We start from the raw sequence: 206,416 nt of genomic DNA on the forward strand, positions 1-206,416 counted from the left end.
GAGATCGACGATGTAGTGACGGGCGTGCTCGAAGCCTCGCCCTATGCCGACCGGATCCGCACCAAGACCGGTCACGGGCTTGGCCGCGCGGTTCACGAAGACCCGTACATCATGCGGGGCAACCACCAGACGCTAGAACCGGGCATGGTCTTTACCAACGAACCCGGCCTCTACCAGCCCGGCGGCTTTGGTGTGCGGATCGAGGATGATGTGCTGGTGACAGGTGATGGCTGCCGCTGCCTGACGCAGTTCCCGAAAGAGTTGACGCTGATCGGCTGAGCGCCTGCCGCGACGTCAGCCCGGCCCGCCTGTAGGGCCTTGTGCCCTGCGCCTGCTACAGTCGCGGCCGATACAGACTTGCGGATGGACGGATCATGGCGGAACGGAAAGCAGACCTTCTGGTGATCGGGGCGGGCCTGGCCGGGCTTGTGGCCGCCGATGCGGCGGCGGCGCGTGGCAAATCGGTGATCCTGCTCGATCAGGAAGGGCCGCAATCGTTGGGGGGGCAGGCCTTCTGGTCACTGGGCGGGCTCTTCATGGTCGACACGCCGGAACAGCGCCGCATGGGCATCCGCGACAGCGCCGAACTGGCCCATGACGACTGGATGGGGTCCGCGGGGTTCGACCGGCCCGAGGACCGCAACCCGCGCGCGGTTGCGGAAGCCTATCTCGACTGGGCCGCGGGCGAGATGCGGGGCTGGCTCCACGGGCGCGGGATGCGCTGGTTCCCTGTCGTGGGCTGGGCTGAACGCGGCGGGTCGCTCGCGGGCGGTCACGGCAATTCCGTGCCGCGCTTCCACATCACATGGGGCACCGGCCCGGGCGTTATCCGGCCCTTCGTTGAAGCGGTCGAGGCGCATATCAAGGCCGGCCGCATCACATACCTGCCCCGCCACCGCGTGACGGGCCTCTCCCGCACAGGCGGCGCCGTGACCGGTGCAACAGGCGATGTTCTGGCCGATGACGAGGCCCGCCGCGGTGCCAGCACCAATCGCGACGTCACGGGCCGGTTCGACATCGCGGCCGATGCGACGCTTGTCTCGTCGGGCGGAATCGGTGGCAGTCTCGATCTGGTGCGGCAGAACTGGCCGTCGGACGACCTCGGTCCCGCGCCTGCGCGCATGGTGGCCGGTGTGCCGGATTTCGTCGATGGCGCGATGATCGGCATCGCGCGGGACGCGGGTGCTGGCATCATCAATGCCGACCGGATGTGGCACTATACCGAAGGGCTGCAGAACTGGGACCCGATCTGGCCCAATCACGGGATCCGCATCCTGCCGGGGCCAAGCTCGCTCTGGTTCGACGCGCTTGGAGTGCGGATGGAGGCCCCCTGCCTGCCGGGCTTCGACACGCGGGCGACCCTGCGCCGGATCCTTGCCACCGGTCACGACCATAGCTGGTTCATCCTGACCCAGAAGATCATCGAGAAGGAATTCGCCCTGTCCGGGTCGGAGCAGAATCCGGACCTGACCGACGGTGGGTGGGCCGACGTGCTGAAGGCGCGGCTCGGCAAGGGTGCGACGCCGCAGGTGGAAGCATTCAAGCGTGAAGGCGCGGATTTCGTGGTCTCCGACAGTCTCGAGGATCTGGTCGCGGGCATGAACCGACTGGAGCCTGACACGCCGCTCGATCCGGCGGCCATCCGCGCCCAGGTGGAAGCCCGCGATGCGCAGATGACCAACCCGTTTGCCAAGGACGCACAGGTCATCGCGCTGCGCGGGGCGCGGACCTATCGCGGCGACCGGCTGATCCGGACGGCAAAACCGCACCGCATCCTCGACCCTGCTGCCGGGCCGCTGATCGCGGTGCGCCTCAACATCCTGACCCGCAAGACGCTCGGCGGATTGCACACGGATGTCGACGGGCAGGTGATCGGACCTGACGGGAACGCGGTGCCGGGTCTTCTGGCCGCGGGCGAGGCCGCGGGTTTCGGCGGCGGCGGCTATCACGGTTACAATGCGCTGGAGGGCACGTTCCTCGGCGGGTGCATCTTTTCGGGCCTGAGGGCCGGCCAGACAGGCTAGTCCCTGCCCCGCTCGAAGCTGATCGACTTGACGAGCGCATGGACCGGCTTGCCGACCGACAGGCCGAGCGCGTCCACCGCCTCGCGCGTGACGCGCGACCGCAAGGCCGACCCGCCAACCGCCAGCGTCACTTCCGCAAAGGGCGACCCGGCCGCACCGTCAATGGCCGTGATGTGGCCCTCAAGCACATTGCGGATCGACAGGCCCTCGGGCCGCGCAAGCGCCAGCGACACGTCGCGCGCGCGGATATGCAAAAGCACTTCCGACCCGTCCGGCCGGTCGAGCGCGGGCACGGTCACCTGCTGGCCGCCAAGGTCGAGCCGCGTCAGGTGATAGGCGCGATCCTGTCCCGTGACGCGGGCACGCAGCCGCACGCCTGCATCGAACCGGCCGGCGGCATCCTCCAGATCCAGTTCGGCAAAGAGCCGGTCCACCGGCCCCGACTGCAGGATACGGCCTGCCTTCATCACGGCCATGGTCTGCGCCAGCCGTGCAACCTCGGCCAGATCGTGGCTGACATAAAGGATCGGAATATCGAGGGCGGGCACGAGATCTTCCAGATAGGACATGATCTCGTCCTTGGCGGCACCGTCCAGCGCCGAGAGCGGCTCGTCGAGCAACAGGATGCGTGGCCGACTGAGGAGCGCGCGCCCGATTGCAACGCGCTGGCGCTCCCCGCCTGACAGGTTCTGCACCCCCCGCGCCATCAGCCCCGACAGGCCCAGAAGCGCGATGAGCCGGTCCGGATCGGGCCCGGAACGCGTGTCACCCTTTCGCGCCCGCTCGGCCCCGAACCGCAGATTGTCCGCAACCGACAGGTGCGGAAAAAGCCGCGCATCCTGAAACACATAGCCCACGGGCCGCTGGTGCGGTTTGCGCCAGATCCGCGCCCCGTCCTGCCAGTCCGACGCGCCGATCTTCAGCCAGCCGTCGAGCCGGTCCAGACCTGCAATCGCGCGCAGGAGCGAGGTCTTTCCGCTGCCTGACGGGCCGAATATGGCGGTGATCCCCTCCCCCGGCAGGTCGAACTGCAGGTCGAGCGGGAAGTCCCCGCGCCGCCCGGTCAGGGCGCCTGCGATGCGCGCGCCGCTCACAGGCCCACCCGCCCGGCACGTCGTCCGATGACCGATACGGCCAGGATCACGAGAAAGGCAAAGACCATCATGCCGGCGGACAGGAGATGCGCTTCCCGCCAGTGCAGCGTTTCGACGAAATCGAAAATCGCGACCGACAGCACCCGCGTCTCGCCCGGTATGTTGCCGCCGATCATCAGGATGATCCCGAATTCGCCCACCGTGTGGGCAAAGCCGAGCACCATCGCAGTCAGGAATCCCGGTCGGGCCAGCGGTACGGCCACGGTGAAGAACCGGTTCCACGGGCTGGCGCGCAGGGTCGCCGCGGCTTCCAGAAGCGGATCGCCGATCGCCTCGAAGGCGGTGCGCAACGGCTGCACCACGAAAGGCAGCGAATAGATGGTCGAGCCGATCACAAGCCCGGTAAAGGTGAAGGCAAGCGACCGCGCGCCGAACCATTCGGCCACCCAGCCACCCGGACCCGACGGGCCAAGCAGGATCAGAAGGTAGAAGCCGAGCACGGTCGGCGGCAGGACGAGCGGCATGGCAACGAGCGTGCCCACTACCTCGCGCCAGCGCGACCGGGTGCGTGCCAGCCACCAGGCCAGCGGCGTGCCGAGGATCAGGAGCACGACAACTGTAGCCAGCGCCAGCTGGACCGTCAGCCAGACCGGCTGCCAGAGCGCCGCGCCGCTCACGCGCCTGCCCCTGTGCGGTAGCCGTCGGCCCGCAGGATGGCCGCGGCGGCGTCGCCCTGCAGGAACGCCGCGAACCGCGCCGCTGCCTCGGGCTGGCGGGATGCGGCCAGAACCGCCCCGTCCTGACGGATGGGCGTGTGCAGGTCCTCGGGCACCGGCCAGCGCGGACGGTCCGGCCTTGCCGCGATCTGGCTTGCGGCAATGAACCCGAAGGCAGCATTGCCGCTTTCGACGAACTGGAACGCCTGTCCGACCGAGGTGCCCCGCACGAGCCTGCCGGCCAGCGGATCAGTCAGGCCAAGTGCGTCCATCACTTCGACCGCCGCACGGCCGTAGGGGGCTGTGTCTGGGTTTGCGATCGCCACCCGCCCGCCATCCGTCAGCAACCGCTCGGGCGACGGGGCGATATCCGGCGCGGACGAAACCAGCGCGAGGCGGCCGATCGCGTAGGTGAAGGGGCCCGCATCCGCCACGAGCCCTGCCGCTGCCGCCGCTGCAGGGCGCTCCCTGTCCGCGGCGAGGAACAGATCGAAGGGCGCGCCTTGTGTGATCTGAGCGAAAAGCTGTCCGGTCGACCCGGAGCTGAACTCGACCATTCCGCCGCCCGCAGCCGTGAAGGCCGCCCCGACGCGCCGTGCCGTATCGAGAAAATTTGCCGCCACCGCCACCCGCAACGGCCCTTGCTCGTCCGCCCCGATGGCCATGCCGCTGCCAAGCAGGGCCAGACCGCCGCTGATCCCGGCCAGCACCCCGCGCCGCGTCACTGGATCAGGGCGCAGTATGGTGGCAGGTCGGGATGGATGCGGCGTCATGGCGCTGACGAAACCATATTCGGCTGGGCGCTCCAACAGTTTTCGGTGGCGCAGGACGGCCACGCCAATATTCCGTGTGAAGCTTGTCTCTTAACAGTTTTGAATAATGCTGCTATTTGACATCAGGCTATGGATTGACCTTTGCGGCACCAGCCTGAACGACTGGACGACCAAGGCCGAAATATCAATGACATACACGCGACTGTTCACGTCACTTCTGACCCTCTTCGTGGCCGCATCCCCGGTGGCCGCGCTGGACCAGTCCGCGGAGCTGGGCCTCACCCCGACGGATGCGGGGCTGAAGCTGCAGCTCACCCTGCCCGAAGAGGCGCTTCTGCCGGCCGATGCCTCGCCGGATGATCTGGGATTCCTGCTGGCGATCCTGGCCGATCCCGCGCCTTTCTTCCGGTTTCTCGGCCCCGGCCGATGCCATGTCGCGGAGGCCGAGGTTGAACGGCTGCCCGCATCGGACGGGCAGCGCCAGATTGCGGCACGTTACGGGTTCCGCTGCACCGATGGGCGACCCGACCGGCTGGCGGTCGACCTGTTCGACATGTTCCCCGGTCTCGACGCGGTCGCGCTCGACGGGATGAGCCGCCCGCTCACGGCCGCTGACCGGCTGATCGACCTGCCCGCCAACTGACACGCCTGCCCCGCCGTAGCGCCTTGCGCCTGCGCATCAGAGCGCGGGTCGTCTGATATTGCACCCGCATCATCGATGTTCGATTTATTTTCGTTTATTCACATTTTGAACCTTTCTGATGCAAAAAGGTTGTCGTATGAACGCGCCGAAAGGGTCCACGATGCAGCTGAATCACCGCCAGGAAGAGATACTCGCCCGCGCTGGATCTGGGGAACCGCTCGGTGTCGACGTGCTGGCCGACCGGTTCGGTGTGACCCCGCAGACCGTGCGCCGCGACCTCAACGACCTGAGCCAGCGCGGCTTGCTCAAGCGCGTGCATGGCGGTGCGGTGCTCGGCGGGCACATGGCCGGCCTGCCCTATCAGGACCGGCGGATGCTGGCGGCCGATGCCAAGGCCCGCATTGCCCGCGCGGCGGCGCGCGAGGTTCCCGACTCTTCAACTCTCATCCTCAATATCGGGACGACGACCGAACAGGTGGCACGGGCGCTTTACAACCATCGCGGCCTCTCGGTCGTGACCAACAATATCAACGTGGTGAACATCCTGTCGGGCGCGCCGGAGAAGGAAATCCGTCTTGCAGGCGGTCTGGTGCGCCAGAGCGACGGGGCGGTCATCGGGGATGCGACGGTCGCCTTCATGCAGCAGTTCAAGGCCGACACGGCCATCATTGGCGCCTCCGCGCTCGACGCGGATGGCGATATTCTCGACTTTGACGAACGCGAGGTTGCGGTGGCCCGCGCGATCCTGCGCAGCGCGCGCCATCGCATCCTCGTGGCAGACAGGTCGAAATTCGAGCGCCGCGCGGCGATCCGCATCTGCACCGTGGCCGATCTGGATCTGGTCATCACCGACCGGGCGCCGCCAGAGCCGTTCCGCACCGCCTGCACTGCCGCAGGCACGCGACTGATGGTTGCCGGAGAGGATGCATGACCGACCGCGCGCAATATGACCTGCTTGTCATCGGCGGGGGGATCAACGGGTGCGGCATCGCACGCGATGCGGCCGGGCGCGGCCTGTCGGTCCTGCTCGTCGAGCAGAGCGATCTGGCGAGCGCCACGTCCTCCGCCTCGACCAAGCTCTTTCATGGCGGTCTGCGCTATCTGGAATATTACGAGTTCCGGCTGGTGCGCGAGGCACTGCGCGAACGCGAAACGCTGTTGCGGAACATGCCGCATATCTCCTGGCCGCTGCGCTTCGTCCTGCCCCACCATAGCGGGCTGAGGCCGGCCTGGCTCCTGCGGCTCGGGCTGGCGATCTACGACCATATGGGCGGGCGCAAGATCCTGCCGCCGACACGGGTGCTGGACCTTGCGCAGGATCCGGCAGGCACGCCGCTCAAGAAGGATTTCCGCAAGGCGTTCGAATATTCCGACTGCTGGGTCGAGGATTCGCGTCTGGTCGTCCTGAACGCGCGTGACGCGGCCGACCGCGGGGCCGAGATCCGCACGCGCTGCACATGTGTGGGCGCAACAGCGGGGACGGACGGTTGGGAGGTGGATCTGCAATCCGCGGAGGGATCGAAGGAAACGGTCCATGCCCGCGCCATCGTCAACGCGGCGGGCCCCTGGGTCGATCAGGTGCTAAAAGGGACGCTCGGGCAAGCCACGCCCGACCGGATCCGCCTCGTGCGCGGCAGCCATATCGTCACCCGCAAGCTCTTCGACCATGACCGACCCTATATTTTCCAGCAAAGCGACGGGCGGATCATTTTCGCCATCCCCTATGAAGGGGAGTTCACCCTGATCGGCACGACCGATGCGGACCATGACGGCCCACCCGACGCCGCGGTCTGCACGCCGGAGGAACAGGATTATCTTTGCGCGGCGGCGTCGGAATATTTCGCCAAACCGGTCACGCGGTCGGATATTGTCTGGACCTATTCCGGCGTGCGCCCGCTTTATGATGACGGGGCGAGTTCCGCGACCGCCGCCACCCGCGATTATGTCCTCAAACTGATTGGCGGCGACGGGGCAGACGGGCCGGCTGCGCCGCTCCTGTCGGTGTTCGGCGGCAAGATCACCACATATCGGAAGCTGGCAGAAGCCGCCGTCGCAAAGCTGGAACGTGTGTTCGGCCCGCTACCCGCGGGCTGGACCGCCGACGCGCCGCTTCCGGGGGGCGATTTCCCCGTCGACGGGTTCGATGCACTGGTCGCAGGCCTACAAGCCGACTATCCGTTCCTGCCGCCCGCGCTGGCCCGACGTCTGGCGCGGGCCTATGGCACATGCGCCCGCGCGCTCCTCGGCGATGCATCGGACATGGCCGCGCTCGGCGCGGATTTCGGGGCCGGCCTGACAGAAGCCGAGATACGCTACCTGATGGCGCGGGAATGGGCACGGTCGGCGGAGGATGTCATCTGGCGCCGCTCCAAACTCGGCCTGCGCCTCGACGGCGACCAGATCCTGCGCCTGCAGGACTGGATGGACCAGAACCGCGCTTAAGGGTCAGGCGGCAAAAGCCGCCATGATTGCATCGACAATGCGTTCATTGTTCTGCACATCGTCGAAATCGGGATGCAGCACCTTGTAATATTCGTCCGTCACAAGATCGTGCGTGCTGTCATAGAGCCGGTCCACCGCCCCCTGAAGCGCCACCGGATCGACACGGGTGCCAGCAAAGGACTCCCAATCCGGCCGGTCGCCCCACTTCCATGCGCCCGGGAAATCCCGCCAGAAGGCCAGGCCCATGGCGAGCGCCGGCTTGCCGAAGCGCAGCGCCTCCCACCCGGCGGTTCCGGTCACTGTGGCAACGCCGATGGCCTTCTCGGTCAAGGTAAAGCTCGGCACCGAACGGGCGGCAACATCGACGCCCGGGATCCGGAACAGACGGTCAAGCAGAAGCCGGCCGCGCATCACACCCATTTGTTTGGGGTTTTCCTTCACCACAAGGCGCACATCATCGGGCATCCATGCCCGCAATTCCTCCACCGCCCGCACCTGATCGGCATAGACGCCGCCGAGGACATCGGTCGTCAGTTCCGGCTGAAGGTGGGCCGGGAAATAGACGAACGGCCCGTCGATCAGGCGCTCGGTTTCGGTGATCGCCTCGTCCTTCATCCGCTGGAAGAAATAGCGGTTCCGCGCGGCATCACGGCGTTCGCGCAGACGCTTCAGCGTTTGCCATTCGTCATACAGTCCCGGCGGCGACACGAGGTTTCCGAGCGCGCGGGCATGAGTGCGCACGGCACCGCTCACCAGTTTCTTCCGGATCTTCCGGTCCGAATGGACGCTGTCCATGTAGAAGGGCGGCCGCTCGGGCGGCGCGATGTCGACGCGCGGCGGACCGTCCTGCGCCACAGGCAGTTGCGCAAGATCGCCATAATCCTCGTTCCGCGTCAGGATGAAACTGCGCGGACCGAAGGGGCTCTGGACGAAAATTCGGTAGGGCAGACCGAGTACATGCGCCATCGCGTAGACGACGTTATTATAGCCTTCATGGGCGAAATTGGCCGACACGACAGCGGTGACGCCACGCCCCAGAAGCAGGCTCTCCGCATGCGCATAGGCTTTGGCGAAAAGCTGTTCGAAATCGATCCAGTTCGACGCCAGCGCCTCGCACCAGAACCGGCGCTGCACGCAACGGATGAATGTCTCGAAACTGGCGGCACGCACCTGATCATAAAGGGCGCGATCCACCGGACGATAGTCAGGCCATGGCCGGTCGAGGTTCTGCCAGGCCCGGAAATCCATGCTGCTGTCGGTCGGCGGGACGAGTGCGCGGTCGAGATGCGTCTCCGGCAGCTCGGCGTGGAAGGCCACCTCCAGCCCGCGTGCTTCCAGCCCGCGCCGCACCGGGCGCTTGAAGCCGAGGATCAGCAGCCGCTCGCTCATGCCGCATCCGTCATTCGATCATCGTCCAGTCGAGCGCGTCACCCCGTTTCAGATCGCGTCGCGCGCGCCGGCCCAGGACATCCGGCAAGGCTTTCGGCGGCAGCCCGTAACCGGGGCGGATCGAGCGCACATGGCTTTCGGTCAGGGTTTCGCCTGCATCCACGTCCGCCACGACATAAAGCGAGCGCCGGAATTTCGCGACCCCCTGCTCGGACGGTTTCAGCGCATAGCCGACCTGCCCGAGCGACAGGAACGCGTCGTTGCAGGAGCGGACAAGATCCCGGAATTCCTGCGGTTCGAGACTGAAGCTCGAGTCCGGCCCGCCATCATTGCGGTCGAGCGTGAAATGTTTCTCGATCACCCGCGCCCCGAGCGCGACAGAGGCCACCGACGTGGCGGTGCCGAGCGTATGGTCCGACAGGCCCGCCACAACGCTGAAAGCCTCGGCCAGATGGGGAATGGTCCGCAGGTTGGAATCCTCCGCCGGTGCCGGGTAGGAACTGATGCAATGGAGAAGAACCAGTTCTTCGCAACCGTTTTCCCTCGCCGTGCGGACGGCGGCCTCGATCTCTCCGAGATTGGCAATGCCGGTCGACATGATCATCGGCTTGCCCTCCCGCGCAATGCGGGCAATGAGCGGCAGGTCGAGAAGCTCGAAAGAGGCCACCTTGTAAGCCGGCGCGTCGAGGCCCGACAGCAGGTCAACGGCGGTCGGGTCGAAGGGTGTGGAAAACAGCGTCACGCCCCGTTTCGCAGCCCGCTCGAACATTGCACCGTGCCACTCGAAGGGCGTCTGCGCTTCGGAATAGAGGTCATGCAGCGTCCGCCCGTCCCACAGGCCACCCTCGATCCGGAACTCCGGCCGGTCGACATCAATCGTCAGCGTGTCGGCCGTATAGGTCTGGATCTTGATCGCGTCGCAACCGGTATCTGCGGCATGGTCGATCATCTCCAACGCGCGGTCGAGGTCGCCATTATGGTTGGCCGACAGTTCGCAAATCACATAGGGCGGGTGATCGGGGCCAATCTTGCGGCCGGCGATTTCGATTGTTGCGGTCATTCCTGTGTCCCGTTTTGTGCGGGCTCAAACTCGCAGATCACGAATGGACTGTCACGCCCGACAATTTCAAATCCGGCTCTGGAGAACAGGCGAAGCGAGGCGTCATTGCTTTCGTGGATCATCGCCTGCAAGCGCTGCGTCCCCTGCGCGCCCGCGAAGCGGGCCACAGCCGCCTTCAGGAGCGGCAATGCCTGACCGGTTCCCCGGCACGCAGGATTGACCGCAATACTGACCGTCGCCACGCCATCGTCGCGTTGGTCGAAGCGGACCTGGCCGATGGCGCGCCCGTCCCGCTCGCCAATGAACAAAGTGCACCGGTCATCCTGTAGGACCCGTGTCCACCAGCCGCAATGATCGGTCCATGGAATAGGGTCCGCGGACCCTTGCAAATGCCGGCTGTCCGGATCGTTTCGCCAGAACCAGATATTCGCGCGATCCTGGTCCGCAGCGGTCCGGAGTCTGAGCGGCGCATCGTGCCGGACTTTCGGACGGTCCGCGGCGGAGGTGCGGAGCATGTCTGCCAGTCGGTTTGCGCCCTGACCGTCACAGAGCGCCATGGCACTCCGGCGCATCGCCTGCCGCGCATCCGCATCCGCCTGGAGCTTGACCACGGCAGCGATCATACTGTCCTGGTCGTCGGCCACGATGGCGGCGCCCGCCCTGGACAGAGCCGCTGCATTGTCCCGCTGGTTCTCCGCGACGATGGCCACCACGGACGGCAGGCCCAGACAGGCGCGCTCCCACGTGGTGCCGCCTGCCGAACCGACCGCGAGGTCGGCCGAAGCCATCAGTTGCGCAACATCGCGCGTGTCGACGTGGCACGCCACGCGAGCAGATGCGTCAGCGAGCGCCATCAGCGGCTTCAGGCTCGGCGCGGCCGACCCTATAGCCACGTCGATCATGACGTCGGGCAAAGCCTCCGCCAAGGCGCGCGCCACCGGAAGTGCCCAGGCGCCAAAATCCGTCAGCCCGAAGCTGAGAAATAACCGTTCCACCTTGCCGGCCCTGTCCGGCAGAGTCCGGCGCAGTTCCCCAAATTCCGGGCGCAGTAGGGCATAGTCGCCGCCGGTCAGAACAGTGGCGTCGGAAGGCACGAACCCGAGATAGTCACGGGCCGCACGTCCGGGCGTCGGATCACAGAGGATATCGCAATCCCGCGGCCGTGCCGGGGCATCTTCGAGCACAAGGACCCGTGTCCCATGGCGGCGCGCCTGTGTGCCAACGGCGGGATCGATCCCGTATCCGTCAACAACCAACACATCTACTTCGTCAAAATCTGATATTTTTTCAGATACTTCAAATTCATTCTTCAGAACATGTCTGACGAAGGGCACGTGATCCGGCGATGCCGAGAAGGCGCCATGGTCGCCGGATGCGTGCAGCGCACGCGCCAGCGTGAGCGACCGCATCACGTGTCCACCGCCGATCTCGGGGCTGCCTTCGACGAGAAAACGCACCCGCATCGGTCAACTCCGGATCGATTTCAGCGCTTCGGCAAATTTCCAGTCGGCCGGCTCGTCAATGTCGCAAACATCCCAACGGTCGAGGATGACAGGTCGTGCATTGTCCCACGGACGCCTGTCGGGTTCCCGCCATTGGGCAGCGGTTGCGAAATAGAACTGGCCCGCATCGGCATAAGCCGGTTCCAGATCCTGGCTCCGCAGCGGCATCTGGTCGGGGAAGAACGGCACGGCCCGCGCGCCTTCGAGGCGGTAGCTGCGCTGGAACGGGCTTGGCAGCGCCACCATCGACATGGCGAAGCCTGTTGCGTCACCCGCGAGCGCCGCCAGGCCCTGCCGCAAATGTGCCGGCGTCACGAGTGCCGCGGTGGCATATAGGCAGCAGACGACAGTTCCCGGCGCCAGATCGAGCCGGTCCACCGCATCGCGGATCACCTCCGTAGTCGTGCTGAAATCGTCCGCCAAGTCGGCGTCGCGCCGGAACGGAACCTCTGCACCTTCCGCTTCTGCCACTTGCGCGATTTCTGCATCCTCCGTGCTGACGATGATCCGCGCGAAAAGCCCGGACGCACGGGCTGCCGCAATCGGCCATGCGATCATCGGCCGGCCGCAAAAGGGGGCCACATTCTTGCGCGGAATGCGCTTCGATCCGCCGCGCGCCGGCAGGATGCAAACGGCTTCGCTCATCCCGCGGTCCCGAGCGCCCGTGCCAGCGACTGGACGACCCGGTCCTGCATCCCGTCGGTCAGTCCGGGGAACATCGGGATGCTGATCGCACGGCTGTAATAGTCTTCAGCCGCCGGGAACCGGCCGGGCGCAAAGCCCATCTGTCTGTAGAAAGGCTGCAGATGAATGGGAATGTAGTGAACGTTGACGCCGATATTGTCCGCCCGCATGGCGTCGAAGACGGGCCGGCGGGCCGCGGCATCATCCAGCAGCACGACATAGAGGTGCAGTCCCGAAGCGCCGAAAGGACCACGCTCCAGCCAGCGGAGCGGCAGTTCGGCCAGTAGCTGGTCGTATCGGGCCGCGATCGAGTGCCGGGCGGTGATGATCTCGGACAGGCGGGTCATCTGGCTCGTGCCGAGCGCGGCCTGGATGTCGGTGATCCGGTAATTGTAGCCGAGCGCCTGCTGCTCATAATACCACGGCCCGTCATCGGCTTGCTGGTAACGGCTCGCCTCACGCGTGATGCCATGCGTGCGCAGGTCGTTCATCCGCGCGGCCAGTTCGGGATTGCGGGTCAACGCGGCGCCGCCCTCTCCGCTCGTCACGATCTTCACCGGATGAAAGCTGAAGACGCAGATATCGGAATGGGCGCAGGACCCGATCGGCTGGCCGTCATGGTGGCCGCCGATGCAATGAGACGCATCCTCGACGACGCGGAACCCGTACTCCTTCGCCAGCACACCGATGCGCGCCATGTCACAGCTATGGCCGGCAAAATGCACCGGCACGAGCACCTTGGGCAGCCGCCCTTCGGCTTTGGCCGTGATGAGCCGCCGCTCCAGATCGTCGACATCCATCAGCGCCGTGGCCGGGTCGATATCGACAAAATCGACCGACGCGCCGCAATAGAGTCCGCAATTGGCCGAGGCGACGAAGCTGATCGGACTGGTCCAAAGATGGTCGCCGGGGCCGAGGCCGAGCGCCATGCAGGCGATGTGGAGCGCCGCGGTGGCACTGCTGACCGCGATCGCATGCGGCGCCTCGCACGCGTTGGTCAGCGCCGCCTCGAACGCGGCGATGGCCGGTCCCTGGGTCAGGAAATCAGACCGCAGCACCGCGTCGACGGCGGAGACATCCTCGTCCCGAATGTCCTGCCGGCCATAGGGGATGAAGGGCGCGTCAGTCATAGGCGCCGGGAATTTCCTGTGCGATCAGGTCCTTCAACTCCTCCGCGGTCAGGAACTCGCTATTGTCGCCGGAATTGTAGGAAAAGCCTTCGGGCACCAGCGCCGCGCCGGTGCGGGATTTATAGGCTTCGATGAAGTCCACATCGCCCGAGGGCAGAATCGCGTAATATTTGCCGAGATCGAGCGTGTTGTAGCAATCGCTGGCAGTGATCATTTCCTCATGCAGCTTTTCGCCCGGCCGGATGCCGACGATCTTGGTCTCGCACCCGGGTGCGATCGCGGCGGCCACATCGAGGATGTTGTAGCTCGGAATCTTCGGCACGAAGATTTCGCCGCCGACCGCGTTCTCAATCGACCAGAGAACCATGGCGACGCCTTCGTCGAGCGTGATGTTGAACCGCGTCATGCCCGGGTCGGTGATCGGCAGGGTGCCACTGTCGCGCTGGCCGAGAAAGAAGGGAATGACCGATCCGCGGCTGCCCATCACATTGCCGTAGCGCACAACGGAGAGCTTCAGATCCCGCGATCCGCGCATGTTGTTGGCCGATACGAATAGCTTGTCGGAACAGAGTTTCGTCGCGCCATAAAGGTTGATCGGCGCGGCCGCCTTGTCGGTCGAGAGCGCAACGACCGCCGAGACGTTCGTGTCGAGGCATGCCTCGATGACATTCTGCGCGCCGAGCACGTTGGTCTTGATACATTCAAACGGATTGTACTCCGCCGCCGGAACCTGCTTGAGCGCTGCAGCATGGATCACGATATCCACATCTTCGAGCGCGCGGCGCAACCGGTCCTGATCGCGCACATCACCGATGAAATAGCGCAGGGCCGGGAAATCGCGGGGCGAGAAGCTCTGCTGCATCTCGAACTGTTTCAACTCGTCGCGCGAGAAGATGATGAGACGCCTGACATCGGGATAATCCTGCAGGACCTTGCGCACGAAGGCCTTGCCGAACGAGCCGGTACCGCCCGTTACCAGAATGGATTTTCCGTTCAGCATGGGCACACTCCCCTGAATTTGCAGCATCGCCCCCATCGCGGAGCCGGCGCACCCTGTCTAGCTTGCAGGCTGTGGCACGTCCACGCAGAAATGGGCGGCACCATCGGAGCAGGACCGCCTTGACCTGCTTGCCCAATCCACTATCCCGAAAGGAGTTTGGCGGTTGAGAGGGGGACCTATGCGGATCGTTGTGACCGGCGGCGCGGGCTATATCGGGTCGCATACGGTGCTGGAACTGCTCGCCGACGGGCACGAGATTGCCGTGCTCGACAATTTCTCAAACGCCACGCCTGAGTCGCTGCGCCGCGTTGCGCAACTGACCAACCGGTCTTTCGATGTGACCCGCGGCGACATTCGTGACGCGGCGGCGCTCGATGCGCTCTTCACCCGTTTCCGGCCCGAGGCCGTGATCCATTTTGCCGGGCTGAAAGCCGTCGGCGAAAGCGTGGCCGAACCGCTCCGCTACTATGATCACAACGTGCGCGGCAGCCTGTCGCTGATCGAGGCGATGGACCGGCACGGCTGCCCAGCGATCGTCTTTTCCAGTTCCGCCACCGTCTATGGCGATCCGGACTACCTGCCCTATGACGAGGCCCATCCCCGCCGGCCCACCAATGTCTATGGCCGGACCAAGCTCGCCGTCGAGGAGATGCTGGCCGACTGGTGCGTGTCGAACGCCGCCACCTCGGCGGTTCTTCTGCGCTATTTCAACCCGGTGGGCGCCCATTCCTCGGGCCGGATCGGGGAGGATCCGTCCGACATCCCGAACAACCTGATGCCGTTCATCAGCCAGGTCGCGGTGGGGCGGCGGCCGCATCTGTCGGTGTTCGGGTCGGACTATGAGACGCGCGACGGCACCGGATTGCGGGACTATGTCCATGTGGTCGACCTTGCCCGCGCACATGTGGCGGCCGTCCGCCATGCCGCCGGGCGCACCGGCTGCGACCCAATCAACCTTGGGACCGGCGACGGGGCGACGGTGCTCGAAGTGGTTGCCGCGTTCGAGAAGGCCGCAGGCCTGTCCATCCCGCTGGAAATGGCCGACCGGCGGCCGGGTGACCTGCCGGCCTATTATGCCGATGCCGGCAAGGCGCGGGACGTGCTCGGCTGGCAGGCCGAATACGGGCTGGAGGAGATCTGTGCCTCGGCCTGGGGCTGGCAGAAAGCCAATCCGATGGGATACGGGCCGGAAAAATCTTGAAAAATTGAACGGAACGGCGCTTCTCCTGCGTATAGGATAAAACGACCTGCACTGCGGGATCGGCTGCGAGCCGTCCGCGCAGCGCCCACCGACGGGACGCGCCATGAATTTCCTTCTCCGCAGCCTTGCTGGCCTTTTGCTCTTTGCCGTGACACTCGGCCTGCTCGGGCTGGCCGCTGGGCAGATCATCTGGGCGTCGAAGGAAGTGGCAGGTGGCGGCCCGCCGCAGCGTGGCGGGGGCGAGCGCAGCTTCTCCGTTCAGGTCGACCGGTTCGCACGCGGACCCGAGACGCCTGTGATCCTGTCCTACGGCACGGTGGAGGCTGCCCGCTCGCTGGAATTGCGCGCATTGACCGGCGGCCGGATCGTCGAACTGTCGGAGGATTTCCGCGACGGTGGCACGGTCGCGGAGGGCGAGCTTTTGTTCCGCATCGACCCGGCACGGGCCACATCCGCCCTCAACATCGCCACCATTGCGCTTGAGGAACGCCGCGCCGAACTGGCCGAGGCCGAGGACCGGCGCGACCTGACGGAGGACGAACTGGATGCCGCGATCCAGCAGCGTGACTTGCGCGCGCAGGCGCTGGCACGACAGGATGATCTGCAGGCCCGCGGGGTCGGCACGGCACAAGCCGCGGAAGATGCGCAACTGTCCCTGTCCGCCGCCGAACAGACGTTGGTGCGCCAGCGGCAGGCACTGGCAGAGGCCGAAGCCGCGATCCGCACCGCGCGTATTGCCGTGGACCGAGCGGGGATCGACCTCAGCGATGCCGAACGCGCGCTGGCGGAAACCGAGGTTGCGGCCCCGTTCGCGGGCGTGCTGAGCGACGTGACGGCGATCCTCGGAAGGCTCGTCTCGGCAAATGAGAAGCTCGGCCAGTTGATCGACCCGACCGCGCTCGAAGTGGCCTTCCGCGTGTCCAACGCCCAGTTCGCGCGGCTGCTCGATGACGGCGGCACCCTGCAGAAACTGCCGCTCAGCGTAACTCTGGAACTGGACGACATCCCCTTCACGCTCGAAGGCCGGATCGACCGGGTCGGCGCCGAGGTGGGCGACGGGCAGACCGGGCGGCTGATCTTCGCGCAGATCCGCCAGGCCGGGCAGCAGATCCTGCAGCCCGGCGATTTCCTGACGGTGGAGATCGTGGAGCCGGAGTTGACGGATGTGTCGCGCATCCCCGCAGATGCCGCCACCAGCGACGGGCGGGTGCTCGTGCTGGACGATGAGGACCGGCTGGAGGAGATCACCCTGCCGATCCTGCGCCGGATCGGGGATGAACTGATCGTCGCCGATGCACCGGAGGGGCGCCGCTATGTGCGGGAGCGCCTGCCGCAGCTCGGCGCGGGGATCAAGGTCAAGCCGGTCACCCCGCCGGGCGAAGAGGGCGCGCAGGCACCTGCTGCACCGCAGTCGGTCGTGCTTGACGAGGCGCGCCGCGCGCGGCTCATCGCCTTTGTCGAGGCCAACACGCGGATGCCGGCGGACATGCGCGAGCGGATCCTGAAACAGTTGGAGGCCGAAGAAGTGCCGGTCGCGGTTGTGGAACGGCTCGAATCACGGATGGGAGGCTGAGATGGGCCTGCCGCCGCGCCTTCAGGAACGCGGGTTCAACCTGCTCAGCTATTTCACCCGCCACGCAACGGCGGCGAACCTTCTGCTCGCGATCCTGCTCGTGGCAGGCATCGCGGCGAGCACCCGCATCCGTGCCCAGTTCTTCCCCGATGTGGTGATCGAGAGCGTTTCGGTCAGTGTCGCCTGGGAGGGCGCGGGACCGGAGGAGGTCGACGCGGGCGTCATCGCGGTGATCGAACCGGCGCTTCTGGCCGTGGAGGGTGTGACAGAGGCCCGGTCGACCTCGACCGAGGGCAGCGGGCGCGTGTCGCTCGATTTCGAGCCCGGCTGGGACATGGGCCGTGCGACCGAGGATGTGACCGCAGCCGTGGACGCGGTGAGCAACCTGCCGGAAAATGCCGAAGATCCGGTGGTGCGCCGTGCCAACTGGCGCGACCGGGTGACGGACGTGGTCATCTCCGGGCCGGTGTCGGTCGAACAGCTCGGCCGGTTCGCGGACGAGTTTTCAACGCTCCTTTTTGCGGACGGGATCAGCCGTGTGTCGATCAACGGGATCGCCGCGCCGGCGGTCGAGGTCGACGTGCCGCAGCGCAACCTGATCCGCCATGATGTGACCCTGTCCGACATAGCCGGCGTGATCTCGGAGGCCGCCAACACCAACCCGGCGGGCGAGGTCGGTGCCGGCGGCGCGCGGCTGCGCACGGGCACCGAACGGCGCGACGCGGAGGATCTGAACGATCTGGTGGTGCGGGCCAATGCCGATGGATCGAAGCTCCTGCTCGGCGATCTGGCCGACATCCGGGTGATCGGGGCGGACAATGGCCGCGCCTACTATCGCGGCGGCAATCCGGCCGTGTCCCTGCGGGTGGACCGCAGCGACCGCGGCGACGCCATCGCCCTTCAGGCCGCGGTGGAAGCCGCGGCGGAAGAGTTCCAGACCACCCTGCCCCGCGGCGTCACCATCGAACTGACGCGGACCCGCGCGGAGGCGATCACCGACCGGATCGCGCTCCTGATCGACAATGGGCTGATGGGACTGGCGCTGGTGGTCGGGCTCCTCTTCCTGTTCCTGTCCGCGCGCACCGCCTTCTGGGTCGCGGCGGGTATCCCCGTTGCCATGGCGGCGGCGATCGGGCTGATGTACCTGTCGGGCCTCACGCTCAACATGATCTCGCTCTTCGCGCTCATCATCTGCCTCGGCATCGTCGTGGACGACGCGATCGTCGTCGGGGAACATGCGGATTTCCGCGCACGGCGGCTGGGGGAGCCACCCGTCCTGGCCGCCGAGAATGCCGCAAAACGCATGGCGGCACCGGTCTTTTCCGCAACCATCACCACGGTTCTGGCCTTTTTCGGGCTGGTGTCGATCGGCGGACGGTTCGGGTCGCTCATCGCCGATATTCCCTTCACCGTCATTGTGGTGCTGCTGGCATCCCTCGTGGAATGTTTCCTGATCCTGCCGAACCACATGGCCCATGCCATCGCCGCGCGCGGCAAGGACCGCTGGTATGACTGGCCGAGCCGCGTCACCAATGCCGGTTTCCGCTGGGTGCGGACAAAGGCTTTCGCGCCGCTCATGGCCTGGGTGATCCGCCTGCGCTATCCGGTCATGGCGCTCGCCATCCTGATCCTTGCCAATGCTGTCGGCCTGTTCCTGAAAGGCGACGTCACATGGCGCTTCTTCAACGCGCCCGAACAGGGGTCGATCACCGGCAATATAGCCATGCTGCCGACCGCGACCCGCGCTGACACCCGCGCCATGACCGAGGAATTGCAGCGCGCCACGGATGCGGTCGCCGCACGCTACGCGGCGGAGCATGGCACCGACCCGGTGCTCTTTTCCATGACGCAGGTGGGCGGCACCGGCGGGCGCGGCCTGTCCGGATCGGACACGAAGGACCCGGACCAGCTGGGTTCGATCGAGATCGAACTGATCGACGCCGACCAGCGGCCCTATTCCTCCTTCGCCTTCCTTGCCGATCTGCAGGATGAGGTGGTGAACCACCCGATGCTGGAGACGCTGAGTTTCCGCGGCTGGCGGTCCGGTCCGGGGGGCGATGCGCTGGACGTGAAACTGTTCGGGGCGGACAGCCGCACGCTGAAGGCCGCGGCCGAGGCGCTGAAGGTCGAACTCGGGCAATACACGGTCGTCAGCGCGCTTGAGGACAGTCTGGCCTATGACAAGACCGAACTGGTGCTTGACCTGACCCCGCTCGGCCGTGCGCTCGGCTTCACGGTCGAGGGATTGGGCCGCGAATTGCGCCAGCGGTTGAACGGCATCGAGGCGGCGGAATTTCCGGTCGGCACACGCACCGGCACGATCACGGTCGGGCTGCCCGGAGAGGAGATCGCCGCCGATTTCCTGACCACCGCGCGGATGCGCACCCCTGACGGGCAATATGTGCCGCTGAACGAGATCGTGACGGTTGACAGCCAGTATGGCTTTTCCTCCGTGCAAAGGGAAAACGGCGTCAACCTGATCACCGTGACGGGGGACATTTCCGAGGATGATCCGGTCGCGGCCGAAGCCGTGACCACCGCGCTCCGCGCCGACATCCTGCCCGACATCGCGGCGCGGTTCGGCGTCGGCTGGGACCTCGGCGGTCTCGTGGAGCAGGAGAGCGACTTCCTGACCGATGCGCTTATCGGATTCACGCTCTGTGTGCTCGGCATCTACCTGACGCTGGCATGGATTTTCGCAAGCTGGACCCGCCCGCTCGTGGTGCTGGCCATCGTGCCCTTCGGGCTGATCGGCACGATCTGGGGGCATTACAGCTGGGATGTGCCCCTGTCGATCTTCACCGTGGTCGGCCTGATCGGCATGACCGGCATCATCATCAACGACAGTATCGTGCTGGTGACCACGATCGACGAATATGCAGAGAAACGCGGGCTGGTCCCGGCGGTGATCGACGCAGCAACCGACCGGCTCCGGCCGATCCTGCTCACCACGCTGACCACCGTGCTCGGCCTGACGCCGCTGCTCTACGAGAGCAGCGCGCAGGCGCAGTTCCTGAAACCCACGGTCATCACCCTTGCCTACGGGCTCGGCTTCGGCTTCCTGATGGTGCTGCTGGTGGTGCCTGCGCTTGTCATCATGCAGCAGGATGTCGGCCAGCTTTTCCGGTCGCTCCGGCGCGGTGTGGCGGGCCGGCATGACCGGCGTGCGATCCGGCTGGTGCTGAGCGGCGCGGGTCTGACGATTGCCGCGCTGGCCCTGGCGACGGTCGGACGGTGGGCCCTGACGGGCGCAGCCCTGCCGGGACTTGCAGCCTTGGTGCCCGCGCTTGCCGCCCTGCCCGCCGGTCTTGCGGCATTTGCGGGCCTGATGGCCGGGACGCTCCTGATCCTTGTCGCGACCGGCGCGGCGCTCTGGCTCGTCAGCCGGCGGCGGACGGCAGCCTAGGCCGCCCCGCCGAGCACGCCCGAGCGCACGTCATAATCGACGGCGAGGCTGTATTTCGGATCATCCTCGCTGTCGACCATCAGCTGGCCCGCATGGTGCAGGAGCGCGTGGCAGTCGCGGCTCAGATGGCGCAGCATCACCCGCTTGCCCAGAGCCTCGTATTTCGCGGCAATATCCTCGATCGCCTGCAGGGCGGAGGCATCGACGACACGGCTGTTGGCAAAATCGAGGATCACCGTGTCGGGATCTTCTTCGGGGTGGAACAGTTCCATGAAACCGGTGGCGGAGCCAAAGAAGAGCGGGCCTTCCAGTTCATAGACCTTGGCTCCGGTCTCGGTTGCGGACGGCCGCTCCACCGCATGGATGCGCGCCGCTGCGTTCCACGCATAGACGAGCGCCGCCACGATCACGCCGACAACCACCGCCACTGCCAGATCCTCGGCCACCGTCACGCCGGTCACAAGCAGGATGACGAAGGCATCCGAGCGCGGCACGCGGCGCAGGAGCGCGATCGAGTTCCACGCAAATGTGCCGATCACGACCATGAACATCACGCCGACAAGCGCCGCGAGCGGAATGATCTCGATTGCAGGGGCCGCGAAGAGGATGAAGCAGAGCAGGAAGAGCGCCGCCGCGATGCCCGCCAGCCGCGTGCGTCCGCCCGATTTCACGTTGATCATCGACTGGCCGATCATCGCGCAGCCGCCCATGCCGCCGAAAAAGCCGGTCACGACGTTGGCCGCGCCCTGGGCGAGGCATTCCTGGCTCGCGCCGCCGCGCTTGTTGGTCAACTCGCCCACGAGGTTCAGCGTCAGCAGGCTCTCGATCAGGCCGATGGCCGCAAGGATCACCGCATAGGGGAAGATGATCGACAGGGTTTCAAGATTGAGCGGCACCATCGGAATGGCAAATTCCGGCAACCCGCCGGACACGGACGCCATGTCGCCGACGCGCGGAACGGGAATGTCGAACAGGATGACAAGTGCCGTGACAATGCCGATCGCCGCCAGCGGCGCCGGCACCAGACGGGTCAGTTTCGGCACCAGCCAGATCAGCGCCATGGTCGCGGCAACGAGCGCCAGCATCCCCCAGAGCATCGGGCCGGTCATCCAGACCTCATGCCCGCTCGCATCCGTCACCTTGAACTGTTCAAGCTGAGCCAGACCGATCACGATCGCCAGACCGTTCACGAAACCCAGCATCACCGGCTGCGGCACCATGCGGATGAACTTGCCGAGGCGGAAAATGCCCGCGAGCAATTGCAGGATGCCCATAAGGACCACGGTCGCAAAGAGATACTGCACGCCATGTTCGGCCACGAGCGCCACCATGACGACGGCGAGCGCGCCCGTTGCACCGGAAATCATCCCCGGACGACCGCCGAAAACGGCCGTGATCAGGCCGACGATGAAGGCTGCATAAAGTCCGACAAGCGGCTCCACACCAGCCACGAAGGCGAAGGCCACCGCTTCGGGCACCAGCGCCAGCGCCACCGTCAGGCCGGACAGAAGCTCGATCCGCACCCGGTCGGGCGTCATGGTGACGGAATTGAGCGCCTCGCCGGGATTTACGGCGCGGGCAAAGGCGGTCAGCGTGGAACGGAACATGCAGTTTCCTCGGGTCTCGGATGGTCGGGGTCTGGCACGCCCGCTTCAAACCGCCGTAGACACGGCATTCACAGCGATGAGGCCACGTGTCAACTTGTCGCACCACGGGCGCGGCGGCCGCTGTTTTCTTGGCGGGAAGCGCCTCAGCGCCCGCCTTCGACGGGGGCGAAGGCCGCTGGATCCACCCGTTCCGGCCGCCCATCGAGTGACAGACGGGTGGTGCGGGCCTCGGACGTAGCGATGACCTCGCCGCGTCGCAGCACCGCAATCCGGGTGGCGCGCAGGCGGATTGCCTCCACCGGATCGGCGGCCTGCAAAATGTTCAGATCGGCATGGCACCCGGGCGCGATCCCGTAGCCCTCCAGCCCCATGATGCGGGCGGAGTTTTCCGTCACGGCATCGAAGCACCAGCCCATATCCTCGCGGCTTGCCAACTGGCCCACATGCAGGCCCATGAAAGCCACATCGAGCATGTCGCCCGTGCCGAGCGAATACCACGGGTCCATCACGCAATCCGACCCGAAGCCCACGGTCACGCCCGCGTCGCGCAACTCGCGCACCCGCGTCTGGCCGCGCCGCTTGGGATAGCTGTCATGCCGGCCCTGCAGCATGATGTTGATGAGCGGGTTGGGGATCGCATGCACGCCCGCCTCGACGATGAGCGGGATCAGTTTCGAGACATAGTAATTGTCCATCGAATGCATCGACGTCAGGTGCGAGCCGGCCACCCGACCGCCAAGCCCGAGCCGCTGCGTCTCGGCCGCGAGCGTCTCGATATGCCGGCTCATCGGGTCGTCCGTCTCGTCACAATGCATGTCGACCATCAGCCCGCGCTCGGCCGCGATCTCGCAGAGCCGGCGGACGGAGCGCGCGCCCTCTTCCATCGTGCGTTCGAAATGCGGGATGCCGCCGACAATATCCACGCCCATATCGAGGGCACGCAGCAAGAGCGCCTCCGCGTCCGCGTCGCGATAGAGCCCGTCCTGCGGGAAGGCGACCAGTTGCAGGTCGAGATAGGGCGCGACCTGACGGCGGACCTCCAGCAGGGCCGCGACGCCCTTCAATTCCGGGTCGCAAATGTCCACATGGCTACGGATCGCACCGATACCCTGTGCCACCGCCAGATCGCAGTAGTTGAGGGCGCGCGCGATGATCTCGTCCACGGTCTGCAGCGGTTTCAACTCGCCCCAGAGCCCGATCCCTTCGAGCAGGGTGCCGGACCGGTTCATCCGCGGCCGCCCAAGCGACAGGGTCGCGTCCATGTGGAAATGCGGATCGACGAAGGGCGGCGCAACCAGATAGCCGCCGGCATCGATCGTCCGGCCCGCCGCGGCTTCAAGCTGCGGCTCGACCGCCGCGATACGCCCGCCTGCGATGCCGATCCCCATGCCGGTCCGACCGTCGGGCAGGGTTGCATTGGTGATGATCAGATCGAAACCCATGACCCTCAGTCCCCTTGTATCAGCGCTGGCCCTTGAACCACGGCGTGAGCAGCGCGCGCGGATAATCGGCGCCCCGCGCCGCGACGACAAGCGCAATGATCGACAGGATGTAAGGCGCCATCAGGAATACCTGCCCCGGCACCATCGCGCCGACCTCGGTCTGCAGCCGCACCTGAAACGCATCGAACGCACCGAAGAGCAGCGCGCCGAGCAGCGCCTTGCCCGGGCGCCAGCTGGCAAAGATGACCAGCGCGATGCAGATCCATCCGCGCCCGTTGACCATCCCGAAGAAGAACGCGTCGAATGCCGACATGGTCAGGAACGCGCCGCCTAGCGCCATCAGGGCCGACCCGGCCATGACCGCACCGATCCGCAGCCCGTAGACAGACAGGCCCTGCGCATCGACCGCATCGGGATTGTCACCCACGGCGCGCAGCGCGACCCCGAGCGACATGCGGTTCAGCACATACCAGACCAGAAAGACACAGCCGAGCGCGAGCCAGGTGAGTGCGGTCTGCTGAAAGAGGACCGGCCCGACGAACGGCAGGTCAGACAAAAGGGGAATGTCGAGCGGCTGGAACGGCGTGATCCGGGGTGGAGAGGTCACGTCCGGCAGCGCCGTGCGATAGGTGAAATAGGCGACCGAGGTTGCCAGCATCGTCACGCCCAGACCCGAGACATGCTGCGACAGGCCAAGCGGCACGGTGAGGATCGCGTGGATCAACCCGAACCCCGCGCCCGCCAGCGCCGCCGCGAGCACGCCGAGCCAGAGCGGTGCCCCCATCCAGACCGCGAGCCAGCCGGTCATCGCGCCGGCCACGAAAATCCCCTCGATCCCGAGGTTCAGAACCCCCGACCGCTCACAAAGCAGCGCGCCCAGAACCCCGAAGATGAGCGGGGTTGCGATCCGCAGCGCGGCGGCCCAGAAACTGTCGGACAGAAGGATGGATAGGATGTCCGCCATCAGCCCTGTCCCGCATCCACGGTCGGCACCCGGACGATCCGGTAGCGGGCGAAAAAGCCGCCGAGCAACACGCAGATGAGCGACAGGGCCACCGTCAGATCGGCCAGATAGCTCGACACGCCCAGTTCACGGCTCATACTGTCCGCACCGACGAAAACGGCGGCGATATAGACCGCCGCCACGACGACGCCGAGCGGCGAAAGGCCGGCCAGCATCGCAACCACGATCCCCGCATAGCCGAAGCCGGGTGACAGGTCGGCCGTCAGATAACCCTTGAGGCCCGCGACCTCGCTGACACCGGCAAGACCCGCAAGCGCGCCCGACAGCGCCGCGACGCTCAGCAGCACCCGCGTCACCGGCAGGCCGGCATGGCGTGCCGCGGCGGCGTTTTCGCCAACCGCGCGGATGCGGAAGCCCCAGACGGTGCGGCTCATTAGAAGGTGCACCAGAACCGCCATGACCAGCGCCAGCGGGAAACCCCAATGGAGCCGCATCCGGTCGATGAGCGGCGGCAGCATGGCGGCATCGAGCACCGGCTCGGATTGCGGCCAGCCGAGCCCCATCGGATCCTTCAACGCGCCTTCGAGCATCATCTGCACGAAGATGAGAATGATGAAATTCAGCAGCAGCGTGGTGACGACCTCGTCCGCGCCGAAGCGCGTCCGCAACCAGGCCGGGCCGATCATCCCGACCGCACCTGCAAGCGCGCCTGCCAGCAGGACCAGCGGCACCAGAACGAGCGCCGGAGCGTCGATCATGCCGGTGCCGATCCAGACGCAGGCCAATGCCCCGAGATAGAGCTGCCCCTCCGCCCCGATGTTCCAGAGCCGTGCACGAAACGCGACGGCTGCGGCAAGACCGGTGAAAATCAGTGGCGTCGCGCGGGTCAGGGTTTCGGTGAAGGCAAAGAGCGACCCCGCGACACCCTTGAGCATCAGCCCATAGGCGGTGAAGACCGGCGCGCCGGCAAAGAGGAGCGGCACGGCGGTCAGCGCTAGGGCCGCGAGCGCGGCCGCCAACGGCAGGACAAGCCGCACGGTGCCGGAGACAGGCGGGCGCGGTTCGATCCGGATCATGCTGCTGCCCCCGCCATCATCAGCCCGATCTCCGTGCGGTCGCGGCGCGGCGCTTCCGTCAGCCGCCCGTCGACCATGACGAGGATCCGGTCGGAAAGCGCGATCAACTCGTCGAGATCTTCGGATATGAGCAGCACCCCTGCCCCGTCGCCACAGGCTGCGACCAGCCGCCGGCCCACTTCGGCCGCTGCGCCGAGGTCGAGCCCGCGGGTCGGCTGGTTGGCAAGAATCAGTTTCGGCGCGGCACGGAACACCCGCGCGAGGATCATCTTCTGCATGTTTCCGCCCGACAGGAGCCGCACCGGCGCATCCGGACCGGGTCCACGAATGTCGAATTCCTCGACGGCTGCGATGGCCGCCGCATCGATCTGGCGGCGGCGCAGGAAACCGCGGCGCTGCACGTCCGGCCCGTCGAGGCGCTCAAGGATCAGGTTCTCGGCCACGCTCATCGACCCGACCACCCCGTCATGGTGTCGGTCTTCGGGGATGCGGCCGACACCTGCACGGATGAGCGCCGCAGGCGTGTGCCGGGCCGGCAACGCGCCGCCGACGCGGATTTCGCCCGCATCCGGCGCGCGCAGGCCGGAAATGACCGCCGCGAGCGCCGCCTGTCCGTTGCCGGATACACCAGCGATGCCCACAATCTCGCGCGCATGCACGGTCAAGGACACGTCCGACAACCGGTCACGGGCGGATGCGGCCTCGCACCGGATGCCGGAAAGCTCCAGCACCGGTGCACCGGGATCCATCGGCGCGCGTTCCACCTGAGGGGCTTCCGCCCCGACCATCAGCCGCGCGATGCGGCGCTCGTCGGCCTCAGCCGTTGCGATCTCTCCGACCTTGCGACCGTGACGCAGGACGGCAATCCGGTCGGAGAAGGCCAGAACCTCCCGCAATTTGTGGGATATGAAAATGACCGAAAGACCATCCACAGCCAGCTGGTGCAAATTGGCGAAAAGGCTGTCCGCCTCCTGCGGTGTAAGGACGGCGGTTGGCTCGTCGAGCACAAGGATGCGCGTGTTGCGCACCAGCGCTTTCAGGATCTCGACCCTTTGCCGCTCACCGACCGTCAGGCGGCTCACCCGCGTGTCGAGCGCCACCTGCAGACCGGAGCGCGCCATCACGTCCTCGACATGGGCGCGGGCCGCACCGCCGCGTTTCCGCCGCGACAGGAGCGACCCCACGCCGAGCAGGATATTGTCGAGCGCCGACAGGTTCTCGGCCAAGGTGAAATGCTGATGCACCATCCCGATCCCGGCGGACAGGGCGGCCTGCGGATGGCCGAGCGGCAGGTCGCGCAGACCCTGCCCGTCGTCCACTCGTATATGGCCCGCGTCCGGCAGGTAATGGCCGAACAGCATGTTCATCAGCGTGGTCTTGCCCGCGCCATTCTCGCCCAGCAACGCGAGCACTTCGCCCCGACCGAGCGACAGGTCGACATCGGCATTGGCCTGCACGGCGCCGAACCGCTTGCTGAGGCCCGACAGTTCGAGAACCGGCGCGCTCATGGCAGCGGCGGGACCGGGCGGATAGGCCGCCCGGTCCGTCCTTGACTCGTTTGAGGGATCACCCGTCCGGAGCTCAGTTGTCCGACACCGGAGCGGCGTCGTTCACGTTCACCCGGAAAAGCCCGTTCATGATGTCGGCCTCTTTGGCCTCGACGGCGGACACGACCTCGGCCGGGACCAGTTCCGGATCAAGCACCAGCGACCCGCCGCCATAGGCCATGAAACTATACTGGCCGTAATCCGCGGCCTCGAAGGTCCCGCCAGCCACGGCCGCGACCGCACGGTCGATCGTCGGCTCCATGTGCCAGAGCGCCGAGGCGAGGATCGTGCCCGGATAGTCGCCGGACGTGTCGATCACGTTGCCGATCGCCTTCACACCGCGCTCCACCGCCGCGTCGGAGACGCCGAACCGCTCCGCATACATGATGTCGGCACCGGCATCCATCATGGCAAAGGCGCTTTCCTTGGCCTTGGGCGGATCATACCAGCTGTCGATGAAGCTCACGAGGAACTTCACGTCGGAATTGACCTCCCGCGCGCCATCCATGAATGCATGCATGAGCCGGTTGACCTCCGGGATCGCATAGCCGCCGACCATGCCGATCAGGTTGCTCTCGGTCGCCGCGCCGGCGATCATGCCCGACAGGTAGCTCGGCTCGTGAATCCAGTTGTCGAAGACCGAGAAGTTGGGCGCCACCGGCCCGAAGGACGAGCCCATCAGGAATGCTGTTTCGGGATAGTCGGCCGCCACCTTGCGCGCGGCGCGTTCCAACCCGAACACCTCGCCCACGATCAGCTGGTGACCGGCTTCAGCATATTCGCGCATGACCCGCTCGTAATCGTTGTTGGCGACATTTTCCGAATAGACATATTCGATATCGCCACGCTCCTGCGCGGTGGTCAGTGCCTTGTGGATCCGGCCGATCCACTGCTGTTCGACCGGCAATGTGTAAATCGCCGCGACCTTGACCGTTTCAGCGGCGGCCACTCCCGCGCCCCAGACCGACCCGACGACGAGCGCCGCGACCATCATCCCGCGGCGGGTTAGTTTCATTGCTGTGCGCATTCCCTCACTCCTGTTGCCCTGACCTAACGTCACGCAATTGGGTCATTTCTTGACCGTTCGATCAAGAAAAATGGCGGCCACGACACAAGAAACCGCCAAGCCGCTCGAAACATGCCGTTTTTTTGGGCAGCCCGCCGCCGCGATCGGAAGGGTGGCGGGCCAGAGTTCAGTTCAGCAGCACCCTCGGCAGCCAGAGGGCGATGTCGGGGAAGCTCATCACCAGCGCCAGTCCGATCAGCTGCAGGAGCACGAAGGGAATGATCCCGCGGTAGATTTCCTGAATGCGCACATTTTCCGGCGCGACGGCCTTGAGGTAGAAGAGCGCGAAGCCGAAAGGTGGCGTCAGGAAGCTCGTCTGCAGGTTCACCGCGAGCAGGATCGCAAACCAGTAGGTCACCTCGAATTTCGCGACATGGTCCCCGAAATCGAGCTGCGCGATGATCGGCGCGAAGACCGGCAGCACGATCAGCGTGATCTCGATCCAGTCGAAGAAAAAGCCGAGCACGAAGACGAGCGCCATGATCAGGAACAGGAGCCCCCAGGACCCGAGGCCAAGCGACTCCACCAGATCGATCACCAGATCGTCGCCGCCAAGCGCACGGAAGATGTAGGAGAACAGCGTCGCCCCGATGAAGATGCCGAAGATCATCGCATTGGTGAGCATGGTCCGCTCGACCACATCAGCCAAGACGCCGATATAGTGGCGCAACTCTCGCCAGAACCCGCCACCGACCGGATGGTCGTCAATGCCCGTGTCCGCCGTGGTCTCCAGCACGAATTCCTCGACCCCGAGGCTCGGCAGGATCACCAGATTGATCAGCCCGAGCAGGATCGCGCCCATCGCGCCGACACCCGCAGCCTCCGTCGGGGTTGCGAACCCGCCGAGGATGGAGCCGAGCACAAGCCCGATCAGGATCACCGGCGGCACGAAGCTGCGCACCACCATGGCAAAGACGCCCAGACCCGTTTGCGGCCCAAGATCCTGGTCAAGCGCCGGTGCCAGCTTCGGATTGATGGTGCAGCGAACCACGATATAGACGACATAAAGTCCGGCCAGGATCAGGCCCGGAAAGACCGCCGCCACGAAGAGATTGCCCACCGAGCGCGACAGGAGATCCGCCATGATCACAAGCATGATCGAGGGCGGGATCAGGATGCCGAGCGTGCCGGAGGCGGCGATCGTGCCGGTTGCCAGTTCGTGATTGTAGTTCCGTTCGATCATCACCGGCAGCGCGAGAAGCGACATCATGATGACGCTCGCGCCGATGATGCCGGTGGTGGCGGCCAGAATGGTTCCCATGATCGTCACCGACAGGGCCAGCCCGCCGGGGACACGGCGCATCAGAACCTGAAGGCAGTTGAGCAGGTCGCGTGCGATGCCTGACCGTTCCAGCATCGTGCCCATGAAGATGAACATCGGAATGGCGGTCAGGATCAGGTTTTCCATGATCCCGCCGAAGATGCGTGACGGAAGGGTGCGGAACTGGATGAACATGAACTCGCCGGCCATGATGCCTATGAGCCCGAACAGAAGCCCGACGCCGCCGAGCACGAAGGCGACCGGAAAGCCGGAGAACATACTCACGCCCAGGACGATGAACATGAACAGGGGCAGAAGCTCGATGAAATCCATCAGTGGCCCCCGTTCAGAAGCTGGTCGCGCGTGTCCTCGTCAAGGTCACCGCGGAGCCCCGCGATACATTTGATGAGCTGCGACAGGGCCGCAAGAAGCAGGAGCACGAACAGAAGCACCATGCCGGCCTTCAGAAGCCACAGGTTGCTGAGCCCGGTCTGGGATTTGGAAATCTCGCCCGACAGGAAAGACTGTTTCGCATAGCCGAAGGACAACCAGATCCCGAGCAGCGAATAGGGCACGAGGGCAAGGCAGATGCCCACGATCTCGATCCAGTATTTGCGCCGCTCGGAGAACCCCTCGCGCAGCAGGTCGATGCGCACATGGGTCTGGCGTGTATAGCCGTAACCCACGGCCAGCATGATCAGATAGGCGTGCAGCCAATACTCGCTTTCCTGAATCATGGTCGAATTGAGCCCCGCGGGTTTCGGCACCCCGAAATAGCGGGTGATGACGTCGTAACAGACGACGACGACAAGCAAGGCGCCGAGCCATCCCCCCGTCAGGGCAAGCACCCTGAGTGTCCGGTCGATGAAGCGGCTGAGCATCAAGAGGCTCTGCACGTGGATCCCTCCCCCAAATTATGGTCTTGCGGCCTTTTGGCCTGTTCTTCCGCCATTCTAGCAAACCGGCGGTGGTTTTGGCCGAAAAAGGCCCGGCTGACCTGCAGCCGGACCTTTCGGTTTTAGTTGGACGGGCCGGTTACTTCAGGTAGCCCAGCTCTTTCCAGGTGGTGTACTGCTCGCGGAATTCCGACAGGCTCGTCCAAGCCTTGTCGAAATCGGGGTTGGCGGCAACCTCTTCGGCCACCACTTCCTCCCAGGCCGAACGCAGCGTATCGAGCATGGAATCATCCCACTGGTGGATGGTCACGCCATTGCCCTCGATCTCTTTCAGGGCCGCCGACTGGATCGCCTCGCCCTCTGCGAACTGGGTGGCGACATTGGCGCGGCAGGCGGTGGTGATCAGCCCACGCTGCTGGTCGGTCATCCCGTCCCATTTGGCCTTGGAGATCAGCAGCTCCTGAATGGTCGACTGCTGGTGCCAGCCGGGGAAGTAGTAATGCTTGGCGATATTGTAGAAGCCGAGATTGAGGTCGATCGCCGGCATGGAAAACTCGGTCGCGTCGATCGTGCCGCGCTCCAGCGCCGGGTAAATATCCCCGCCGGCGAGCAGCTGCGTGTCCACGCCGAGTTTCTGCATCACCTTCGCGCCGAGGCCGAAGAAGCGCATCTTGAGCCCCGCCAGATCTTCGGGGCCGGTGATTTCCTCGCGGAACCAGCCGGAGGCCTCGGGGGCGATGATCCCGCAGACGAGCGAGTGAATGCCATTGGCATTGTAGATCTCGTTCATCATGTCTTCGCCGCCGCCATACCACATCCAGGCGAGATACTCGCCGGCGCTGGGGCCGAACGGCACGGCAGCAAAGAGGTTCAGCGCAGAGTTCTTGGAGCCCCAGTAGCCCGGCACCGACCAGCCGGCATCCACCGACCCGTTGGACACGGCATCAAAAATCTCCAGCGGCGGGACGAGCGCGTTCGGTTCGAAGAATTTGACCTCCACCTCGCCGCCCGAGATGAGGTTGAGCGTGTCCTGCAGCTTCACACCCGCCTCACCCAGCTGGATCAGCGATCCGGGGAAGGTCGAGGGCATGTTGAGCTTGACGGGTTCGGCCTGGGCCATCGGCGCCGACAGCAGCGCGGCGGCGGCCGCGGCAGTGAGCATCTTCTTCATTTCAGTCCTCCCTGACTGTGCATTTTTCTAGCATCCGCGCTCTACGGACACGGATTACTGTATGCATTAAATTATCCACCGTCAAATGTGCAAACACGCGCGCAAAGACAGTTGGATGGCTGATTGATTGCCAAATTCACGGCAAAGCCAATCAGCAAGGCTGACCCAATTCGGGAAATGAAGGGGGAGACGGTGGCGCGTCCTGCGCCCCGCAACAGGTCAGACCTGATGGAACCCGTGCTTTTCGAGCAGTGCGATCAGGGTGGTCTTGGCCCGCATCCGGTGCTGGCGGTGCAGTTCACGCGCCCGCTCCGCATCACCGTCGCGCAGCGCCTCCATCAGCCGCGCATGATCCTCGTTCGAGGCACGCGGCAGAGGCCGGATGAACAGCGTCAGGTTGCGGGCGCGCCGCACCTGATCATTGTAGGTCGACACGATCGCCGCCAGACGGCTATTGCCCGACAGGTTGACGAGCGTTGCATGGAACTCCTCATCCGCGGCGGCCCAGGCCTCCCGGTCATTGTCGTCGAGGCTTTTCTCCATCCGCTCCAGCGCCCGGTCGAGCGGCGCGAGTTTGGCGGCGGACAGTTTCTTGGCCGCCACGAGTTCGGCCGCGAGCGATTCAAGTTCGGTCAGGATCTGGTAGATCTCGGTCATGTCCTCGGGCGACAGGGTCAGGATCTGCACCCCGCGGCGCGGGCGGACTTTCAAGAGCCCCTGGGATTCGAGCACCAGCGTCGCCTCGCGCACCGGCGTCCGTGACATGCCGAGCATCTCGGCCAGTTCCGTTTCCAGATGGTTCGACCCGGCCGGCAGACGATTGGTCAGGATCATGTCGCGCAGCTGCTGCGTGGCGCGCTGCGTCTGGGATGCCGCCGGTTTGTCAGCCGGTTTCGGAGCCTTGGCCATTCACACCTCGATTTGCCGGCCCGCCGCATCGGACGCATAGGCCGCATCTTCCAGAAGGATGTTCTTCAGATAGTCTTCTGCCCTGTTTTCCAAGGGGGTGCCATCGAGAAGTCCGCTTATCACGTGGGTTTGTAACGCATGCACGCAATCCCCCGCAAAGCCCGGCCAGTCCTGCCGGTCAAGGATCACCTGCGCCTCCGCCGCACCGAAAGCGCGCCGCGCAACGCGGCCCCACCCGTCGAGCGTCAGCGTGCCGGTGCTGCCCTCGACCAGACATTCGCCAAGCGTGGTGCGCGGATTGTCCGCCGCATGGTCAAGCAGCCGGTTGCCATCGAAGAGCGCCCGCCGACCATCCGCGTAGGACATTAGCAGATAGCCCGCATCCTCCCCCTTGATCGCCGGATTGAGCCGCCGCAGATCGGCAAACATCCGGTCGGGTTCGCCCAACAGATAGCGGAACGTGTCGATCCAGTGGACCGCCGTTTCATGGATCAGGAAGCGCGGCATGTCCTGGAAATAGGGCTGCCGGTCGAGATAGGCACGCGGCCCCTGCCCGTCTCCGGTCCGCAGCCGGAACGTGATCTGGTGCACCTCCCCGATCGCGCCTTCGTCAATCGCCCGGCGCATCGTGCGGTACCAGGGCTGGAAGCGGAAATTCTCATGCACGATCAGCGGCACATCCGCGGCGCGGGCCAGCGCCACGGCCTCCCGAGCCTCGTCGATGTTCTTGCAGAACGGTTTCTGGCAGATGATCGCGCGCACCCCGTGATCGAGCGCCGTGCAGATCGCCTGCAAATGGGTTTCGGGCGGGGTGATGATATCGAGCAGGTCGGGCGTCTCGGCCGCCAGCATCTCGTCGAGCCGCGCATAGGCCGGCAGACCCGTGGCCTCCGCCTTGGTGATGTCGCGGTTGACCGACGCCACGGGCCGGGCCCTGTCGATGCGCGCCCAGGCGTCATAGTGGAAGCGGCTGAAATAGCCCGCGCCCAGACAGGCCACTCGAATCGGATCCTTCGGAAAACTCATGCTATAGCTTACCCCTGAGCAGGTCGCAGGCGGCCCGCGCGCCCGCCGCAGCGCAGTTTAACGGGGTAGGATGCGTTGACAACGCATTTTTTAATGGATACGCAAAATCCAGATTGAGGGAGAGCAAAGATGTATGCGGTTACCGTCCGGTTCACCTTGAAACCCGGAGCGTCCGACGCCTTCATGCCGCTGATGCGGGATCAGGCGCGCAATTCCCTGACCAAAGAGGCCGGATGCCACCGGTTCGACATCCTGTGGGACAGCGGCGCGCCGGAGGAGGTGTTCCTCTACGAGCTCTACACCGACCGGGCGGCTTTCGAGCACCATATGTCCACCGACCATTTCAGCGCCTTTTCTGCCGCCGCGCCGGATCATGTCGCGGACAAGCAGGTCGTAACCTATGACACGCTGTCCGAGGGCGGTGCATGAGCGCCAACTGGACGGTCCATGCGGTCAAATATGCCGACCGGAACACCCGGATCAGGGGCGACAGTTTCATCTTTGACGACGATCACGCATCGCCGCATCCGATGGACTATTTCGTCTGGCTCTTGCGCAACGGCAGCCGCACCATCCTAGTCGACACGGGATATGACGCGGCCGAGGGCGCGCGGCGCGACCGCCCGATCCTGCGCGACCCGGTGGTGGCGCTGGAGCCGCTCGGTGTGCGGGCCGAGGAGATCGATACGGTCATCATCACCCATCTGCATTACGACCATGCGGGCGGGCTCGACCGCTACCCGTCGGCCCGGTTCCACCTGCAGGCGGCGGAAATGGCCTATGCGACCGGACCCTGCATGTGCCACGACACGTTGCGCATGCCCTTCACGGCCGAACATGTCTGCGAGATGGTGCGCCACGTCTATTCGGGCCGCGTGATCTTCCATGACGGGGACGCCGAGGTGGCGCCGGGCGTGACGGTCCACGCGATCGGCGGCCATTCACGCGGGCTTCAGGCGGTGCGGGTCGAAACCGCCAACGGGCCGTTCTGCCTCGCCTCGGACGCGACCCATTTCTATGAGAATTTCCTGACCGGAAAACCCTTCCCGATCGTGGCCGACCTGGAGCCGATGCTGACAGGGTTCGACCGGATCACCGCACTCGCCGGCACGGCCGACCGGGTCATTCCCGGCCATGATCCGCTCGTCACGACGCTCTATCCTGTCGATCCGAATGTGCCGTTCGCCTGGCGGATCGACGCCGGCCCGCAGGGCCCATTGCCAACCTTTTCCAGACCGGAGACCTGACGGATGCTGCTTGGATGTATCGGCGACGATTTCACCGGATCGAGCGATCTGGCCAATACGCTGCGCAAAGAGGGGATGGGCGTCAGGCTCTTCTCCGGCGTGCCGGACGGACCCGCCGCAGACGGGATCGACGCGGGCGTCGTGGCACTGAAATCGCGGACGATCCCCGTGGCGGAGGCCGTGGCCCAGTCGCGCGCGGCGCTGCGCTGGTTGCGCGATCAGGGCTGCACGCAGTTTCTGTTCAAATATTGCTCGACCTTCGACAGCACGCCGGAGGGCAATATCGGACCGGTGGCCGCAGCCCTTGCCGAGGATCTGGGGGAAACGCGGGTGATCATCTGTCCGGCCTTTCCCGCCACCGGACGATCCGTCTATCAGGGGCATCTCTTCGTCGGTGACATGCTCCTGTCGGACAGCGGGATGCGCCACCATCCTCTGACCCCGATGACCGATAGCGACATCCGCCGCTGGCTCGCGCAACAGACTGACTGGGCGGTGGATCATATCGGCGCCGCAACAGTGTTCGACGGGGCCGACGCGATCCGGGCCGCGCTCGGTGGCGGGTCACGGGCCATGGTCGTGGTCGACGCAATCCGCGATGCGGACCTGCGCGCCATCGGACGCGCCGCGCGTGACCGGACACTCATCACCGGCGGTTCGGGGATCGCGCTCGGCCTGCCCGACAATTTCAGGGACGCCGGCACATTGTCCGCAACCGAACCGGACTGGCAGGGCGCAAAAGGGCGCGCGCTGCTCCTGTCCGGCTCCTGTTCGGAACAGACCCGCCGGCAGGTTGCCGCCGCCAAGGCGTCCGGTCCGGCATATGAGGTCACGGCGGAGGCCGTCATGGGCGGCGAGGCAACCGCCGCGCGGCTTCTTGGCTGGGCCGAGGACAGCAACGCCCCTGCCCCGCTCATCTATTCCTCCGCCGATCCGGCGGTTGTCAAAGCGGCGCAGGAGAAATTCGGCCGCGACACGGTTGCCAGCGCGATCGAAGCGCTCTTCGGCGATCTGGCCGTGGCATGGCGGGACGCAGGCCACCGGATCATCGTGACCGCTGGGGGCGAGACATCGGGTGCCGTCGTCGAAGCGCTGAAACTCGACAGACTCGACATCGGGCCTGAGATCGCGGCCGGTGTGCCCGCTGTGCGCGACCCCGACAGCGGGCTCTGCCTCGCGCTCAAGTCGGGCAATTTTGGACAGGACGACTTCTTTGCCCGCGCCGTGGGGGTGCTGACAGCATGAGCACGGATGTAAAACTGCGTGAGATGCTCTGCACGCTCGCGGCCTCCATGTATGACCGCGGACTGACCTGCGGTGCATCGGGCAATATCTCTGCACGGACGGAAGATGGCGGACTGCTTGTCAGCCCGACCGGCAGCTGTTTCGGACGGCTCGATCCCGCCCGGCTGTCGCGGTTCGACGCGGAGGGCCGGCACGTGGACGGGGATGCACCAACCAAGGAGATGCCACTCCACGCTGCCTTCTACGAGACGCGCGGCAGCAAGGCGGGCGCGGTCGTGCACCTGCATTCCAGCCATGCTGTCGCGCTGTCGATGCTGCCCGAGGTTGACCCGTTGGACGCGCTGCCACCGCTCACCCCCTATTCGATCATGCGGCTCGGGCGGGTGCGGCTCCTGCCCTATATCCAACCCGGCGATCCGGCGATGGGGGACGCGGTGCGCGACCTTGACGGCCAGCATTGCGCGGTGATCCTTGCCAATCACGGGCCGGTCGTCTCCGCCCCCTCGCTGGAAGCGGCGGTCTACGGGATGGAAGAGCTGGAAGAGACGGCGAAGCTCACCCTGATGACGCAGGGACGGAACCCGCGGATGCTGACATCCGAGCAGATCGCAAGCCTGCGCGCGACCTTCGGCGACCCCTGAGGGCCTTCAGGGCTGGATCATCGCATCGGTCCATTCGCGCAGGAAGTTCTGCCGCTTGATCTGGTCGAGATAGACCAACAGCCCCGGTCCGAGCGCAATCGGGTGCAGGTGCGGCGCCTGTCCGAGCGCCGCGCCATCGATCGGCGGCAGGCCCGTGCGCTCCGCCTGCAGCGCGCGGCCAGCGGGGCTCAGCAGATAGTCGATGAAGGCGCGCCCCAGATCGGGATCGCGCGCGGTCGGCGGGATCAGGACGGACCGCAGGAGCACATTCGTGTAATCCTGCAACGCGATCACCAGCCCCTCGCGGTCGGGATCGAGCTGCGCGGCGGCATAAGAGCCGGTCACGTTATAGGCCATCATCAGATCGCCGGCTTTCAGATCGGCAATCATCTGGCCCGAACAGCAATAGATGCGCGGCTGCAGGCCGCCCATCACCTGCACCAGCCGCCAATAGGCCTGTGACTGGCGTGCGTCCTGTGTCGCAAACAGGTAGCCGGTGCCCGAACTGCGCGGATCATAGGTGCCGATCCGGCCACGAAAGAGCGCGGGATTGTCGCGCAGAAGCGCAATCAGTTCCTGTCGCGTCTGCGGTGCCGGCAACTGGTCGAGCACCCGGCGCGACAGGAGCGTGACCGCCGGTTCCTGCGCAAAGGCAAACAGATGGTCGCGCCAGCGCGCCCAGTCGGGCAGCGACAGGGTGGCATCGGAGCGATGCGGCAGCGCCAGCCCGTCATTGGCAAGTTTCATCTGCAGGTCCATGGCGCTTGAGATCACCAGATCGACCGGCGCGGCTTCCTCGGCCACGGCCTTGTAGGTCTCTGTGCTCGACGCGACTGTATAGATGAGCGCCACGTTCGGGCGGGTGGCGAGAAAAGCCTCGATCAGCGGCTGGAAATGTTCCGTGTCCGTGGTCGACAGGATATGCAATTCCCGATCGGCTTCGGGCGTGCCGAACCGGCGCTCTTCCTCCACCTCATAGGCGGTCGCACCTGTCAGCGGCGCAACGAGCGCGAGCAGGGCTGCGATCAGGTTCGCGGCAGTTCGAGCCGGGCGCATGTGCCACCTCCTTCCCGGTTTTCAAGACTGAACCGACCGCCATGGGCGCGGGCCACTTCTTCCACGATGCTGAGCCCGAGACCCGAGCCGACGATATCTCCGACATTTGCGCCGCGGCGGAACCGTGTCGCCAGTTCCGCACCGCCAGCCTCTCCGATCCCGCGGCCACGGTCGCGGATCTCGATCCAGAACCAGCCGTCACCGGGCGCGAGCGCCGCCTCGATCCGCGCATCTGCAGGCGAATATTTCACCGCATTGTCGAGCAGGTTGCGCAGCGCCGCATCGATCAGCACCTCGTCGCCGGTGATCGCGGCGGGCTGGTCAACGCCACTCAGATGCAGATCGATGTCGCGCAGATCGGCCGCCGGTGTCACCGAGTGGACCATCTCCGACAGGCGGCGGGCCAGGTCCACGGGCCCGCGGTCCATATGATCGGAGCGGTAGCTGACCATTGCGTGATCGAGCAACTGTCCGGCGGAGCGGGCGCTTTCCTCCACCGCGCGGATCACCGCGCGCAAGGTGCGGCGTGTCGCGTCGTCATCGGTGTTGCGCAACGCGATCTCGGTCTGGATGCGCACCGTGGCGAGTGGTGTGCGCACGTGATGCGCAGCCTCGGCGATCAGCGTTTCCGTCCGGTCGAGCGCGGCCCGCAGGCGCCCGATGAACCCGTTGAGCGCCGAGAGAAGCGGCTGCAATTCCGACGGTGCCGAGTGATCGACGGGCCGCAGGTCCGATGGCCCCCGACGGCTCACCGCGCCAGCAAGCCGCCGCAGCGGTCGCAGGGTCGATTGTGCGGCCAGTCCGCCGAGAAGACCAGCAAGCAGGAAGAACCCGATGCCGAGACCGGCGGCCACATTGGCGACCCGACGTGCGATTGCATCCTGCGCCAGTCGCGTCTGGGCGACCACGATCCCCAGATCGACCGGACGCCCGTCCACCGGCAATTGCCGGTTCAGGCGCACGATCCGCACCACCGTGTCCCGGTAGGGGCTCGTCAGATAGGCAGGGCCCGCCCCGCCCGGTCCGGGCATCGGCAGGTCCTCATACCCTGTGATCGTCTCGTCATTGGCGAGGATCCGGTAGAAGACCCGGTCCTCCGACACTGCACCGAGCATGGCGAAAGCCGCATAGGGAATATCGACCAATATGCCCTGATCGGCCGCGCGGGCCGCCTCTGCAATCGCCGTGGCCGAGGCCGCAAGGATATTGTCCTGCGTGGCTTCGGCAGCGCGTTCGGCCACCGTCCGGACGGTCAGATAAAGCGCGACCGACAGGACCGCCGCCACGCCCAGCATTTGCAGAAACAGGCGCCTGCGCAGCGACATGGGCCGGCGCGCGGCCATCAGGGCCCGGCCATCCGGTAGCCGACGCCGCGCACGGTCTCGATCCGGACTGTGGCACCCTGCAGCTTCCGGCGGAGCCGACCGACATAGACTTCGATCGCATTGTCCGACACATCCTCGGCAAAGGAGAACATCCGGTCGTGCAGCTGGCCCTTGGACAGGAGCCGACCTCGAGCGGAGATGAAAATCTCCAGCATCCGCAGTTCGCGGTTGCGCAACTCACGCGGTTCGCCGTCGACGCGCACCGTCGCGGCGAGCGGGTCAAACTCCAGATTGCCGAGCCGGATCACGTTGCTGGCCGTCCCCCCGCGCCGTCGCAGGACCGCACGACAGCGCGCGACCAGTTCGGCCACGTCAAACGGTTTGGTCAGATAGTCATCCGCCCCGAGATCGAGCACCTGCACCCGGTCGGATACGGCCGAACGGGCGGTCAGGACGATCACCGGCGTTTCGGCCTGCCGCGCGCGGTGGCGGGCAATGAAGGTGCGGCCGTCCCCGTCAGGCAGCATGATGTCGACAAGGATCAGGTCGTAATCCGCCCCGTCCATACAGGCTTCGGCCGCGTCCAACGTGTCGGCCCAGTCGACCGCATGTCCGTCCATGGCGAGCCGTGCCTGCACCGATTCCGCAAGCCCGGCATTGTCCTCGATCAGCAGGAAACGCATCGCCCCTTCCGGTTTTTTCGGGATTTGACAGGTTGGTGTCAGCTTTTCAGCAAATTCTCTGACGGGCAAGGGCCGAACCCTGCCACCCGAAACAGGCGGGGCGGACCGATGCCACATATGCATTATGGGAGGAACCAATGCACTTTTCTTCGCTCTCGCGCCTGATGGCAGGCGCGGCTGTCGCTCTGACGCTCGGCACCGCGGCATCCGCCACGGAATGTATCGCACCTGCGAACCCGGGCGGTGGCTGGGACTTCACCTGCCGTCAGATCGGCAAGATCCTGTATGATATCGGCGCCGTCGACCAGCCGGTGCAGGTCACCAACATGGCCGGCGCCGGCGGCGGTCTGGCCTTCGCCTATGTGGTCAACGAGCGCAATGACGATCCCGACCTGATCGTCGCCGCCTCCTCGGCCACCACCACCCGTCTGGCACAGAATGCCTATGGTGGTGCCACTGCCGATCAGGTGCGGTTCGTCGGCGCGATCGGCGCCGATCCCGGCGTGATCGTGGTTGCTGCCGACAGCGAGTTCCAGACGCTTGAAGACCTTGTCGAGGCGATCAAGGCCGATCCGGGCTCGGTGGCTTTCGCAGGTGGTTCCGCGGCCGGCGGTTTCGACCATATGAAACCGCTGCAGGTCCTCAAGGCAGGCGGCTTCGACGATATCCGCGCGATCAAATATATCGGCGTGGATGGCGGCGCGGATGCGATCACCCAGACCGTCGGCGGCTTCACGCAGGCCATGACCGGCGACATGTCGGAAGTGGTGGGCTTTGTGAAATCGGGCGAGGTGCGCGTGCTCGCGGTCCTGACCGAAGAGCGGGTGCCCGGCTTTGAAGATATCCCGACCGCCGTGGAACAGGGCTATGACGTTGTCGCTGTGAACTGGCGCGGGCTCTATGTGCCGAAGGACATCACCGACGAGCAGTTCTCCGCCTGGGGCGAGAAGCTGCAAATGGTTGCGGACAGCGCCGAGTGGCAGGAAGCCATGGCCGCCAACGGCCTCGCGCCCTTCACCAAGGTCGGGGATGATTTCCAGTCCTGGATCGACGGTGTCATCGCCCAGACGGTAGACCTGTCCAAGGAAATCGGGGTCATCCAGTAATGGCCAGTGACCGGATCCTTGGTCTGGTCGTGATCATTGTGGCGCTCGCATATGTTGCGAGCGCCTTCCAGATCCAGGCCAGCTTCCTGTCCGACCCAGTCGGGTCGCGCACCTTCCCCATCCTGCTCGGCTGCGTGGTGATCCTGTGCGGCGTGTCGATGATCCTGCGGCCCGATCCCGAACCGGACTGGCCGGCGGCCTCGCGCTTCATCCAGCTCGGCATCGCAACGCTGGTGATGATCGGCTATGCCTACAGCCTCAAACCGCTCGGCTTTCTGCTGCCGACGGCGGCCGCGGCCGGTATTCTGAGCTACCAGATCGGCCAGCGCGCCGGGCCTGCGATCCTGACCGGCATCGGCCTGTCGGGCGGGCTTTTCATCCTCTTCAAATATGTGCTCGGGCTTGGGCTGTTCGCCGTGCCCAAGGGCCTGTTCGGCTAAAGGGTTCCCGACATGGACACGCTTGCCAATCTTGCGCTCGGCTTCGGCGTCGCGCTGAGCCCCTTCACCCTGATGCTGGCCGTGCTGGGCTGCGTGCTCGGCACGATCATCGGCGCGTTGCCGGGCCTCGGCCCGTCGAACGGCGTCGCGATCCTCATTCCGCTCGCCTTCACGCTCGGCCTCGATGCCACCTCGGCGCTCGTCCTGATGACCTCGGTCTATTACGGGGCCATGTATGGCGGCCGGATCAGCTCCATCCTGCTCAACATTCCCGGCGACGAGCCGGCGCTGATGACCACGCTTGACGGTTATCCGATGGCCAAACAGGGCCGCGCGGGCGATGCGCTCGTCCTGTCGGGCGTTGCGAGCTTCGCCGGCGGCCTGCTGGCGACCATCGGGCTCATCATCATGGCGCCCCTGCTGGCGCGGGTCGCCTATCTCTTCGGTCCCGCGGAATATTTCGCACTCTATCTGCTGGCGTTCTGCACGCTCGGCGGCATGGCTTCCAACAATCAGGCGAAATCGGCGCTCGCCGCCTGTATCGGCCTTGGCATCGCGATGATCGGCCTCGACAACACGACCGGCATGCCGCGCTTCACCTATGGCAACCTGCACCTGATGGACGGGGTCGATTTCCTTGTCGCCATCGTCGGGCTTTTCGCCGTCGCCGAGGTCTTCTTCTTCATCGAGAGCCACGGCAAGGACAGTGCGATCGGGGTGAAACTCGACAAGATCACCATCCCGATCCGCGACATCGGACGCTCGACGGTGACGATGCTGCGGGCATCCCTGATCGGCTTCGTCGCGGGCGTCCTGCCTGGTGCCGGCGCCTCGCTCGGCTCCTTTCTTGCCTATATGGGAGAGAAAACGGTCGCACGGGACAAGGACACGTTCGGCACCGGCAATCCGAAGGGGATCGCGGCACCCGAAGCGGGCAACAATGCCGCTGCCGGCGGTGCGCTCGTGCCGATGCTGACGCTGGGTGTGCCGGGATCAGGCACCACGGCAGTTCTACTGGCGCTCCTGATGACGCTTAACATCACGCCCGGGCCGCTTCTCTTCACCGAACGTCCCGAAGTCGTCTGGGGCCTGATCGCGTCGCTCCTGATCGCCAATGTGGTGCTGCTCATCCTCAACGTGCCGCTGGTGAAGATCTTCGTCAAAGTGCTGATGGTCCCGCCTTGGGTCCTGCTGCCCGGTGTCACGATGATTTCCTTCGTCGGGATCTACTCGCTCTCGGGCAGCTATTTCGACCTGCTCCTGATGGTGGGTTTCGGGGTGCTCGGCTATTTCCTGCGCAAGATGGACGTGCCGACGGTGCCGATCATCCTCGGCATCCTTCTGGGCAACGCGATGGAGGACAGCCTGCGCCGCGCCATGGTGATTTCCAGCGGAGACTGGACGTTCCTCTTCTCCTCGCCGATTGCCATCGGGCTCTGGATCGCGGCATTCGCCGGGTTCATCGCCCCGATCTTCCTGCGGCCCTTCCTGAAGAAGCCGCAGCGGATCACGGACTGACCCGGTGGCGGAGACCCGCATCCTTGTCCCCTCCGGCGTGCTCGGGCTCGGCTTCAGTGCCGAGGCTCTGGCCGCCGGAGTGGCGCGGGCCCCGCATGCCATCTGCATTGACGGCGGGTCGACCGACAGCGGACCCTTCTACCTCGGCTCGGGCACGTCGAAATATTCCCGCGCCGCCTGCAAGGCGGAATGGCGGCAGATCATGGCGGCACGCGCGGAACTGGGCGTGCCGCTCATCATCGGGTCGAGCGGCACCTGCGGGGTCGACGCAATGGTCGACTGGATGGTCGCGATCACCGAGGAACTGGCTGCCGAGCGCGGCGAGACGCTGCGCATTGCCCGTCTCTATTGCGAACAGCCACCCGCCCGCGTGGCCGCTGCCTTCGGGGACGGGCGGGTGCACGACCTGACCCCAGCCCCGTCGCTCGACCCTGACCGCATCGCATCGCTCGACCATGTGGTCGCGCTTGCCGGGGTTGAGCAGATCGGCGCCGCGCTCGACAGCGGCGCGGATATCATCATCGCCGGCCGCACCACCGACACGGCAACCATCGCCGCCATGCCGATGCGGCGCGGCACGGCGCCCGGCATCGCCTGGCACGGGGCCAAGATCGCGGAATGCGGGGCGCTCTGTTCCACCCACCCGACGAGCGGCGTCATCCTTGTGACGTTCGAGGCGGACAGGTTCACCGTCGAGGCGATGGAGGAGGGCGCCTCCTGCACGCCGCGCTCTGTCTCGGCGCATATGCTCTACGAGAATGCGGATCCGGTCCGGCTGACCGAACCGGGCGGGCATCTCGACGTGTCGGCCGCGACTTATGTCGATGCGGGTGACGGCCGGGTGCGCGTCAGCGGCGCGGTCTGGCACCCCGATCCCATCTACAAGGTGAAGCTCGAGGGCGCGCGGCGCGTCGGCCATCAGATCTCGCTCCTCGCGCTCCTGCGCGACCCGCATTACGTCGCCAATGCCGCAGCCTGGGTCGACGGGCTTGAGCGGTTCCTGCACGGCAAGATCACGGCGCAAATGGACCTGACGCGGGACGCCTACCATCTCGAGTTCCGACTGATCGGCAGGAACGCCGTGCTCGGCGCGCTGGAGGCGCAAACGGGGACGGCGCCGGAACTCGGCGTGCTCTGCCTCGTGACGGCACCCGATGCGGCCACGGCGGACGAAATGGCGAAGCTCGTGAACCCGTTCCTTCTGCACCACCCGCTGACGCCGGATGAGGAACTGCCCACTTTCGCATTCCCCTATTCGCCGGCGCAGAGCGACCGCGGACCGGTCTACGAATTCGCCCTGAACCATGTCATGACGCTGGACGACCCGATGGAGGCCTTCCGGCTGGAGGTGGACCCGTGACCCGTATCGGCGCGCTCGTCTCCAAGGTCCGGTCGAAAAATGCCGGCCCCTTCTGGGTGACGATCGACATTTTCTGCGCATCGCCGGACCAGTTCGAGGCACTGTCCGCCGCGCTCGACACGCGTGCGGTGGCCACGCGGTTCGGCACCGATCCGTCCGCGATAAAGCGGTTCGACCTGAGCGACCTGTCCGTCATCAAGATCAGCCTGCCGCGGCCTGTCGTTCAGGGCAGCCTTGGCGACCGCGACATGCATGGCGCCCAATGGGCGCATCTGCTGGCGGAAATGGAGGTCGATCTCTGACAGGCCAGGCCTGTCAGAGCGCCTTGCATTCCGGCACCGGCGTGACCGCGCGGCCAGTCTTGGCGAAAGCCTCGAGATTGTCGAGCACCAGATCCCCCATCGCCTGACGGGTCTCGACCGTTGCACTGCCAACATGGGGCGTCAGCACCACATTCGACAGACCGCACAATTCCGGCGGCACGACCGGTTCGGCTTCGAACACGTCGAGCCCGGCCGACCCGAGACGTCCATCGGTCAGCGCGGCAATCATCGCCTCTTCGTCCACCACCGATCCTCGGGCGACATTGACGAGCATGCCCTCCGGTCCGAGCGCATCCATCACCGTCCGATCGACCAAGTGCCGCGTGTCCGGCCCGCCCGGTGTGATGACGACCAGAATATCGACGGCGGCGGCAAGATCCTTGGGCGTTGCGTGATAGGTCCAGCCCAAGTGCTCCTTCGGCGTTCGCGCGCAATATTCGATGCTGGCGCCGAAACCCGCTTCGAGTTTTTTTGCAATCGTCTCTCCGATCCGGCCCATGCCGAGGATGCCGACCGTCGCGCCCTCGATCGTGCGGGTCAGCGGGGCCGCGCCCTCGCGCGCCCAGGCGCCGGACCGCACATAGGCATCGAGCGTCACGAGACGGCGGCTTACCGCCAGCATCAGCATGATCGCGGTGTTCGCGACCTCCTTGTTCAGCACATCGGGCGTATGGGTGACGATGATGCCACGCGCCGCCGCGCGGGCCGCGTCGATCGCGTCATAGCCGACACCATAGCAGGCGATGATCTTCAGGTTCGGCAGCGCATCCATCACCGCATCGGGCACCCCGTCATGCCCGTTTGTCGCCACGGCCACGATCCGGTCCGCCACGCCTTCCAGATCGGCCGGCAGGCTGTCCTGCGGGGCGATCCGGTGCACGGTATAGAGCGCATTCATCCGGTCCAACATCCGGTCCGTCGCATTGCCGATGAGCAGTAGATGCTGGTCCATGAAATCTCTCCCTTTCCTGTTCGCCCCGACAGTAGCGAAAATGCCGCCCGCGGCCAGACGTTTTCCGCTAGTCTCGCCGCAGTTCAACGGAGGAGAGCCAGATGTCCGCCCTTTTCGACCTGACGGGCCGCCGTGCCCTTGTCACCGGATCCTCGCTTGGCATCGGCCGCGCCCTTGCCCGCGGGTTGGCCGAACATGGTGCAACGCTGGTGCTGAACGGGCGCCGTGCGGATGTGCTCGAAGAGGCCCGCGCCGCGATGGAAGCACGCGGCGCGACCGTCACGGCCCACGCCTTCGACGTGACCGACCCTGCCGCGGTGACCGAGGCCGTGGACCGGATCGAACGCGATGAGGGGCCGATCGATATCTTGATCAACAATGCCGGCATGCAGCACCGCGCGCCGCTCGAGGAGTTTCCGCATGAAGCTTGGGACCAGCTGCTTGCCACCAATGTGACGAGTGCGTTCCTTGTCGGGCAGGCCGTGGCCCGCCACATGATCCCGCGCGGCACAGGCCGGATCATCAACATTGCCTCGGTCCAGAGCGAACTGGCGCGCAAGGGCATCGCGCCCTACACCGCAACCAAGGGCGCAATCCGGAACCTGACTCGCGGCATGGCGACCGACTGGGCGCCGAAAGGGCTCAACGTCAACGCCATCGCGCCGGGCTATTTCCGCACGCCGCTCAATGCGGCGCTCACCGCAGACCCCGCATTCACAGCCTGGCTCGAAGCGCGGACGCCCGCAGGCCGCTGGGGCGAGGTCGAGGAACTTGTCGGCGCCGCAGTGTTCCTTGCCGGTCCGGCATCCACATTCGTCAACGGCCAGACCATTCATGTCGACGGAGGCATCACCGCCTGCCTGTGACCGGTCAGGCCACGGGCTCGGGCGTTCCCGGATCGGCAATCAGATTGTGCGCCAGATGATCATGGATCGCCGCGGCGGTCGCCGCCTGGTCGCGTGCCAGCGCAGCATCGAGAATCGCTTTGTGCTGGGCAATATTCTGCTCCAGAAACCCGGCATTCCCGTCGCGCTGCACGACGAACTGCCGGAACCGGTCGTAGAAGCGGCGGTGGGTGTCGCGCAGCATTTGCGACCCGCAAGCCGACATGAGCGTGTCGTGGAACCCGTATTCCGCCGCGTTCCAGATATCACCCAGTTCAGGATCGGTCCGGACGGCGCTGCGGTCCCGCAACCGCTGTTCGAGATGCGCCAGCTTGTGATGGGCCGCGGCAAGCCGCGCTTCCCATTCCAGATCGCCGCGGTCGAGCGACAGGCGCGCGCCCTCTTTTTCCAGCAGGAGCCGCATCACCGTCAGATCATGCAGGATGGCCACGTCCATTTTCGGGACGCGAAACCCCTTCTGGTCCTCGAAGTCGAGAAATCCCTCACTGGCGAGCCGGAAGAAGACCTCGCGCATCGTGCTGGCCGCAACGCCATATTCGGTCCGCATATGGGCGGACCGCATCCGTTGCGCGGGCGGAAATTCGGAGGCCACGAGCCGTCTCCGCAGGTCACGATAGATGGCGGCCGAGCCCGGCTCGGCCTTGCGCATGGTCACCGAATGTCCCTCCCGGTCTTTTTCAGGCGAAATTACGGAAAATTTCGTTATTTCTCAAGAGTTACTGAAATTCCACGAAATTCGATAAATTTCTTGCCCCGAAAAAAGGCCAACGCTAACCTTCCCATGCGTCACCAGGTCGCGCTGGTCCGACGCAGGAGAACAGCGGCACGAGCCGCGACCAACGGGAGGAAATGCGATGAAGTTCATGAAGACTGCGCTGGCAACAGCGGCGGTCGCCGGTCTGGCGACAGCATCGGCCATCAGCGGGGCCATGGCCCAGGAAACCCAGCTGCGGATCCAGACGCATTACGCGCCGGAAACCGTGTCGGGCAAACTGGCCGCCCAATTTGTCGATGACGTGCAGACCATGTCCAACGGCGAGATCCAGATCGAGATGTTCTACTCGTCCTCGGTCGTCAAATCGGTGGAAACCTTTGACGCGGCCGCGACGGGCATCCTCGACTGCGACATGACCGGTGGCGCCTATCAGACCGGCAAGAACCCGGCCTTCCAGTTCGTCGGCGACATCATGGGCGGCTATGACACGCCCTACCAGCAGCTGTCCTGGCTCTATCAGGGCGGCGGCTTCGATGCGGCGGACGAGCTCTATGGCAAATATGACATGAAGCTTGTCGGCTGGTGGATCTACGGGCAGGAATCGCTCGCCTCCACCAAACCGCTGGCTGGTCCCGAGGATCTGAAGGACTGGAAATTCCGCTCCCCGCCGGGGCTGGAGACCGAGATCTTCGCAGAGCTTGGCGCCAAGCCGGTCGTGATGGATTTCACCGAGATCTTCACCGCGCTTGAAACCGGGATCATCGACGGCGCGGATGCGTCGGGCATCGCCAACAATGTCGGCCTCGGCCTCTATGATATCGGCAAGCACACCAACTATCCGGGCTTCCACTCGATGCCGTCCGATCACCTGGCCTGCAACAAGGCCAAGTGGGACGCGATGCCCGAGCATCACAAGCGCATCATGGACACCGCCATGCAGAAGCTGGCGCTGCAAACGGCGTTGACCTTCGAGGTCAAGAACGCCGAAGCGGTTGCGATGCTGCCCGATCAGGGCGTGACCATCTACAACTGGTCCGAGGAAGATCGTGCAGCCTTCCGTGCAGCGGCGCAGAAAGCCTGGGACGGCTGGGCAGCGAAAACGCCCGAAGCCGACGCGCTGGTCAAAAGCCACCGCGCCTACCTCACGCAGTTGGGTCTGATCTCGCAGTAAGCGGGCTGGTCCATGCGAAAAACCGGGGCGGCCGCGCGGCTGCCCCGGCACCACATGCACAAGGCAATCCAGCATGATCGAACATGAACGCACCGGGCCGGTCGACCAGGTCACCTGGCGGTTGAGCCGCATCGCGATGATCCTGCCGGCGGTGATCGTCGGCGTGATGTTCTTCGAGGTCGTCGCCCGCTATGTCTTCGCCAAGCCCACGCTCTGGGCCAACGAACTGTCGCTCTGGCTTGCGGGCATGGTCTATCTGCTGGCCGGCCTCTACGCGATGCAGCAGCGCAGCCATATCCGGATCTTCATCCTCTACGATGTTGCGCCACGCTGGTTGCAGCACCTGTTCGACGTGATCTCGACCCTGCTGCTGATCCTTTTCTGCCTTGCGACCATCTGGGGCGGGTTCGGAGAGGCATGGGCCAAGCTGATGCGCTGGGAAACCTTCGGCACCGCGTGGGATCCGCCGATCCCCGCGACGATGAAACCGCTCATCTTGGTCACGCTAGTGCTGATGATGATCCAGGCGGTCTCGAACCTCATCTGCGACTGGAATCGCGAACCTGAAAAACATGACGCGCTGGAAGAAATCGACATCGATGTCGAAGAGTTGCGCGCGGAACAAGAGAAACTCGAGTCCGACCAGGACCGGGGTTAAGGGCAGTCGCACATGGATATCTCGACAATCTCGCTCGTCCTGCTTCTGGGCATGCTCGGGCTTCTGGCCATCGGCATGCCGCTCGGCTTTGCCTCGGGCTTCCTCGCGGTCGCCGTGATGGTGATGAAATTCGGACCGGACCTGCTCTTCTCGAATTTCGGCACCGGCCCGCTCAACATCCTCGCGCAGCGCATGTACGGGCTGACGACGGACTACGTGCTCATCTCCGTGCCGCTCTTCATCCTGATGGCGACCCTGCTGGAACGATCTGGCATCGCGCGGGACATGTATTCCTCGCTCTCGGTCTGGCTGAACCGGACCCGCGGCGGCATCGCGATCGTCACCTCGCTGATGGCGGTCGTCATGGCCGCCATGTCGGGCATCATCGGCGGCGAGGTCGTCCTCCTTGGCCTGATCGCCCTGCCCCAGATGCTCCGGCTCGGCTATGACCAGAATCTCGCCATCGGCACGATCTGTGCCTCCGGCTCGCTCGGCACCATGATCCCGCCCTCCATCGTGCTTATCATGTACGGGCTGATCACCGAGACCTCAATCCACGCGCTCTTCAAGGGCGCCTTCGTGCCGGGCTTCATCCTGGCCAGCTGCTATATCGCCTACATCATGATCCGTACCCGGATCACGCCGAGTCTTGCCCCCCTGCCCGAGCCGAGCCCGGACGACATGACCGGCCCGCAGAAGCGCCTCTACGGCTCCGCGCTCATCGCGATGATGGTGGGCGGTGCCTCGGCGCTGCTTCTGGTGCGGGCGCTCTTCCTCAACGTCATCAACCGGATCGACGAGGATACGGTCTATGTCAGTCAGGAATTCATGCTGAAAAGCGGCATCGTCACACTGGTGATGCTGGCCTGGCTCCTGTTCGTCGTCCGCCCGGCCCGGGTCAAGGCGGCGTGGGATGTGGGCAAGGGCTTGCTCGCGCCGCTTGTCGTCGTCTTCGTCGTGCTCGGCTCGATCTATGGCGGGGTGACCGGCATCACAGAAGCCGCAGGCATGGGCACGATCGCGGTGCTTGTCCTGATCATCCTGCGCGGGGAGTTTTCCTTCACGCTGGTGAAGGAAGCCTTGATGCGGACCTTCAAGTCCACCGGCACGATCATCTGGGTGACCTTCGGCGCGACCGCGCTTGCGGGCGCCTACACGATCGCCGGCGGGCCGACCTATGTGGCCAACATGATCGTCGGGTCCGAGCTTCCGACGCTCGGCATCCTGCTGTTGATGATGGTGATCTTCCTGTTCCTCGGCGCCTTCATGGACTGGGTCGGGATCGTGCTTCTGGTCATGCCGGTCTTCCTGCCGATCGTCCTGCGCCTGCCGGTAGAGGATATCGGCGTCTTCTCGCCGCTCGTCGATGCGCGGACCTTCGTGCCGGTCTGGTTCGGGATCCTCTTCTGCGTCAACATGCAGGTGTCCTTCCTGTCACCGCCCTTCGGTCCGGCGGCCTTCTACCTGAAGTCGGTCGCACCGCCGCATATCAGCCTGCCGGACATTTTCCGGGGTTTCCTTCCGTTCATCGCTCTGCAAATCTTCGTCCTGATGCTGGTCCTGTTCTTCCCCGAACTGACCATGTTCTTCCGGTAGGAGTGCCCGATGGACTTAGCCGTAAGGCTGGATGCCGACGATGATGTGGCGACGGCCACGCAACGGATCGAGACAGGCCAGACGCTTCTGGGCGTGACCGCTGCGGACGCGGTGCCGCGGGGGCACAAGATTGCCCTGCGCGATATCGCGGCCGGCGAACCGGTGCGCAAATATGCGCAGATCATCGGCTATGCCCATGAACCGATCTTGGCCGGATCGCATGTGCATACCCACAATCTCGATTTCCGCCCGACCGCGCAGGATTATGAGTTTGCGACCGACCTGCGCCCGGTCGAGATGGTCGCGGATGCAGCCCGCGACACGTTTCAGGGCTACCGGCGCGCCAACGGGTCGGTCGGCACGCGCAACTATATCGCCATCGTGACCTCGGTGAACTGCTCGGCCACCGCCGCCCGGCGCATCGCGTCGCATTTCACGCCGGACAAACTGCGCGACTATCCCAATGTCGACGGTGTGGTGGCCTTCGTGCATGGCACCGGCTGCGGCATGGCCGCCGACGGGGACGGGTTCGAGGCGCTCCAGCGCGTCATGTGGGGCTATGCGCGGCACCCGAACCACGCCGGAGTCGTCATGGTCGGGCTGGGGTGCGAAATCAACCAGATCGACTGGCTGCTGGAGGCGTATGGCCTCGAACAGGGGCCGCTCTTCCAGACCATGAACATCCAGTCGGTCGCCGGATTGCAACGCACGGTGGAAGCCGGGATCGCCAAGGTCGAGGCGATGCTGCCCGAAGCCAACAAAGCCAGCCGCACCCCCTGCCCCGCGAGCGAGTTGAGCGTGGCCCTGCAATGCGGCGGATCGGACGCCTGGTCCGGCATCACCGCCAACCCCGCACTTGGCCATGCCTGCGACCTGCTGGTCGCGCAGGGCGGCACCGGCATTCTGGCCGAGACGCCCGAGATCTACGGCGCGGAACATCTGCTGACACGCCGCGCAGCCACCGAACAGATCGGCCACCAGCTGATCGACCGGATCCGCTGGTGGGAGGATTATACCGCACGGAATCGCGGCTCGATGGACAATAACCCCTCGCCCGGCAACAAGGCCGGCGGGCTGACCACGATCCTCGAAAAATCGCTCGGCGCCGCGGCCAAGGGCGGCACCAGCCCGCTGAACGGGGTCTACCGCTATGCCGAGCAGGTGCGCGCGCGCGGCTTCGTCTTCATGGATTCGCCGGGCTATGACCCGGCCTCGGTTACCGGGCAGATTGCCTCCGGCGCAAACCTCGTCGTCTTCACCACCGGGCGCGGTTCCGCCTTCGGCTCGAAACCCGCGCCTTGCATCAAGGTCGCGACCAATTCCGAGATGTATGCCCGCATGGTCGATGACATGGACATCAACACGGGCGAAATTCTCGACGGGTCCGTCTCGCTGGAGGAAAAGGGCCGTGAGATCTATCGCATGTTCCTCGACACGGCCTCCGGCCGGGCCACGAAATCCGAGGCGCAGGGGCTGGGTGACTATGAATTCGTGCCTTGGCAGATCGGAGCGGTGATGTGAGCGATGCGGCGCCACTGATCGCCGGCCTGATCGGCGCCCATATCGGCCAGTCGCGCCTGTCCGCCGCGCTCGGCCGGCTGGCGGACGCCACGGGCCACGGGTTCGAGTTCACCGCAATCGACAGCGCCGAAGACCCGGATTTCGACTTTGCCGCAACTGTTGCCGACTGCCGCGAGAAGGGCTGGACCGGCGTGACGGTCACCCATCCGCACAAGACCGAAGCCGCTGCGCTGGCCGGCGACGGCATGCTGCCGCGCGTTGCGCATCTGGGTGCGTGCAACACGCTCGTTTTCGATCCCGATCACGAACGGGTGGTCGGCCACAATACCGACTATACCGGCTTCAAGTCGCTCTGGCGGGCCGAGATGCCTGTCACCCAGCCCGGACGCGTGGCCATGGCCGGCGCGGGCGGTGTCGCACGGGCCATCGCGCCGGCACTCCTACGGCTGGAAGCCGACGAAATCGCCGTCTGGGACCCTGAACCGGGGCGTGCGGCCGCACTGGCCGCCGACTTCGGATCGAAAATCCGCGCAATCGATCCGGTCGACGCGCGTGGCGCGATTCTGGAGGCAGACGGGCTCGTCAACGCCACCGCACTCGGCATGGGCTACAACCCCGGAACGGCTTTCGACCCGAAGCTCGTCGGGGGCCAGACCTGGGCCTTCGATGCCGTCTACACCCCGCCGGATACGCCTTTCCTGACCCGCGCCGCGGATCAGGGCCTGACCTGCCTGAGCGGGTTCGACCTGTTCCGCCATATGGCTGTCGACAGTTTCGAGGCCTATCTCGGCACTGGCGCGGCCCCGGCGGACGCGCTCGATCTTCTGGCCGATTTGCGACCAACAACCAACTGAAAAGAGAGGAAATTCCATGTCCCGTCCTGCGCTTGGTTTCATTGGCCTCGGCCAGATGGGGGTCGCCATGTGCCACCGGCTGCTCGATCTCGGCTATCCGCTGACGGTGGTGGCCAACCGCAGCCGTGCCAACATTGACGCCGTCGTCGAACGCGGGGCGTCGGAGGTTGCGACCGCGCGCGAGGTTGCCGCGGCAAGCGACATCACCATGCTCTGCATGGACACGTCCGCCTCGGTTGAAAGCCGGATGCGCGGTCCTGATGGGGTGATCGCGGGTCTGCGCGAGGGTGCAGTCGTCATCGATTTCGGCACCTCCCTGCCCGGCTCGACGCAGGCGCTGGGGGACGAGGTTGCCGCGGCCGGCGGCACCTATCTGGACGCGCCGCTGGGGCGCACACCGACACACGGGCGCAAGGGCGAGTTGAACATCATGGGCTCCGGCGATCCCGACACATTCGCCAAGGTCCGCCCCGTGCTCGACGATCTGGGGGAGAATGTTTTTCACCTCGGCCCGCTCGGGACCGGCCACACGATCAAGCTGATCAACAATTTCTTCGCAATGACGACGGCCAGCGCCATGTCCGAAGCTTTCGCCTCCGCCGACAAGGCGGGCATCCCGCGCGCCACGCTCTACAAGGTCATGTCCGCCGGGCCGCTCCATTCCGGAATGATGGATTTCATCAAAGCCAACGCCGTCGACGGTGATCCGAACCAGCTGATCTTCTCGATCCGCAATGCGCTGAAGGATGTGGGCTACTATGCCCAGATGACGGAGGATGCGGGCGCCACGAGCCTGATCTCGCCCGCGACGCGCGCCACGTTGCAACGCGCGGTCGATGACGGGTTCGGCGACAATCTGGTGCCCGAACTGGTCGGCTTCTTCGCGGCGCTGAATTCCGGCCGGACCGGCTGACCCGTGACCGCCCCCCTGCCCGCGCGCGAAGACCGGCCGGTGCGCGGGATCGGGATGATGCTCTGCGCCTATCTGCTGTTCTCCTGCATCGACACGAGCGTGAAATGGCTGGCGCTTCTGGGTCTGCCGGTCTTCCAGCTCGTTTTTATGCGCTATGCGGGCCATGTCGTGATTTCCATCGCGCGGCTGCGCGCCAACCGGCTGACCTGGCCGGGGCGCCGTGACCTCTGGCTCGTCATCCTGCGCGGGGCGCTTCTGGCGCTCTCGACGCTCCTCAACTTCGCGGCCCTGCAGACTCTGCCCCTGACGCTCACGGCCACCATCATGTTCTCCAGCCCGCTCATTATCTGCCTGCTGTCAGGTCCGGTTCTGGGCGAACGGGTCGGCCCCTGGCGCTGGGGGGCCTGCCTGACGGGGTTCGCGGGCATTCTCGTCGCGATCCGTCCCTTTGGCGGCGGGCTCGACTGGGCGGTTCTCTATTCACTCAGCGCCGCCGCAACACTGGCCGGATACACGCTGCTCACCCGCTATCTGTCTGGCCGGGCCTCCACCGATCTGCAGCAGCTTTTCAGCGGTCTTGTCGGCGCGGTGGCCCTCCTGCCCTTCGCGCTGGTCACCTGGCAATCGCCCGAGACCGCCCGCGACTGGGTGCTTCTTTGTGCGCTCGGCTTTTTCGGCTGGGCCGGCCATGAGTTGCTGACACGGGCCCACGGCTATGCGCCACCAAGCCTCTTGTCACCGTTTTCCTACTCGTTCCTGCTCTACCTCACGGCCTGGTCCTGGCTCCTGTTCGACACGCTGCCCGACCGCAATGCCGTGATCGGGGCGGCGATCATCGTCGGATCCGGACTGGTGCTCTGGCTGCGCGAGGGCCGGACGCGGGCCAATGCCTAATCCGCCGCAAGGATCCGCACGTCACGAATCGACGGGTCGTGCCGCGACAGGTGGCGCAGGATCCGGTCGGCGAAATGGGTCTGGACATAGGTGGCGTGGAAGCGGCTCGGCGCGATCAACTGGCAGATCGGCCCCCCCTGCCCCGCATCGATGAGCGGTTGCAACCACGCGCCGAAGAGCACGGGGTCTTCGGCATGGAGCGCGGCGGCAGCCGCCGACCAGGCCGATCCGTCAGCCGTCGGGACCGACGCCGGCGCCCGCGCAAAGGGCACGACGTTCGGGTTGGCAACTGCGTCTTCGGTTTTCGGCTGGTCCATCCGTGCGACGAAATCCGCACCGACACGGGGCCATTCACCACGCGTGTCCGCCATGATCCGGTCGAACCCGATCTCGTAGGTGGCAACCCGGCCACGCACCCCTGCGCGTTTTACGGTGAGCCAGCCCTGCGCCCTCAGATGGGCCAGTTCACGTTTGACCGTGCGGGGGTCAACCGACCAGAGGCGGGCAATCTCCTGCTGCCCGATCGACAGTTCGGCCTTCTGCCAGTTGTAACGGCTGGTGACGAGCAGCATCAGGCGCATGACGCGCCGCTGTGTAATCTTGTCGGATGCCAGTCCATGAACCATCATGGCGGTCATCAGATCATATTTGACCGACGCCGCATGACGCCCGATCGGTTGTCTGGCCAGCATTGGCCATCCTCCTGCCCTCACCCCGCCGACCAACCGGCGGACGCTCTGCCTCTGACGGATCTCTTGCCGGATCCATTTGCTAAGAATTCAGCAGCCTCGCGCCGAAGTCAACGCAAATGCCGAACCTGAGGGAATTAGCGTCCACCTTCGCGATTCTGTCAAGCCTGACCGCGTTCGCAGCTGCCCTTCCCTTTCAAAATGAATCTAAAAGATAGGTGACTCTGGTGTAGGGGGACATGTTGAATGTCACCCTATTTAGCGGGAATGTCCCCCAATCGGCTGTAGTCCGGATCAAACTGTCACCCTATATATGGTGGCGCGAGGCCGTCAGTATGTGTCCAAGCGTCTGGTTAGAGCCGAATCGGTCGGGACCCTTTGGGGCCCTTCTTTTCCTACAGGATCTTCCCCGCGGGGAAGGTCATAGTCACACGATAAACCCTTTTGATTTTTTCTGCAAATAGACGTAAAACGTAAATCCATAACGAAAAGCGTCCTTGAGAGCAGGAGAGACGATGTACACCCATGAAGACCTCAGCGCCTTGCAGGCCCAGTCCCTCAGGATGCAGAGCTGGATCAGACGGCAGACATTCAGTCCGGAGATGGAGAAGACGCTGCGGCGATTCTCGAGCTGGGAAGTGTCCGAACTGATCTTCGGCGTCAACCAGTCGACCTTCCGCGGCCGGTTGGCGGCGGACCCGTCCCTGCCGTCGGGAGAGGTCGAACCCGACGGGCGCCAGCGCTGGTTCAGCCTGGAGGAGATCAACGAACTGCGCCGCCGGATGAAGGTCAACCGCCGTACGCTGATGCCGAAGCGGCCAGCCGGCAAGCGGGCCTTCCGGGCCGCGATTGCCAACTTCAAGGGCGGCGCTGGCAAATCGACTGTGGCGCTGCATTTTGCCCATGCTGCGGCGCTCGACGGGTATCGTGTTCTGGTCGTTGACTTCGACCCGCAGGCGACGCTCAGCCATTCGATGGGCCTGACGGACGTGGCGGAGGACCATACGGTCTGGGGGATCATGGCGCGCGATCTTGTGCGGGAAACCGCGCGCATGAATGACGCGCCGCAAGGGGCTGAAAGCGGGACTGCCCTGCCCCAGCGCAAGCTTCCGGCCTCGATCACCGACTTGGGTCTTGGCGAGTTGCGTGTGGCGGATTTTATCAAGCCGACCGCCTGGCCGACGATCGACATCGTGCCTTCCTGCGCCAATGCGGCCTTTGTCGAGTTTGCCTCGGCCCAGTATCGGCATCTGAATCCCGAATGGTCTTTCTTCGCGGCGGTCAGCCGGTATCTCGATGCCCTGCCCGACGATGCCTACGACCTGATCATTTTTGATTGCCCGCCGGCCATCGGTTACCAGTCAATGAACGCGGTCTTCGCGGCGGACCTGCTCTATATCCCGTCCGGTCCGGGCTACTGGGAATATGACAGCACCACCAGTTTCATCGGGCAGTTGGCCGAGGCGCTGGAGGATCTGAGCGACGGGTTTGACGGCACCTTCCCCGCGGGGAAGATTTCCCTGCCGAAAGCCTTTTGCGACATCCGTTTCCTGATGACGCGCTACGAGCCCGGCAATGACCTGCACAAGGCCATGTATGACGCGTTCTCCAAAGTGTTCGATGGCCATGTGGCGGAACATCCGGTCGAGATGACGCGGGCGGTCGAGCAGTCCGGTCGCTTCCTCAGTTCCGTCTACGAGATCGATTATCGCGACATGACGCGGGAAACATGGCGGCGCGCGCGGGACACGTTCGACCGGGCTTATCAGGAATTTCGAGACACGATTCTCGCCTCGTGGGACAAGCTGGAGGATGAGGCATGAGCCGGAAACCGGGAAAGAAACGGCGTATCTTCGACATCGACCTGCCGGTCGAGGATGAGGCGCAAGCCACGCCGGTGGCGGATGCGCCGGCCGGCAGCTCTGCGCGGCGTGGGCCGATGGCGACCGCGATTGCCGAGAATGCGGATTCGTTGCGGGAGCGCCGGGCTGCGGAAAACCGGATCCGTGCGGAGAATGACGCGCTCGCGCATGAACATGTGCGGTTGAAAAAACTGGGCCTCATCACCGATATGGTGCCGCTCGATCTGATCGATGCGGAGAAACTGAGCCGTGACCGTGATCCGTCTGCCGATCCCGAGCTTGATGAGTTGAAGCGTTCGATTGCCGATATCGGCCTGTCGAACCCCATCCGTGTCGAGCCGTCCGAGGGCGGACGTTTTGAGTTGATCCAGGGCTACCGGCGCCTGTCGGCCTATCGGATGCTTCTGGAGGAAACGGGTGACAGCGATGCCTACGGATCGATCCCGGCGGGGATCGTCGCACAGGGCGAGGCGCTGGAGGGGCTCTACCGGCGGATGGTCGACGAGAACCTTGTGCGCAAGGATATCTCCTTTGCCGAAATGGCCGATCTGGCGCGGCGCTACGCGCTCGACCCGGGCACCGAGTGCGACGATCCGGACAAGGCCGTGGCGTTGTTGTTCAAGTCGGCGGGCTATCAGAAGCGCAGCTATATCCGCGCGTTCGTGCCGTTGATGGAATTGCTCGGTCCGCACCTGCGCCATGCGCGGGAGATCCCGCGGGCGCTCGGTCTGGATCTGCGCAAGGCGATGGACGCAGACAGCGGCTTGGCCGCCCGGATCGAGGCCGACCTTGCCGCGCTGCCGGATCGTGATGCGCCGGCCGAACTTGCCATATTGCGGAATGCGGCGGGGCAGGGTGCTGCCAGCCGGGAGGCGAAGACCGGTCCAGCCAAGACGCAGGCGCCGCGGCAGGCCAAGACCACGTTTCAGGTCCTGCATGGCGGGCAGGCGGCAAAATGCACGGCCTCTGCGGGGCGGCTGGAACTGCGGCTCGGGCGGGATTTTTCGGCCATGGACCGCCGGAAGCTGGAAGCCGCGATCCGCAATCTGCTGTCCGACTTGGACGAATGACCAATCTTCCCCGCGGGGAAGGGGCCGCGCGGGGGAACGGCCAAATTCGGCGGCTCCGGACAAGCGAACTTTTATTGATGAATAAGTTCGTTGAACTGGTGGGGTATTATCGGTCGTTGGAGCTGCTTTGGGCGCCCTCCGGGCCCGATCCGGCCAGTCGCGCGATCGCCCGGGCCTGCAAGCTGTCCGCCGCCATCTCCATCAATTCGATCCGGTGCCCGTCCGGATCGGCCAGCCAGGCCTGCCGGTTGCCGTCCAGCCCCAACTGCGGCGGAATGGTCAGGACAACACCCTGTTCTTCGAGCCACCGGCACGTCGCGTCGAGATCCTCCACCGTCCAGCAAATGTGGTGCACGGCATTGGCATCAGGACCCGGCCCGGTGTCGCCCTCGGCGCCGGGGAAGATCTCCAGATATTGCGTGTCGGTGATCCGCAGGTAGACGAGCCAGACCGACCCGTCATCCTTGTGGAGCCGAAGCATTTCGGGAAAGCCGAGCCGGTCACGGTAGAAGGCCAGCGTCCGGTCGAGGTCGGCCACCTTCAGTGCGACATGGCCAATGCCGGTGATTGGGGTCTGCGTCATGGGCAAGTGCTCCTCGGTGATGATAGGGCAGGGGTCTAGCCGCTGGCGGCCGGCATGCCGGTCAGCGAAGCGAGAAGTTCCGCCACATTCTGGGCATTCATCTTGCGCAACAGCTTGGCGCGATAGGTCTCCACCGTGCGGGGCGAGATGTCGAGCAGCCGCGCGATTTCCTTGCTCGTCCGGCCTTCGCCCAGATGCATGACGATCTGGCGCTCGCGGCGGGTCAACGGCGTCACTGGACGGCTCTCCGACAGGTCGGCGAAACTCCAGACCGCGTGGGCCAGCGGATCCTGCGGGGTCAGCGAGGTGCCGCGCACCCGGCACCAGAAAAGCGTCCCGTCCTTGCGCATCATGATCCGCTCGTCGGAATAGTTGCCCATCTCGCGCAGGCGCGGCACGCCCACATCTCGGATCGCCACAAACTCCTCCCGCGAGGGGTAGAGCGGCGCGAAACTCTGGTCGATCAGCTCCTCCCGCCGCCGCCCGAACATGCGCGCGAACGCATGGTTGCATTCGCGAATGACCCGGTTCTCGGTCATCACGATGCCGATCGGCGCTTCCAGAAATGCGGTGGCGAGCCTTTGGCTGGCCTCGGTCGGATGGGTCATGCGTATTTCTACGATATTGCGTCTCTTGGCGGGCGGAACGGATAGTAGGGGCAGAAAAACGGGCGCACCACCTGCAATGTCACCGTCCGTGGCATCGAGGCGAAGGCGCGCCGCCATAGCGGAGGACTTATGAAACTTTCCCTGATCGCCCTAGCGGGCGTCGTCGCGCTGGCCGCATTGCCGGCCCAAGCGGCCGATCCGATCAAGATCGCGCTCGTCCACGGGACGTCCGGCTCGACCTTCGAGGTATTTTCCAAACAGACCCATACCGGGTTCGAGATGGGGCTCGAATATGCCACCGGCGGCACGATGGAGATCGACGGCCGGCCGATCGAGATCATCAAGAAGGACACCCAGTTCAAGCCCGACATTGCGCGCGCGGCGCTTGAGGAAGCCTTTGGCGATGACGATGTGCTCATTGCCGTTGGCGGCACCTCTTCCGGTGTCACCAAGGGGCTTCTGCCGATTGCCGAGGAATATGAGAAGATCCTGCTGGTGGAACCGGCCGTGGCCGACAGCCTGACCGGGCCGGAGAGCAACCGCTACGTCTTCAAGACCTCCCGCAACAGTTCGATGGACATGCAGGCCCAGGCACTGGCGCTCGCGCCTGACGCGAACCTCCACGTTGCCACTCTCGCAGAGGATTATGCGTTCGGGCGCGACGGGATCGAAGCGTTCAAATCCGCGCTCGACGGGTCGGGCGCCACGATCGTGGCTGAGGAATATGTGCCGCAGGGCACCACCGACTTCACCGCCGCCGCAGAGCGGATGTTTGCCGCGCTGAAGGACAAGGAGGGCCGCAAGGTCATCATGATCTATGTTGCTGGTGGCGGAAACCCGATGGGCAAGATCAAGGACATGCAACCGGAACGGTTCGGCATCGAGATCTCGACCGGCGGGCATATCCTGCCTGTGCTGCCGACCTACAAGGCGGTCCCCGGCATGGAAGGCGCGATCTACTACTATTACGAGATCCCGCAGAATCCGGTGAACGACTGGCTGGTGGCCGAGCATCAGGCCCGTTTTGACGGCCCGCCCGATTTCTTCACCGCCGGTGGCATGGCGGCTGCGCTGGCCATCGTCAAGGCGATCGAAACCGCCGAGACCGTCGACACGGAAGGGCTGATCGCGGCCATGGAAGGCATGACCTGGGACACGCCGAAAGGGCCGATGACTTTCCGCCCCGAGGACCATCAGGCACTGCAGGACATGTATCACTTCAAGATCAAGGTGGACGAGAATGTCGACTGGGCGATCCCCGAACTGGTGCGTGTGATCGAAGCCGGTGAGATGGATATTCCGCTCGGCCGCGAGAACTGAGGTCTATGATCTGACCAAAGCCGGGGCAGGGCGCATGGCCGCGCTGCCCCGGCACCCGAACGCAGACCGGCGCCCGCACACGCGGCCCCGGATCCCCACCATCCGAACAGTGCGAGACAGGGTTCCCCGTGACCGTATCCCTTTCCCTCAGCGATCTGACCATCCGCTTCGGCGGCCATGTCGCGGTTGACGCGGTCAGCGCCACTTTCCGGCCCGGAGAGTTGACCGTCATCGTCGGTCCGAACGGCGCCGGCAAGACGACCTGTTTCAACCTTGTCTCCGGCCAGCTGAAACCGACCTCCGGGCAGGTGATGCTCGACGGGCGCGACATCTCGAACTGGTCGCCCGCTGCCCGCGCGCGGGCCGGGATCGGGCGCGCCTTCCAGCTCACGTCACTTTTCCCCGATCTCTCTGTTCTGGAAAATGTGCGCCTTGCGGTGCAGGCCCGCGAAGGGCAGGGGGCGTCGCTCTGGCGTCGCGCCCGCGCCCTGACTGCGCTGCGGGACGAGGCGCTGCAGCATCTGGCCGATGTCAGGCTGACCGACATGGCGCAGCTGCCGGTCTCGGCGCTGCCGCATGGCGACCAGCGCAAGCTGGAAGTGGCGCTGCTGGCCGCGATGCGGCCCCGTGTCTTCATGTTCGACGAGCCGACAGCGGGCATGTCGGTCGATGAAGCGCCCGCGATCCTCGACCTGATCGCGCGGATCAAGGGCGATCCCGACCGGATCGTGCTGCTGGTGGAACACAAGATGGACGTGGTGCGTGCGCTCGCCGACCGGATCATCGTCTTGCACAATGGTGCACTGGTTGCAGACGGCCCGCCCGACGAGGTGATGGCGCTGCCGGTCGTGCGCGAGATCTATCTCGGCGCCGATGCTGCTGCGCCGGAGGCAATGGCATGAGCGCGACACCGATCCTGAGCCTGTCCGGCGTGAAGACCGACATCGCGCAATATCATGTGCTGCATGATGTCAGTTTCGACGTGCCCGAAGGCGGTGTGCACGTTCTTCTCGGCCGCAACGGTGCGGGCAAGACCACGACCCTGCGCACGATCATGGGCCTCTGGCAGGCGCGGGCCGGCACGATCCGGTTTCGCGGGCAGGAGATTACGGCAGCGCATACGACCGAGATCGCCCGCATGGGCATTGCCTATGTGCCCGAGAATATGGGCATCTTCGGCGGCCTGACGGTCGAGGAAAACATGCGGCTCGCGAGCCATGACGGCACGTTCGACCCCGACCGGCTTTCGCGCATCCACACGCTCTTTCCCGCCATGAAACAGTTCTGGGCGAAACCTGCCGGCGCGCTGTCGGGCGGGCAGAAACAAATGCTGGCTATTTCCCGGGCCATCATCGAGCGGCGTGACCTGATCCTGATCGACGAGCCGACCAAGGGCCTCGCCCCTGCGATCATCGCCGCAATGATCGAGGCGTTCCGAGAGATCGCGACCGAATCCACGATCCTGCTCGTGGAGCAGAATTTCAACTTCGCCCGCTCGCTCGGTCGCGGAGTGACCGTGATCGATGACGGGCGCGTGGCACATGACGGGCAGATGGACGCGCTGGCGGACGACAGCGCCTTGCAGACGCGGCTCCTGTCGCTGTCGCTCGACCAGCACCAGTAGGGCCAGCACCAGAAGGGGATGTGAACGGATGGAGAGGTTGCAACAGACGGTGGCTCGGATGGGTGGCGTCAATCTGCTGCCCGTGGCGGTGGCGCTGGCCGCGCTCATCGCGATCGGCGCGCCGGCCACCTGGGTCACGCTGACCGTGGCGGGGCTCGCGATGGGGATGATGATTTTCCTCATGGCCTCGGGCCTGTCGCTCGTTTTCGGTCTTATGGATGTGCTCAATTTCGGCCATTCGGCCTTCATTTCCTTCGGTGCCTTCATCGCGGCGTCGACGCTGGCGCTCCTGTCGGGCTGGGTGGCGGCGGATTCGCTCCTCTACAACCTGCTGGCCCTCGGGATCGCGATCTCGGCTGCGGGCCTCTTCGGGCTGGTCGCGGGCTGGTTCTTCGAAGTGGTCATCGTCAAGCCCGTCTATCAGGACCATTTGCGGCAGATCCTCATCACGATGGGCGCGCTGATCGTGGCCGAGCAGCTGATCCTCGCCATCTGGGGCGGCTCGCCCCTGTCGGTGCCGCGCCCGGCCTTCCTGCAAGGATCGTGGCTCATCGGGGACACGACGATCGAGATTTACCGCGTCTTTGCCTTCCTGCTCGGCTTCGTGGCCTTCCTCGGGTTGCGCTATACGCTGAAGAGCACGCGGATCGGGCTCCTGATCCGGGCGGGCGTGGAAAACCGCGAGATGGTGGAAAGCCTCGGTTTCCGGATCGACCGGCTCTTTGCGGGCGTCTTCATGGTCGGCTCGGCGCTTGCGGCGATCGGCGGGGCCATGTGGGCGGGCTATGAGACGCTCATCACGCCCGACCTCGGGGCGGAGATGATGGTCCTTGTCTTCATCGTGGTCATCATTGGCGGGCTCGGCTCGATCGAGGGCAGCCTGCTGGGCGCGCTCCTTGTCGGGCTGACGGGCAATTATGTCGGCTTTCTTGCGCCGAAACTGGCGCTGGCGTCCAACATGATCCTGATGATGGTCATCCTCCTGTGGCGGCCGCAGGGGCTGCGTCCGGCGGTGCGGACATGAGCATGGTAAGTGAAACAGCCACCGCGGCGGCGGGCCGAAACACCCGCAGCGCGGGTTGGTGGATCGTGGCACTGGCGATCGGCGGGATCCTCTTCGCGCTCGCCTTCGCACCCTTCCTGTTCGACAATGTGCGCAGCCAGCAGGTGGCGGCGCGGATCTGCATTTTCATCGTGCTCGTGGCCTCCTATGACCTTCTGATCGGCTATACCGGCATTGTGTCCTTCGCCCACACGATGTTCTTCGGTCTTGGCGCCTACGGCGCGGCCATTGCCTTGCGCGGCATGGGACCGGGCTGGGACGCGGTGGCCGTCGGCACGCTGGCAGGTGTTGGCGCGGCGGCCCTTCTGGCGATCCTGATCGGGCTTCTGTCCCTGCGCGTGAAGGCGATCTTCTTCGCCATGGTGACGCTGGCCGCGGCGTCGGTCATGCTGGTGCTGGCGAGCCAACTGTCCGGCCTGACCGGCGGCGAGGACGGGATCACCTATCGCGCGCCCGACCTGTTCAAGCCTGCGACCAAGCTCTGGCTCGATGCGGATGGCAAGGTGGCGACGCTGTGGGGCGTGAAGCTGAACGGCAAACTCGCCGCCTACTATTTCGTAGTCCTCAGCTGCGCGCTTCTCTTCGCGGTGATCCTGCGGGTCGTGGCCTCGCCGCTTGGCACGGTGTTGGAGGCGATCCGCGAAAACGAGATGCGGGCAGAGGCGATCGGCTATCGCGTCGTGGCCTATCGCACCGGCGTCTTCTGCCTTGCCGCTGTGCTGGCGGCGCTGGCCGGGTCGGTCTGGGCGGTCTGGCTGAAATATACCGGACCCGACACGGCCCTGTCCTTCGCCATCATGATCGACATTCTGCTGATGGTCGTGATCGGCGGCATGGGCACGGTCTGGGGGGCAGTGCTGGGCGTGACGCTGATGAGCCTCGCGCAATTCTACCTCAAGGATCTTATGGAGGTCGCAGCCCACGCGACGGGCGACTTGCCGCTTCTGCCCGAACTGCTTGACCCGGACCGCTGGCTGCTCTGGCTCGGCATCCTCTTCATCCTGCTCGTCTATTTCTTCCCCAAGGGGCTTGTAGGCACGCTGGCGGGCAAGGAACGCCGCGCATGACGGACCGCAGGTCGGACTATCTGCGCATTGATGGCGCGGAGCTGCATGTCACGCTCTGGGGCAGGGCGGAGGCGCCGGCGGTTGTGCTCTGGCACGGGCTGGCGCGCACGGGGCGTGACTTCGATGAACTGGCCGCCGCGCTCGCACCGGACCATTTCGTGATCTGCCCCGACACGCTCGGGCGCGGTCTGTCCGGCTGGGCGTCCGACCCGGACCGCGACTACGGGTTCGACTGTTATGCACGCCATGCGCTTGGCATCCTCGATCATTACGGCATCGACCGGCTTGACTGGGTCGGGACCTCGATGGGCGGCGCCTTGGGCATCCGCTTGGCGGCGGGACCGCTGGCGGACAGGATCGGGGCGCTCGTCATCAACGATATCGGTCCCGAACTTCCCGCCGACGCCATCGGGCGGATCGCGGATTATGTCGGTGCTCCGCCCGTCGTCGACCATGTGTCGGATCTGGAGGCGTGGCTGCGCCAGTCCTACGCCCCCTTTGGCACCAACAGCGCGGCTTTCTGGCGGCGGATGGCGGACACGTCCGTGCGCCGCTGCGACAACGGTCAGGTGACGGTGCATTACGATCCGGCCATTGTCCGGCAGTTGCACCTGCATCCGCAGGATTACCGGCTCTGGCCGGAGTTCGAACGGGTCACCGCGCGGATGTTGCTCCTGCGCGGTGTGTCGTCCGATCTGTTGCCCGTCGAGATGGCTGACCGAATGGAAGCCGTGCGCCCCGACATGGCTCGGGTCGAGATGGACGGGTTCGGCCACGCGCCGACCCTTGCACGGAGCGCCGACCACCGGCTGGTGCGGGAATTTCTGACGGAAACGCAACACCATAAGATTTGATGAGGCCAATTCTTGTGTTCGTGCTAGCCTTTGATTCAGATCAAAGTGAATGGCGCGGGGATGGGCCTTTCATATCCTCCTGACAGCGCCGGGACTGGCAGCGGAGGATGGACGTGACTGACCAGACGAGTGAACTTGATCCCCCCGTGACCAAGGGTGAGGAATGGCGCACATTCTTCATTCTCGCCGTCCTTCTGGCACCGGCGCTCGCAGTGGCGATCGTGGGCAGTTACGGGTTCATCATCTGGATGTCCCAACTGCTCCTCGGCCCGCCCAGCCACTGAGCCCGCCGATGAGCGCGCCCCTTGACCAGCCACGGATGGACCGCCGCGCTTTTCTGCGCTGGGGCCGGCCCGTGCCTGTCCCGCCGGCGATCCGGCCGCCCTGGACGGACGCAGCAACGATGGCGGCTTGCACGGCATGCGGGGACTGCCTGTCGGCCTGTCCCGAGGCGATCCTTGTCGCGGATGCGGATGGCAAGCCGCGCGTCGATGTGGCGGACGGGGAATGCACTTTCTGCGGTGACTGCGCGGAGGCCTGCGGGGAACCCGTCTTTGAACCGGAGCGGACACCGCCCTGGCCCGTTGTGGCCAGCCTGTCCGCCGACTGCCTGCTGGCGTCGGGCATCGAGTGCCGCATCTGCACGGACATGTGCGACCCGCGCGCGCTGCGTTTCGACCTGTCGGTCCGGCCGATGGGGGCGATCCGGCTCGACACGGATGCCTGCACCGGATGCGGCGCCTGCGTGGCGCCCTGTCCGGCCGACGCGATCGCACTCGCCGACCCGAGGCTGGAGGAGGCCGCATGACCAAGCCCGTTCACATATCCAGCCTGCTCATCACCGTCCGTCCCGACCGTCTGGCTGATGTCTGTGCCGCCATCGATGCGGAGGAGATTGCCGAGGTTGCCCTGCAGGACCCGCAGGGCAAGATCGTCGTGACGCTGGAGACGGACAGCGAAGGACAGATCATGGATGCGCTCGACCGCATCCAAGTTTTGCCGGGCGTCGCGAATGCGTCGCTCGTGTTTCACCAGATTGACGACGCGCCGGATACCGAACTCGCGTCCATGACAGGAGCCTGACCATGACCAAAGTGACACGACGCACTGTAATCAAGGCGCAAGCTGTCGCGGCGGCGGCAGCGGCAGCCGGACTGGCCGCCCCGGCGGCTGCCCAGAACCTCGTGACCGACGCGACCCTGACCGACCTGAAATGGTCGAAGGCCGCCTGCCGTTTCTGCGGCACAGGCTGTTCGATCATGGTCGCAACCAAGGCGGGCCGCGTGGTGGCTACCCACGGCGACGCCAAGGCCGAGGTCAATCGCGGGCTCAATTGCATCAAGGGCTATTTCCTGTCGAAGATCATGTACGGGCAGGACCGCCTGACCCAACCGCTTCTGCGCAAGAGCGGCGGCAGCTTCGACAAGGAAGGCGATTTCGAACCGGTCAGCTGGGACGAGGCCTTCGACATCATGGCCGAGAAATGGAAGGCCACGCTGAAGGAGAAGGGCCCCGAAGCGATCGGCATGTTCGGCTCAGGCCAGTGGACGGTCTGGGAAGGCTATGCCGCCGCCAAACTGATGAAGGCGGGCTTCCGGTCCAACAATATCGACCCGAACGCGCGCCACTGCATGGCGTCGGCGGTGGCGGGGTTCATGCGCACCTTCGGCATCGACGAGCCGATGGGCTGCTATGACGATTTCGAAAATGCGGACGCGTTCGTGCTCTGGGGGTCCAACATGTCGGAGATGCATCCGATCCTCTGGACCCGCATCGCCGACCGCCGGTTCAGCCATCCGCATGTGAAAGTGGCGGTCCTGTCGACCTTCGAGCATCGCAGCTTCGATCTGGCCGACATTCCGATGGTCTTCACACCGCATACCGATCTGGTGATCCTGAACTACATCGCCAACTACCTGATCGAAAATGACGCGGTGAACTATGATTTCGTCTCGAAACATGTGAATTTCAAACGCGGCAACACCGATATCGGATACGGGCTGCGGCCCGAAAATCCGCTGGAGGCCGCGGCGGCCAATGCCGACAAGGCCGGCGGCGCGGAGCCGATGAGCTTCGAGGAATTCGCCGAATTCGTGAAACCCTACACGCTGGAAAAAGCGGCCGAGATGTCGGGCGTGCCGGCCAACCGGCTGGAGGAACTGGCCAAGCTCTATGCCGATCCCGACATCAAGGTCATGTCGACCTGGACCATGGGCGTGAACCAGCACACGCGCGGCGTCTGGGTCAACAACATGATCTACAACATCCATCTGCTGACCGGGAAGATCGCGACGCCGGGCAACTCGCCCTTCTCGCTCACCGGTCAGCCGTCCGCCTGCGGCACGGCGCGCGAGGTGGGGACCTTCTCGCACCGGCTGCCGGCCGACATGGTGGTCAACAATCCCGAGCACCGCGCCCATGCCGAAGAGATCTGGAAGCTGCCAGAGGGCACGATCCCCGAGAAGGTCGGCGCCCATGCGGTCCTGCAGAACCGGCTTCTGAAGGACGGCAAGATCAACTGCTACTGGGTGCAGGTGAACAACAATATGCAGGCCGCGCCCAACATGATGGAGGAAGGGCTGCCGGGGTACCGCAACCCCGACAATTTCATCGTGGTCTCGGACGCCTATCCGACCGTGACCGCGCAAGCGGCCGACCTGATCCTGCCGACCGCCATGTGGGTGGAGAAGGAGGGCGCCTACGGTAATGCCGAGCGGCGCACGCAGTTCTGGCACCAGATGGTGGACGCGCCGGGCGAGAGCCGCTCGGACCTCTGGCAGCTTGTCGAGTTCTCCAAACGGTTCACGGTGGAGGATGTCTGGCCGCAGGAGCTGATCGACAAGGCGCCGGAGATGGCGGGCAAGACGCTCTACGACATCCTTTTCGCCAATGGCGAGGTCGACCAGTTCGGGCTTGATGAAACGGCGGAGGATTACGCAAATGCCGAGGCCGACGCGTTCGGCTTCTACATCCAGAAGGGCCTGTTCGAGGAATATGCCCGCTTCGGCCGCGGCCACGGCCACGATCTGGCTCCGTTCGACACCTATCACGAGGTGCGCGGATTGCGCTGGCCCGTCGTGGACGGGCAGGAAACCCGCTGGCGGTTCAAGGAAGGGTCCGACCCTTATGTGACGCCGGGGTCAGACTATGAGTTCTACGGCCACAAGGATGGCAAGGCCGTGATCTTCGCGCTGCCCTACGAGCCGCCCGCGGAAAGCCCGGACGAGGAATATCCTTTCTGGCTCTCGACCGGGCGGGTGCTGGAGCACTGGCATTCCGGCTCGATGACCCAGCGAGTTCCGGAACTCTACAAGGCCGTTCCGGACGCGCTTTGCTACATGCATCCCGACGATGCGCGCGAGGCCGGATTGCGGCGCGGAAGCCAGGTCCGGGTCAAGTCGCGGCGCGGAGAGATCATCACCCGCGTCGAGACACGCGGCCGCAACAAGCCGCCGCGCGGGCTCGTCTTCGTTCCCTGGTTCGATGCCAGCCAGCTCATCAACAAGGTGACGCTGGATGCCACCGATCCGATCTCCAAACAGACCGACTTCAAGAAATGTGCGGTCAAGATCGAAGCGGTATGAGGTTCACGATGACACAGACAGCACGCATCCCGACACTCGCCGCCCTGATCGTGGCGCTTGCGGCGCCGGTTCTGGCCCAGCAATCGGTCGCCACCCTGCGCGGCCCGGCGGATCTGGCCGAAAACGGCCCGGCCCAGCCGATCCCGGCGGTGGTCAATTCCGATATCAGGCAGGTCCGGAACTATCCCGAACAGCCGCCGCTCATTCCGCACAAGATCGACGGCTACCAGATCACGTCGGACTATAACCAGTGCCTGACTTGCCACAGCCGCACGGCGATCGAGGTCAGCCAGGCGCCGATGGTCTCGATCACCCATTTCATGGACCGGGAGGGGCAGTTCCTGGCCTCCATCTCGCCGCGGCGGTTCTTCTGCACCCAGTGCCATGTGCCGCAGTCCGACGCCCGCCCGCTGGTGGAAAACGAGTTTGTCGATGTGGACACGGTGCTTGATTACGTGACCTCGCACGGGGGGAGTGATTGATGATCCGGTTTCTCAAACGGACCTGGGCCATCATCAAGCGGCCCAGTGTGCATCTGTCGCTGGGGTTCCTGTCGCTCGGCGGTTTCGTGATGGGGCTGCTCTTCTGGGGGGCCTTCAACACGGCGCTGGAACTGACCAACACGGAAACCTTCTGCACCGGCTGCCACGAGATGCGGGACAATGTGTTCGTCGAGTTGCAAGCGACGATCCACTACACCAACCGCTCGGGCGTGCGGGCCACCTGCCCGGACTGCCATGTGCCGCATAACTGGACCTCGAAGATCGCCCGCAAGATGGCGGCGTCCAAGGAAGTCTGGGGCAAGATTTTCGGGACCATCAACACGCGAGAGAAGTTCGAGGAAAAACGCCTCGAACTGGCACAGCATGAATGGGCGCGGTTCGAGGCCAATGACTCGCTGGAATGCCGCAACTGCCATTCGGCGGATTCGATGGACATCACCCGGCAGAGCAAGCGCGCCGCAGAGGCGCATGAGCGGTTTCTCTTCACCGGAGAGAATACCTGCATCGACTGTCACAAGGGCATCGCGCATACGCTGCCGGACATCGGACAGGCCATGCTCCACAAGAGCAGCGACCCGAATGTGACCGAGTTGCAAACCTTCCTGCGCACCGACTGAGCCGCGCAGCAAGGGCAAAAAAGAAGGGGCCGGAACGCGGCCCCTTTTTCATTGGATCGGTTCGGTGGCGCTAGTTGCCGAGCGCCTTGCTGAGCCGCGCCGAACTGCACAGGCAGCGCTGGGAATATTCGATCTTCCGGCGCTCGTTCATGCCGTAGCCGACCGCCGATCCGCAATCCTCTCGTGCCGCGCCGGCCATCTGGAAGGCCGGCCCGTTGCCGCCTGAAGCCGCGAGTTGCGCATAGGTGTTGCGTGCTGTCGTCGCGCGGCGGATCAGGTCCTCCTGCAGGGCCTCGCCAAGGCTCGCCTGCGTGATGTTGATCTGCCGGAAATTGCGGCAGGCGGCAAGGATATCGTCGAGCGTGACGGTCACACGGCGGTTGAGCCGCTCGGGACCGGTGACGGCGACCAGCAATTCGGTCTCCCCCTTGCTCTGGATCCCGTCGATCCGCGACACGGGCACACCGGCGGCTGTCAGGGCCCGCGCGGTATTCTCCGCACGGCGCCGTGCCAGATCGAAATTGTAGCCGGTGGTGCCAACCGCGTCGGTATAGCCCACGACGAGCGTGCCATAGAGCGGGTTTTCCCCGAGCTTCGCGGCAATCCGCTCCACCTCGGCCAGGGCTTCGGCATCGAGCCTGTCACTGTCGAAATCGAAGTTGATCGTGCCCAGATCATCGGCCCGGACGGGAACGGCACTGATCAGGAAAAGCAACATCAACCGGAAAATCACGGTCATTCTACTTCCTCCGCATGGACGCGTAAGTGAAAACGTGATGCAATATGAACATACTAACTGGAATTGAAGGCAAGACAAGCAAGAGCGCTGCGCTGCCATCGACATGGGGCCGCATGGTTGGGCAGGGGCAACAGACCATCTGAAAGGGGGTCGTCGTGAAAGCTGTAGCGTCACGATTGCTGGCCGCGGCACTATTCTGTTCCGCACCGGGCGCATATGCGCTGAGCCTCGAAGAGGCTATTCTTTATGTCATTGAAACCAATCCTCAAATTCAGGCAGCTGAAGCCAACAAACAGGCGATCGAGTTCGAGCTCGACCAGGCGCGCGGGCTCTACCTGCCGCGGGTGACGCTCGAAGGGCGAGCCGGGCCAAACTACAATGACGGCACGACCACACCAGCGCTCACATCATCTGACAGCGTGCTCTACGGATACGAGGCGCGCGCCACGATCTCGCAGACGATCTGGGACGGGAACGAGATCAATTCGGAGGTCGACCGTCAGGGCTACCGGATCGATGCCGCCGCCCTGCGCGTGCTGGAGCGGACCGAATTTCTCGCGCTGGAGGCCGCACGCCACTATTCCGACATTCTGCGGAACCGGCAGCTGATCGGACTGGCGGAGGAGAATCTCGATTATCACCGCCGGACGCTGGAGCAGATCCGCTCGGGCTATGAAAGCGGTGTGCTGGGGATCGGGGACCTGCAACAGGCAGAAGAACGGCTCTTTCTGGCCGAGGATACGCTGACCCGCTTCACGCTCAGCCTTGCCGACAGCAACATTCTCTTCCTTGAAGTGGTCGGTGTGGAACCGTCGGGCCTGCAGTCGCTGCCGGACCTGAGTGCGGTCATTCCGACCAACCTCGACGCGGCCCTTGCCGCCGCGCGGCAGTTCAACCCGACCCTGCGTTTTTCCAAGGCGGATGTGGGCGCGGCGGAGGCCGTGTACCGCAAGACCCGTTCGAACCTCTATCCCGATGTGCTCTTGGAGCTTGAGGGCCGAATGGGCGAGAACCTTGATGGTTATGAGGGGCTGGAGCGCAAGGCCAAGGCCGAGCTTGTCATCCGCTACACGTTCCAGGGTGGGATCGAGAAGGCCGACCGTCAGGAACAGTTGCGCCGCGTGAGCGAGAGCCGCGCCGACATGCTGAGCCAGGCCCGGCTGGTCGAGCGCGAGGTGCGGACAACCTGGGCACGCCTGCAAAGCGAACGCCGCCGCATTCCCATCCTTGAACGCCAGTCCGCCTCGTCCGAGGAATTGCTTGTTTCCTACGAGAAGGAATTCGAGGTCGGCACACGCTCGCTTCTGGACATTCTCAACACGCAGAACTCGCTCTTCCAGAGCAAGGTGAACCTCGTCTCCGCCCGCACGGTGGAACAGTTCGGCGAGTACCGGCTTCTGGCCGCGATCGGCCGGCTTGTCTCGACGCTCAACATCCAGCCGCCCAAGGATGCGCGGCCCTATGCGATCCAGAACACGACCGCGCCGCCGGTCAATTCGGTCGAGGATGCCCATCGCAGCGATCCGTGGACGATCACCTCTCCGATGTTCGGGAACAGCGTCGGCCTGCAATGATGCGGACCGAGGGCAGGGAGCCAGACCATATCCGCACCGCATGAATCCGACAGTCCGGTCAAGAAATCGACCGAAAAGACCCCCGCTGCCCCGCGCCTGATCCTCGGGCGGGGCGCAGCCGCGGCGGCAGGCGGTGAAGGGCAGGCACGGCCTGCGCGCCCCGCGGGGCCGGACTGGCAGTTCGATCGCACGGGCGCCGATCCGCTAGCCGATTGTCTGCTGGCGGCCCTGCACCGGCTGGGCATCGATCTTGGCCCCTCCACGCTCACCGCGGGCCTGCCCCTGCCTCGGGACGGACGCCTGACGCCGCCGCTCGCGGTCGAGGCTCTGGAGCGCCACCAGATCCGGGCGCGGCTGGTCCGGCGGCCGCTGTCCGGCCTGCCCGATGCGGTCCTGCCGGCGGTGCTGTTCCTGAAGGGCCGGGACGCCTGCCTGTTGCTGGGGCGGGAGTCAGACGGGCGCCTGCGGATCCTGCGGCCGCAGGTCAACGATTCCGAGGAACGGATCGACGCGGCAGCCCTTGCCGAGCAGTATCACGGGGCGGCGCTCCTGCTGCGCCCCGAACCCACGGCTGCCACGGACGCTCCGGGACAACGCCGCGCCGCGCCGCGCCACTGGTTCTGGAGCGCCGTCGGACGCTACTGGCCGGCCTATCTGCAGGTTGCGCTTGCTGCGGCACTGGTCAATGTGCTGGCGCTCGCGACGCCCATATTCACGATGAATGTCTATGACCGGGTCTTTCCCAATGCGGCGCTCATCACGCTCTGGTCGCTTGTGGCCGGGGTCGGGCTCGTGTTCCTGTTCGACGCGATCCTGAAGGCGATCCGTGCGAGCGTGGTCGATGCGGTGGGGCGCAAGGTCGACCTGCGCGTCTCTTCCGACATTTTCGCCCATATCGCCGATCTGAGGCTCGAAGCGAACACGATGCCCTCGGGATCCCTGATGAACACGCTGAAGGATTTCGAGCAGGTCCGTGATTTCTTTTCCAGCCAGACAGTGGCGACGCTGACCGATCTGGCTTTCGCGATCCTCTTCATCGGGGTCATCGCCTATCTGGGCGGGCCGCTGGCCTGGCCACCGACAATCGCGCTTGGCGTCGTGCTGGTGGTCGGGCTTGTCACGCTCTTTCCGCTGCGCCGCGCGGCCAATGACTCGCGCCTGACGACGGGCGTGAAGAATGCGGTCGCGGTCGAGGCGATCTCGGACCTCGAAACGCTCAAAGCCGTTGCGGGGCAGGGCCGGATGCAGGCCCGCTGGGAGCAGCATGTTGCCGATGCGGCCGCCGCGCAGGAACGCACGCGCCGCTGGGCCAACCTGTCCACGACGATTTCTGGGACCGCGCAACAGGCGGCCTCGGTCGGGATCGTGGTGATCGGTGTCTACCTCGCGCTCGAGGGCCGGATCACGATGGGCGCGGTCATTGCCGCGATGATCCTGTCGGGCCGCGCGCTGGCGCCGACCGCGGCCCTGTCCGGTCTGTTCGTGCGCGGCAGTTTCGCGCTCTCCACGCTGCGCAGCCTCAATCAGGTGATGAACCTGCCCTCCGACAGCCGCGGGCAGGAAGGCGGGCTCAATGCGGCGCTCTCCACCGGCGCCATCGCGGTGGAAGATGTGGGCCTCGACTATCCCGCCGCTCAGGTTCCGGCGCTGAAGGAGGTGAGCCTCGAGGTCGCGCCGGGCGACCGGGTCGGGCTGATCGGCGCGGTCGGGGCCGGCAAGACCTCGCTCGTGCGCCTTATGGCCGGGCTCTACCACCCGACCGACGGTGCGGTGCTGCTCGACGGGATCAACATGCGCCAGTTGCCGGCTGCGGCGCTGCGCGATGCGGTGCAACTGGTGCCGCAGGAGCCGGTGCTCTTCTCCGGCACGCTGGCGGAAAATATCGCATTCGGGCGGGCAGGGGCGCGGGACGAGGACATCCTGCGCGCGGCGCGCGCCGCCGGGGTCGACCGGATCGCGGCCCAGCACCCGCAAGGCTTTGCCATGCCGATCACCGAGCGCGGGCGCAACCTGTCGGGCGGCCAGCGTCAGATGGTGGCATTGGCGCGTGCGCTTCTGGTGGAACCGCGTGTGCTCATTCTCGACGAGCCGACCAGTTCGATGGACAGCCAGAATGAGAAGCTTTTCATCGCGAGGCTGAAACAGGTGATCGAACGGCGGCCGATGACACTTGTCATCTCGACCCACAGGATGGGGCTTCTCGATCTTGTCGACCGGCTGGTGCTGCTCGATCGCGGACAGGTCCGCGCGAACGGATCGAAGGCCGATGTGTTGGCCGCGCTGGAGCGCCGCGCGAAAGGCGGCGACCGATGAGCCGCACGGATTGGGACCTGCGCGATTTTGCCCATGGCAGCCGCGCGTCGGAACTGGGGGGAATATCCACCCGGATGACGCTATTCCTGTTCCTGCTTTGCGCCATGGTGGCCGCGGGCCTCTGGTGGGCCAGCGTCGCGGTGATCGAGGAGGTGTCCCGCGCCGAGGGCCGTGTGATCCCGTCGGGCAAGGCGCAGGGGATCGAGAGCCTTGAAGGCGGGATCGTCTCCGAAATCCTTGTCCGGGACGGGCAGGAAGTGGCGGCGGGCGACAGTCTGCTCAGGATCGACACGACGGGGGCCGGCGCAAATCTGGGCGAGTTGAATGCGCAGCGCAACGCGTTGCTGGCCCGTGCCGCACGGCTGGAGGCAGAAGCCGAAAGCCTGTCGCGCCCGGCCTTCGAGCGCGCGGGCCTCGTGCCCACGGCGCCGATCGTGATGCGCGAACAGGCGCTTTTCGACAGCCGGCTGGCGGCCATCGACAGCCAGCGCGCGGTGATCGCGGCGCAGATCGACCAGCGCGAGCAGGAAATCACCGAACTCGACCGGTCGATCATCCGGGTGGGCGAAAGCCTTGTCCTGATCGAGGAAGAGATTGCTCTGCGCACGTCGAGCGGTGTCGTGCCGCGCGCACAGATCATTCCGCTGGAACGGGACCGCACGGCCAAACGGCAGGAGCAGGACGGGCTGGAGAGCCAGCGCGACCAGGCGCGTGGCGCACTGCGCGAGGCGCGCGCGCGGCTGGCGGAGCTGGAGCTCAACTGGCGGCAGGAGGTCAGCAGCGAACGGGCCGATACGCTCAACGAGCTGAGCGTTGTCGAAGAGGCGATCAAGCGGGCCGATGACGTGGTTCGCCGCGCCGACTTGCGTGCGCCGGTCGCCGGGTTCATCGCCGATCTGGCCGTCAACACGGTCGGTTCGGTCATCGCGCCCGGGGAGGAGATCATGCGGATCGTGCCCTTGGGCGAGACCTTGGAGGTGGAGGCCCGTGTCCGGCCCGAGGATATCGCCTTCGTGCGGCCGGGGCTCGAGGCCAGCATCAAGCTGACCGCCTTCGATTTCACCATTTACGGGTCGCTGCCGGGGCGGGTTGTGCAGGTGGCGGTCGACAGCCGCACTGACGAGCAGTCGGGCGAAACCTATTTTCCGGTCATCGTGGAAACGGATGAAACCCAGTTGACCCATGAGGGCCAGACCCACGAGATCCGGCCCGGCATGGTCGCGTCGGTCGATGTGCTGACGGGGCAGCGCACGGTGCTCGACTATCTTCTGAAGCCTTTCCGCAAGGCCCGGCTCGAAGCGCTCCGCGAGCGCTGAGCGGCGCCGGGCCCCGCGTCTGGTCCCGACCTAGCCCATCTGTGCGCTCGGGGTGGAGGCCGAGAGGGCCATTTCCTCTTCCGTCATCAGGTCCGGCATACCCTCGAAGAGCGGCGTGGTCAGATAACGCTCGCCCGTATCGGGCAACATGCACAGGATCGTGGTGCCGGGCGCCGCGTTTTGCGCCAGTTCCATCCCGATGGCGAATGTCGAGCCGCCGGATATGCCGGTGAAGATCCCTTCCTCGGCCGCGAGGCGCTTGGCCCATGCAATCCCGTCCGGCCCCGGGACCGGGCGCAATTCGTCCACGAACCCTTCGTCGAGTGCCTCCTGCAGCACGAGCGGGATGAAATTCGGCGTCCATCCCTGGATGGGATGCGGCTCGAAAGCGCCATGCTTTTCCGCAGGTTCCCCGCTGTCGAGTCGCTTCTGCGCCTCGCCGCTCCCGACAAGCTGCGCGTTGGCCGGTTCCGAAAGGATGATCTTCAGATCCGGCCGTTCCTTGCGCATGACCCGGCCCACGCCCGTCAGCGTGCCGCCGGTGCCGTAGCCGGTGACGAAATAGTCGAGCCGCTGATCCTTGAAATCACCAAGGATTTCCTGCGCCGTCGTGCTTTCGTGGATGTCGGCATTGGCCTCGGTCTCGAACTGGTGGGCGACGAACCAGCCGTTTGCTTCGGCCAGTTCGCGGGTCTTCTGCAACATGCCGGTGGCTGACAGCTCTTTCGGCGTGATGATGACCTTGGCGCCCAGCATCCGCATCAGGTGGCGCCGTTCGACCGAGAAACTCTCGGCCATCACGATCACCAGCGGGTAGCCTTTCTGCGCGCACACCATGGCCAGCCCGATGCCGGTATTGCCGCTCGTCGCCTCGATGACGGTCTGGCCGGGTTTCAGCGTGCCGTTGCGCTCCGCCGCTTCGATAATGTTCACCGCCAAACGGTCCTTGACCGATCCGGCCGGGTTGAACGCCTCGAATTTCACGAACATCTCTACCCCGTCGGGCGCGAGGTTGTTCACGCGTATCGTCGGTGTGTTGCCGATCGTGTCGAGAATTGATCCGTAAATCTGGCCGCGACCCGTGGTCCGGCGCTGTCCATTGTCAGCCATCTGGCCTCTCCCTCGTTGGTTGTCCGGACGTGCGTCCGGTTCATGCGGTGGAGAGGCCGCAGATCAGATCACGGCCGTCTCCTGTGCGCCGGCGGCATTCTCGAACAGAACGGTGACGTCAGCAGGGAACCCGCCGCCGCCCAGATTGAGGTTGGCCGCGACCGAAGTGGACCCGCCGACGGTGACGCTCAGGTCGCCGGTCGTATCGTCAAAATCGGCGCGATCGTTGATCCCTTCGGTCCCGGTCAGTTGCAGGAAACCGGACAGGTCGACGATCTCACCCACCTCATAATCGCTGATGATGTCCGTCACGTCGAGTGTCGGGCCGAGGTCGAACCGGTCGGTGCCCAAACCGCCCTCCAGCCGGTCGGCGCCGAGCCCTCCGATCAGCACATCATTGCCATCCGATCCGATCAGCCAGTCATTGCCCGACCCGCCATCGACAGTCACACCGGTCGAGGACCCTGTCAGGTCGACGAAATCGTCGCCGCCGAGCAGGGCGAACTCCTCGATCTCCGCATAGTCGCGCGTGCCCGCGGCATAGACCACGGCCTCGTCCGCGCCGCTGCCGAACGCCTTGTCGCGCACGCCGGCCGAACCGGTCGCATCATCGAGCAGGTCATAGGTTCCGCCCAGCGGATCGGTGAAGGTCGTGCCCGTCGAGGTCAGGAAGATCGCATTGCCGATATCGAGATCGGCGGTGGTCGAGGTGCTCGCTTGCGGGCTGCCATTGTCGAGCACGTCATAGGTCAGCGTGACAGGGCCGGTGAAGCCGTTGGCCGCCGTGAATTCCACCTGCAAGCCATTGACCGTCGCGGTCACGTCCGGATCGCTGGCCACGATGTTGGCGATGCCTGCAAGCCCGTCCGGGTCGCTCGCATTGGCCAGGAAATCGGCCACCGGAATCGAGAAGAGCGCGCCTTCGCCGGTCAGCGAGACCGGGCCGCTCACCACAGGCTGGTCGTTGACCGAGACGCTGATCGCGGTGCCACCATCCGTTCCGTGGTTCGTGGTCACCGTGACCGTTCCGTCGATCGTGCCCGCAAATGTGCCGGGCGCGAGCAGCGAAAGGGCTGCGACCAGCGCTGCGAAATCGGCCGGCGAGGTCGCGCCGCGGGTCAGGGTCAACTGGTTGCGCGCGCCGTTGAGCGTGCCCGCCGATGGCGTGATTCCGGCCGCGAGCGGAGCGGTGAAGTCGATCACCACCTCCTCGAGCCATTCCGACGGCGTGGCCTGACTGTCCGTGACCATCGCATCGATGCCCAGATCGATGGTGATCGGGCCGCCGGTCTGGACCGTGTCGGCAGGTGTGACCGTGACCGACAGGTCCAACTCCCCGTCAATTTCCAGTGCGAAGCTGTTATTGGCGCTGCCGCCTTCGTTGCTGGTCACCTCCACCGTGCCGGTAATCGGCGTGCCGTTGGTGGCGAAATCAGCGGGGAAGATGATCTCTAGCGCGTCGAAATCCGTCTGGCTGCCGGTGAAGGTCAGCACGCCGCCGGTGATGGTCACCGGTGCGCCGGCGGGGGTAAAACTGGTGCCGGCGGGCACGCCCGACAGCGTGTAGGTGACGCTTTTGATCACTTCCGACCCGTCAGCATCCGTGACCGTTGCCGAGATATCCGCAGACGGGCTGTAGCTCAGCGCCGCATCGGTTTCCGTCAACGTGACCGGATCGGTCGGCGTGACGCTGTCGACATCGCCCTCCGCGTTGATCGCGATGGTGAAATTCTCGGTCTCGTCGCCGCCCTCGTTGGTGGTCACGTTGAGCGACCCGGTAAGGGTGGGCGCGCCGGCTGTTGAGTAATCGGCCGGGAATTCCAGCGCGAATGCGGCGAACTCGGCCTCGCTGCCGGTGAAGGTCAGCGTGCCGCCTGTGAAATCGACCGTGCCGCCGCCCGATGCGTCCCATCCCATGTTCGCGGGCAGGCCGGACAGGGTGTAGGTCACCTGGTCGACTACCTCGGACCCGTCCACATCCGTGACCGTGATCGCAAAATTGGGCGCGGGCGTGTAGCTGACGACCGCGTCGGTCTCATCCAGCACGATATCAGGATCGGTGATATCGAGGATCAGGTCCGGCGCCGGTGTGATCGACAGATCGAGGTCGACGGGCGTCGAGGTCTCTGTGTCCGTGAAGAGCGGGCTTGTGTCGGTGGTGATCGCCGTGACCTCGAACGTCACGTCATTGCCAAAATCGCCCGGCGGCACGAATTCCACCGTGCCCGCCGGTTCCCAGGCATTGGGCGACATGCCCGGTGTGCTCGTCTGCTGGACATTCGCGCCGTCGATGATCGCAACGCCGCCAGAGATCGGGATGGAGACGCCGCCCACCGTCAGCGTGCCGCCATCCGGCAGGCCGGTGATCTGGAAGGCGATGGTCTCGTGCGGATCGGGCGTCGTGCCCGACAGGGTGAGCACATAGGGCGCGGGTTGGTCCTCCACCCCGGTCGTCGGGGCGATGGAGGCGGTCACGGTCGGCACGTCTGCGTCCGGTCGCACGCGGAAATCGAACATGGTCGATCCCTGATTCGTGTCCGAATTGGCGCGCTCCAGCGTGTTGATGGTCAGCATGAGCGGGATGGAATCGACGCCGTTCAGTTCGGTGATCAGCGGATCGGGCGTGCGCGCATGCGGGTCGCGCAGCACCAGTTGCACCCGCGACCAGGCATCTTGCGAAATCGTCCAACTGCCATCGCCATTGTCGACGATCCCCGTCCGCACGCCGGTCGTGGATGTGACCGTCAGATAGTCCGGCACGCCCGAGAGCACGTAGGTGACGACCTCCGACCCGTCCATGTCCGGACTGTCGGCGTTCAGCACGCTCGACAGGGTGAACGGCACGTCCTCGATTGCCGTGATGACCGGTTTGGCGCCTGTCGTGTCGACGAAGGGCTGGCCGGTCTCGGGGTCGATGATCCCGTCGAGATAGTTGAAGAAGGGCACATCCGCGACCGGAATGACATAGATCGTCTCGGTCGCCGTGTTGCTCTTGGTCGACCCGTCAATATCCTCCGATGTGGCGGTGACGGTGAAGGTCAGGTCGCCGCTGAAATGGAGCGGCGGGCGGAATGTGGCCCCTTCGGCCTGAGCCTGTGTCAGCGTGTAGGTGACGGTCGTGCCATCATCGGATGTCGGCGGGATCTGCGCGCCGCCTCCGTCGAGCAGGATCGAGCCGCTCGGGATCGTCACAATGATATCGCCGACGAGGCGCTCGCCGGGATCGATACCGGCGATTGTCACGAATCCAGTTGTGTCCGTGTCCTCGATGAAATCGATGCTGTTGTCTATGGTCACGCTCGGCCCGTCGACCACAGGATTGATGATCAACTGGAACGACCCGGTGCCCTGCGTACTGGTTCCGCAGGTGAAATTGTCCAGAACCGTCTGGTATTCCAGAGAGTTCAGATTGTCATAAGGATCGTCGGGGCCGAATGTTTCGCTGGGATCGAACGGGTTGACCGGACTTGACTGGTGTTCCGGCGGTGTGAAGATGATGCTGCCCGCCGTCATGGTGGGGTCGGTCGGATCGACGCCGAGCTTCTCGAAATCGATGACATAGGTGCCGGTGACCGGGTCGAAAATCACCGCGCCTGGCGGGTTGGAAGACAGGCTGGAGCCCGGCGGCAGTTCGATGCCGAGCCCGAAATCGCCGAGCACGCCGTTGGGCAGGTTCCACAGATCTTCAATCCCGCTCCAGAAGGGCGGGTTCGGGGTGATCTTGAACTGCAGGCTGATGTCGGTGTCTTCGTCACCGCTGCCGACCAGTTCGATTACCGGAAGCGGCAGTTCCTGATCCGGCGTACAGCCGCCTCCGCCGCCATCAAGGCCCGGTGCGACGACGATGGTGAAGTCGAGCTGCGCCGTCGCCCCGCCCTTCAGGGCGTCGATATTGTCGATCGCATCCTGTGTGGAGCCGCCGCCAAGGGTTGGCAGGGTTTCGTCATCCTCTATGACGATCGCATAGAGCGTCAGGTCGTAATAGGTCACCTCATTGCCAACATCTTCAGGCACGAAGATGATGTTGTCGAGCTGGTTGGCTGTGACCAGCACTGATGTTCCCGTCTGGTCCACCGGCGTGACACCGGCGAATGAGATGCCGCCAGGCGTGCCATCCTTGCCGACCAGCCCGTCGATCAGGAAGTAGAGCGTTTCCGACCCGTCGAAACTGTCCGGCCCGCCGAAGGTGATCTCTGTCATCCGGCCGGAGAGCAGGGTGGCGTCGCGCAGGTTGGCCGGTTCGTTGTTCTGGATGAACTGGCCTGTATCGATGATGATGTCGCGGAACACTTTTTCAAGCTTGAACGGATTGTCGTCGAACCCGCCATAGCCGTAGACGCGGTCCGCGTTCGACGGATCGCCGGCAAGGAACACATCGTCGATATCGGCCTTGTCGATCCCGCCCGGATTATTGTCCGGATCCGGATCCTGCCCGTCGACAATGGGTGTGTCGGCCACGCCCTTCACGTTGAGCGTGATCGTGCCCTGACCAAGTTTGAACTCCGTCGGGTCATTTTGCTCGTAATATTCAAGGATTACGTTGAACGTAACGGTCTCGTTGCTGTCCTGTCCCGGCTTGACGTAGAGCCGCGACAATTCTCCAGCCGCCAGATCCCGTTCCAGGATTCCGTTCACGACGCGGACTTCGACAAAATCGTTCGGGTCGCCGTTGCCGACCTGGTCGATCCAGAATGTCGGTTCGCGTCCGAAACTGTCCGGCGTGATATTGGAAATGATCACGCCGTCGCGGATCAGCTCAGGCGAGCCGGGCGAGTTGGTCGAATTGTCGATGATGTTCCCGTCAATATCGACCTTGATGAACTCGTCTTCGCAGTCGTTGATTGTCTCGGACGGGTCGCCACCATCGGCGCTCGGCTTGATCACGAAACTTGTGGGCAGTTGTGTGACTCGTGTCTTGCCGCCATCGGCCTCCACCGTAACAACTTCAATCAGCACATCGATCGAGCCGGAATAATGTAGCGGCACGCCCCGGAATTCGGCGTCGAGCCATTCATCATTTTCCAGACTCCAGCTGTTAAAGCCCGGGGGAGTGTTCACATCCGTCAGGAGCGCGGGGATTTTGGGGCCGGTCGGATTGTCTGGATCGGTGATGTAGACCGTCAGCGTGTCCGGCACCTCGCGCAGGACGATCGATTTGACGGTTTCCGAACCATCCGTATCTGGCAACACAGGGATGATCGGGATCTGGAAAATGCCTCCCGCATTGTCGACATTCTCTTCCGTGTCCATGAAGGTCGCGGGGATCGTCGCGAAATTGTTGATCGGATCGACATCCACGTCGAAGGTCAGCCCGGCCGCAGCGGTGACCGTCTGAGCGGTGTTGGTGTCCGAGACGTTGGCCGTGACCGTCAGATCGTTGCCGAAGAATGTCCCGACCGGCGTGAACGGATCGCCGGCCGCGCGGTCGACATCGAAATCCTCATAGGGTGTCGGCGTCAGCTTGAGCGCGGCGCTGAAGCTCGTCGTGCCGGGCACGAAGCTGATCGTCAGCGTGCCGGTGCCGCTGTCATAGGTGGCGCTGTCGATCTTCGCCAGTTCCGTCGGATCAATGGCCGACAGCCCGTCCGCGGTGAACAGGCTCGCCGGATCAAGCTGGGTGCCGTTGAGGGCGATCCAGTCGGTCGGAATATTCTCGATCGTCACGTCTGTCAGTTGCTCCGACCCGTCAAGGTCGGGAGTGGCCGCATCGAAGCCGACGAACACTTCCGTCGCGCCCGGTCCGGATCCGTCGAGCGTGCTTTCCACCAGCGTCAGGATTTCCGCTACTGTCAGGTTCTGGTTGCGCGCGACGCCGGAAATGCTGTCCGGATCACCATCGGTGAAATCGGTATTCGTCACGAAAACCGCACTGTCGAGTTCGGCCTCGGCGATCGGGCGGATCGTGATCGTGGTGGTGAAATCCTGGGTCTGGCGGTTGTCGGTCAGATCGGCTTCGGCATCGCCGGTCTGGGTCTCGAACCAGCTTGCCGTGCCCTCTACCGTCGTCACGCCGCTGAAATGTTGCGGGAAGCGCACTTGCAGCAGTTTCACCTCGTCGGAGAAATCCTGAAAGCTCGCGCCCGGAGCAGGGGTGATGTCATAGGAAATCGAATTGCCGCTCGTGCCGGTCTGGGTGATGACGACGGCCGAAGCCCCGCCATTGACCCGCAGCAGAAACTGCGCCGGATCGGTGATGTCGTAATTGGTGCTCGCCGTCGCCACCGTGAAGGTGAGCGAGATCTTCTCGAACAGTTCCGACCCGTCCGTGTCCTGCAACGCGATATCGTCGATCCCGATAGGGCGGACGCGGTTGCCGTTGACATTCTCGTTGCCGGATTTGTTGGAGGTGGAGAGCGTCAGGTCATCGACCACCGCATCGACATCCACATCCGTGCCATCCGTGGCCGTGGCCGTGTCGCTCGGCAGGCCGGCCGCCATGTCGACGGATGTGACGGTGGCCACCATGTCCGCGCCCACGATCGTCTCCACGTCGCGGTCATCGTCGGGCAGCGGCACCATGCGCAGCCCGCCGTCGAAATCGGTGACGCCCGCGTTGAGCGTGATGGTCAGTGTCGTGCCGGACTGGACCGCCGATGCCACATCGCCGCCGCCGCTCTCGAATTGCGAGAGGTCGACATTGCCGCTGCCGTCAACGGTCAACCATCCGGCCGGCACGTTCTCGATCACGATCTGGGTCAGCTGTTCGGAGCCGTCCTGATCGGGTGTGAAGGCATCGATCAGCAGCAGGAAGCTTGTGTCTTCCTTGACCGAGAAATTGTCGGTCGCCACTTCCGTGACACCGGGATCGCCCGGATCAACACTCAGGTCGATCGTGGGTTCGGCCACCGGCGTGACATTGATCAGGAAGGTCTCCGACTGACCGGCGGGATTGCCCTCGTCGGTCGTGACGGTCACGGTCGCCGTGATGATGCCGGAAAAATGGGTCGGGAAGCTTGCAATCGTCAGGCCTTGCAGCCCCGCCAGATCGCCGGTCCAGGTCGCGGTCGGGCCGGTCAGGACCGTCCCGTCGGTGAAACTCGTCTGGCCGGTGGGCAGGTTCTCGAACAGGACGGAAATTCCGGTGATATTCTCCGACCCGTCAATGTCCGTGACCTGCGCGTCGAGGTTGAGCGGAATGTCCACGCCCAGATCTTCGATCACCGTGATGTCGGCGGCGGTGATCTCTACATCCAGTTCGGAATTGACCGTGACCGTGAAGCCGACCGTCTCGATCCCGTCCGTCGGGCCGCTGTCGACCTCGCCCGCGAGCAGCGCCTCGTTGGTGGCGATGGTCACGGTGCCGCTTATCGTGCTGCCGGGATTGTCCGTGGAGAAGTCGTCGGGGAATCGGACGATGAAGCCCGCAAACTCGGTCCCCGACAGGGCCAGCCCGTCATAGGTGCCGCCGGTCACGGTGGTGAAGGTCGCGCCATTGTCGAGCGAAATCCGGGTTCCGTCCGGCAAACCGGTCAGCGTCACATCCACCGCCGCGATCACTTCCGATCCGTCGGCATCCGTGGCGCTCGCGGCGACCGCATCGGTGAGCAGGAACTGCAGCGGCGCCTGGCTGGTGCTGTCCTCGTCCGTGTCGCCCGGTGCGTCATTCTCAGTGAGCACGATATCTGTGGCCGTCACGCTCAGGTCGCCTTCGGCTCCGATGGTGATCTCCGCGGTGCCGCGCACCGTCCCGTCATCGGGCCGGTCGGTGGCCGGGTCCTGATCCTCGTCCGTGTCGGCCAGGAAATCGAGCCGGATCGGCAGGCTCGACCCGGTGTCGAGGTCGGACCGGCTCTGGGTGGAAAAGTCAGCGGGCAGGGTGATCCCGAGCCCCTGATAGGCCGCGGACACATCGCCCACGGTCGCCGCATCGAGCGTCAGCGTCATCCGCACACTGCCATTGGTGCCGGCGGCAAAGACCGGCGTGACGCCGGCGGGCAGGCCGGTCAGTCCGGTCGCGTCAAAGCCTTGCGGCAGACCGTCGACGATCAGAATGATCCGGTCGAGGCTCTCCGACCCGTCCGCATCGGTCGGGTTGGCCGACAGATAGTCGGCGGGTGCGATGGAGATCGGCGCATCGGTCTCGGTCAGCGCCGCAGGCGTGCCGGTGACAAGTTCCGCATCACCTTCGGCCGTGATGATCACCTCCACGGGTGTGAAACTGTCGGTGCCTTCGTTCGAGATGGCGGAAATGGTGCCTGTGATCGGCACCGGCGGGCTGACGGTGGAAAAGTCGGTGGGGAAGGTCAGGGTGAGCGCCTGATACTCCGCCGGCGTACCGGTGAAGCTGAAGGCCCCGCCGGTGGCCGCATTGTAGGTGACGGTGCCGCCGCTCGTGCCGACCGTGACGCCGGGCGGAAGCGGAGAGAGGTCGAGCGTGATCGATTGCAGCACTTCCGACCCGTCCGCGTCGGAGACCGAGACCTGAAACGCATCCGACGGGGTGAGCGTCACGGGCGCGTCCGTCTCCGCCCCTGTCAGCGGGGCGATGGTGAAGTCGATATCCTCATCCGCATCGACGAGAATGTCGAAATTGTCCATCACCATGCCTTCGGGCGAGGTGACGGTCACTTTCGCCGGGATCGTGCCGGTGAAATCGCCCGGCACCTTCAACGCGAGTGCGTTGGCTTCTGCCAGCGTGCCGGTCCAGACGCTGCCTGACAGCGTGCCGACATTGACGCTGGAGCCGGCCGGCAGGTTGGTGAACTCCACTTCGACGGTCGCGCTGTCCTCCGACCCGTCGACGTCGGTGACGCCCGCGTCGATCATCAGGTCGATGGTCGCCCCCGATCCGTCCGGCCCGTCCTGATCCTCGGTGCCAAACACGTCCTGAACAGTCAGTTCGATATCATGTGTGGCTGCGATATTGACGGTGAAATCGCCGCTCGCCGTGCCACCCTCATCGGTGTAGCCGATGACCGTGCCGCTCAGGTCGAAGGGGAAATTCTCGGTCGAGAAATCGCCGGGCACGCGCACGATCAGCTGCGCATATTCCGCCGGTGTCCCGATCCAGCCGAGGCTGCCATTGAGCGGCGCGAAGGTTGCGCCGCCATCCTCTGACACCTCGGCGCCGGGTGGCAGCTGGTCGATGATGACCAGCACCTGCACCACGCTCTCCGACCCGTCCTGATCGGTGGCGACCGGCATGAGCGCGTCCATCGGGCGGAAGGTGAGCGGCGCATCGGTTTCCACAAGATCGATGACACCCGGCCCCTGCACGTCTGCATCACCCTCGAAATCGATGGTAAAGGGGATCTGTCCGCTGACCGGACCGCCCTGATTGGTCGTGACCGAGAGCGTCGCTTCCAGTGTCTGCTGCGGGTTCTCGGTCGAATAGTCGGTCGGGAAGATGAGCCGCACATCGCGCGGATCGGGATCGGTCCCGCCGGCGGTGAAATTGAAGGTGAAGGTGCCGCCGACGATGGAGCCGACCGGATTGCCGGCGCCATCTACCGCCTGTGTGCCCGGCGGCAGGCCGGGCAGGGTGAAGGTCAGGTTGGTGATGACCTCGTCGGGGTCGTCGATCACGACGGAGATGAAATTGGACAGGAGCACTTCGACCGGCGCGTCCGTCTCCTGGGTGACGACAATGCCGGAAATGTCGATATCGGGGGTCGGCGTGATCAGGATCTGCTGGTTGGTATGTTTCTCGCCCTCGGGCGTGGTCACGCTGATGAGCGCCGGGATGCTTCCCGAATAGTTGGGTGGCACGGTCAGGGTCAGGGCTTCCGCCTCTGCCACCGTCCCGGTCCAGACCATGCCCGTCAACTTGCCTCCGTTGACCGAGGAGCCGGCCGGCAGGTCTGTGAATGTCACGGTCACGACCGCATTGAAAAAGGGCTCGGGCCCGGCTTCGGCTTCCGATCCGTCCGCATCGGTGATCGCGATATCGATGCCCAGATCGACGGTCACGGGCTCCTCGGTCGGGCCGCCATTATCCTCTTTGGCCTCTACCAGCGCCGGTGCGGAAAGCTCGATATCCTCCTCGAAAGCGATATCGACAGTGCGGGTCTGGGTCGCGGTGCCATCGACAGCCGTGTCGCTTGTCGGGTCCTGATCCTCATCCGTCTGCACGTCAAGCGTGAACTGGAGCGGCTTGGTGAAGCCCGTATCCAGATCCGACCGGTTGGCGGTCGAGAAATCGGCGGGCAGGGTGATCGTAATGCCATTGTAGAGCGCAAGCACATCACCATCGGCGCTGGTGATCGTAATTGTCAGCGTCGCTGATCCGTCGGTTTCCAAGTTGAAGGCGATGTTGCTCAGCGGAATGCCTGAGACGCCAGACGGATCCGACATGGTGGGTGGTTCAGGCGTAAAGCTCCCGTCGCCGGGCAGACCGGTGATCGTCAGCACCAGTTCGGCGAGCGATTCCGATCCGTCCACATCCGTGACAACCGGCACCAGCACATCGGCCGGCCGCAGGTCGATCGGCGCGTCGGTTTCCTGAATCGGCGCGAGCACAGGCGCATCGATCCGCACGTCGCCTTCGGGCGTGATCCGCAATGTGACCGGAACCGGACCGTTGCTGCCCTCGTTCGACGTGGCGGACAGTTGCCCCGAGATCACGCCGGGCGTCGGGTTCGGGCTTTCGGTCGAGAAGTCGGGCGGGAAGGAGAGTTGCAGCGCCTGATACTCGGCCTCGGTCCCTGTGAAGCTGAAACTGCCGCCCGCGGCCGGATCATAGCTGTAGGTGCCGGCGGCCACCCCGTTGACGAGCACGCCGGGCGGAAGACCGTCGAGTGTGAGCGTGATGCTGGTCAGGACCTCCCGCGGGAGGGCCGGATCGAAATCGGAGATCGAGACCTGCCATTCGGAGGCAGGCGTGACCGTGACATAGGCGTCTGTCTCAGCCGCCACGATCTCGGCGACGGTGAAGTCGATATCCTGCACCGGGTTGATCGTGATGGTCTGGGATTCGGTCGCCTGCCCCTCGGGCGTGGTGACGGTGATCGCCGCCTGCACGACACCGGAAAAATCGCCCGGGAAGAGCACGGTCAGCGCGTTGGCTTCCGCAACCGTGCCGGTCCAGATGCCAGTGGACGGATCATAGGTGCCGCCGTTGAACAGAGGCGTCGGCGGGATCGTGTCGAACCGGATCTCTACGGTGGCATTGTCCTCCGACCCGTCGGCATCGTCGATGGTGATCGACAGCATCAGGTCGACGGTCACGCCGGCGCCGTCCACCCCGTCGCCATCCTCGTCCGCGACCTTGTCGGCGGGCGGGTCGATATCGATGTCGGGCGTGGCCGAAATCTCCACCGTAAAGGGCCGGGTGACAAAGCCGTTCTCGTTGGTGCGGGCCAGAATGGAGCCGGTGATCGTGGTGGCCGGGTTCTCGGTCGAGAAATCGGCGGGCAGGATGAATTCCAATGCCGAATAATCCGCCAGCGTGCCGGTGAAGGTGTAATCGCCCGACACGGGCTGCGGACCGCTGCCATCATCGACAAGCGTGCCCGCGGGCAGGCCGCGGATACGGAAGATGATCTCGGTCAGGACCTCCGATCCGTCAATGTCGGTGGGCGTCGGCAGCAGGTGATCGACCGGTTTGAAGGGGATCGGCGCATCGGTTTCGGCCTCGGACACGATCCCGTCGCCGGTGATCGCCACATCGCCCTCGAAATTGACCCGCACGGGGAAGTCGAGCACCGGCCCGGGCCCGAAGTTGGAGGTGGCCGTGATCTGGCCCATCAGGTCGCCGGGGGTGAAGTCGATCCGGCTGACGGTGGAGAAGTCGGTCGGGAAGGTGACGGTCAGCGCCTCGAAGGCGGCCGGGCTGCCGGTGAACTGGAAGGTCAGCGTGCCGTTGCCCGCGTCGGTCAGCGTGCCGGCGCTCGACGTGGTGCCGAAGGGCAGACCCTCGACCTTCAGGCTGATCGTCTCGATCACCTCACCCTGATCGGCATTGCCGGGTGTCACGGTGAAGAAAGCGGATACATCCCAGACCAGATCGGCATCGGTTTCCCGCAGGATGACGTCGCCATCGAGCGTGATCCCGACATCGGGCAGGCCGAGCCCGCCGGCGAATTCGTTCTCTTCCTCTTTCTTGGGGAAGATCAGTTCGGTCGGCGGCAGGAGCGGGTTGATCGGCAGGCCGAAAAGCGGGTCGAGATCGCGCACGATGAGCTGCGGACCGGAGCCGGCGGGAGACACTGAGCCTTCGGAGAGGAAATCCGCGAGGTCGGGCATGTCGCCCTCACGCGGGGTGTCGTAATCCTCCATCGGAACGGCATTGGCGCGCAGGACGTCGACAGGGATCACTGCAGCGCCCAGCTGGACGCCGAACTCCAGCAGCATCCCGTCAAGCAGAACGAGGAATTGGCCGTTGGCAAGTTCCAGCACAAGGTCGCCACCGCTCGACCAGACGGCAAGGATCTCGGTGCCCGACGGCAGGGCCACCCTGTCGAAGCCGGCCGGATCGGCAAGAACGATTCCGTCCACACGGGCGCCGCTCTTGGCCTCTGCCAGCAATGTATCGAAACGGTCGGCAAGGGCGGTGTCAGTCAGCCCGAGCGTCGTCTGCACGATCGTGTCAGCCACGGCAAATCTCCGAAAGTCCCACCAGGTCACAACCTTTACGCTTAAAAGGTGACGAGAAATGGACGTGAAAGCGAGTCACAATCGGGAATGGCCGTGGCTGCGGCTGAAATCTTTCGTGAGCGTTGCCGTTCAGTTGGCAGCGTCGACGAGCTCGCCTTCGATATAGCCCGCATTGCCGTCGAGCAGGTCGCCCAGCATCTTGGAGAACTGCCGCTTCATCAACGGCACCATCATCCGGCCTATTGCGCCGAATTTGGGTGTGAAGCGCATTGTGAACTGCACCTCCGTCCGGTTCGGGCCGAGCGGCTCGAACTCGATCCGTGCCACCGCCGAGCGGAGCGGCATCGTCCCGTCATAGATGTCGATTTCCATCACTCTTTCAGGCACGTAGGCGGTGATTTCCTCCCGGATATAGTTCTTGCCGTCCTTCAGGTCGCATTGCCGTTTGGCGCCTAGGCCGGTCGCCGCGCCCTCGTCCAGCAAGAAGGACCGGCTCAGATGCGGGTTGAACAGATCGATGGTTCCGAAATCGTCCCAACTGCGCCAGACCTCGGCGACAGGAGCGTTGACGATGCGCGAAACAGTGATGGTGGCCATGGGATATTTCCTTTCGGGTTCGGGCTGTCGGGCGTCGGATCATACGCGCCCGGACGCTGTGGTTGACGCTGCGTAAGATGGCTGCCTGACAGACGATCGCTGGATTGAAGTTGCGGCGAAATCCCAAATATTGGGCTACAGTGGTCCGAAATTGAACCATTGAAAGCCACGGATTCGCACTATGCTCGGCAGCATGGACTGGAACGATCTGCGTTATTTTCTGGCCGTCGCGCGCGCCGGCACACTGCGCGGCGGAGCGGAGGCGGAGGGTGCCACCCACGCCACCCTGTCGCGCCGGATCGCAGCGCTGGAGGACGCCATGGGCGCGCGGCTCTTCGACCGCAGCCGCGCCGGCGCGACGCTGACGCAACTGGGGGAGGATCTTCTGCCCCATGCCGAGCGGGTGGAGGAGGAGATGGCCGCGCTCCACCGTTCCGTCGCGGGCCGCGATGCGGTGCCGTCCGGTCCGGTGCGGCTCTCCATGCCGCCCGCGATGGCGGTCACGCCGCTGATGGACGATCTGGCGGCCTTCGGGCGGCAGCATCCCGAAATCGATCTGGTGATCCAGCTGAGCTACGCCGTGTCCGATCTTGGCCGACGGGAGGCCGACCTGTCACTGCGCATTGCCCATGAGGTGACCGACGATGTGGTCGGGCGGCGGCTCTTGCAATATAGCAAGGCGGTCTATGCCGCGCCGTCCTATGCCGCCTTGGCTGCGCGGTCGGGACGTGGTGGCGGCTTGCACTGGATCGGCTGGAACGAGCCGGAGGGGGAGCGGAGTTGCGACTGGGTGCGCCGCTCACCTTTCCCAAACGCGGAATTGCGCCACCGTGTCAATGACCCGAGCGGACAGGCGGCGCTTGCTGCTGCCGGTGCTGGCCTGACGGTCCTGCCCTGTTTCTTCGGTGACCTTCAGCCCGGACTGGTGCGGGTCGCCGGGATCGATCCGATCCCGGACCGATCCATGTGGCTGCTGCTGCACCATGACCTGCGCAAGACTGCACGCATCCGGCTGTGCACCGATTTCATCGCAGAGCGCATCCGCGCGCGGCGGGAGTTCTGGAGCAACGGGACGGGCGGGCCCCCGGATCAGACCTCTTCCCAGTGATCATGCTCGCCGGCGCGCAGGATCGCGTCGATGACCTTCTGGTTGAGTTTCGAGTTTTCCAGCGTGAAGACCGGGTCGGCGCTGCCCTGCGCCGCGCGGGCAAACGCCTCCACCTCCAGCCGGTAATGTTCCGCACCGTTGAACCGGAAGGTTTGCGCGCCGCTGTGATCCTGGTTTTCCAGATGCACCATCGCGTGATCATAAATGCCGGTATTGAAGGGCGCCTGAACGCGGATGACACCTGTTTCGCCGTGGAAGACCATCTCCTGCCGCTGCGCCATCTGGGTGGACAGGTAGAAGCTCGTCTCGAACCCGCCGCAATCGGCCTTGATCGAGGAATAGACATCCGTGCCGAAGGTCGGGTCGCGGCGCACGGTCGCCTGCACGCGGGTCGGCTCCGCGCCGGTGCAAAAGCGCATGGTGACGGTAGGATAGACACCGATATCGAGAAGCGCGCCGCCGCCAAGCTCGGGGATGTTGCGCATGTTGCCCGCATCCCTGTTGAAATAGGTGAAGGCACCCTGCACATGGCGCAACTCGCCAATGGCGCCGGCCGCGATCAGGTCGCGCACCTTGGTCCATTGCGGGTGGTAGGTCACCATGAAAGCCTCGGAGACGAGCACCCCGTTGCGGTCGCGCGCCGCGATCAGGCTGTCGATCTGGCTCGCATGGGTGGAAATGGGCTTCTCGCACAGCACATGCTTGCCTGCATCCGCCGCCTTGATCGTCCATTCCACATGCTGCGAGGTCGGCAGCGGGATATAGACCCCGTCGATCACGTCGGAGGCGAGCATCTCCTCGTAGGAGCCGAAACTGTGCGGCGCCGAGAAGGTTTCTGCGAGCGCAGCGGCCTTGGCCGCATCGCGGCTCGCCACCGCTGCGATCGTGCCGTTCTCCGATCCGGCAATGGCCGGCATCAGATGCTCGCGCCCGATCTTGGCTGTCGACATGATTCCCCAGCGAAACATGGCCTCTCCTCCCGTTCGATCTCTGTTGGTCCTGCGCCGGAACAGATCACCCTTCGGCGCCAAGGTCAAAGCGTGGCGGACATTTTTCGACCGGATAGTCAAAAAACTTTCATCCGCGCAGATTAATTCTCGCCACGACCCGGATTTTTCGGGCTAAGGTCCGCACCGGACCAATCGAAAGGACATGTGAGATGCTTACGAATGGAACTATCCTGCGCGGCACGGTTGCCACGCTTCTGGGCCTCGGCGCCCTGTCCACCTCCGCTTCGGCCGAAACGCTGCGCCTTCTGACCTGGGGGGGTTATGCGCCCGAGGAGGTGATCGAGATGTTCACCGAAGAGACCGGGATCGAGGTCGAGGTGACCAAATCCAACAACGAGGAAATGATCGCCAAGCTACGCGCCACCGGCGGCGGCGGGTTCGACCTCGCACAGCCGAGCCAGGACCGGATCGCCGGCCCGCAGGCCGAGTTCGACATCTACAAGCCGATCGACCTGTCGAAGATCGAAACCGGGCTTTTCATCGAATCGATGCTGGAAGCCACGAAGGCCAACACCACCGTCGACGGTGAGGTCTATGGCGTGCCGCATGTCTGGGGTACGAGCGGTCTAGTGGTGAACACGGCCGAGGCCGGGTCGGTCGCGGACTATACCGACCTCTGCAACGAGGAGTTTGCCGGTAAGGTTTCCTACCGACTGAAGCGCCCGACGCTGATCGGCTTCGCCTATGCAATGGGGCTGGACCCGTTCGCTGCCTATGGTGACGAAGCGGCCTATTCCGACATTGTCGCGCAGGTCGAAGAGAAGCTGATCGAGTGCAAGGCGAACGTGAAAGCCTATTGGGACGGCGGCGACCAGCTGATGGGCCTGCTGCGCTCGGGTGAGGTTGTGGCGTCGATGGCGTGGGATACGGGCGGCTGGAAGCTGAACGCGGAAAATCCCGACATCACCTTCGTGGCGCCGGCTTCCGGTGCGCTCGGCTGGATCGACACGTTCGCGCTGCCGAAGAAGACCAAGGCGGAAGATGCGGCCTACAAGTGGATCAACTTCGTCATGAAGCCCGAAATCGCGGCGATGATCACCGCGAGCGCGGGCAATTTCACCGCGTCGAACGGCGCGGACGAATTCGCCGATGATGAGCTGAAAGCCCGTTTCCAGGCGAGCTTCCCGCAGGAGGCGATCGACAATATCAAATGGTATCCGACCGTACCGGCCGGGCTGGAAGCGATCGAGGGCGCTGCGCTCGACCGCGTGAAAGCAGCCAACTGATAGACGCGCCTATCCGCGGCCGGCCCTGCATGTCGGGGCCGGCCGCTATCCATTTGTTCCGATACAGAATTTGAGTCCCGGATGACCGAAAGCCCCGTCACGCCGCCCGATCTGGAATGCCGCGATATCGTGCGCGACTTTGGAGACACGCGCGCCGTGGACCATGTCAGTTTCGATGTGCCGCCCGGGTCCTTCTTTTCGATCCTCGGGCCGTCAGGCTGCGGCAAGACCACCCTGATGCGGATGATCGCGGGTTTCCAGCCGCCAAGTGCGGGCGACATCCTGATCAAGGGGCGTTCGGTGCTCGATGTGCCGCCCAACCGGCGGCCTGTGAACATGGTGTTCCAGCATCTCGCCCTTTTCCCGATGATGAGCGTGGCGGAAAACATCGGCTACGGGCTGCGCCGTCAGGGCCTGGGCCGAAGCGAACGGGACGAAAAGATCACCGCCGTGCTCGACCGGATCGGCCTGCCCGGCACCGGCGACCGGCGGATCGACCAGCTGTCCGGCGGCCAGAAGCAGCGCATCGCCATTGCCCGCTGCATGGTGATGGAGCCCGATGTGCTTTTGCTCGACGAACCTCTCGGCGCGCTCGATCTGAAGCTGCGGGAACATATGAAGGTCGAACTGAAGGCCCTGCAAGCCGCGTTCGATACGACGTTTGTCTACATCACCCATGATCAGGGCGAGGCGCTCGTCATGTCGGATCGGATCGCGGTGATGAATGCCGGGCGCTTCGAACAGATCGGCACCGGGCCGGAACTCTATCATGCGCCGGCGACCGGGTTTGTCGCGGGCTTTGTCGGCGACAGCAACCGCTGGACCGCGACGGTCGAGACCCGTGCGGGCGACGGGGGCACGATCCGCACGGCAGAGGGGCTGACCTGTTCGGTGGCCAGCCTGCCGGACGCGCCGGGCGGGCAGGTGACAGCCTTCCTGCGGCCCGAGAGTATTTCGCTCGGTGATACGGGCGCGTCAGGGGACGGGCGCAACCGGTTCGATGCCACCGTGGACACGGTCTATTTCAACGGCGCCAACAGCCACCTGCGACTGACGGTAGACGGCACAGCCGCGCAACTGGATGCGGCCCTGCCGCAAACCGGCGCCTTCCAGTCGGTCCGTGCGGGCGACCGGATCGCGGTCAGCTGGGGCGCGGACAAGCTCGTCTGCTTCCCCGACGCGGGCAACTGACCCGTGTCCGCGCGCCTCTCGCTCTGGCTCCTGATGCTGCCGGTCCTGCTCTGGCTGGGCCTGCTCATCATCCTGCCGCATATCGACATGTTCTTCGTGTCGCTGCGCACGCGGGTCGGGGTGGGCGAATATGAATACGGGCTCGCGAATTACGCCGCCTTCTTCACAGAGCCACTCTACCTGCGCACCTTCGCGCGCACGGCGATCATGTCGGTCCTTGCAACCGCGCTGACGCTCGTCATCGCCTTTCCGGTCGCCTATTTCATCGCGAAGGTGGCGCGCGGCCGCTGGCAGGGGGTGCTCTTCCTGTTCTGCCTCGTACCCTTCTGGGTATCCGAACTGGTGCGGACATTCGGCTGGATGATCCTCTTGCGCGAAACCGGTGTCTTTTCCTCGGTTCTGCAATGGGCGGGCCTCGCCGACGGGCCGGTGGAGATGCTCTACAACGATGCGGCGATGATGGTAGGGCTGGTCTATACCTCGATGCTCTTCATGGTCGTGCCGCTGGTGACGACACTGCAGAGTCTCGACGACAGTCTGGTCGAGGCGGGCTATGACCTTGGCGGCAACGGGTTCACCGTCTTCCGCGAGATCATCCTGCCCCACGCGGTGCCGGGCATCGTGTCGGGTTCGATCGTGGTCTTCATGCTGTCGCTCGGCAACTACCTGACACCGACCATGCTCGGCGGGAAAGACAGCCTCTGGTTCACCGAGATGATCTATTCGCAGTTCATCGTGCGCTTCAACTGGGAGCTCGGCGCGGCCTTCGGCTTCCTGCTGCTGGCGCTGTCCTCCTTCATCGTCTGGGCGGCCCTGAAGTTGAGCGGCCAGACGCTTGAGAAAACATTGGGGTGAGCGCGCGATGATCCCGACCATTCCCCAACCCGCAGCCATCCGCTGGTCCTATCGGGCCTATGTGACGCTCTTTTTCCTCTACCTTGCGCTGCCGCTCGTGACCGTGTCCGTCTTTGCCTTCAATGACAGCCTGTTTCCCGCTCTGCCGTGGGAAGGGTTCACGTGGGACTGGTTCTTCGGCGACGAACGCCCGAAACGCGGCCTGTTCCACGAGCGGTCGATCCTGCGCGCGATCGGCACCTCCGCCACGGTGGCCGTGGCCGTGGGGCTCCTGTCTGTCGGCGTGGGCCTGTGTAATGCGTTTCTCTTCGACCGGCGTGAGTTCCGGCTGAAGGGGCTGCTCTATGTCCTGATGCTGCTGCCGCTGGTGATCCCCGGGATCATCCTCGGCATTTCCATCCTGGTCTTTTCCTCCACCGTCGCCAACGGGGTGGAGGACCGGCTCGGCTATGATCTGGAACTGCTGCGGCCGGGTCTTGCGCTTGTGGTGCTCGGCCAGTTCTCCTTCATCACCACCATCGCGACACTCGTCATTCTGGCACGCCTGCGCCATTTCGACCGCTCGCTGGAGGAAGCCGCCATGGGGCTCGGCGCGGGACGGCTGACCGCGATCCGCACGGTCACGCTGCCCTATCTGGCGCCGGCACTTGTCGGTTCGGCCGTGGTGGCCTTCCTGATGAGTTTCGAGAATTTCAACACGACGCTGATGCTGGTCGGTTCCGACGCGCCGCTCACGATCGAGATGTTCGACCGGATGAAAGAAGGCTCGACACCGGTGCTGAACGCCGTGTCGCTTCTCTTGATGGTCGGCTCCTCGGCGCTGGCGCTCGTGATGATCCTCGTGCAGCGGCGGCGCTAGGCGATCTGTCCGTCCAGTTCGTCGGCGATGAAGATCTCGATGATCTCGTCAAAGCTAATCTCGGCGCGGAAACCAAGCGCCAGCGCGCGCTCCGGCGCGTAAGCCGCCGGCCAGCCGTCGACGATCCGCGCGATGTCGGGGTTTGGCCGCTCCTTGATCCGGGCGACCACCGCCGCGCCCGCGACCCGTTCCAGCGCGTCGATCTGTTCGCCGACCGAACAAGAGAGGCCGGGCAGGTTCAGCGCCCGCTGCGGCCCGAGTTGGCCCGTGTCGAGCGCGGCAGCATGGCACATGAACCCGACCGCCGCCCGGGGCGAGGCGAACCAGTGCCGCACCGTGCGCGGCACGGGCAGGTCGGCCTCCTGTCCGGTCAGCGGCTCCCGAATGATGCCGGAGAAAAAGCCGCTCGCCGCGGCATTGGGTGCGCCGGGCCGCACGCAGATCGTCGGCAGTCGCAGGCTGATCCCGTCGAGGATGCCGCGGCGGCTGAAATCGTTGACGAGCGCCTCGATCATCAGCTTCTGGGTGCCGTAGGAGGTGGCGGGCGTCGGCGTCCAGCTGTCGGGCACCGGATCGGGGAAGGGCGGGCCGAAGACCGCGAGCGAAGAGGCAAAGACAAAGCGCGGGCAATAGGCCGGATCGGTGGCATGCTGGTCCCGGATCGCGTCGCAAAGCGCGCGGCTCCCGTCGAGATTGATGCGGTAGCCCTTCTCCAGATTCTGCTCCGCCTCGAAGGACACGATGGCCGCGAGATGGAAGATCACATCCGGTTTCGCGGCAACGAGCGCTTCGGCTGTGCCGTCAGCACCCAGATCGACCGCAAGGCAGTTGACCGGACCGCCGCCCGCCAGAGCGACCGGTGCGGGCGCGACGATATCAGCCAGCACCATCTCATCGACCGGCTGGCCGCCGAGCCCGTCCTGTGCGAGCGCTGCCGCCAGTTTCCGCCCGATCATCCCGCCGGCGCCAAGGATCAAAATGCGCATCAGTGCCTCCCGTTCTTTTGGCGCAGTCTGTGGGCGGTATCCGCGCCTGTCACGGTATTTCTTCGGCTTTGTGAAAAAGTTCGTTAGCGCCACCGCTTTCTGCTAGGCAAAGGGCATGGAGGATGCGCTTGCCCAAGAGGACCTGTCGGACCCCGCGCTTTGGGCGCGGGCAGAGGCCGCCTGGCCACGCGAATTGGCGGGCGCGGCGGCCGGTCTTGCGCGGCTTGACGAACGCGCGGGCGCCGACCCGGGCTTTGTCGCGCGTCTGGCCGAGCGCGAGGTGGCCGACCTGACATGGGCTGAAGGCGCGCCCGTGGGCCTGGAACAGCTGACCATGTGGCGTCACGGCCATGTCGGGCAGGGCGGGGGACTGATGCGCGCGGCCTGGGCGGCGCGGCGGCTTTGCGGCCCAGTGGCGCTCAATGCCGATCTCGGCACAGCTGAAGGGCTCAGATCTTTTCTTGGTCTCGCCAGCCCGGAGCGGATCGACCCGGTCCTGCTGCCAACCATCGCGCGAGCGACCGGCGCAGCCTGGGCCGAGGAAGCCGCCGGATGGTGCGAGGACATGGAGCGCCTGCGCGGCCTGCATCCGGTCACACGCGCACTCGCGGCCTATACGCTCTGGCACTGGCGCGAACTGTCGGACCCCGGAGACATGGTGGAGGCCGCGGTCGTGGCGGCGCGGATCGGAGCGGCCGATGCACCGGCACTGCGCTTTCTGCCGCTCCTTTCCGGCAACCGGCTGGCGCTGCGCCATCTGGGGCAGGGGGCGGAAGCGCGGCTCGGGCGCTGGCTCGCGGCCGCGACCGCGGCCACCGGCCACGGGTTGCGGGAACTGGCACGGCTCGGCGAATGGCAGTCCCGCGCTGCCGCGCAGGCTGCGCGGATGCAGGGCAAGCTTCCCAAGGCGCTGGTCCCGCTGTTCCTGCGCCACGGGCTTGTCACCGCGAACCTCGTGCAGGATGAGGCCGGTGTGACCCAGCAGGCTGCAAACCGAACCTTGCTCCGCTGGGCGGAGGCCGGGCTCATCACGGAAATCAGCGGGCAGGACCGGTACCGGTTCTGGCGGGTGCAGGCCTGACGCCAATATCTTAGGGGCGGTCGAGCACCAGCCGAGTGCCGAGCGCGGATGGGTCGATGCGCAACTCGATGATCGCGGGTTTGCCTGACTTCCGCGCCCGCGCAAGCGCCGGCGCGAATTCCGCATTCGCCGTCACGCATTCGCCATGCCCGCCATAGCTTTCAGCCAGCGCCCTGTAGTCCGGATTGGTCAGCCGTGTGCCCGAGACGCGACCCGGATAGCTGCGCTCCTGATGCATCCGGATCGTCCCATACATGCCGTTGTTGGAGATCAGCACGATGATGTTCGCGCCATATTGGCAGGCGGTGCCGAATTCCTGCATCGACATCTGGAAACAGCCGTCACCGGCATAGCAGATCACGTCGCGTTCAGGGTGGCGCAGCTTGGCGGCCACCGAGGCGGGCAGGCCATAGCCCATGGACCCGCTCGTCGGGGCAAGCTGGGTGCGCCAGCCGCGGAACCGGTAGTAGCGGTGCAGCCACGTTGCGTAATTGCCCGCGCCGTTGGTCAGGATCGCATCATCGCCGAGCACGTCGTTCAGATGCGTAATGACATGCTCGAGCTGCAAATTGCCGGGGGTCGGGTCGGGCTCCTGCCAAGCCAGATAGTCGGCCCGCGCGGCTGCACGGGCGCTGCTCCACCGGGTTTGCGCCGGTGCGGGCAGCGCGGCCAGTGCCGCCAGCAGGTCGGCCGCGCGGGTCGCAATGCCAAGTTCGGGATTGAAGACGCGGCCGAGTTCCTCAGGGTCGGCATGGACATGGACAAGCCGCTGTTTCGGGTCGGGACTGTCGATCAGGCTGTAGCCGCTCGTCGTGATCTCGCCCAGACGCGCGCCGAGCACGAGCAGCAGATCGGCGTCGCGCACCCGCGCGGCCAGCGCGGGATTGATCCCGATTCCGACATCACCGGCGTAGCAGTCATGTCGGTTGTCGAGATAGTCCTGACAGCGGAACGAGGTGCCGACCGGCAGGTCGAACCGCGATGCGAAAGTCGCCAGATCATCGCGTGCGCCGGCCGACCAGCCGCCGCCGCCCACGATCACGAAGGGGCGTTCGGCCTCTTCAAGAAGGGCGATGACCCGGCGCGCATCCTCGATCCCGGCCGGATGGATCGCCGCGCGACCCGCTTTCGCGTCGGCCACCTCTGCCTGGCCGGACAGCATATCTTCCGGCAGGGCGAGCACGACGGGCCCCGGACGGCCCGACTGGGCGATATGGAAGGCGCGGCTCAGATATTCCGGCAACCGGTCGAGCCGATCGATCGATTCCACCCATTTGGCAAGCGGGCCGAACATGGCGCGATAGTCGACCTCCTGGAAAGCTTCGCGGTCGCGCTGGTCGCTCGCCACCTGACCGATGAAGAGGATCATCGGCGTTGAATCCTGAAAGGCGACATGCACGCCGGCGCTGGCATTGGTCGCGCCCGGACCACGTGTCACGAAAGCGATACCGGGCCGCCCCGTAAGCTTGCCGTCTGCCTCCGCCATCATTGCGACGCCGCCCTCGTTTCGGCCCGTCACGACCTCGATGCCGCTCTCGTGCAGACCGTCGAGCGCGGCCAGATAGCTCTCGCCCGGCACGCAGAACACACGGTCCACGCCCTGAATTTTCAACTGGTCGGCAAGGATCTGCCCGCCATGCCTCATTGTCATCGGCCCCTCCGGATTTTGCCGGCAGGTTTGCCGATCGCGGCACGGATTGCCAGCATATTTCCGATCTGCCGGGGCTTCCGGAGCAGCGTTTGTCAGAAGAGTTTGACGAAAGAGATGCCCGCGCCGTAGCTCGTCATGCTTGTCGTGCCGAACCGGTTGGTCGCGCGCGTGCTGCCGGTTCCGGTGGACTGGACCTGCCGCCCGTCAGGGGAAAAGCTCGCCCCGGTGCCGCCCGACACGTCCGTCTGGATGTAGGGCACATCGGACAGGTAGTCGGCGTGCAGGTCGAGCGACAGGATGATGCCGGGCCGCAGATTGTAGCTGAGGCTGCCCGTCAGCCGTCCGTGATAGGCGGTGCCGTTCACATCGTCGCTCATCGACATGCTTTCCCCCGAATCCTGCGTGCCGAGCAGGAAGTTCGTCTGCCCGTCATAGCTGGCGCGATAGGCCGAGAGCCCGGCATCGAGTGCGAAGCGCAGGTTCCAGTTGTCGCGGATGCTGCGGCTGACGCCCGCACCCACGATCGCCCCGAGATAGTGTGCGCGCATGTCGCTTGTTTCGCGCGCGCCGAAGACCGGCAGCGGCGCGACGTCCGGATCCGGGGACCGTGTGGCAACCGAACTGGTGATCGTCGTGTCGCGTTTCAGATAGCGGTAGACCGGCCCGGCCCGATAGGTCATCTGCCAGTCCCCCCCGATCTCCAGGGGTGCGGCCAGCGTCACCTGATGCCGGGTCAGGAACATGTCCTCTTCGAGCTTCGCGGTGAAGGTCGTCTGGGACAGGTCGCCCACGCCGACCGCGGAATAACCGCTCCGGTCGAAGGCCAGCCCGAAGGCCGAGGATGCGGGGTCTGCGCCGTCCGTCACCAGCCCGACGAAAATCCCGCCGGTGCCGGTCGTGGTGGGGGAGAAGGCGAACTGTGTGATTGCATTGCCAAGACCCGGCAGCGACGAGGCGAGCGAGGAGATCGTGGCGGTGCCGCCTGCAAGATCGAGGATCGACGCATCGCCGCTGGCCGTCGCACCGCTGCCGTCCGCACTTGTCTGCAGATCTATCGTGAAGTCGGAGGACGCGCCCGTCCCGAAACTGAGCCCGCTATCATTGCTGTAGCGCGTCGTCGCGCTGCTCGACCCGGCTCCGAAGGCGAAATTGCCTTCATATTCCATGTAGTAGGTGCGACCGCCCAACTCGAAGGGGCGCGATGCCAGTCCGATCCCGAATTGCGGTCCGATCAGCTGGACACCCAGATCGGCGGTGCCGCCCTCCGGGCTGCCATCCCAAACGGTCCAGTCCGGCAGGCCGTAGCTGCCGATGGCCACGCCGCCGCCGGCGCCAAGAAGCCGGCCTTGCGGCATGGCGGTTACCGACAGGTTCGGCTGGTCCTGTGCGGGGGCCGGCGCACCGGCCACGAGGATCATCGACAGAAGTAGAACAGGGCCTGCATCGATACGCATGACTGCCTCCCACGCCCGGTCTGTTGCCGGGGTTGACGGTCCGGTAGGCCCATGCGGCCGAGGCCCGGGGCCAACCGGGCATTGGGTCGAGTGTATCTCAAAACCGACTAAAAATGAAGGAAACCTCAGGCGCTCGCGGAAATGGCCAGCCGGGTGAGCAATGCGACGAGCTGCTGCTGGCGGTGGCATTCGGTCTTGCGCATGATCGAGACAAGCTGGTTGCGCACCGTCTGTTTCGAGACATGCCGGTCCTGCGCACAGTCGCCGAGCGTGCGCCCGTCAAGCAATGCGAGCGCAAGTTCGCTTTCGGCATTGGTCAGCCGGAAGGCCCGCCAGAGCGCGTCATGGGACAGGGACAGGGGCACATGGGCCTCCTGCGCGATGATGGCGAGCCGGACCGGGTCCTGATCGAAATGGTCGACCGCCCCGCCGCGCGGGCCGTTGCTTTCGATCCGCGTCACCGACAGAAAGAATTTCCGCCCGTCGCGTCCGGCCAGCGACAGGACCTCGCTGCCGTGGCGATAGCCACTGGCGAGCCGCGCGATCGTGTCGCGCATCTCTTTCTCCGCACCCGGATCGATGGCGTGAAGGTAGCCGTCCGCCGTCATCAGCAGGTTCTCCATCCGCCGCGTCATCTGTTCCGCCCGCGCGTTGAGGCTGCGGGTCCGGCAACTCGGATCGACGATGAAGACCGGCAGGGACAGAAGGTCGAGCAGATGGGCCGCATGTTCGCTGTCGAGCGGATGGCGATGGGTCATGCGGAAGATCCGCGCAGCCCGCACCAGATGCGGCCCGATTTGGTCGAGCACCCGCGCGGCCTGCGCCCGCTGCCGCGGCTCGGCAGTCTCGGGAAAGCGCAGTTCCAGCACGATCTGTCGCGTGTCGCTGCGCTGGATCACCAGACCGGTCGCGCAGACAAGCGGACCGTAGAGCGACAGCCAGTCCTTGTAGTAGGCCGTTTTCCTGAAGGTCGCGCGGTCGATCATGTCCGTGTCGTGAAAGACCCGACCCTCCGGCTCGCGCCACTGGCGTTCGAACCAGCGGTTCTGCACAACAAGGTCGGTTGCGAAACTGCGCATCGCATCTTCGCCCAGACCGCGCTGGAGCAGGAAATTGTTGCCGGGAATGACCGTGTCCTGCCCGAGCACCATCACCGCCGCGTCGGGCAGAAGGTCCTTCAGAAGGGTCAGGATCGTCTCGAAGAGATGGCCCGTCAGGGCTCCGTCGTAGATTGCTTCCAGTTCGACAGGACGCACCAGATCTGTCGTGTCCATAACGCTGCACCACTTTACCAATTCGGCGGAACGTCCGCCGACCACCACTGACTGCCGACGGATTGCGGGTGAATGCCGCAGCCTCGATCCGGAATGATTGTTGGGCGCGGACTGCGCCGGACACATTTCAGTTCGTTGAGGGGGCAAGACCGGTAGTCCCGGTTCGCGGTTCGGGCAGGCTGGAACAAAATATATTCGCCGGAAGGTGCCGGGTAATATTTGGCAAGTCCGGGCCCGTTATCTGTCAAGGATATTACCACCGTCGGCAAAATCCTGCCAGTGTCGAACATCACATCGCGCGCCAAAATCATTAACCACTGGAATTTCGGCGCCCGACAATCCGCGCGACGGCCGCTCCTATGGATTGTTCCGCTGACGGTTTTGCGCCAACATGCAGGCGGGCAAGGACAGACTGGGGCAGACAATGCAGGACATTCGCGCGCGTGCTCTGAACTACTACCTGATCGCCGGACTATTGCTGTTCAGCATCGGGTTTCTGACCTTTCTGAATTTCGGGCTTTTCGTGACGACCCATCCGGTCGATGCGGTCCATGCGCTCGATGCGGCCTGGCGGATGGTCGAGGGGGAGACGATCCACCGCGATTTCCACACGCCGCTCGGATGGTTCGCCTTTTCACCGATCGCCTTGTTTCTCGATTTCGGGATGCCAGCAGGCCTCGCGCTGCTCGCCGCGCAATATCTGGCGGCGCTGATCGTGCTGCCGCTTGCGGTGCACACGGCCGCAACCCGGTGCAGCTACATCATCGGTCTTGGCTTCGTCCTGATCTGCATGTTCTGGATGACCGCACTCATCTATGGCGGGTCCTTCGCGGGGATCTCGATTTCCATGTATTACAACCGCTGGGGCTGGGTGCTGGCGCTGATCGTCGCGACGCTCCTACTGTTCCCGCGGCAGGACGGGCAAAGAACGACAGTTGCAGACGGGATCGTTGTCGGCTGCGCCGTGGGCGTTCTGGTTCTGCTCAAGGCGACATTCTTCGTCGCCCTTCTTCCGGCGATGATCGCCACCGTCATCGCCCGCCCGGACTGGCGTGCCATCGGCGCGGCCCTGCTGGTTGGCGGCGCAATCATTGTTGCCGTGCCGCTGATCGTCGGCGACCTGATGTTCTGGGTGAACTATGTCAACGACCTCATCCTGATGATGAAGTCGGAGCTTCGGGTCGCGCCGGGCAATGACCTTGTCTCGATCCTGCTTGGGGTCCCGTTCATGTTGGGCACGCTTGTCGCGTCGACCTTCGTGGTGCTGGTCTGGCGCGCCGGTTTGAAGGCTGATGCGATCGTGGCGGGCCTGCTGTTCGCGGGCTTCATGTTCGCAACCTATCAAAACTGGGGCAACGATCCGAAGTGGCTCATCTTTCTTGGCATCGCGTTCTTCACCTTTGCCGAGTTGGTCGACCCGGAGCGTGACCAGCGCTATCGCAGTTTCATCGGCCTCGGCTCTTTTGCATTGGCACTGGTCGCGGTGAGTACACTGAATGTCGTGCAATCTTCCCTGAGGCTCGGGGGCGTGAACACGTCCGAATATGCCGAACTCGACGATGATCACTATCTGGATGGGGTCTATGTCCGTCCGACCAATGCAAACATCGTCTGGAAGACCGAACTGGACGCGAGCAATGATCCCGAGCTTCTGGAAAGTGACGAGATCGACGAGGTTCTGCGGGATGCGTTCAAGACCAAGACATTCTCCGGCGTGCTGATGCCCCATTGCGCCAGCACAACGGGTCATACCCGCGTGTCTGCGATACTTGCGGAAGAAATCCGCGATCTGGAGCCGCTCGCCCAAAGCAACTGGCTGATCGCGGATGCATTCAATCACCTCTGGCTGGTCGAGGATATCAAACGGCCGACCGGCATTTCGATCTGGTACTATGGCGGCGAGGCAGGCTTCGACACGGTGGAGACGCTGATCGTGCCGAAGTGCCCCAGCAAGCCCGACGCCCATGCGCTGGTGCTGGACAAGATCGGCGAGGAGAATTTCCCCCATCTGGCTGCGGAGACGCCGCATGCGTGGATTTTCACCCGCAACACACCGCCGCCCCTCAACTGATCAGCCGCCAGTGTCCGGACTCCGCAATTCCTCGACCACGAGGTTCCGCAACCGTGCCGCCAGCGGGGTCAGCCGTCTTTCCCGCATGGTGATGACGCTGTAGGGACTGACCGTGATCTCCTCCCGCAGGGGCAACCGGCGCAAGCCGGTCGGCGCGACCTTGGTGAGCAATGTCGCCACCTCGCCCGCCACGGGCGCGATGGCGGTCGAGCGGTCGAGGAGGGCGATCACCGCCAGAAGCGAGGATGTGGTGATCGAACAGTGGGGCAGGGGCACGCCTGCGGCCTGGAACGCGCTCTCGACCGCACCGCGGATCGGGATTGCGCGCGGCGTCAGCACCCAGTCGAATTCCGACAGTTCCTCCAGTCCGATCGACGCCCGTCCGGAGAGCGGATGCGCATCCCGCACCAGCAGTTCCACCCTTTCAGGCCGCGCCCTGTGCAGGATGAAATCGGCCGGGTCGGCATCGGGCGGCAGGCGCCCCAGCATGATATCGAGCCGCCCTGACTCCAGCCCGCGCAAGAGCTGCTCCGACGGGGCCACGTCGAGCTGTAGTTCGACCTTGCTTGCCGCTGCCCGCAGCTGCCGGAGCGCGGGCACCACATAGCCGAGTGCGGCACCGGTGACCGCGCCGATCCGCGCCACGCCGCCATAGCCGCGCCCAAGGCTGCGCAACTCCTCGGACATGTCGGCCATCTCCACGAGGATATTGTGCGACCGCCGCGCCAGCGCACGGCCCGTCAGCGTCAGGTCCATGCCGCGGGCGTGGCGCACCGCAAGCTTGCTGCCGACGATCTGTTCGGCTTCGGCCAGCAGGCGGGAGGCGGCCGGCTGCGTCACGCCGATCTCCCGCGCGGCGAGCCCGAGCCTGCCCTTGTCCGACAGGGCCGCCATCAGCCGGAAGTGGGACAGTTTGAGATTGAGGGGCGCGTCCATGAGATACCATTTTTGATATGTAAATTGCTCATATTATTATTTGAATGATATGCATTGCCGTTGCAACAAGAAGCGCGGATCGCGCGTCTCGCGCATCCCGGACACTGAAGAAACATGTCGGGCACCCGGGAGAGGTGTCCCGACCGGGAGGATCACATGACGAACCTGAAAACGCTTCTCGCCGGCGCGGCACTTGGCCTCGTGGCCGCTTCGGCAGCCATTGCCGACGGCTATGTCGGCATTGCCATGCCGACCAAATCCTCGGCCCGCTGGATTTCCGACGGCAATTCCATGGTCGAGCAGTTCGAAGCCGCCGGCTACAAGACCGACCTGCAATATGCCGAGGATGACATCCCCAACCAGCTCGCGCAGATCGAGAACATGATCGTGAAGGGTGTGGATGCGCTGGTGATCGCCGCGATCGACGGCACCACCCTGTCCAACGCGCTGGAAAATGCCAACGCGGCCGGCATCAAGGTCATCGCCTATGACCGTCTGATCCGCGACAGCGCCCATGTCGACTATTATGCGACCTTCGACAATTTCAAGGTCGGTGTGCAGCAGGCCACCTCGCTCGTGAACGGGCTGAAAGAGCGGTTCGGCGATGGTCCGTACAATGTCGAACTGTTCGGCGGTTCGCCGGACGACAACAATGCCTATTTCTTCTATGACGGCGCCATGTCCGTCCTGCAGCCGCTGATTGACAGCGGTGACGTCGTCATCGTGTCGGGCCAGATGGGCATGGATACGGTCGGCACGCTGCGCTGGGACGGCGCGGTCGCGCAGGCCCGGATGGATAACCTCCTGTCCGCCCATTACACCGACAAGCCGGTTCACGGCGTCCTGTCGCCCTATGACGGCCTGTCGATCGGTATCCTGTCCTCGCTCAAGGGCGTCGGCTACGGCTCGGGCGACCAGCAGATGCCGATCGTCTCCGGTCAGGATGCGGAAGTGCCCTCGGTCAAGTCGATCCTTGCCGGCGAGCAATATTCCACCGTCTTCAAGGACACGCGCGAACTGGCCCGTGTCACCGTGGGTATGGTCGATGCCGTGCTCGAAGGCGGAGAGCCGGAGATCAACGACACCTCGACCTACGACAATGGCGTGAAGGTCGTGCCCTCTTACCTCTTGGAGCCGGTGTCGGTCGACGCGTCCAACTGGGAAGAGATCCTGATCGGCAGCGGCTATTACACGGCGGACCAAGTCCAGTAAGTCCCGGGGTCCAACGTGTAACTTTGGGGTCCGCCCGTTCCCCGGGCGGACCCCGTATCTGACGAAAGACGATCATGGACACGATTCTGGAGATGCGCGGCATCACCAAGTCCTTCCCCGGCGTGAAGGCCCTGGATGATGTCAACCTGCGCGTCCGCCGCGGCGAGATCCACGCGCTCGTGGGCGAGAATGGCGCAGGAAAATCGACCCTGATGAAAGTGCTGAGCGGCGTTTATCCGCATGGCAGCTACGAGGGCGAGATCCTGTTCAACGGCGCCGAACAGCGGTTCAACGGCATTGCCGACAGCGAACGCGAAGGCGTCATCATCATCCATCAGGAACTGGCGCTGGTGCCGCTCCTGTCGATTGCGGAGAATATCTTTCTTGGCAACGAGATTGCGCCGAAGGGCGTGGTCAACTGGCCGGAGACCTTCGCCCGCACCGAAGCGCTGCTGAAAAAGGTCGGTCTGCGCGAAAAGCCGACGACACTTGTCGACGCGCTCGGGGTCGGCAAGCAGCAGCTGGTGGAGATCGCCAAGGCGCTGTCCAAGGAAGTGAAGCTCCTCATCCTCGACGAGCCGACCGCCTCCTTGCAGGAAAATGACAGCCAGGCGCTTCTGGACCTCCTGATGGAATTCCGGGAACAGGGGATCACCTCGATCCTGATTTCCCACAAGCTCAACGAGATCAGCCGTGTGGCCGACAGCATCACAGTGCTGCGCGACGGGGCGACGGTTTCCACACTCGATTGCCATGCCGAAACGATTTCGGAGGACCGGATCATCCTCGACATGGTCGGGCGTGACATGGCGCACCGCTATCCCGAACGTGTGCCGCAGATCGGCGAGACACTGTTCGAGCTGGAAAACTGGAATGTCTACCATCAGGACCATGCCGAACGGCACCTGATCCGCGACGTGAACCTGCGGGTCGCACGCGGCGAAGTGGTCGGCATTGCCGGTCTGATGGGGTCGGGGCGCACCGAACTGGCAATGAGCGTTTTCGGCCGGTCCTACGGGCAGAACATTTCCGGCACGGCGCGGCTCAATGGAACGGAAGTGGATCTGTCCACCATCGACCGCGCGGTGGATGCCGGGCTGGCCTATGTCACCGAGGACCGCAAGAGCCTCGGCCTCGTGCTGGAGGAAAGCATTGCGCGCAACATCACGCTGGCGAACCTGCCCGGCGTGTCGGCGCGCGGTGTGATCGACGATACGGCCGAGCGCCGCGTGGCCGAGGATTACCGCCAGAAGATCAACATCCGCACGCCCAATATCTTCCAGCAGGTCGTGAACCTGTCAGGGGGCAACCAGCAGAAGGTCGTGCTGGCCAAATGGCTCTTTGCCGAGCCCGACGTGCTGATCCTCGACGAGCCGACACGCGGCATCGATGTCGGCGCGAAATATGAAATCTATTCGATCATCAACCAGCTCGCGGCAGAGGGCAAAGGGGTCATCATGATCTCCTCCGAGATGCCGGAACTGCTGGGCATGTGTGACCGGATCTACGTGATGAATGAAGGCGCCTTTGCAGGGGAGCTGGCCGCTTCGGAAGCCAGCCAGGAAAAGATCATGTCGATGATCGTGAGCGCCTGAGGGAGAGTGAAATGTCCGAGCAAAATGAAACCTCGATGGGCGGCTTTCTGAAAAGCCATCTGCGCGAATACGGGATGCTGGTGGCGCTGGTCGTCATCATGGTCTTCTTCCAGTTCATGACCGAGGGCACGCTGATGCGTCCCGTGAACCTGACGAACCTCTTCCTTCAGAACAGCTACATCATCATCATGGCGCTGGGGATGCTCCTCGTTATCGTTGCGGGCCATATTGACCTCTCGGTCGGTTCGGTCGTCGGCTTCATCGGCGCGATGGCGGCGGTGATGATGGTGAATTACGACCTGCCGGTCTGGTTGACGATTCCCATCTGTCTTGTCACCGGCGCGATCATCGGCGCGGCGCAGGGCTACTGGATCGCCTATTGGAAGATCCCGAGCTTCATCGTGACGCTTGCAGGCATGCTGGTCTTCAAGGGCCTGACGCTCTGGCTGCTCGCCGGCCAGTCCGTCGGTCCGTTCCCCAAGAGCTTCCAGCTTCTGTCCACTGGCTTCGTGCCCGACATATTCGGCAGCGGGAAACCGAACCTGACCGCGCTCCTGCTCGGGATCGTTCTGGCGCTCGCCATTGTGGCGCTCGGGCTGCGCGAACGGGCACGGCAGCAGAAATTCGGCACCGTGGACGAGCCCGGTCCGGTTTTCTGGATCAAGAACGGTCTGGTGGCTGCGGCGATCATCTATGTCTCCTACCTCCTGTCCACCTATCGCGGGCTGCCCAATGTGCTCATCACCATGGCGGTGCTGACGATGGTCTACACGTTCATCACCAACCGCACGACGGTGGGGCGGCGGATCTACGCGCTCGGCGGCAACGAGAAAGCGGCGAAACTGTCCGGCATCAACACCGAGCGGCTGACCTTCCTGACATTTGCCAACATGGGGATGCTGGCGGCACTGGCAGGCCTGATCTTTGCTGCGCGTCTCAACACGGCAACGCCGAAAGCCGGTCTGGCCTTCGAGCTTGACGTCATCGCGGCTGTCTTCATCGGCGGGGCGTCCATGTCCGGCGGGGTCGGCAAGATCATCGGGGCCGTGGTCGGCGCCTTCATCATGGGTGTGATGAACAACGGCATGTCGATCCTCGGTGTCGGGATCGACTGGCAGCAGGTCATCAAGGGTCTGGTGCTGCTCGCAGCCGTGATTTTCGATGTCTACAACAAGAACAAATCGAGCTGAGGAGACCTGCGATGTTCCTGTCCCAAACCCATACGGGCGATGTGATCTGGCGGGTCGGCGAAGAGGCCCGGATCGTGCGCGACACGCGGGGCACATACGACCTTGCGCAAGGGGCCATTGCCGCAGGACACGGGATTGCCGCGGAGGTGACGGCCCGTGGTCTCGGCGACGCGGTCGACCTTCCCGCCCTTGCCGAAGGGGGGCTGCTGGATTGCCCGATACGCCATCCGGACGCGGCACATATGTTCCTGACCGGCACCGGGCTGACGCATCTGGGCTCGGCTTCAACCCGTGACGCGATGCATGCCGACGCATCGGCCGAGGATCTGACCGACAGCATGAAGATGTTCCGGATGGGACTGGAGGACGGCAAACCTGATGCGGGCAAGACCGGTGTCCAGCCCGAATGGTTCTACAAGGGCACCGGCGCGGTCGCCGTGGCGCCGGGCCAGCCGCTCACCTCGCCCGCCTTCGCGCTCGACGGGGGCGAGGAGCCGGAGATCGCGGGCATCTACCTGATCGGCGCGGACGGGCAGCCGTTCCGTCTCGGCTTTGCGCTCTCAAACGAGTTTTCCGACCATGTGACGGAACGGATCAACTACCTTTATCTGGCCCATTCCAAGCTCCGGCCCGCGAGCTTCGGACCGGAAATCCGCACCGGTGACCTGCCGGCGGATGTGCGCGGCATGTCGCGCATCCTGCGGGATGGCAAGGTGATCTGGGAAAAGCCTTTCCTGTCGGGCGAAGACAACATGTCCCATTCGCTGGCCAATCTCGAACATCACCATTTCAAGTACGGCCTTTTCTGCCAGCCGGGCGATCTGCATGTGCATATGTTCGGCACGGCCACCCTGTCCTTCGCAGACGGGATCGAGACCGCACCCGGCGACATGTTCGAGATCGAAGCGCCCGATTTCGGGCAGGCGCTGCGCAACCCGCTGGCGCAGGACCGTGGCGCCGCACCGCAGGTGGTTGCGCTGTGAGCGACCGAAGCGCCCGATATCCCGACCTTGCGGACCGGTCGGTCCTCGTCTCGGGCGGGGCGACGGGGATCGGTGCCGCGCTCGTGCGGGCCTTTGCCGCGCAGGGCGCGCGAGTCGGCTTTGTCGACATTGATGCGGATGCCGGGGCTGCGCTGGCCACCGAGCTTGCCTCCGGTCCCGGGTCGGTCACCTTTGCCCCGTGCGATCTGACCGACATCTCCGCCTACCAGACCGCCATGTCCGAGATTGCCAACCTAAACGGTCCGGTGACCGTGCTTGCCAACAATGCCGCCAATGACCAGCGGCACAGTCTCGACGGGCTGACGCCTGAGGATTTCGATGCGGGCATGGCCGTGAACTTGCGTCACGCGCTCTTTGCAGTGCAGGCGGTCGCACCGGGGATGCGGCGCGCCGGCGGCGGGTCGATCATCAATTTCGGGTCCGTCGGCTGGATGATGGCCGCCGGCGGCTATCCGGTCTATGCGGCGGCCAAGGCGGCCGTGCATGGAATGACCCGCGGTCTTGCCCGTGAACTCGGACCCGACCGGATCCGCGTCAACACGCTCGTGCCGGGTTGGGTGATGACGGAAAAGCAGCTTCGTCTCTGGGTCGACGAGGCGGCCAAGGAAAAGATCCGAACCAGCCAGTGCCTGCCTGACCCGGTCTTGCCCGAGGATATCGCCCAGATGGCGCTCTTCCTCGGTTCGGACGTGTCGGCGCGCTGCACGGCACAGAATTACATCGTAGACGGAGGCTGGGTATGAGCCGCTTCAAACCGGCCGAATGGCCGCGCAAACTGCGCTCCACCGAATGGTTCGGCGGCACCAGCCGCGACCATATCTATCACCGCTCCTGGATGAAGAACCAGGGCCTGCCGGCGGACCTGTTCGACGGGCGCCCGGTTGTCGGCATCTGCAATACATGGTCGCAGCTCACGCCATGCAATGCGCATCTGCGCGATCTGGCCGAGCGGGTGAAACACGGGATCTACGAGGCCGGCGGCCTGCCGCTCGAGTTTCCGGTCTTCTCTACCGGCGAAAGCGCGCTGCGGCCCACGGCCATGATGTATCGCAACCTTGCCGCGATGGATGTGGAAGAGGCGCTGCGCGCCAATCCGCTCGACGGCGTGGTGTTGCTGGTCGGCTGCGACAAGACCACGCCTGCATTGCTGATGGGCGCGGCCTCTGTCGACATTCCCGCCATTGCCGTGTCCGGCGGGCCGATGCTGAACGGCAAGTGGCGCGGACAGGAGGTCGGATCGGGCACCGCGCTCTGGCAGATGTCCGAAATGGTCAAATCGGGCGAATTGACCAATGACGATTTCCTGGAGGCCGAACAAGCCATGTCCCGTTCGCCCGGCTCCTGCAACACGATGGGCACCGCGAGCACCATGGCCTCCATGGCCGAGGCGCTCGGCATGGCGCTCTCTGGCAATGCCGCGATCCCGGCGGTCGACAGCCGGCGGCGGGTCATGGCGCATCTGACGGGCCGGCGGATCGTGCAGATGGTCAAGGATGACCTGAAACCTTCCGACGTGATGACCCGCGATGCGTTCGAGAATGCGATCCGCACCAATGGCGCGATCGGCGGGTCCACCAACGCGGTGATCCACCTGCTTGCGCTCGCGGGCCGGGTCGGGGTCGATCTGACGCTTGATGACTGGGACCGGCTTGGGCGCGACGTGGCGACCATCGTTGACCTGATGCCTTCCGGCCGGTTCCTGATGGAAGAATTCTTCTATGCAGGCGGCCTGCCGGTGGTTCTGCGCCAGCTGGGCGAGGGCGGGCTTCTGCACAAGGACGCGCTGACCGTGTCCGGCACCAGCATCTGGGACGAGGTTCGCGACGCGAAGAACTGGAACCCCGAGGTGATCCGCCCGGTGTCGAAGGCGCTCACCGGCAGCGGCGGCGTGGCGGTCCTGAAAGGCAACCTCGCGCCGAAAGGGGCGGTTCTGAAACCCTCTGCCGCAACCCCGGAGTTGATGCAGCATCGCGGGCGGGCCGTGGTGTTTGAAGATATCGACGATTACAAGGCGCGGATCGCGGACGAGGATCTCGACATTGACGAGACCTGCGTCATGGTCCTGAAAAACTGCGGTCCGCGCGGCTATCCCGGCATGTCCGAGGTTGGCAACATGGGCTTGCCGCCGAAAGTGCTCCGCAAGGGGATCAAGGACATGGTGCGGATCTCCGATGCGCGCATGTCGGGCACGGCCTATGGCACGGTCGTGCTGCACACTTCGCCTGAAGCCGCTGTGGGCGGTCCACTGGCGGTGGTCCGCGACGGGGACATGATCGAGCTCGACGTGGCCGCGCGCCGGCTCCATCTCGACATTCCCGATGCGGAACTGGAAGCGCGTCTTGCGGAATGGACGCCGCGCCATGACGTGCCGACGGCGGGCTATGCCAAGCTCTTCCATGACCATGTCCAAGGGGCCGATACCGGAGCCGATTTCGACTTTCTGGTTGGCAGCCGGGGCCATGAGGTGCCGCGCGACAGCCACTGATTGCCTGTGGTCTGTCCTGCGCGCCGGCCCCGGGCGACGCGGTGTGGGCTGCCCCCACCGCCGCGCCGTGTCGCCCGGGTCACGCGCGCTGGCCCGTCATGGGCTGCTGACTGTCACGCGGTTGAAATTAACTAAATTGCAGCCTATCGCTGGAAAGGCCCGGTGTCCCTCCGGTGCCAGTTGAAAGCGTAATTGTGGCCCCGAAAGACAGCCCCCCTTCCGAACCGCAGGCCGATCCGTCCGCCCGAGTCCGATCCAAGGAGAAACCACCCGCTGCAAAAGGGTCGGTGCTGGCCGGTGCGGTGCAGGAGGTGCGCGGCAGGCTTCTGTCCATCGGTGTCTTCTCGGTCTTCATCAATCTGCTGATGCTGACGGGGCCGCTCTTCATGCTGCAGGTCTATGACCGTGTCCTGACCAGCCGGTCGGAAGCGACGCTGGCTGCACTCGTGCTTCTGGTCGGCGGCCTCTATGTCGCGTTTGGCTGTCTCGATTTCGTGCGCGGCCGGTTGATGATGCGCGTGGGCGCGACGTTGCAGAGCCGCGTCGGTCCCCCGACTTTTGCCGCAACGTTGCGCGCCCCCGCGAGCCAGCGCGGCCCGGCATCCAGCGCGCTCGACGATCTCGATTCCGTGGGCCGTTTTTTTGCCGCGCCGGCGGCTGCGGCGCTTCTCGACCTTCCCTGGGCGCCGATCTTTCTGGCGGCCATTTTCGTCTTCGATCCGTTTCTCGGCTGGCTGGCGCTTGCGGGCGCAGCCCTGCTCGTGGCCCTGATGGTTGCGGCGCAGGCCATCAGCCGCGCCCCCGGAGAAGCGGCCAACCGCGATGCTGCGGAGGCCGCGCGCTTCGCAGGCCGCATCCGGTCGGACGCTGATACGGTGCTCGGCCTCGGCATGGACAGCGCGACGGTGACCCGCTGGACGGAGATGCGCAGCGCCGCGCTTGACCGTGGCATGCAGTTTGCCGACCGGACGGGCGGCATGGCCGCGCTGACCCGCGCGCTGCGGCTCTTCCTGCAATCGCTGATGCTGGCCGCGGGCGCGTGGCTGGTGCTTCAGGGCTCGCTTACGGCCGGTGCAATGATTGCGGCCTCGATCCTGCTCGGACGCGCGTTGGCACCTGTTGAATCGCTGCTTGGCCAGTGGGGCACGGTCCTGCGCGCCCGGCAGGGATGGCGCAACTTGCACCAGCTTCATGCGGCCCTGCCGGACAGCGCGCCGCGCACCGATCTGCCGCGACCCGATGCGCAGCTTGACCTGACGGATCTGGGACTGGCCGATCCGTCGCGCCGCCGGTTGCTGTTGCGCGGGATCAGCTGTTCCGTGGCGCCGGGGCAGGCACTCGGCGTGATCGGCGAAAGCGCGAGCGGCAAGTCGACGCTGGCGCGGGTGCTCACGGGCCTCTGGCCGCCGAGCACAGGCACGGTACGGCTTGGCGGAGTGACACTCGACCAGTTCACGCCCGAAGCGCGGGCCGCGCATATCGGTTTCCTGCCGCAGACGGTGCAGCTCTTCCCCGGCACGATTGCGCAGAATATCGCCCGGCTGGACGAGGCGCCCGACGCCGACGCGGTTGTCGCGGCCGCGCGCACGGCCGGTGCACATGAGATGATCCTGAAACTGCCGGACGGCTATGACACGCGGATCGAGCATGCGGGTGAAATCCTGTCCGGCGGTCAGGTGCAGCGGATCGGGCTGGCGCGGGCGCTTTTCGGCGCGCCGGTCTGTCTTGTGCTCGACGAACCCAATGCCAATCTCGACGCGACCGGATCGGCCGCGCTTAATGCCGCGATCCGCGCGCATAAGGCGGCTGGCGGAATTGCCGTCATCATGGCGCACCGCCCGGCCGCGATTGCCGAATGTGACCTGCTGATGGTCCTGTCTGACGGGGCGATGCGCGCGCTCGGGCCGCGCGACGAGGTGCTGCGCAAGCAGGTCAGGAACCATGCCACAGTGCTCGGCGGTGCGGGCGCGGAGGCCAGATCATGAAACAGGGCAGCGGATGGGGCGGTGCGGCGCTCATGGCGCTCGGCTGGGGCACGGTGATCCTTCTGGTTCTGGGGCTTGGCCTCTGGGGCACGCAGGCGCGCCTGTCGGGCGCGGTCGTTGCCTCTGGCCGGGTCGTCGTCGAACTGGACGGGCAGGTGGTTGAGCATGATACCGGCGGTCGTGTGGCCGAGATCCTCGTGGACGAGGGTGACCGGGTGGAAGCCAACGATATCCTGATGCGGCTCGACGGATCCGCGCTGCGGTCCGAGCGGGCCATTCAGGCAAGCCTGTCGGATGAATTGGCCGCGCGGATGGCCCGGCTTGAGGCCGAGCGCGACGGGGCGGGCGAGATGGTCACACCGGACGGGCTGGTCGACCGGATGGCCGACCCGGCGGTGCATGACCTTGTTGCGGGCCAGCACCGGTTGTTCGCGGCACGTGCGGAAACGCTACAGGCGGAAGTGGACGGGCTAGAGGAGCAGAAGCGCCAGATCGCAGAAGAAGTGGCAGGACAGTCCAGCCAGATCGAGGCGGTCGATCGGCAATTGGAGTTGGCTGCGAGTGAACTTGCGGATGTGGAAAACCTGCGCGCGAAGGGGCTGACCTCGACCGCGCGGCTTCTGACCCTGCAGCGGGAGATTGCGCGACTCGAAGGGCTGAAAGGCGAGTTGATCGCGGCCAAGGCGCGCAACCGCGGCCGGATGGTCGAGCTTGATATTTCCGCGCTCCGGCTCCACTCGGCGCGGCGCGAACAGGCGATCACCGAATTGCGGCAGGTCGCGGCGGCGGCAGCGGAAACCGGCGAGCGGCTGGCGGCGCTGGATGAAAAGATCGCGCGTCTCGATCTGCGCGCGCCGGTGTCGGGCTATGTCCATTCGCTGTCGGTCAGGGCGGTGAATGCTGTTTTGCGGCCCGCCGAGCCGGTGCTGACGATCGTGGCGGACAGCGACCCGCTTGTGGTCACCGCGCGGGTCCGCCCGACCGATGTGGACAATGTCTATCCCGGCCAGCCCGCGACCTTGCGTTTCGTGGCGTTCGATGCGCGGTCGACACCGGATGTGGCGGGCACGGTCGAGCGCCTGTCGCCCGATGCGCTCGCGGATGAGGCGACGGGCGAGACCTATTACAGCGTCCGCATCCGTCCCGAAGCGGACAGTCTGGCGGCACTGGGCGACGCGCAGCCCCTGCGGCCCGGCATGCCTGTCGAGGCCTTCCTGACGACCGTGGAACAGGCGCCGCTGACCTATCTGGTCAAGCCGTTCACCGACTATTTCCGGCACGCGTTCCGCGAAAGCTGAGGGTGCCGACCCGTCCAGCTTGTGCAAAGAAGGGTTCACACGGTCCGCCGGAAAAGACGCGCGCGCCCCTTTTCGGCGAATGAATTGTAATTCTTCACATATTTTCTAGTGATTTATCTCAAACATTTGATACCGTGACGCTAAAGTCAGGTGCCGTTCGTGACCTCGGGTGGCCTTTGTAAGTGAAGAGTGCGAAAGGGCAGCCCCCAATGGCCGGATCGGCGTATTTCACCCTGACAGGGTCGATACTGGATCAGTATGGATCATCCGTCGCAGGCGCAGGCGATTTCGACAATGATGGCGGAGACGGAATCGGCGGCCCCCTGGGCATCGGCGATTTCATTTTCGGCACATCGGGCGACGGCACTGTCCTTGCCTATATCATGTCGGGCTACAGCTCGACCGCAGCCGGATTTGCCAGCACGCTTGATACGGCCAGCGACGACGGAATGCGCTTCACTGTCACCGGTGGCAGCGGCGGTTCCGATATCACCGTGGCCGGCGGGTTCGATTTCAATGGCGACGGGATCAGCGATGTTGCGATCGGCGCGCCGGGGTCGGACACGGTCTATGTGCTCTACGGCGGTGCCGGCGCTTTCGACACCGACCTCGATGCCGCGGATATTGACGGCACCAACGGCACGATCATCGACGGCAGCGCCATCGGCGGCGGTTTCGGGTCGAGCCTCGCCGTCGGGGATTTCGACGATGACGGGTTTGCCGACCTTCTGATCGGTGCGCCGGGCGACGGCAGCGGCGGGCAGGCCAATGCCGGCAGCGTGACCATCGTGTGGGGCAATGATGCAGGCGGCAGCCTGTCGACGCCGGTCGTGCCGCAGATCGAAGGCCGGTCCGGCGGGGATGCGCTCGGCACGTCCGTCGCTTCGGCCGGGGACATTAACGGCGACGGGGTCGAGGATTTCATCATCGGTGCACCGGGGGCCGACAGTGGCGCCTCGGATGCGGGCAGCGCCTATATCATCTTCGGGCAGGATGGCGTGCGGCCACCCGCGGTCGACCTGTCCTCGCTCGACGGCACCAACGGGTTCCGCATCGACGGGCTCGATCTGGCCGACGGGCTCGGCGGCGCGGTGTCGGGCATCGGTGATTTCAATGATGACGGGGTGGACGACCTTCTGGTGGCCGCCCCGCTCGGCGATGACGGCGCGAACAATTCCGGCGAGGTCTATATCCAGTTCGGCCGCGATACCGGCGCCACCACCGATTTCGATGCCGTGCTCGGTGCGGACGGGCTTGGGCTGACCGGCATGGTGCTGTCGGGTGGCGGCATTTCCGATATGTCGGGCCTCTATGCGGTCGGCGTCGGCGATGTGAGCGGCGACGGAATCGCGGATATCCTGATCGGCGCCACGGACGGCTCAGACGGCAAGGCGTTCCTCGTCTTCGGCGGATCAGCCGTGGGCACGCCCTCTGGTGGCACGCTGCGCTTCGATCTCGACAGTCTCAACGGGTCCAACGGGTTCCTGATCTCCGGCATCGATGACGGGCTCGCTTCCGGTTCGGTCCGCGGCGCGTCCATCGGGGACGTGAACAATGACGGGATCAACGATCTGGCCTTCGGCGCGAATGAGGCCGGGGACGTGGTCAATGGCCGGGTCACGGGCCTCCTGGGCGGGTCGGCCAACTTCCAGACGCTCGACAGCGCCGACGGGACGGAAGATGGCGAAATCGACATGGCGCTACTCGCCGCCTCGCCACAGCCCGATGTGGATTTCGTCGCGACCGACACAACGATAATCATCGGCGGCACCTCGACGGGCGTGATCGACCTGCGGATCGACCCGCAGTCGCTGGAGGCGGACGGGACGATCACGATCACCGACACGGATGCTGTCGGAGCGCAGCCGACATTCGACACGCAAACCGGCACCACACCGGAAGCGACCGGCACCTATGGCAGCATCATCGTCGACAATGAAAGCTGGACCTATGCGCTCGGCGGGCTGCTCGACGTGCAGTTTCTGGGTGAAGGCGAGGCCGCCTATGACCGGCTCGTGCTGACCGCAAGCAACGGGACGCAACGCGCCATCACCATCACCATCATCGGGGAGGATGACCCGACCGTCGTTACCACGGACGGCACGACCGACCCGATCGCGATCAGCGAGGATTACCGCTTCGTCACCGGCACGTTGTCCGTGACCGATCCGGACCAGAATGACAGCGCCGATGTGGCGGGTCTGTCGGGCAGCGGCACCTATGGACGGCTCGTCGTGAACAGCGATGGCGACGGCTATACCTATTTCCTCGATGCTGATGTCCAGTATCTGAACGATGGCGAGACGCTGACCGATACGATCACGCTCGACGCCTCGGGCAATCCGGTCGTGATCGAAGTGGAAATCGAAGGTCAGAACGACCCCGAGAACAACGAAAACTACTCCGCGCCCGAGACGCTCTTCTTCGCGCTCGGCGACGATGACATCTTCTTCGGCGACGGGGACGACCGCGTCGATGGCGGGCGCGGGAACGACCGGATCAATGTCGGCGACGGCAACAATGTCACCACCGACGCGTTCGGAGACGACAGGGTCTATGCCGGTGACGGCAATGACCTCCTGTCCGATTTCAGCGGCACCAACTTGCTTGTTGGCGGCGGCGGGAATGACTGGCTGCGCGGCGGCGTCGGTCAGGACACCCTTTATGGTGGCGCGGGAAATGACCTGCTCGACGGGGATGCATTCTCTTCGATCCTCGGCGGTGACGACATCCTGTCGGGCGGCGCGGGAGACGACATCCTGCGCGGCGGTCTCGGGTCCGACGAGTTCGTCTTCCAGACCAACGAAGGCTCTGACATCATTGCCGATTTCAACGGTTTCAAGGGAACGGGCGGCTATGCCGGTGTGGTGACCGGTGCCGATTTCGATCCGCGGTTCGACACGGTCGTGCTCGAAGGATTTTCGGGCATCAACACCGGCGCGAACGCGCTCGCCTTTGTCAGTCAGGGCGCGAACGGTGCCGTTTTCGACGCGCAGGGCACCGAAATCACCTTCTGGGGGGTCGACGCCAATGATCTGTCCGCCTCCAATTTTGACATCGTCATCCTGATCTGACCGCGACCGCCTGCAAGGAGAATGGCCCAATGACCCCCAGATACCGGACACTGACCGCGGGCGCGGCACTCCTGACCCTTGCGGCCTGTGGCGGCGGTGGGGGCGGCGGCAGCAACGGCCCGAACACGGTGTTCCAGTACCAGACTTTCGACAGCACCGTGGCCGGCACCAGCAATGTCACGGCGGTCGGTCTCGAGCCGGGCACGGGCGGCGTCCCGCAGGCGGCGGCGCGGCATACAGGCACGATGGACCGGACGAACAAGGCGCTCAACATTGCCGGGCTGATCATCGATTCCAACGGGATTCAGGGCGATGTCTGGGAAGGCAGCGGCGTCACGCTGGTCAAGGCCAACCATCCCGACCTCGACGGGACCTATGACTATCTCGTCCCGGTGCTTGCCAGCCAGAATGGCGGTTCGACCATCTACCTCGTCGGCGTGACCACACGGTCGCAGGACGTGCCGACACGCGGATCGGCCACCTATTCCGGTCAGGCCGTGGTCGGTTACATTACGGATGTAAACAATGGCAGCGGCGGCAATGCCGGATCGGGCGGCGGCAACATGACGCTGACGGCCGATTTCCTCAACAACAATATCGACATGGTCCTGTCGCAACTTGCCATGTCGGGCATGACCTTCAATGAGGTCCGGATCAACGGGCTGAACATCGGCAACGGCGCGGGCGGCGGCAACCGGAGCCAGTTCAGCCACGGCGGCGGCACGACCGTCGCGCTGCGCGGCGGCGAGAGTCTTGCCGATGTGATCGGGACCACCACCTCCACCCAGGTGCGCGGCACCTTCTATGGCGGTGAAAACGGTGCACCGGCCGAAGCGGGGGCGAGCTTCGTCGTCAACGGGTCCGACGGTGTGCTCTACGGCATCGCCGCGGCGGACGAGCGCCTGAACTGATCGCACATGCTTGCCGCGCCGCGCCAAACATGCCACCGATGGGCAAGGGCGCGGCGGCAGAACCCGCGCCGGCACACGGGCAGAAGGCGGGCGGATGATCCTCAGAGCGATTGGCATGGCGGCACTGGGCTGCCTGTTGGCTTTTGCTCCGGCGCGCGCGCAACCGACCGACATTTTCTTTTCAGGCTTCCAGTCCGAGCGGCTGCAAACCTTCTATCTGGCCGAGAAACTCCGCCTCGGGGCGGAAGATCCGGTGACCCGTGCGCGCCTTGTGCAGCTTTTGCGCCAGCAAGGGTTCACGCAGGAATGGAAGGCCGAGGGCAAGCCATTTGCCCTGTCCACCAGCGGGTTCCTGTTTCCGGTTCTGGAATATGACCCGAACATCAATGGCGGCTTTGCCAATGACAGTTTCTCGCTCGGCGGGTTCACCTTCACGCTGGACCCCGAACTGGTCGGGCGCGCCGGTTTCGTGGCGGGCGCAGGCGCGGCGGGCTATCTGCGCGCGCTATACGGGCGCGGTCGGTTCCTCGACGGGACATTGCGCGCAAGCATCGGCGCCGCACCGGCCGAGGACGGGTTGCAGGTGCGGCGGATCGGCGGCGAGCTTTGTTCGCGCAACCATGTGGATGACTGGAAATTCGTCGATCTGTGTGGCCGGTACGAGCGCGCGGACCGTGACCTGACGGAGTTCGAAGAGGTTCAGGGCGACCTGTCGGGCACGCATCTTTTTGCTGTGGGCGACCAGCGGCACGAGGCGCGCTTGACGCTCCGCCGCGTGGCGGGCGATGCGTTCGGCCAGACGCAGGCCGGCGGCACGCTGACCTCGCTCTGGGCCCCGCGGTTCGCCACCACGATCTTCGGCGGGGTCGGCGCGGCGGTTCCGGGGCACATGGCCATGTCGCGTGAGGCCCGTGTGGCGGCGACCACCGTCCTTTACGACCGTCCGGTGCAGCTCTCCGTCGGCTACCAGCGCGCCAACGGCGGCACGTTTTTCGGGCAGGCGCGGGAGGAGGATATCTGGTCCACCTCCATATCTGTCCCGATCAATGATGATCTGGCCGTGTCTGTCGGCTATCAGCAGACCCGCTCGACGGTCGATTTATTCGCGCGACAGGGGCCGTTCCTGACCCTGTCGCTGCCGCGCTGGCGGTTCTGACATGGCAGCGTTTCGCGATCCGCTGGCCGGTTTCGTGCCGGATGCGCTGGTGCTGGTTGCCCTCGACAATGCTCTGTCGCGGGGCTGGCCGGACGCCGCGGTGTCTGATCTGACCCGGGACATCCTGCACGCCTCCGGCATCGCCGACGGGACCGTGCCCGCGCCTGCTTTTGCAGCCCTTCTGGGCGACGGAAGGGCTGATCTGGTCGCGCGTGTGCGGTTCCTGCGCATGGCGCTGGGGGATCTCGCGCTCGGCTTTGATGCGCTGACCGGTGACCTGCCGACCTTCATGGACCGCGCACAAACGTTCGGACTGTTCCGCTATGACAAGGCCATGTCCGATACGGCGGCAGCGCGGGCGGAGGTCCGGCCATGGGTCGATTATGTCTCGGCGCTGACCCGGCTCGAAGCGGCGCATCTCGTCCCGCGCCTCCCGGGCAATGCGGGTCCGGACTGGTTGGAGATCGGTGGCAATAGCGGGGCCTTCGCCGCCGCCATCTGCGCCGCGCGGGCTGATGTGCGGATCACGGTCAGTGACCTGCCCGCCGTCTGCGGGTTGGGGCAGGAGATGCAAAAGGGGCAGGATCGCATCCGGTTCCAGCCGCGCGACGCGCGGAAATCGGGCTGGGCGGCCGAGCTCGGCGCGCGCGATCTTCTGCTCTTCAAATCCGTGCTGCATGACTGGCCCGACCATCACGCCCGCGCCTTCCTGACCGAAGCCGTTGCCTGCCTTGAACCGGGGGGGCGCATCGTGATCTGCGAACGGGGCCCGTTCGCCGCTGGTCTGGCCGACGCCTCGTTTCTGTCGCGGCTCGCCAATGCCGTTTTCGCGCCCTTCTATCGGGATCCGTCGGTCTATGAGGGCTGGCTGCGCGCGGCGGGGTTCGCACCAACCCGCCAGACTGTGCAACTCGACATGCCCTTTCATGTGATCGAGGCGGTTCGCGCATGACGCGGGTCGTTGCCATTTCCGGCCCGCCCGGTGCAGGCAAGACGGCGCTGGCGCGGCGTCTGGCGGAAACGGCGGGGGCGACACTTCTGTCATTCGACGATTTCGAGACGATGACGGATCTCGGGCCTGCGGCGATCGAGGACTGGCTCGACCGCGGTGCGCCGCTTGACGAACTGGCCTCCGCGCCGTTCGCTGCTGCTGTCGGTCGGGCGCGTGGGCGGCTGGTGCTCGACATGCCGCTCGGGCGGGCCGATCCGCTGGTGGGCGACCGGATCGATTGCGCGGTCTGGCTCGATTGTCCGCCCGATCTGGCGCTGGCACGGAAGGTCGCGCAATTCGCACGTGACGCCGCCACGCAGCCTGCGCCGGGCTTTGCGCCATGGCTTGCGGCCTACCTTCAGAATTACGAGCGGATCGTCCGGCCTTGCATCGACATGCTGTGTGAGAAAAGTCGCAATACGGCCGACATAATTCTTGACACGTCAGGAAGTGAGGTCACGTCACACGAGCGGCTCACAACTGCTTTGAAAATCAGAAAATTTCTCTGAAATTCGACAATAAATTTCTTGAAAAATGACGCCGGGTCACGGCACTGTGAGAAGGATCGGCCGGACATCCCCAAGTCCGGTTTCTGTGTTTTTTGAGTTCACCGTTCTGGTGGGGACCGGGACGGGATGAAAGGAGTGAACGGATGTCCCAACCGTTCGCCAAGCGCGCCCCGGGTGTTCTGCCCCAGCTTCCCTACAATCGCCAGGCAAGGCAGCGTCTGAAACGACGCTATCGCGACCATTTCGAGCGCATGAAGGATGCCGCACAGCGGTTCGTCCTCGACCCGCTCGAGCCGCGCGTCCTGCTGTCGGCCGATCCGGCGACGGCCGTGTTGGCCGACAATGTGATCGCGGGCAACGCCTCTGCCGTCACGGTAACCCTGTCGGAAGATCTGGTCGGCGGAATGCTGGAGACGGTGGTCGATATCGACTGGGGCACCGGCAACCAGCGCCTGACGCTCGGCACAGGGGACATGTTCGAGATCAATACCGGCGCAGGGGACCACGCCGTCACATTCATCGCGGACACGATCAGCAATGGCACCACCGGTCGGGACGCCGGTATCGTCATCAACACCGGCGACGGCGATGACAGCCTGACGATCACCAGCTTCGCCGAAGGGTTCACCGGGGACCTGAACCTGTCGGCGGAACAGATCACACTCAATGCCGGCGTATCGCTCGGCACGGACAGTGTGAAACTCGACGAGGTTCTGCTGACCGCCAGCGCCGATTCGGCGAGCGGGCAGGCCGCCGACACGGCAACCGCCAAAGTCACGATCGAGGGCGAGATCCATTCCGGCGGCGATGTGCGGATCGCCGCCAATGCCGCGACGAGTTTCGACAATAGCGGCGCGGTTGCCGACGTGGACGTCACGAGCCAGTCGGCCGATGCGGATGTGGAGGTCGGCGAGGGCGCCGTCATCAGCGCCAACGCGCTGTCGATGAAAGCCGGCACGGATGTGTCCATGACCAACGAGGTGAGCTTCGCGCTCTTCTCGGTCGGCACGGCCTCGATCACCCAGACCACCGATGTCACCATCGACGCGGGCGCGACGCTGACCGTTGGCGCGGGCGACCTTGGCGGCGATGCGGCCGGCAAGAGCCTCGAGATCGCGGCAGAGGCCGTCACCAATGTCGACATGCTCTTCGTGTCCCTCGACGACAGCCTGTCGGAGATTGCCGGCACCGATGCCGGCACCGGTTATGACCTCATCATCTCGACCGTCACCATCGACCGCGATACCGGTGTGTCGATCGGCGAGAGCGGCAGCGGCACCCCGCAGGATGCCACCGTCACCGGCGCGGCCGAGATCCGTTCGGCCAACAGCGGGTCGGTCAGCAACGTGGTCCAGTCCAAATGGATCGGGGCGGCGACGGCGCGGTTCACCAATGACGACAGCGATGTCGCGCTGGAAGATTTCGACCTGACCGCTAGCGACGTGACCGTTACGGCCTCGGCCGATACCGACACGGTTGTCGAAGGCAAGGCCGCGATCATCGAAGCCAAGGGCGGCTCGACCTCCGTCAGCGCCAGCGGCGCCAGCGCGCTGACCGCCACGTCCGGCAACATCACCGTGCGGGCGAGCGACGATAACAGCTACCGTGTGACCTCGACGGCCCTGACAGATTTCTCCGGCCTGATCACCAAGGTCGATGTGGGCTATTCGGCGGCGCTCAACCAGATCGACCGGATCACCCTCGTCGATTTCGATGGCGCCGACCTGACGGCGGACAGCGGCTCGCTGACGCTGGAGGCCAAGAGCAATATCTGGCTGATCTCCAAATCCGAGCGGATTCAGGATATCGGAGAGAACACGCTGCCGTGGCAGCCGACCGCATTCACCTATGGCGGGACGCTTGCGGTCAACGAGTTGAACGGGCGCGTCGCGGTGGAGATCGACGGCGGCACCCTGTCCGCGAATGCCATTACGGTCAACGCGGAAAACAACGCGATTTTCGACAGTTATGCCGAGGCCGGGTCCACCGTCTACGGTGCGAGCGGCACGGCAATGGGCATCTCTGTCGGCCTCAACGTGGTCGGCTACGAGATGGGCATCATCCTTGATGCGCTGATCGACGATCTGCTGGGCACCTCGTTCTGGACCGACCGCACGCCCTACGGGGCGGAAGCGCTTGTGACCGACGCGACGATCACCAGCCCCGGTGCGGTGAAGATCACGGCGTCCAACAATCTGCTGGCCGATGTGACCGTGTCGAACGCCGCCAAGACGGAATCTGATGCGGCGTTCCAGAACACGACCAGCATGTCGATGGCGTTCCTCTTCGCTTCGTCGAAGATCTCGACCGCCACGCGCGCAAAGCTGACCGACGACGATACGGGCACGGATGAAACCGTCACCGCGGGCACGCTCGACGTGATCGCGACCGACAGCCAGACCACCTATGCCAGCTCGAAAGTGGTCTCTTCCTCGGTCACGTCGACCGACCTTGGCCTCGGGCTTGTGGACAGCCTGATCGGACAGTTCGCACCTGCGGATTACCGCACCGACGGCACGGATGCCTTTACCGACGGGATTCAAGGTTTAACTTTGAACCAACTCGGCAGCCCGACCATCCCGATGCTCGATTTCGGGGATCGGGTGATGCTGCTCGACGACTATAGCGAGACCGGCACAGGCAAGGGTGTGCCCGGCACGATCTACAAGTTCATGGTCGGCCCGAGCGAGACTGACGTCGACCTGTCGAACGAGGATTTCACCAACGCGGCCCGCTGGCAGGCGGTGCCTGAAACCGAAGTGGTGCCGACTGGGATCAACTTCACCAATTCCGACAGCCAGGCTTTCGGTGGCATGGTCGTGCGCAACGAGATGACCGGCACCGCCGAGGCGCTCGTGGCCGATCAGGACATCACGGCGACCGGCGCCATCACCGTCAAGGCGGACGAGGCGGCCGCGGCCGTCGCGCTGGGGGATATCGGGATCGAAAGCTCGGGCGGCAACAGCCTGAACGGGAAAGGCACCTCTACGGCTGTCGGCGGCGCGATCGTCATCAATACGGCCATGTCGGATGCCTCTGCCACGGTCACGGATACGGACATCTCGACCACCGGCGCGCTCAGCGTGACCGCGATCAATGCGACGTCGCTCGATGCGACACTCCATTCCGCCATCGACACCGGATCGCAGGGCGGCGGGTTCCTCGTGGCCTTCAACACGCTTGGCTACGATCCGGGCAATATCCTCTTCCAGACGATCGACGTCCTGATCGGCCTGCAGATCGGCTCGGTGCCGATGTCGGACACGGTTGCCGGCATCGAGGGTGGCTCGGTCACCGCGGCCTCCGTCACGGTTTCGGCCACCAACAGCGCGACGCTGACCGCACTGCTCGACAGCAACGTGTCCTCCAAGGCGGCGGCGTTCCAAGGTGCGGGCGGCGCGAGCGCGTCGCTGACGCTGGCTTCCAACGCCGTGGCCGGATCGGCCGAGGCTTACATCCGCAATGTCGACGGACCGGCATCGAATGACGGGATCGTGGCCACCGGCGGCGGCGTCTCGGTCTCCGCGATGGACACGGTCGGCCTGTCGGCCACCTCGGCCATGGTCACCGGGCAGACGACCTCGAACGATATGTTCGTGGGGGCGCTCAACGAGCTGGGGCAGGAACTGCTCGACAATTACACCTATACCCACCTGTCGGGTGAGCAGGACCTGAAGTTCGGCGACACGGTGCGGGCATCCGACGGGACCGTCTACAAGTTCCTCGGCGCCGATCAGGATGATTTCACCCTGACGGACGATTTCTCGGATATCGACCTGTGGAAGGCCATGTCGGCTTCCCTCATCGTGCCGTCACAAATCTCCAAGACCGCCTCGAAACTGTTGAAGCTGAAGGGCGGGGACTCGAAATCCGCCTTCGGCATGATCAGCCGCAACGAGCTTGTCGGCGGTGCCAAGGCCGAAATCAGCGGATCCGAGATCGACGCAACCGGCAGCATTTCCGTGGATGCGCAGGAGCGCGCAACCCTCGCCGCGACAGAGGCCAGCGAGATCAGCGCCAAGGAAACGACCGGCGGCATCATTGCGACGAACAGCCTGCGCGCGCGGGCCGATGCGCGGGTCGAGGACAGCGACCTGTCAAGCGGCGCGAACGTGTCGGTCAAGGCGTTCAACCTGGCAGTTGCCGATGCGATCGTGAACACCAACACCTCGGCCAAGGCCGAGGCGGTCAGCGTCATGCTCGCCTTCAACACGGTCGGGTTCGACGCGCATAACATCTTCTTCCAGCTGGCCGATGCGCTGCTCGGCTCCGACTATCTGATCGAGGTCACGCCCGCCGGGGCCGAGGCCTATATCCAGAATTCCGATGTGACGGCCTCGGGCAATGTGACAGTTGCGGCCGACACGCGGGTGGCCGAAGGCACGTTGGCGGGTGTCACCGCGCAGGATCTGAACGACGCGGCCAACACGGATAGCGACGAAACCGACGCGACGGGCGATGCCGCCATCACCGCGGCTCTGCTCGCGGAACTTCAGGGATTCGGCATCGATGCCACCGGTCCGCTGTCGGTCGAGACACTCGCCGAGGATGCGCAATGGTATGTGACCGACACGGCCACCGGCAGCATCTGGCAGATTCGGGCAGAGGAGTCCGGTCTCGTCGTCTATGCCGTCAATATCCTCGATGCGCGGGTCGGCAATGACGCCGCGGTCAATGCCAAGAACGACCTGGTGCTGGTCGACCGGTTCATGGCGCAGAAGAAACTCGATTCCGACGCGGCCAAGGCCAAGGCGAAGGGCGAGGAATTCAAGGGCAAGCTGAAATACGGCAGCAACGGCAAAGCGTCCGGCGGTGTTCTGGCCACGAACCGCGTTGCCAGCGAAACCCGCGCCTGGATCAGCGGGTCGCGGGCCGATCATATGTCCGACGAGACGGTCACCGCGCTGGTGACCGGCGATATCGTCGCGCATGACGGCAGCTACTACCGGTTCAAGGGGCCCGATCAGGTCCAGCGCACCGACTATGATCTGACGACGCTCGATACACCGACAGCCCTGACCACGGGCCAGTATGTTTCCCTGTCGAACGACATTGTCGATGTGGATGACACGGTGCTCTTCTCGGCGGGCGACATCCTGCTCTATTCGGGCGCGGGCGAAGCGGATGCGAACGGGCTCGACCTCGACGCGATCATTCTTGCCAATGCGAGTGACTTTGCGGTCGCCAATGCGGTCCCGTCGATCGACCTGAGTGCCGAAACCTACAGCGATACGGCCCGCTGGGAAGACCTTGGCGCGGTCCCGGCGACGCCGGCCACGCAGATCACCGCGACCAACGGGTCGGTCAGCGTCACCGCCTATGACAGCGCCAGCATGCGGGCGGACAGTTCGTTGACCGTCTCCGCCATCGTCACGAACAATATTGACGGGTTCAAGACGCTCGCCGCCACGATCCTGAAAGAGGATTACGAGTTCACCACCTCCTCTGGCACCAAGGACGTGTCCGAAGGGCAGGTGGTGCGGATCGGGACCAATGGTCCGGCCGGCCTGCAGGGCAAATATTACCAGTTTGTCGGTCTTTCGACGGAATCGATCGATTTCAACAGCCTGACCGACTCGTCGGGCGACAAGCAGGACCTGACAAACGCGGCCTATTGGGCCGAGGTGCCAGATTCGATGGATCTGGCCGACACGCTCTTCCCCAATCTGGGCAATCTTGCGGACAGCAACAGCCAGGCCATGGGCGCGATCATCGTTACCAACGATGTGCGCGGCGCAGCCGAGGCGCTGATCGAGATGGCCGCGGTCAATGCGGGCGCCAATGTCACGGTCGACGCGCAGGCGACGGCGACCATGCTGGCGCTGATCTCGTCCGAAGTGGAAAGCTCCGGCGGTTCGGCCTGGGGCACGGGGGATTCCATCGCCCGCAACGGTGTGCTCGGCACCAACCTTGTGCAGAACTCCGCGGTCGCGCGCATCTCCGACAGCGATATCGATGCGGGTGGCGCGGTCACGGTGACCGCCGATCAGGCCTCCGTTCTCGATGCGACCGTGACCTCGGTCGGCATCACCGGCGATACGGTCCAGTCGGTGACGCTGGCCTTCAACTCGCTCGGCTACAAAGCGTCGAACGTGCTCTTCATGGCAGTCGAGGCACTGACCACCGACCCGACCTTCCACCGCCTGCTCGACAATACCAATCCGGCTGAAGCGACGGCGGAAATCCTGCGCTCGGACGTTGATGCGACCGGCAATGTCGAAGTGCGGGCCACCTCGTCGGAGTTCCTCAACAGCACGGTGTCCAACACCTCCACCTCGGCTGCGGGCGCCATGAAAGGCGCGGGCGGCAAGGCGTTCGGCCTGATCCTTGCGTCGAACAAGGTGCTGGCGGAGGCCAATGCGCTCGTTGACAATGAGGGGGCCGCCGCCGGGGCTGACGTGACCGGTGCGAACATCCGCGTCACCGCCCGCGACGTGCAGCGGCACTATGCAAACACCAAGCTCGTTGCCGATAGTTCAACATCAAACGATGGGGGCGCTGCAGCGCTGCAGGAAACCATCAACGATGTAACGCCGGTGGACTGGAAACGCAGCGGATCTGCCCAGCCGGTGGCGCTCCGCTTCGGTCATCTGGTGCTCGTCGACGATGCCTACAGCTACGCCGGCACGCCGGCCGATCCCGATGCCGCGCCGGCCGGGAAGGTCTATCAGTATATGGGTGCCGACCCGGATGACCTGTCCGATACGGTCGACCTGCAGTCGGTCGATTTCTCCGACACGGATCTCTGGAAGGAATTCGTCACTTCCAGCCTCGTGCCGCAGGGCTACAACGTCCCCTCCACGGATGCGGACGGCAACAAGCAGGGCAGCGACAGCGTCGGGACCGGCGCGATCTTCGTCTATAACGAACTGGTCGGTTCGGCGACGGCAGAGGTCCGCAATGCGATCCTGACCGCGACCGACGATATCGAGATCGAGGCGCTGCTTTCCTCGACCATGAACGCGACAACCGACGCGGCGGTGTCCTCCTCCGGCGGGAACGTGGTCGGTGACGGCAAGAGCCAGGCCGTGTCGGGCGTGGTGGCCACCAACCTGATGTCCGGCGGCGCCACGGCAGGGGCGGACAATGCCACGCTGACGGCGCGCGAGAATGCCGGCGACACGACCGGGTCGGTGCGCGTCCAGGCGTTCAACAGCGCCACCATGAACGCGCTCACGCAGGCCAATGTCGCGACCGGTGACACCGGCGCGAACATCATCCTTGCCTTCAACACGATGGGCTATGACCCGACCAACCTGCTCTTCAATGCAATCAACGCCCTGATCGGCGATCCGGAAGCGACGGACCCGATCCTGCAGGCCGACAATCCGGTCAACGCGACTGCCTATCTGCGCAACGTCACCGTCGATGCGGCGGACGAAGTGGTCGTCAATGCCGAGGATAATGCGACCCTGAACGCCAAGGTCACCAACGAGACCACGAGTGCGGCGAGCGCCTTCAAGGACGCGTCGGGCACCGCGATCGGGCTTGTCCTGTCGATGAACAAGGTCTCTGCCGGCGCGAGCGCGACGGTGGACGGCTATTACACGTCGCAAGACGGCACGGTCGACATCAAGCAGGGCGATTTCGTTCTGGCCGATGACGGCACAGTCTGGCGCCGGTCGGGCGCGGATGCGGATGATATCGACCTGACGCTGCAGGATTTCTCCGCCGGATGGACCGAGGAAACGGACGGGCTGGCCGCGATCAACACGATCAAGGCGGGCAACGGCCTGCGGGTGAGCGCGACCGACAATTCGGCCATCGACGCCGAGAATGTCATGAAGATCAGCACGACCGTCACCAATGATGGCGGCCTGTCGATCCTGACCGGTATCCTCGAAGCGGTGATGGCGGATTATGCCTACACCACCTTCTCGGGCCTGCAGATCCTGAGCTTCGGACAGCAGGTTCTGGTCGGCAGCAACGGCCCTGCCGCCAAGCAGGGCAACCGCTACATGTGGCTCGGCGAGACGACCGCCCAGCCGACCGATCTGTCGGCCGTCACATTTGACGAGACCGACGCCTCCGGCGATGCGCTCTGGCAGGAAGTGGTTGTCGACGATATCGAGAGCCTGATTCCGCCCGGCGTGAACATCAACGTCACCAAATCCGATGCGAAAGCGGTCGGCGCGCTCTTCTCCGTCAATGACGTGAAGGCCAATGTCGCGGCGAAACTGTCGGGTGCGGACGTGGACGTGGCCGACGGGATCGTCTGGATCACCGCGGACGAGAATGCGCGCATCGACACGATGAACCAGGGCCAGGTGAAGGCCGATGGCGGGTCGATGTTCAAGGGCGGCTCGAAAGTGCTGGCCGTCAACGGGAACATTGCGACCAACAACCTTGTCTCCAGCGCGGATGCGGTCATCCTCGACTCTGATGTCAGCGCGCTCAATCCAGATCAGGTCAATGGCAATGACGGGCTGACCATTCCGGTCTCCGGCCCGGGCGGAACAAGCGACACGCGGGACCTGCCGGCCGACGGCACGGTGACGGTGCGGGCCGACAACACCGCCGAGCTGAACGCCGATATAGATACGGTGACCATCGCCGAGGGCGGGGGTGGCAGCACCATTGCTATCGGTGTGACGCTGGCCTTCAACTCGATGGGCACGGACAGCCAGAACATCCTGTTCAACCTCGTCGACACGTTCATCGGCACCACGGTGGCCACCCCGAACCCTGCCGCCGCCACGGCGCGGATCGTGAACAGCACCGTTGCGGCCGACGACGGCCTGTCCGTCACCGCGGATAATGTGGCGGTGATCGACGCGAATATCCTGAACGCCGCGGTCAGCACCTCGCTGTCGCTGGTGGAGAAAAGCTTCACCCTGTCGGTCGGCGCGACCATCGCGATGAACCGCACCGCGTCGGAGGCCGAGGCGCGGCTCGACGGATCGACCAGCAGCACCACGCGTGGCGACGTGACGGTAAGCGCGGCCGACATGGCCAGCATCACCAGCCAGATCACGGCGGCGACCGTCGCCGTGGCGGCCGGCAACTCCGGCTCCAAGGCCGTGAGCGTCGCCGCGACATTTGCCCGCAATGAACTGAATTCGGACGTGCTGGCCACCCTGACCGGCGGGTCGGTGTCCACGCCGGGCCTTCTGTCCGTGACTGCGGATCGCGACGCGTCGATTTCCGCGACCGGGCTGACGGCGGCTGTGGCCGTCACGCTCAGCGCCGGGGGCAGCGGTACGGACGTCTCCTTCTCGGGCGGCGGATCGGTCGGGTTCAACAGCCTCAATGGCAGCACAATTGCCGACCTGTCTGACGCTACCGTGGCGGCCGGCACCGTGCGCGTGGCCGCCAAGAGCGAGAGCCGGATTTTCGCGACCGTTCTGGCCGCATCCGTCTCGGGCGGGGTCTCGACCGGAAGCTCGACCGCTGTCGGGATCGGCGCGGTCTATGTCGACAACCTTGTCGGCTACAGCCAGACCACGCCGGACCTGACCGGCAAGACGGTCTATGACACGACGCAGGATGTGACGACGGTCAATGCGGGCGACTATGTGCGCATCGCGGACGGTCAGGCGGGCACCGGTGCGCTCTACAAATATGTGGGCAGCGAGCCGCTTGAATTCTTCGATTCCGACGGGGACCGCGTCGACAACGGCGTCGATCTGGCGATCGAGGATTATTCCGATACCGACCGCTGGGAGCGGGCCAATCTTGCGCAGTCGACCGAAGGCGGCACCATCGCGCGGATCGACAATGCCCAGATCGCGCCGCTCGACACGGATATCGAACCGGACCTGATCGAGGTGGATGCCAAGTCGCTTCAGGTCATCTCCGCCACGGCGGCGGCGGCAGCCGTGGCGCTCTCCGGTTCGGGCAAGAATGCCGTTGCTGTCGCCGGCGGCGCGGTCGCGACGCGCAACCGCGTGGCCTCCGATGTCACGGCGGAACTGAAAGGCACTGGCACCGCTGTGCGCGCCGAAGAGGTTTCCGTCACCGCGACCGACAGCAGCCAGATCAACGCCGTCACGGCCGCTGCCGGCGTCAGCGCCGCGGTGAGCGGCAAGAGCGCGACCGCGGTCGGCATCGGCCTTGCCGTCGCGCTGAACGAGGTCGACAACGGCGTCACCGCAACGATCACCGGCGCGGATGTGACCGCGACCGGCGCAGAGGGTGTGACCGTTGCGGCGGATGCGACCCCGGGCTTGAGTTTCAACACCGGCACCGATGCCGGTGTGACGCGCGACACGCTCGACGACCTGACCGAAACCGATGTGGTCGACGATGATGCGGATGGCGCGCTCGACGCGACCGACGCGTCCGAGGACGCGGCGACCAAATCGGCACTGGTTGCGCTGATCGACGCGGAATTGTCGGCCGATTTCGTTGCCGATACTGCCGCCTATGGCGATATCCTTCTGTCGAAAGCCAACGAGGCGGGCGGCTATGTGCTCGTCGACGGGCTCGGACGCTCCTTCTCGATCCTTTACAACGAAGATGGCACGCTGACCGTGAAAGCGGCGACCATCAACGCGGTGACCGGGGCCGCGGCGTTCAGCTTTGCCGCCTCCAAGTCGGGTGTTTCCATCTCGGGCGCCGGCGCTTTTGCGCAGAATGTCGTGCAGTCCGATGTGTCGGCCACGATCAACGGCGCCACGGTTGACGCCGAAGCCGGTGACGTGACCGTCGAAGCGCAGAACCGCGCCACGATCAACGCCATCGTTGTCTCGGCTTCCATCGCTGCCGGATTTGGCAAGACCGGCGTCGGCGTGTCCATAGGTGCTGCCATCGCGCGCAACATCATCGGCGAAAGCTGGCTCGGCGCCGGCGACGGGCTCCAGACGCTCGCGCAGATCATCGACAGCCAGGTCACAGCCGCCGGCGATATCGATGTGCTGGCCACGTCGAGCCAGTCGATCACGGCACTCACCGCCGCCGGGTCTGCGGCCGTAGCCGGCGGCAAGGCCGGTGTGGCCGTGTCCGGCTCCGGCGTCTTCGTGCAGAACCGGATCAATGCGGTGACAACCGCGTCGATTGACGGGGACGCGGGCGCGCTGCCCGCCGATACGTTCGCCATCGACGCCACCGATGTGACCGTGCAGGCCGTCAATAGCGCGACCATCGACGTGGCTGCGGCCTCCATGTCCATTGCTGCCGGCTTCGGCGGCACCGCTGTCGCCGTGTCGCTCGGCGTATCGGCCGCACTCAACGAGATTGCCGGTGCCACCACCGCCCGGATTTCGGGCGTGGACGATGGCGGCGTGCGCGCCTCCACCGGCAATGTTCTGGTTTCGGCCGAGGACAGCGCGCGGATCCGTGCCCTGTCGGCAGCAGCGTCCATCGCGGTGGCCTTCGGCAAGGTTGGCGTCGCCGTCTCCGGCGCGGGCGCACTGGCGCTCAACCGGATTTCCAGCGGTGTGGCCGCCGAGATCACCGGATCACATATCGAGGTGCCCGCAGGGGATGTGGATGTGCTGGCCAAGGGCACGGGCTCTATCCAGTCGATCGTCGGGGCGGCGTCTGTCGCCGTGGCCGGCGGCAAGGCCGGTGTCGGTGTTGCCGTGGGCATTGCCTATGCTGGCAACATGATCGGGGTCGAATATGGCACCGATGATGCGGATTATGACAGCGGCCAGATCCTCGACAATGGCACGATCACGACGGGCAAGACGGTGCGCGTGCTGGAAGGCGCGCTCGCAGGAAAAACCTTCAAATATGTCGGCGACGAGCCGCTCTCGCCCAACTATGACACGAATGACGATGACGAGATCACGTCGGACGACAAGCTGGCGCTGAACAAGGTCGACTATAACAATCCCGAGCAGTGGGAAGAGGTGAACCTCTCCCGCGCGCCGGCGACGATTTCCGCGCGCGTGGCCACCAGTTCGGTCGCCGCGGACGGCGCGCTCACAGTGGCGGCGGACAGCACGCAGACCGTCCAGAGCGCGACCATTGCCGCCTCTGCGGCACTGGCCGCCGGTGCGGTCGGTGTGGCTGTGTCCGGTTCGGGCGCGGTCGCCGTGAACCGCGTGGCCGTCTCCGTCCTGTCGGAAATCGCCGGCAGCGGCGCCTCCGGCATCCATGCCGGCGCGATCAACGTGACAGCGGATGACAATAGCCAGATCACCTCCGCGGTGGCCGCTGCCGCCGTGTCTGTCGCGGCCGGCAAGGTCGGCGTCGGCGTGGCGCTCGGCGTCTCCTCGGCCATCAACTCGGTCGAAAATGACGTGACCGCGCGGATCACCGGCGCTAGCCAGGTGGTTGCCGACACGGATGATGTTCTGGTCAAGGCAACCTCGGCTGGCGATCTGGCCGAGAACGGGATCTCGCTGGCATCGCTTGGCGGAAGTGCTGCCACTGCCGCGTCGCTGCTCGACGATGCGGCCGGCACCGATATCGAGGGGCTCGATTCGGGCGGCAATGTCGTGACCGACGATGATGATGCGGACACGATCGTGTCCGAACGGGCGGTCCAGGCCGATGTGACGGCGGATGCCGCGACGCTTGCGGCCCTCAAGGCCGCGCTCGAGGCGGCGGGCTACAGCGTTTCGGGCAGCCTGCGGATCGCGGTCGTCGAGACGGAGACCGTCGGCAACACCGAACGCGGCATCCGCTGGGTCGCCGTGGACGAGAGCGGCGCGACCTGGTCGCTGCGCGTAGACAGCGGCGCGATCAAGGCCAAGAAATCGACCATCAACACGGTCGCTGCGGCAGCGTCCGTCGCTGCGGGCTTCGGCGTCGTCGGGGTGGCCGTCGCCGGAGCGGGTGCCTTCTCGCTCAATTCGGTCGCTAACAATGTCGAGGCGACGATCGACGGGTCGAACCTGCAGGCGTCCCTGGGCAAGGTTGACGTGCTCGCGGTGAGCGCCGCCGAGATCAATGCCGTGATCGTCTCCGCCTCTCTGGCGGTGAGCGCGGGCAAGGTCGGCGTCGGCGTCGGTCTCGGCGTGTCGGTTGCGCGCAACTTCATCGGGCTCGATCTGGTCGGGCGCGACATTGGCGGGCGCGGGATCACCTCGGCCTCCATCGTCAATTCCGGCGTCACCGCGGCCGAGGCCGTCACTGTGGTCGCCACGTCCGATCAGGGCATCAACGCGGTCGTCATCTCCGGGGCCGCTGCGGCCTCCGGCGGGGCCGTGGGCGTGGCCGTCTCCGGCTCCGGCGTCTATGCCGAAAACCGGATCGAGGTCGACACGGATGCCACCGTGACGCTCGGCGACAGTTCGGTCACCGGCAGTTCTGTCACGGTCAAGGCCGTCGACATGTCGGAGATCCAGGCCGTCGCGGGCGCGGTGTCGCTCAGCGTATCGGGCGGCGCGGTCGGTGTTTCCGTGGCGCTCGGCGGATCGGTCGGCTGGAACGAGATTGCGAACAAAGTGTCCGCGACCGTGGATACGGTGTCGGCAGGCTCGACCGGCGCGCTGGTGGCATCCGCCGGCGATATCCTTGTCCGCGCCGAGGATGACGCGAAAATCCGGTCCGTCACGGCGGCGGCATCGCTTGCCGCAACCGGCGGCGGGGTGGCCGTGGCCGTGTCCGCGGCCGGGGCGGTGTCGGTCAACCGGACCCGAAACATTGTCACCTCCAAGGTGGACAATGCCTTCCTGAAGGCTGACGCGGACGCGATCTACACACCGCATCCGACCCTGACCGAACCCGCGAAAAGCGGACCGGGCAGCATTGTCTTTGACGCGTCGGGTGCCGTGAAGGCGGCCTATGCCGGGGCGCAGGTGCAGGAACGTGACGCCAACGGCAACCTCAAATACACGATCACCTGGGACGGAACGCAAAACGTCTACACGCCGGTGCTCGTCGTCCTGACGGGGCCGAACACAGCCTATCCGAACGACTATGTGTATGATTCGGCAGGTGAAATCCTGATCGTGCCGCAGCTTGTCGCCAGTTCTGCCGGCGCGCAGTCGGTCACGGTTTCGGCCGAAAGCAAGGCCGAGATCGAGGCGCTCGTCATTTCCGCCGCCGTGTCGCTGGGGATCGGTGGCGTGGGCGTCGGGGTTGCCGCTGGCGGGTCCTATGCCGAGAACACGATCGGCAACGGCGCGGCCACCGGCGTCTTCGCGATCGTCGATGGCGCGACCATCGAGGCCGAGACCGACATCAATGTGACCGCCAAGATGACCAGCCGGATTCTGGCCGATGTGGGCGCGTTCGCGGTCGCCGCATCGGGCGGCACGGTCGGGGTTTCGGTCTCCGGCTCGGGCGCGGATGCGCTCAACCGCACCAACTATGCGGTCACGGCCGAAGTGATCGGGGACAGCGACCTGAGCGCCGGCGGCACCGTCAACGTGACCGCCGAGGACAGCGCGACCATCGACGCCAGCGTGGCCTCCGCCTCCGTGTCCATCGCGCTTGGCTATACCATGTCTTTTGCGGCCGCGGTGGCCGTGTCGCTGGCCGACAGCCAGGTCGACAACCAGATCACTGCGCGTGTCGACAATTCCGATGTCACGGCCGATGAGCTCGATGTCGTCGCGCTCGACAGCACCACCGTGCGGACGGAAGCGCGCGCCGCCGCCGCATCGGCGGCCTTCAGCGCCGGCGCAGCCTTCTCGGGCGGGGGCGCGGAGTCGCTCATCACCGCACGCAATCAGGTCTCGGCCGTCATCAGCGGCTCGGGCAATGATGACAAGATCAACGTGGCGGACGCGATCACCGTTTCGGCGACGAACGAGGCCGACCTGACCGCCGTGGTCGAGGTTCTGAGCGTCGCAGCGGCGCTCTTCGGCTTTGCAGCCGGCGGCTCGGTCGCGACGATCAACACACGGCCCACGGGCGCGAACCGCAGCGTGAATGCCGCGGTCGGTGGTGTCGATCTCGATGCGGGCAGCCTGTCGGTGCTCGCCGAGAGCAAGATCAAGACCTATGCGCGGGTCGAAGGGATCACCGTGGCTTCGACGGCTGCGGTCGGTGTCAGCGAGGCCAAGATCCTGACCGGCGCGGTTGTGCGCGCCGAACTGGGCGGCGCGGGTTCGATCACCGCGGACAGCGTGGATGTGGACGCGATCTCGACGGCCAAGACCACCGATGGTCTGGTGGCTGAGGCGATCGCCAAAGCCTCCGGCGGCGGCATCCTGATCGGGGTGCAGTCGACCAGCGTTCTTCTGGAAAATACCGACGATGTGGCGGTGACGCTCGCCAACGGGTCGACGGTGGATGCCGGCGACCTGTCGCTGGCCGCCGCGTCGGACGTGGCGCAGGATGCAAGCTCCAGGGCGGCGTCCGCCGGTCTGATCGGCGTTGGTGCGGCCTCCGCCGTGGCCACGACCGACACGACGGTTCATGCGCTCATCGGGACCGGCAGCGATATCGATGCCGACGATATGACGGTGGCTGCGAACGGCACCTCCGACAATGTGACGAACACCGTGACCGGTGCCTTTGGTCTGGCCTCGGGTGCCGCGGCGACGACCCGCACAAGCTCCAAGTCCGACATACAGGCGCGGATTGTCGATGCCGGCTCGGCCGGCGCGGCCAGCGATATCGATGTGAGCGGCACGTTCGCCATGTCGGCCGGCCAGACAAGCCGCGTCGACACCAACGCGGAAACCGATGCCTATGGCGCGATTGCAGGGTCCGGCGTGGTGGCGCGCAATGTGATCGACACGGCGGTGCTGACCGAGATCGGCACCCATGCGCAGCTGACCGCCGGGTCGATCGACCTTGGTGCGTCGAACCATCTGGACCGGCAGGCCGGGTCTGGCAACGACATTGACGGCAAGACCGGCGGTCTGGCCTCCGGCGCGTCCGCCGACAGCCTGACGACCGTCAATTTCGACACGAACATCGTCTTTGCGGCCAATTCGCAGACCGAGACCACGGACAAGGACGGGATCCTGAAGGCCCGCGTGTCCAACAGCATCGACTATCAGGACAAGGTCCGGTTGGAGACGGCGGGCGCCGTCTCCGGTGCGGGGGCCTATACCCAGCTCGATGCGGGGACCGACAGTGACGGGGCCCGGATCAAGGGTGCGATCACGGTCGAGAGCAATGCCGACGTGAAAGCGGGCGGCGAGCTGGAATTCGAGGTCTCCGGCCGGTTCGACATCTACGTCCAGTCCTATTCGGAAACCTACGGGCTCGGCACGGTCGCGCTCGGCGACGGCCTGATCGACCTGAAGCCCGACAACCGGATCACGGTCATGGGCAACGCGACGCTTCTGTCCGTGGGCGACATGTTCCTGTCCACCGGGACCAACCGCGATCTGGAGATCGAGGATGTCGATCTGGAGGCCCGCGTCGACAATTTCGCCGGCTCGGCCATTCCGATCAGCGATCTGGAAACCCGTGCCATCTACATCGTCACCAATGTGATCGAGGTGAAGGCCAACGCGCTGGTCGAGAGCTATTCCAATATCGACCTGAATGCCGACGAGATCGGTCTGGCCTCCGTCATCGGCATGGCCAAGGGGACCAACTGGGCCTCGGCGGCCGTAGACGCGATCGACAGCGCCTTCGGTGGCAACAATGTGGAAACCGGCCCGGGCGAGGGTCTGGCCGATGCCCATGCGCAGGTTATCAATGACGGCACGATCCGCACCGGCGCGCGGCGCACGGCGGAACTGTTCATCACCGGTCTCGACACGTCGGGCAGCACGCCGCAACTGACATTCGGCGCGGCGAGCACCCGCGATCCGGAAACCGGCGAGTTGCTGGTCACCGCGACGCTGGAACCGCGGGAGGTCAAATCCTCCGGCCAGATAGCGATCGAGAGCGCGCAGGAGAACCTGAAACGCTACGGTTTCGATGCGGATGGCAACAAGCTCGACAATGAGTTCACCCGCTTCTACGAGGCGGAAATCGTGCGCATCGGCGAGCAGATGGTCGCCGCGGGCGAGGCCCGCAAGGATGTGACGGGCGGTGTCACGACCTATGTGCCGACGCCGCGCACCGAACTGACCATTGTCGTGGACGATATCCTCGCCTCCGCGGGCCGTGTCCGTGTGCTGACCGACCAGTTGACCGGATCGGGGCTCTTCGATGTGCCGAAAGACGTGAAGGTGCGGGTCGAGAATGACACGATCGCCTCCATCGTCTTCGGGGACATCCTGATCCCGGACGAGAATGGCGGTCTGTTCTTCAATGGTATCGAAGTGACGACCGAGGCCAGCGCGTCTGCGGTCAATGCCAAGATCGTCGCGGAAAACCAGGTCAGCGTCGACAAGGACAATGGTCCGCTCGACGGATCGGGCTATATCGGCGGCACCTATATCGGGCGCGTCAGCACCCTGCCGGCCACCTTTACCTACGGCACGGGCACGATCGGGGCGAGCGCCTCGACACCGACCATCGACATCGCGATCACCAAGGATGTGGCGGACTATAATGTCGGCCTGCCCTCCGGCGCGACGCCGGTTCCGGACCAGACGGTCACTTTCGACGGCGACGTGATCGCGCGGCTGGCGGCCCTGACCGTCACCGGTCCGAGCCAGCAAGCCGCCGTCAGCGTCGTCTTCAACGGCAGCGTCGATACGGCCAGCACCACGGTCATCGTGGGCGGCACCATCCAGGTGAACACCAAGGGCACGTTCCACAGCTCGGGCGACCCCTATGGCCAGATCCTCAATTCCGGCCTGATCGGCAACGGCACCTCGCAGGCAGATGCGGCGGCGATCGCGGCCTTCCTGACCGGCCAGAGCGGCACCAGCGGCACCTATGTCGATGATTTCACCGGCAAGGAAACCGCCGTCACGATGAAGGCGAATACCATCCTTCTGAAGGCGGCCTATGTGAACCTGAACGGCACGATCCAGTCGGGCGAGGATGATTTCAACCTCGTGCTCGATGCGGGCGAGCAGGCCCAGATCGAGCGCGCGCGCAAGAGCGGCGCGGCGCTGACGAAGATCACCAGCGAGAATGACAATTTCCGCCTCTACTATGACAAGGCGCTCGACCAGCTGATCATCTATTCCCTGACACCGAAGGGCGGCAGCATCGACATCGAAGGCCGGATCATGAACACCGGTCAGGGCAATATCATCGTCCATTCCGGCTATCCGCGCATCGACGTGGTCAACAACATGACCATCGGCGGGCTCGACATCCGGGTGGATGAGCTCAACGTCTCCAATCGCGGGGTCGGCAAGCTCATCATCAAGGACAAGGCGCGCGGGGTCTCCTCGGACGGCAAGGACAATGCGCTCTATGCCACGATTTACGAGATGCAGGACAATGGCCAGGTTCAGGTCACGGACGGGCTGATCGCCGGCACCGGCAGCAGCGCCGCACAGATCGTCACCAGCGCGAACCAGGGCAGCTTTGCCTATACGAGCGCCGTGACCGGCACCAATGGCAGCGACGGCCAGATCAACAAGCTGGCCACCTATTCGCCCACCGACGGCTGGCGCTACGCGTTCAAGGTCGGCGAGGGGTCGCGGACCGAGATCATTCAGGAAAAGACCGATCAGAGCTGGCTCGGCATCGACTTCCTTGTCCCGGACCTGACGTCGGTTCCGGTGGTCGACACGACCATCCTGAGCCGCGAACTGATCGCGAATTCCAACTATTTCTACAAAACCGGAACGGTCGGGCCGGACTATACCTATGACTATGCGCGCACGACGCTCGACCGCCAGACCGAACAGACCGGCTATCGCGAGAGCGAGACCTGGTACGGCAAGCGATCGACCTGGCGCCAGTGGACGACGGTGGAGAACAATTTCGACGTTCACACCCACACGATCCGCGCCGACCGCAATGTGAACCTGAGCTTCATCGGCTACGAGACCGGCCGCATCACCGTGGATGCAGGCATTGCCAACCTGATCGTCAACGGGGCGATCAGCAACGAGACCGGCGTGACGGCGCTGAAATCCGATGGCACCATCACCACGATAGCCGTGGCCGAGGCCGGCAGCCAGCCGATCATCAACGGCAAGGTTGTCGTGCTCGAAGCCGGGCGCGGCATCGGCACCGAACTGAACCCGCTCAACGTGCAGCTGACCGTCAACACCGATGGCACCGCTGTTTCGGGCAACCAGTTCGACGCCTATTCCGGCGGCCATGCCTATATCGAGCATCTCTATGGCGACTTGGTGCTCGGCACCGTGAAGGTGAGCGGCGGGTTCGACCTGTCGATCACCTCGCGCGGGGACCTCGTGCAGGGCAGCAGCGACCAGGTGCTGACCAGCCAGTCCTATCTGTCCTTCATCGACGGGATCGCGAACAGTGATCTGGGCCTGTCGGCCGGGTCCATCTCGCTGACCTCGACCAACGGCTCCATCGGGGCCTCCGGCAGCCCGATCCTGATCAATTCCGGCGACACGGGCGGCGACACGGTCACTGCCACGGCCCTGTCGGGCGAGATCCACCTGACCGAAACTGCAGGCGACCTGAAAGTCGACAGCATCACCGCGGGCGGCAATGTCAGCGTCACGGTGGCGGCTGGCGATCTGCTCGATTTCAACCAGACCTCCTATGCCGACGAACGGGCCGAAGAGGCGCTCCTCAACGGTGTCTGGGGCGACATGCAGCTTCTGGGCGAGGTGGATGCCGACGGCAAGCCGCTGCCCGGCAGCGCGGCATATGACAAGATCCAGGAAGCCATCGCGCGGGTCGAGAATGCGCGGCTGCAGGATTACGAGACCTACTGGGACCTGCGCAACCAGATGACGGTTGCCGAACATCAGGCGGTTCTGGCCAAGACCGGCAACATCCCGTTCGACGAAGCGGGCTATCAGGCGGCGCAGAAGGCGCGCATCCTGGCCGAGAACTCGGCCCTGACGGATGCAGAGGCTGAAACGCTCGCGGTTGCTGCGACGGCAGCGGCGCTCGCGTCGCGCAACGAGCAGTATCGCACGCTCAATGCCGAGTTCGACCCGAACGGCACTGCAACCTACGATCCGGCCAATGGCGGCAAGCTCGATCAGGACCAGATCGACGCGATCACAGCCGGCATCAAGGTCTGGACCAAGGACGAGCTTCTGAACGGTATCGGTGCGGGCCTGCTGAAGCCGGTGACCGACACCAACATCACCGTTGAAGAGGCCAACATCACCGGTGCCGACATCACGCTCAACGTCGCCGGCATGGTAGGCCGAACCACGGGTGACGTGGTGGTCTTCACCAACACGGGCGACCCGCTGGAGCGGGACGAACTGCTGATCATCGCGGCGGCCGAACGGTCCGACATCTACTTCCTCGTGACCGAGCGGTTCTCGGCCACTGTCGATTTCGATGCGGCGAGCAACTCCATCACCCGCAGCACCGGCACCTGGCCGTCCGACCTGCGCGTCGGTCAGACGGTGCAGATCGAGGCGTCGAGCCCGAACGCGACCGAGAACGAGCAGTTCTACGTGATCGAGAGCATCTCGGGGAACGGCAAGACGATCACCTTTGCCGATACCGGCACCGCGATCGCCAAACCGGTCCTGACCGTGCTCCAGTCCGAAGTGGACGTGGATATCGTGATCTCGGCCATCGTCAACAATCCGCGCGGCGCGTCGAGCGATGCGATCATCACCGTGACGGGCGGCAAAACGCTGACCCGCACCGACGGCGGCAGCTTCCTCGGCTCGGGCAGTTCCGAAGGGTTCCAGGTCGGCGACACGATCCTTCTGTCGACGACGCCCGCCTACACGCCTGCGGAAACGGCGGCACAGGTGCCGACCGCGAACGCCAACAGCTCGGCGTCGCTCTATACGATCGCCTCCGTCACCGCGACGGAGATCGTGATCGTCGGTGGCGGCCTGCAGAACGAGACCGGCGTGACCATGACGGTGGACGAATATGTGCCGCTCGTCGCGGTGCAGGTCCAGCAGCGCGAGGATTTCGACATCGACGCGACCGGCAAGGTCAGCGTGACGGCGGTCGAGGAAACCTATCTGGGGTCGGAGAGCGACATCACGCTCAACCAGGTCAATATCGGGGCTGGCGCCTCCAGCGGCGAGCTGCGGATCAAGACCTCGCAGTCGATCCTGAACGGTGCCGGCGCGACCGATACGAACAGTATCAACAACATTGTGGCCGACAATGTCGTGCTCGAAGCCGGGCAGGGCTCGATCGGCAAGCTGCGCACCAGCGGCACGCCCGAAGCGCGGATCTACATGGACCTGCGTGACGGCGGCACGATCACCGCGCGCGCGGCGGGCGATATCGTCTTCACCGAACGGACCGGCGACCTGCTGGTCTCCACCCTCTATTCCGAAGGCGGCACGGTCGATATCGAGGCGCAGGCTGGCGGCATCTTCGACGAGATCGACACGGCTTTCGTCAATATCGAGGCGCAGAACATCATCCTGCGCGCCTCGGGCGATATCGGGACGGCAGCCAATGACCTCGATATAGAGGCGACGGGCGACGATCCGAATTCGCGCATCGGCTATGTGACGGCGACGGCGGGCGGGAATATCTACCTGACCGAAACCGGCGACATGAACATCCGCAACATCTATTCCTCGGGCGGGGCGGATACCTATGTCCGCCTGACCGCGGAAGCGGGGATCTTCGACCGGCTTGACATTGCTGATCCGACCGACCCGGACAGCGCCGACATTGTCGGCGACACCGATGGCACGGATATCACGGGCTACAATATCGAGCTTATCTCGCGCACCAGCCAGATCGGCAACGCGCTGCAGGAAATCGACATCAACTCCACGGGCGGTGTGTTCAATTCCGCCTCGCTCTTCGGCCATACCTATGTGACCGAGACCACGGGCGACCTATTGGTCAACCAGGTCGGCACCGCCGCAGACAAGACTGCCTTCCTGACGGCCACGATGGGCTCGATCCTGAACGCGGCCGCCGTCGGCGTGTCGAACGTGACAGGCGGGCGCGCCTATCTGGTGGCCTCGAACAATATCGGTGCGGCCGACAAGCGGCTCTACACGACCATCGGCTCGATCCAGGCGGAATCCATCACCGGGTCCACCTATGTCTACAATGACGGCGCATTGCAGGCCGAGACCGAGAGCGGCACGGGTGCCGCGCTCACCTCGGGCCAGCAGATCTTCGTGACCGCGACCAGCCCGGTCATCGTGTCGAACGACATCACGGCGGCGAGCGGCGATATCGTCATCATCGCCAACGAAAGCTCCGAGCTGGAATATGCAGCCGATCTGGCGCTCGACCCGACGATCGCGAATGAAAACGACTATGACAGCGTGACGGTGAAATCCGGCGTCACCGTGACCGCGCAGGCGGGCGATATCCGCATCAAGGCGGGCGATCATGTGGTGATCGAGGCCGGCGCCACCCTGTCCGCTTCGGACGATATCGAGATCTACACCGATGTTGCGACAGCAGCGAACAACGGGATCGGCGTCAATGTCGACAGCCCGGTCATCGTCGAGGCCGACCGCGACGATGCGGATGGCGGCTACGTCACCGTGGCGGGCACCCTTGCTGCAGGCCGGTCGGTTCTGGTGAACACCGGCGCGGCCGGTCCGCTGGGCCTGACGGCCACTGAACAGCGCGACGTCATCACGGTCACCGGCACGATCACGGCAGACACGTCGATCGAGATGCGCCTCGGCGGCGACAAGGACGAGGTCTACCTGACCGGCATGACCATGATCGCACCGACGATCCTGATCGACGGCGAGGCGGGCGAGGACCTGATCCGTGTCACCGACGCGGCCGATCTGTCGGGCGTGGTGACGCTGATGGGCGGGGCCGATGTGGACCGGATCGAGGTGATCCGGCTCGACACGCACGGTGCGGGCGATCAGGTAATCCTCGACGGCGGTGCGGGTGCCGATGACCTGATGGTCCAGACCTGGGGTTCTGTCACGGGGGCTGCGGCCGGCGCGGATTATGTGATCACGGTGGCCGACAGCGGCGGCATCGACCCGATCAATGGCGCGGACACGCTCGATGTGCTCGGCACCGAGGATGAGGATGATATCTTCCTCAGCCGCGGCAATTTCGCGGCGCTCATGCACGGCACCAAGGATCAGGTGCGCGGGCTGGAATCCGGCCGTCCGACGACGGTGGAGCGGATCGACTATGACCGGTCGCTGAACGGGCGGCTCAGCCTGATCGGCCTTTCGGGCGACGATTTCTTCATCTCCGACGACAACGCCACCATCATGACGCTCGATGGCGGCCTCGGGGACGATATGTTCCAGTTCGGTCAGGTCTTCGGCTCGGAGCCGGTCGCGGGCGGCACGTTCGAGGATCCGGACAATCCGGGCAGCTTCCTGTCGAACGGAATCGCTGTGGGCGACGATATCGACACGACGCTCACCACGCGCGGCTACCTGTCCTACGGGATCAGCTACGCCGCGACCGCCTTCGGCGGCGAGGGCGCGGACACGTTCACCGTCTACTCCAACAAGGCGGAGCTGCGCCTCGAGGGCGAGGACGGGAACGACACGTTCATCGTGCGCGCCTTCCTGCGGGCCGAGCTCGACAGCGACGGCAATGTCCAGCAGGTCGGCCAGGGCGATGTGAAGGTCCGCGCGGGCGATGGCGACGATGCGGTTCGCTACAATGTCAACGCGCCCGTCGATATTGACGGCGGCGCGGGCTTCGACACGGTGGTCGCGCTCGGGACCGAGGGCGATGACACGTTCGTCGTGACCGAAGACGGTGTCTTCGGCGCCGGGCTCAACATCCGTATCTCCAACGCCGAGGAAGCGTTCGAGGTGGACGGGCTCGAAGGGGATGACACGTTCTACGTGCTCTCCACCGTCGAGACGGCTGTGACCCACATCATCGGCGGGCTTGGCTCCGACACGATCAATGTCGCGGGCGATGTGAACGATCTGGTCTATGCGGCTGAACTCGACGGCCGTGCCGGCGTGATCAACCATATCGCGGATGCGACCGATCCACTCTACCAGGGCGTCTTCGCGCCCGGGCTCGGCACGACCGTGGCAGACGCGGTGCAGGGCAAGGTCCTGATCCGGCCAACGGGCGCGGATACCCAGGTCACCGAGGGTGGCGCGACGGACAGCTACACGGTCGAACTGACCGAGGCGCCGGAAGTGGGCACTTGGGTCTATGTGACCGTCTCCGCGGGCATCGCCTCGCGGCAGGACAGCCGTCTGGCCGTGCCTGCGATGGCAGCGGGCACGAACATCACGCTCGATGGTGCGGTCCTGACCCGCGACACGGGCAGTTTCCATGATGACGGGTTCGGCGACTGGCAGAACCTCGTGCTGGGCAATGCCGGGGACAATGACGGGGCCTATGGCATCCTGTCGATTTCCGCAGATGGCAAGACGATCACGTTCGACCGTGCGGTGGCGATCGACGTGACGGCTGCGACCGACACGATCACCGTGACCGGTCAGGCGGCATCGAGCGTGGAACTGCGCACGGGTGCCGGCGACTATACGGACGGGATCGTCTTGGCCTTCAATTCCGACAATTGGAACGTGGCCCAGACGGTCGACGTGCGGGCGATCAACGATGCGGCGCAGGAAGGCGAGCGCACCGTGATGATCGGCCATGCGGTCGACAGCACGGATGCCGATTTCGACGGCGCCGCCGTGAAGAACGCGGTTATCACCGTACTCGACAATGACCTACCGGAACTGCGCATCCTGCCGACCGGAGCGGACACGTTCCTGCATGAAGGCACAGGCGGGTCCGAGATCACCGACAGCTATGACATCGTCCTGTCGCGCAAGCCCGCACCGGGTGAAACCGTGCGTGTGACCCTGTCCGACAACAGCAATTCGGGCGATATCGACTACGCGACGCTGGTCTTCGAGTTTGACGACACGAACTGGAACATCGCACGGACTGTCTCGCTGACGGCCGTGGCCGATGGCGTGGTCGAGAATGCCGAGCGTGTCACCATTACCCACCTGATCGAGAGCCTCGATGCCGGTGGCGATCCGCTCGCGGGCGGCGTCTATGCCGCGGCGGATGCGGCCGAACTTGTGGCCGAACTGTCCGATGGCGACAGCAATGGCGTCATCCTGCGCGAGAGCGACGGCGAAACGCTGGTTGTCCAGAAACCGGCAGGCCAGATCACGGCGGCCGACCGCGACAGCTACGAGCTGCGCCTGACCAAGGCTCCGGCAGCCGGCCAGACCGTGACCCTGACCATCGTCGATGACGGGCAGACACGGATCGTGCCCTCGACCCGCGTGGTCGAGGCGACACTGGCCGACATCACGGCAGATCTGCAATTCGTCCTTGTCGATGACGGGCCGAACATGATCGTGCGCACCGATGGCGGCAATTTCCATGATGACGGGTTCCGCGCGGGCACGGTCGTGGATATTTCCGGCACGCTCTACAACGATCTGCCCTTCGCGATCGGAGAGATTTCCGCAGATGGGTCCACACTGATCCTGTCGGGCGGCGCGCTGGTGACCGACGAGGTCGCCACCGGCGTCGGCATGGTGATCACTGTTGCGCAGGTCACATTCGACGACAGCAACTGGGACGAGGCGGTCGAGATCACGCTCGAAGCCGATCCGGACTATGTGCCGACGGCCCTGTCGCGGGTCACCAAACCCTTCCCGGTCGAGGATCACCTGACCGCGAAGATCCGCGGGCCGCTGGTCATCGATGGCGGGCCGACCACGGCGCGCGAGCTGAACGTGGCCGTGATGCTGCCGACCGAGCGTGACCCTGGTCCGCTCGACATCACCATCTCCACCGACGAGGTGGAACAGAATGACCGCGTGAACATCTTCAACGACGGCTCGAAGATCGACGATACCGACGGCCGGATGTTCAACACCGATGACGGCCGCCTGCATATTGACGGGCTGGGCATGGGCAGCGGCACCGTCTCCTTCGATCAGGGCGCGGGCCTGCCGACGCTCGACTATCTGAAGGGCATTTCCATCGGCACGGTGGAAATTGTCGAAGTGATGCTCGGCCAGGGGGACGACACGTTCACCATCGACGGCACGAATATCGGTTCCGACTATGACACGTCGGTTGCCGGTGCCGTGAACATGCCGATCACGCTTGTCCATGGCGGCGGCGGGGCCGACACCATCATTATCAACGAACTGACCGTGGGCGATGATGGCGAACGCACGCTTCTGGCCATCTATGGCGACACGGATGCGGGCGGCGCGCGCTACAATTACGGCGGTGGGGTGCCGAACGGCAACGCCCTGATGTTCAACGCGCTCGAAAATCCGGCGCTGCATGGCGACACGATCGACGCGTCCAATGTCACTTTCGATGATGCCGATGCGCTCGGCCTCGTGATCTATGGCGGTGTCGGCGACGACACGCTGATCGGCTCCGTGGGGGCCGACCAGATCGCGGGCGGGTCCGGTACGGACACGATCCTCGGCCTTGGCGGCAACGATCACCTCTATGGGGACAATGGCGTCACGATCGACCTGGTGAGCCGCGATCTGCGCTTCCTGTCGGATGTGGATGCGGACCCGCAATACAAGTCCGCGGACACGCGGGACGCGGTGCGTGACGTGATCGACGGCGGCGCGGGCGACGACCTGATCATCGGCGATCTGGGCGATATCGTGCAGCTTGCCGGCACCAACCGGATCGAGACGACCGGTGCGCTGGCGCGGATCGAGAGCAAGACCTATGCGACCGGCGGCAATGACTGGCTGATCGGCGGGACCGGTCAGGACATCCTGATCGGCGGCTTCGGTCAGGACCGGCTGGAGGATCTGTCGGGCGACAATATCCTGATCGGCGACAATGGGCTCGTCGACTGGACGGTGCGCGATGGAGACAATGCGAGCATCGACCTGATCGCGTCGCTGGCCTACGGCGTCGGCGATGCCGACACGCTCATCGCGGGCGATGGCAATGACGTGCTCATCGGCGGCGCAGGCAGCGACGAGCTGACGGCGGGCGACGGCACCAATATCGTCATCGGCGACAATGGCGCGGTGACGGGCCGCAACGGCGGGCTTCCGCTCGGTGATATCGCACTGACCCTCGACACGGTCTACACCGTGGCCGCAGGCATCGGGGCGGCCGACACGATCGACGGCGGCGCGGGCATCGACATCGTGCTCGGCGGCGCGGGTGGCGACATGATCACCACCGGCGACGCGGACGAGACCGGCCGCGACGTGATCTTCGGCGACCACGGGCAGATCCACTTCCGCGTGGCGCAGCCGGACGACACGGTGCCGGTTGTGCGCCTTGCGCGGTCGCTCGACTATGCGACCGGCGGAGACGATGTGATCGCATCCGGCCACGGCGGCGACATCATCGTCGGCGGTGCGGGCGCGGATCAGTTGACCAGCGCTGGTGGCACGGACCTGATCTTCGGCGACAACGGGTTGATGATCGGATTTGCCACGGCACCGCTTCTGGCCAATGGCGCGCTCATTTCGCTCAGCCGCGCGGTGACGGCCTCGGCCATCACCGGCAAGGGCGACCGGATCACGACCGGCGCCGGGGCTGCGATCATCTTCGGCGGCGCCGGAAATGACGAGATCACCACAACGGGCGGCGGCCTCGATGCGGCAGATATCCTCTTCGGCGACCATGGCGACGCGCAGTTTGCCGAACCGGTGGCCGGCACGCCGCAGCCGATCGCGGTGGTCATCACCTCGACCGAGACGGAGTATGAAAGCCCCGAGGGCGCGGATGACACGATCACCGCGGGCAGCGGCGCGGACATCATCCTTGGCGGCAACGGTGCGGACGAGATCGACGCGGGCGACGGGGCGAATATCGTCTTCGGCGACCATGGCCGCCTGTCGGGCAGCGACGATACCGACCTGTCGGAGCGCGGCCGACCGATCAGCCTGATCGACCTTGCGACCATCGCGGCGGATTTCGGCACGGGCGACATCATCCGCACCGGCATCGACGGTGACATCGTGCTCGGCGGGGCCGGTGACGATGACATCAAGGCCAACAATGGCGACGGGCCGGGGGTCTTCGACCTCGGGAACATCCTGCTCGGCGACCATGGCGAGATGGTCTTCCTGAACCCGCAGACCGGCATCAACCACCCGAGCCTCGTGCGCAGCCTCGACCCGCGTCAGGGCGGCAAGGACCGGATCCAGTCCGGCGCCGGGCATGACCTGATCATCGGCGGCACCGGCGCGGACGAGATCTTCGCGCTCGGAGGCAACGACCTGATCGCGGGCGACCACGCGGAGGCCGCGGGCATCGTGGCGACCGACAGCTGGCCGCTCATGGTCGGCGGTCCGGTGACGCTGACCGCGATCCACACAGGGCTTCTTGATCTGGGCGGAGACGACCTGATCCTGTCGGGCGCGGGCGACGATTTCGTCATGGGCCAGCAGGGGTCGGACACGATCTTCGGCGGGCAGGGTGACGATGACCTGATCGGCGGTCACAATGTGGCCGACGGGACCGATGGCGCGGATGCGATCGACGGCGGGCAGGGCAATGACGTGCTGCTCGGCGACAATGGCAGCCTGCTGCGGACCGGGTCGATCTCGGACGTGCGGATGCGCGCGCTGGAAGGCACGCAGATCTACGGCACGGAAACCGATCCGGCGGCCGCGGGCGGCGCCAATGACGGCGAGGCGCTCGTCACCGACACGGCGCAGAACAATGTCCACGGCACCACGCAGCGCCAGATCACCATCTTCGACCATTCCGACGCCACCGGCGTGCTGCGCTACGGCGCGGACTATCTGGCGGGCGGCTCCGAGGATGACATGATCCTCGGCCAGCTGGGCGACGACACGATCCAGGGCGACGGCGCGATCGACTTCGACATGAACGGCATTGCCGATGTGTTCGAGGGCAAGGGCGTCGGGGCCTTCCGTGACAGCGACGGGCTTCTGACCGTCAATGCCTCGGTCGAGGATTATGCCGGCGCAGGCCGCGACGGCGACGACTATATCGAGGGCAATGGCGGGGACGACACGGTTTTCGGCAACCTTGGCCAGGACGATATCGTCGGCGGTTCTTCGAGCTTCTTCGACGGGCTTCGCGAGACAGCCCTGCGGCCCGATGGCGCGGACATGCTCTATGGCGGCGCCGGTCTGGCGATCACCCGCAACCATCTGGGTGCGAGCGGCACGACCGCGCATGCCCGAGATGCGGATGTGATTGCCGGCGACAATGCCAACATCATGCGCCTGACGGGCGTCAACGGGGCGGGCACGATGGCCTATCTCCGCTTCGAATATGATGTCTATGATCCAGACCTGACGATCATCCCGCGCGCGGTCGAACTGCTCGACTATACCGAGGGCGGTCTGGACGTGAGCGCGTCTGCAGCGGGCGATATCGGCACCGCGGACGAGATCCACGGCGAGGCGGGCGACGACACGATCTACGGCCAGATCGGCAATGACGTGCTCTTTGGTGACGGTCAGAATGACGACCTGATCGGCGGCGTCGGCCATGACTGGATTTCGGGCGGCACCGGATCGGATGGCGTGATCGGCGACGATGGCCGGATCATGACCAGCCGCAACTCCACCAGCCATGGCGAAAGCCTCTATGGCATCGACGCGCTCGATGCGGTGGACGTGCTGATGGTCTCCACCGACCAGACCGCGCTGCGCACCGTGCTCCATGAGGACGGCCAGCTGGTCAAGACGGTCAACCTGACGCCCTTCAGCACCAACCCGACGAACCCCAACGATCCCTATTGGAGCGCAACGGATGCGTCGGACATCATCTTCGGCGGCTGGGGCTCGGATTTCCTGCATGGCGGTGTCGGTTCGGATGCGATTTCCGGCGCCGAGGCATTGCCGCTGGCGGCCCGTCCGCAGGACCATAACGGCAATATCATCAGCTTCGACACGCCCTACAATCCGGGCAACACGGCGGCGGTGAACACGTCGACCTATGCCGGTGTTCCGTCGCCGGCGGTCCATGTGGTCTTCCTGCCGCTGCTGGAAGCCGATCTCGACCGGTCGCAGATCCGGTTCGATGCCGATGGCAATGTCACGCTCGGCGCGGGCACCAACCCGTTCTTCCTGAACTTCGACCATACCGAAGGCCAGGTCGACACGCGGTCGGAGAATGACCTGACGTCTGACGGGGACGACCGGATCTTCGGCGATATCGGGCATGACATCCTGTTCGGCGGTACCGGACGCGACTCGATCTATGGCGGGTATGGCAACGACCTGATCCAGGCCGATGACAAGCTGGACACTGGCGGGGTCGATGCCTCCGATCCGGCGGGTCTGAACGACCTTCCGGACGAGGATATCACCTACGAGGACTTCGTCTTCGGCGGGGCCGGGCGCGACTATATGATCGCGAACACGTCGGGCGACCGTCTGGTCGACTGGTCGGGCGACTTCAACGAGTATTTCGTGCCCTACCGTTCGGCCGGTGCGCCGACAGTGATCCGCGACTATACGAGCAACCTGCACCAGTTCGTCCTGCTCTCGGGCATGTCGGACGGGGCGGACATGACCCGCGCGGACGATGTCGACCATCTGGGCCTGTTCCACACATCGGGTGAGCCTTACGGCGAACTGGGGCTTCTGAGCGACGACGTGCCGAACCTGCCGGAATTCACCAAACAGTCGGGCGCGGGCATCCTTGCCGGCCGCGGCACGGTGAATGACGGGACGATCTTCGGCCCGCCGGTTGTGCCCTCGGGCGCACGTCTGGCCGACAGCCCGCTCGACGATTTCGGCTTCACCTTCACGCTGCCCGCGGTGACCGGCATCTATGCGGGCGATGCGACGACGATCAACCGTCCGATCCTGGCCGACACCGGCGCGTCGCGGCCCAACGTGCTGCGGATCAACGACTTCTTCGTGCAGTCCGACATCATCCTTCGGGTCGGGCCGAAAGTGCAGGTCTCCGGCGCGCCGTCCAACACGGTCGTCACCTACACGTATGACGAGGATACGGGCGAGTTCGTCGAGGATGCGACGCCGCGCACGCCGGTCGTGACCGGCACCGTGGCAGTGCTTGAATTCTTCGATGCCGACGGCGAGCTTTTCGCCTATGTCGACGAGTTCGGCGGGCTCTGGATCATCGATGATCTGGAGGACAATCCGGATGGCAAGAAGGACCGCGAGACCGCGCCCGGCACACCGGACGAAATCGAGGATGACTGGCTCCTCGAAACCACGCTCGGGATGACGGGGATGGTTGCCCTTCCGGGTCTGCGCAAGCTATCGTCCGACAAGGACAAGAAGCACAAGCAGACCTGAGGGCAGATGAGGCGGCATGGTTGACGAAACGGCGGACGGCGGCGCACAGGGCGCCGCCGCGACAGGGGCGGGCGCGGCAGCGTCCGATCCGAAATCGAAAGTGAACTGGGACGATTCCGCCATGGAAACGGCCTTCGCCAATGTCGTGAACATCCAGGGCACGCGCGAACAGATCGAACTGTTCTTCGGCACCAACCGGACGTGGAACGTCGCGCCCGGCCGCGATGTGCATGTCGATCTGACCAACCGGATGATCCTCACGCCCTATGCGGCCAAGCGGCTGAACGGCATATTGACGCGCGTGTTGCGGGAGTATGAGGCCCGCCACGGCGTGCTCAAAGTCGACGACGCGTGACCCTGCACCAGACCGATCCGGCGCAGGACGCGGCCCTGCCGCCGCGCGGTTCGCTCTGGCAGACGCTGACCGGCACCGATGCAGGCGCCGCAGCGCAGGCCTGGGCCGACCTGATGTTCGAACGGATCGGCGCACCGGGTGAAGCCGATCCGGTTTCCGTTGTCATGTTCCGGCTCGATCCGGCCACACGCAGGCTTCTGCCGGCCGGTCAGGCACCGCAGGCGCGCGCGCCGACACCGGATGCCATTTCCGCAGCCGAAGCCGCGCTTGAAGCCGGCCGGGGCGTGGTGCGCGGTGACGGGGCCGCAGGACTGGCCCCCACGGCACCCCGACCGTCCGCCGCCCGGCAGACCGTCACGCTGGCGCTGCCCATCGCTGTCGACGGGGTTTCCGGCGGCGTGGCGGTCGCCGAGATTCTGCCCCTGCAGGCCGGTGCCGCGCGGCCCGCCATGCGGCGCCTGCAATGGGGCGCGGCCTGGATGCGGGACAGGCTGCGGTCTGAGCGCAGCGCTGAGGATGCCGCCCGCTACGAGGCCGCCGCACAGGCCCTGCATGCCGTTGTCGCGGTGGCCGAGACAGGCGATTTCGCGACCGGGGCGCGGGCTGCCGTGACCGACCTGTCGACACGGTTCGGCTGCGAGCGGGTTTCGCTCGGGTTCCGCCGCCGCAAGCACAGCAGGCTCGCCGCCATTTCCCATTCCGCGCAGTTTTCACGCAACATGGGACTGGTGCGCGATCTGGCTGAAACGATGGACGAGGCGATCGACCAGCGCAGTGCGGTCCTCTTCCCGCCGCCGGCCGATGATCCTGCCTATGTGACCCGCGCGGCCGAAGTGCTGGCCCGCGATGACGGCGTCAGCCATGTTTTCACCGTGCCGCTCTATGTGCGGGACGCGTTCATCGGCGCGATGGTCTTCGAGCGGCCCGCCGATGCGCCTTTCACGCAACGTGACCTCGACATTCTCGAAGCGGTGGTGACGGTTCTGGCGCCTGTGCTCGACGAGAAGCGCCGCAACGACCGTTGGCTCGTCACCAAAACGGCGGTGACGCTGCGCAACCAGCTCGTGAAGCTCTTCGGCCCGGCCTATCTGGGGCGCAAGTTGCTGCTCCTGGGGCTCGCCGCTCTCTGCGTCTTTTTCTGGTTTGCCCGCGCGCCCTACACGGTGAGCGCGGATGCCATCGTGCAGGGCGCCGTGCAGCGGTCGATCTCGGCCGGGTTTGACGGGTTCATCGCTGCCGCGCCTGTGCGTCCCGGCGACACCGTGCGCGAAGGGGCACTTCTGGTGCAGCTTGACGATCGCGACCTTGTGCTCGACCGGCTGCGCCTCGTGACCGAGCGCCAGCGCCGCGAGATCGAGTATGACCGTGCACTCGCCGACCGCGACCGGGCTGAGGCGCGCATTCTTGCGACCCAGATCGAACAGGCCGACGCGCAGTTGCGGCTCGTGGATGAACAGATTGCCCGCACGCGCCTGACCGCGCCCTTCGACGGGCTGGTGCTGGAGGGCGACCTTAGCCAGGCCATCGGCGCCTCGGTCGCGCGGGGCGAGCCGCTGATGACGGTGGCCCCGCTCGACGATTTCCGCATCCAGCTGGCCGTGCCTGAGGGGCAGATAGCCGATATCATGCCCGGCCAGACCGGCCAGCTGCGCCTGACCGCCTATCCTGACCGCGCTTTCACCGTGGAAGTCGAGGCGATCACGCCTGTGGCCGAATATGGCGACGGGCAGACGCGGTTCCGCGTCGATGCGACGCTCGTCGGGGCAGGGGCCTTGCGCCCGGGCCTTGAAGGTGTCGCGCGGATCGAGGTGGAGGATCGCCGCCTGATCCGGATCTGGACCGACCCGATCATCGACTGGTTCCGCCTCAAGCTCTGGCAATACAGGCCGGTCTGAGGCGCGGATGGTTCGAGCGTTCCTGTCCTCCGACTGGTACCGGCTCGCCGCGATCAAGCCGCGGCTCCGGGGGCATGTCGACATCCACCGCCAGACATTCCGCGGCAAGATCTGGTTCATCGTGCAGGACCATCATTCCGGCAAATATCACCGGATCACGCCCGCGGCGCAGTATATGCTCGCACTGATGAACGGCCACCGGACCATGCAGGAGATCTGGGAGGCCGCCTGCGCCCGGTTCGACGATGCCCCGCCCACCCAGTCGGAAACGATCCGCCTTGTCTCGCAACTCCATTCCGCCGACCTGATCGCCGCGGACCGCTTGCCCGACCTTCAGGAAATGGGCGAGCGCCACGCCAAGCAGGAACGCGCGGCCATGGTCACGCGGTTCCGCAACCCGATGGCGGTGCGGGTGCCGCTTTTCGACCCAGACAGGTTTCTCGACGCGACCGTCGGCGCGCTGCGCTGGCTTTTCACGCCTTTCGGGTTCCTGCTCTGGCTCGGGCTGGTCGGGGCCGGGCTGGTCCTGACCGGGCTGCACTGGACCGCGCTCACCGACGGGTTTGCCGATCAGGTGCTGGCGGCGGAGAACCTGATCCTGATGGCGCTGGCCTATCCGCTCGTGAAAGCCGTGCACGAGGCCGGACACGCCTATGCCACCAAGGTCTGGGGCGGCGAGGTGCACGAGGTCGGCGTCATGTTCCTGGTCTTCGTGCCCGTTCCTTATGTGGATGCGAGCGCCTCTGCCGCCTTTGCCAGCAAGTGGCGGCGGGCGGTTGTCGGCGGCGCCGGCATCATGGTGGAACTGGCGCTGGCGACGCTCGGGCTGATCTTCTGGATCAATGCCGAGCCGGGACTGGCGCGGGCCTTCGCCTACAACGTCATGCTGATCGGCGGCATCTCGACCCTTCTGTTCAACGGCAACCCGCTCTTGCGGTTCGACGGCTATTTCGTCTTTGCCGATCTGCTGGAGATCCCCAATCTCGGCCAGCGGTCCAACCGCTATTTCTTCTATCTCGTGCAGCGCTACCTGTTCGGCATGAAGGACGAGGCCTCGCCTGTTCAGCGCAATTCCGAACGCGGCTGGCTCTTCTTCTATGCGGTTGCGGCCTTCATCTACCGGATGTTCATCAGCTTCACGATCGCGCTCTTCGTGGCCTCGAAATTCTTTGTCATCGGCGTGGTGCTGGCGCTCTGGGCGCTTGGCAACAGCTTTGTCATGCCGCTCCTCAAGGGCTTTCGGTTCCTGTTGGCCGGACCCGCGCTGCGCAACCATCGCGGGCGGGCGCTGGCGGTGACGGGGACGTTCCTGTTTCTGCTCGGCGCGGCGCTCTTTGCCCTGCCGGCGCCGCTTACCACCGTCACCTATGGCGTCGCCACGCCGGACACGTCGACGCTGGTGCGCGCGGGTACGGAAGGGTTTGTCGACCGGATCGCGGTTGAGCCGGGCGCTGAAGTCGCGCAGGGCGATCCGATCCTGCATCTGAGCGATCCGGTGCTCAGCAACCGGATCGAAGTGTTGGAACGGCGGCTCGAAGCCGCCCGGATGCGGCTGCGGGCCGTGCTGCTGATCGACCAGGTTCAGGCGGATGTGGAACGCGAGCGCGTCAAGCTCATCGAAGGCCAGCTGGAGACGTTGCAGGGCCGGATCGGGGATCTGGTCGTCCGCGCGCCCCGCGACGGTGCCGTGGTTTTGCCCGGCGGCGCCGACCTGATCGGGCGGCTGGTGCGGCAGGGCGATGTGCTGGGGCATTTGCAAACAGATGCACCGGCGCGCATGCGGATCGCCGTCCGGCAGGACCGCGTCGATCTGGTCCGGCGGAACACGCGGGCGGTGGAGTTGCGCATGCTCTCGGGCGACGGCAGTCCGCGCGCGGCGCGCCTCTTTGGCGAGGTGCCGCAATCCCAGACCGTGCTGCCATCCGCCGCGCTCGCCACCGAAGGCGGGGGCGATGTGGTTCTGAACCCCGCTGGTGTGACGCCGCTTTCGACGTTGGACCGGGTGTTCCTTTTCGATGTCGTGCCCGATGACGGCGCGCCTTCGACGCTGGTCGGCGAACGCGCGCTGGTGAAGTTCGATCACGGGCTGGAACCGCTCGCCTGGCGGGTCTATCGCGCGGCGCGGCAGCTTTTCCTGCGGCAGTTCAATGTCTGATCTGGGGATCATGGACGCCGCACCGCGGCGCGTGCCGCGGATCCGGGACTATTACGAGGCGCCCGACCGGCGCGACACGACGCTCGACCGCTGGGCGGCCGATCTGAACGGGGCTTTCGTGGCGCAGGGCGCGCGCTGGCGGGCGTGGCGCCTGCGGCCCATCCTGCGCGAGATGGAGCGCCACGCAGTGGCCATGGCGGCACTCGACGATGCCGGCCTTCAGGCCGAGGCGCAGGCGGCCCGCATCTGGCTGCGGCGCGCATTGCGCGACCAGACTCTGTCCGTGGCCGCAGCGGGACGCGCATTCGCATTGGTGCGCGAGGCTGCTGACCGGGTGCTCGGGCTGCGCCACTATGACGTGCAGGCGCTCGGCGCCTGGGCGATGATGCGCGGGCAGATTGCGGAAATGCGCACCGGCGAGGGCAAGACGCTCTGCGCCACGCTGGCGGTGGCCACCACCGCCCTGTCGGGCCGGCAGGTCCATGTGATGACCGTGAACGACTATCTGGCCGAACGTGACAGCGCGGAAATGGCGCCGCTCTACCGGTTTCTGGGCCTGAGCGTTGCCACCGTCCTCGAAGGGCAGGATGCGGAGACACGCCAGTCCGCCTATGGTCAGGACATCGTCTATGGCACCAACAAGGAGATTGCCTTCGACTATCTGCGCGACCGCGCGATCCTGCGGCTGAAACCGGGGAACCTGAACCGGAAACTCGACCGGATCCTGCCCGCCGACCGCCGCGCCGCGGGGCTGCGCCTGCAAGGATTGCCCGTCGCGATCATCGACGAGGCGGATTCGGTGCTGATCGACGAGGCGCGCACGCCGCTCATCATCTCCGGCGCCAACCCGCAGCAGGGCGGGCTGCCCGATACCACGTTCCGCCGCGCGATGGCCGCCGCGCGGACCCTGACCGAGGATGTGCATTTCCGCAGACCGCGCGGGATACGGCGGATCGAGATCCTGCCCGACGGGTTCGAGGCGCTCGACCGGATGGCGGATGCCGATCTTGACCGCCCCGATACCGATCCGGCCTTCGGCATTCCTGTGATCCGCGAACATCTGGTCTATCAGGCCCTGTCGGCGCTCTATCTCTTCGAGCTTGGCGACAGCTACATCCTGCGCGACGGCAAGGTGCAGATCGTTGACGAGAATACCGGCCGGACCATGCCCGACCGGACATGGTCTGACGGGTTGCACCAGATGGTGGAACTGAAGGAGGGGCTGGAGCCGACGGCCGAGAACGAGACCCTGTCGCGCATGACCTACCAGCGGTTCTTCCGCCGCTATGCGTGCTTGGGCGGCATGACCGGCACGGCACAGGACGCGGCCTGGGAACTTTGGTCGGTCTACCGGCTGGCCGTGGCCAAGGTGCCCACCAACAAGAGGGACATCCGGCGCTTTGCCCGCGACCGCGTGTTCCTGACAACCGAGGCGAAATGGCAGGCCATCGCGGAACGGACGCGGGCCCTGCACGCCGCTGGCGCGCCGGTGCTGATCGGCACCCGCTCGATCAATGCGTCCGACGCCGCAAGTGCGCGGCTCTCCGAACTGGGGTTGCCGCACCAGTTGCTCACCGCCGCGCAGGATGCGGACGAGGCTGCGATCGTGGCCGAGGCAGGACAGGCGGGCCGGATCACGGTTGCGACCAACATGGCCGGCCGCGGAACGGACATCAAACTCTCGCCCGACGCGCTGGCTGCGGGCGGGCTCCATGTCATCCTGAGCGAGCGGCATGACAGCCGTCGCGTCGACCGCCAGTTGGAAGGGCGCTGCGGGCGGCAGGGCGAACCTGGACGGGTGGAGGCCTATCTCAGCCTGGAAGACGATCTGATGCAGGGACCGGCCGCGCGCCGCGTGGCAGGGCTGGCGAAACTGCTGGCCCGTGCTTTCGGCCCGGGCGCGGCCGGCTGGTGCATCCGCTGGCGCCAGAAACAGATGGAAGCCGCCCACGGGCGCATGCGCCGCGACCTGATCGACCAGGATCGGGGCATGGGCGAATTTCTGGCATTCGGGGGCGAGTTGGAATAGCCATGACAAAGCAGGAAACCGGCCACCATGCGGCCATGACGAACCGGAACCCGATGCCCAAACATGCCCCCGCCCGCGCCGTACTCGCCTGTCTTGCCGCAGGTCTGATCTGCCTTTCCGCCGAAGCGGCGCGCGCCGACATCACCGGACCGTTCGACTGCGTGATGGACCCGGCGCAGGTCGTGCCGGTCGGCGCGGCGGTCTCGGGCATCGTGGCAGAGGTTCTGGTCGACCGCGGCGACAGTGTGACCGCCGGTCAGGTTCTGGCGCGGCTCGACACCAGCGTCGACGATGCCAGCGTGGCGCTCCTGCAGGCCCGCGCGAACAGCGAGGCCGGACTGGACGCCCAGAAAGCCCGCCGTGATCTGGTTGCCGCGCGGCGCGACCGTGTGGCCGCCCTTGTCGAGCGCAATGTGGCCGCGACCGAACAGATGGAGGAGGCCGAGGCCGAACTGGTGGCCGCCGAGGCGCTGGTGGCGGAAGCGGAACTGGAGCGCGAACTGGCCGGACTGGAGCTTGACCGCGCCAACCGGCTTCTGGAACAGCGGATCGTGCGCAGCCCGCTCGACGGGCTGGTATTGGCGCGCCATCTCAATGCCGGTGAGTACGTGTCCGGAGAGACGCGGATGCTGACGCTGGTGAAGGTCGATCCGCTCTATGTGGAAGCGTTCCTGCCGGTCGACATCTATCCCGAGATTTCCATCGGCATGGAAGGGGTCATCACGCCCGACGCACCGATCGAGGGAAGCTACCGCGCCCGTGTGGCCGTCGTGGACCGGGTTTTCGATGCCGCCTCTGGCACATTCGGCCTGCGGCTGACCCTCGACAATCCCGACTTCGCGCTGCCCGCCGGGCACCGCTGCCTTTTGAGCTTTCCGGACGCCGGATGAGGGATGCGCCGACATGGCGGCAGCATCTGGCCGGACTGGACGGCCCGTTCATGGTCGAGCAGTCCGTCAAGCTGGCACACGACCGGATCGAAACGGACCGGTGCCTTGTCAGCTACCCGCGCCGCGCCTTCTATCCCGGACCGCGCAGCACGCTGTCGGATATCCTGGCCGCGCTCGACGCACCGCCTGAAACGGCCGCCTTGCTCGACCTTCAGACCGACGCGGTGCAGATCCATTTCGGGAAGGATGGCGCGGTCCGCAAATGCTACCTCGAATTTGCCCGCGACCGTGCTCCGGAGCCGGACCTGATCTTCCTTGCCATGAAATGGCGGGCGGGGGCGGTCCGGACGGACCGGTATTTCGGGCGGGCCGGCTGGTCGCGCGAGCGACAAGTGGCCCTGATCTCGGACCTGACACTTGACCCCTCGATGAGCCGCGCCGCCCGCACGGCGCTCGCCCTGTCGGCCGATGGCGATCCGGACGGGCAGGCGATCCTGCTCGACATAAGGGGGCAGGGGAATGCGCGCCGGTCTGTCGATATCTCGATCGTGGATGCCGGCCTGCCGGTCTCCGCGCTGACGGATTTGCTCGCACCGGTCTGGCAGGGGTTCGGCGCGGACTGGTCCGCGTTTTCAGCGGAAAACGGGGACCGACAGGCGACGCATATCGCCTTTGGCCGGGCAGGTGACGGAGCGCCTTTCCACACGCTCTATTTCGGCGCGCGGCAGGAGACCCGCCATGGCTGATCCGGCATTCGGCCAGCACTGGCGGCCATCCGACCCGTTCCGGGACTTCTGCCAATGGCGCTACGACCCGCCCGCGCCGCCAACGGACGACGCCCTGCGCAGCGCGGCGTTGCTCCACGCGTCTTTCGAGGCCGGAAACGCACCCGCACTATTGCCGCAACTGGCCGACCGGCTTGTCGCAGGGCTCGGCCGGTTCAACACGGTCTGGGGCGTGAAATGGGCCGATGGCCGGATGGGGTGGGAGTTCTACATCTACGATTACGGCCGCGACCGGCGCGAACGCGGTCTGGTGGAGTTGCGGGCCGCGCTCGACGGTCTGGTCACGCTGCCCGAAGGCGATTTCGAGCATCTGCCCTATTTCATGGTGTCGCTGGAGATCGACGCGGATGGCTTGCCGCAACTCGACCTCTATCTCGGCAATCCGGGGTCGAGCGTGTCGTCGGGCATCTGCTATGGCATCCGGTCCAGCGGGCTGGAGCTGCGCAATTTCTACTTCTTCTTCGATGCGAAGGCCGAACAGAAGGCAAGCTGGGACAAGATTACAGAATCTGCCCATCTGGACCGGGGCGCGCCCGATCCGGCCGCCTTCATCTGGCCGGAGATCGGCCCGATGGAGACACTCGTTGTCGCCAACAAACGGCAGGCGGACGGGATCTACTTCTCCCGCATCCGCGTGGCGGGTCTGCGCGCTTTCCTGGCGCGGCTCGCCTATCCGGCGGCGTTGCAGGACTTCCTTGCCGCGCAGGGCACGGGTTTCGACCATCTGCTCTTTGATGTCGGCTGGGACTTCCGACAGGATGCGGACGGGCAGGTTCAACCGATCAAGGGCAGTTTCTATGGCCTCCTCTGACGATCCGGTCCGCGCGGCGCTCGACGCGATCGACAGCCCGGGCACCCGCAGCGGGCAGACCAGCGCGCCCGGCACGCAGGTGCCGGGACTGAGCCTGCGCGACCATGACCGCTATGTCTCGCTGACCATGGAGTTCCGCTGCAATCTCAAATGCGTGCATTGCATGATCGAGGGCACGATGGACCGGCTCGCCCCGACGCCCGACGCGACCTTCGAGCGGGTGCTGGCCGACCAGCGCGACACCGGCCGCTGGGACGGGCTGGTGCTCACCGGGTCGGAAGTGACGCTGCGCCGCGACCTGCCGGAACTGGCGCGCAAGGCCCGCGCGGCGGGCTTCAAACATATCCGCATCCAGACCCATGGCATGGCGCTCGGGCGGCCGGGTTTTGCTGACCGGCTGGTCGAGGCGGGCATTGACGAATTTTTCGTCTCCGTTGCCGGATCCGACCGCGAAAGCCATGACAGGATCACGCAAGTGCCGGGCGCGTGGGACAAGATGATGGCGGGCCTTCAGCATCTGGAGCGTTACGATCACGTCCGGATCATCACCAACACGGTTGTGACGACCGAGAGCTTCAGGCTTCTGCCGGACCTTGTAGCGGCGCTCGGCCACCTGAAGAACCTCGTGCAGATGGAATTCTGGAATTTCTTCCCGATGGCCGAGACCGACGAGAAGGGGCTGGCCGCGCGCCACGCGGATATCCGGCCCTATCTGCTGGCCGCGATCGAGGCCTGCCGCGCCCGCAAGCGTTTCGTCGAGGTGAAGCATTTTCCCCAATGCCTGCTCGGCGCCTATCAGGATGCGCTTGTGAACGCGCAGCCGATGCTCGTCATCGACCCCGAATTCTGGACCGAGTTCGACCGGAACGGCTTTCATGCCTGTCCGCACCGCGCCGTTTGCCCATCGACCGAATGTCTCGGCCTGACAGAGGCTTACCGCGCGAAATTCGGGGATGAACGCGGCCTGCTCGACCCGTCCCGTGTGGTCCTGCCGGACAGGGGCGCGGCCACCTGACAGGGGCGCTGGCACAGCGGTGAAAATTTGCACGCAAAAAGCCCAGAAGTGCCTTTTTTAGAGCCGATTCCCGCGCTACTGTCCCTTCAGTTAAGCAAAAGGACCCCACTTTCATGGCCAAGCAATTGATGATTTACGAGCGTGCTGTTCCGGTCTCGGCCGAAGCCCACAAATCCTGGTCGGTCAAGGCCGACAATACATTCGGGTTTGCACGCGACGTGAACAGCGTTCCGGTGCTCGCCGCCGAATTCGCCCCCGCCGCACTCGAATATACGATCATCTTTGCCGGAGAGGGGGACGTGGTCTTCCCGTCGGTCATCCTCGGCATGCGCGAAGGGCAGAACGCCCATGTGCGCGAGGACGGGTCCTGGGACGGGCGCTATGTTCCCGCCTTCCTGCGCCGTTACCCCTTCGTCTTCGCCACCGCGGAGGACGGCCAGACCTTCACGCTCTGCATCGACGAGGAGTTTGAAGGGCTGAACAAGAAGGGCAAGGGCGAGCGGCTGTTCGACAGCGAGGGCAACCGCACGCAGTATCTGGAAAACATGCTGAAATTCGTGACCGAATATCAGGCCCAGTTCGCGCGGACACAGGCTTTCACCAAGCGCCTTGTCGCGCTCGACGTGCTGGAGCCGGCCACCGCCCAGTTCAATGTTGAAGGCAGCACCGCGCAGCTGGCGGGCTTCAAGACCATCAACCGCGAAAAACTGGCCAACCTGCCGGCGGAAACCCTGTCGGAAATGGCCAAGTCGGGTGAACTGGAACTGTGCTACCTGCACCTGCAGTCGCTCAACAACCTGACGCCGATGACCCAGCGTCTGGCACAGCGGATGCAGGGCGAAACCGCCGCCTGACGGCGACGGTAACCGGCCCGGAACAGGAAAGGCCCGCGCTTTAGACGCGGGCCTTTTTCATGTTCGGATCACGGCCGAACCGTCAGAAGAGGTAATTCACACCGATCCGGAATTGCATCATCCGCGGCGTATAGGTGTAGGTACAGGTGTCCACGGCACCGGCGGCACAGGCCGAGGACCCGTCCGAATTGGTGACCGGCGCCTGCGAGCTCTCAAACTGGGTGCTGAGGAATTCCAGCTTGCCGGTGATGTTCTGGCGGAACTCATGTTCCACGCCGACGCCGAAGACCATGCCGAGCACATTGTCCGTCCATTCCGCGCAGCGGCTGTTGTCACACTCCGTCTTGCCCGCGCCGGTGTCGATTTCCACCGTCTGGAAATTCGCCTTGGCCTGGCTGACGCCGCCGGTGATATAGGCCAGCGTCGCGCCGTTCACGACACCGCCACGCGCGCGCAGCGAGATCACATTGTCGAACGCGTCATTATATTCGCGGCCCGTCGTGCCTGCCGCATTGGTGGCGAAGAACGTGTTGTTCTCCAGCCGGGAGTTATATTCCAGCTCGCCGCCGATCAGGAACGTGTCCGACAGCATGTAATTGTAGCCCGCCACGATGCCACCGCTGAAGAGATTGGCGCTCTGGGTCGGGGCGTTGCTGTTGAACTGGTTGTCAAGATCGGCCCGTTCGACGGTGAAGGATGTCGCGTTCAGCTGGATCCCCGCATAGAACCCCTGCCATTCGGTTGCGCTGCCGATGGGCGCGTCCTGCGCAAGCGCGGCGCTGCCCGCAGCCCCGGCGATTGCCGCGGCGGCCAGACCGGTCCGGACCTTGCTCGAAATGCACTTTTTCATACCTGCCTCCACTGTCGATACTGGGCGATGCCGTAACACATTTTCCCTTCTGGGCTAAAAGCTTTCCGCGCACTGTGCAAATCCCATCAAAACTGTCGTTTCTTTGCTTCAGTTTTGACTTGTTTTTTCCCAATTGGGCCGATCGGCGCATCGAATGCAACAGGATGCAGGCGGCAAACAGGGACGCCGCGGAAAGATTGCATTTCCGTGACAAATCCCCGATAGGATGCGCTTTGACGCGACGCAACCGGAAGAACCAGTGACCGACAAGCCGCAGACGCCCAACCAGTGGCGTACACTCGACAAGGATCTTGGGCGTATCATCAAGATCGAGAAGGCCACCCAATATGTCGGGCAACCGCTCGTCGCACCGGGGATCGCCTTTGCTTTCATCCTGCTCGCCGCGCTGACGGCGGGGCTGTTTTTCGGCAAGGGCGACACGTCCTTCGTCGTGATCGCGGCCGCCGCGCTCGGCGCCTATATGGCGCTGAATATCGGCGCCAACGATGTGGCCAACAATATGGGCCCCGCGGTCGGCGCCAATGCGCTGACCATGGGCGGTGCCATCGTCATCGCGGCCCTGTTTGAAAGCGCGGGCGCGCTGCTCGCCGGCGGCGATGTGGTGTCCACGATCTCCAAGGGGATCATCGATCCGACCGGTCTGGGCGACCCGCAGGTCTTCATCTGGGCGATGATGTCGGCGCTCGTCTCCTCGGCGCTCTGGGTCAACCTCGCCACCTATGTCGGCGCCCCTGTATCGACCACCCATTCGGTCGTCGGCGGCGTGATGGGTGCAGGCATTGCCGCGGCCGGCCTGTCGGCCGTCAACTGGACCACGATGGGTGCGATTGCCGCCAGCTGGGTCATCTCTCCGGTGCTCGGCGGCGTGATTGCGGCGCTGTTCCTCGCCTTCATCAAGCACAATATCATCTATCAGGATGACAAGATCGCCGCCGCCCGTCGCTGGGTGCCGGTCCTGATCGGCGTCATGGCCGGCGTCTTCGCCACCTATCTGGCAATGAAGGGCCTGAAGAAGATCGTCAGCATCGACCTGCCGACGGCGCTGACCATCGGTGTTGTCATCGGCGCGATCTTCTATGTGACCACCGCGCCGCTCATTCGCCGCCAGTCGGAGGGGATGGAGAACCGCAACCGCTCGATCAAGGCGCTGTTCGTCATCCCGCTCGTCTTCTCCGCCGCGCTCCTGTCTTTTGCGCATGGCGCGAACGATGTGGCCAATGCGGTCGGTCCGTTGGCCGCCATCGTCCACACCGAGGAATTCGGCAGCTTTGCCGCGAAAGTGGAAATTCCGACATGGGTCATGGTGATCGGGGCGCTCGGCATCTCGTTCGGCCTGTTCCTGTTCGGGCCGAAACTCATCCAGATGGTCGGCAGCCAGATCACCAAACTGAACCCGATGCGGGCCTATTGCGTCGCCCTGTCCGCGGCCATCACCGTGATCGTGGCCAGCTGGCTCGGCCTGCCGGTCAGTTCCACCCATATCGCGGTCGGCGCGGTTTTCGGTGTCGGCTTCTACCGCGAATATCATCTCGAGCGCCGGAAGAAGAAAGGCGCCAAGCTGAAGCCGCCAGAGAAGCTGCCAGCCGCCGAACGCAAGCGGCGCAAGCTTGTCCGCCGGTCGCATTTCATGACCATCGTGGCGGCCTGGGTCATCACGGTGCCAGCTGCGGCGGTTCTGTCGAGCCTCGTCTTCTACCTGATCCACATTCTGCGCGCGGTCGCCTGAGCGATCGCGGCGGACCGGCTCAGGTCCGGGGCAGCGCCCCCGGAGCCGGTCCGTCGCGCCATCCATACCAGCGATAGGCCAGCCGCAGGAGCGGCCGGCGCGGCAGCAGGATGCGCGGGGGCACCGCCTGCATGACCTCGGGCCAGGGCATGTCCGGCTTCTTGCCGGCCGCAAGTGCCGCAAGAATGCGCCCCGAATAGCTGCCCATCGCCACACCGTTGCCGTGATAGGCGAGCCCCGCAAAGGCGTTCTGCATCCCCGGGATCGGGGCCACGAACGGGGCCAGACGGGCCGTCATTCCGATCAGGCCAGACCAGAAATAGGGCGTTTCCACCCCGGCCCATGCGGGGAACATGGCTTCGAAATCGGCACGGATCAGGCGGCGCATCCGGGCCGTGTCCTCAGGCGTGTAGCGCGTGCCGCCACGCATCCCGAACAGGAACCGCCCGTCCGGCATTTTCCGGAAATAGTGCAGGAGCGTGCGGCTATCGAAGGACATGCGGTCCGACGTCCAGCCCTGCGCCGCCTGTTCGTCCGGCGTAAGCGGGCGGGTCACGATGATGTTCGACATGGCGGGCAAGATCCGGCCCTGCATCCAGCGCGGTAGCGCGTCCGAACTGTAGCCGTTGGTGGCGATGACAAGCGTGCGGGCAGTCAGGTCGCCGCGCGGCGTGGTGATCCGCCAGCCGCCATTCGTTTCGCTGATCTTACCCGCGGGGCTGTCCACATGGATCGTCTGGCCCGCGGTCCGCACCGCCCGGGCCAGCCCCCGCACATAGGAGAAGGGATTGAGCGCGAACCCGACCGGCAGATGCAGCCCACCGTGGAAACAGGGGCCGGACAGGCCTTCCCCGGCCAGTTCCTCGCGCGCGATGATCCGGCCCTCGATCCCGGCAACGGCGCGCAGATGCGCGGCCTCGGCCTCCAGCGCCGCCATCTCGGACGGGCGGTGCGCGAGCGTAACCTCGCCGTCGGAATGCCGGTCCGCATCGATCCCGTGCGCATCCAGAAGCCCGCCCACCAGATCGACGGACGCACGTTGCGCGGCATGGAACAGTTTCAGGTCATCGAGCCCGTGGCGCCGCCGGATCGTCGCGTCAGAGGCCTTCGCGCCCCCAAGGCAGGCAAAGCCGCCATTGCGCCCCGAAGCGCCCCATCCGGGGACCTCTGCCTCCAGCACGGTGGCCTGGATGCCATGCTCCTGCGCCAGATGCAGCGCCGCAGACAGTCCGGTGAAACCGCCGCCGATGATCGCGACCTCGGCCGTGGCCGACCCGTGGAGCGGCCCGTCAAAGCCGCTCCAGTCTGCCGCATGCCCGTCATGCCAGAAGCAGCCCTCCACCGGGCCGGAACGATAGGCGTCCGGCTCGTAGAGCCGCCCCTGCATCAGAGGCGCCCGAGATAGGACTGGTATTCGGCCAATGTGATCTGGGTGGCGAGGGTGGAGATCTCCTGCCGCCGCAGCGCGCAATAGGCATCGACAAAATCGACACCGAAAATCCGTTCGGCTATCGGCGCAGCCTCGAATGCATCGACCGCCTGATCCCAATTCGCATGGAGCCGGTTCTCGGCCAGATCGGGGCCGTTTTCCTCATCGAGCGGGGCGGGCACCTGCGCGTCGCGCTCGATCCCGTCGAGCATCCCGCCCAAGAGCGCCGCCAGCGCCAGATAGGGGTTCACGTCAGCGCCGCTGATCCGGTGTTCGAGCCGCGCCGCCGGACCCACGGTCGCGGGGATACGCACCGCCGCACCGCGATGGTCGAGCCCCCAGTTCGCGGCCACGGGTGCGAAACTGTTCATCTGGAAGCGGCGATAGCTGTTCATGTGCGGCGCGAAGATCGCCTGCAGGTCCTTCATGCTGCCGAGCAACCCGCCGACACATTGGCGCAGGAGCGGGGACAATTCGCCCTCGACATCGCCCGCCATCAGGTTGGTGCCGTCCGCGTCCACAAGGCTCACATGCACATGCATGCTGTTGCCGGGCTCGGCCGCATAGGGTTTGGCCATGAAGGTGGCTTCCATCCCCTGCTTGTCCGCAACCGCGCGCACCAGACGCCGGAACTGCACGGCGATATCGGCCGCACGCACCGCGTCGGCCTGATGCAGGAAATTGATCTCGAACTGGCCCGGGCCATATTCCGCGATCAGCGTGTCCGCAGGCAGGCCCTGTGCCGCGCAACCGTCGAGCACCTCCTGCAAGAAGGCTTCCGACCAGGAACAGACATCGAGGTCATAGGCCTGGGCGACGGGCGTATGTTCAGGCGGGACCGGCGCTTCATCCGCCGTTTCGCGCGCCTGGGTGAGGTAGAATTCAAGCTCGGTCGCCACGACGGGCGTCAGGCCAAGCGCCGTGAACCGCTCCACCGTGCGTTCCAGAATCCGGCGGCTGTCGATTGCCGAGATCTCGCCCGTATCCTCCTTGAGCGACACCATGACCTGCGCGGCATGGACATCGGCCCAGGGCACGGGCGCGAGCGTACCGGACAGGGGGGTCACCTCACCATCAGGGTCGCCGACAGCGATCCCGAAGCCGGTTTCCTCCACTTCCTCGCCATTGATGTTGAGCACATAGGTCGAGAGCGGCAGCCGGACCGACCCGCCCGACAGTTTGTCGGCCGAGCCGCCGGGCAGCCATTTGCCGCGCAGAATGGCGTTCGTGTCGCACAGCATCAGTTCCAGCCGGTCCGGCTCGCCATGTTCGGCCACATAGGCCGCATATTCCGTATCGAAATCCGCCATCATGCTGCTCCGCCCACGGCCTGTTGTTCCTGCGCGCGCCGGCGCACGGCACTGCGTTTGGTCACCAGCGAGGCCGAGATTACCCCGATCGACACGATCCCGATCAGAAGCGTGGAGAGCGCGTTGATCTCGGGACTGACGCCAAGCCGCACCTGGCTGAAGATTTTCATCGGCAGCGTTGTGGAGGAGGGGCCGGAGGTGAAGGAGGCAATCACCAGATCGTCGAGCGACAGGGTGAAGGCCAGAAGCCACCCGGAAATGACCGCCGGTGCGATGATCGGCAGGGTCACCGAGCGGAATGCGTCGAAGGGCGTGCAGCCGAGATCAAGCGCGGCTTCCTCCAGCGAGCGGTCGAAACTGACCAGCCGCGAGGAGACGACGACCGACACATAGCACATGGAGAAGGTCGCATGCGCGAGCACGATGGTGAACACCCCGCGATCCATCCCGATCGAGATGAAGAGCAACAGGAGCGACAGGCCGGTGATGACCTCGGGCATGACGAGCGGCGCGTAGATCATGCCGGAGAAAAGCGTGCGCCCCCGGAACCGACCGCCCCGCACCATCACATAGCCCGACATTGTGCCCAGCACTGTCGCAATGGTGGAGGAGATCACCCCGACCTTCAGCGTCACAAGCGCTGCGTCAAGGAAAGCGGTGTTGTTGAAGACCGAAGCATACCATTTGGTCGAGAACCCCGCCCAGACGGTCACCAGCTTCGACTCGTTGAACGAGAAGATGATCAGGATCAGGATCGGCAGGTAGAGGAAGGCAAAGCCGAGCGTCAGCGACGTGGCGTTGAACCAGGTGAAGCGGCGGTTCATGCGTCGGCCTCCTGCTGGCGTTGCTGCTGGCGCTGGAAGAGCACGATCGGGATGACAAGGATCAGGAGCAGGATCACCGCCACGGCGCTCGCCACTGGCCAGTCACGATTGGCGAAGAACTCGTCCCAGAGCACCTTGCCGATCATCAGCGTCCGCGACCCGCCAAGGATCGAGGGGATGACGAACTCGCCCACGGCCGGAATGAAGACAAGGAAACAGCCCGCGATCACCCCCGGCCGCGACAGGGGCAGGGTGACGAGCCAGAAGGCCTGAAGCCGCGAACAGCCCAGATCCTCGGCCGCTTCCAGAAGCGAGCCGTCGAGTTTTTCAAGTGTCGCGTAGATCGGCAGGATCATGAAGGGCAGGTAGGTATAGACGATGCCGATATAGACCGCCCAGTCGGTATTCATGATGACCAGCGGCTGGGAGATCAGCCCCGTCCAGAGCAGGAACTGGTTGAGAAACCCCTCGGTCGAGAGGATCCCGATCCAGCTATAGACGCGGATCAGGAAACTCGTCCAGAAGGGCAGGATCACCAGCATCATCAGGGTCGGGCGCCATTCCTCGGGCGCGCAGGCCATGCCATAGGCGATCGGATAGGCCACCAGAAGCGCGATGAAGGTGGAGATGGCAGCGATTTTCACCGACGAGAGATAGGCCCGCCAATAGAGGTCATCCTCCGTCAGCCAGACGAAATTCTCGAAGTCGAGCTGCGACAGGAAATCCTTGAACCCCGCCCAGCCGGCCGCAAGGTCAAGCGTCGGCGTGTAGGGCGGAATGGCAAGGGCTGTGTCTGACAAGGCGATCTTCAGCACGATGCCGAAGGGCACGAGGAAGAGCGCGAGCAACCAGAGATAGGGAACCCCGATCAGGAAGAGGCGACGCATGTCCGGGCCTCCGTCACTGGGTCAGGACGACGCCGGCGGTCGCCGTGAAGGACAGCCACACCTCGTCTTCCCATGTGATGCCGCGCCGCGAGAGGCGCCGCGAATTGGTGGCCGAGGCCTTGAAGATCGCGCCGTTGGGCATCTGCACATGATAGGTGGAGATATTGCCCAGATAGCCGATGTCGAGCACCTTGCCCGGCACCGCATTCGCCCGGTCGTCGGGCTTGTCGGTCGAGATGGCGATCTTTTCGGGGCGGATGGCGAAAGTGCAGCTGTCGCCGAGCGAGAGCGGCACATCCGTTTCGGCATGGATCGGCGGCGCGCCGTCGGCCCAGACGAGCTTGTAGCCGCCTTCCTCAGCCTCGGCCACGGTGCCTTCGATCAGGTTCACATCGCCGATGAAGTCGGCCACGTAGCGCGATTCCGGCTGCTCGTAGATCACGTCCGGCGTCGCGACCTGCATCAGCTTGCCCTCGTCCATCACGGCCACGCGGCTCGCAACCGTCATCGCTTCTTCCTGATCGTGGGTGACGATCACGAAGGTTGTGCCGAGCTTCTCCTGGATGTCCATGAGCTCGAACTGTGTATCCTCGCGCAGCTTGCGGTCGAGCGCGCCGAGCGGCTCGTCGAGCAGGAGCAGTTTCGGGGCCTTGGCGAGCGACCGGGCAAGGGCCACGCGCTGGCGCTGGCCGCCGGAAATCTGGTGCGGCTTGCGCGATGCGAATTTCTGCAGCCGCACCAGGCGGAGCATTTCCTCCACCCGGCCGGCAATCTCCGATTTCGGCATCGGCGAGCGTTTCAGACCGAAGGCGATATTGTCCGCGACCGACAGGTGCGGAAAGAGCGCATAGGACTGGAACATCATGTTGATGGGCCGCCGGTTCGGCGCAACGGGCACGATGTCCCGCCCGTCGAGCGTGATCTCGCCCGCCGTCGGCGTCTCGAACCCCGCCAGCATGCGCATCAGGGTCGTCTTGCCGCAACCCGAGGGGCCGAGCAGGGCAAAGAACTCGCGCTCGTAAATGTCGAGCGTCAGGTTCTCGATGGCCGTGAACTCCCCGAATTTCTTGACCACGTTGCGGAACCGGATCAGCGGCACGGCCTCCGTGTCTTCCCAGGGAGCGAAGCGGATTTGGTTGGGTTTTTCAGAAGGCATTGCGGGTCTTTTCGATCATGTGCGGAGCGACAGGGCGGCGGCAGACCGACTCTTGTCGCAGGCTTTGGCCGCTGTCACGGCAATTCTGCGCCGCCGCTGGACCTGTTGGGTCAGGAGCAGGCGCTCTGCCTGCCATTTGTGCAGCCCGGGAGCGGGTTGCCTGTTTTGCAGGAAGTGTTTGATCAAAAATTCGGGAAATGCAAGGGTTGCGACACAGGAAAGAAACGCAGGCCGCCCGATGACCGACACCGCCCAGACCGAACAGCGCCCGGTTCCCGTGCACGAACAGGTGCATGCCGAATTGCGCGAGATGATCCTTCTGGGCCATCTTGCGCCGGGACAGCCTGTCACCCTGCAAGGGCTGGTCGAGTTGCTCGGCGCGGGCATGACGCCCGTGCGCGAATCCGTGCGGCGCCTGATTGCCGAGGGCGCGCTCGAATTTCAGGGAAACCGCCGGGTCTGCGTGCCGGTGATGGATGCGGCACGTTTTGCCGAGCTTGAATTTGCCCGTCTCGCGCTGGAGCCGCGGCTGGCCGAGGAAGCCTGCCATGCCATGAATGCAGCGGATATCGAAGCGCTGAAGGCGATCGACCTGAAGCTCGACCAGGCCATCGAATCGGGCGATGCGGCGGCCTACATGGCCCAGAATTACCGGTTCCATTTCGCGCTCTATGGCGCGTCGGGCGCGCAAATCCTCTTGCCGATGGCGGAATCGCTCTGGCTCCGCTACGGCCCGCTGTCGCGGGTGATCTGCGGGAAATACGGCACGCTCAACATGACCGACCGGCATGAGGAAGCGCTGTCGGCACTGCGTGCGGGCGATGCAAAGGCCGTGGCGCAGGCGATCCGGGACGATATCTGCGAAGGGTTCCAGATCGTGCGCTCCACCATGAACTGGCCGGCTGAAATCGCCGCCCCGGCGCTCGCCGGCAGCGCCGGCGCACAGGTTGCAGCAGACGAAGTCAATTGACGCCCAAATTTTTGATCATATTATGATCGCATCCCGGCTGATCCGGATCGCGTGCGCCCGCCGGGGCGCGGATCCGGGCGCCGACCACCCTGCATCACCCAAGAGGGGCCGCCACGCACAGCGCCCCCCGGAGCGACAAAGCCATGACCCTGATTCCGAACCACTTGCCGACAGCCGACCTGCAGGCGCTCGACGCGGCCCACCACATGCATCCGTTCACCGACGGGGACGAGCTGAACGCAAAAGGCGCGCGGATCATCACCCGCGCCGACGGCGTCTACCTGACCGACAGTGAAGGCGCGCAGATCCTCGACGGAATGGCCGGGCTCTGGTGTGTGAACCTCGGCTACGGGCGCACCGAACTGGCCGATGTCGCGGCCGAGCAGATGCGCCAGCTGCCCTATTACAACACGTTCTTCCAGACCAGCCACCCGCCGGTCATCGCGCTCGCCAAACGGCTGGCGGAACTGGCGCCGGGCGATCTGAACCATGTGTTCTTCGCCGGATCCGGCTCGGAAGCCAATGACACGAACATCCGCATGGTGCGCCACTATTGGGCGGCCCGCGGCAAGCCGTCCAAAAAGACGATCATCGCGCGCAAGAACGGCTATCACGGCTCCACGCTCGGCGGCGCGAGCCTCGGCGGCATGAGCGGGATGCACGCGCAGGGCGGTCTTCCGATCCCCGACGTGACCCATATCGACCAGCCCAACTGGTACCACGAGGGCGGCGACACCTCCCCCGAGGAATTCGGGCTGGAGCGCGCCCGCCAGCTGGAAGCAGAGATTGCCCGCCTTGGTGAAGACAATGTCGCGGCCTTCATCGCCGAGCCGGTGCAGGGCGCAGGCGGCGTGATCGTCCCGCCCGAGACCTACTGGCCCGAAATCCAGCGGATCTGCGACGCGCACGAGATTCTGCTCATCGCGGACGAGGTGATCACCGGATTCGGCCGCACCGGCAACTGGTTCGGGTCCCAGACGTGGAACATCCGCCCCGACATCATGACCATCGCCAAGGGCCTCAGCTCCGGCTATGTGCCGATCGGCGGCTCGATCGTGTCCGACCATGTGGCCGAGACGATCAATGGCGCGGGCGATTTCAACCATGGCTACACCTATTCTGGTCATCCGGTCGCGGCCGCCGTCGCGCTGGAGAACCTGCGCATTCTCGACGAGGAAGGCATCGTCACCCGCTGCGGGGCAGAGACCGCGCCCTATCTGCGCGAGAAATGGATGCAGCTGGCCGACCATCCGCTCGTTGGCGAGGCGCGGATTTCCGGCATGATGGCCGGCATTGCCCTGACGCCCGACAAGGCCGCCCGCGCAAGCTTTGCCGCCGAAGGCGGCACGGTCGGCCTGCGCTGCCGCGAGCGCTGCTTTGCCAACAATCTCGTCATGCGCCATGTGGGTGACAACATGATCATCGCCCCGCCGCTGGTCATCTCCAAGTCCGAGATCGACACGCTGATCGAGCGGGCGGTGAAATCGCTCGACGAGACGCTGGCCTCGATCACGGCCGACGGCCTGATGGTGGCGGCCTGATCCCATGGCCCTCGACATCCTGACCGCCAATGACCGGCCCGGGGAATATCCCCGGAGCTATTATGCCGCCACCGCCGACGCGCCGGGACCATTCCCGGCGGCCAAGGGCCGGATCACGGCGGATGTGTGCGTCGTTGGCGGCGGGTTCACCGGCCTGTCGGCCGCGCTGCATCTGGCGGAGCGCGGCTATAAGGTGGTGCTGCTAGAGGCACAGCGCGTCGGGTTCGGCGCGTCGGGGCGCAATGGCGGACAGGTCGGCACCGGCCAGCGCGTCGATCAGGAAGAACTCGACAAGATGGTCGGGCGCGAGACCTCGGACAGGCTCTGGGACCTCGCGCAGGACTCGGTCGCGCTCGTCAAGGACCTGATCGCGCGCCACAAGATCGATTGCGGCTATGTGGACGGGATCATCCATGCCGACCACCGCGCGCGCTACGTGCCCCATTCGCATGCCTATGCCGCGCTGCTGCAAGACCGTTACGGCTATGACAGGATCCGCCCGCTCGACAAAGCGGAGATCCGGCAGCTTGTCGGTTCGCCCGCCTATCACGGCGGCACGCTCGACATGGGCGCGGGGCATCTGCACCCGCTGGCCTATGCGTTCGGGCTGGCCCGTGCGGCCATCTCGGCGGGCGCGATCATTCACGAGACGAGCCGGGTCACTTCGATCACGCCGGGCGCGCGCGTGACCGTCCGAACCGACGGGGCAGAGGTCGATGCGGCCCATCTTGTGCTCGGCTGCAACGGCTATCTCGGCGGGCTGGAGGGCCAGGTGGCCGCACGGGTCATGCCGATCAACAATTTCATCGCCGCGACCCGCCCCCTGTCCGAGGAAGAGGCGCGCCGCGTCATCCGCGACAATCACGCGGTGGCGGATTCAAAATTCGTGATCAACTATTTCCGCCTGTCGCAGGACCGGCGGCTGCTCTTTGGCGGCGGCGAAAGCTACGGCTACCGCTTTCCGTCCGATATCGAGGCGCTGGTGCGCAAACCGATGCGGGCGATCTTCCCGCATCTCTCGGATATCGAGATCGACTATGCCTGGGGCGGCACGCTCGGGATCACCATGAACCGAATGCCGCATTTCGCGCGCCTGCAAGGAAACATCCTGTCTGCAGCGGGCTATTCCGGTCATGGTGTGGCTATGGCGAGCCTTTCGGGCAAGATCCTCGCCGAAGCGATTGCCGGACAGGCGGAGCGGTTCGACCTGATGGCAGACGTGCCGACGCCCCGCTTCCCGGGCGGAGCCGCGCTGCGCACCCCGCTCCTTGTGCTGGCGATGACCTGGTACGCGCTGCGCGACCGGCTCTGAGCATCGCGCTCAGAGCTGGGGCAGCAGCCGCGACAGGGCGGCGAACCGCTCGAAATCCTTGGCCGCCGGTGTGGTCCATCCGGTCTCGGCAATCGCGCCGAGACGCGGGAAAACCATGTGATTGAACTGGCTCCGGCTGGCGATATGTTCGCCCCAGATGCCGCCCTGCACACCCAGAAGCTGGGGCATCTGCGCCTCTGACAGCGCGCCGTCAGGTGCGAACCGGTATGCATGTTCCGGCGTGGACACGCCGGCCCAGCTTGATCCGGGCTCGTCCCAGCCGTCCGCCTGCGCCATATCCATGTAATAGGCCTGTCCGGGCGAAGCCACGACCTGATAGCCGCGATCCGCCAGTCCGCGAATGACCTCCGGCGCCTGCCAGGCGATCAGAAGCGCATTGTCCGGAGAGATGCCACCGCCTTCCGCCACCTCGTTCCAGCCGGCAAAGCCCTTGCCGAGCCCGCGCAAAATCTCTTGCGCGCGGCGCATGAAATGGGCCTGCAACTCCATCGTGCCGGACAGCCCCTCATCGGCCATCAGTTTTTGTGCTGCTGGCGATTTGAGCCAGGCCGTGCCGTCGACCTCATCACCGCCCATATGGATGAACGGGCCGGGGAAGAGGTCCGCCAGTTCGCCGAGCAGGGTTTCGAGGAACGCATATGTCTCCGGCACGCCCGGATTGAGCGCATTGTTCGCGTAGCCCTGCACCGAATGGTAGGCGGCTGCCGGTTCGCCCGGATCGCGCAGATGGGGCAGGGCGGTCAGGATCGCGGTTGCATGGCCGGGCGTGTCGACCTCGGGCAAGACCTCGATGCCGAGCGACGCGGCATGGGCAAGGAAGGCCCGGATCTCCGCCTTGGTGTAGAAGCCGCCATGCGGCGCGGCGCCGGAGGTGAACTGGGGCGCGAGCGGCAACCCGTGGCCGCGCATGGCGCCGACATCGGTCAGTTCAGGATAGGCGTCGATCTCGATCCGCCAGCCTTCGTCATCCGTCAGATGCCAATGGAACCGGTTCATCCGCATCCATGCGAGGATATCGACAAGCCGCGTGACCTCCGCCAGCCCGTAGAAGCGGCGGGACACATCCAGATGTGTGCCACGCCAGCCGAACCGCGGCGCATCCTCGATCCGCCCGTCACCCGGCTGGCGGAACCGGTCGGGAGCGCGGTCGGCGGCGGACAGGATCTGCGCCAGCACCGTCAGCCCGTAGCGCCGGCCATTGCCCGCACCATGGGCCAGCGTTGCGGCCCCGTCGGCAAATTCGAGCCGGTAGCCCTCGGCCGGCAGCGTCCCGTCAGCCTCGATACGGAGCGGCAGGCATCCTTCGGAATCCCCCATACGGAACGGGGTCATCCGGCCGGGGAAGAGCCGTCCCGCCAGCCCGTTGATCGCAGCCACGTCCCGCGCGGCAGGGTGTGCCGCGCCGCCCGTCAGCCCATAGGCGCAAACACCTGTCAGATAACCCGTCACATCAACCGCGTTCGGCCAGGGCAGGATCCCGAGCGGGACCTCGACCTGGCCCGCCGGCCAGACCCTGCGCGACCCGTCCGGTTCCTCAGGCACGCGGGACAGGAGCGCTGTTTCGATGTCCAACAGACGGCCATCGGGGAAAATCAGATAGGCGCCGGTCGGACCATCCTCCAGGTGCATCGCTGGCAGGTCGAGGCCGGAAATGGTGATCTCCCAGCTCTCGCCCGCTGCAAGATTGTCGAATTCGGGACGCAGCACATGATGGCTCGCCACCGCCGCTTCCAGCCTCGCGCCTGCGAACTGTGCGGGATCATGGGCAAAGATCACGCATGTATAGGCCAGCTGCACCGGCCCGAGGGGCGCGCCCGACAGGTTGTGCAACTGCAGGACCATCCGCCCGCCCTGTGCGGCGTCGGCCGGGTGGTAGCGGCTTTCAAGGCAAAAATCGGTTCGCGACATGGGGACACCTCAGGGAGCGTAATCTTCGGATTGGGAAAAAAGGCGGGCAAGCCCCGTCTGGCCGGCGCTGAGGCCGGCATCGACGGGCAGGCAGACGCCGCTGACGGCGGCTGCCGCATCGGACAGGAGATAGGCAACCGCGGCCGCGACCTCTTCGGGCGCCACGATCCGGCGGAGCGGGTAGGGCGCGGCAGCCTCCTCCAACACCTGCGGATTGGCACGGGCACGGTCATTCCAGGCTTGTGTCCGGACGGTGCCGGGCAGGACGGCGTTCACCCGCAGGCCTAGGGGGCCGCATTCGACCGCCGCGAGGCGCGTGAAATGCAGAAGCGCCGCCTTGGCCATGCTGTAGCCCGGATGGCCGAACACGCCCGTCCCGTTGATGGACCCGATATTGACCGTCGCGGCACCTGCCGCGAAATGCGGCCGCAGCGCCTGAAAGAGGAGCACCGGCGCTTCGAGGTTGAGCGCCAGATCCGCTCGGAAATTGTCCGCATCGAGCGTGGCAAGACTGTCGGCCGTGACGCCGCCCGCATTGTTCACAAGCGCCGCGACCGGACCCAGATCTGCGAGCGCCGCGACAAGCGCGTCGCGCGCGGCCGCATCGGTCAGATCGCAGGTGAGCACCGTAACGGGGTGGCCGGCCCCGGCCGCCGCCCGGTCCAGCGCGGCGGCATCGCGATCCACCAGCACCGGATGGTGGGTCGGAGCAAGGGCTGCCGCGATGGCGCGGCCGATATCCCCCGCTCCGCCCGTGATGACGGCGATCGGTGTGTCGGGCATGTCAGTCTCCCAATGGGCCGTCGGGTGGCGCAAGCCCGACGGTCAGCATCTGGTGCTTGATCCGGCGCATCGTTTCGCGGGCCGGGTCGCCGATCCGCGCAGCGACTTCTGTCGCCAGAAGGTCCAGCAGAATAAGCCCGCCATAGCGCGCGGCGCTCGGGCGCAGAATATCGTCATGCTCGTCGAGCGACAGGCCGATCACCCGATCGGCCAGCTCCGCGAGCGGGCTGCCAGGGCGGGTGAGCGCGATGCCGGTCGCTCCGTAATCCCGTGCGGCGGCCATGCAATCCAACGTTGCCGGTGACCGGCCGGCCTGAGAGATGACAAGACATGCATCGCCCTTGCCGAGCGTCGCCGCCTGCATCAGCGCGCGGCCCCCGTCAACGGTCGCCGTGGCCGCCAGACCCAGCCGGTAGAGGCGGTTCTCCGCTTCGCGGGCCAGCAACGAACTGTGCCCGCCCTGACCGAAGACCAGAATGCGACCGGCGGATGCGACCGCGGCGACGGCCGCATCGAAACCGGCGCGGTCGCGCCCGTCGAGCGCGTCCGACATGGCCCGGCTGGCGCCGTCGAGCAGGGCGGCCGCACTGGCATCCGCCCCGGCATGTGCGCCGCCCAGCGGCTGGCGATAGCGCAGCCCCGGACGCCCGGCTTGTGTCAGCGCCACGCGGAACCGCGCGAAACTGTCGATCCCAAGCCGGCGGCAGAATCGGGTGACGGTCGGCGGGGATACGCCGGCGCGTGCGGCCAGTTCGGTGATCGGGACCGAGGCCGCCCAGTCCGGCTCGGATGCGACCAGCGCCGCCAGCGCCTGTTCGGCGGGCGGCAGGTCGGGCATCTGCCGGTCCAGTGCGGCCAGAAGGTCGGTCATGTGGCGGCGGGCGCCTTGTAGGCCACACAATCCACCTCGACCTTGCAATCGACCATCATGGTTGCCTGCACACAGGCGCGGGCGGGTGGGTGCTCTCCGAAATATTCCGCATAGACCTTGTTGAAGGACCAGAAATCGCGCGGATCATCGAGCCAGACACCGACGCGCACGACATGTTCGAGCCCGTAGCCAGCCTCTTCCAGAATGGCGATCAGGTTGCGGATCGTCAGATGCGACTGTTCGACGATGCCGGTGCCGACGATCTCTCCGTCCTTCATGGCGACCTGTCCGGACACATGAAGCCAGCCGTCGGCCTCTACCGCGCGGGCAAAGGGCAGGGTCTGGCCACCGGCACCGGGTTTGGACGCGCCGTATCGCGTGATGCTCATCGCAGTCTCCGTAAATTATTTTCGTATCGCTTGACCGATTTCGGGATAATCCGTAGTTTTATCGCCAATCTCAAGCCAATTGTGAAAAATATTTAGCATGTCCGACCGCGATCCGTTCACCCCGCCTTTCGCCCCAGACGATGAGGCCCGCCGTGCCATCTGGGAGATGCTTGTCCCCCGCGATATCGATGCGTTTCTCGCCGCGGACTGGTCGATGGTGGAAGACGATTTCGAGGATGCGGCCTTTTTCGGCATCCACGGGCAGAACAGCCCCGATGCCGATGCGTGGTCACTGGCCTTCCCCGATCTTGCAAGCTACCGCGCCGAATGGCTCCGTCAGGCAAAGGATTTCGCGACGCAGAGTTTCGCGGAAGACCCGCGGCCCGCACTGTTCCGCGCCACCCGGCTGGAAGAGATCGAGATTTCCGGAGATAGGGCTCTGGTGCGCAAGAAGTTCGATGGCGCGCTGAAACGGACCGATGGCGGCAGCGACCGGCTGTTGTGGCAGACCCACTACCATTGCCACCGGATCGGGGGCCGCTGGAAGATCTGCGGCTTCCTTGGCTACCTGCCGAACCCGCTCGGGCAGCCCGCAGGATAGGGCAGGGAGCAGACCATGACCCGGCGTATCTTTGTCGCGGCAATGGCGACCGAGACGAACAGTTTCTCACCGATCAGGATCGACCTGCGGGCCTTCGAAGCCTCTTTGTTCGCGGGGCCGGGCGCGCATCCCGAAACCCCGACGCTCTGCACGGCGGTCTTTCCGGTGGGGCGCAGGGTCACCGCGCGACGCGGCTGGACTTTGGTCGAGGGCACGGCCGCCTGGGCCGATCCGGCCGGGCTCGTGTCCCGCGCCGCGCATGAAAGCCTGCGGGACCGGATACTGGCCGAGCTTGCGGGTGCCGGTCCGGTCGATGCGGTGATGCTGGGCCTCCACGGGGCGATGATCGCGGACGGCTGCGACGATCCAGAGGGCGACCTGCTCGCCCGCATTCGCGCCCATGTCGGACCGGATGTTCCGGTGATGGCCACGCTCGACCCGCACAGCCACCTGACCAAAAAGCGCGTGGCCGCGGCTGACGCGCTCGTGGCGTTCCGCGAGTTCCCGCACACGGATTTCGTTGCAACCGCCGAACGCGCCTGGGCGCTGATGGAGCGCCGGCTCGATGGCGATCTCGATCCGGTCATCCTGACCGCCGATCCGAAGATGATCGACGTTTTCCCGACCTCGCGCGCGCCGATGCGCCGGTTCGTGGACGATATGGTTGCAGCGGGGGAGGACTTTCCCGGCGGTGCGGACCTGTCGCTCATCCACGGGTTCATGGCGGGAGACGTGCCGGAGATGGGCACAAAGATGATGATCGTGGCGGACCGGTCCCGCGCGGTCGAGGCGCAGGCCCTGATCGACCGGTTTGCCGCCCGGATCCGGGCCCTGCGCGGACAGGTCCGGGCCGAGGAACTGGATGTGCCCGAGGCGCTGAAGCGTGCGCAGGACAGCTCGTCCCGCCCCGTGACCATTGCCGATATGTGGGACAATCCGGGTGGCGGCACGGCAGGTGACGCGACCGTGCTCCTGCGCGCCGTGCGCGATGCGGGTCTGTCGAACGTCGCCTTCGGGACCATCTGGGACCCCGGCGCCGTGGCGATCTGCATGGCCGCAGGCGCGGGCGCGCAGCTGTCGCTCCGGATCGGGGCCAAGTCGGCGCCCGGCACCGGCCTGCCCGTCGATCTGGACGCACAGGTCGTCTCTGTCCGCAAGGACGCGCACCAGATGTTCGGCGGCTCAATAGTGCCGATCGGGGATGCGGCACATATCCGGGCGGGAGGCATCGACATCATCCTCAATTCGACCCGCGCGCAATGTTTCGACACATCGCTTTTCACGCTCTTCGGGATCGATCCGGCGGCGCGCGATATTCTGGTGGTCAAATCGACCAATCACTTCTACGACAGTTTCGCGCGGCTCGGTGGTGAGATCCTCTATTGCGCGGCCGGGACGCCCTATCCGAATGACCCGCGCCGCACCGCTTATCGCCAAGCACCACGCGATATCTGGCCCATTGCCGACGACCCGCCGGAGGATTGAGATGACCCGAATTGACGATCTGATGACCCCGGTTCCGGTGGTCGACGAGGAGGTGATGGCGGCGAATATCGCCCGCGTCCAAGAGTTTTTCGACGGGCTGGGCCGCAATTTCCGGCCTCATATCAAGACCCACAAGATCCCTGAGCTGGCCGAGGCTCAACTGGTCGCCGGCGCGCGCGGGATCAACTGCCAGAAGGTGACGGAGGCAGAGGTTTTCGCCGACGCAGGGTTCGACGATATCCTCATCACCTATAATATCCTCGGGGCGGAGAAACTGGCCCGTCTCGCGGCGCTCAATGCGCGGGTCCGCCTGACCGTGGTGGCCGACAATGCCACGGTGGTCGACGGGCTGGCTGACGCGTTCCATCCCGACCGGCCACTGCGCATCCTCGTCGAATGCGAGACAGGCGCGCGGCGCAACGGCGTGCAGACGCCGGAGGCGGCTGTGGAACTGGCCCGCCGGATCACCGCGGCGCCGGGGCTCATCTTCGAGGGGCTGATGACCTATCCCAAGCCGCATGGTGAAGCAGCGGTTGAGGCGTTTTTCAGCGAAACGATGGCGCTTCTGGATGCGGCTGGCTTGGCCTGTCCGGTGCGGTCCCATGCCGGCTCGCCGAGCCTGTTCAACGCGGCCGATGTGCCGTCGGCCACCGAACATCGGGCGGGGACATATATCTACAACGACCGCAAGATGGTCCGCGAGGGCCATTGCCGGATCGAGGACTGCGCCATGCATATTCTGGCGACGGTCGTCTCCTGCCCGACGCCCGACCGTTGCGTGCTCGACAGCGGGTCGAAGACGCTGACCAGCGACCTGTCGGGCTTTGCTGATCACGGGCTGATCGTTGAACATCCCGGCGCGCGGATCGTCTCACTGTCGGAAGAACATGGTGTGGTTGACCTGTCGGATTGCGCAAGCCGCCCCGCTGTCGGCGACCGGGTGCGGATCATCCCCAACCACACCTGCGTCGTGTCCAACATGTTCGACCGGATGGTTTTCCACCGCCAAGGCACGATCACGCGGACCTTGCCGGTGCGCGCCCGCGGGCTTGTTTGGTAACGTTTTATTGACCTTTTGAGGAAATCGGCCGACACTTCTCGCGTTAAAGAGGTGTGGGCGTAGACGTGCAGGCAGACTATCCAGACGATTGGTTCGACTTCACGGAGAGCCAACTCGCCGATTTTGGCGCGATGATGTTCCTGTCGTCGCTGGTCAAAGTGCACCAGCGCCGCACCCTTCTGTCCAATTTCCGCAGTTTCGAGACGCCGTGGCGGCTGGGCCAGTATCACATTTTCCGCGCCACCAACGGATCACCCCGCGCCTTCATGACCTATGCGGCGCTGAGTGAGGAGGCCGAGCGCGCCTATGCGCTCGACCAGCACCCGATCGAGCCCGAGGACTGGGCCGCCGGGCAGGCGGTTTGGATCATCGACCTTGTGGCGCCCTTCGGGCAGGTTCCGCAGATCGTGGAGATGATCAAGCGCGACGCACCGTTCCAGAGGGTGCGCACAAACCGGCTGACGGCGGATATGGAAACCCAGAGGATTGTCGAATGGGTCCGCGACGCGGAGGGCAAGGTCCACATGTCCGTCATCCGCCCGCGCGACTTCCGCACTGTGGCGGAACTGGAGGCGTAAATGGTAAACTTTGCAGCAAACCCCGATGAATCCGATCTTGTCGGGTCGGTCACGAAATCGGACCTCGATACGAGCGGCCAGATCAACATCTTCTGGTATGCGGGGCCGTTTCCGGTCGCGAACGTCAATGATTCCGGCACATTCGAGATATTCATTCAACCTTCGGTCGGCACTGCAACGGTCGATGATAACGGCAACTGGACCTATGATCTGGGCGACAAGTCGAATTTCATCCTGAACGGGTCGGTCACATTCACAATTCGCGGAACCGAGACAAACCCGGGCGACCCTGCCAACCCGATCACGGTCGACACGGTTATCACCATCAACTTCGATGTCTGCTTTGTCACCGGCACGCGCATCCTGACGCCGGACGGCTGGCGGCGGGTAGAGGACCTGACGGTCGGCGACAGCGTCACCACTCTCGACGGCGGCCCGCAGGTCATCCGCTGGATCGAGGGGCGCGATCTGGACCCGGCGCGGCTCGCATCCAATCCCGAGCTTTGTCCGATCCGGATCAAGGCCGGCACATTCGGGGCGGGCCGGCCGGAACGGGACTTGCGGGTTTCGCCGCAGCACCGGGTGCTGTTCTCAGGCCCGCAGGCGCAACTGCTCTTCGGTCAGGCGGACGTGCTCGTGGCCGCCAAGAGCCTCCTCGGCTTGCCGGGCGTCTCGCAGGAGATGCCCGAAGCGGGGATCGGCTATTTCCACATCCTTCTGGACCGGCACGAGGTTCTGATCGCCGAAGGGCTGGAGGCCGAGAGCCTCTATCTCGGCGAGGAGGCCCTGTCGGTGATGGGATCGGACGGGCTTCAGGAACTGGCCGCGATCTTCGGGGATGCGACACCGGGGCCGGCCGGCCTGTTCGGTCCGGCCGCGCGCCACATCCTGCGTGATTATGAGGCGCGGTCGCTCGTGGCGCTGCACAAATCGCGCCTGAAACAGGCCGGGGCCGAAGCGCCGCACCACCTGCCGTAACGGCACCCGGGTCTGGCGCTTCACGCCCGCCGCACCCGCGACTAGGGTCTCCGGCAACGTTTCTCGATTGACCGGACCTGGTGCATGAAAATCCTCCGACTGTCCCTGGGGCTGATCCTCGCCCTTCTCCTGGGCGTGCTGATCTGGCTTGCCGTCGCGCCGCCTGCGATGATCCGCGTGGCGACCGCCTACACGGCGAAAATCGTCTGCTCGAACCATTTCATTGCCGCCCGCGATCCAGCAGAGGTGCTGGCCGTCGATGTGCAGGCGCCCGGCCATCCGATCCTCGGCTTCATATCGATCGACGTCGATGACAGCGCGGGCCGGGTGGACGCCCGCCTGCTGGGACTTTTCGGGCGCGGCACCGCGCTGCACCGGTCAGGGCATGGCTGCGCCGTGGCACCGGACGGGAACGTGGCCGCGCTGGCTGCAAATGCACCCGCGACGGAACCGGCGCCCCTTGCCATAGATCCCGTTCCGGCGATCCAAAATCTGCTCGGTGATGAGTCCCTGACCGGGCCGGGCATGCGCGCGGTTCTGGTCCTGAAAGACAAGCAGGTGATCGGCAAGACCTATGCTGACGGCTTTGATGCCGGAACGCCGCTGCTCGGCTGGTCCATGACCAAGACCGTCACCGCAGCGCTGATCGGCACTTTGGTGAAGGACGGCGCGCTTTCGCTCGACCAGAGCGTTGCGGACGCGGCCCCGAATGCTTTCGGCCATTGGGCCAGCGATGCCCGCGCGGCCATCACTGTGGCTGACCTTATGGGCATGGCGAGCGATCTGCGCTGGAACGAAGGGTACGGCACCGTCTCCGATGTCACGCGGATGCTCTATCTCGAAGCGGACATGGCCGCCTTCGCCGCGTCATCCCCGCTCGACGCGCCGGACGGCGCGGATGTGGGGCAGGTCTTCAACTATTCCTCGGGCACGACCGTGCTTCTGTCGCGGCTGGCGCAGGAACTGCTGGGCGCGGACGAGATGCAGGCGATGCGCGCACGGCTTTTCAATCCGCTCGGCATGGCCAGCGCGGTCGTCGAAGCGGATGCGACGGGCACGCTCGCCGGATCGTCCTACATGTATGCGACAGCGGCCGACTGGGCACGGTTTGGCGCCTTTGTCGGCGGAGCGGGGCAGGGGATCGTTCCGGCGGGGTTCACCGAATGGATGCGCGCACCGCACCCGGCATCGGATGGTGCGTACGGCCGGGGCCAGACCTGGATGCGCCCGCCGGGTCCGGCGCGCGACATTGCCCTGCCGGATGATGCCGTCTGGCTGTCGGGACATGACGGCCAGTCGGTCGGGGTCTTCCCGTCGGACCAGCTCGTGATCGTGCGGTTCGGCCTGACGCCCTCGTCGCTCGGCTATTCGCCCGCTGCGCTCAGCCGGGCGGTCCTCGACGCGCTCGACGGCTGAACATGAAAAAGGCGCGGCCGGGAAAAGCCGCGCCAGACACCCCGCCCAATTTGGCCCGGGCGGGACATGTTTCAGATGCGGTCAGCCCTCGGCCGCGACGAGCAAGTCGGGGTCGATTTCCGTGAGCGCCACGCGGCGCTCGACGGCCTGACCGTCCGTGTCGAACAGGTGGCAGTCCGCCCCGTTGATCCCGATGTCGAGATCCGTACCGGGACGGGCTGGCGCGCTGCCGTCAAGAAGCGCACAGAAGGGCGTGTCGCTCTGGGCGACGCGGGCATAGGCGACCGTATGGATGCCGAGCCGCTCGATCACCGACGGATCGACCGTCAGGCGGGCATCTGCTTCGCCGAGCTTCAGATGTTCGGGGCGGATGCCGAGCGTCATCGACTGGCCGGCAAGCCCCGAATGGCCATGGACCGGCACCGTCAGTTCCGCGCCGTTCGGCAGGGTGACTGTGGCGCTGTCCTCATCCGCGCGGGAACAGGTGACGGGCAGGAAATTCATCTTAGGATTGCCGATGAACCCGGCGACGAACAGGTTGCGCGGCTTGTGATAGAGTTCCAGCGGCGTGCCGACCTGGCTGACGATCCCGCCGTCGAGCACCACGATCCGGTCGGCCATGGTCATGGCCTCCACCTGGTCGTGGGTTACATAGATCATCGTCGCGCCGAGGTCGCCATGCAGTTTCGACAGCTCCACCCGCATCTCGGCGCGCAAAGCGGCATCGAGGTTCGAGAGCGGCTCGTCGAACAGGAAGACCTTGGGTTCGCGGACGATGGCGCGGCCGATGGCGACGCGCTGGCGCTGGCCGCCCGAGAGCTGGCCCGGCTTGTGCTGGAGCCGCTCATCGAGCTGCAGAATGCCCGACGCGCGGCGCACGCGGGTCTCGACCTCGTCCTTGCTCATCTTGTCGACGCGCAAGGGGAAGGCAATATTCTCGTAGACGCTCATATGGGGGTAGAGCGCGTAGGACTGGAACACCATCGCAATGCCGCGTTTCACCGGCGCGAGCGTGTTCACCACGGTGCCGTCGATCGAGACGGTGCCGTCAGTGATCTCCTCCAGCCCCGCGATCATCCGCAACAGGGTGGACTTGCCGCAGCCCGACGGGCCGACGAAGACCACGAACTCGCCATCCGCGATGTCGAGCGAGACGCCCTTGATGACCTCGGCATTGCCGAAGCTCTTGCGGACATTTTCCAGCTGCAACTGGCCCATGATACGTTCCTTGTCCTTGAGGTCCGGACCCCGCGGCGCAGCCGCGGGATCCGGTGATCGGTTTACTTGTAGTCTTCGAGCTGCTCGGCTGCGATCTCGATGGCTTCGGCCGCTTCGACCTCACCCAGAACGACGCCCTGAACGGCTTCGTTGATCGCGTCCTGCATGCCGACATAGTCGGTCACGAACGGCTCCGGCCCACCGGTCGGGATGGCTTCGAGGAAGGCACCCCAGGTCGGGTCCTCGTCCACGAGGCCGGCCACTTCGGGCAGGTCGCGCAGCGGGGTGAACCCTTCGGCCAGTTCGAAGGCCATCTGATTTTCCGGGTTGGTCAGCAGTTTGGCGAGCGACAGGGCTTCCTGCTCAACGCCGGTATTGTTGAACACCGCAAGGCTGTCGGTGATCAGAAGCGTGCCGGGCTGGCCCTGCGGGCCGACCGGGATCGGCGCGACGCCCCAGTTGGTGTCACCGATCAGGTTCCGCGCCCACGGGCCGGAGATGAACATGCCGATCTTGCCTTCGGCGAAGAGCGGGTTCAGCTTCTCGCGGTCATAGGCAACGGGGCCGGGCTGGGACACTTCGGCCAGCTTGCCGTAGAATTCCAGGGCTTCGACATTGTTCGGAGAGTTGAAGACGATTTCGCCGTCGGCGTTAATCACTTCACCACCGTTGGTGTACACGTAGTTCAGGAACTGGTGCATGGTGTTGTCGAAGCTGGCAGCGGCCAGGCCCACACCGTCCGCATCGGTCTTGTCCTTGATCGCGGTGGCGGCGGCGAGCATCTCGTCCCAGGTTTTCGGCGGCATCTCGGGGTCGAGGCCGGCTTCTGCGAAGAGATCCTTGTTGTAGTAGAGCGCCTTGGTGGAGAAAGCCCGCGGCAGACCCCACTGTTTGCCGTCTGCGGTCACGGTGCCGAGGATCGGAGCCGCATAGGTGGCCTTTTCCTCGTCCGTCAGGTCGACCGAGATGATCAGGTCGTTGGCGGCCAGCTGCTTGAGCGTGCGCGAGCCCATATAGGCGATCGCGGGCGCGTTGCCGGCGGATGCGAGCGTGGTGGATTTTTCCTGGCACTGGCCCCACGGCACGAATTCCAGATCAACCTTGAAGCCGGGGTTGGCAGCTTCCCATTCCGCGATCAGCGCGTCCTGGATCGGGATGCCGGCGCCGGTATTGTCGCCGCAGTTGATCATGTGGATCCGCTTGTCCTCGGCCATCGCGGTGCCCGCGACGCCAAGGGCAACGGTGGTGCCCAAAAGCAAGGTTTTAAGGGTCATTTCAGTCTCCCAAGTTGGTTTGCCATTGTTGGAATCTCACTCCTTGACCGCCCCGGCCGTCAGGCCGGCGACAATGTATCGCTGGAGGAAGACATAGATGATCAGCACTGGCAGGATGCCGACCAGACTTGCGGCCATCAGCTCGTTCCAGACGACCTCTTGGCGGCCGAAGAACTGGAACAGGCCAACGGGCAACGGGTTGAGCTCGTTGGTGGAATTGAAGGTGAGCGCGAAAAGGAACTGCTGCGCATAGGCGGCGATGAACGTAGCGATGGCGACAACCATGATCCCCGGCAGCGCGATCGGCAGGATCACCCGGCGCAGCGTGTAGAGCCGGCCCGCACCATCGACCCATGCGGCCTCTTCCAGCTCGCGCGGGATTTTCATCAGATAGGAGCGCAGGAGCCAGATGCCCGTCGGGATGACGAAGGCCGTGCCCGGCGCGATCATCGCGAAATAGGTGTTCAGAAGGCCGAGCTGCTGCATCACCTTGAAGAGCGGGATGATCAGAACCGCGCCCGAGACCATGTTGATCGCGAGGAACGCCGCCAGAAGCCCGTTCTTGAACCGGAACTCGAAGCGCGCGAACGCATAGGCCGCGGGGATGATCGCCACAAGGGCCAGCACTGTCACCGAGCTTGCGATGAAGAAGCTGTTGAACATGTAGAGCCACAGGAGCGGCACGTTGCTCCACATGTCGATATAGGCGCGGAAGCTCATCTCGTCGGTCACGAACCGGTAGGGGATCGAGAAGAGCGCATCGAGCGGCCGCAGCGACACGACGAAGGCTTCGACAAAGGGCGCGAGCACGAAGGAGAGGAACAGCAGGATGCCCGAATAGATGAGGACATATTCCCACCAGCGATACTTGTTGATCATTTGATCGTCCCCCGCTTGGCGATGCGCGACGTCATCAGGAAGTAGAAGCCCGAGAAGAGCGACAGGAAGATCACGATCATCACGGCGCGTGCGGCACCCTCGCCATATTTGAAGCGGCTGATCGCGGTCTTGTAAGTGTCGATGATCATGGTCGTGGTAGAGCCGCGTGGTCCGCCCTCGGTCAGGATCCAGATGATATCGAAACTGTTGAAGGTCCAGATGGCCGACAGGAGCGCCATGGTCGCGATCGCGGGCATGATGAGCGGCAGAGTGATCCGGCGGAACCGGTAGAACCGGTTGGCCCCGTCGACCCAGGCGGCCTCGTGCAGGTCCACAGGCACGCCCTGCATGGCGGCCAGCAGATAGATGGTGACCATCGGCGTGCCGATCCAGACATCGGTGATGATCGTCGCCATGAAGGCACTGTTGCGATAGGCGAGGAACTCGAACGGCTCGGCTATCAGATGCAGGCGCTGTGCGAGGCCCGAAATCATCCCGAACTGGCCGTTATACATCCAGCCCCAGATGAAGACGCCGATGGCAATCGGCACGACCCAGGGCGGCATCACCAACACGCGGAAGAGCGTGCGGCCCGGCACGCTGGCGTTCAGGAGCACCGCCCCGAACGTGCCCAGCACCATCTTGATCGCCACCGAGATCGCCATCCAGTAGAAGGTGCGCGCGATCACCTCGGGGAACCGGCGCGAGAACATCTTCTCGTAATTCTCGAAGCCGACATAGTTTGTCTCGGGCTTCAGCGATGCGTCGGTGAAGGACAGGCGGACCGTTTCCACCAGCGGCCATGCAACGATGATGAGCGTCACCACCAGGGCCGGCACCAGCAGCAGATAAGGAAACAGGTCGGTCTTGGGTCTAGCGGCGGCCATGGTCAGTTCCGTTTCACGTCATAGCTGTCGAAACGGTCCCACGTCGGAGCAAGGTCGATGACCGCTCCGCGCTGGCGCGCCTCGTCGATTTTGAGGGCGGTCAGCCCCGCCTCGAGCGCGTCGAGCACCGAGACAGGCAGGCCGAGATCGCCGTTCATGTGGGCAATCAGGTCCTGCGCCATGGCCTCGTCCGCGCCGTAATGCCCGTCATGCGTGCCACCCAGATCGGGCATGTCGACGAGCCGTTTCCCGGTCACCGCGTCATGTGCGCGGTAGAAATTGCGGATGAAATCGCCCTCGGCCATGCCCTTGGTGCCGATCACGGCAAAGCGGCGGAACTCGTCAGGCACATACATGTTGGTGTGGAAGCAGAGGTTGGCGCCGCCCTCATATTCGATGAGTGCGGTCTGGTGGTCGACCAGGTCCCCGTCACTGTCGAAATCGGACGCCCCGCCGTTCCAGCGCGGCTCGAACGGGTCAACCCGTCCCGGGGTCTCTGGCCGCGGGAAGCGGGTGCCTTCCGGCGGGCGGTTTTCGGGCACGAAACTGCGCCGACCGCCAAAGCTTGCCACGCGCATGGCCCGCGCACCGACCACGCCCTGATAGAGATCGAGGTCATGGCAGCATTTCTCCAGCATGAACCCGCCGGAATAGCGGCTGTGCCGCCGCCAGTCGCGCATGAAGAACGAGCCGTGATAGGGACCGATATGCTCCGCCGCCTCGATGGAGACGACGTCACCGATCTGGCCGCTGTCGAGCGAGGCGCGCAGGGCGCGGTAAAGGGGGGCGTAGCGCAGGACCAGCCCGACCATGACCCGCTGGTGGCCGCCGGCCTTCTCCAGCGCGTCGAGAAGCGCGAACGTCTCGTCTTCCGACACGACGACCGGCTTTTCGGCGAAGATATGCGGCGTGCCATGGTCAAGCGCGGTGCGGATATGGTCGAGATGCATGAAGTTCGGGCTGCCGACCATCAGCAGGTCCGGCTGGTCGGCCTTCAGCATCTCTTCGAGTGTCGCATGCGCGTGCATGGCTTGACCGGTTGCGGCTTCCAGCGATGCCCGGCCGGCCGGCGCGGGGTCGACAAAGCCGGCCAGCCGCGCGTCGGGATTGGCCTTGCACAGAAGCGCCGTGACATGGGCGATGCGTGCGCCGAGGCCGACGATGCAGATCTTCATGCGCAGTTCCTTTCAAGTTCGTCCATGGCATCGCGCAGCGCGCGAATCGCCGGGGCATGGGCCTCGCGCCGCTGGCCCTCGGCTTCGAACCCGAGCCCGTCGAAAAGCGTGGCGGGCAGGGAAACAGGTGCCGCACCGGACGCATGCAGCGCGTCGATGCCGGGCAGGGCGAGCAGACGGGGTGCGAGCGCGGGCGTGACACCGCCGCCAGGCATGATCTCGATCCGGCCGCGCGCGGCATCGGCCATCTGGGCGAGACGCGGCAGACCGTCACCGACGCGCGCCGCGCCGCCCGAGGTCAGGATCCGGTCAAAACCAAGCGCGATCGCGGCCTCGACCGCGGCAGAGGCATCGGGCACGAGATCGACCGCGCGGTGCAGGGTGGCTTGCATAGAACCACGGGCCGCAAGCAGATCGCGCAGAACAGCTACGTCGAGCGCACGGGCCTCCGTCAGGGCTCCGGTCACGATCCCGGCAAGCCCCGCGTCGCGGGCGTGGCCGATATCGTCGAGCATGGCGGCCACGTCCCCGGGAGAATAGAGGAAGTGGCCGCCGCGGGGGCGGATCATCGCATGGCAGGGCACCGGCAGGTCGGCAGCCGCGCGCATCAGCCCGGCCGAGGGGGTCAGTCCGCCGATGGCGAGCGCCGAGCAGAGTTCGATCCGGTCGGCCCCCGCCTCGACCGCCACCCAGGCGCCTTCGATCGTGTCGACACAGATTTCCAGAAGCGGACGGGTCATGCGCTTGCTCCTGCCGGCACCATGTCGGCCCCGGCAATCGCAGCCCCGACCAGTCCGCCATTTGCGGCGTGCTGGCCGACCGTCACGAGCGGAGCAGCGTAAGTCGCCAGAACGCGGCCGCGCAGCTTGCGGTCGATCTCCGCCACAAGCCGCGCGTCGCCCGACAGACCGCCGCTGCAAGGCACCGCATCCGGCCCGAGTGTGTTGACAATGACGGACAGGGCGCGGGCAACGATCTCGGTATAGATGTCGATGGTGCGCGCGGCACCTTCGTCGCCCGCATGCCACGCAGCCGTGATCTCGGTGCTGTCACAGGTCGCGCCGTGCAGCGCCAGATGCAGTTTCTCCATCCCGCGGGCCGACCCATGCGCGTCAAGGCATCCGGTCTGGCCGCAGCCGCAGGGCAGGGCGGGCAGGCCGGGCGCAAGGCCACCGGCGGTCGGGTCGATCGCGGGTCCGTGGCCCCATTCACCCGATATGCCGCCGAAACCCTGCAGAAGTGCGCCGTTCACGACCACACCGCCACCGACACCGGAGCCGAGGATGATCCCGAAGGTCACCGGTTTGCCGCGACCCGCGCCCAGATGCGCCTCTGCCAGCGCGAAACAGTCGGCATCATTGGTGATGCGGACCGGCAGGCCGAGCGCCGCTTCCAGATCGCGGGCCACATGGCGCCCGTCGAGGCAGGGAATATTGGCAACCCGCGCCAACCCGGTGCGGCTGTCATAAACGCCGGCGAGCGAAACGGACAGGGCGGTAGCGCCGGTCGTCTTCGCAATCCCCGACAAGGCGGCAGCGAAATCCTTGAAATCGGAAACGGGGGTGGGGCAGCGCCCGGCTTCGGGAACGCGTCCATCCGGCTCCGGCTGACCGAAGCGGATGAAAGTGCCGCCGATATCCAAGCAGGTGAGCATCCACCAATCCCGTCATGACGCGACGCTCCGGTCGCTGTGTAATACCAATATGGAACCAATATGGGATTTAGTAAATACCAAATTTCGAAATGGTCTGATCGGTGGTCGGACAAGGGAAATTCGCGCCCCGGATAGACGAAAGAGGCGCGGTCGGGGGACGGGTGGCGCTCCGCGAAGCGCCTGCCTTTCAGCGGGTTGCGCGGCGAAGCGCTGCGGCGACATCGCCGCCGACATCGGCGAGCAACGCCTCGGCCGCTGTCCGCTCAAGGCCGGTGGCAACAAGGATCGCAACAGGCACCGACCCGTCCGATGCATCGAGCGCGGCACCCGCTTGGTGGGCTGGCTTGCTTGTCAAATCACCGATGATTCGCACCGCACGGCCGCGCAACTTTTCATTGTCGGCGACCACCTGCACCATATGGCCCTGAACGACCCGCCCGAGATGCATCGCAGCCAGCGTCGAGATCATGTTGAGCGCCGCCTTCTGCGCCGATCCGGCGGCCATACGGGTCGAGCCCGCGACGAATTCCGGCGGAGATTCCAACAGGACCGGACAGGTCGAAAGTGCCAGCAGACGCGCGGACGGGACGTTGGCCAGACCGACAATTTCGGATTTTGTTTCAGAGGCTTGCTTCGCGAACGCGCAGGTATATGGCGTGCCACCGCTGGCCGAAACGGCGATGACAATGTCACCTGGCCCAAGTCCCGCCGCCTTGCAATCGGCGCTGCCGGCCTCCCCACTGTCTTCCGCGCCGCCGGACAGGTTGCGGAAAGTCTGCAAACCGCCCGCAATGCTGAAGCCGACCCTGTCGCGCGGCAGACCGAAGGTGCCGGGAAGTTCCAGCGCATCAGCCGCCGCCATCAGCCCGGCGCTGCCCGCGCCGACATAGTGCACACGCCCGCCCGCGCGGAGCCGGTCGGCCAGAAGCGCCGCCGCACGCGCCAGCGCTGGAGCGGCCGCGCCCACGGCCCGCATGGCCGCGAGCTGGATATCGGCCATGGCCGCAAGCGCCGCCTCGGGCTGGTCGGGACCGAGCGCCGCGCTGCGCGGATCCCGCTCTTCTGTGGGTGGTGACGTCATGAAACCTCCTCCGGCAATCATGCCCCTTTCCCGCCATTTCTCAACAGGTTCCGGCCGTCCCTTGCGATGGCGGGCATATATTTTTGGCGCCTGAGAGACATTCGGGCTTCTCATTGGCTCTATATTGGTATTATATAGGTATTAGGACTGCAAGGGACCGGAGCCATCACAGCGCCCATGAGCGACATCACCTCATATCTCGCCCCCGCCGGATGGCTGACGGGAAGCGGCGGCCCGCGCTACCTCCAGCTGCGCCGCCGGATCCAGGACGCTATCGCGGACGGGGTGATTTCCGAGGGCGACCCGCTCCCGTCCGAGCGCGAGATTGCGGCGCTGACGGACCTGTCGCGGGTAACTGTGCGCAAGGCCGTCGCCGAACTGGTCGAGGCCGGCACCATCATCCAGCGCCGCGGCTCCGGCTCTTTCGTGGCACCCAACGTGGCGCGGGTCGAACAGAGCCTGTCGCGCCTCACCTCCTTCACGGAGGATATGGCCCGCCGCGGGATGGAGGTCGAATCGACCTTCATCGAGCGGCGCGTCTGTCCACCATCCCCGCAGGAAACCTTCACGCTGGGTCTCTCCGCGGGCGAGTTGGTGGCCCGCGTCGCCCGACTCCGCCGCGCCGACGGACGGCCGCTCGCCATCGAGCGCGCCAGTCTGCCCAATTCGATCCTGCCGAACCCGACGGATGTGGACCATTCGCTCTATGCCGTGCTCGACCGGATGGGACTGCGCCCGGTCCGGGCCGTGCAACGGATTTCTGCCATCAACATCCGCGCCGAAGATGCCGAACTGCTCGACATTCCGGCCGGGGCGGCCGCTTTGAAGATCGAGCGGGTCTCCTATCTCGACAGCGGACGCGTGGTGGAATTTACCCGCTCCATCTATCGCGGCGACGCATATGACTTCGTCGCCGAACTGCAACTTTCCGGAACCTGAGCCGATGACCGACACGCATATGCGGCGCGAAATCGCCGAAATCCCCGACGCCACCGCCCGCCTTCTGGGCGAGGGGCGGGCCGCCATCCGCGAATTGGCCGCCGAATTGCGCGCCACACCGCCGCTTTTCCTGGCAACCGTCGCGCGAGGCAGTTCCGACCATGCCGCGCTTTTCATCAAATATGCCTGCGAGATGACGCTGGGCCTGCCGGTCGCCTCGCTCGGCCCTTCGGTCGCATCGGTCTACGGCCGCAATCTGGCGCTCGAAGGCGCGCTTGTGCTGTCGATCTCGCAGTCGGGCAAAAGCCCCGACAATGTCGCCATGGCCGGCATGGCCCGCGCGGCCGGCGCCCGCACGGCCGCGATCACCAACGACCCTGCCTCTCCACTGGCCGAGGCGTCCGACCGGACCATTGCGCTCTGCGCCGGGCCGGAAACCTCCGTCGCCGCCACGAAAACCTTCGTGACCTCGTCTGTCGCGGGGCTGGCCCTGTTGGCCGAATGGTCGGGCGAGGCAGCCCTCCTCGATGCGCTCGACCGGTTGCCGGAGGGACTGGCGGAAGCCTGCACCAAGGACTGGTCGCCGCTCGTGGACGCGCTGGAAGACGCGCCGTCACTCTATGTATTGGGGCGCGGCCCCGGGCTTGCCATGTCGAACGAGGCGGCGCTCAAGTTCAAGGAGACCTGCCAGATCCACGCGGAATCCTATTCCTCCGCCGAGGTCCTGCACGGGCCGGTCTCGATCGTGGAACCGGGCTATCCGGTGTTGGCGCTCGCAGTGCGTGACGCCGCCGAAGACGGGCTCGTCGAGGTGGCGGACGCACTGGCCGACAAGGGCGCGCGGGTGTTCGCAACCTCTGGCAAGGCACAGAAAGCCACGCGCTTGCCCTTCGCCGCAGGCGCGCATCCGCTGACCGATCCGCTTCTGCAGATCACTTCCTTCTACGGGTTTATCGAGCGGCTCGCGCTGCGCCGCGGGCTCGACCCGGACACGCCGCGCAACCTGCGCAAAGTGACCGAAACCGTATGAGCGCGCCCCGCGCTTTCCGCGCCGCGCGCCTGTTCGACGGCACGGCTTGGCATGACGACGCCCTTGTGGTCACGGAAGGTGCGGCTCTTCTCTATGCAGGCGCGGCGCGTCACGCGCCTTCGGACCTTCGGGACGGGCTGCGGGCCGAGGATCTGGGGCAGGGCTGGCTTGTGCCGGGCTTTGTCGACCTGCAGGTCAACGGCGGCGGCGGCGTGCTCCTGAACGACGATCCCTCTGTCGACACGATTGCGCGGATTTGCGCGGCCCACGCGCCGTTCGGGTCCACGTCGCTCCTGCCCACGCTCATCACCGACACGCCGGAGAAGACCGCACAGGCGATTGCCGCCGGGCGGGCGGCCGCCAGGGCAGCCGTCCCCGGTTTCGCAGGACTGCATCTGGAAGGACCGCATCTCGACCCGGCCCGCAAGGGTGCTCATGACGCGCGCTATATCCGCCCGATGTCGGAGGACGATTGCGCCGCGCTGGAAGCCGCCGCGGCGGACCTGCCGGCGCTCCTCGTCACGCTCGCCCCGGAATCCGCCTCGCCCGACCAGATCCGCCGCCTGACGCAGGCAGGCGCGACCGTCAGCCTCGGCCATAGTGCGACCAGCTGTACGGCGGCGCGCCGGTCTATCGAGGCCGGCGCACGTTCCGTCACCCACCTGTTCAATGCGATGAGCGGTCTAGGCCACCGGGAACCGGGTCTTGTGGGCGCGGCGCTCGCGTCGGGCGACGTGTCAGCGGGCATCATCGCGGACGGTATCCATGTCGATCCGGTCGCGCTTGGCGTCGCGCTGCGTGCCAAGACCGGACCGGGCGCGCTCTATCTGGTGACCGACGCGATGGCGACCATCGGCACCGACATGACCGAGTTCACGCTCGACGGGCGGCGCATCCTGCGGCGCGACGGGCGTCTGACACTGGAAGACGGCACGCTCGCGGGTGCCGATCTCGACATGATCTCCGCCGTGCGTTTCATGGTGCGGGAGATGGGGCTCGACGCAGCCGAGGCGCTGGCCATGGCTGGCCGGGTGCCGGCAGGGCTGATCGGCGACGGTGCGGGCAGGGGGCACCTCGTCCCAGGCGGTCGCGCCGACATGCTCCTCCTGTCGGACGACCTGCAGGTGGAGCGGGTCTGGATCGGCGGGGCGGTCAGCGTCTAGCGGTTGCCGCGCCGGTCACGGGCGGCGGTCTGGGCGGACCGGTAGAGCTTGCCGAGCGCGCGGTCGCGGTCGCGCTGTTCGGCCAGACTTTCGGAGTTCCGCCGGTCCTCGCGCTGCAATTTGCGATACCGGTCGAGCCGGGCAGGATCGAGGCGTCCGTCTTCGATCGCTTCGCGCACCGCGCAGCCCGGTTCCCGGTCGTGGGAGCAGTCCCCGAACCGGCAGGCCGCGGCCAGATCGGCAATGTCGGCGAACACCGCGGCGACGCCCTCCTCGGCATCGAGCAGCCGCAGCGCGCGCATCCCCGGCGTGTCGATGATCCAGCCGCCGCCGGCGATCCGGTGCAGCGACCGCGCCGTCGTCGTGTGCCGGCCCTTGGCGTCATCCTCGCGGATGCCCTGTGTGGCAAGGTCGAGACCGGACAGGGCGTTGATAAGGGTCGATTTCCCGACACCGGACGAGCCGACCAGCGCCACCGTCTGGCCCCGCCCGCACCAGGGCCGGAGCGCCGAAAGACCGTCCGGGTCGCGCGCGTCCACCGGCTCCACGATCAGGCCGGGCAGAAGCGCGCGGGCACGGTCGACATATCTGTCAACATCGTCGGCCAGATCGGCCTTGGTCAGCACGATCAGCGGCGTCACATCGGCCTGTTCTGCAAGGGCCAGATAGCGTTCCAGCCGGGGCGGGTTGAAATCTGCATTGCAGGAGCTGGTGATGAAAAGCGTGTCCACATTGGCCGCGATCAGCTGGACCTCCCGCCCGGTGCCGGCCGCACGGCGCTTCATCTCGGAGAACCGGTCGAGGCGCCGCACCGGCCGGCCGCTGTCCCGCTCAAGAAGAAGCCAGTCGCCCACGGCAAAGGCGCGGCTCGGTAGGGCTGGTCCCGTCTCGATCCGTTCAGGACCGGCCTCGCTTATCAGGTCGAGCCCGTTGCGGTGCACTTCCGCAACCCGGGCCGGACGGCAGGTCTCAAACTCGTCCAGATCCAGCTGCGACTGGAACCGCGGCCCCCAGCCAAGCTCCGGCAGGGACATCCCCGCACCCGCATCCGTCATCTCACCTGCCTCCCGCAGCCGCGTCAATCGAGGCGGACCCGCATGGCCCATGCCCGCGCATCGAAGGAAAGCGCGCCGTCCGGTCCGGCCAGTCTGGCCAGCCGGTCCCGCAATTGCGCCTGCATCGATGCATCACAGGCCGCCACGTAAGCGGGCGCGGGGCCGGTGCCAAGGGTGAACGGATGCCAGAATGTATCGAAATCGGGAAAGCGTGTCGCGATTGTCAACGGTTCGATCTGCACGGTCCCGAGGCCTGCATCCGCGCAGATCGCCTGCAGCCCGGGCTTGGTACAGAAGGCGAAGCGCCGCGCCTCGTCCAGATCGGCCGCCTTGGGATCGATGGCCGCGGCCGCCGTCCAGAACGCGTCGAGAAACCCGAGCCCGCCGCCCGGATAATCCCAGACATAGAAGGCCAGCGTGCCCCCGTCCCGCGTGACCCGTGCCATTTCGGCCAGAGCCGCCGCCGGGTCGGGCGTGAAATTGAGCGCAAGCGCGGAGACCGTCACATCGACCGCATCGTCGGGCAGGGGCAGGGCATCCGCGCCCGCGATCCCGAAACGCACACCGGCGCGCCCCAGTTTCGACTGCGCATGGGCCACGAACGGTTCGGCCGGATCAAAGCCAAGCAGGGAGCGCGGCGCCGCACTGTCGAGCACCGCCGCGCTCAGCGCACCGGTGCCGCAGCCCACGTCGAGCCAGGCCTGGCCCTCATCCTCGTCAAGCCAGTCGAGAAACGCATCGGCCATCATGCGGCTCCAGCGCCCCATATAGGCGTCGTAGCTGTCTCCAGCGGCCCAACGGTCGGATGTCGGCTTGCCCATCGCAGCGGCTCCCGGTCCTCTCCTTCCCGTCAAGGATAGCACAGGCTGCGGCGGCCACGGTGGGGAAAGAGTCGTCAACGTTGTTCCAGCGCAACGTTGCGGTCACGCATGCGGCGCAGACTGCAGGCAACTGTCAAAAGGTTGAAGAAAGGACCTCGACATGATTACCCGCAGAACCGCCCTGATGGGCGCCGCTTTCGTCGCCGCATCGCCGGCCGTCGTGACCCGTGCGCTCGCCTCCGACGAGACGATGGACACATCCGGCGCTGCCGCCGTTGACCTGTCGAGCCTGCCCCGGCGCAAGGTCGAGCTGGTGCCGCCGCCCTTCGTCCACGAACATGAACAGGTTGCCAGCACCGGTCCCAGCATCGTCGAGTTCGAGATGGAAATCATCGAACGCGAGATGGAAGTGGACGATGACGGCGGCTACCTGCAGGGCATGACCTTCAACGGGTCGATCCCCGGCCCGCTGATGGTGGTGCATGAGGGAGACTATGTGGAACTGACGCTGAAGAACCCGGCCAGCAACCTGATGCCGCACAATATCGACTTCCACGCGGCCACGGGGGCGCTTGGCGGCGGGGCGCTGACGCTCGTCAACCCGGGCGAGATGACCGTTCTGCGCTTCAAGGCCACACGGCCGGGCACATTCGTCTATCACTGTGCGCCGGGTGGCCCGATGATCCCCTGGCATGTCGTCTCGGGCATGGCGGGCACGATCATGATCCTGCCGCGCGACGGGCTGAAAACCGACACGGGCGCGCCGATCAAATATGATCGCGTCTGGTATATCGGCGAGGCGGAATTCTACATTCCGCGCGACGAAAACGGCGATTTCAAACGCTATGCGGATGTCGGCGAAAGCTACCCCGAGACCGAAGAACTGATGAACGGGCTCATCCCGACCCACGTGGTCTTCAACGGCCGCAAGGGCGCGCTCACGGGCGACAATGCGCTGACCGCGAAAGTGGGCGAACGTGTGCTCATCGTGCATTCGCAGGCCAACCGCGACACGCGTCCGCACCTGATCGGCGGGCATGGCGACTATGTCTGGGAAAGCGGCAAGTTCAACAACCCGCCGGAACGCGATCTGGAGACATGGTTCATTCGCGGCGGGTCGGCCGGGGCGGCGCTCTACAGCTTCCTGCAGCCGGGGCTCTATGCCTATGTGAACCACAATCTGATCGAGGCGGTAAACCTCGGCGCCACGGCCCATGTGCTGGTCGAGGGCGACTGGGACAATGACCTGATGGAGCAGGTCACCGCACCGGTTGAATATTCCTCCTGACCTGACGATGCGGGGCCGGTTCTGCCGGCCCCGCGCCACATGCAAAACGGGCTGGAGTGCCCACGATGAAACTCTACACACCTGTTCTTCTGATCACTCTTCTGGGCGCGGCCCTGCTGGCGCGCGAAGGGTGGTTTTCGCATGATGCGGACCGCGCGGCTGACCTGCCGGTGCCGCCGACCGTCATTGTCCCCGCCATGCGCCTCGACTACCGCCCGGCAGGCCAGTATCAGACCGCGCGACAGGTGATCGACCCGCCGCTCGATACGCGCGCAATGCCGCCGCTTGCCGTGATGGAAACCCATGTATCCGAAGCGCTTTACGGTCTGTGCGTGGACGATGGCGCATGCCGGCCCGCACCGGGGCGCGGACGCGACGACCATGCGCAAGTGTTCGTCAGCTTTGCCGATACGGAACAATTTGCGCTGTGGCTGGCGGACCGGACGGGCACGGACTGGCGCCTGCCGACGGACCGGGAATGGGCGCAGCTTGCGGCCGAGGCGTTCCATGACGATGCGCTCGGCATCGATGGCGGACCTGCCGATCCCGCCGCGCGGTGGCTCGCAGCCTACGAGAGCCAGTTCGCGCAGCGCGGCGACGCGGACGGCACGCACCATCCGCTGGGCCACTTTGGCGCCAACAGCCTCGGGGTGCGCGATCTCGGCGGCAATATCTGGGAATGGACGCAAAGCTGCAATGAACGCGTGACGCTCGGTCCCGACCGTAGCGCGGTCCTGTCAAAGGTCGAGAATTGCGGCGTCCGCGTCGCCCAGGGACGCCACAGGGCCTATATCATAGACTTCGTGCGTGACGCGCGGGGCGGCGGCTGCGCAATCGGCATTCCGCCGGACTATCTCGGAATCCGGCTTGTCCACAGTCTGGATGGCTAGCATTCTGCATATTTAACATAAGAAAGATTATACGACTTCGAAATCCAGCGGTCACTCCCCGCGCGGGACCCATTCCTCGACTATCATCACCATGTCCCCGCCCGAGACGCGGTATGGTGCGGAAAGCTCGGTCTGGTCTGTCCGGATGAAAAACCTTGCAAACGGCTCCGGCAATGCGCGCAAGCCCTTGCCGCTGCGGTCGGCATTGACCAGCAGAATGCGGTCGGGCGTGCCTGCGCCGTTCAACAGCCGTTCATCCTGCACCTGCCAGTCCGGCCGCAGGTAAGCGAGGTTGCCCGCAACCCAGACCGGCGCGAGCACCAATGTCCCCTCCTCCACCGGCAATTCTGCCGCGAGCGTTTTGAACGGCGCCGCGCGGTAGGCATCACCCCAGAGATTATGGTGCAACAGTCCCACAGGGATCAGCAGAGCCACCGCACCTGCCACCTGCGCCAGCCGTTTCGGGCCCGCCGCGCGCCAAAGCGGGACGAGCAGGAGCGTCAGCGCCGGCACACTCGTCACCAGAACCGGCTGCAGCCAGCGGTCTTTCACATTGGTCGCGCCCGAAGCCAGGACAACAAGCGCGATCAGCGCCAGACCGGACAGCGCGATGGCCGCCAGATAGCGCAAGAGCAGGTCATCGGGTATCGGGATGCGCGCTGCCCCGGCCCGGCGGAACACTGCATGGCAGACCCCGAGGATCAGGAGCGGCAGGGCCATGAAGGACAGAAGCGCGCCCGCCAAAGCGGCCAGACCTTCGACCCGTGCGAGCGCCCAGTGGCCTGTGTCCATCTCGAACTTGTGGGAGGAGGCCATAGTCGCCTCCTGATTGGCGAACATCCAGAGCCCCGGGCCGGCAAGAATGGCGAGCGCCATGCCGACAGCAAGCAAGAGTTTCGGCGTGCCAAAGAGGCCCCGCATCTGCGGCAGCCACGCCGCGGCAAGAAACGTCGCGCTCACCGACAGCGCGAAATTGTATTTGGCGATCATCCCGAAACCGATAAGCGCGCCGAGCACCAGATAATCGGGCGCGCCGCGCCGTCCGTCGGCCCCCATCGCCCAGACCTGCGCCGCGAGCAGCACCGACAGGAAGGTGACGAGCACGCTGTGGGTGAGCGCCCGCTGGCTTTCCCACCCTAACTGCGGAACGGTCAGCAGCATGACCGTCGCCAGACCGGCCAGTGGCGGCGGCGCAATCCGGCGCGCGAGCCAGTAGACGGTCAGGAACGTCCCGCAGAGAAAGGCGTTCTTCACCAGCGACAGGGCAAGGATGGTTTCCCCGAAGAGCGCGAACGCCCCGCCCTGCACCCAGGCATAGAGCGGCGGTTGCGGGCCGTAGCCCCAGGCCAGCACCCGGCCTTCAAGGATCATCTGCGCCTCATCAAGCCCGAGCGCCCCGCCCGTTGCGACACGAAGGGCGATCTGGAACAGGAAATATCCGGCAATGAGCAGGACCCATGTCCGGTCCCGGGACCAGACCGTGCCGACGGCACCGGTTTCGTTCATCGACGCATCCCCTTCCGCCGGCCGTTCCGCTTTATTGCATCGGTCCGGACCACAACTTATAAGTCAGGTCCAGCCGAGGTCCAGTCAGGACCCGGAACCCAGGGTTCGAAACAGGCACATGACGTTGGATCAGACACCGGACCCGTCGGCGGGCACCCAACCTCCCCCGGAATTTTCGGTCGTCGTGCCGATGAAGAACGAAGAAGGCAATGTCGCCTTTCTGGTCGATGCCATCGCGGAGGCCTGTGCCGGCCGTCCCTTCGAGACGATCCTCGTCAATGACGGGTCGGAGGACGGCACGGCGGGTGTGATCCGCGCGCTGCAGGCGGACCGGCCTTGGTTGCGGCTCATCGAACATGCCCGCTCCGGCGGCCAGTCTGCAGCGGTCCATAGCGGCGTCCATGCCGCCCGCGCGCCCGTGATCTGCACACTCGACGGCGACGGTCAGAACCCGCCTGCGGAGATCCCGAAACTGGTGGGGCCGCTTCTGGCCAAGGATGCGCCCGCGACGCTCGGCCTTGTGGCGGGCCAGCGCGTGGCCCGCAAGGATACGGCGTCGAAACGCTGGGCCTCGACCTTTGCCAACGGGCTGCGCGCACGCATGCTCCACGATGACACGCGCGACACGGGCTGCGGTCTGAAAGCCTTCCGCCGCGACGGGTTTTTGGAACTTCCTTTCTTCAACCATATGCACCGCTATCTGCCGGCGCTTTTCTCCGCCTACGGGTGGGAGGTGGCCCATTGCGACGTGTCCCATGCGGAACGACATTCCGGCACGTCCAACTATACCAACCTGCACCGCGCGCTCGTCGGCATCCATGACCTGTTCGGGGTGCGCTGGCTCATCAAACGCGCCAAGCCGGTCCGGCCCCTGCCCGAAGAGCGGCCCTGATGGACGCGGTCCTCGAATATCTGAAAATCGAGTCGCGGGCCGATCTGATCTGGGTCTGTATCGGGCTTGGCGCGCAGATGATGTTCTCGATGCGCTTCATCATCCAGTGGCTGAGCTCCGAGAAACAGGGCAAGTCGGTCGTGCCGGTGGCCTTCTGGTGGTTTTCGCTGACGGGCGGCCTGCTGCTGCTCGTCTACGGCATCTATCGCGGTGAGATTGTCATCATCCTCGGCCAGTCGACCGGGATCTTCATCTATGCCCGCAACCTCTGGCTCATCTATGCCGAGAAGAAACGCGCACCGGACCCCTGACGCCCCTGCCCCGATCTGCGAAAGGATCTGCCCCATGCCTGCCTCCGATGTGACCGACCGCTATGCCGATCTGCACGCGCTGGCCCGAGACCGCGGGCTCGACGCCATCGTTCTGGTGCCGGGGCCGAATTTCCACCGGATCATGGGAAAGAACTTCCATTCCAACGAGCGGCCGCTGGCGATCTTCGTGCCTGTCACGGGCACGCCGGTCGCCATTGTCCCGCATCTGGAAATGGGATCTTTCGAGCTGGTCGGTTTTGAAGGCCCCGTCCACCCGTGGCGCGATCAGGATGGCTATCAGCCTGCGTTCAACGCGGTGGCGGCGGAATTGAACCTCGTCCGCGTCGGGGTCGAGGGGCAGGTCATGCGGGTCTTCGTGCATCATGCGCTCACTGCCGCCTGGCCCGGCATCGAGATCGAAGATCAGGAGGCCGCGATCTCCGGCCTGCGCATCCGCAAAACGGATGCGGAAGTGGCCGCACTGGAACAGGCCATCGCCATTTCAGAAGCCGCGCTGGAACGCACCATCGCGCAGGTGCGTGTCGGCCAGTCCGAGCGCGACGTGGAATCGCTCCTGATGCAGGCGCTTCTGGCCGCGGGCGCCGAGGATTTCGCCTTCGGGCCGATCGTTGCCGCAGGGGACAATAGCGCACGGCCCCACGCCAAGGCGCGGGCCGATTATGCAATCCGCGAAGGCGACGCGCTCCTCTTCGATTTCGGTGCCCGCTGGGGCGGGCTCTGCGCGGACATAACCCGCACCTTCTTCATTCGCTCCTGCTCGGACGAGCAGCGCGCGGTCTATGACACCGTGCTGGCCGCCAACGCGGCGGGCCATGCCGCAACGCGGCCGGGCGTCACCGCGCATGAGATCGACGATGTAGTGACGGGCGTGCTCGAAGCCTCGCCCTATGCCGACCGGATCCGCACCAAGACCGGTCACGGGCTTGGCCGCGCGGTTCACGAAGACCCGTACATCATGCGGGGCAACCACC

Annotated in this window: 149 protein-coding genes; 90 read left to right on the top strand and 59 right to left on the bottom strand. The window is 65.2% G+C overall.

Annotated elements, in window-relative coordinates:
• Both GSH16_RS14195 and GSH16_RS14200 read left to right on the top strand, forming a co-directional pair.
• Positions 1–279, top strand: a 279-nt coding sequence (locus tag GSH16_RS14195) for a M24 family metallopeptidase (protein WP_160856263.1), incomplete at its 5' end; no start/stop codon positions are given.
• A gap of 95 nt (positions 280–374) precedes the next feature.
• Positions 375–2,024 carry an FAD-binding dehydrogenase gene (locus GSH16_RS14200; protein WP_160856265.1) on the top strand — a complete coding sequence of 550 codons (1,650 nt, stop codon included), beginning with the start codon at positions 375–377 and terminating at the stop codon, positions 2,022–2,024.
• On the opposite strand, the gene modC is transcribed toward GSH16_RS14200, so the two are convergent.
• The 3 genes from modC to modA are packed head-to-tail and all read right to left on the bottom strand — an operon-like array spanning position 2,021 to position 4,670.
• Positions 2,021–3,118: a molybdenum ABC transporter ATP-binding protein gene (gene modC, locus GSH16_RS14205; RefSeq protein ID WP_328803245.1), complete on the bottom strand. Its 1,098-nt coding sequence runs from the start codon at positions 3,116–3,118 to the stop codon at positions 2,021–2,023. The two genes, GSH16_RS14200 and modC, sit on opposite strands and share 4 nt — an antisense overlap.
• Positions 3,115–3,795: a molybdate ABC transporter permease subunit gene (modB, locus tag GSH16_RS14210; RefSeq protein ID WP_160856267.1), complete on the bottom strand. Its 681-nt coding sequence runs from the start codon at positions 3,793–3,795 to the stop codon at positions 3,115–3,117. Before modB ends, modC begins: the two co-directional genes overlap by 4 nt.
• Positions 3,792–4,670, bottom strand: coding sequence for a molybdate ABC transporter substrate-binding protein (gene modA, locus GSH16_RS14215; RefSeq protein WP_160856269.1), 879 nt, complete (start codon positions 4,668–4,670; stop codon positions 3,792–3,794). The genes modB and modA overlap by 4 nt, the downstream gene beginning before the upstream one ends.
• A 124-nt stretch (positions 4,671–4,794) precedes the next feature.
• Between modA and GSH16_RS14220 the strand changes: the two genes are divergently transcribed.
• From GSH16_RS14220 to glpD, 3 genes are all read left to right on the top strand, one after another.
• A complete protein-coding gene (locus GSH16_RS14220; RefSeq protein WP_160856271.1) occupies positions 4,795–5,250 on the top strand; it encodes a hypothetical protein in 456 nt (151 codons plus the stop codon).
• Between the two features lie 160 nt (positions 5,251–5,410).
• Entirely contained in the window at positions 5,411–6,181 is a 771-nt protein-coding gene (locus GSH16_RS14225; protein WP_160856273.1) for a DeoR/GlpR family DNA-binding transcription regulator, read from the top strand.
• Positions 6,178–7,692, top strand: a complete 1,515-nt coding sequence (glpD, locus tag GSH16_RS14230) for a glycerol-3-phosphate dehydrogenase (RefSeq protein ID WP_160856275.1) — start codon at positions 6,178–6,180, stop codon at positions 7,690–7,692. The genes GSH16_RS14225 and glpD overlap by 4 nt, the downstream gene beginning before the upstream one ends.
• A 3-nt stretch (positions 7,693–7,695) precedes the next feature.
• Here the strand turns inward: glpD and GSH16_RS14235 are convergent, their stop codons facing one another.
• The 6 genes from GSH16_RS14235 to pseB are packed head-to-tail and all read right to left on the bottom strand — an operon-like array spanning position 7,696 to position 14,457.
• Positions 7,696–9,081: a capsular polysaccharide export protein, LipB/KpsS family gene (locus tag GSH16_RS14235; RefSeq protein WP_160856277.1), complete on the bottom strand. Its 1,386-nt coding sequence runs from the start codon at positions 9,079–9,081 to the stop codon at positions 7,696–7,698.
• A 10-nt stretch (positions 9,082–9,091) separates the two neighbouring features.
• Entirely contained in the window at positions 9,092–10,141 is a 1,050-nt protein-coding gene (gene pseI, locus GSH16_RS14240; protein ID WP_160856279.1) for a pseudaminic acid synthase, read from the bottom strand.
• Positions 10,138–11,604: a UDP-2,4-diacetamido-2,4,6-trideoxy-beta-L-altropyranose hydrolase gene (pseG, locus tag GSH16_RS14245; protein ID WP_160856281.1), complete on the bottom strand. Its 1,467-nt coding sequence runs from the start codon at positions 11,602–11,604 to the stop codon at positions 10,138–10,140. The genes pseI and pseG overlap by 4 nt, the downstream gene beginning before the upstream one ends.
• Positions 11,605–11,607: 3 nt before the next feature.
• A complete protein-coding gene (pseF, locus tag GSH16_RS14250; protein ID WP_160856282.1) occupies positions 11,608–12,288 on the bottom strand; it encodes a pseudaminic acid cytidylyltransferase in 681 nt (226 codons plus the stop codon).
• Entirely contained in the window at positions 12,285–13,457 is a 1,173-nt protein-coding gene (gene pseC, locus GSH16_RS14255; RefSeq protein WP_160856283.1) for a UDP-4-amino-4,6-dideoxy-N-acetyl-beta-L-altrosamine transaminase, read from the bottom strand. The genes pseF and pseC overlap by 4 nt, the downstream gene beginning before the upstream one ends.
• Positions 13,450–14,457, bottom strand: coding sequence for a UDP-N-acetylglucosamine 4,6-dehydratase (inverting) (gene pseB / locus GSH16_RS14260; RefSeq protein WP_160856284.1), 1,008 nt, complete (start codon positions 14,455–14,457; stop codon positions 13,450–13,452). The genes pseC and pseB overlap by 8 nt, the downstream gene beginning before the upstream one ends.
• Before the next feature lie 178 nt (positions 14,458–14,635).
• Here pseB and galE point away from each other — a divergent pair, with 178 nt between their 5' ends.
• The 3 genes from galE to GSH16_RS14275 all read left to right on the top strand — a co-directional run bounded on the left by galE (position 14,636) and on the right by GSH16_RS14275 (position 20,637).
• Positions 14,636–15,658, top strand: coding sequence for a UDP-glucose 4-epimerase GalE (galE, locus tag GSH16_RS14265; RefSeq protein WP_160856285.1), 1,023 nt, complete (start codon positions 14,636–14,638; stop codon positions 15,656–15,658).
• 103 nt (positions 15,659–15,761) lie between these two features.
• Positions 15,762–17,231, top strand: a complete 1,470-nt coding sequence (locus GSH16_RS14270) for an efflux RND transporter periplasmic adaptor subunit (protein ID WP_160856286.1) — start codon at positions 15,762–15,764, stop codon at positions 17,229–17,231.
• 1 nt (position 17,232) lies between these two features.
• Positions 17,233–20,637: an efflux RND transporter permease subunit gene (locus tag GSH16_RS14275; RefSeq protein ID WP_160856287.1), complete on the top strand. Its 3,405-nt coding sequence runs from the start codon at positions 17,233–17,235 to the stop codon at positions 20,635–20,637.
• Here the strand turns inward: GSH16_RS14275 and GSH16_RS14280 are convergent.
• From GSH16_RS14280 to GSH16_RS14330, 11 genes are all read right to left on the bottom strand, one after another.
• Positions 20,634–22,175 (bottom strand): SulP family inorganic anion transporter, encoded by a 1,542-nt coding sequence (locus GSH16_RS14280; RefSeq protein WP_235913252.1) that lies wholly within the window; start codon positions 22,173–22,175, stop codon positions 20,634–20,636. The two genes, GSH16_RS14275 and GSH16_RS14280, sit on opposite strands and share 4 nt — an antisense overlap.
• A 212-nt stretch (positions 22,176–22,387) precedes the next feature.
• Positions 22,388–23,686 carry an amidohydrolase family protein gene (locus tag GSH16_RS14285; protein WP_160856289.1) on the bottom strand — a complete coding sequence of 433 codons (1,299 nt, stop codon included), beginning with the start codon at positions 23,684–23,686 and terminating at the stop codon, positions 22,388–22,390.
• A 19-nt stretch (positions 23,687–23,705) separates the two neighbouring features.
• Positions 23,706–24,650, bottom strand: coding sequence for an ABC transporter permease (locus tag GSH16_RS14290; protein WP_160856290.1), 945 nt, complete (start codon positions 24,648–24,650; stop codon positions 23,706–23,708).
• Positions 24,650–25,723, bottom strand: coding sequence for an ABC transporter permease (locus tag GSH16_RS14295; protein ID WP_407941077.1), 1,074 nt, complete (start codon positions 25,721–25,723; stop codon positions 24,650–24,652). The genes GSH16_RS14290 and GSH16_RS14295 overlap by 1 nt, the downstream gene beginning before the upstream one ends.
• Positions 25,723–27,234 carry an ABC transporter ATP-binding protein gene (locus GSH16_RS14300; RefSeq protein ID WP_160856292.1) on the bottom strand — a complete coding sequence of 504 codons (1,512 nt, stop codon included), beginning with the start codon at positions 27,232–27,234 and terminating at the stop codon, positions 25,723–25,725. The genes GSH16_RS14295 and GSH16_RS14300 overlap by 1 nt, the downstream gene beginning before the upstream one ends.
• A gap of 73 nt (positions 27,235–27,307) precedes the next feature.
• The gene (locus tag GSH16_RS14305; protein ID WP_235913243.1) at positions 27,308–28,288 is read right to left on the bottom strand and encodes a BMP family protein; all 981 of its coding nucleotides are present in this window, start codon (positions 28,286–28,288) and stop codon (positions 27,308–27,310) included.
• 178 nt (positions 28,289–28,466) lie between these two features.
• Entirely contained in the window at positions 28,467–29,933 is a 1,467-nt protein-coding gene (locus GSH16_RS14310) for a TRAP transporter large permease (RefSeq protein ID WP_160856294.1), read from the bottom strand.
• Entirely contained in the window at positions 29,933–30,496 is a 564-nt protein-coding gene (locus GSH16_RS14315) for a TRAP transporter small permease subunit (protein ID WP_160856295.1), read from the bottom strand. The genes GSH16_RS14310 and GSH16_RS14315 overlap by 1 nt, the downstream gene beginning before the upstream one ends.
• A gap of 139 nt (positions 30,497–30,635) precedes the next feature.
• Positions 30,636–31,667, bottom strand: a complete 1,032-nt coding sequence (locus tag GSH16_RS14320; RefSeq protein ID WP_160856296.1) for a TRAP transporter substrate-binding protein — start codon at positions 31,665–31,667, stop codon at positions 30,636–30,638.
• Between the two features lie 219 nt (positions 31,668–31,886).
• On the bottom strand, positions 31,887–32,576 hold the full coding sequence (locus GSH16_RS14325; RefSeq protein WP_160856297.1) for a GntR family transcriptional regulator: 690 nt from the start codon (positions 32,574–32,576) through the stop codon (positions 31,887–31,889).
• Entirely contained in the window at positions 32,577–33,602 is a 1,026-nt protein-coding gene (locus GSH16_RS14330; RefSeq protein ID WP_160856298.1) for a Gfo/Idh/MocA family protein, read from the bottom strand.
• Positions 33,603–33,731: 129 nt separating this feature from the next.
• Here GSH16_RS14330 and GSH16_RS14335 point away from each other — a divergent pair, with 129 nt between their 5' ends.
• Genes GSH16_RS14335 through otnC form a run of 4 tightly spaced genes read left to right on the top strand, consistent with a single transcriptional unit; the run spans position 33,732 to position 36,735 of the window.
• Positions 33,732–34,031 (top strand): putative quinol monooxygenase, encoded by a 300-nt coding sequence (locus GSH16_RS14335; protein WP_160856299.1) that lies wholly within the window; start codon positions 33,732–33,734, stop codon positions 34,029–34,031.
• On the top strand, positions 34,028–34,849 hold the full coding sequence (locus tag GSH16_RS14340; protein ID WP_160856300.1) for an N-acyl homoserine lactonase family protein: 822 nt from the start codon (positions 34,028–34,030) through the stop codon (positions 34,847–34,849). The genes GSH16_RS14335 and GSH16_RS14340 overlap by 4 nt, the downstream gene beginning before the upstream one ends.
• A gap of 3 nt (positions 34,850–34,852) precedes the next feature.
• Positions 34,853–36,094: a 3-oxo-tetronate kinase gene (gene otnK / locus GSH16_RS14345; protein WP_160856301.1), complete on the top strand. Its 1,242-nt coding sequence runs from the start codon at positions 34,853–34,855 to the stop codon at positions 36,092–36,094.
• A complete protein-coding gene (otnC, locus tag GSH16_RS14350) occupies positions 36,091–36,735 on the top strand; it encodes a 3-oxo-tetronate 4-phosphate decarboxylase (protein ID WP_160856302.1) in 645 nt (214 codons plus the stop codon). The genes otnK and otnC overlap by 4 nt, the downstream gene beginning before the upstream one ends.
• Positions 36,736–36,741: 6 nt before the next feature.
• On the opposite strand, the gene GSH16_RS14355 is transcribed toward otnC, so the two are convergent.
• Genes GSH16_RS14355 through GSH16_RS14365 form a run of 3 tightly spaced genes read right to left on the bottom strand, consistent with a single transcriptional unit; the run spans position 36,742 to position 39,799 of the window.
• Entirely contained in the window at positions 36,742–37,791 is a 1,050-nt protein-coding gene (locus tag GSH16_RS14355) for an ABC transporter substrate-binding protein (protein ID WP_160856303.1), read from the bottom strand.
• Complete coding sequence (locus tag GSH16_RS14360) at positions 37,761–39,134, bottom strand: sensor histidine kinase (protein WP_205524125.1); 1,374 nt, start codon at positions 39,132–39,134, stop codon at positions 37,761–37,763. The genes GSH16_RS14355 and GSH16_RS14360 overlap by 31 nt, the downstream gene beginning before the upstream one ends.
• Positions 39,134–39,799 (bottom strand): response regulator transcription factor, encoded by a 666-nt coding sequence (locus tag GSH16_RS14365; protein ID WP_160856304.1) that lies wholly within the window; start codon positions 39,797–39,799, stop codon positions 39,134–39,136. Before GSH16_RS14365 ends, GSH16_RS14360 begins: the two co-directional genes overlap by 1 nt.
• Before the next feature lie 137 nt (positions 39,800–39,936).
• Between GSH16_RS14365 and GSH16_RS14370 the strand changes: the two genes are divergently transcribed.
• Genes GSH16_RS14370 through GSH16_RS14390 form a run of 5 tightly spaced genes read left to right on the top strand, consistent with a single transcriptional unit; the run spans position 39,937 to position 44,525 of the window.
• Entirely contained in the window at positions 39,937–40,905 is a 969-nt protein-coding gene (locus GSH16_RS14370; RefSeq protein WP_160856305.1) for a Bug family tripartite tricarboxylate transporter substrate binding protein, read from the top strand.
• Positions 40,905–41,345, top strand: coding sequence for a tripartite tricarboxylate transporter TctB family protein (locus tag GSH16_RS14375; RefSeq protein WP_160856306.1), 441 nt, complete (start codon positions 40,905–40,907; stop codon positions 41,343–41,345). The genes GSH16_RS14370 and GSH16_RS14375 overlap by 1 nt, the downstream gene beginning before the upstream one ends.
• Positions 41,346–41,357: 12 nt before the next feature.
• On the top strand, positions 41,358–42,863 hold the full coding sequence (locus tag GSH16_RS14380; protein ID WP_160856307.1) for a tripartite tricarboxylate transporter permease: 1,506 nt from the start codon (positions 41,358–41,360) through the stop codon (positions 42,861–42,863).
• 4 nt (positions 42,864–42,867) lie between these two features.
• Complete coding sequence (locus GSH16_RS14385) at positions 42,868–44,223, top strand: acyclic terpene utilization AtuA family protein (RefSeq protein ID WP_160856308.1); 1,356 nt, start codon at positions 42,868–42,870, stop codon at positions 44,221–44,223.
• The gene (locus GSH16_RS14390) at positions 44,220–44,525 is read left to right on the top strand and encodes a DUF4387 family protein (RefSeq protein WP_160856309.1); all 306 of its coding nucleotides are present in this window, start codon (positions 44,220–44,222) and stop codon (positions 44,523–44,525) included. The genes GSH16_RS14385 and GSH16_RS14390 overlap by 4 nt, the downstream gene beginning before the upstream one ends.
• 13 nt (positions 44,526–44,538) lie before the next feature.
• Here GSH16_RS14390 and GSH16_RS14395 read toward each other — a convergent pair whose 3' ends face one another.
• Positions 44,539–45,498: a 2-hydroxyacid dehydrogenase gene (locus GSH16_RS14395; protein ID WP_205524126.1), complete on the bottom strand. Its 960-nt coding sequence runs from the start codon at positions 45,496–45,498 to the stop codon at positions 44,539–44,541.
• Positions 45,499–45,599: 101 nt separating this feature from the next.
• Here GSH16_RS14395 and GSH16_RS14400 point away from each other — a divergent pair, with 101 nt between their 5' ends.
• Entirely contained in the window at positions 45,600–46,364 is a 765-nt protein-coding gene (locus GSH16_RS14400; protein WP_160856310.1) for an SDR family oxidoreductase, read from the top strand.
• 4 nt (positions 46,365–46,368) lie between these two features.
• Here GSH16_RS14400 and GSH16_RS14405 read toward each other — a convergent pair whose 3' ends face one another.
• Complete coding sequence (locus GSH16_RS14405) at positions 46,369–47,052, bottom strand: GntR family transcriptional regulator (protein WP_235913254.1); 684 nt, start codon at positions 47,050–47,052, stop codon at positions 46,369–46,371.
• Between the two features lie 205 nt (positions 47,053–47,257).
• Between GSH16_RS14405 and GSH16_RS14410 the strand changes: the two genes are divergently transcribed.
• The 7 genes from GSH16_RS14410 (at position 47,258) to GSH16_RS14440 (ending at position 54,725) form a co-directional block, all read left to right on the top strand.
• Positions 47,258–48,289: a TRAP transporter substrate-binding protein gene (locus tag GSH16_RS14410; RefSeq protein WP_160856312.1), complete on the top strand. Its 1,032-nt coding sequence runs from the start codon at positions 47,258–47,260 to the stop codon at positions 48,287–48,289.
• A gap of 73 nt (positions 48,290–48,362) precedes the next feature.
• On the top strand, positions 48,363–48,947 hold the full coding sequence (locus GSH16_RS14415; RefSeq protein WP_160856313.1) for a TRAP transporter small permease subunit: 585 nt from the start codon (positions 48,363–48,365) through the stop codon (positions 48,945–48,947).
• A gap of 12 nt (positions 48,948–48,959) precedes the next feature.
• Positions 48,960–50,543, top strand: coding sequence for a TRAP transporter large permease (locus GSH16_RS14420; RefSeq protein WP_160856314.1), 1,584 nt, complete (start codon positions 48,960–48,962; stop codon positions 50,541–50,543).
• A 9-nt stretch (positions 50,544–50,552) separates the two neighbouring features.
• Positions 50,553–52,064 (top strand): UxaA family hydrolase, encoded by a 1,512-nt coding sequence (locus GSH16_RS14425; protein WP_160856315.1) that lies wholly within the window; start codon positions 50,553–50,555, stop codon positions 52,062–52,064.
• Complete coding sequence (locus GSH16_RS14430; RefSeq protein ID WP_160856316.1) at positions 52,061–52,918, top strand: shikimate dehydrogenase family protein; 858 nt, start codon at positions 52,061–52,063, stop codon at positions 52,916–52,918. Before GSH16_RS14425 ends, GSH16_RS14430 begins: the two co-directional genes overlap by 4 nt.
• 16 nt (positions 52,919–52,934) lie before the next feature.
• On the top strand, positions 52,935–53,831 hold the full coding sequence (locus GSH16_RS14435; RefSeq protein ID WP_160856317.1) for an NAD(P)-dependent oxidoreductase: 897 nt from the start codon (positions 52,935–52,937) through the stop codon (positions 53,829–53,831).
• Between the two features lie 3 nt (positions 53,832–53,834).
• Complete coding sequence (locus tag GSH16_RS14440) at positions 53,835–54,725, top strand: DMT family transporter (RefSeq protein WP_328803246.1); 891 nt, start codon at positions 53,835–53,837, stop codon at positions 54,723–54,725.
• Here the strand turns inward: GSH16_RS14440 and GSH16_RS14445 are convergent.
• Positions 54,722–55,417, bottom strand: coding sequence for a helix-turn-helix domain-containing protein (locus tag GSH16_RS14445; protein WP_160856318.1), 696 nt, complete (start codon positions 55,415–55,417; stop codon positions 54,722–54,724). The two genes, GSH16_RS14440 and GSH16_RS14445, sit on opposite strands and share 4 nt — an antisense overlap.
• A gap of 512 nt (positions 55,418–55,929) precedes the next feature.
• Between GSH16_RS14445 and GSH16_RS14450 the strand changes: the two genes are divergently transcribed.
• Positions 55,930–57,237, top strand: coding sequence for an AAA family ATPase (locus tag GSH16_RS14450; protein ID WP_160856319.1), 1,308 nt, complete (start codon positions 55,930–55,932; stop codon positions 57,235–57,237).
• Positions 57,234–58,346, top strand: coding sequence for a ParB/RepB/Spo0J family partition protein (locus tag GSH16_RS14455; protein ID WP_160856320.1), 1,113 nt, complete (start codon positions 57,234–57,236; stop codon positions 58,344–58,346). The genes GSH16_RS14450 and GSH16_RS14455 overlap by 4 nt, the downstream gene beginning before the upstream one ends.
• A gap of 106 nt (positions 58,347–58,452) precedes the next feature.
• Here GSH16_RS14455 and GSH16_RS14460 read toward each other — a convergent pair whose 3' ends face one another.
• Complete coding sequence (locus GSH16_RS14460) at positions 58,453–58,929, bottom strand: VOC family protein (RefSeq protein ID WP_160856321.1); 477 nt, start codon at positions 58,927–58,929, stop codon at positions 58,453–58,455.
• Between the two features lie 35 nt (positions 58,930–58,964).
• Positions 58,965–59,537: a PAS and helix-turn-helix domain-containing protein gene (locus GSH16_RS14465; protein ID WP_160856322.1), complete on the bottom strand. Its 573-nt coding sequence runs from the start codon at positions 59,535–59,537 to the stop codon at positions 58,965–58,967.
• A 129-nt stretch (positions 59,538–59,666) separates the two neighbouring features.
• Between GSH16_RS14465 and GSH16_RS14470 the strand changes: the two genes are divergently transcribed.
• The 12 genes from GSH16_RS14470 to GSH16_RS14525 all read left to right on the top strand — a co-directional run bounded on the left by GSH16_RS14470 (position 59,667) and on the right by GSH16_RS14525 (position 70,169).
• Positions 59,667–60,857 (top strand): substrate-binding domain-containing protein, encoded by a 1,191-nt coding sequence (locus GSH16_RS14470; RefSeq protein ID WP_160856323.1) that lies wholly within the window; start codon positions 59,667–59,669, stop codon positions 60,855–60,857.
• A gap of 128 nt (positions 60,858–60,985) precedes the next feature.
• Positions 60,986–61,759 (top strand): ABC transporter ATP-binding protein, encoded by a 774-nt coding sequence (locus GSH16_RS14475; RefSeq protein WP_160856324.1) that lies wholly within the window; start codon positions 60,986–60,988, stop codon positions 61,757–61,759.
• On the top strand, positions 61,756–62,481 hold the full coding sequence (locus tag GSH16_RS14480) for an ABC transporter ATP-binding protein (RefSeq protein WP_160856325.1): 726 nt from the start codon (positions 61,756–61,758) through the stop codon (positions 62,479–62,481). Before GSH16_RS14475 ends, GSH16_RS14480 begins: the two co-directional genes overlap by 4 nt.
• Positions 62,482–62,539: 58 nt before the next feature.
• A complete protein-coding gene (locus tag GSH16_RS14485; RefSeq protein ID WP_235913246.1) occupies positions 62,540–63,505 on the top strand; it encodes a branched-chain amino acid ABC transporter permease in 966 nt (321 codons plus the stop codon).
• Positions 63,506–63,507: 2 nt separating this feature from the next.
• Complete coding sequence (locus GSH16_RS14490; RefSeq protein ID WP_160856413.1) at positions 63,508–64,611, top strand: branched-chain amino acid ABC transporter permease; 1,104 nt, start codon at positions 63,508–63,510, stop codon at positions 64,609–64,611.
• The gene (locus GSH16_RS14495) at positions 64,608–65,465 is read left to right on the top strand and encodes an alpha/beta fold hydrolase (RefSeq protein ID WP_160856327.1); all 858 of its coding nucleotides are present in this window, start codon (positions 64,608–64,610) and stop codon (positions 65,463–65,465) included. Before GSH16_RS14490 ends, GSH16_RS14495 begins: the two co-directional genes overlap by 4 nt.
• A 113-nt stretch (positions 65,466–65,578) precedes the next feature.
• Positions 65,579–65,749, top strand: coding sequence for a periplasmic nitrate reductase, NapE protein (gene napE, locus GSH16_RS14500; protein WP_328803247.1), 171 nt, complete (start codon positions 65,579–65,581; stop codon positions 65,747–65,749).
• Between the two features lie 8 nt (positions 65,750–65,757).
• Complete coding sequence (napF, locus tag GSH16_RS14505) at positions 65,758–66,273, top strand: ferredoxin-type protein NapF (RefSeq protein WP_235913247.1); 516 nt, start codon at positions 65,758–65,760, stop codon at positions 66,271–66,273.
• Positions 66,270–66,548, top strand: coding sequence for a chaperone NapD (locus GSH16_RS14510; RefSeq protein ID WP_160856329.1), 279 nt, complete (start codon positions 66,270–66,272; stop codon positions 66,546–66,548). Before napF ends, GSH16_RS14510 begins: the two co-directional genes overlap by 4 nt.
• Before the next feature lie 2 nt (positions 66,549–66,550).
• Positions 66,551–69,049 (top strand): nitrate reductase catalytic subunit NapA, encoded by a 2,499-nt coding sequence (napA, locus tag GSH16_RS14515; RefSeq protein ID WP_160856330.1) that lies wholly within the window; start codon positions 66,551–66,553, stop codon positions 69,047–69,049.
• 8 nt (positions 69,050–69,057) lie between these two features.
• On the top strand, positions 69,058–69,531 hold the full coding sequence (locus tag GSH16_RS14520; RefSeq protein ID WP_160856331.1) for a nitrate reductase cytochrome c-type subunit: 474 nt from the start codon (positions 69,058–69,060) through the stop codon (positions 69,529–69,531).
• Positions 69,531–70,169: a NapC/NirT family cytochrome c gene (locus tag GSH16_RS14525; RefSeq protein ID WP_160856332.1), complete on the top strand. Its 639-nt coding sequence runs from the start codon at positions 69,531–69,533 to the stop codon at positions 70,167–70,169. The genes GSH16_RS14520 and GSH16_RS14525 overlap by 1 nt, the downstream gene beginning before the upstream one ends.
• Positions 70,170–70,239: 70 nt before the next feature.
• Here the strand turns inward: GSH16_RS14525 and GSH16_RS14530 are convergent, their stop codons facing one another.
• Complete coding sequence (locus tag GSH16_RS14530; RefSeq protein ID WP_205524127.1) at positions 70,240–70,908, bottom strand: OmpA family protein; 669 nt, start codon at positions 70,906–70,908, stop codon at positions 70,240–70,242.
• A 155-nt stretch (positions 70,909–71,063) separates the two neighbouring features.
• On the opposite strand from GSH16_RS14530, the gene GSH16_RS14535 reads away from it, so the two are divergent.
• The 3 genes from GSH16_RS14535 to GSH16_RS14545 all read left to right on the top strand — a co-directional run bounded on the left by GSH16_RS14535 (position 71,064) and on the right by GSH16_RS14545 (position 76,111).
• Positions 71,064–72,482 (top strand): TolC family outer membrane protein, encoded by a 1,419-nt coding sequence (locus GSH16_RS14535; protein WP_160856333.1) that lies wholly within the window; start codon positions 71,064–71,066, stop codon positions 72,480–72,482.
• A gap of 99 nt (positions 72,483–72,581) precedes the next feature.
• A complete protein-coding gene (locus tag GSH16_RS14540; protein ID WP_328803249.1) occupies positions 72,582–74,795 on the top strand; it encodes a type I secretion system permease/ATPase in 2,214 nt (737 codons plus the stop codon).
• Complete coding sequence (locus GSH16_RS14545) at positions 74,792–76,111, top strand: HlyD family type I secretion periplasmic adaptor subunit (RefSeq protein ID WP_160856334.1); 1,320 nt, start codon at positions 74,792–74,794, stop codon at positions 76,109–76,111. The genes GSH16_RS14540 and GSH16_RS14545 overlap by 4 nt, the downstream gene beginning before the upstream one ends.
• A 30-nt stretch (positions 76,112–76,141) precedes the next feature.
• Here the strand turns inward: GSH16_RS14545 and GSH16_RS14550 are convergent, their stop codons facing one another.
• The 3 genes from GSH16_RS14550 to GSH16_RS14560 form a co-directional block, all read right to left on the bottom strand.
• The gene (locus GSH16_RS14550; protein ID WP_160856335.1) at positions 76,142–77,221 is read right to left on the bottom strand and encodes a PLP-dependent cysteine synthase family protein; all 1,080 of its coding nucleotides are present in this window, start codon (positions 77,219–77,221) and stop codon (positions 76,142–76,144) included.
• Between the two features lie 63 nt (positions 77,222–77,284).
• On the bottom strand, positions 77,285–89,755 hold the full coding sequence (locus tag GSH16_RS15945) for an Ig-like domain-containing protein (RefSeq protein WP_160856336.1): 12,471 nt from the start codon (positions 89,753–89,755) through the stop codon (positions 77,285–77,287).
• 129 nt (positions 89,756–89,884) lie between these two features.
• Complete coding sequence (locus tag GSH16_RS14560; RefSeq protein ID WP_160856337.1) at positions 89,885–90,352, bottom strand: SRPBCC family protein; 468 nt, start codon at positions 90,350–90,352, stop codon at positions 89,885–89,887.
• Between the two features lie 181 nt (positions 90,353–90,533).
• Here GSH16_RS14560 and GSH16_RS14565 point away from each other — a divergent pair, with 181 nt between their 5' ends.
• Positions 90,534–91,460, top strand: coding sequence for a LysR family transcriptional regulator (locus tag GSH16_RS14565; RefSeq protein WP_160856338.1), 927 nt, complete (start codon positions 90,534–90,536; stop codon positions 91,458–91,460).
• Here the strand turns inward: GSH16_RS14565 and GSH16_RS14570 are convergent.
• Complete coding sequence (locus GSH16_RS14570) at positions 91,442–92,428, bottom strand: Gfo/Idh/MocA family protein (RefSeq protein ID WP_160856339.1); 987 nt, start codon at positions 92,426–92,428, stop codon at positions 91,442–91,444. The genes GSH16_RS14565 and GSH16_RS14570 overlap by 19 nt on opposite strands.
• 191 nt (positions 92,429–92,619) lie before the next feature.
• Here GSH16_RS14570 and GSH16_RS14575 point away from each other — a divergent pair, with 191 nt between their 5' ends.
• The 4 genes from GSH16_RS14575 (at position 92,620) to GSH16_RS14590 (ending at position 96,601) form a co-directional block, all read left to right on the top strand.
• Positions 92,620–93,696 (top strand): extracellular solute-binding protein, encoded by a 1,077-nt coding sequence (locus GSH16_RS14575; protein ID WP_160856340.1) that lies wholly within the window; start codon positions 92,620–92,622, stop codon positions 93,694–93,696.
• 81 nt (positions 93,697–93,777) lie between these two features.
• The gene (locus GSH16_RS14580) at positions 93,778–94,887 is read left to right on the top strand and encodes an ABC transporter ATP-binding protein (RefSeq protein WP_160856341.1); all 1,110 of its coding nucleotides are present in this window, start codon (positions 93,778–93,780) and stop codon (positions 94,885–94,887) included.
• 33 nt (positions 94,888–94,920) lie between these two features.
• A complete protein-coding gene (locus tag GSH16_RS14585) occupies positions 94,921–95,742 on the top strand; it encodes an ABC transporter permease (protein ID WP_160856417.1) in 822 nt (273 codons plus the stop codon).
• Between the two features lie 7 nt (positions 95,743–95,749).
• Complete coding sequence (locus GSH16_RS14590) at positions 95,750–96,601, top strand: ABC transporter permease (protein ID WP_160856342.1); 852 nt, start codon at positions 95,750–95,752, stop codon at positions 96,599–96,601.
• Here the strand turns inward: GSH16_RS14590 and denD are convergent.
• On the bottom strand, positions 96,598–97,587 hold the full coding sequence (gene denD / locus GSH16_RS14595) for a D-erythronate dehydrogenase (RefSeq protein WP_160856343.1): 990 nt from the start codon (positions 97,585–97,587) through the stop codon (positions 96,598–96,600). The two genes, GSH16_RS14590 and denD, sit on opposite strands and share 4 nt — an antisense overlap.
• Before the next feature lie 115 nt (positions 97,588–97,702).
• On the opposite strand from denD, the gene GSH16_RS14600 reads away from it, so the two are divergent.
• On the top strand, positions 97,703–98,668 hold the full coding sequence (locus GSH16_RS14600) for a helix-turn-helix domain-containing protein (RefSeq protein WP_160856344.1): 966 nt from the start codon (positions 97,703–97,705) through the stop codon (positions 98,666–98,668).
• Positions 98,669–98,678: 10 nt separating this feature from the next.
• On the opposite strand, the gene GSH16_RS14605 is transcribed toward GSH16_RS14600, so the two are convergent.
• The 3 genes from GSH16_RS14605 to GSH16_RS14615 form a co-directional block, all read right to left on the bottom strand.
• Positions 98,679–100,313: a thiamine pyrophosphate-binding protein gene (locus GSH16_RS14605; RefSeq protein WP_160856418.1), complete on the bottom strand. Its 1,635-nt coding sequence runs from the start codon at positions 100,311–100,313 to the stop codon at positions 98,679–98,681.
• 98 nt (positions 100,314–100,411) lie between these two features.
• Positions 100,412–101,773 carry a hypothetical protein gene (locus tag GSH16_RS14610; protein ID WP_160856345.1) on the bottom strand — a complete coding sequence of 454 codons (1,362 nt, stop codon included), beginning with the start codon at positions 101,771–101,773 and terminating at the stop codon, positions 100,412–100,414.
• Between the two features lie 125 nt (positions 101,774–101,898).
• A complete protein-coding gene (locus GSH16_RS14615) occupies positions 101,899–103,047 on the bottom strand; it encodes a helix-turn-helix transcriptional regulator (RefSeq protein ID WP_160856346.1) in 1,149 nt (382 codons plus the stop codon).
• A 424-nt stretch (positions 103,048–103,471) separates the two neighbouring features.
• Here GSH16_RS14615 and GSH16_RS14620 point away from each other — a divergent pair, with 424 nt between their 5' ends.
• Complete coding sequence (locus tag GSH16_RS14620; protein ID WP_160856347.1) at positions 103,472–105,118, top strand: hypothetical protein; 1,647 nt, start codon at positions 103,472–103,474, stop codon at positions 105,116–105,118.
• Here the strand turns inward: GSH16_RS14620 and GSH16_RS14625 are convergent, their stop codons facing one another.
• Positions 105,119–106,054 (bottom strand): LysR substrate-binding domain-containing protein, encoded by a 936-nt coding sequence (locus GSH16_RS14625; RefSeq protein ID WP_160856348.1) that lies wholly within the window; start codon positions 106,052–106,054, stop codon positions 105,119–105,121.
• A gap of 156 nt (positions 106,055–106,210) precedes the next feature.
• Between GSH16_RS14625 and chvE the strand changes: the two genes are divergently transcribed.
• The 23 genes from chvE to GSH16_RS14740 all read left to right on the top strand — a co-directional run bounded on the left by chvE (position 106,211) and on the right by GSH16_RS14740 (position 165,245).
• Positions 106,211–107,266 carry a multiple monosaccharide ABC transporter substrate-binding protein gene (gene chvE / locus GSH16_RS14630; RefSeq protein ID WP_160856349.1) on the top strand — a complete coding sequence of 352 codons (1,056 nt, stop codon included), beginning with the start codon at positions 106,211–106,213 and terminating at the stop codon, positions 107,264–107,266.
• A gap of 74 nt (positions 107,267–107,340) precedes the next feature.
• Positions 107,341–108,861 (top strand): multiple monosaccharide ABC transporter ATP-binding protein, encoded by a 1,521-nt coding sequence (gene mmsA / locus GSH16_RS14635; RefSeq protein WP_160856350.1) that lies wholly within the window; start codon positions 107,341–107,343, stop codon positions 108,859–108,861.
• 11 nt (positions 108,862–108,872) lie between these two features.
• Positions 108,873–110,051, top strand: coding sequence for a multiple monosaccharide ABC transporter permease (mmsB, locus tag GSH16_RS14640; RefSeq protein ID WP_160856351.1), 1,179 nt, complete (start codon positions 108,873–108,875; stop codon positions 110,049–110,051).
• Positions 110,052–110,062: 11 nt separating this feature from the next.
• The gene (araD1, locus tag GSH16_RS14645; RefSeq protein ID WP_160856352.1) at positions 110,063–111,034 is read left to right on the top strand and encodes an AraD1 family protein; all 972 of its coding nucleotides are present in this window, start codon (positions 110,063–110,065) and stop codon (positions 111,032–111,034) included.
• Complete coding sequence (locus tag GSH16_RS14650) at positions 111,031–111,798, top strand: SDR family NAD(P)-dependent oxidoreductase (RefSeq protein WP_160856353.1); 768 nt, start codon at positions 111,031–111,033, stop codon at positions 111,796–111,798. The genes araD1 and GSH16_RS14650 overlap by 4 nt, the downstream gene beginning before the upstream one ends.
• Complete coding sequence (gene araD / locus GSH16_RS14655; RefSeq protein ID WP_160856354.1) at positions 111,795–113,540, top strand: L-arabinonate dehydratase; 1,746 nt, start codon at positions 111,795–111,797, stop codon at positions 113,538–113,540. Before GSH16_RS14650 ends, araD begins: the two co-directional genes overlap by 4 nt.
• 287 nt (positions 113,541–113,827) lie before the next feature.
• The gene (locus GSH16_RS14660) at positions 113,828–115,525 is read left to right on the top strand and encodes a type I secretion system permease/ATPase (protein WP_328803248.1); all 1,698 of its coding nucleotides are present in this window, start codon (positions 113,828–113,830) and stop codon (positions 115,523–115,525) included.
• Positions 115,522–116,823 carry an HlyD family type I secretion periplasmic adaptor subunit gene (locus GSH16_RS14665; protein WP_160856356.1) on the top strand — a complete coding sequence of 434 codons (1,302 nt, stop codon included), beginning with the start codon at positions 115,522–115,524 and terminating at the stop codon, positions 116,821–116,823. The genes GSH16_RS14660 and GSH16_RS14665 overlap by 4 nt, the downstream gene beginning before the upstream one ends.
• 209 nt (positions 116,824–117,032) lie before the next feature.
• Positions 117,033–119,897 (top strand): beta strand repeat-containing protein, encoded by a 2,865-nt coding sequence (locus GSH16_RS14670; protein ID WP_160856357.1) that lies wholly within the window; start codon positions 117,033–117,035, stop codon positions 119,895–119,897.
• A gap of 29 nt (positions 119,898–119,926) precedes the next feature.
• Positions 119,927–120,808 (top strand): transferrin-binding protein-like solute binding protein, encoded by an 882-nt coding sequence (locus GSH16_RS14675; RefSeq protein WP_160856358.1) that lies wholly within the window; start codon positions 119,927–119,929, stop codon positions 120,806–120,808.
• 94 nt (positions 120,809–120,902) lie between these two features.
• A complete protein-coding gene (locus GSH16_RS14680; protein ID WP_160856359.1) occupies positions 120,903–121,964 on the top strand; it encodes a hypothetical protein in 1,062 nt (353 codons plus the stop codon).
• 1 nt (position 121,965) lies between these two features.
• Complete coding sequence (locus tag GSH16_RS14685; protein WP_160856360.1) at positions 121,966–122,916, top strand: methyltransferase; 951 nt, start codon at positions 121,966–121,968, stop codon at positions 122,914–122,916.
• Positions 122,913–123,464: an AAA family ATPase gene (locus GSH16_RS14690; protein ID WP_205524128.1), complete on the top strand. Its 552-nt coding sequence runs from the start codon at positions 122,913–122,915 to the stop codon at positions 123,462–123,464. The genes GSH16_RS14685 and GSH16_RS14690 overlap by 4 nt, the downstream gene beginning before the upstream one ends.
• A 143-nt stretch (positions 123,465–123,607) precedes the next feature.
• Positions 123,608–154,456 (top strand): LEPR-XLL domain-containing protein, encoded by a 30,849-nt coding sequence (locus GSH16_RS14695; RefSeq protein WP_160856361.1) that lies wholly within the window; start codon positions 123,608–123,610, stop codon positions 154,454–154,456.
• Positions 154,457–154,472: 16 nt separating this feature from the next.
• Entirely contained in the window at positions 154,473–154,811 is a 339-nt protein-coding gene (locus GSH16_RS14700) for a DUF3467 domain-containing protein (protein ID WP_160856362.1), read from the top strand.
• On the top strand, positions 154,808–156,706 hold the full coding sequence (locus tag GSH16_RS14705) for an efflux RND transporter periplasmic adaptor subunit (protein ID WP_160856363.1): 1,899 nt from the start codon (positions 154,808–154,810) through the stop codon (positions 156,704–156,706). The genes GSH16_RS14700 and GSH16_RS14705 overlap by 4 nt, the downstream gene beginning before the upstream one ends.
• 7 nt (positions 156,707–156,713) lie before the next feature.
• Positions 156,714–158,861, top strand: a complete 2,148-nt coding sequence (locus GSH16_RS14710) for a PqqD family peptide modification chaperone (RefSeq protein WP_160856364.1) — start codon at positions 156,714–156,716, stop codon at positions 158,859–158,861.
• Complete coding sequence (locus GSH16_RS14715) at positions 158,854–160,890, top strand: preprotein translocase subunit SecA (protein ID WP_160856365.1); 2,037 nt, start codon at positions 158,854–158,856, stop codon at positions 160,888–160,890. The genes GSH16_RS14710 and GSH16_RS14715 overlap by 8 nt, the downstream gene beginning before the upstream one ends.
• Positions 160,891–160,892: 2 nt before the next feature.
• A complete protein-coding gene (locus tag GSH16_RS14720; protein ID WP_160856366.1) occupies positions 160,893–161,780 on the top strand; it encodes an efflux RND transporter periplasmic adaptor subunit in 888 nt (295 codons plus the stop codon).
• The gene (locus GSH16_RS14725; protein ID WP_160856367.1) at positions 161,777–162,526 is read left to right on the top strand and encodes a hypothetical protein; all 750 of its coding nucleotides are present in this window, start codon (positions 161,777–161,779) and stop codon (positions 162,524–162,526) included. Before GSH16_RS14720 ends, GSH16_RS14725 begins: the two co-directional genes overlap by 4 nt.
• Positions 162,519–163,376 (top strand): hypothetical protein, encoded by an 858-nt coding sequence (locus GSH16_RS14730; RefSeq protein ID WP_160856368.1) that lies wholly within the window; start codon positions 162,519–162,521, stop codon positions 163,374–163,376. The genes GSH16_RS14725 and GSH16_RS14730 overlap by 8 nt, the downstream gene beginning before the upstream one ends.
• Entirely contained in the window at positions 163,363–164,391 is a 1,029-nt protein-coding gene (locus tag GSH16_RS14735) for a radical SAM protein (protein WP_205524129.1), read from the top strand. Before GSH16_RS14730 ends, GSH16_RS14735 begins: the two co-directional genes overlap by 14 nt.
• A gap of 113 nt (positions 164,392–164,504) precedes the next feature.
• Positions 164,505–165,245 carry a SapC family protein gene (locus GSH16_RS14740; RefSeq protein WP_160856369.1) on the top strand — a complete coding sequence of 247 codons (741 nt, stop codon included), beginning with the start codon at positions 164,505–164,507 and terminating at the stop codon, positions 165,243–165,245.
• Between the two features lie 82 nt (positions 165,246–165,327).
• Here GSH16_RS14740 and GSH16_RS14745 read toward each other — a convergent pair whose 3' ends face one another.
• Entirely contained in the window at positions 165,328–166,095 is a 768-nt protein-coding gene (locus tag GSH16_RS14745) for an outer membrane protein (RefSeq protein ID WP_160856370.1), read from the bottom strand.
• 226 nt (positions 166,096–166,321) lie between these two features.
• On the opposite strand from GSH16_RS14745, the gene GSH16_RS14750 reads away from it, so the two are divergent.
• Positions 166,322–167,842 carry an inorganic phosphate transporter gene (locus GSH16_RS14750; RefSeq protein WP_205524130.1) on the top strand — a complete coding sequence of 507 codons (1,521 nt, stop codon included), beginning with the start codon at positions 166,322–166,324 and terminating at the stop codon, positions 167,840–167,842.
• A 19-nt stretch (positions 167,843–167,861) separates the two neighbouring features.
• Here the strand turns inward: GSH16_RS14750 and GSH16_RS14755 are convergent, their stop codons facing one another.
• The 5 genes from GSH16_RS14755 to GSH16_RS14775 are packed head-to-tail and all read right to left on the bottom strand — an operon-like array spanning position 167,862 to position 173,448.
• The gene (locus GSH16_RS14755) at positions 167,862–169,229 is read right to left on the bottom strand and encodes an NAD(P)/FAD-dependent oxidoreductase (protein ID WP_160856372.1); all 1,368 of its coding nucleotides are present in this window, start codon (positions 169,227–169,229) and stop codon (positions 167,862–167,864) included.
• A complete protein-coding gene (locus tag GSH16_RS14760) occupies positions 169,229–170,581 on the bottom strand; it encodes a glutamine synthetase family protein (protein WP_160856373.1) in 1,353 nt (450 codons plus the stop codon). Before GSH16_RS14760 ends, GSH16_RS14755 begins: the two co-directional genes overlap by 1 nt.
• On the bottom strand, positions 170,581–171,405 hold the full coding sequence (locus GSH16_RS14765) for an ABC transporter permease (RefSeq protein WP_160856374.1): 825 nt from the start codon (positions 171,403–171,405) through the stop codon (positions 170,581–170,583). Before GSH16_RS14765 ends, GSH16_RS14760 begins: the two co-directional genes overlap by 1 nt.
• On the bottom strand, positions 171,402–172,292 hold the full coding sequence (locus GSH16_RS14770; RefSeq protein ID WP_160856375.1) for an ABC transporter permease subunit: 891 nt from the start codon (positions 172,290–172,292) through the stop codon (positions 171,402–171,404). The genes GSH16_RS14765 and GSH16_RS14770 overlap by 4 nt, the downstream gene beginning before the upstream one ends.
• 13 nt (positions 172,293–172,305) lie before the next feature.
• Entirely contained in the window at positions 172,306–173,448 is a 1,143-nt protein-coding gene (locus GSH16_RS14775) for an ABC transporter ATP-binding protein (RefSeq protein ID WP_160856376.1), read from the bottom strand.
• 238 nt (positions 173,449–173,686) lie between these two features.
• Between GSH16_RS14775 and GSH16_RS14780 the strand changes: the two genes are divergently transcribed.
• From GSH16_RS14780 to GSH16_RS14790, 3 genes are all read left to right on the top strand, one after another.
• Entirely contained in the window at positions 173,687–174,418 is a 732-nt protein-coding gene (locus tag GSH16_RS14780) for a GntR family transcriptional regulator (protein ID WP_160856377.1), read from the top strand.
• Between the two features lie 143 nt (positions 174,419–174,561).
• The gene (locus GSH16_RS14785) at positions 174,562–175,959 is read left to right on the top strand and encodes an aspartate aminotransferase family protein (RefSeq protein WP_160856378.1); all 1,398 of its coding nucleotides are present in this window, start codon (positions 174,562–174,564) and stop codon (positions 175,957–175,959) included.
• Positions 175,960–175,963: 4 nt separating this feature from the next.
• Positions 175,964–177,271, top strand: coding sequence for an NAD(P)/FAD-dependent oxidoreductase (locus GSH16_RS14790; RefSeq protein ID WP_160856379.1), 1,308 nt, complete (start codon positions 175,964–175,966; stop codon positions 177,269–177,271).
• Positions 177,272–177,280: 9 nt separating this feature from the next.
• Here GSH16_RS14790 and GSH16_RS14795 read toward each other — a convergent pair whose 3' ends face one another.
• The 4 genes from GSH16_RS14795 to GSH16_RS14810 are packed head-to-tail and all read right to left on the bottom strand — an operon-like array spanning position 177,281 to position 181,243.
• Entirely contained in the window at positions 177,281–179,200 is a 1,920-nt protein-coding gene (locus GSH16_RS14795; protein ID WP_160856380.1) for a beta-N-acetylhexosaminidase, read from the bottom strand.
• Positions 179,201–179,209: 9 nt separating this feature from the next.
• The gene (locus tag GSH16_RS14800; protein WP_160856381.1) at positions 179,210–179,983 is read right to left on the bottom strand and encodes an SDR family oxidoreductase; all 774 of its coding nucleotides are present in this window, start codon (positions 179,981–179,983) and stop codon (positions 179,210–179,212) included.
• A gap of 1 nt (position 179,984) precedes the next feature.
• Positions 179,985–180,854: a MurR/RpiR family transcriptional regulator gene (locus GSH16_RS14805; protein ID WP_160856382.1), complete on the bottom strand. Its 870-nt coding sequence runs from the start codon at positions 180,852–180,854 to the stop codon at positions 179,985–179,987.
• Complete coding sequence (locus GSH16_RS14810; protein ID WP_160856383.1) at positions 180,851–181,243, bottom strand: RidA family protein; 393 nt, start codon at positions 181,241–181,243, stop codon at positions 180,851–180,853. Before GSH16_RS14810 ends, GSH16_RS14805 begins: the two co-directional genes overlap by 4 nt.
• A gap of 97 nt (positions 181,244–181,340) precedes the next feature.
• Here GSH16_RS14810 and GSH16_RS14815 point away from each other — a divergent pair, with 97 nt between their 5' ends.
• From GSH16_RS14815 to GSH16_RS14840, 6 genes are all read left to right on the top strand, one after another.
• Positions 181,341–181,844 (top strand): hypothetical protein, encoded by a 504-nt coding sequence (locus tag GSH16_RS14815; protein WP_160856384.1) that lies wholly within the window; start codon positions 181,341–181,343, stop codon positions 181,842–181,844.
• Between the two features lie 15 nt (positions 181,845–181,859).
• On the top strand, positions 181,860–183,329 hold the full coding sequence (locus GSH16_RS14820) for a M81 family metallopeptidase (protein ID WP_160856385.1): 1,470 nt from the start codon (positions 181,860–181,862) through the stop codon (positions 183,327–183,329).
• A gap of 1 nt (position 183,330) precedes the next feature.
• Positions 183,331–184,389 carry a D-TA family PLP-dependent enzyme gene (locus GSH16_RS14825; RefSeq protein ID WP_160856386.1) on the top strand — a complete coding sequence of 353 codons (1,059 nt, stop codon included), beginning with the start codon at positions 183,331–183,333 and terminating at the stop codon, positions 184,387–184,389.
• Between the two features lie 65 nt (positions 184,390–184,454).
• Entirely contained in the window at positions 184,455–184,967 is a 513-nt protein-coding gene (locus GSH16_RS14830) for a toxin-activating lysine-acyltransferase (protein ID WP_160856387.1), read from the top strand.
• Positions 184,968–185,945: a Hint domain-containing protein gene (locus tag GSH16_RS14835; protein WP_160856388.1), complete on the top strand. Its 978-nt coding sequence runs from the start codon at positions 184,968–184,970 to the stop codon at positions 185,943–185,945.
• Positions 185,946–186,029: 84 nt separating this feature from the next.
• Complete coding sequence (locus GSH16_RS14840) at positions 186,030–187,361, top strand: serine hydrolase domain-containing protein (protein ID WP_160856389.1); 1,332 nt, start codon at positions 186,030–186,032, stop codon at positions 187,359–187,361.
• An 81-nt stretch (positions 187,362–187,442) separates the two neighbouring features.
• Here GSH16_RS14840 and GSH16_RS14845 read toward each other — a convergent pair whose 3' ends face one another.
• The 8 genes from GSH16_RS14845 to GSH16_RS14880 all read right to left on the bottom strand — a co-directional run bounded on the left by GSH16_RS14845 (position 187,443) and on the right by GSH16_RS14880 (position 195,529).
• On the bottom strand, positions 187,443–188,579 hold the full coding sequence (locus tag GSH16_RS14845) for an ABC transporter ATP-binding protein (protein WP_160856390.1): 1,137 nt from the start codon (positions 188,577–188,579) through the stop codon (positions 187,443–187,445).
• A 62-nt stretch (positions 188,580–188,641) separates the two neighbouring features.
• Positions 188,642–189,853: an ABC transporter substrate-binding protein gene (locus GSH16_RS14850; RefSeq protein ID WP_160856391.1), complete on the bottom strand. Its 1,212-nt coding sequence runs from the start codon at positions 189,851–189,853 to the stop codon at positions 188,642–188,644.
• A 36-nt stretch (positions 189,854–189,889) separates the two neighbouring features.
• Positions 189,890–190,732, bottom strand: a complete 843-nt coding sequence (locus GSH16_RS14855; RefSeq protein ID WP_160856392.1) for a carbohydrate ABC transporter permease — start codon at positions 190,730–190,732, stop codon at positions 189,890–189,892.
• The gene (locus GSH16_RS14860; RefSeq protein ID WP_160856393.1) at positions 190,729–191,619 is read right to left on the bottom strand and encodes a carbohydrate ABC transporter permease; all 891 of its coding nucleotides are present in this window, start codon (positions 191,617–191,619) and stop codon (positions 190,729–190,731) included. Before GSH16_RS14860 ends, GSH16_RS14855 begins: the two co-directional genes overlap by 4 nt.
• Positions 191,620–191,621: 2 nt before the next feature.
• Entirely contained in the window at positions 191,622–192,794 is a 1,173-nt protein-coding gene (locus tag GSH16_RS14865) for a Gfo/Idh/MocA family protein (protein ID WP_160856394.1), read from the bottom strand.
• Complete coding sequence (locus GSH16_RS14870) at positions 192,791–193,534, bottom strand: copper homeostasis protein CutC (RefSeq protein WP_160856395.1); 744 nt, start codon at positions 193,532–193,534, stop codon at positions 192,791–192,793. Before GSH16_RS14870 ends, GSH16_RS14865 begins: the two co-directional genes overlap by 4 nt.
• A complete protein-coding gene (locus GSH16_RS14875) occupies positions 193,531–194,448 on the bottom strand; it encodes an ROK family protein (protein WP_160856396.1) in 918 nt (305 codons plus the stop codon). The genes GSH16_RS14870 and GSH16_RS14875 overlap by 4 nt, the downstream gene beginning before the upstream one ends.
• Before the next feature lie 187 nt (positions 194,449–194,635).
• Positions 194,636–195,529, bottom strand: coding sequence for an N-acetylmuramic acid 6-phosphate etherase (locus GSH16_RS14880; protein ID WP_160856397.1), 894 nt, complete (start codon positions 195,527–195,529; stop codon positions 194,636–194,638).
• Positions 195,530–195,706: 177 nt separating this feature from the next.
• Between GSH16_RS14880 and GSH16_RS14885 the strand changes: the two genes are divergently transcribed.
• From GSH16_RS14885 to nagA, 3 genes are read left to right on the top strand one after another with little or no spacing between them, the layout of a single operon-like run.
• Positions 195,707–196,468 (top strand): GntR family transcriptional regulator, encoded by a 762-nt coding sequence (locus tag GSH16_RS14885; RefSeq protein ID WP_160856398.1) that lies wholly within the window; start codon positions 195,707–195,709, stop codon positions 196,466–196,468.
• 4 nt (positions 196,469–196,472) lie between these two features.
• Positions 196,473–197,498 (top strand): SIS domain-containing protein, encoded by a 1,026-nt coding sequence (locus tag GSH16_RS14890; protein WP_160856399.1) that lies wholly within the window; start codon positions 196,473–196,475, stop codon positions 197,496–197,498.
• Positions 197,495–198,661 (top strand): N-acetylglucosamine-6-phosphate deacetylase, encoded by a 1,167-nt coding sequence (gene nagA / locus GSH16_RS14895; protein WP_160856400.1) that lies wholly within the window; start codon positions 197,495–197,497, stop codon positions 198,659–198,661. The genes GSH16_RS14890 and nagA overlap by 4 nt, the downstream gene beginning before the upstream one ends.
• Here the strand turns inward: nagA and rsgA are convergent.
• Positions 198,658–199,716 (bottom strand): ribosome small subunit-dependent GTPase A, encoded by a 1,059-nt coding sequence (rsgA, locus tag GSH16_RS14900; protein ID WP_160856401.1) that lies wholly within the window; start codon positions 199,714–199,716, stop codon positions 198,658–198,660. The two genes, nagA and rsgA, sit on opposite strands and share 4 nt — an antisense overlap.
• 23 nt (positions 199,717–199,739) lie before the next feature.
• Complete coding sequence (locus tag GSH16_RS14905; RefSeq protein ID WP_160856402.1) at positions 199,740–200,537, bottom strand: class I SAM-dependent methyltransferase; 798 nt, start codon at positions 200,535–200,537, stop codon at positions 199,740–199,742.
• A gap of 160 nt (positions 200,538–200,697) precedes the next feature.
• Between GSH16_RS14905 and nirK the strand changes: the two genes are divergently transcribed.
• Both nirK and GSH16_RS14915 read left to right on the top strand, forming a co-directional pair.
• A complete protein-coding gene (gene nirK, locus GSH16_RS14910; protein ID WP_160856403.1) occupies positions 200,698–201,825 on the top strand; it encodes a copper-containing nitrite reductase in 1,128 nt (375 codons plus the stop codon).
• A 65-nt stretch (positions 201,826–201,890) separates the two neighbouring features.
• Positions 201,891–202,715, top strand: coding sequence for an SUMF1/EgtB/PvdO family nonheme iron enzyme (locus tag GSH16_RS14915; RefSeq protein WP_160856404.1), 825 nt, complete (start codon positions 201,891–201,893; stop codon positions 202,713–202,715).
• Between the two features lie 51 nt (positions 202,716–202,766).
• Here GSH16_RS14915 and GSH16_RS14920 read toward each other — a convergent pair whose 3' ends face one another.
• Positions 202,767–204,221 carry an ArnT family glycosyltransferase gene (locus tag GSH16_RS14920; RefSeq protein ID WP_160856405.1) on the bottom strand — a complete coding sequence of 485 codons (1,455 nt, stop codon included), beginning with the start codon at positions 204,219–204,221 and terminating at the stop codon, positions 202,767–202,769.
• Between the two features lie 118 nt (positions 204,222–204,339).
• On the opposite strand from GSH16_RS14920, the gene GSH16_RS14925 reads away from it, so the two are divergent.
• The 3 genes from GSH16_RS14925 to GSH16_RS14935 form a co-directional block, all read left to right on the top strand.
• Positions 204,340–205,113, top strand: a complete 774-nt coding sequence (locus GSH16_RS14925; RefSeq protein WP_160856406.1) for a glycosyltransferase family 2 protein — start codon at positions 204,340–204,342, stop codon at positions 205,111–205,113.
• On the top strand, positions 205,113–205,424 hold the full coding sequence (locus GSH16_RS14930; protein ID WP_160856407.1) for a lipid-A-disaccharide synthase N-terminal domain-containing protein: 312 nt from the start codon (positions 205,113–205,115) through the stop codon (positions 205,422–205,424). Before GSH16_RS14925 ends, GSH16_RS14930 begins: the two co-directional genes overlap by 1 nt.
• Positions 205,425–205,458: 34 nt before the next feature.
• On the top strand, positions 205,459–206,416 hold a 958-nt coding region (locus GSH16_RS14935), incomplete at its 3' end, for a M24 family metallopeptidase (RefSeq protein ID WP_160856408.1).

The sequence above is a fragment of the Oceanomicrobium pacificus genome, from assembly GCF_009833495.1.
In the GTDB taxonomy this organism is placed as follows: domain Bacteria; phylum Pseudomonadota; class Alphaproteobacteria; order Rhodobacterales; family Rhodobacteraceae; genus Oceanomicrobium; species Oceanomicrobium pacificus.

Excerpts from the sequence above, each read along its gene's own strand:
- GSH16_RS14200 (WP_160856265.1), top strand. The coding sequence starts at position 375 with ATGGCGGAACGGAAAGCAGACCTTCTGGTGATCGGGGCGGGCCTGGCC.
- GSH16_RS14220 (WP_160856271.1), top strand. The coding sequence starts at position 4,795 with ATGACATACACGCGACTGTTCACGTCACTTCTGACCCTCTTCGTGGCC.
- GSH16_RS14225 (WP_160856273.1), top strand. The coding sequence starts at position 5,411 with ATGCAGCTGAATCACCGCCAGGAAGAGATACTCGCCCGCGCTGGATCT.
- glpD (WP_160856275.1), top strand. The coding sequence starts at position 6,178 with ATGACCGACCGCGCGCAATATGACCTGCTTGTCATCGGCGGGGGGATC.
- GSH16_RS14235 (WP_160856277.1), bottom strand. The coding sequence starts at position 9,081 with ATGAGCGAGCGGCTGCTGATCCTCGGCTTCAAGCGCCCGGTGCGGCGC.
- pseI (WP_160856279.1), bottom strand. The coding sequence starts at position 10,141 with ATGACCGCAACAATCGAAATCGCCGGCCGCAAGATTGGCCCCGATCAC.
- pseG (WP_160856281.1), bottom strand. The coding sequence starts at position 11,604 with ATGCGGGTGCGTTTTCTCGTCGAAGGCAGCCCCGAGATCGGCGGTGGA.
- pseF (WP_160856282.1), bottom strand. The coding sequence starts at position 12,288 with ATGAGCGAAGCCGTTTGCATCCTGCCGGCGCGCGGCGGATCGAAGCGC.
- pseC (WP_160856283.1), bottom strand. The coding sequence starts at position 13,457 with ATGACTGACGCGCCCTTCATCCCCTATGGCCGGCAGGACATTCGGGAC.
- pseB (WP_160856284.1), bottom strand. The coding sequence starts at position 14,457 with ATGCTGAACGGAAAATCCATTCTGGTAACGGGCGGTACCGGCTCGTTC.
- galE (WP_160856285.1), top strand. The coding sequence starts at position 14,636 with ATGCGGATCGTTGTGACCGGCGGCGCGGGCTATATCGGGTCGCATACG.
- GSH16_RS14270 (WP_160856286.1), top strand. The coding sequence starts at position 15,762 with ATGAATTTCCTTCTCCGCAGCCTTGCTGGCCTTTTGCTCTTTGCCGTG.
- GSH16_RS14275 (WP_160856287.1), top strand. The coding sequence starts at position 17,233 with ATGGGCCTGCCGCCGCGCCTTCAGGAACGCGGGTTCAACCTGCTCAGC.
- GSH16_RS14280 (WP_235913252.1), bottom strand. The coding sequence starts at position 22,175 with ATGACGCCCGACCGGGTGCGGATCGAGCTTCTGTCCGGCCTGACGGTG.
- GSH16_RS14285 (WP_160856289.1), bottom strand. The coding sequence starts at position 23,686 with ATGGGTTTCGATCTGATCATCACCAATGCAACCCTGCCCGACGGTCGG.
- GSH16_RS14290 (WP_160856290.1), bottom strand. The coding sequence starts at position 24,650 with ATGGCGGACATCCTATCCATCCTTCTGTCCGACAGTTTCTGGGCCGCC.
- GSH16_RS14300 (WP_160856292.1), bottom strand. The coding sequence starts at position 27,234 with ATGAGCGCGCCGGTTCTCGAACTGTCGGGCCTCAGCAAGCGGTTCGGC.
- GSH16_RS14305 (WP_235913243.1), bottom strand. The coding sequence starts at position 28,288 with ATGAAACTAACCCGCCGCGGGATGATGGTCGCGGCGCTCGTCGTCGGG.
- GSH16_RS14310 (WP_160856294.1), bottom strand. The coding sequence starts at position 29,933 with ATGGATTTCATCGAGCTTCTGCCCCTGTTCATGTTCATCGTCCTGGGC.
- GSH16_RS14320 (WP_160856296.1), bottom strand. The coding sequence starts at position 31,667 with ATGAAGAAGATGCTCACTGCCGCGGCCGCCGCCGCGCTGCTGTCGGCG.
- GSH16_RS14325 (WP_160856297.1), bottom strand. The coding sequence starts at position 32,576 with ATGGCCAAGGCTCCGAAACCGGCTGACAAACCGGCGGCATCCCAGACG.
- GSH16_RS14330 (WP_160856298.1), bottom strand. The coding sequence starts at position 33,602 with ATGAGTTTTCCGAAGGATCCGATTCGAGTGGCCTGTCTGGGCGCGGGC.
- GSH16_RS14335 (WP_160856299.1), top strand. The coding sequence starts at position 33,732 with ATGTATGCGGTTACCGTCCGGTTCACCTTGAAACCCGGAGCGTCCGAC.
- GSH16_RS14340 (WP_160856300.1), top strand. The coding sequence starts at position 34,028 with ATGAGCGCCAACTGGACGGTCCATGCGGTCAAATATGCCGACCGGAAC.
- otnK (WP_160856301.1), top strand. The coding sequence starts at position 34,853 with ATGCTGCTTGGATGTATCGGCGACGATTTCACCGGATCGAGCGATCTG.
- otnC (WP_160856302.1), top strand. The coding sequence starts at position 36,091 with ATGAGCACGGATGTAAAACTGCGTGAGATGCTCTGCACGCTCGCGGCC.
- GSH16_RS14355 (WP_160856303.1), bottom strand. The coding sequence starts at position 37,791 with ATGCGCCCGGCTCGAACTGCCGCGAACCTGATCGCAGCCCTGCTCGCG.
- GSH16_RS14360 (WP_205524125.1), bottom strand. The coding sequence starts at position 39,134 with ATGGCCGCGCGCCGGCCCATGTCGCTGCGCAGGCGCCTGTTTCTGCAA.
- GSH16_RS14365 (WP_160856304.1), bottom strand. The coding sequence starts at position 39,799 with ATGCGTTTCCTGCTGATCGAGGACAATGCCGGGCTTGCGGAATCGGTG.
- GSH16_RS14370 (WP_160856305.1), top strand. The coding sequence starts at position 39,937 with ATGCACTTTTCTTCGCTCTCGCGCCTGATGGCAGGCGCGGCTGTCGCT.
- GSH16_RS14375 (WP_160856306.1), top strand. The coding sequence starts at position 40,905 with ATGGCCAGTGACCGGATCCTTGGTCTGGTCGTGATCATTGTGGCGCTC.
- GSH16_RS14380 (WP_160856307.1), top strand. The coding sequence starts at position 41,358 with ATGGACACGCTTGCCAATCTTGCGCTCGGCTTCGGCGTCGCGCTGAGC.
- GSH16_RS14395 (WP_205524126.1), bottom strand. The coding sequence starts at position 45,498 with ATGGACCAGCATCTACTGCTCATCGGCAATGCGACGGACCGGATGTTG.
- GSH16_RS14400 (WP_160856310.1), top strand. The coding sequence starts at position 45,600 with ATGTCCGCCCTTTTCGACCTGACGGGCCGCCGTGCCCTTGTCACCGGA.
- GSH16_RS14405 (WP_235913254.1), bottom strand. The coding sequence starts at position 47,052 with ATGCGCAAGGCCGAGCCGGGCTCGGCCGCCATCTATCGTGACCTGCGG.
- GSH16_RS14410 (WP_160856312.1), top strand. The coding sequence starts at position 47,258 with ATGAAGTTCATGAAGACTGCGCTGGCAACAGCGGCGGTCGCCGGTCTG.
- GSH16_RS14415 (WP_160856313.1), top strand. The coding sequence starts at position 48,363 with ATGATCGAACATGAACGCACCGGGCCGGTCGACCAGGTCACCTGGCGG.
- GSH16_RS14420 (WP_160856314.1), top strand. The coding sequence starts at position 48,960 with ATGGATATCTCGACAATCTCGCTCGTCCTGCTTCTGGGCATGCTCGGG.
- GSH16_RS14425 (WP_160856315.1), top strand. The coding sequence starts at position 50,553 with ATGGACTTAGCCGTAAGGCTGGATGCCGACGATGATGTGGCGACGGCC.
- GSH16_RS14435 (WP_160856317.1), top strand. The coding sequence starts at position 52,935 with ATGTCCCGTCCTGCGCTTGGTTTCATTGGCCTCGGCCAGATGGGGGTC.
- GSH16_RS14445 (WP_160856318.1), bottom strand. The coding sequence starts at position 55,417 with ATGCTGGCCAGACAACCGATCGGGCGTCATGCGGCGTCGGTCAAATAT.
- GSH16_RS14450 (WP_160856319.1), top strand. The coding sequence starts at position 55,930 with ATGTACACCCATGAAGACCTCAGCGCCTTGCAGGCCCAGTCCCTCAGG.
- GSH16_RS14455 (WP_160856320.1), top strand. The coding sequence starts at position 57,234 with ATGAGCCGGAAACCGGGAAAGAAACGGCGTATCTTCGACATCGACCTG.
- GSH16_RS14460 (WP_160856321.1), bottom strand. The coding sequence starts at position 58,929 with ATGACGCAGACCCCAATCACCGGCATTGGCCATGTCGCACTGAAGGTG.
- GSH16_RS14465 (WP_160856322.1), bottom strand. The coding sequence starts at position 59,537 with ATGACCCATCCGACCGAGGCCAGCCAAAGGCTCGCCACCGCATTTCTG.
- GSH16_RS14470 (WP_160856323.1), top strand. The coding sequence starts at position 59,667 with ATGAAACTTTCCCTGATCGCCCTAGCGGGCGTCGTCGCGCTGGCCGCA.
- GSH16_RS14480 (WP_160856325.1), top strand. The coding sequence starts at position 61,756 with ATGAGCGCGACACCGATCCTGAGCCTGTCCGGCGTGAAGACCGACATC.
- GSH16_RS14485 (WP_235913246.1), top strand. The coding sequence starts at position 62,540 with ATGGGTGGCGTCAATCTGCTGCCCGTGGCGGTGGCGCTGGCCGCGCTC.
- GSH16_RS14490 (WP_160856413.1), top strand. The coding sequence starts at position 63,508 with ATGGTAAGTGAAACAGCCACCGCGGCGGCGGGCCGAAACACCCGCAGC.
- GSH16_RS14495 (WP_160856327.1), top strand. The coding sequence starts at position 64,608 with ATGACGGACCGCAGGTCGGACTATCTGCGCATTGATGGCGCGGAGCTG.
- napF (WP_235913247.1), top strand. The coding sequence starts at position 65,758 with ATGAGCGCGCCCCTTGACCAGCCACGGATGGACCGCCGCGCTTTTCTG.
- GSH16_RS14510 (WP_160856329.1), top strand. The coding sequence starts at position 66,270 with ATGACCAAGCCCGTTCACATATCCAGCCTGCTCATCACCGTCCGTCCC.
- napA (WP_160856330.1), top strand. The coding sequence starts at position 66,551 with ATGACCAAAGTGACACGACGCACTGTAATCAAGGCGCAAGCTGTCGCG.
- GSH16_RS14520 (WP_160856331.1), top strand. The coding sequence starts at position 69,058 with ATGACACAGACAGCACGCATCCCGACACTCGCCGCCCTGATCGTGGCG.
- GSH16_RS14525 (WP_160856332.1), top strand. The coding sequence starts at position 69,531 with ATGATCCGGTTTCTCAAACGGACCTGGGCCATCATCAAGCGGCCCAGT.
- GSH16_RS14530 (WP_205524127.1), bottom strand. The coding sequence starts at position 70,908 with ATGACCGTGATTTTCCGGTTGATGTTGCTTTTCCTGATCAGTGCCGTT.
- GSH16_RS14545 (WP_160856334.1), top strand. The coding sequence starts at position 74,792 with ATGAGCCGCACGGATTGGGACCTGCGCGATTTTGCCCATGGCAGCCGC.
- GSH16_RS14550 (WP_160856335.1), bottom strand. The coding sequence starts at position 77,221 with ATGGCTGACAATGGACAGCGCCGGACCACGGGTCGCGGCCAGATTTAC.
- GSH16_RS14560 (WP_160856337.1), bottom strand. The coding sequence starts at position 90,352 with ATGGCCACCATCACTGTTTCGCGCATCGTCAACGCTCCTGTCGCCGAG.
- GSH16_RS14565 (WP_160856338.1), top strand. The coding sequence starts at position 90,534 with ATGCTCGGCAGCATGGACTGGAACGATCTGCGTTATTTTCTGGCCGTC.
- GSH16_RS14570 (WP_160856339.1), bottom strand. The coding sequence starts at position 92,428 with ATGTTTCGCTGGGGAATCATGTCGACAGCCAAGATCGGGCGCGAGCAT.
- GSH16_RS14575 (WP_160856340.1), top strand. The coding sequence starts at position 92,620 with ATGCTTACGAATGGAACTATCCTGCGCGGCACGGTTGCCACGCTTCTG.
- GSH16_RS14580 (WP_160856341.1), top strand. The coding sequence starts at position 93,778 with ATGACCGAAAGCCCCGTCACGCCGCCCGATCTGGAATGCCGCGATATC.
- GSH16_RS14585 (WP_160856417.1), top strand. The coding sequence starts at position 94,921 with ATGCTGCCGGTCCTGCTCTGGCTGGGCCTGCTCATCATCCTGCCGCAT.
- GSH16_RS14590 (WP_160856342.1), top strand. The coding sequence starts at position 95,750 with ATGATCCCGACCATTCCCCAACCCGCAGCCATCCGCTGGTCCTATCGG.
- denD (WP_160856343.1), bottom strand. The coding sequence starts at position 97,587 with ATGCGCATTTTGATCCTTGGCGCCGGCGGGATGATCGGGCGGAAACTG.
- GSH16_RS14600 (WP_160856344.1), top strand. The coding sequence starts at position 97,703 with ATGGAGGATGCGCTTGCCCAAGAGGACCTGTCGGACCCCGCGCTTTGG.
- GSH16_RS14605 (WP_160856418.1), bottom strand. The coding sequence starts at position 100,313 with ATGAGGCATGGCGGGCAGATCCTTGCCGACCAGTTGAAAATTCAGGGC.
- GSH16_RS14610 (WP_160856345.1), bottom strand. The coding sequence starts at position 101,773 with ATGCGTATCGATGCAGGCCCTGTTCTACTTCTGTCGATGATCCTCGTG.
- GSH16_RS14615 (WP_160856346.1), bottom strand. The coding sequence starts at position 103,047 with ATGGACACGACAGATCTGGTGCGTCCTGTCGAACTGGAAGCAATCTAC.
- GSH16_RS14620 (WP_160856347.1), top strand. The coding sequence starts at position 103,472 with ATGCAGGACATTCGCGCGCGTGCTCTGAACTACTACCTGATCGCCGGA.
- GSH16_RS14625 (WP_160856348.1), bottom strand. The coding sequence starts at position 106,054 with ATGGACGCGCCCCTCAATCTCAAACTGTCCCACTTCCGGCTGATGGCG.
- chvE (WP_160856349.1), top strand. The coding sequence starts at position 106,211 with ATGACGAACCTGAAAACGCTTCTCGCCGGCGCGGCACTTGGCCTCGTG.
- mmsA (WP_160856350.1), top strand. The coding sequence starts at position 107,341 with ATGGACACGATTCTGGAGATGCGCGGCATCACCAAGTCCTTCCCCGGC.
- mmsB (WP_160856351.1), top strand. The coding sequence starts at position 108,873 with ATGTCCGAGCAAAATGAAACCTCGATGGGCGGCTTTCTGAAAAGCCAT.
- araD1 (WP_160856352.1), top strand. The coding sequence starts at position 110,063 with ATGTTCCTGTCCCAAACCCATACGGGCGATGTGATCTGGCGGGTCGGC.
- araD (WP_160856354.1), top strand. The coding sequence starts at position 111,795 with ATGAGCCGCTTCAAACCGGCCGAATGGCCGCGCAAACTGCGCTCCACC.
- GSH16_RS14665 (WP_160856356.1), top strand. The coding sequence starts at position 115,522 with ATGAAACAGGGCAGCGGATGGGGCGGTGCGGCGCTCATGGCGCTCGGC.
- GSH16_RS14670 (WP_160856357.1), top strand. The coding sequence starts at position 117,033 with ATGGCCGGATCGGCGTATTTCACCCTGACAGGGTCGATACTGGATCAG.
- GSH16_RS14675 (WP_160856358.1), top strand. The coding sequence starts at position 119,927 with ATGACCCCCAGATACCGGACACTGACCGCGGGCGCGGCACTCCTGACC.
- GSH16_RS14680 (WP_160856359.1), top strand. The coding sequence starts at position 120,903 with ATGATCCTCAGAGCGATTGGCATGGCGGCACTGGGCTGCCTGTTGGCT.
- GSH16_RS14685 (WP_160856360.1), top strand. The coding sequence starts at position 121,966 with ATGGCAGCGTTTCGCGATCCGCTGGCCGGTTTCGTGCCGGATGCGCTG.
- GSH16_RS14690 (WP_205524128.1), top strand. The coding sequence starts at position 122,913 with ATGACGCGGGTCGTTGCCATTTCCGGCCCGCCCGGTGCAGGCAAGACG.
- GSH16_RS14695 (WP_160856361.1), top strand. The coding sequence starts at position 123,608 with ATGTCCCAACCGTTCGCCAAGCGCGCCCCGGGTGTTCTGCCCCAGCTT.
- GSH16_RS14700 (WP_160856362.1), top strand. The coding sequence starts at position 154,473 with ATGGTTGACGAAACGGCGGACGGCGGCGCACAGGGCGCCGCCGCGACA.
- GSH16_RS14710 (WP_160856364.1), top strand. The coding sequence starts at position 156,714 with ATGGTTCGAGCGTTCCTGTCCTCCGACTGGTACCGGCTCGCCGCGATC.
- GSH16_RS14715 (WP_160856365.1), top strand. The coding sequence starts at position 158,854 with ATGTCTGATCTGGGGATCATGGACGCCGCACCGCGGCGCGTGCCGCGG.
- GSH16_RS14720 (WP_160856366.1), top strand. The coding sequence starts at position 160,893 with ATGACAAAGCAGGAAACCGGCCACCATGCGGCCATGACGAACCGGAAC.
- GSH16_RS14725 (WP_160856367.1), top strand. The coding sequence starts at position 161,777 with ATGAGGGATGCGCCGACATGGCGGCAGCATCTGGCCGGACTGGACGGC.
- GSH16_RS14730 (WP_160856368.1), top strand. The coding sequence starts at position 162,519 with ATGGCTGATCCGGCATTCGGCCAGCACTGGCGGCCATCCGACCCGTTC.
- GSH16_RS14735 (WP_205524129.1), top strand. The coding sequence starts at position 163,363 with ATGGCCTCCTCTGACGATCCGGTCCGCGCGGCGCTCGACGCGATCGAC.
- GSH16_RS14740 (WP_160856369.1), top strand. The coding sequence starts at position 164,505 with ATGGCCAAGCAATTGATGATTTACGAGCGTGCTGTTCCGGTCTCGGCC.
- GSH16_RS14745 (WP_160856370.1), bottom strand. The coding sequence starts at position 166,095 with ATGAAAAAGTGCATTTCGAGCAAGGTCCGGACCGGTCTGGCCGCCGCG.
- GSH16_RS14750 (WP_205524130.1), top strand. The coding sequence starts at position 166,322 with ATGCGCTTTGACGCGACGCAACCGGAAGAACCAGTGACCGACAAGCCG.
- GSH16_RS14755 (WP_160856372.1), bottom strand. The coding sequence starts at position 169,229 with ATGCAGGGGCGGCTCTACGAGCCGGACGCCTATCGTTCCGGCCCGGTG.
- GSH16_RS14760 (WP_160856373.1), bottom strand. The coding sequence starts at position 170,581 with ATGGCGGATTTCGATACGGAATATGCGGCCTATGTGGCCGAACATGGC.
- GSH16_RS14765 (WP_160856374.1), bottom strand. The coding sequence starts at position 171,405 with ATGAACCGCCGCTTCACCTGGTTCAACGCCACGTCGCTGACGCTCGGC.
- GSH16_RS14770 (WP_160856375.1), bottom strand. The coding sequence starts at position 172,292 with ATGCGTCGCCTCTTCCTGATCGGGGTTCCCTATCTCTGGTTGCTCGCG.
- GSH16_RS14775 (WP_160856376.1), bottom strand. The coding sequence starts at position 173,448 with ATGCCTTCTGAAAAACCCAACCAAATCCGCTTCGCTCCCTGGGAAGAC.
- GSH16_RS14780 (WP_160856377.1), top strand. The coding sequence starts at position 173,687 with ATGACCGACACCGCCCAGACCGAACAGCGCCCGGTTCCCGTGCACGAA.
- GSH16_RS14785 (WP_160856378.1), top strand. The coding sequence starts at position 174,562 with ATGACCCTGATTCCGAACCACTTGCCGACAGCCGACCTGCAGGCGCTC.
- GSH16_RS14790 (WP_160856379.1), top strand. The coding sequence starts at position 175,964 with ATGGCCCTCGACATCCTGACCGCCAATGACCGGCCCGGGGAATATCCC.
- GSH16_RS14795 (WP_160856380.1), bottom strand. The coding sequence starts at position 179,200 with ATGTCGCGAACCGATTTTTGCCTTGAAAGCCGCTACCACCCGGCCGAC.
- GSH16_RS14800 (WP_160856381.1), bottom strand. The coding sequence starts at position 179,983 with ATGCCCGACACACCGATCGCCGTCATCACGGGCGGAGCGGGGGATATC.
- GSH16_RS14805 (WP_160856382.1), bottom strand. The coding sequence starts at position 180,854 with ATGACCGACCTTCTGGCCGCACTGGACCGGCAGATGCCCGACCTGCCG.
- GSH16_RS14810 (WP_160856383.1), bottom strand. The coding sequence starts at position 181,243 with ATGAGCATCACGCGATACGGCGCGTCCAAACCCGGTGCCGGTGGCCAG.
- GSH16_RS14815 (WP_160856384.1), top strand. The coding sequence starts at position 181,341 with ATGTCCGACCGCGATCCGTTCACCCCGCCTTTCGCCCCAGACGATGAG.
- GSH16_RS14820 (WP_160856385.1), top strand. The coding sequence starts at position 181,860 with ATGACCCGGCGTATCTTTGTCGCGGCAATGGCGACCGAGACGAACAGT.
- GSH16_RS14825 (WP_160856386.1), top strand. The coding sequence starts at position 183,331 with ATGACCCGAATTGACGATCTGATGACCCCGGTTCCGGTGGTCGACGAG.
- GSH16_RS14835 (WP_160856388.1), top strand. The coding sequence starts at position 184,968 with ATGGTAAACTTTGCAGCAAACCCCGATGAATCCGATCTTGTCGGGTCG.
- GSH16_RS14840 (WP_160856389.1), top strand. The coding sequence starts at position 186,030 with ATGAAAATCCTCCGACTGTCCCTGGGGCTGATCCTCGCCCTTCTCCTG.
- GSH16_RS14845 (WP_160856390.1), bottom strand. The coding sequence starts at position 188,579 with ATGGGCCAGTTGCAGCTGGAAAATGTCCGCAAGAGCTTCGGCAATGCC.
- GSH16_RS14850 (WP_160856391.1), bottom strand. The coding sequence starts at position 189,853 with ATGACCCTTAAAACCTTGCTTTTGGGCACCACCGTTGCCCTTGGCGTC.
- GSH16_RS14855 (WP_160856392.1), bottom strand. The coding sequence starts at position 190,732 with ATGATCAACAAGTATCGCTGGTGGGAATATGTCCTCATCTATTCGGGC.
- GSH16_RS14860 (WP_160856393.1), bottom strand. The coding sequence starts at position 191,619 with ATGGCCGCCGCTAGACCCAAGACCGACCTGTTTCCTTATCTGCTGCTG.
- GSH16_RS14865 (WP_160856394.1), bottom strand. The coding sequence starts at position 192,794 with ATGAAGATCTGCATCGTCGGCCTCGGCGCACGCATCGCCCATGTCACG.
- GSH16_RS14870 (WP_160856395.1), bottom strand. The coding sequence starts at position 193,534 with ATGACCCGTCCGCTTCTGGAAATCTGTGTCGACACGATCGAAGGCGCC.
- GSH16_RS14875 (WP_160856396.1), bottom strand. The coding sequence starts at position 194,448 with ATGCTCACCTGCTTGGATATCGGCGGCACTTTCATCCGCTTCGGTCAG.
- GSH16_RS14880 (WP_160856397.1), bottom strand. The coding sequence starts at position 195,529 with ATGACGTCACCACCCACAGAAGAGCGGGATCCGCGCAGCGCGGCGCTC.
- GSH16_RS14885 (WP_160856398.1), top strand. The coding sequence starts at position 195,707 with ATGAGCGACATCACCTCATATCTCGCCCCCGCCGGATGGCTGACGGGA.
- GSH16_RS14890 (WP_160856399.1), top strand. The coding sequence starts at position 196,473 with ATGACCGACACGCATATGCGGCGCGAAATCGCCGAAATCCCCGACGCC.
- nagA (WP_160856400.1), top strand. The coding sequence starts at position 197,495 with ATGAGCGCGCCCCGCGCTTTCCGCGCCGCGCGCCTGTTCGACGGCACG.
- rsgA (WP_160856401.1), bottom strand. The coding sequence starts at position 199,716 with ATGACGGATGCGGGTGCGGGGATGTCCCTGCCGGAGCTTGGCTGGGGG.
- GSH16_RS14905 (WP_160856402.1), bottom strand. The coding sequence starts at position 200,537 with ATGGGCAAGCCGACATCCGACCGTTGGGCCGCTGGAGACAGCTACGAC.
- nirK (WP_160856403.1), top strand. The coding sequence starts at position 200,698 with ATGATTACCCGCAGAACCGCCCTGATGGGCGCCGCTTTCGTCGCCGCA.
- GSH16_RS14915 (WP_160856404.1), top strand. The coding sequence starts at position 201,891 with ATGAAACTCTACACACCTGTTCTTCTGATCACTCTTCTGGGCGCGGCC.
- GSH16_RS14920 (WP_160856405.1), bottom strand. The coding sequence starts at position 204,221 with ATGAACGAAACCGGTGCCGTCGGCACGGTCTGGTCCCGGGACCGGACA.
- GSH16_RS14925 (WP_160856406.1), top strand. The coding sequence starts at position 204,340 with ATGACGTTGGATCAGACACCGGACCCGTCGGCGGGCACCCAACCTCCC.
- GSH16_RS14930 (WP_160856407.1), top strand. The coding sequence starts at position 205,113 with ATGGACGCGGTCCTCGAATATCTGAAAATCGAGTCGCGGGCCGATCTG.